Consider the following 227,910-nt stretch of genomic DNA (forward strand, 5'->3'; position numbering starts at 1 on the left):
AACTCATATCCTAGTCCTCCCAGTTTCTGGCGTACTAGCTGATCCAACTCCGCCCCCTTAGCCATCTGCTCGCCCAGTGTCTCAGTCAACTTCTGCATCTTGTCGGCGAATGCCTCGTCGTCGTCCTCAACTGCCTCTGCTCCAACGTAGCGCCCCGGCGTGAGCACATGCCCGTGCTCGGCGATCTCGGCAAGCGTGACGCTGCGGCAGAATCCCGCCACATCCTGATATTCACCGGCATTCGCTTCGCCGCGCCACGCCGCCACAATCGCCGCAATCTTGCCGATGACTTCATCGGTGAACTCGCACTGCACGCGACTGATCATGCTGCCCAGTTTGCGCGCATCGATGAATAGTACCTCTCCCTGCCGGGTACGCTTTTCCTTGACCAGGAACCACAAGCAGGCGGGGATCTGGGTATTGAAAAACAGCTGACCCGGCAGCGCAATCATCACTTCGACTTTGTCGGCATCGACCATGGCGCGACGGATATCGCCTTCGCTGTTCTGGCTCGACGACATCGAGCCATTGGCCAGCACGATACCTGCCCGACCGGTGGACTTGAGGTGATACAGCATGTGCTGCAGCCAGCCGTAGTTGGCGTTGCCCTGCGGCGGGATACCGTAGACCCAGCGCGGGTCGCCTTCCAGGCTGCCGTGCCACCAGTCGGAAATATTGAATGGTGGGTTGGCCAGCACGAAGTCGGCGCGCAGGTCGGAGTGCTGGTCGCGCACAAAGGTGTCGGCCGGCTCCTTGCCCAGGTTGAAATCGATACCGCGAATGGCCAGGTTCATCGCCGCCAGTCGCCATGTTGTCGGATTTGCTTCCTGGCCATAGATCGACACGTCGCCGATCTTGCCGCCGTGCGCCTCGATAAAACGCTCCGACTGCACGAACATACCGCCCGAACCACAACATGGGTCGTACACCTTGCCGTGGTGCGGCGCCAGCACGGCGACCAGAGTCTTGACGATCGACGCCGGCGTGTAGAACTGGCCGCCCCGCTTGCCTTCGGCGCTGGCGAACTGGCCAAGGAAATACTCGTACACTTGACCCAGCAAATCGCGCGCGTGGTTTTTTGCCGTATCGCCGGACTCGCCAAAGCCGATGCTCGAAACCAGATCGACCAGCTCGCCGAGCTTGCCGTCTGGAAGTTGTACCCGTGCGTAGCGTTTGTCGAGGATGCCCTTGAGCTTGGGGTTCTCCAGCTCGATCAGGGCCAAAGCATCGTCGATGCGCTTGCCGATGTCCGCCTGTTTGGCTTGCGCGCGCAGCGTTTCCCAGCGTGCCGCTTCCGGTACCCAGAATACGTTGACCTCCTTGTAGTAGTCGCGGTCTTCCAGCTCTTCAGCCAGCATGTCGGCGTCGACGTCGTGCAGGAAGTAGTCGTCAGCGGCGTCGGCAAAGCGGCACGTCAGTTCGTCGCGGCGGGTCTGGAAGGTGTCGGAGATGTATTTAACGAAGATAAGGCCAAGAACGATATGCTTGTATTCGGCGGCGTCCATATTGGCGCGCAGTTTGTCGGCCGTAGCCCAGAGTGTTTTTTTGATGTCTTCTATCATGTTGAAGCGAGGCTGAAGTATCGTGGTGAGACGGTCATCTTATCCTATGTGCGATAGCAAAAAATTTGCCCGCGATCTTCCCATCGGAAACGCATGGACACTAAGCCAGATTCTCGAAATAATACGATTTTTGAATAGGAATACTACTGAAATCTGGCGAAGAGCCTTGATTTGTCTTGGTGCGGCTGGCGGGGATCGAACCCACGACCCTTGGCTTCGGAGGCCAATACTCTATCCACTGAGCTACAGCCGCGTAGGGGGAATTTCTGAAGTGATGCGAAGGATACCGTTTTTCTTTACCTACGTCTACGGAAACTGTCGTATCGCTGGCAATTGCATGTCACTGCTCAATTTTTGTGCCTATAATTGTGGGTTTCATAAAGGTTTACATACAAGCATGTAAAAATGCTACCTTACACGGCCATCAGTTTCAAATCTGGACTAAGGACATCATGAGCGACGCACATAACGAACAACAATCAGCGATCAAAACGCCTAAACAATTGCTTGCCGCCGTAGCTGGCTTCTTCCTCGTCACCGTCATCGGCATCATCTTGCTGGTGCAATTCGTCACAGCACAAAAACTGACGGGCGCCGGTACGGACAGCCAGTCGCCCGAAGCCATTGCCGAGCGCTTGAGCCCCGTCGCCAATTCGGGCTTTACCTTCAAGGATGCCAGCGGTCCGAAAGTGCTGCAAAGCGGCGAAGCCGTTTATACAGCCACCTGCGTGGCTTGCCATGGCGCCGGCGTGGCCGGTGCACCGAAATTTGGCGATGCGGGCAGCTGGTCGGCCCGTCTGGCCCAGGGTTACGATACGGTCCTGAAACACGCCATCGAAGGCTTGCGCGCAATGCCGGCCAAGGGCGGCAATCCTGACCTCGACGATGTGGAAGTGGCGCGCGCCGTCGTCTACATCGCCAACGCGTCGGGCGGCAAGTTCAAGGAACCGGAAGTGCCGGCGCCAGCCGCTGCCGCTGACGGCGCTAGCGCACCAGCCGCGGAACCTGCCAAGTAAGCAGCGCAGCACCAGTCTCCAGGAACCGCCCTCAAGGGCGGTTTTTTTTCGCCCGCAGTTTGTGCCAGATCACACGACGTAAAAAAGCCGCCCGGCTTGATGCGGGGCGGCTCGGTACTAGCGCGTCAGAACTGCCGTTACCACATGATGACGCGGTCTTTCGGTGGCAAGTACATCTTGTCGCCAGGTTTTACGTCGAAGGCCTGGTAGAAGCCGGGCTGGTTGCGCATGGTGCCGTTGGCGCGGAACTGGCCTGGCGAGTGCGGGTCTGTTTTCAGCAAGACCAGTTGCTGCGCTTCGCGCATCTTCATGCGCCATACCTGGGCAAAGCCCGCGTAGAAGCGCTGCTCTCCAGTGAAACCGTCGATGACGGGGGCTTTCTTGCCGTTCAGCGACAATTTATACGCTTTGTACGCGATCGCCACGCCGGAATTGTCGGCGATGTTTTCGCCCAGGGTCAGTTCGCCGTTGACGAAGTGGCCCTTGACGGGACTGAAGCCGTTGTACTGCGCCACCAGCTGCTTGGTTTTCTTGGCGAAGTTTTTATGGTCGGCCTTGGTCCACCAGTCGCGCAGGTTGCCATCGCCGTCGTACTGGGCGCCCTGGTCGTCGAAGCCGTGGCTGATTTCATGGCCGATCACACCGCCGATGGCGCCATAGTTGACGGCGTCGTCCGCGTTGGCGTCGAAGAACGGCGCTTGCAGGATGGCGGCCGGAAAGACGATTTCGTTCAGTTCCGGGTTGTAATAGGCGTTCACGGTCTGCGGCGTCATGCCCCACTCATCGCGGTCGATAGGCTGGCCCAGCTTGTTCAATTCCCGGTTGTAGTTGAGCAGGTGCGAACGCTGGATGTTGCCGATCAAATCGTCCTGCGCCACCGTCAGGCCCGAGTAATCGCGCCATTTGTTTGGATAGCCGATCTTGGTGGTGAACTTGGCCAGCTTGATCTGCGCCTGTTTCTTGGTGACAGGGCTCATCCAGTCGAGCTTGTCGATGCTTTGCTTGTAAGCCGTCATCAGGTTTTTCACCAGTGCTTCCATACGCACCTTGCGCTCGGCTGGGAAATATTGCTCGACGTACAGCTGGCCCACGGCTTCGCCCAGCGCGCCTTCGACGGCGCCCACGCCGCGTTTCCAGCGTGGACGCATTTCCGTCACGCCCGTCAGAGTGGTGCCATAGAAAGCGAAGTTTTCATCGACATACGCTTTCGGCAGGTAGCCGGCGTTGGCGTGCAGCAAGTGCCACTGGAAGTACGCTTTCCACGTTTCCAGCGGCGTCTTGTTGGCGATCTCGGCAAAGCCCTTCAGGTAGCTGGGCTGGCTGACGATCACGTAATTGACCTTGTCGGCGATGCCCGTATCCTTCAGGTAGCGGGCCCAGTCGTAGCCTGGCGCCACGGTAGCCAGTTTCGCCAGCTCCACCTTGTTGTAGGTTTTGACAGGATCGCGGTTCTGCACATTGCTCCATTGCGCCTTGGCCAATTCCGTTTCCAGCGCCAGGATAGCCTTGGCATTCGCGGCAGCATTCGCGTCGCCGGACAAGCTGAGCATTTTCTCCACGTGGGCCAGGTATTTGGCGCGCGTGTCGGCCTTGCCCTCTTCCAGGTAGTAATCGCGGTCAGGCAAGCCCAGGCCGCTTTGCACGATGTCGGCCACGTATTTGGTGGAATCCTTGGCGTCTTGGTGAATGCCAAAGTCATAAGGCGAAGTCACGCCAAGCTTGCTGAAGTGGGCGATCACGGCTGGCAATTCCGCCTTGTCCTGCAGTGCGGCGATCTTCGCCAGCTCCGCGTTCAAAGGGGTCAGGCCCAGGCTTTCCAGCTTGGCCTCATCCATGAAGCTGTTATAGAAATCACCGATTTTCTGGGCATTCGAACCGGCGGCGCGGGCCTTGTCGGCGCTAGCGCCTTCGACGATGCCGCGCAGCTGCGTTTGCGTATCGTCGGCCAGCTTGGCAAAGCTGCCCCAGCTCGACTTGTCAGCAGGAATGACCGTTTCCGCCAGCCATTTGCCATTCAGGTGCTGGAACAGATCGTCCTGCGCGCGCACGGCAGGGTCGACGTACTCGACGGCGATGCCGGACGTCAGCGCCGCAGCCGCGATGGCCGTGGCGGTGGCAGGCGCAGCAGCGGCCTTCTTGGCAGAATCAGCGGCGCCAGCCATGCCGGACACGCCGGCCAGCAAACTCAGGGTCAATGCACTTAACAAATAACGATTCACGGTTGTCCTCTATATTGTATTGTGTGAAATATAAGGGTCAGAAGGCCCAGGGCTTCTGGCCCGGTTTTTGACTGTAGCATACCGGCCGAAATGACAGAAAGAACTTTGGCCAGTATGCAAAAAAGACCACGCAAGGTGGCCTTTTTTGTTGTTACAGTAGTACGTTCTTTACGACGGCGCGCACGCGCTTACCAGATGATGACGCGGTTTTCCGGGGCAACATACATCTTGTCGCCCGGTTTCACGCCAAACGCTTCGTAGAAGCCAGGCTGGTTGACCATGGTGCCGTTGGCGCGGTACTGGCCCGGCGAATGGGGATCGGTCTTGATCTGCACGATCTGCTGCGCTTCGCGCATCTTGCTGCGCCACACCTGGCCAAAGCCCATGTAGAAACGCTGGTCACCCGTCAAGCCATCGAGCACGGGCGCCGGCTTGCCGCCCAGCGAAATCTTGTACGCCTTGTACGCAATCGCCACGCCCGAGTTGTCGGCGATGTTCTCGCCCAGGGTCAGCGCGCCATTGACGTTATAGCCAGGCAATGGGCTGTAACCATCGTATTGCTTGGTCAGCGCGTCGGCCTTGGCGGCGAAGTTCTTGCGGTCGGCCGGGGTCCACCAGTCGCGCAAGTTGCCGTCGCCATCGGACTGGCTGCCCTTGTCGTCGAAGCCGTGGCTGATTTCATGGCCGATGACGGCGCCGATGGCGCCATAGTTGACGGCGTCATCCGCGTTGGCATCGAAGAACGGCGGCTGCAGGATGGACGCGGGGAAGACGATTTCATTCATCGTCGAGCTGTAATAGGCATTCACCGTTTGCGGCGTCATGCCCCACTCTTCGCGGTCGATCGGTTTGCCCAGCTTGGCCACCTGGCGCGCCGAAGCGAAGTTGGCGGCACGCATCATGTTGCCCACCAGGTCGCCCTGGACGATTTGCAGCTTCGTGTAATCGCGCCATTTGTTCGGATACGCGATCTTCGGCGTGAACTTGGCCAGCTTGGCTTGCGCTTCCTTCTTGGTCTCCGGGCTCATCCAGTCCAGGGTGTCGATACTGTCCTTGTAGGCGGCCAGCACGTTTTTCACCAGTTCCTGCATGTGTGCCTTGCGCTCTGCCGGGAAATATTGCGCGACATACAATTTACCGACGGCTTCGCCCAGCACGCCTTCGACGGCGCCTACGCCACGCTTCCAGCGCGGCTGATTTTCCGTTACGCCGCTCAGTACCGTGCCGTAGAAAGCAAAGCTCTCGTCGACGAAGTTTTTCGACAGGTAGCTGGCATAGCTGCGCAGCAACTGCCATTCGAAGTACGCTTTCAGGGTGTCCAGGTCGGTGCTGGCCAGCACCTTGTTGTAGCCGGCCAGGTAACTTGGCTGGTTGACGATGACGTAATCGACCTTGTTGGCGATGCCCAGGGCAGCCAGGCCGGACTTCAGGTCGTAGCCGGGAGTCAGGTCGTTCAGTTTGGTGAGGTCGGTCTTGTTGTAGCGCTTCACTGGGTCGCGGTTCTCGACCTTGGTCCATTGCACTTCGGCCAGCGATGTTTCCAGGGCCACCACCGCCTTGGCGCGCGCGGCGGCGTTCTTGTCGCCCGCCATGGCCAGCATCTTTTCCACGTGCGCCTGGTATTTCTCTTTGACGCCAGCCTGCTTGGCTTCCAGGTAGTAATCGCGGTCTGGCATGCCCAGGCCGCTTTGGCTCACGTAGGCGGCATATTTCGTTGAGGCACGCGCATCCTGGCCCACATACACGGCGTACGGGGTCGACACGCCCGTCTGGCTCAGGTGGGCGATCAGGGCGGGCACGCCCTTCTTGTCGCGCAGCGAGCGGATGCGGTTCAGTTCGCCTGCCAGCGGCTTCGTGCCCAGTGCATCGAGCTTGGCTTCATCCATGTAACTGGCGTACATGTCGCCGATTTTCTGCGCTTCGGAACCGGCCTTCTTGTGCTTGTCCTGTTGCGTGGACTCGATGATGCCGCGCAACTGTGGCGTGGTGTCATCGCGCAGCTTGGCGAACGAACCCCAGCTCGACTTGTCGGCAGGGATCTCGGCCGTGGCCAGCCACTTGCCGTTCAAATGGGTGAAGAAATCGTCTTGCACGCGCACGGCAGGGTCGATGTATTGCACATCGATGCCGGAAACGACGCCAGCGGCGGCAGGCGCGGAAGGTGCGACACTGGGCGCCACGGTTGGTGCTGCCACGGAGGATGCGGCGGATACGGGTTCGGCGGCATGGGCAAACGCAGCCAACAGGGTCAGGGTCAGACTGCTTAAGAGGTAGCGATTCACGAATTGTCCTTATGGGGCATGTCAAAAAGACCGGGCGGATAGCTTCGGGCGGATAGCCTGCCGCGCCAGGCGCTACGGGAATGTAGCACGCGACCATGCCCTTTGACCATCCTTGCCCCCCGGACTGCCCAGCAGCACCCCCCCTCCGTTGCCCCTTAGTTGCCGGGCAGCGTCATGCCGGCGCCCCCGTTGCCCATGCTCACGCCCGCACCGCCCATTCCCCCCTTGCCACCCTTGCGCCCGCCGTGCTCGCCGCCGGGCGCGCCACGCGATTCGCTGCGGGGCGCGGCGGCGTCCATCACGCGCGCCATCTGCCCGGCGATGAACTGGACCACCATCTGGCGCTGGTTCTCGTCCAGGGCATCGTTGACGCTCAGCCACCACTCGCGCAGCTGCTTTTCTTCGGCCAGGCTCTGCGTGCTTTCCTGGTCCAGGCCGGCGAGCAAGTCGCGCAACTCCAGCCGGGGCGTCTGCAAGCCCTGCGTCACAGCCGCTTGCAGCCGTTCGCGGCGCGCCTTGCGTTCGCGCAATAGTTGGCGCGATTTCCCGTCCACCTGCTGCCACAAGGTGCTTTGATTCGCATTGAGTTTCAATTCCGTCCTGAAATCGGGCGCCATCGGCAGCAAGTCTTCCAGGCGCATCTCGGCGACCGGCACGGCCGAGGCGGTCAAGGCGGTGGTACCCAGCAGCAAGGCCAGGCCGAAACGGCGCACGGCGGGGGGAAAGGTCAGCGAGGTCATGGAGGCTCCGGATAAAAAAAAGCCTGCGTCCGCGGACGCAGGCAAAACCACTTCGGGTCGAGAATGCGAGTCCACTATAGGGCCGCGGCACACGCTTTTTTTCGACTCTTACAAATGCTTACTCCCCTCAAGATGAACTATACATCGCATACAAAACCGCAACATATGGCAAGCTGACAGCCCCGTTTTCGCGCGTAGACTGGGCTCAGGCACGCTTTTTCCACAGCCGGCCCACGCCGGCAGAGATTCAGGTCTATACTTTCAGGAAAGCGCCGCTCCACGGGGACTGGCGCTTGTGCAAGACACGCTAGCTGCAAAGGTGCAATGATGGGCAAACTCAAAAATACCGGCTTGATCGGCCTGGGCGTGGTGGCCGGCGTCGCCGTGTCGCTGCAATTTTCAGCCATGGCGCAAAAGACCGTCGAGCCGCCCCTGCCGCTGGAAGAGCTGCGCCAGCTGGCCGATGTGTTTGGCCTGATCAAGTCCGATTACGTCGAGCCGGTGGAAGACAAGAAACTGCTGGAAGACGCCATTTCCGGCATGGTCGCCTCGCTCGACCCCCATTCCGCCTACCTGGACAAGAAAGCCTACGCCGAGCTGCGCGAAGGTTCCGAAGGCAAGTTTGTCGGCCTGGGCATCGAAATCGGCATGAGCGAGGACGGCTACATCAAGATCGTCTCGCCCATCGAGGATTCGCCCGCCTACCGCGCCGGCATCAAGGCCGGTGATTTGATTACCCGCCTCGATGGCCAGCCTGTGAAGGGCGTCAGCCTGGACGATAGCGTCAAGCGCATGCGCGGCGAACCGGGTACCAAGGTGTCGCTGACCATTGCCCGCAAGGATGAACCGCAGCCGCTGGCCTTCACCATCACGCGCGAGGAAATCCACCAAAAAAGCGTGAAGGCGAAGATGGTCGAGCCGGGCTATGCCTGGCTGCGCGTGTCGCAATTCCAGGAACCAACCGTCGACGACATGGCCGCGCAGATCACGGCCCTGTACCAGCAAGACCCGAACCTCAAGGGCATGGTGCTGGACTTGCGCAACGATCCGGGCGGCGTGCTGCAAGGCGCCATCGGCGTCTCGGCCGCCTTCCTGCCGAAGGACGCGGCCATCGTCTCGACCAACGGCCAGTTGCCGGACTCGAAACAGGTGTTCTACGGCCGCGCCGAATACTATACCTTCCGCTCGGAAGGCGATGCGCTGGCGAAATTACCGGCCGCCATCAAGAAAGTGCCGCTGGTGGTGCTGGTCAACACGGGTTCTGCCTCGGCCTCGGAAATCGTCGCCGGCGCCCTGCAAGACTACAAGCGCGCCACCATCATCGGCACGCAAACCTTCGGCAAGGGTTCCGTGCAAACCATTCGCCAGCTGACCGCCGACACGGCCGTCAAGCTGACGACGGCCCGCTACTACACGCCGAACGGCCGCTCGATCCAGGCCAAGGGCATCGTGCCCGACCTGCTGGTCGACGAGAATGCAGACGGCGACGGCTTGAACGGCTTGCGCATTCGCGAAGCGGACCTGACCAAGCACCTGAGCAACGACCGCGACAAGGAAAGCGCCAAGGCCGCCCCCGTCAACGACGAGATGGAAGAGCAATTGCGCATCATCGCCCTGGAAAAAACCCGCAAGCCGCTGGAATTTGGCAGCAAGGATGATTTCCAGTTGCACCAGGCGCTGAACCACCTGAAGGGTTTACCGGTGCAACTGGCCAAGGCCGAACCGGTGGTGGTGCAAGCCGACGTCAAGAAAGAACAGAAGAAGTAAACAAACACTGCGGGGGGCGCCATGCCCCCCGATCACCCCGCCACGCGACAAAAATCATTCTTCCGCCACACATCCCCCTCCCCTGCAACACGAAACTCTCTACAGTCGAGCACGTTTGTGTAAAATTTGCTTCACTTATCGGCACCGCGCCGATTGCTAAATTTGAAAGTTTAATCATGAAACAAGTCGTCATCAGCGGTACCGGACTGTACACGCCGCCATTTTCGATCTCCAACGAAGAGCTGGTCATTTGCTTCAATGCCTACGCGGAAAAGTTCAATGCCGACAACGCCGACGCGATTGCCGCGGGCGAGGTGACGGCGCTGGACCTGTCGAGCGTGGCCTTCATCGAAAAGGCGTCCGGCATCAAGTCGCGCTTCGTGATGGAAAAGGAAGGCATCCTCGATCCGGCGCGCATGGTCTCGCGCATTGCGGAACGGGGCGATGACGAACTGTCCTTGCAGGCGGAAATGGCCGTCGTCGCCGCGCGCGACGCGCTGGCCCGCGCCGGCCGCACGCCAGCCGATATCGACATGGTACTGGTGGCGTGCAGCAATATGCAGCGCGCCTATCCGGCCATGGCGGTGGAAGTACAGGATGCGCTGGGCATCGATGGGTATGGTTTTGACATGAACGTGGCGTGCTCGTCCGCCACCTTCGGCATCCAGCAAGCCGTGGCCGCCGTACAAAGCGGCCAGGCGCGCGCCGTACTGGTCTTGAATCCCGAAATCACCAGCGGCCACCTGAACTGGCGCGACCGCGACAGCCATTTTATTTTTGGCGACGCCTGCACCGCCATCATCGTCGAAGCGAAAGACACGGCCGTCTCTGCGCACCAGTTCGAGATCATCGGCACGGAACTGAAAACGCGCTTCTCGAACGCCATCCGCAACAATTTCGGCTTCCTCAACCGTTTTGACGAATCCGGCGTGGGCAAGGCCGACAAGCTGTTCCGCCAGCAAGGCCGCAAGGTCTTCAAGGAAGTGTGCCCGATGGCCGCCGAGATGATCAAGGCGACCCTGGCCAAGGCCGGCGTGGAAGTGGCGCAAGTGAGCCGCTACTGGCTGCACCAGGCCAACCTGAACATGAACTTGCTGATCGCGCGCCTGATCCTGGGCCGCGACGCGGAAGCGAACGAAGCGCCCGTGATCCTCGATACCTACGCCAACACCTCGTCGGCCGGTTCCATCATCGCCTTCCATAAATATCAGGATGACATGGCGGCAGGTAGCACCGGCGTCATCTGCTCGTTCGGCGCCGGTTACTCCATCGGCTGCGTGATCGTGCGCAAGGTGTAAGCGCCTGGGGAGGGAGAAGCGCCTGATTGCCTCAATTAGGCGCAGATCGCAGTGGATGGCATGCGTTCGTGCCACCTGGAAGAAGATATAGCGCAAATTTTTTGTAAAAAAAGCGGCAGGAAAATTCCAGCCGCAGCTTTGTTGCGTTTATACTCAAGCGCTGAACACCCTCTTTTTCGATCCGCACGTCCCCATAAGGAACCCACCACGCATGCCCCATGACATCAGTCTGATCACCACCATCGCCGCCGCCCTCGGGTTCGGCCTCATCTTCGGCTTCATCGCCGCGCGCCTGAAACTGCCGGCCCTGGTCGGCTATCTGGCCGCCGGCATCATCATCGGACCGGCCACGCCCGGTTTTGTGGCGGATGCGGAAATAGCCGGCCAATTGGCGGAAATCGGGGTGATGCTGATGATGTTTGGTGTCGGCCTGCACTTTTCCATCGAAGACTTATGGGATGTGCGCAAGATCGCGCTGCCTGGCGCCATCCTGCAGATCGGCGTCGCCACGGCGATGGGCATGGGCCTGGCACACTGGTGGGGCTGGACCCTCGGTGGCGGACTGATCTTTGGCCTGGCCCTGTCCGTGGCCAGTACCGTGGTGCTGCTGCGCGCGCTGGAAGAACGGGGCATCCTCGACTCGCTCAACGGGCGCATCGCCGTCGGCTGGCTGGTGGTGGAAGACCTCGTCACCGTGCTGGTGCTCGTGCTGCTGCCGGCGTTCGCCGGTGTGCTGGGCGGCAAGGTCGCGCCGGATGCCGAGGCCGTCAGCCTGTGGCAAACCCTGGCCATTACCCTGGGCCAAGTGGCCGGCTTCATCGTCTTCATGCTGGTCGTGGGCCGCAAGCTGTTCCCGTGGATCCTGTGGCAAGTGGCGCGCACCGGTTCGCGCGAACTGTTCACCCTGTGCGTGATCGCCGCCGCCGTCGGCATCGCCTACGCTTCGACCAAACTGTTCGGCGTGTCGTTTGCGCTGGGCGCCTTCTTCGCCGGCATGGTGTTGCGCGAATCCGAACTCAGTCACCGCGCCGCGGAAGAGTCCCTGCCCCTGCGCGACGCGTTTGCCGTGCTGTTCTTCGTTTCCGTCGGCATGCTGTTCGAGCCGAATATCCTCATCGACAAGCCCCTGCAAGTGCTGGCCGTGTGCGCCATCATTATCTTCGGCAAGTCGATCGCCGCCTTTTTGCTGGTGATGGCGCTGCGCTATCCGCCGAAAACGGCCATCATCGTCTCGGCCAGCCTGGCGCAGATCGGAGAATTCTCGTTCATCCTGGCCGCCCTGGGCCTGTCGCTGGGCCTGATGCCGCAGGAAGGGCAAAGCCTGATCCTGGCCGGCGCCATCCTGTCGATTGCCCTCAATCCGCTCGTGTTCAGCATGGCCAAGCCGCTGCTGCGTGTGATGAGCAACAGCGATTTTGCGCGCAAGTTCGAGCGCACCACCGACCCGCTGGCCGAGCTGCCGATGACGGTGCCGCAGGAAAAACTGTCGGGGCAGATCGTCCTGGTCGGCTATGGCCGTGTGGGCCGGCGCATCGCCGCCGCCCTGACGGAACGGGGCATCCACTTTGTCGTGGCCGAGGAAAACCGCGAAATCGTCGACCAGCTGCGCAAGCAGGGCATCCCCGCCGTGGCCGGCAATGCGGGCGAACCGGCCGTGCTGATCCAGGCGCACATCACGCACGCCACCATGCTCGTCATCGCCACGCCGGACACCTTCCACGTGCGCGCCATGATCGAAACGGCGCGCGCGCTGAACCCCACCATCCTGACGGTGGTGCGCACGCACAGCGAGGAAGAGGCGGAATTGCTGCGCGCGGAAAACGCGGGGAAAGTGTTCATTGGCGAGCACGAGCTGGCGAATGGCATGGCCGAGCACGTGCTGCAGAGTTTTGATACGGCGAAGAAGGGGCATGGCGCTCACTAAGCCAGCACCCTTTTCCGTTCAGCAAGCCTGCCCGCTTCGCAGCCGGCAGGCTTTCTTTTTACAGGCTGGCGGCCAGTTCCGCCCCTTCGCGTATGGCCCGCTTGGCATCGAGTTCCGCCGCCAGCGCGGCGCCGCCGATTTTATGGAAGCGCGGGCCGCCAGTGGCCAGCGGCTTGCCATCCTTGTCGGCTGGCGGCATGAGTTCCGTCAAACTGTCCTGGCCCGCGCAGATGACCACGTTGTCCACCGCCAGCAGGCGCTGCTCGCCGCCCACGGTGATGTGCAAGCCCTGCTCGTCGATCCTGTCGTACGTCACGCCGGCCAGCATGGCCACGCCATTGCGCGCCAGCGCCGCCCGATGCACCCAGCCCGAGGTCTTGCCCAGTCCCGCGCCCACTTTCGAGGTCTTGCGCTGCAACAGGAAGATTTGCCGCACGGGATGGGGCGCCACGGGCGGCACCAGGCCGCCACCCGTCGCCGCGTCCAGGTCCACACCCCACTCGCCCGCCCAGGTCGCCACGGGCTGGGGCAGCGGGTGCGCCGGGTCGTGCAGCAAGTATTCACCCACGTCGAAACCGATGCCGCCCGCGCCAATGATGGCCACGCGCGCGCCGACGGGCTTCTTGGCTTGCAGCACGTCCAGATACGACAGCACTTTCGGATGGTCGATGCCGGGAATGGCCGGCAGGCGCACCTTGATGCCGGTGGCGACGATGACGTCGTCATAGCCGCCGGCCAGCAATTGCTCGCGCGTCACGCGCTGGCCCAGGCGCAGCTTGACTTCCAGCAGCGCCAGCCGGCGGGCAAAGTAGCGTATGGTTTCCGTAAATTCTTCCTTGCCGGGAATTTGCATCGCCACCTTGAACTGGCCGCCGACGCTGTCGCTACTGTCGAACAGGGTCACCTCGTGCCCGCATTCGGCGGCTACGCAGGCGGCGGACAGGCCGGCCGGCCCGGCGCCGACGACGGCCACCCGGCGCGGCACGGCCTTTTTCGCGTACACGAGTTCCGTTTCATGGCAGGCGCGCGGGTTGACGAGGCAACTGGCGCGCTTGTTGGCGAACGTATGATCGAGACACGCCTGGTTGCAGCCGATGCAGGTGTTGATCTCGTCCGCGCGGCCTGATGCGGCCTTGGCGACAAAGAAGGGGTCGGCCAGGAAGGGGCGCGCCATCGACACCAGGTCGCAATCACCCCGCTCCAGGATGGCGTTGGCTTCGTGCGGCATATTGATGCGGTTCGACGCCACCACGGGTATCGTCACTTCGCGGCGCAGCCGGCCCGCCACGGAAGCGAAGGCGGCGCGCGGCACGGACGTGACGATGGTGGGGACCCTAGCCTCATGCCAGCCGAAGCCCGTATTGAGAATGGTCACGCCCGCGAGCTCCAGGGCCTTGGCCACCGTCACCACGTCTTCCCAGGTATTGCCGCCCTCGACCAGGTCGAGCAGGGAATGGCGGTACATGATGATGAAGTTGGGGCCGACGGCGGCGCGGATGCGGCGCACGATTTCCACGGGCAGGCGCATGCGGTTCTCGATGCTGCCGCCCCAGCGATCCTGGCGCAGGTTGGTGCGCGCGCACAAAAACTGGTTCAACAGGTAGCCTTCGCTGCCCATCACTTCGATGCCGTCGTAGCCCGCCTTTTGCGCCAGGCGCGCGCAGCGCACGTAGTCGCAGATGGTGCGCTCGATGCCCCGTTCGCTCAAGGGACGGGGGCGGAAGGGAGAGATCGGCGATTTCCTGGCCGATGCCGAGACGACGAACGGTTGATAACCATAGCGGCCCGCGTGCAGGATCTGCATGACGATCTTGCCGCCCTCCTCGTGCACGGCACGCGTCACCTTGCGGTGATTCGGCACATCGCCAAGGAAATTCAAGGTCCCGCCGAACGGCAGCAGCCAGCCCTGGCGGTTCGGCGAGATGCCGCCCGTGACGATCAGCCCCACGCCACCGCGCGCCCGCTCGCGGTAAAACGCGGCCAGCTTGCCATAATGATAAAACCGGTCTTCCAGGCCCGTGTGCATGGACCCCATGATGACTCGGTTGCGCAAGGTGGTAAAACCCAGGTCGAGCGGGGCCAGCAGATGGGGATAGGCAGTCATGGTGATCGGTCCGGTAAGGTGGTTGCAGGCCGTACGGTAGCAAGCATTGCCGATCGCCGCAGCGTATTTCTCTAGACCGGGAGTTCTAAATCGCCCGGCGCGCCCGCCGGCGATGGGTACAGCTTGTGCCGGGCGCAAGTTTCCCGTAGCCTAGGTAACATGACCCGACTCTTCCTCTGCCTGTTGATGCTATGTACCGTTGTCACCCCGGCGGCGGCCCAAGCGCAGATGCAGGCGCCACGTCTGGACAGGCTGAAGGTCGACGTCAAGCGCATTGAGGTTGACGGGAAGCACATGTATGAAGTCGATGCCAGCGGCAGCGTGCAGGCGCCGCTGGCGTCCGTCTGGAAGACCTTGACTACCTACGAGCGCATGAATGAATTCGTGCCCGACCTCAGCTCTTGCCGCGTGCTGTCGCGCAACGGCAATGAAGTCATCATCGAGCAACAGGGCATGGCGCGCTTCCTGTTCATGAACCATGCCATCCACCTTGTGGTGCGGGCCACGGAAACGCCGTTCACGGCCATCGACATCGCCCTCATTTCGGGCGACATGCGGCATTACGAATCGCGCTGGAATTTGTATGCCATCCCCGAGACGGGCGGCACGCGCATCGTCTTCAGCAGCCGGCTGATGCCAGGCTTCTATGTGCCCGGCATGCTGGGCACGACCATGATACGCGGCGATATCGAGCGCATGATGGCGGCCGTGCTGGCCCGCATCGACAACCAGCATGCGGATAAATCCTGATAAATCAGGCTAAATAGGTATCGCGGTCGCGGATTTCAGCAAAGTTTTCCAGGCTGCCCAGTTTCACCGTGACGGGGTTCAGGCTGGCTTGCGGCTGCATCGAGCGCCAGGCGAACAGCCATTCCTGCTCGGGCGCTTCGGCGCGCGTCTTGGTGAAGGCCGCCCCCAGGGCGGCGCGCTGGCCATATTCGACGACGCCATCGATGCCGGCCCAGCTGGGCAAGGTGCGCTGCACGGCGCGGTGCAGGCGTTCGCCGAATTCTTCCGTATTGTGGATGATCAAACAGGCATCGGCAGGGGCGAACAGGTCGAACAGTTGCTTGTCCCACACTTGCGAAAAGCTCAGGGTCAAACAATTGCCCGCCGGCGCCAGGCGGAACTGGCCCAGGCTCAGCGCCAGCTCGAGTTCGCTGCGCTGGCCGTAGCGGTGCAGGGTGGGGGGACGTTTGTAATCGTGCATGCTGGACTCGTTCTTCAATAGTAGGGTAAACCGGCGCGCCGCTTAACGTGGTGGGCGGATATGGCGCCGGATGCGCTGGGCCGTGGCGGCCAGGTAAATTTCGCGCAGTAAATAAATAAAACAGCCGATCAGGCAAATCACGGCCAGCACAAAGAAGGCCGCGATGTATTTGTCCAGGGTCAGGTTCAGGATATCGCCCAAAAACAGCATGGCGATGATGACGCAGACGAAGAAACCGCACGCCGTGCTGAGCGAAATCGAATAGTTGATCAGATGGGTACGCTGATACAGGGTATCGAGCTCATCCATATAGAAATCGTTGTAGCCGATGTCGAGCCGGTCTTCCAGCACGCGCGTGCGGTCGATGATGCGACCCAGGCGGTTGGTCAGCACCACCAGCATGGTGCCGATACCGGTCAACAGGAAAACCGGCGCAATCGCCAGCTGGATGATATGGCCGATGTCGCCGATCTGTATGTTCATGGATAAAAAGTCGTGGGTTCACACCGGCGCCCGACCTTGGCGCCAGCACAGGCCATAGTGTAGCAGGTGGCGCACGCCGGCTGGCCGCTTTGCCAAGCGGCGTGCTTGAACGTCATACGAAGCCGCGCCCCGGCACGAAGCGCTCGGTGGCGCGCACCAGCGCCGAAGCGATGCCGTGCTCGAGCGCGCCATGGCCCGCGTCCGGGATCATTTCCAGCTGCGCGCCGGGCCAGGCCTGCTGCAAACGGTAGGCCGACAGCGGCGGGCAGATGGCGTCGTAGCGCCCTTGCACGATGACGGCCGGCAAATGCGCGATGCGTCCCATGTCGCGGATCAGCTGGTCTTCCTCGAAGAAACCGAGATTGGCCATGTAATGCGATTCGAGCCGGCCCACGCCCAGGTCGAGCGCGTCGTTCGGCGCATCTTCCGGCTGCGGCATCAGGTAGACGCGGCGCCCTTCGAAGCGGCTCCAGGCGCGCGCAGCCGGCCAGTACACGGCGGGGTCGCTGCTGAGGATGCGTTGCACGTAGGCCGCCAGCAGGTCGCCACGTTCCTCTGGCGGAATGGGCGCGGCAAATTCTTCGTACAGTTCCGGATAAAACCAGCGCACGCCCTCGATGAACCAGTCGATCTCCGCCTGCGTGCAGAGGAAAATGCCACGCAGCACGAAACCGAGGCAAGCTTCCGGATGCGCCTGGCCATATGCCAGCGCCAGGGTCGAGCCCCAGGAGCCGCCAAACACCAGCCATTGGGCGATGCCGAACTGGGCGCGCAAGCGTTCGATGTCATCGATCAGCAGCTGCGTCGTGTTGTTGCTCCATTCGCCCAGCGGCGTGGACTTGCCCGCGCCGCGCTGGTCGAACAGGATCACGCGGTAGCGCTGCGGATCGAAGAAGCGGCGGTGCTGCGGCGACAGGCCCGCTCCCGGGCCGCCATGCAGGAACAGCACGGGAATGCCGTCGGGGTTGCCGCACTCTTCCCAATAAATGGTGTGGATGTCATCGACCGCCAGCATGCCGTGCCGGTTCGGCGACAAGGCGGGAAACAGGGGTGTCAGGGAATCTGGCATGGCGGTCCTTAGAATGGCTTCAGGGGCCAGGCACGATTCCTGGCAACTGTTCCAATTATAGTGCGCCCCCGGCGCCTCAGGCCAGCAGCAAGGGAAGGCGGTTCGACGACTTGATTTCGCGCATTGACAGGCTGGACTGGATTTCCGCCACGCCGGGCAGGCGGCGCAGCACGGTCGAGACGAATTCGCCATACGCTTCCAGATCGCGCGCCACCACTTGCAGGAAATAATCGGCTTCGCCCGCCACATTGTGGCACGACAAGATCTCGGGAATCGTCGCGATCGCTTGCTCGAACTGCGATGGCTGCTCGCCGCCATGGTTGGCAAACACCACCCGCACAAACGCCACCAGGCCGATGCCCAGCTTCTTGCGGTTGAGCAAAGCCTGGTAGCCGGTGATAAAACCTTCCTCTTCCAGGCGGCGCAAGCGGCGCCAGACGGGGGTTTCGCTCAGTTTCAAGCGCTCGGCCAGGCGCGCATTCGACAGCCTTCCTTCATCCTGCAACAGCCTGAGTATCTGCAAATCGGTGGCGTCGAGGCTAACTTCTGAAATTTTCATCTATTTTTTGTTTTTATAGGAGTGGAATCTACCCGAATACTAGGGCATGCAGGGCAGGAAAAGCAAGCACATTTCATTGCGGCAAGAACATAATGGGGCCCGGCGAGCAGGCTGCACAGTGCGCATGCTCCCGCTTTCTTTTCGACTGGTCCATGTCCGATTCTACCTTCCTGATGTACCTGCTGGCACTGGCCGGCGCCTTTTTATTACCGGGCCCCGACATGGCGCTGGTGCTGGCGACGGGCGCCGCGCGCGGCGTGGCCACGGCGCTGGTGACGGCGCTGGGCATCGCCGGCGCGCGCGCCGTACACGTGGCGTTGTCGGGCGCGGGCCTGGCGGCGCTGATGGTGACGCATCCACAAGCCTTGCAGTGGGTCAAATGGGCGGGCGCCGCCTACCTGCTTTACCTGGCGCTGCGCCTGCTGCAGTCGGCCCTGTCGAAAAAAACGGCACAGGAAGAAGCTGCCCCCGCCACGGCGCATGGCGCCTGCGCCAGCCTGGTGCGCGGCTTCCTGACGAATCTGCTCAATCCGAAGGCACTGCTGTTTTGCAGCATGTTCCTGCCGCAATTCGTCGTCGGCAGCGAGCATGTCGGCATGCAATACCTGCGCCTGGGCACCGTCCTGGTACTGGTGGGCTTGCTGTTCGACGCCCTGTACGCCGTGCTGGCCGCGCGCCTGGCGCGCCGCCTGCGCGGCAAGCCTTCGCCTTACGGCAAGTTCGTGCTGCCCACCGTGTTCGTCTTGCTGGCCGGGCGGCTGGTGCTGGGCTGATCTGTCAGCGGAAGCGCTGCCCCGCCGGCAAAGAAAGCCGGGTAATCATTCAGCAAGCTACGCTCCAAATCGTTGACCTTGCGAAATTGCCGCAGCGAAGGCGCCATGGCCCGGCCCGCATCCCAGCTGCGCCAGGCGTTCGGCGCATCGAATTGTGCCAGCAAGGCGTCGCCCAGGTCCTGGTACACGGCCGCCATATGCGGTTTTACCTGCAGCACTTGCAGATACAGCGCGGTCGCTTCCGGCCATTGCCCCAGCTTGGCGCGCAAATTCCCCTCGAACAAGGCCAATACGGGCTGATCCAGCCCCATTTGCTTCCTTAACTCCTGCACCGTCACCAGCGCGGCCGCGATGCCTGCCTGGTCCTTGGCCAGCAAGCCCCGCGTCAAGTCGTGGATGGGCTCGCACTCCTGCATGGCCAGCTGCTGCTGGGGCGACAGTTTTTCGACCAGCGCGCCCGTGGAAAAATGGTCTTCCAGCATGCTCAAAAAAGCCTCGAAGGGCTTCTCTGCCGCAAACAGGCGCTCCGCTTCGGCCCGCAGTGCCGGATGCGCCTGGGGTCCCAGCGGCGGCAGCCGCGCCGCCTGTGCCAGCACGCGCTCGAGCGGAGACGCATCGGCCGCCAGCGGGCGGGGCCGGTAGGCGGCCAGGGAATACGTGGCAGGCGCGTCCATAACAAGCCGGTTGATGCGGAAATGGCGCATGACCTTGCCGCCCACTTCCTGGTAGTGCAAGGTGAAGTCGGCGGGAATGCGCTTGCCGCCGGCCAGCATCTTCAGCACCAGCGGGTGGCCACCCCAGGTGTAGCGCAAGTACTGGGCAAACGCCGTGGCCTCGGCGCCGCTGACGGGGCTGCCGGCAATCCCCAGGCGCAGCAGCGGCTGCTCATCGAGCGACCACAGCACGGCGCCGTCGAGCACCTGCGGCACCAGTGCGCCGCGCCGCCTTGCCGCTGGCACGGACAGTGATTGCTCTTCGTAGACGGGCGGCGTGACGTGAGCCTGCAAGCCGCCAGCCTTGAGCGCGCCGGCCATGCCCTTGCGGTGTTCCATCTCGAAACGGCGAAAGCCCGCCACGTCGAACAGCGAATAGGTGTCGTAGGTAGACGCCGCCATATCGATCAGGTGGCGGCGACGCGTGGCAAAATCGAGCACGGACAAGCTTTTGCCATCACGCACGCTCAGGGATTGGGCGCCCAGCACGACATCGCTTTCCTGCGTATCGCGCGCGGGCAGGCTGGTTTTCACGCCAGGCTTGTTGACGCGCTCGGTCGTCACCGTGACGTGGAACGCGACGCTGGCCTGGGCCGCGCTGGCGCCCAGGAAAAGGATGGCGGCCACGCTGGCGCGGCGCAAGACAGGAAAGAGGGGCATGGAGATGATGCAGTGGAGAAATGCTGATTCTAAGGCAAATCCGGCGCTCCCCTTGTTTTGCTGGCAAGCATAAAAAAAGACAGCCGCAGCTGTCTTTCTGTTTTACCTCAACAACGATTACGACATGTGCTGGCCGCCGTTGATCGAGATGTTGGCACCCGTGACGAACGCGGCTTCATCGGAAGCCAGGTAGGCCACCAGGCCGGCCACTTCTTCCGGCTTGCCCAGGCGCGCCATCGGAATTTGCGGGATGATTTTGCTATCGAGCACTTCCTGCGGAATTGCCATGACCATCTTGGTGCCGATGTAGCCTGGCGAGATGGTGTTCACGGTGACGTTCTTGCGCGCCACTTCCAGCGCCAGCGACTTGGTGAAACCATGCATGCCGGCTTTTGCGGCCGAATAGTTGGTCTGGCCGAAAGCGCCCTTCTGGCCGTTCACGGACGAGATATTGATGATGCGGCCCCAGCCGCGTTCCACCATGCCGTCGCAGACGGGCTTGGTCATGTTGAAGACGGAATCGAGGTTGGTGCTCATGACGGCATCCCAGTTCGGCTTGTCCATCTTCTTGAATGTCATGTCGCGCGTGATGCCGGCGTTATTCACCAGCACGTCGACAGGACCGATTTCCGCTTCCACGGCCGCCACGCAGGCAGCTGCCGAATCGTAGTCAGCCACGTCGCACGGATACGCCTTGAAGTCATAGCCCATGTCCTTCGTCGTCGCCAGCCATTCCTCGACCTTCGGATTGCCTGGGGAATATGTGGTCACCACGCGATAGCCGAGCGCCGCCAGCTTGAAACAGACTGCTTCGCCCAGACCACCCATGCCACCAGTTACCAATGCAACTCTTGCCATTTTCATCCCCTCAGTGTCGTTCTGTTGCTAAAAAGTTAATTATTTAAATAAGGCAGCCCAAAACCGCTGCATGACGGCGGCGTACCGCATCGCACCCAAGCGTAGCGAGCGGCGATGATTTGTGGCTAAGAAGCGCAACCGTGCTCTGGCACGGTGAGCATCGCAGGCCGCAAAGCGCGCCGCGCAGTAGCTTGGGTGCGGTGCAAGCTACTTAATCGCGCTCGATCGCCAATGCAACGCCCATGCCGCCGCCGATGCACAGTGCTGCCAAGCCTTTCTTGGCGTCGCGGCGTATCATTTCGTGGATCAGGGTGACCAGGATGCGCGCGCCGGACGCGCCGATCGGGTGGCCGATGGCAATCGCGCCGCCGTTCACGTTGATCTTGCTGGTATCCCAGCCCATTTCCTTGTTGACGGCAATCGCTTGCGCGGCAAACGCTTCGTTGATCTCCATCAGGTCCAGTTCTTCATGCGTCCAGCCGGCTTTTTTCAGGCACAGACGCGATGCGGAGACAGGGCCCATGCCCATGACGGCCGGGTCCAGACCCGACGAAGCGTAAGCTTTGATGCGCGCCAGCGGCTTCAAGCCCAGTTCCTTCGCTTGCGAAGCGGACATCATGATCACGGCGGCGGCGCCATCGTTCAGGCCCGAGGCGTTGCCGGCGGTAACCGTACCGTCCTTGGCAAACGCGGGGCGCAGGCCGGACAGCGATTCCAGGGTCGAGCCAGGCTTGATGTATTCGTCGCTGTCGAAGACCACGGTGCCTTTTTTGTTGGCGATTTCCAGCGGCAGGATTTCATCCTTGAACTTGCCCGCTTTTTGCGCCGCTTCCGCCTTCAGTTGCGACTGCAGCGCGAATTCATCCTGCTCGGCGCGCGTCACTTCGTATTTCTTGGCGACGTTTTCCGCCGTGATGCCCATGTGGTACTGGTTATACACGTCCCACAAGCCGTCGACGATCATGGTGTCGATCATCTTGAAGTCGCCCATGCGGAAACCGTCGCGCGAGCCGTTCATTGCGTGCGGCGAGGCGCTCATGTTTTCCTGGCCACCGGCGATGATGATATTGGCGTCGCCGCACTTGATCGCTTGCGCCGCCAGATGCGTGGCCTTCAGGCCGCTGCCGCATACCTTGTTGATGGTAAATGCCGGGATGGAGCTTGGCAGGCCAGCCTTGATGACGGCCTGGCGCGCGGCGTTCTGGCCGACGGCAGCCGTCAGCACCTGGCCCAGGATCGCTTCGCCGATCAGGTTCGGGTCGATGCCGGTTTGTGCCAGCAAGCCCTTGATTACATGCGCGCCCAGTTCGGACGCAGGAATCTTGGCCAGGCTGCCACCGAATTTGCCGACTGCGGTACGGCCGGCGGCCACGATTACGACATCATCCATTTATTTCTCCGATATGCAGGCCACGAGGGCCAGGGTCAAGGTGTTAATACAATCCAATGTGAATCCGGGAAGACACGGCAAGCTGTGTTTCATTCTAGCGCGGCATGTGCCGCAGTTCCAGCACCGCACCGCAGGCGGCGGCGATGACAGCCTGCTTGCGGTGGCGACGGGCGGCCTGGCGCGGCGGATAGCCGCTGCCGGGCCGTAACACGCTTATGCCTGGCGAGCAGGACGCGTGTTTTTATTTTTATCATACCCTTCATCGGCGACGCCGAAAGTGGTTTTTAGAAAATTATTGAAGGGAATAATCAGGGGCACAGGCGTTTGCTTTACCACTTGCACCAGCTCGCCAAATTTTTGACGCGATGCAGCAAACTCACCCTTTGTCACAGTATCGAATTTCTCCTGCGTTTCTTGAGCAACATCCTTTGCCTGGCGGCCATATGCACCGATGCGTTCGATGGCCAGTTGCGACTGCGTGCGCGACAGTTGCAGCAGCGCTTGCGTATCCTTCACGGACAGCAGTTGATTGCCCGCCACCGTAGCGGCGGCCAGCGCCGTGCGGGCCGCATCGATCTGCAAGTCCAGCACGCTGGCACCGCTTTCAACTGCGGCCTGGACATACGCTTGCGCGCTGTTCAATTGCGCTTCCAGCACGGCCTTGCCGGCCAGTGCCCATTGTTCGGAAAATGAAAACATGTCGTTTCTCTCCAAAGAGTAGACGGCGCCATGTTGCGCCGCACAGTGCTCAACTGTAAGCGATAGTTCATTGCTGAACCTTGATATTTATCAATCTTTCCTATTGGTATGTTTTCAATACAACACTCATCAGGACAATAATTTGATACCGTCGAGCGAGGCCGCGCACTGCTCGCGTATCACGCTGACGAAATCGCGCACATACGCCTTGTCCTGCAGATGCTCGGGCACGGACACGTACAAATCGCTCCACAGGCCGTGCTCACCCACCGGGCGCGCCACCACATAATCGTAATCGACGTAATTCTTGATGGCCCAGTTCGGCAAGGCGGCGATGCCGCGCCGGCTCGCCACCAGCTGCAGCACGGCCACGGTCAGTTCGGCCGTGCGGCGCTCGAAGACGATGCCGGCCGGCCGCAGCACTTCGCGGATCAGGTCGATGCGCTCTTCCGGCACGGGATAGGTGATCAGGGTCTCGCCCGTAAAGTCGGCCGCCGCGAGCCGGCGCTGCGCCTGCAGCCGGTGCTTCTGCGCCATCACCACCAGCATTTCAAAGCGGAACAGGGGAAACACGGTGAAGTCAGGACCATATGGCGAACCGATCACGAGATCCGCCTCGCCCGAGCGCAGCAAGTCCGCCGGCTCGCTGTGAAAGCCCGACACCAGGTCGATCTCCACTTCCGGCCAGCGCTGGCGGAAGGCATCCATCACGGGCATCAGCCAGTCGAAGCAGGTATGGCATTCGAGCGCCACCCGCAACTGCCCCTTGTCGCCCTGCGACAGGCGCGCCACGTCGCGCTCGGCCAGCTCGATCTCGGGCAGCAGCTTGTCGGCCAGCTCCAGTAGCCGGCTGCCCGTGGCCGTAAACGCGATCGGCATCGACTTGCGCTCGAACAAGGGCGCCTTGTAGCGCTCTTCCAGCAAACGGATCTGGTGCGACAGGGCCGACTGGGTCAGGTTGAGCAGCTGCGCGGCGCGCACCAGGCTGCCGGAGGAACGCAGGGCACTCAAGGTGCGCAGGTGACGGATTTCTAGCATCGGGAAAGGAAAGGATGTACGTGAATTATTTTCATGTTATTCGGCAAAATGTTTCGTTTTGATTATAGATCAAGTTGCCGCACACTCTAGCGCATTCACATTAAATCTCGATGACATCATGACCGTGCGCACCCACACCCTTGGCTTTCCCCGTATCGGCCTGGACCGCGAGCTTAAGCATGCGCTGGAACGCCACTGGCGCGGCGAGCTGTCCGAGGCGGCCCTGGAAGAGACGGGCCAGCAACTGCGGGCGCGCCACTGGGCGCTGCAATGCGACGCCGGGCTCGACTACGTTACCGTGGGCGACTTCGCCTTTTACGACCAGGTGGCCAACCATATCCAGCTACTGGGGTGCGAACCGGCGCGTTTCAACTTCGCGCCACAGCAGTCGCCCCTGTCGCGCTATTTCACGATGGCGCGCGGCGCAGACACGCACGCAGCACACGCCGCAGACACTGCCGCGCTGGAAATGAGCAAATGGTTTGACACCAATTACCATTACCTGGTGCCCGAATTGTCGCCGCAGACCCGGTTTTCGCTTGCCTGCGAGCGTCTGCTGGCGGAAGTGGCCGAAGCGCAGGCGCTCGGCCACCAGGTCAAGGCGGCCCTGATCGGCCCCCTCACCTTCCTCTGGCTGGGCAAGGAAAAGACACCGGGCTTCGAGCGCCTGGCCCTGCTGGAACAATTGCTGCCCGTCTATGGCGCCCTGCTCGACCGCCTGAAGCAGCAAGGCGTGACGTGGGTGCAGGTCGACGAACCGATCCTGGGCCTGGACTTGCCTAACGCGTGGCGCAGCGCCTTTGAAAGCACGTATTGGCAGCTGAACCAGGTGGGCGTGAATATCCTGCTGGCCACGTATTTCTCGCCGCTGGAAGAAAACCTCAGCCTGAGCTGCCGCCTGCCCGTGGCCGGCCTGCATGTCGACGGCATCCGCGCGCCACATGAGCTGATCAGCGTGACGGACTGGCTGCCCGCGCATAAAGTCTTGTCGATCGGCATCGTCGACGGCCGCAATATCTGGCGCACCGACCTCGACGCGGCCCTGGCCCTGCTGCAGCCGCTGGCGGCCAAACGCAACGGCCACCTGTGGCTGGCGCCGTCTTGCTCGCTGCTGCACGTGCCGTTCAGCCTGGAAGCGGAAACGGACCTCGATGGGGAAATCAAGACCTGGCTGGCGTTTGCCACGGAGAAACTGTCGGAGATCGCCGTCCTCAAGGGCGCGCTCGAGGGCCATCCCGATGACGCCGCACTGGCCGCATTGGCCATGTCCCGCCTGGCTATTGCCAGCCGCCGTACCAGCCTCCGCGTGCACCGTCCGCAAGTGACGCAGCGCCAGGAAGCGCAGGGCCTGGACGTGCTCGTGCATGGCGAAGCGGAACGCAACGACATGGTCGAATACTTCGGCGAGCAATTGGACGGTTTTATCTTCACGCGCCTGGGCTGGGTGCAATCGTACGGCTCGCGCTGCGTCAAGCCGCCCGTCATCTACGGCGACGTGCAGCGCCCGGCCGCCATGACCGTCGAGTCGTCGGTCCATGCGCAAAGCCCGACGAATGAACCGATGAAGGGCATGCTGACGGGCCCGGTAACGATCTTGCAGTGGTCGTTTGTGCGCGACGACCAGCCGCGCGCCACCACGGCGCTGCAACTGGCCCTGGCCATCCGCGACGAGGTGGCAGACCTGGAAACGGCCGGCATCGGCAGCATCCAGATCGACGAACCGGCCATTCGCGAAGGCCTGCCGCTGCGCCGCGGCCAGTGGGATGCCTACCTGGACTGGGCCACGCGCGCCTTCCGCATCGCCGTGATTCCGCCAGCCCATTTACGGGTCAACCTCGACTGCGGCCTGAAGACGCGGGGCTGGGCGGAAACGGAAGCGGCCTTAAAAAATATGCTCGCGGCGGCTCAGCAGATGCGGGCAGCTTGCTGACATAGGCGTACTCAAGCCGCATTCTCGGCTGCTTTCGGGGCGGCGCAGCGGTTTTCCGGGGCGCCGCCCGTTTTTTTTGACATGAAGTAGGTGTTGCCCTGCGGAATAGCACGCGCCGGGCCCCTGATGCTGATTTTTTTGCAGTAGAATGCAAGAAATTTACTGCTCCCATTGTTGCCGTACGGAACATCTGGCCTGCCGCAGTTTCACTTTGATAAATGTTTATGTCCAAAAGCCCGTCGCAGAAGCCTATCGAAATCAAGATTTCCACCGTCGTTGCTGTCTCTGCCATTATGCATAGCGCCGATACGCAGGCACTCGATGCCGCCTTGCGTGACATGACGGGAGGCGTGGCGGACTTTTTCGAGGACGACCTGGCCGTGCTGGACGTGGCGGCCTTGCCGCCCGGCAGCGTGCCCATCGACTGGGCCGCCCTCGTGGCCCTGCTGAAAAAATACCGCTTGAATGCCGTCGCCGTGCGCAATGCGCCGGCCGACATGCATGACGCCATCCTGGCGCAAGGCTTGAGCCTCGACAGCGGCAAGACGCGCGACGATGCGCCGCCCAAGGATGGTCCCAAGGATACGCCCACGGCCGCCGCCCAGGCGGGCGCCGACGCACAGGTGATGGTAATCGACACGCCCGTGCGGGCCGGCCAGCGCATTTATGCGCGCGGCTGCGACCTGATCATCACCGCTGTCGTCAACAATGGCGCCGAAATCATCGCCGACGGCAGCATCCACGTGTATTCCTCGCTGTACGGCCGCGCGCTGGCGGGCGCCTCGGGCAATGCCCAGGCGCGCATCTTCGCACTGGCCATGGAACCGGAACTGGTCTCGATCGCCGGCGTGTACCGCACGTTCGAGGATGGTTTCCCCGCAGAAATGGCGCGCGGACCCGCGCAAATTCGTTTGGCTGGAGACAGAATCGATATACACTCTGTCAATCCGGTCACTCCCGTGAACCGCTCTTAAGCTGCACAATTCAAGAGATATCTGAAAAGGATTATTTGTGGCAAGAATTATTGTTGTGACGTCCGGCAAGGGCGGTGTCGGCAAGACGACCTCTAGCGCCAGTTTTTCCACTGGCCTGGCCATGCGCGGCCACAAGACAGCCGTGCTCGACTTCGACGTGGGCCTGCGTAACCTCGACCTGATCATGGGTTGCGAGCGCCGCGTCGTCTACGACCTGATCAATGTGATCAACAAGGAAGCAACGCTGAACCAGGCCCTGATCAAGGACAAGCACTGCGACAACCTGTTCATCCTGCCTGCCTCTCAGACGCGCGACAAGGATGCCTTGTCGGAAGAAGGCGTGGAACGCGTGTTGAACGACCTGATCAACATGGGTTTCGAGTTCATCATCTGCGATTCGCCAGCCGGCATCGAGCATGGCGCGCTGATGGCGCTGACGTTTGCCGACGAAGCCATCATCGTCACCAACCCGGAAGTGTCGTCGGTGCGCGATTCGGACCGCATCCTGGGCATCCTGCAAGCCAAGTCGCGCCGCGCGCAGACGGGCGGCGAGCCGGTCAAGGAACATTTGCTGATTACCCGCTACTCGCCGAAACGCGTGGAATCGGATGAAATGCTGTCCTACCAGGACGTGCAGGAAATCCTGCGCATCCCGCTGGTGGGCATCATTCCGGAGTCGGAGCAAGTGCTGGCCGCCTCGAACCAGGGCAATCCGGCCATCCATTTCACGGGCACGGACGTGGCGCAAGCCTATGAAGACGTGGTCTCGCGTTTCCTCGGCGAAGATGTCGAGTTGCGCTTTACCAACTATGAAAAGCCTGGATTACTCCAGCGCATTTTTGGGGCGAAGTGATATGGCCTTGCTTTCTTTCCTGTTCCCCCCCAAGCCGAAGACGGCCACCGCGGCCAAGGAACGCCTGCAGATCATCATCGCCCGCGAACGCAGCGGACGCGATGGTCCGGACTTCCTGCCCGCCCTGCACAAGGAATTGATCGCCGTCATTTCCAAGTACACCAAGGTCAATGCCGACGACATCAAGATCTCGCTGGACCGCCAGGGCAACCTGGAAGTCCTCGACGTCAACGTGGTGCTGCCGGACGCGTAAGGTCTACTCCGGCCTCACCGTGAGCAATTCCTGCGCCACCGCGGCGCAGGCGTTCACGTGCTGGTTGCCGATCTGGCGGAACACGGCGTAGCCGATGGCTGCCGCCACCGCCTGGCCGGCAAACGGCACGAAGCGCGCCACCTGCTTGGTGGCAATCTTGACCCCACTGCGCTTGAGCAGGTGGAGGATCAGTTCGCGCGACACCAGCTTCCCTACCAGCATGCCGCCCATGCCCACCGCCGCGCGGTAGGCCATCATCTTGAACTGCGGGTTGAGACGCTCGATCTGCTCGGGCGTGAGGCCGAATTCGTGGTTGATATCGTTGATCAGCATGGAAAACAGGCCCACGTCGGACATCAGGTCGATGCCGGGAATGGGAATGGCCGAGGCGCCTGCCGACATCACGGCACGCCGCTGCACCAGGCGCCGGCAACGCTCGCGCACTTGCTCGATTTCGGCACGACTGGCCGGTATCAGGGTCCAATCGGTAGTGCTCTTGTCTGGCATGGCCGTTTCTCCGCAGTAAGGGGTAGATGAACAAGTGTAACGTAAAGGGCTGAGCTGCCGATTTCACTGGACACAGTTGCAATCTCTGTTATATTTCATTTGAGCATTCCTTAACATTACGATAAGCAGAGCGGACCGTCTGTTTGTTGCTACACACTCCAGCCCATTATGCGAATTGCCGTACTCGATAGCGACCATAGCCAGGCAGAACTGATCTGCCAGGTGCTCACCGCCGCCGGCCACGCTTGCCACGAGTTTCAGAGTGCCAAGGAAATGCTGGGGCAACTGCGCAAGGACAGTTGCGACATGCTCATCCTCGACTGGCATGTGAGCGATCTGGACGGCGCGGAAGTCTTGCGTCGTGCCCGGGAAAAACTGGCGCCGAAGGCGCCCGTGTTGTTTATGACCAACAGTTCCGGCGAAGACGACGTGGTAGCGGGCATGACGGCGGGCGCCGACGACTACATGATCAAGCCCCTGCGGCGCAGCGAACTGGCCTTGCGCACCCAGGCGCTGCTGCGCGTGGCATACCCGGCCCAGAATGGCGCCGAATACTTGCAATTCGGTCATTACACGTTTGAAACCCGCCCCGGACGCCTGTTGCGCGATGGCGAAGTGCTGGACGTGACGCACAAGGAATTCGCCCTCGCGCTGCTGTTTTTCCGCAACCTGGGCCGTCCCCTGTCGCGCGCCTATATCCACGAAGCCGTGTGGCAGCGCGACACGGCCCTGCCTTCGCGCACCATGGACACCCACGTTTCGCGCGTGCGCAACAAGCTGCAGCTGAAACCGGAACACGGCTACCGCCTCGTGCCTGTCTACAGTTATGGTTATCGCCTGGAAAAACTGGGCGGGTGAAGGGCGGCAAACGGCTGACCTGCTCAAAGCGCGGGCACAAAGCGTTATAATGTCGGCATAAGTCATCCCAACAGCCCTGAAATGCAACTGCTCGCCGTCGGCCTCAACCATACCACCGCCCCAGTGTCGCTCCGCGAACAGCTGGCGTTTGCGCCTGAGCACTTGGGCCAGGCGGTGGTGGCGGCGCGCACCTGGTTCCAGCGCATCGACTTGCGCGACAACGATGAAGCGGCCATCCTCTCGACGTGCAACCGCACCGAGCTGTATGCGGCCAGCCACGTACCGAATCCGCTCGACGCGGGCGCGCATTTCCTGGCCGATTATCACAAGCTCAACTACAGCGAGCTGCGCCCCCATCTGTATATGTTGCCGCAGCACGATGCCGTGCGCCACACCTTCCGCGTCGCCTCCGGGCTGGACTCGATGGTGCTGGGCGAAACGCAGATCCTGGGCCAGATCAAGGACGCCATCCGCACGGCCGACGAGGCAGGCGGCCTGGGCACGTATCTGCACCAGTTGTTCCAGCGTAGCTTTTCCGTGGCCAAGGAAGTGCGCAGCAGCACGGAAATCGGCGCCCACAGCGTTTCCATGGCGGCCGCCGCCGTGCGCCTGTCGCAGCGCATCTTCGACAAGATCGCCGAGCAGAACGTGCTGTTCATCGGCGCCGGCGAAATGATTGAATTGTGCGCCACGCACTTTGCGGCGCAAAACCCGAAAAGCATCACCATTGCCAACCGCACCATGGAGCGGGGCGAAGAGCTGGCGCACCGCTTCAACGGCAAGGCCATCCGCTTGGCGGACTTGCCGGAGCAACTGCACCAGTTCGACATCGTCATCTCGTGCACGGCGTCGTCCTTGCCGCTGCTGGGCCTGGGTCTGGTCGAACGCGCCATCAAGGCACGCCGCCACAAGCCCATGTTCATGGTCGACCTGGCCGTGCCGCGCGACATCGAAGCGGAAGTGGGCCGCCTGAACGACGTCTTCCTGTACACGGTCGACGACCTGGGCAAGGTCGTGCAAACGGGCCTGGAAAGCCGGCAAGCTGCCGTGGCGCAAGCCGAAGCTATCATCGAGACGCGCGTGCAATCGTTCATGAGCTGGGTCGACGACCGCGCCATGGTGCCCGTCATCCAGCATTTGCATGAAAACAGCGAAGCGCTGCGCCTGATGGAAGTGGAGCGGGCGCGCAAGATGCTGGCCAAGGGCGCCGACATCGACGCCGTCCTTGAGGCGCTGTCGAAAGGCTTGACGGCCAAGTTCCTGCACGGCCCGCAGCAGGCGCTGCACCACGCGCAAGGCGACGAGCGCAAGCAGCTGGTCACCCTGCTGCCAAAACTGTTCCGCCCCCGCCGTTAGCGCAGCCCCGCTGGCCGCCCGCGCGGCCGCCCCCTGCCCGCCTGCCGGGCTTGCAGGACCCGCACCATCCCTACACACTTTTACCGCGAATCGCTATGAAACCATCCATGCTGGCCAAACTCGATCAACTGGCGAACCGCCTGGTCGAACTCGACGAACTGCTGATGCATCCGGACGCCACGTCGAACATGGACAGCTACCGCAAGATGACGCGCGAGCACGCCGAACTGGGCCCGCTGGTGGCCCTGTACCGTTCCTACCTGGAAGCGGGCAACGACATCACCACGGCGCAAGAGATGCTGTCCGACTCGGACATGAAGGAATTCGCCCAGGAAGAAATTGAAGCGGCGAAAGCCACCATGGTGCAGCTGGAGCGCGAATTGCAGACCATGCTGCTGCCGAAGGATGTCAATGACGAGCGCAATATCTTCCTGGAAATTCGCGCCGGCACGGGCGGCGATGAATCAGCCCTGTTCGCCGGCGACCTGCTGCGCATGTACACGCGCTTTGCCGAGCGCAACCGCTGGCAAGTGGAACTGGTGTCGTCGTCCGATTCCGACCTGGGCGGCTACCGCGAGGTGATCGTGCGCGTCGTTGGCAATGGCGCGTACTCGAAACTGAAATTCGAGTCGGGCGGCCACCGCGTGCAGCGCGTGCCGGCCACGGAAACGCAAGGCCGCATCCACACCTCCGCCTGCACGGTGGCCGTGATGCCGGAAGCGGATGAAGTGGAAGACGTCAACATCAATCCGGCCGACCTGCGCATCGACACCTACCGCGCCTCGGGCGCGGGCGGACAGCACATCAACAAGACGGATTCCGCCGTGCGCATCACCCACTTGCCGACCGGCATCGTGGTGGAATGCCAGGACGACCGCAGCCAGCACAAGAACAAGGCGCAGGCGATGAAAGTGCTGGCCGCGCGCATCAAGGACGTGCAATTGCGCGAACAGCAGTCGAAGGAAGCGGCCACCCGCAAGAGCCTGATCGGCTCGGGCGACCGCAGCGAGCGCATCCGTACTTATAATTTCCCGCAAGGCCGCCTGACGGACCACCGCATCAATTTGACCTTGTATAAGCTCGACTTCATCATGGATGGGGATTTGACGGACTTGACGAATGCGCTGGCGGCTGAGCACCAGGCCGAGCTTTTAGCCGCGCTGGGCGATTAAAAAGCGTCCATGGCGGCGTTGCATCGCCTGGCCGACCATTCGTACTGCCTGCGGCGCTGCGCCTTGCCCTGAACACTTTTTAAAGCGTCCAGCCAGATCAAGGGTTTAAGTAGCGGCTAAGCAATAAAAAACCTGCCTTGTGCGAAAATGACCAGCTCGATTCCATTCACCTCACCGTGTCGCCCATGAAAAATTCACGCACCGTCCTCCTGTCGATCGCCGCCCTGTGTTTCCTGATGCTGGGCGTGGCCATGTATTTGCAGCATGCCATGAACATGGCGCCGTGCCCGCTGTGCGTGATCCAGCGCTACCTGTTCCTCGCCATCGGCATCGCCTGCCTGGCTGGCGCGGCGGCCAACCGTCCGAAAATCGGCGCGAGCGTCGGCTTGCTGGCGGCCCTGGGCGGCCTGGGCGTGGGCGCCAAGCATTTGTACGTGCTGGCCAACCCCGGCTTCTCGTGCGGCATCGACCCGGTGGAAACGACGCTGAACAAGATTTTCACGGCGCAAGTCATGCCCTTCATGTTTGAATCCTATGGCGCCTGCGAAAACGCCGGCGAGCCGTTTTTCGGCCTGTCGATTCCGCAATGGGCGTTCATCTGGTTTGCCATTTTTAGCGTCGGCCTGCTGTGGACTTTGCTGCGCCGTCAGAAATAATTGAAAGCACCATGTCAGAAACACTGATCCCCGCCGGCAGCACTGTCGGCGCCCTGCAAATCCGTCCGCTGCTCGACCCGCTCGACAACCGCATCCTGCTGGGCCACGCGCTGGGCCTGTCGCGCGTCTCGCTGATCACGCAATCGGAGCGTGTGCTCACTTCCGACGAAGCCGACCGCCTGTCAAGCTTGCTGGCGCGCCGCCTGCAAGGCGAGCCGATCGCCTACATCGTCGGCCAGCGCGAATTTTTCGGCCTGCCGTTCGAAGTCAACGACGCCGTGCTGATCCCCCGCCCCGACACGGAAGTGCTGGTCGAACTGGCGCTCGAGCGCCTGCCGCCCGGCGGACGGGTGCTCGACATGGGCACAGGCAGCGGCGCCATCGCCGTCGCGCTGGCGCACACGCGGCCCGACGCCGTCGTCACGGCCCTGGATGTGAGCAGCACGGCGCTGGCCGTGGCGCGCCGCAACGCCAGCGCCAACGGCGTCAACATCACCTTCATGGCCAGCGACTGGTTCGAAGCGCTGGGCACGGAAAAGTTTGACCTGATCGTCTCGAATCCCCCCTACATCGCCAGCGGCGACCGCCACCTGGCCGAGGGCGATTTGCGCTTTGAGCCCACGGGCGCGCTGACCGACCATGCGGATGGCCTGTCGGCCCTGCGCACCATCGTGTCCGGCGCCGCGCGCCACCTGGCGTCAGGCGCCTGGTTGCTGATGGAACACGGCTACGACCAAGCGGCATCCGTGCGCGGCTTGCTGGCCGACGCCGGCTACAGCAAAGTGCAAAGCTGGCGTGACCTGGCCGGCATCGAGCGCGTCAGCGGCGCCCGCCTCGGCTGAGCACGACAAGCTGCGCAAAGCTTGACCCGGCGGCGCGCCAGATCCCCCGCAGTTTGTTAAAATATCAAGCGAATTCCTGACCGAAGCGCCGTCCCCCTTGCGCGGGGCGGACGCTGGCGACGCGGCGTTTTTTGGGCCGGCGCCGACGCATTTGCCAAAATTCGGTTAATCTCAGCACAAATTATTTATATGCTGCACAAGAAAGGAAGCTCAAATTGCCCAACCTGTTGACTCGCCGCCTGGCATTGCTGACCGAAGATGCCAACCGCGCGCTGCTGGGCGGCTTGCGCGGCATCGAGCGTGAAACCCTGCGCGTCGACCATGCCGGCCATCTGGCTTCCACGCCCCACCCCGCCGCCCTGGGCTCGGCGCTGACGCACCCTGAAATCACCACCGATTACGCCGAAGCGCTGCTCGAATTCATCACCCCGGCCGAACAGGACATCGGCGTCACGCTCGACAAGCTCGACACCGTGCACCGCCACGCCTACAGCCGCCTCGGCGACGAGTTGCTGTGGAGCCAGTCGATGCCATGCCAGCTGCCGCCCGAAGCGGAAATCGAGATTGCCAACTACGGCAGCTCGAACATGGGCATGCTCAAGCACGTCTACCGGCGCGGCCTGGCCTTGCGTTACGGCAAAGCCATGCAATGCATCGCCGGCATCCATTACAACTATTCGCTCGACGAGCAGTTGTGGCAAGTGCTGGCCAGCAACCCGGACACCAGCGCCAGCCCGACACACGCGGCGGCCACGCCGAAAGACGTGCAGTCGGAAAGCTACCTGGCGACGATCCGCAATTTCCGCCGCTACAGCTGGCTGCTGATGTACCTGTTCGGCGCTTCGCCGGCCCTGTCCGCCGGTTTCCTGCGCGGCCGCGCGCACAAGCTCGACACCTTGTCCGACGACACCTTGTTCCTGCCGTACGCCACCAGCCTGCGCATGAGCGACCTCGGTTACCAGAACGATGCCCAGTCCGGCCTGCGCCCGCACGAAAACAGCCTGGAAGACTACGTCAACGCGCTCACGCACGCCGTCAACGACCCGTATCCGCCGTACGAAGCGCTGGGCACGAAAAAGGATGGCGAGTGGATCCAGTTGTCCACCAACGTGCTGCAGATCGAAAATGAATACTATTCGACCATCCGCCCGAAACGCGTGATCCGCACGGGCGAGCGCCCAATCCAGGCCCTGTGCCTGCGCGGCGTGCAATACATCGAAGTGCGCTGCATGGATGTCGATCCGTTCGAACCGGTGGGCATCAGCCTGGAAACGGGCCGCTTCCTCGACGCGTTCTTGCTGTTCTGCGCGCTCGACGACAGCGGTCCCATCTCGGCCGAGCAAAGCGCCTGCTACACGAACAATTTCGCGCGTACCGTCAAGGAAGGCCGCAAGCCGGGCTTGACCCTGCGCCGCGACGGCGAAGAAATCACCCTGCAGGCCTGGGGCGAGGAATTGCTGGCGCGCATCGCCCCCGTGGCGGCCTTGCTCGACTCTCGCAACGCGGCGCGCCAAGGCGGCACGCAGCACGCGGACAGCCTGGCGGCGCAGGCTGCCAAGCTGGCTGACCCGGATGCGACGCCATCGGCAAAGGTATTGGCCGAGCTGCGCGCCAATGGCGGCTCGTTTGCCGCCTTCGGCCTGCGCCAGAGCGAACGCCACGCCGCCTATTTCCGCACGCATCCGGCAACCAAGGAACAAAGCGCGTATTTCGACGCGATGGCCGCCAGCTCGCTGGCCGAGCAGCGCGCCATGGAAGCGGCGCCCGCCGGCAGCTTCGACGATTTCGTCGCCGCCTACCGCGCCAGCACCCTGTGTTCGCACACCTGATCCTGCCTGACTTTCTGCCTGGCGCCCCATGCTGACCTTCTACAATGAATTGCACAGCCAGCACCGGGGCCGCTTCGAGATGTTTCGCGGCACCATGGTGCCCTGCTTCGAGACGCCCAAGCGGGCCGACATGGTGGTGGCCGAACTGGGGCGGCGCAACCTGGGCCGCATCGTCACGCCGCACGGCGTGCCGCTGACGTCACTGGAACGCATCCACACGCCGCGCTACCTGCATTTTTTGCGCCACGCCTGGCACGACTGGCTGGCGCTCGACCCCGCCAATGCGGGCAAGGACGCACTGCCATCCGTGTGGCCCGTGCGCACCTTGCGTAGTGACATAGAACCGGACGACTTCACGGCCAAGCTGGGCCTGTACTCGATGGACAATGGCACGCCGCTGACGGCCGGCACGTGGACGGCGGCCAAGACAGGCGCCGACTGCGCCGTCAACGCGGCCCACGCGCTGCGCCTGGGAGAGCGGGCCACGTTTGCCCTGACGCGCCCGCCGGGCCACCACGCGGGCAGCGATTTCTTTGGCGGCTACTGTTTTCTCAACAACGCTGCCCTGGCCGCGCAGCATCTGCTCGACGACGGCGCCCGCAAGGTCGCCATCCTCGATATCGATTACCACCACGGCAACGGCACCCAGAGCATCTTTTATGCGCGCGACGACGTGCTGTTCACCTCCCTGCACGCCGACCCGCGCAGCGAATATCCGTTTTACCTCGGCCACGCCGATGAAACGGGCAGCGGCGCGGGGCTCGGCTACAACGTCAACCTGCCGCTGCCGGCCGGCACGTCCACAGCCAGCTGGTTCGCCGCGCTGGAAACGGCCTGCCTGCGCATCAATATGTACGCGCCCGACGCGCTGGTGGTCTCGCTCGGTGTGGATACTTTCGCCGGCGACCCGCTGTCGCACTTCTCCCTGCAAAGCGGGGACTACCTGCGCGTGGGCGAGCGCCTCGCGCATTTGAATTTGCCCACCGCCTTCATCCTCGAAGGCGGCTATGCGGTGAAGGAAATCGGCATCAATGTGGTGAACGTCCTCGAAGGTTTCGAGACGGCTGAATAGAGGCGACGCTCAAACCGGTAAGCCCTGCTTCAGTAGAAGTCTTACGGCGGCGTACCCGCGCAAGGTACATGAGTGCCAGGCCGGCGGGCAGCATCAACGCGACCGTTGGCTCAGGAACGGGCGCCGGGGAAATCGTGAAGGTCGTCTGGTCGGACCAGTTATAACGATTTTCCCATTGTGTTCCCTTCCAATAATTTCCCCCACCTTTGAGGAAGTAACTGCCGATAACGGCCTGGCTATACCAGGAGTTCGGACCTTCATCATGGCCATCAGTCTTGGTTGCATAGTTCAGTTTACCTTCCAGCGTATAACTGAAATTGTTGACTTCACACCGGAGGTAGGAGGAAGCATTGCATCCATATTGGCCTATCCGGAAAGGCAAAAACAGGTGACCCTGGGTGAGGAAATAGCTCAGCTCATCAACTGTAATCACGCTGTCCGCATTTCTGTCCTCCCCGCTAAAGCTACCATGGAACGTCGCATCGGAATCGAATACGCCAGTAGCCGCGTTGACAAAGCCTTGATAGGTAAAATCCCACGTCGTCGGCTGCGCATGGGCAGCAGATATTCCAGCGACAAGTAGCATGGCGCACAACAGGTTCTTTTTCATGGTTTCCTCATATTTTTGCAAAGCACCATAAAGGCGCTTCAGGGAGATGTGCCAATCACATCTGACGGCATGATGCCACGTTAATATTATCATAAGTAAATATAAATATGATAATAAACAATGGGCGAAGAAAGTATGAAAAAGCGTGCGCTACGGTTTTGAAACGGCGCAATAGCGGCTACATATTGCGGAACAGCGCCATGAACGGCTGGCTCACGGCCAGGGTTTCCGGCCGCGTTTTCAGACGCAAGGCGCCGCGTCCCACCTCGTCGCGCGTGACGGATGCCACCATCTTCATGTTGACGATGGTGGAGCGGTGGATCTGCTTGAAAATGGCCGGGTCGAGCACATCGAGTAGTTCGCGGATCGGCTTGCGCAGCAGCGCCTCGCCATCCGCCGTCATGACAGCCGTGTACTTGGTGTCGGACTGAAAATAGGCGATGTCTTCCACCATGATCAGCCGCGTATCCTTGCCGCTGCTGGCCGTCAGCCACACCAGCGGCGGCGACTTGGCGGCCGCCGGCAAGGCGCTGCTCAATTGCTGCAGCAAGCCGGCCAGCGCGCCGTCATCCACCTGAGTCTTGCCGGCCCGTGCCTGCACGCGCTGCAAGGTCGCTTGCAGGCGCTCGCGGGCTATGGGTTTCAATAAGTAATCGACGGCGCCCTTGTCGAAGGCATCGATCGCGTACTGGTCGTAGGCGGTGACGAACACCACCTGCGTGGCGGGACTGGCGTCGAGCGCGCCGGCCGCCACTTCCAGCCCCGTCAAGCCAGGCATGCGGATATCCAGGAAGGCGACGTCGGGTCGCAGGGTGGCGATGGCGTCGAGCGCCGCGCCGCCGTCGTCGCAGGCGGCGACGATGCGCAGTGCCGGCCACTCTTCGGCCAGCAGGGCCACGAGCGCGTCGCGCAGCAGGGTTTCGTCTTCGGCGATAACGCAGCTCATCTCAGGCTGATGCATAGGAGACTCCTTGCGCCGTGCTGTCGGGCACCGTGATGGTGGCCGTCACGCCATCGGGGAAATTGGCGAGGATGGAAAACGACGCGGCCGCACCATAAGTCAGGCGCAGGCGTTCGCGCACATTGCGCAAGCCGATGCCCGTGCCGGCGCCGTCGTCGCTGAAACCCTTGCCGTCGTCGGCTACCGTGACGATCACCGTGCCGTTGCCGCTGCGCGCCATGATCCAGATGGTGCCGCCGCCGCTTTTCGGCTCCAGGCCATGCTTGATGGCGTTTTCCACCAGGGTTTGCAGCATCATCGGCGGCAACTCCGCCTGGCGCAGGTATTGCGGTACCTCGATCTGCAGGTTAAGGCGTCCGCCCATGCGAATTTTCAGGATATCGAGATAGGCGCGCGCCCGTTCCAGTTCCGTGCCCAGGGTCGACATGGATTGTTCCGTGCGCGGCAGCGAGTGGCGCAGGTACAGGATGAGGTTGCCCAGCATCTCGTCGGCGCGCACGGGATCGCTGCGCGTGAGCAGTTGCGCGCTGGCCAGGGTGTTGTACAGGAAGTGCGGCTCGACCTGCGCATGCAGCAGGCTCAGCTTGGCCACCGTGAGTTCCTTTTCCGTCACCGTCTGGCGCGCCTCGGCCTGTTCGCCGCGACGGCGCTGCGCCACCCGGCGCGTCATTGCCCGCGTCACCGCTTCCGCGTTTTCCAGGTTGCTGCCATGGTCGACGAGGAACCAGTCGGTCCAGGCATTGCGCGCCGGCTCGCAGATCAGGGTCACGCTGCCCGCCTCGCCATTCGGCGTGACGGTGGCGAGGATCTGGTTCGGCCGCGGCTCAAGGAAACTCAGCACGCGCATGCGGGGCAAGCCCGTGTGCGTGTAGGGCGCGGCGCGGCGCACGCGGGCCTGCACCTGCAGGCTGTCACGCGCGCTTTCGACCACTTCGCTGCCCGGCAATTCGCGGATGGCCGCGTCGATCATGTCGAACGCCTCGCCCGCCTCGAACGGGATCTCGATCTGGCGCCGCTGGCGGCTCGACAGGGTGCTGGCATTGACGGCGCCGGCGATCAGGCGCACGCGCCGCACGTGCGAAAACGCATTCGTGATGACGGCGCTGGCCAGCAGTGCGCCGACGATGACAAAGAAGCCTTCCGTATGCCCGAAGATATAGCGCAGGAAATTCTCGACCAGGATCGCCGTGGCGATGATGTACGTGACCATCGTGGCCAGGGTGATGCGCAGGATAAAGAAGAGGCTAGTCATGATTTTTCCTTGGGGTGTGAAGTGGGCCAAGCATAACCATCGGCCCCGGCGACGGTGGCCATTATGCGATGGAAGCCCGGTAGTGGCGACAAAGGCATCAAAATAAAGCACCAATCCGCGCCGTCACGAAATAAAATAGCTTGCAATTAAATAGCGCGCGATATATATTGAGCACATGGACGCTGCAATCGCTTCTTCAGACGGGCATCCTGGGGCACTAGCCCACGAAACAAGTAGTACACTATTTAGTAGCCAACTATTTTATCCATACCAAGGAAACCATCATGTCGATCAAACAAGTCCTGTACCGCGCCCAAGCTACCGCCACCGGAGGCCGCGAAGGCCGTGCCGTCTCGTCCGACAATGTGCTGGACGTCAAGCTGACCACGCCAAAAGAACTGGGCGGCAATGGCGCCGTCGGCACCAATCCGGAGCAGCTGTTTGCCGCTGGCTACTCGGCCTGCTTCATCGGCGCCATGAAATTCGTCGGCGGCCGCGACAAGATCGCCCTGCCAGCGGACCTGTCCATCGAAGGTAACGTCGGCATCGGCGCCATCGACACGGGCTTCGGCATCGAAGTGGAACTGAAAATTTCGCTGCCAGGCATGGAACGCGCCGCCGCCGAAGCGCTGGTCGCCGCCGCCCACATCGTCTGCCCATACTCGAACGCCACGCGCGGCAACATCGACGTCACCCTGACGATCGTGTAATAGCAGAAAAAAGGGCTGCACGCTCTGTATATCCCCGGCCGCGCCCTGGCGCCGCCGGGGATTTTCCGTTAACGCAGCGCCTGCAGCAGCTTGTCTGCCAGAGCCGGCGCCGAGGCGGGGTTCTGTCCCGTGATCAGTTCGCGGTCGACCACGACGTTGCTGGTCCACGGCGCCTGGTTCTGTACATACCGCGCGCCGGCCGCCTGCAAGCCCGACTGCGGATAGAACTTCATCGTCCCGCCCTTCAGCGAGCCCTGCGCCGCCGTCTCTTCCTCATTACTGATCACCGTCATGCGGTAGCCGCTGTAGATCCAGGCGGCTGGCTTGGCGGGCGTCCGGCCCGCTTCCAGCGCGGCCACAAATGCTCCCGTTTGCGGCAAGGCCGACAGCAGTGCGATGGGGCCATGGCACAGCAGCGCCGTCGGCTTGCCGTCCGCATGGAACTGGCGCAGCAAGGCGCCCAGGCTGGCGTCCTTCAACAGATCCTGCATCGGCGCGTGGCCGCCCGGCACCAGCACAGCCGCATAGTGGCCATAGCCGATCTGCTCCACCCGTTTCAGGCTGATCACAGGCGAACGGCCCGGCACTGTCAGCGCCAGCTGGTCCAGCAGCGCCTTGTGCGCCGCGTGCGCGGTGGCGTCGCCGCCAAAATAATCGACCGTATCCGAGCTGGCGTCCAGGGTGGGCGCCTTACCCTGCGGCGTGGCAAAAGTCACCGTATGGCCCGCATCGAGCAGCTTTTTCACGGGCTGCATCAATTCATTCAGATAAAAGCCCGTCGGGAAGACCTTGCCGTCGCGCAGCTCAAGGTGGTCCGCATCCGACAGCACGACGAGGACGTCGGCCGCCTGGGCAGTGGAAAAGGCGGCCAGCAACAGGCTGCTGATCAGTAATTTTTTCATGGTGTAACCTTTCTGTAGAGAAGTCACCAGCATATTCTGAATCAAATACATAAAAATGATGAATAATGTACAGCACTGATGCGTAATACGACTGAATAGAAGCGCCGAATAGGACAAGACATGGACAAATTACAGGCGATGCAGCTATTTCGCCGCGTGGCCGAGCTGGGCAGCTTTCGCCGCGCGGCCGACGAACTGGACCTGTCGGCGTCGTATGTGAGCCGGCGCATCGGCCAGCTGGAGCAGGAACTCGGTGGACGCCTGATGACGCGCACCACACGCCAGCTGGCCCTGACGGAAACGGGCGCCGCCTACCTCGAGCACTGCCGCAAGCTGCTCGACGAACTGGCGCAGGCGGAAGACATGGTGGCCCATTCGACGGCGCATGTGACGGGCCGCTTGCGCATCAATGCGCCGCTGACGCTGGGCGTGGGCGAACTGGCCGAAGGCCTGGCCGATTTCATGGCCGACTGGCCCGCGCTGCGCCTGGACGTCGACCTGAAGGATGAGTACGTCGACTTGGCGGCAGCCAACTACGACCTGGGCTTTCGCGTCACCACCGCGCTTACCGATTCAAGCTATGTGGCGCGCCACATCCACGACTACCGCCTGCACATCTGCTGCGCGCCCGCCTACCTGGAACGCCACGGCCCCCTGCTCGCCCCCACGGACCTGACGCGCCAGCGCTGCTTCATCTACAGCCACGCCCTGTTCGGCAGCCGCTGGCCGCTGCGCCATGCGGGACTGCACAGCGACATCGAAGTGCCGAACTGGGTACGCACGAACAACACGCTGTTCATGCGCAGCCTGATCCTGCGCGGCCTGGGCATCGGCATCCTGCCCACCTTCGTCTGCCGCGCGGAACTGGCCAGCGGCGCCCTGGTCGAGCTGTTTCCAGAAATAGAGCGTCCCAGCCTGGCACTGTTTGCCATCTACCCGTCGCGCCAGCTGGTGGCGCCCCGCGTGACGCGCTGCATCGAGCACCTGAAGCAGTGGTATGCGCAGCGCTATCCCACGCCGGCGGCGTGAAGCCGGTAAAATCACGGCCACTCTCAATCAAGGATGCCCCATGATCACCTGGCAATGGAACACGTTCGACGAACTCGGCCCCCACGATTTGTACCAGGTGCTGGCCCTGCGCCAGCGCGTGTTCGTCATCGAACAGCAGTGTATTTACCCGGATCTCGATGGCCATGACCAGCAAGCCATGCATTTGCTGGGCTGGCAAACGGTCGACGGCCAGCGCCGGCTGGCCGCATATCTGAGGGTGCTGGCGCCCGGCGCCAAGTATGTGGAAATGTCGCTGGGCCGCGTGCTGACGGCGCCCGAGGCGCGCACCACGGGCGCCGGCAAACAGCTATTGCTTGAGGGCATCGCGCGCGCCGAACGCCAGCACCCTGGCCACGCCACCCGCATCGGCGCGCAGCAGTACCTTGAGCGCTTCTATCAATCCTTCGGCTTTGTTACCGTCAGCGCGCCCTACGACGAAGATGGCATACAGCACGTCGACATGCTGCGCGCAGTGCAGCCGGAAGCGGCGGCATGACGACGGCCCTCATTTCCTGGAGCGGCGGCAAGGATTCCTGCCTGGCCCTGTGGCGCGCGCGCAACGCCGGCATGGCCGTGCCGCTGTTGATCACGGCGATGGATGAAGATGGCCGCAAATCGCGCTCGCACGGCGTGCCGCCGGAATTGCTCGCAGCGCAGGCGGCCAGCCTGGGGGCACGCCTGCAGCGCTATCACGCCAGCTGGGCCAGTTACGAGGAGAAATTCATCGCCATGCTGCGCGCGGCGAAAGACGAGGGCATAGTCCACGCGATCTTCGGCGACATCGACTTGCAGCCGCACCGCGACTGGGAAGAAAAAGTCTGCGCCGCTGCCGGCCTGACGGCCCACCTGCCGCTGTGGGGCGAAGCGCGGCGCGCGCTGGTCGACGAATTTCTCGCCGCCGGCTTCAAGGCCATCGTCGTCTGCATCAATGGCCAGCACCTGCCGCGCGAATTTTGCGGGCGCGAGTTCGACGCCGCCTTTTTGGCCGACCTGCCGCCCGGCGTCGACGCCTGCGGCGAAAACGGCGAATTCCATACCTTCGTCTACGACGGCCCCGCCTTCAGCGCACCGGTGGCGCTGCGCCGCACGCAGGTGCTGCAATACGACGCGCCAGCCAATCTGGGCGGCGCCACGTATTACTTCCAGGAACTGGCCCCGCCTGTGGCCTAACGAGGCCGCCAAAGCAAAAAGGGCGATTCCGTGGAATCGCCCTTGTCCCTGCTGCCCTGCGCGTGCTTATTTTTTCGTCACGGCGACCAGCTTGACTTCAAACAGCAAGCCAGCGTAGCCAGGAATCTTCGGCGAACTGCCAGCCTTGCCATAACCCAGATCATACGGAATGGCCAGCGTGCGCGTGCCACCGACCTGCATGCCGACCAGGCCGCGGTCCCAGCCCAGGATGACCTGGCCGATGCCCAGGACGAAAGTAAAACCGGCGCCCGCCGGGCTTGCATCGAACTGCACACCTTTGTTGCCCGGCTTGCTTGCGTCATACAGCCAGCCCGTGTAGGTCACCGTCAGGGTATCCCCCGCCGCGGCGGTCGCGCCGGTGCCTTTCACCAGGTCAGGAAAGGCGAACTCTTTCACTTGCGTATTCGGGTCAAGCACGACCGGCTTCTCGGTGTTGGCAGCGGCACCGCAAGCGGTCAGGGCCACGGCGCAAACGAGGGTGGCGATTATTTGAAATACCGATTTCATGGTTTCCCTTTAAATATTGGTGTATGGCTAAGGCCCGTACGGTGCGGACCGGTACGGGCTGCAGTTTAACAGGAGTCGCCTGCTGCATTTGTAAGCAGACGTAAGCGTGGCGGAAAATTATGCACCCACGCAACGTTGCCACAATAGCCACGCCATCTAGATTTCCACCTGCGTACCCAGTTCGATCACCCGGTTGCTCGGAATCTGATAGTAGTCGGCCGCCGTGCGCGCATTGCGCGACATGGTGACGAACAGGTGCTCGCGCCACGGCATCATGCCGGCACCCGGCGTCGAGATGATGGTCTGGCGCGCGATGAAAAACGACGTTTCCATCATCTCGAAGTCCAGTCCCTGCTCGGCGCACTGCGCCAGCGCAGCCGGAATGTCCGGTTCATCCTTGAAGCCGTAATGCACATTGACCTGGTAGCACTGATGACCCAGGTCCACCACGCGCACGCGCTCCGATGGCGCCACCCACGGCTCTTCATGCATGAAGACGGTCAGGAAGATCACCCGTTCGTGCAACACTTTGTTGTGCAGCAAGTTGTGCAGCAGCGCATGTGGCACGCCGTCCGTTTCGCCGCGCAGGAAGATGGCCGTGCCGGGCACGCGCAGCGGCGGCGCGATGAACAGCGACGAGAGGAAATCGTCGAGCGGAATCGCATGCTTTTCCAGGTTCTGGAACACCAGTTGGCGGCCCCGCTTCCAGGTCAGCATGACGATGAACAAAATCGAGCCCAGCAGCAACGGGAACCAGCCGCCGTGGAACAGTTTCAGCGCCGTGGCTGACACCAGGTTGACGTCGATGATCAGGAAAAAGCCCGTCGCGGCCCAGCACAGGGCCAGGTTCATCTTCCAGCGGTAGCGGATGACGAAGAAGGTCAGGATCGTGGTCGACAGCATGGTGGCCGTGACGGCGATGCCGTAGGCGGCGGCCAGGTTTTCCGAAGAGCCGAAGCCGATGACGGCCAGCAGCACCACGGACAGCTGCAGCCAGTTCACGGCGGGAATGTAAATCTGCCCGATTTCGCTTTCCGACGTGTGGCGCACGCGCATGCGCGGCAAAAAGCCCAGCGCGATGGCTTGCTTGGTCATCGAGAAGGTGCCGGAAATGGTCGCCTGCGAGGCGATCACGGTGGCCATGGTCGACAGGATCACCAGCGGATATACGCTCCACGCGCCCAACTGCTGGTAAAACGGATTCGAGACGGCTTCCGGATGGGCCAGCAGCAAGCCGCCCTGGCCCAGGTAGTTCAGCGCCAGCGCGGGAAAGGCGATCAGGAACCAGGCCAGGCGGATCGGCTTCTTGCCGAAGTGGCCCATGTCGGCGTACAGCGCCTCGGCGCCCGTCAGCGCCAGCACCACGGCGCCCAGGGCGACAAAGGCGACAAAACCGTTATTCATCAGGAAGGTCGCCGCGTGCAGGGGGTTGAGTGCGGCCAGGATGGCCGGCGACTTGATGATGTTGACCACGCCCATGCCGGCCAGCGTAGCAAACCACAGCACCATGATGGGGGCAAAATAGCGGCCGATACCGGCCGTGCCGTGCGACTGCACCGAGTACAGCGCCACCAGCACCACCATCGTCAGCGGCACCACATACGGACTGAAGGCGGGCGTGGCCACTTCCAGGCCTTCGATCGCCGACAGCACGGAAATGGCTGGCGTGATCACGCTGTCGCCATAAAACAGGGTGGCGCCGAAGACGCCGATCACCATCAGCGGGAAATGCCAGCGCGACAGGCGGCTGACGGACGACAGCACCAGCGCCATCAAGGCCATGATGCCGCCCTCGCCGCGATTGTCGGCGCGCAGCACCAGGGTCACGTACTTGAGCGAGACGATCAGGGTCAGGCCCCAGAAAATCAGCGAGACGATACCCAGCAGGTTCTCGTGCGAGAGCAGCAGGCCGTGGGCCGGGTCAAACACCGTCTTCAGGGTGTACAGCGGACTGGTGCCGATATCGCCGTAAACGATGCCCACGGCCGCCAGCGTCATGCCGGCAAGGCCGCTTTTTTTATGTTCCGACGTCAAGGTTGCACCCGTTTTTGTTTTGTTGCATCGCACAATATGATAGGTATTAGCAAATAGCAAGAGTATTTTTGCATGGTTCCGCAGCTGCCCCAAAGTCGTGGTTTTGTGCCGCTCCGCCTTGCTGCGCGGGCTTGCGGCCAGTAATTTGTTGCCATTCTACCCCTCGCCAGCGGCGCCGGGCAGCCCCCGATGTTTTCAGCCATAATGACAGACTGTCTACTCTTCAGCGAACCCCATCATGAATCCAGGCATGTTGTACGCCTCCCTCGCCTTCCTGTGCTGGGGCCTGTTCCCCCTGTACTTCCACGCCATCGGCGAGATCGCACCACAGGAAATCCTGGCGCACCGCATGGTCTGGTCGCTATTGTTCCTGGGCGTCGTGCTGACCGTGCGCCGTCAGTGGAGCTGGCTGGGCAGCCTGAAAGCGCAGCCCAGGGTCGTGGTCAGCTTCGTGGCCAGCGCGTTTTTGCTCTCCGCCAACTGGTTCATCTATATATGGGCCGTCAACAACGGCCACGTCGTCGACGCCAGCCTCGGCTACTTTATTACGCCCCTGATCAACGTGATGCTGGGCTTCTTGCTGCTGCACGAGCGCCTGCGTCGCCTGCAGTGGCTGGCCATCGGCCTGGCCGCCTGCGGCGTGGCCTGGCTCACTTGGCAGGCTGGGCAAGTGCCATGGATCGCCCTGCTGCTGGCAGCCACGTTTGGCGGCTATGGCTTGCTGCGCAAAACGGCCGCGCTGGGCGCGCTGGAAGGCTTGTCATTCGAAACATTGATTCTGTTCCCTTTGGCGCTGGCCTACATGCTGTGGCTGGCCTGGCATGGCCAGAGCGGCTTCGTCAATACTGACTCGTCCGCCACGCGCGCCCTGCTGCTGGCGTCCGGCCCCATCACGGCCATCCCCCTGCTGCTGTTTGCCGCTGGCGCGCGCCGCCTGCCGCTGGCCGTGCTGGGGTTATTGCAATACATCGCTCCCACGGGCCAGCTGCTGATCGGCGTGTGGGTCTTCCACGAATCGTTCACGCCCGAACGCATGCTGGGCTTCCTCGTCATCTGGACGGCGCTGGGCCTGTATGCGGCCGAAGGCCTGTGGAGCAGCCGCCGCGCGCGCAGCGCCGCCTAGTCTTGCCCCTGACGCCCGTTTCCGCAGCGCGCAGCGCTGGCCGGAAGCGGGCGTTTACCGTATCCTGTCCGTCTTTGTATATCACCCGAGATTTCTAATGGCAAATTACGTCTACACCATGAATCGCGTGGGCAAAATCGTCCCGCCCAAACGCCAGATTCTGAAAGATATTTCCCTGTCCTTCTTCCCAGGCGCGAAGATCGGCGTGCTGGGCCTGAACGGCTCCGGCAAATCGACCCTGCTGAAAATTATGGCAGGCATCGACACCGACATCCAGGGCGAAGCCGTGCCGATGCCGGGCCTGAACATCGGCTACCTGCCGCAGGAACCGCAGCTGGACCCGGAAAAAACCGTGCGCCAGGAAGTGGAGTCGGGCCTGGGCGAAGTCTTTGAAGCGCAAGCCAAGCTGGAAGCCGTGTACGCCGCGTATGCCGAGGAAGACGCCGATTTCGACGCCCTGGCCACGGAACAGGCACGCCTGGAAGCGATCATTTCGACGTCCGACGGCGGCAATCTGAATCTGCAGCTGGAAATGGCGGCCGACGCACTGCGCCTGCCGCCATGGGACGCCAAGGTCGGCGTGCTGTCCGGCGGTGAAAAGCGCCGCGTGGCGCTGTGCAAGCTGCTGCTGTCCAAGCCCGACATGCTGCTGCTCGATGAGCCGACCAACCATCTGGATGCGGAATCGGTCGACTGGCTGGAACAATTCCTGCTGCGCTTCCCCGGCACCGTGGTGGCCATCACCCATGACCGTTACTTCCTCGACAACGCAGCCGAGTGGATCCTGGAGCTGGACCGCGGCAGCGGCATTCCATGGAAGGGCAATTACTCGACCTGGCTGGAGCAGAAGCAAGCCCGCCTGAAGCAGGAGGAATCGACGGAATCGGCGCGCCAAAAGGCGCTGCAGAAGGAATTGGAATGGTCGCGCCAGAACCCGAAAGCGCGCCAGGCCAAGTCGAAAGCCCGCCTGGCCCGTTTCAATGAGCTGTCCGAGCACGAATACCAGAAGCGCAACGAAACGCAGGAGATCTTCATTCCCGTGGCCGAACGCCTGGGCAATGACGTCATCGAGTTCAAGAACGTGTCGAAAGCGTTCGGCGACCGTTTGCTGATCGACAACCTGAGCTTTACCGTGCCGCCAGGCGCCATCGTCGGCATCATCGGCCCCAACGGCGCCGGTAAGTCGACCCTGTTCAAGATGATTACCGGCAAGGAACAGCCGGACAGCGGCGAAGTGGCCATCGGCCAGACGGCGCGCGTCTCCATCGTCGACCAGAACCGCGATTCGCTGGCCGACAACAAGTCCGTCTTTGAAGATGTGTCCGGCGGCGCCGACATGCTGACCGTGGGCCGCTTCGAAATGCCGTCGCGCGCCTACCTGGGCCGCTTCAACTTCAAGGGTTCGGACCAGCAGAAAATGGTGGGCAACCTGTCCGGCGGTGAACGTGGCCGTCTGCACCTGGCGAAAACCCTGCTGATGGGCGGTAACGTCCTGCTGCTCGATGAACCGTCGAACGATCTGGACGTGGAAACCTTGCGCGCGCTGGAAGACGCCCTGCTGGAATTTGCCGGCAGCGTCATGGTCATTTCGCATGATCGCTGGTTCCTCGACCGTATCGCCACGCACATCCTGGCCTTCGAAGGCAATTCGCAGGTCACCTTCTTTGACGGCAACTATCAGGAATATGAAGCCGACAAGAAAAAACGCCTGGGCGAAGAAGGCGCGAAGCCGAAACGTATCCGCTACAAACCGCTCACGACCTAAGTTTCACGTCGGATAATGTAAAAAAGGCAGTCACCTCACGGTGACTGCCTTTTTTTTCAGCAAACTTCTGGTAAATTAGAAGTTGTAGCGTGCGCCTAAAGCGAGGCCCGTGGCCTTGCGGCCCTGGTCGGCGCTCTTGCCGAAGTGCTCCACTTCCGCCGTCAGCGAGACTTTCTCGTTGATCGCGTACTGGGCACCGACGGAAGCGTACACGCCCGTCTTGTCGTTGCCGCTGATGCCGGTCGACAGGCCGGTGCCGCTCAAGCTATTCTTGACCTTGGCCACACCGAGCTTACCGAACACGCCGATCTTGTCGGTCACCGGCATGGTAGCCTTGCCGGCCAGATAGTAGCCATGCGAGTCGCTTTTCACGGAACCGTTGCCGGCACCGGTGACATAGCTGTAATCCTTGCTGCCGAAATCGGCATAGCCGCCCTCGACCGCCCAGGTTTTATCGAAATCGTAACCGGCGAAGATCTTGGCGCCGGCCTTGTAGCCGCTGTGATTATCGGCGCTGGTGGCGCCGGGAATATCGAAGTTATAACGGTTGCCCGTGACACCAGCGCCCACATAGGCGCCTTCGGCGTGCGCGGCGCTCATGCCGGTCAGTGCGGTAACGGAAGCGATCATTGCAAACAGGATTTTCTTCTTCATCATGTTCTCTCTCTCAATTAGTGAATGTTCCTAGATTCATGCCTGGATTCGCAGTTCAGCGAAGTGCGATGACTACACATTAACAGCCGAAAAAAACTACGTCTTTCTCGATTCCGTAAGAACTGTGACAAGATGTAAGTCGGCATTGCAAACTGACAATAACCGTAAAATGCGCACCGTTGGACGAACTTAAGATAGACTTAAGGAAATTAGCGATTTTCAGTCAAGAGGAGAAGTGCATGCACAAACGCCAGTTTCTCGCCGCCGGCATGGCCGCCGCGGCCCTGCCCGCCATCGCCCGGGCGGCGCCCGCCGGCCTGCGCGGTCCGGCCCTGCTGACCATCACGGGCAGCATCGACAAACCCAACCGGGGCCCGTTCGACGCCGTGCGCGACCAGATGATGCACAAGCAAAAGATCAGTTTTGAGAGGGCGCGGGCCTTCGACTTCACGGCGCTGGCGAACTTGCCGGCGCGCACCATCCACCCCACCCTGGAATACGATGGCAAGGCGCATGCCCTGCGCGGGCCGCTGCTGGTCGAGGTATTGAAGGCGGCGGGCGCGCCGGAGGAAGGCGATATCCGCCTGCTGCTGCGCGCCGTGGATGGCTATGCGGCGGCGCTGACCATGGCGCAGGCGCGCGCACAGCGTTTTATTATCGCCACCCACCTGGACGGGCAGCCAATGGCGCTGGGCGGCCTGGGGCCGCTATGGGCAATCCACGATGCGGACCGCATCGCGGCCGTGGCGGCCCTGCCCCTGGCCGAACGGTTCGCCAGCTGCCCGTGGGCGCTGTATCACATCGGCGTGGAGGCGGGCTGAAGCAGATTACAACACCAATCAAGCGTAGGCTTCCGCCATCGACATGACACGCGGCGCGATGGTAATGCCATGCTCCTCGAACAGGGCCGTGATGGCTGCCAGGTTGTGCGTGCACTCGTCGGTTTTCCAGCCCTTGAAGATATCCGTGCCATCCTTCTGGAAATGCAGATCCAGCACCTTGCCCGCATCCTTGTGCAGGTAGGGCGAACTATAGGTGTTCTCGAAGCCGAGCGCCTTCAATTGTCCCAGCAAAGCAGCTGGTGGATGGTCGGGATCGGTGGCGAGAAAAATGCCGAAGGTCTTGCCCGGTGGTTTGGCGGCGATGTCGACCTCGTAGATGCCGGGGGCCTTGCTGACGGACGTACTCTTTAAAAATAACATACAACACTCCCTGCGCGTAATGTCCCACGCCTGAAACGGGCGGCAAGACAGGGGCGGTGCGCAATGATTCCCCTCGTCAAATCTTATTGCTAATTTGCATCTTTGTCGACAAATCGGTACTTTTATTTGGTAAGTCGTGGTTATCTTGTCGCGTTCGCCAGCGTAAATTATCAATAAAGCCAGTTATCATTGCGCCAATACCCGGCCTGCTGCATACTTTTGGCTTGCGTCACGATTGCCTTCCCGCCTGCCACTCCCTCGTCTCCATGCGTCTTCTGTCGATCAAGTACCGCCTGCTCATCCTCCTGACCCTGATCCTGGGGGCGGGCTTCATGGCCACCAGCCTGGCCAGCTACCTGGCCTCGCGCCAGGCCATCGAGCATGGCATCGCCGACCAGACCTTGCCGCTGACGGGCGACAATATCTATTCCGAAATCCAGAAGGACATGCTGCGTCCCGTCTTCATTTCCTCGCTGATGGCGCACGACACCTTCGTGCGCGACTGGATCCTCGCCGGCGAAAACAAGCCGGAACAGATCGTGCGCTACCTGGCCGAAGTCAAGAAAAAATACGGCGCCATCACCAGCTTTCTCGTCTCGGACAAGAGCAGCAAATATTATTACGCGGAAGGCACCTTGAAATCCGTCAGCCCGCAAGCAACGCGCGACATCTGGTACTACCGCGTGCGCGCCATGGACAGCAGCGATTATGAAACCAATGTCGACGTGGACATGGCCAACCGCGACAGCATGACCATCTTCATCAACCACCGCGTCTACGATTACAACGGCAGGTTCATCGGCGCCACGGGCATCGGCCTGACCCTGGCCACCATGAACCACATCATCGACCGCTACCAGGCGCGCTTCCACCGCAACATCTATTTTGTCGATGCCGCCGGCACGTTGGTGCTGGCGGGCAAGACCATGCGCAACGGGCACGGCAACATCCGCAGCTTGCCCGGCGTGAACGCCATTGCCGACCAGATCATCAACCACCAGAGCGAACCGACGCATCTGTCGTACCAGTTGGGCCGTGCGCAAATCCTCGTCAACTCGCGCTTCATTCCCGAACTGGGCTGGTACCTGGTGGTCGAGCAGAATGTCAGCGACGAAGTCCAGTCGCTGCAGCGCGTATTCATCTTCAACCTGGCCATCAGCTTTGGCGTCACCCTGCTGGTACTGGTGCTGACCTTGCTGACGGTGAACCGCTACCAGCGCCGCATCGAGCGCATCGCCTCGACGGATGCGCTGACCGGACTATTGAACCGCCAATCGCTGGAGTTGCTGTTCCAACGCGCCATGCTCCTGTCCAAACGCAACGAGCAGCCCATGTCTGCCATCCTGTTCGACATCGATTTCTTCAAGCGCGTCAACGATACCCATGGCCACCTGTGGGGCGACAAGGTCATCCGTGGCGTGGCCGACGTGGCGCGCGCCACCGTGCGCGAAAGCGATGTCATCACGCGCTGGGGCGGCGAGGAATACTTGGTATTGCTGAATAACTGCAGCCTGGCCAAAGCGGCGGAAGTGGCGGAAAACCTGCGCGCCGCCATCGAACGCCACGATTTCGGCCTGCCCGAACCGCAGGTACCCGTGACGATCAGCCTGGGCGTGGCCGAGTACCGGCCAGAGGAAAGCGAATCGGCCTTCTTTTCGCGCGCCGACAGCGCGCTGTATCAGGCCAAGCAGCACGGACGCAACGGCGTGCACGCCGCCGATTGATTTATTGCCCGCGCTTGCGCCTGGCCAGATCCTGCGTGGGCGCCACCAGCGCGCGGTACAACTCGCCCGTGGCGGCATCCCAGCTTTGCACGGCCAGCTGCTGGCGTTGCACGGTGGCCGAATCGCCCCGTGCGATGGGGCCGGACAGCGCGGGCGCGGCGCCCAGGCGGAATACATTTGCCACCGCTTCCGTCACCAGGGGCTGCGCCAGTTCGCGCGCCACCGGCTCGGGAATGCCAGCCGCCTGGTAGGCGCGCAGCGCGGCATCGAGCACCGTCACCAGGTAATTGCTGGCAAACACGGCAGCGGCGTGATACAGGGTCTTGGCGGCCGGGTCGATGGACACGGGGCGCGCGCCGATGGCATTCAAGGCTGGCGTGAGGAAGGCCAGCGCCAGCGGATCGCCTTCGACGCCGCAAAACGTGCCGTCAAAGGTGGCGGCCACCTGCTGCGGGTCGGCAAAGCTGCGGATCGGGTGGGCGCTGGCGACAAAGGCGCCGGCCTGCGTGGCCGCCAGCAGCACGTTCGAGGCCAGCGCGCCGCTGCAGTGGAACACGATGGCGCCAGCCTGGCGTCCTTCGGCCACCAGCGCCGCGCAGGCCGGGCCGATCTGGTCGTCCGCCACGGCCAGCATGGTGACGTCGGCGCGCCGCAAGGCCACATAGCTGGCGACAGGCGTGCCGGCGCCGATGAAATCGACGGCCGCCTGCGCCGATGCCATTGAGCGCGTCAGCACGTCCTGCACGACGATACCTTCCACGCCGGCGAACAGACGGCCCAGCACGCGGCCCACATGGCCGGCGCCGATGATATTCAGGGTCACGTTCATGGTAATAGGCTAGAAACTCGATCCAGGCTGGCGCAGGAATTCCAGCTCTTGCGGCGTGGAGGCGCGTCCGAGGATCCCGTTGCGGTGCGGGAAGCGACCAAAGCGGGCGATCACTTCCTGGTGCCGCTGCGCATAATCGAGCATGCCGTCAAAACCGGGCTGTGCCTGCGACAGCAGCTGGAACAGCTCGACGGCGCGCGCCTGCATGGCCAGGTCTTCCGCGTGTTCGAACGGCAGGTAGGCAAAGGCGCGCAGCATCGGCGGCAACTGCCGGTCCTGCCCTGCGTCCGTCAAGCCGACGGCCAGCGCCAGCGCCCGGGAGTCGCCGGCAAAGGCGCGCGGCGTGCCGCGATACACATTGCGCGTGAATTGATCGAGCACGATGAGGCGCGCCAGCGCGCCGTGCGGTGTCGCGTCCCATTCGCGCAAGCCGCCCTCGATAGCGGCATCGATCAGCGCGCCGAAACGGTCGCGTATCTGCGCGTCGAAGCCGTCATCCTTGCGGAACCATTCCGCGCGCGACTGGCCATAGTCAGGGTTATCCGGCGGCAGGAACCAGAAATCGAGTACATCTTGGGCCTGTGCATCCATGTCCATCCTCTCAGCATCCGTATCAATTGCGGGCATGCGACAGCTGGAAGCCGGCGATGCCCTCGAAAGCGGCCAGTTCGGCCGACATGGCGGACAGGCTGGCGCCCGTGTTCTTGCCATGCGCGATGGCAACAAAACGCCACTCCTGCATGCCGTCGCTGCTGCCGATGGTCAGCGAGCCGCTGGCGATGTCGTAGCCGCGCTTGGCCGCCATGCGCCGCAACGCATCTTCGCGCGGAATAAACCCTTGCCGGAAGCGCATGGTGATGGCCACCGCATGGCGCGACGGCAGCCAGTTCTCCAATTTTGACAGAAATATCATCGCCATCGCGCACAGAAAGGCCAGACCCATGGCCGACAAATAAAAGCCGATGCCGACCATGATGCCGATCACGGACGAGGCCCAGATCGAGGCGGCCGTCGTCAGGCCGCTGATATTGAAGCCCTCGCGCATGATGACGCCGGCGCCGAGGAAACCCACACCCGTGACGATGCCCTGGATGACGCGCGTGGGGTCGCTGCCGACGATGGCGCCATGGCCGCCGTACCAGAACTCGGGATAGCCGCCCAGCACCGTCAGCGCGGCCGACGCCATGCAGACAAGGCTGTAGGTGCGCATGCCCGCCGCGCGCCCGTGATACGAACGCTCGTATCCCACCAGCAAGCCCAGCAGCAGCGCGCCCAGCAGGTTCAGCAGGATCACGCCATTCGTCGCCAGCTCGGCCGGCGACCAGTAGGCGCGCAGGAAGTCGATGGTCGGCATTTAATCCTGGGGCTTTTTGGTCAGCTGTTTTTCAAACGCCACATCGAGCTTGCTGACGCGGCGCGCCTTTTGCGGTCCCAGGCCATTGACGAAGGCGACAAAGGCGTCCAGCTCCAGCGGCGGGCACAGGGGCGGCAAGCCGGGGCCTTCCGTGAGAAAGAACAGTTCGTCGCCCGTGCGCGCCATCGTGTAGAGGCGGTGGCCGGTGCGTTCCTTGAGCCGCTCGATGGCGGACGTGGCGCGGGTCGAGCGCATCAGATGGCTCCCGTGCGCTGTTCCAGCCACGCCAGCGCGTCGCCCGCCAAGTGCGGCGCCAGGCGCGCGCGTACGGTGGCGTGATAATCGTTGAGCCAGGCCGCCTCGTCGTCGCGCAACAGCGAGCGTTCCACGCAGCGCGTATCGATCGGGCACAGGGTCAATGTTTCAAAACGCAGGAATTCACCGAACTGCGTCGCCCCCGCGGGAATCGCTGGTACATTCAGCACCAGATTCTCGATGCGGATGCCCCACTGGCCGGGGCGGTAGATTCCTGGCTCGATGGAAGTGATCATGCCTATCTCCATGGCCGTCTGCGGCTCCGGCATGGCGGATTGGGAAATCGATTGCGGCCCTTCGTGGACGTTGAGGAAAAAACCCACGCCGTGGCCCGTACCATGGCCGAAGTCGATGCCCTCAGCCCACAGCGGTGCGCGCGCAATCGCATCGAGCATGGGCGACTTCACGCCGCGCGGGAACTGCGCGCGCGACAGGGCGATCATGCTGCGCAAGACCAGGGTGAAGTCGCGCTTGTGTTCAGCCGTGATCGTGCCGACGGGGACCACGCGCGTGATATCCGTGGTGCCGCCCCAATACTGGCCGCCCGAGTCGATCAGCAGCAAGCCGTCGCCTTCGATGGTCGCTTCCGTGCCCGCATGCGCGTGGTAATGCATGATGGCGCCATGCGCGTTGAAGCCGGCGATGGTGCCGAAACTGGGGCTCACAAAACCGGCGCGACGGGCGCGGGCGGCCGTCAGGTGTTCATCGACGCCGATTTCCGTCAACGGTGCGCGTTGCTGGTCGGCCAGGGTGCTATCTAACCAGCTGAAAAATTCGCACAGGGCGGCGCCATCCTGCTCCATGGCGGCGCGCACGTGCGCCGCTTCGGCATCCGTCTTGCGCGACTTGGCCAGGGTGGTCGGGTTGATGGCTTCGACCACGCGCACGCCCTCGGCCACGGCCTGGCGCGTGCCGAAGGTGATGCGGCGCGGGTCCAGCAGCAAGGTGGCGCCGGCAGGCAAGGCAGCCAGCGCAGCCGCTGTGCGCTCATACGCAACCACGTCCACGCCCTGGGCTTCCAGGGTGGCGCGCAGCGCGGCGGGCAGCTTGCCATCGGCGACAAACAGGGTGGCGCGCTCGGGACCCACCAGCGCATGCGCGAGGAAGACGGGGTTGTAATTGACGTCGGCGCCGCGCAGGTTGAACAGCCAGGCGATATCGTCGAGGGTGGAAATCACATGGTGGCTGGCGCCGTGCGCCGCCATGCTGGCGCGCAGGGCCGCCAGTTTTTCCATGCGCGACAGCGATGGATACGCGGCCGCATGCTCGACCACAGGGGCGGCGGGCATGGCCGGGCGCTGCGGCCAGACGGCTTGCAGCACATCGGTGTCCGTGCGCAGGGTCACTTGCGCGCCCAGCGCCTGCTGCAGCAGGCGCGCATTGGCCAGGCCCAGCACGGCGCCATCGACGGCCACCGTCTGCCCCGGCTGCATGGTCTCGCCCAGCCAGTCGATGTACAGCACGCTGGCGCCGGACGGGATTTTCTTCAGGACGATGCCGCTGCCGGCCAGTTCGTCTTCCGCCTGTTCCCAGTAGCGGCCATCGGTCCACATGCCGGCAAAATCCTGCGTCACGACCAGGGTGCCGACCGAACCCGTAAAGCCCGACAGCCACTCGCGGCCCTGCCAGCGGGCCGGCAGGTACTCAGACAAATGCGGGTCGGCCGAGGGCACGATGCAAGCGTCGATGTGCTGCGCGCGCATGGCGCTGCGCAGTTGCGACAAACGGGAGGCGGGAGTGGCTTGGTCAGGTGTCTGCATGGGGACGAAAAGAGCGGTGCTGGGAAGCGCCTATGATACCGCGATTAGGCCGGGTAAGGCACTGCGCGCCTGCAGGAACGATTGATAGTGCTGCTCCGTCAGGTACCGCACGTCGTCGAGCGAGACCTCATTCGCCATCATCGGCCTCGTAGCGGCGCAAGCCTTCCAGGTCCAGCACCCGGATGCCGCCGTAATCAAGGCGCAGCAAGCCTTTCTTTTCCAGCACCTGCAAAGCCTGGTTGGCGCGCTGGCGCGAAGAGCCGGATAGCAGGCCGATTTCTTCCTGCGACAACTGCACCAGCGTGTCCACGCTCGGGTACAGGTGCGAGTGGAACATCGAGGCCAGGCAGCGCGCCACGCGCGTGTTCAGGTCGAGCAGGCGCTCGTTTTCCACCATGCCGATGAACTGGCCCAGGCGCTCATTGAGCTGCATCAGCAAAAAGCGCGTGAATGGCAGGCTCGTTTCCAGCAGCCAGTGGAAGGTGGCGGCAGGCAGGCGCGCCACGCGCGTATCGCGCACGGCGATGGTGTCGTATTTGCGCATCTCGCGCTTGAGCAGCGAACCTTCGCCAAACCAGCTGCCCGGCGGCATGCCCGTAAACGTCATGGCCTTGCCGGAGGCCGAAAAATTATTCATCTTGACCATGCCGCTGATGACGCCGATCCAGTTGTCCACGGGCTCGCCCTTGCGGCAGACAAAGCCGCCTTTCGGCACGAAAGTCTCAAACACATCCGCCTCGACCCGGGCCATTTGCGCGGGATCGAGCAGTTGCGCCCAGTTGGCCGCGCGCACGGCATCCTTCAAACTGATATCAGGGTAGGTCATTGTGCGATGCACCATCGAAATGTGGGTAAATGTCCCCGAAAAGACAACTCGGCAAACTAACGCAAGCTACTATCATTGCACAAACGCCTTACACATAAAAAACACAGAGCGCCATCCAACGAGGTGGGGCCTGAGACAAGCAACAGGGAGACACTGGTGCAAACGAATACCACAGCAACCATGCCGACTTTTCCGCGGCGCTTATTGCAACACGGGACAGTACGATCCGACAAGCCTGCCTTTCGCGAAAAACATCTGGGCATCTGGCAAACCTGGACCTGGCTGGAAGTCAACGACGAGGTACGCGCGCTGGCCTGCGGCCTGGCCGCCATCGGCTTCCAGCGCGGCATGAACCTGGCCATCATCGGCGACAACCGTCCCCGCCTGTACTGGGCCATGCTGGCAGCGCAAAGCCTGGGCGGCGTGCCCGTGCCACTGTACCAGGACGCGCCGGCCGCCGACATGGCCTATGTGCTGCAGGATGCGGAAATCCGCTACGCCATCGTCGAAGACCAGGAACAGGTCGACAAGCTGCTCGAACTCAAGGCCCTGTACCCGCACATCGCCCACATCGCCTATGACGACGAACGGGGCATGCGCCATTACCGCCAGCCGGAACTGATGTCCTTTGCCGCCCTGCAGGTGCTGGGCAGGGCTTATGACCGCGAACACCCGGGCTTTTTCGACGCCGCCGTGGCGGCCGGTGCTGGCCACGACTCGGCCGTCATCCTGTACACCTCGGGCACCACGGGCAAACCGAAGGGCGTGTGCCAGAGCCACACGGCGCTGCTGGCCGCAGGCGAAGGCGGTGTCGCCTTCGACAAGCTTACCGACAATGAAGACATCCTGTCCTACCTGCCCATGGCGTGGGTGGGCGACTGCCTGTTCTCGCTGGCGCAAGCCATGGTCGCCGGCTTCACCGTCAACTGCCCGGAATCGGGCGACACGGTGATGATCGACATGCGCGAAATCGGCCCCACGTGCTACTTTGCGCCGCCGCGCGTGTTCGAGAACATGCTCACCAGCGTGATGATACGCATGGAAGACGCCAGCAGCATCAAGCGCCACATGTTCAGCCATTTCATGGACGTGGCCAAGCGCTGCGGCGCGCAGATTTTGGATGGCAAGCCCGTACCGCTGGCGGACCGCCTCAGCTACAAATTGGGCGAGCTGCTCGTCTACGGCCCGCTGAAAAACGTGCTGGGACTGTCGCGCGTGCGCGTCGCCTACACGGCCGGCGCCGCCATCGGCCCCGACCTGTTCCGCTTCTACCGCTCCATCGGCGTCAACCTCAAACAATTGTACGGTTCCACCGAAACCTGCGCCTATGTGTGTCTGCAACCGGACGGCAATATCAAGTTCGACAGCGTGGGCTTGCCGGCGCCGGGCGTGGAAGTCAAGCTGGCGGCCAATGGCGAAGTGCTGGTCAAGTCGCCCGCCACCATGAGCGGCTACTTCAAGCGTCCCGACGCCACCGCCGAAGTGATCGACGCCGACGGCTACTTTCATACGGGCGACGCGGGCGTGTTCGACAGCGAAGGTCATCTGAAAATCATCGACCGCGCGGCCGACGTCGGCAAGCTGACGTGCGGCGCCATCTTCGCGCCCAACTACATCGAGAACAAGCTCAAGTTCTTCCCCTTCATCAAGGAAGTGGTGGCCTTCGGCCATGCGCGCGACCAGGTCTGCGCCTTCATCAACATCGATATCGAAGCGGTGGGCAACTGGTCCGAGCGGCGCGGCATCGCGTATGCCGGCTACACCGACCTGGCCGCACGCGCCGAGACCTATGGCCTGATCCGCGACTGTATCGAGCAAGTCAACGCGGAACTGGCAGCCGACCCACTGATGGACCGCACGCAGGTGCACCGCTTCCTGGTGCTGCACAAGGAACTCGACCCGGACGACGACGAGCTGACCCGCACGCGCAAGGTACGCCGCAAATTCATCGCCGAAAAGTACGCGGTGCTCATTTCCGCCCTGTATGAGGGCAAGGCAACGCAATACATCGAGACCCAGGTGAAATTCGAGGATGGCCGCACCGGTTCGACCAGCGCCGACCTGCAGATATGGGACAGCAAAACGTACCGGCCCCAGAGCCTGGCCGCATGATGGAGCACAGCACGATGCAAATGAACGAACCCGACGCCCATTTCGGCACGGCCCGCAAGACGGGTCCCGTAATCCTCGACTTGAAAAACATCTCGCTGTCGTTCGGCGGCGTCAAGGCGCTGACCGACATCTCGTTTGACGTCAAGCAGCATGAAATCCGCGCCATCATCGGCCCGAACGGCGCGGGCAAAAGCTCGATGCTGAACGTGATCAATGGCGTGTACCGTCCGCAGCAGGGCGAGATCATTTATCGGGGCGAGCACCGGCGCGGCATGGATTGCTACCAGGCTGCCAAGTCCGGCATCGCGCGCACCTTCCAGAACATCGCCCTGTTCAAGGGCATGACGGTGTTAGACAACATCATGACGGGGCGCAACCTGAAGATGAAGTCGAATTTTCTCTTGCAAGCCCTGTACTGGGGCCCGGCGCGGCGCGAGGAAATCGAACACCGCAAGAAAGCCGAAGAAATCATCGACTTCCTGGAAATCCAGGCCATCCGCAAGACGCCTGTGGGGCGCCTGCCCTACGGCCTGCAAAAACGCGTGGAGCTGGGTCGCGCGCTGGTGGCCGAACCGGAAATTTTGCTGCTGGACGAACCGATGGCCGGCATGAACGTCGAAGAAAAACAGGACATGTGCCGCTTCATCCTCGATGTCAACGACCAGCTGGGCACGACCATCGTGCTGATCGAGCACGACATGGGCGTGGTGATGGATATCTCCGACAGGGTGGTGGTGCTCGATTACGGCAAGAAGATCGGCGACGGCACGCCCGACGAGGTGCGCAGCAACCAGGATGTCATCAACGCCTATCTCGGCGTGGCGCACTAGACGAGGAATCGCAATGAATATCAATTTTTTCTTTGAAGTGCTGATCGGCGGCCTGCTGTCGGGCGTCATGTACGCACTGGTGGCGATCGGTTTTGTCCTGATCTACAAGGCCTCGGGCGTGTTCAATTTTGCGCAGGGAGCGATGGTGTTTTTCGCCGCCCTCACCTGCGTCGGCATCATGGACAAGTTCGGCCTGTCACTGTGGCTGGCCATCCCGCTGACGATGCTCACCATGATCGTCCTGGGCATGGCCATCGAACGTGTGGTCTTGCGCCCGCTCGTCAACCAGCCGGAAATCACGCTCTTCATGGCCACCATCGGCCTGACCTTTTTCATCGAAGGCCTGGCGCAGCTGATGTGGGGCTCGCAGGTGCACAAGCTGGACCTGCCCATCGAAGACGTGCCGATGCAATTCCTGATGGACCGCTTCGACATCAACATCTCGCAGTTCGACCTGATGGCGGCCGGCATCTGCGCGCTGCTGGTGGTCTGCCTGGCCTTGCTGTTCTCGAAAACCAAGGTGGGCCGCGCCCTGCGCGCCGTCGCCGACGACCACCAGGCGGCGCTGGCGGTCGGCATTCCGCTGCAGCGCATCTGGGCCGTGGTGTGGGGTGTGGCAGGCCTGGTGGCCATGGTGGCCGGCTTGCTGTGGGGCGCGCGCAACGGGGTGCAGTTCGCCCTCACCTTCATCGCCTTGAAAGCGCTGCCGGTGCTGATCCTCGGCGGCTTTACCTCGGTACCTGGCGCCATCGTCGGTGGCCTGATCATCGGCGCGTCCGAAAAGCTGGCCGAAGTCTACCTCGGTCCCATGGTGGGCGGCGGCATCGAAGGCTGGTTCCCGTATGTGCTGGCCCTGCTGTTCCTGCTGGTGCGCCCGGAAGGCTTGTTCGGCGAGAAAATCATCCGGCGCATCTGACGCCGCACCGCCGCCGCATGATGCACACAATGCACACGACGCACAACGCTACCGCACCATCGCAAAGGACACGCCATGATTTACCGTGAAGCAGGACAATTCAAGACCAGCTACCAGGCTGACAACCAGATTTTCCCGATCCGCCAAGACCGCCTGGCGCTGACGGCCACGCTCCTCGTCGCCGTCTTCCTCCTGCCATATTTCGCCTCGCCCTACATGCTGTCGGCGATCCTGATCCCCTTCCTGATCTTCGCGCTGGCGGCGCTGGGCCTGAACATATTGACCGGCTACGCGGGCCAGCTGTCGCTGGGCACGGCCGCCTTCATGGCCGTGGGCGCGTTTGCCTCGTATAACTTCATGGCGCGACTGCCTGGCCTGCCGCTGCTGGTGTCGTTCATCCTGGGCGGCTTGTGCGCGGCCATGGTGGGCATCGCCTTCGGTCTGCCCTCCTTGCGCATCCGCGGATTTTATCTGGCCGCCTCCACCCTGGCGACGCAATTCTTTGTCGTCTGGTGCCTGACCAAGATCCCGTACCTGACCAACTACAGCTCCTCGGGCGTGATCACGGTACAGAAAATGACCATCCTCGGCTACCAGTTCGATACGCCGCAAAGCAAATACCTGCTGGTGCTGGCCATCGTTGCCGGCATGGCCCTGCTGGCCAAGAACATGATCCGTTCGAACGTGGGCCGCTCGTGGATGGCCGTGCGCGACATGGACATGGCGGCCGAAGTCATCGGTTTCAGACTGATGCGCACCAAGCTGCTGGCCTTCGCCGTCAGCTCGTTCTACTGCGGCGTGGCCGGCGCGCTGTATGCGTATGCCTACCTGGGCACGGTGGAACCGGAAGCGTACAACCTGGACCTGTCCTTCCGCATCCTCTTCATGATCATCATCGGCGGCGTCGGTTCGATCCTGGGTTCCTTCCTGGGCGCGGCCTTCATCGTGCTGCTGCCCGTCTTCCTGAACACCATCGCGCATGGCCTGGCATTGCCGACCAGCGTGGCCTCGAACCTGGAACTGATGGTGTTCGGCGCGCTGATCATCTTCTTCCTGATCGTCGAACCGCACGGCCTGGCCAGGCTGTGGCAGATCGCGAAAGAGAAATTACGCCTCTGGCCTTTCCCGCACTAACGGTTTTACTTCGCAGTCTGATGTCGATTGACTTGAAATCAAATAAAACAAGAGGAGACACACAATGAAACACATCAAATCGCTCATGCTGGCCGCCGCCATCGCCAGTGCCGCACTCACCATGGCCGGCAGCGCGCAAGCGCAGGACAAGGAACAGTACATCGCCCTGCCGTCCTACCGCGTGGGTCCGTACGCGGCCGGAGGCTCCGGTTTCTACGGCGGCATCATCGACTACTTCAACCTGGTCAACCAGGCCGGCGGCGTCAATGGCGTCAAGATCAGCTGGGAAGAATGCGAAACCGAATACAACCCATCGCGCGGCGTGGAATGCTATGAACGCCTGAAAACCAAGCAGGGTGGCGCCACCCTGGTCGAAACCCTGTCCACGGGCGTCGCCTACGGCATCCTGGACCGCGTGGCGCAAGACAAGATCCCCATGACGATGATCGGCTACGGCCGCTCGGACGCCGCCAACGGCAAGGTCTTCCCGTACGTGTATCCGCTGATCTCCAGTTACTGGAGCCAGGCCGCCGCCATGATCAAGTACCTGGGCGACAAGGATGGCGGCATGGACAAACTGAAAGGCAAAAAGATCGTCCACCTGTACCACGATTCGGCCTTCGGCAAGGAGCCGCTGCCCGTGCTGGAAGCGCTGTCGAAACAGTACGGCTTTGAACTGGTGAAAATTCCCGTCGCGCCGCCAGGCAGCGAACAGCAATCACAATGGCTGCAAATCCGCCAGGCCAAGCCGGACCACGTGATCCTGTGGGGCTGGGGCGTGATGAATTCCGTTGCCATCAAGACGGCGCAGCGCAACGGCTTCCCGCGCGACAAGATGCTGGGCGTCTGGTGGGCCGGCTCCGAGGAAGACACGATTCCATCGGGCGACGCGGCCAAGGGCTACACGGCGATGACGTTTAATACGCCGGGCAACTACCCCGTGCTCGACGACATCCGCAAGAAACTCTACGCGTCCGGCAAGGGCAACCTGTCCGACCAGTCGCGCATCGGCTCCGTCTACCACATGCGCGGCGTGACGGCCGGCATCCTGTGGGTGGAAGCGATCCGCGTGGCGCAGGAAAAATTCGGCAAGGGCAAACCGATCACGGGCGAACAGATGCGCTGGGGCCTGGAAAACCTAAACGTCGACGATGCACGCCAAAAAGCAGTCGGCGCGCTGGGCATGTTCCCCACCGTGAAAACCAGCTGCGACGACCATGAAGGCTCGGGCGCCGTGAAAGTGCAGCAGTGGGATGGCAAGAAATGGACGGCCATCACGCCGAAATGGATCGTCGGCGACAAGGCCCTGGTGCGCAAGCTGGTCGAGGAATCGTCTGGCAAGTACGCCGAAGAGAAAAAGATCACGCCGGCGTGCATGAAGTAAGCATTTGGAACCGGACCGGTGCCAGCGCGCCGGTCCCGTGTTTAACATTTTAAAGAAGCAGCCATGACCCACACTGCCACGCAATCCCCGATCAAGGCGGAAACGCCGCCGCCCTACCTGTCGGTGAACAATATCGAAGTCATCTACGACCACGTGATCCTGGTCCTGAAGGGCGTGTCGCTGCAAGTCCCGCAAGGCAAGATCGTGGCGCTCCTGGGCGCCAACGGTGCTGGCAAGTCGACCACCCTGAAAACCATCTCGACCCTGCTGCGTGGCGAACGCGGCGACGTCACCAAGGGCGAAGTCCAGTTCAAGGGCGAACGCGTGGATCAATTGACGCCGAATGAACTGGTCAAACGGGGCCTGTCGCAAGTGATGGAAGGCCGTCACTGTTTCGGCCACCTCACGATCGAGGAAAACCTCCTGACGGGGGCCTACACGCGCAGCCTGTCGCGCGGCGAGCTGAAAGACGCGCTGGAAAAGGTCTACCACTATTTCCCGCGCCTGAAAACGCGGCGCAGCAGCCAGGCCGGCTATACCTCGGGCGGCGAGCAGCAGATGTGCGCCATCGGCCGCGCGCTGATGGCCAAGCCGTCGATGATACTGCTCGACGAACCCTCGATGGGCATCGCGCCGCAGATCGTCGAAGAGATCTTCGGCATCGTCAAGGACCTGAACCACAAGGAAAACGTGTCGTTCCTGCTGGCCGAACAGAACACCAACGTGGCGCTGCGCTACGCCGACTTCGGCTACATCCTGGAAAACGGCCGCGTCGTGATGGAAGGGCAAGCCCAGGAACTGGCCAGCAACGAAGACGTCAAAGAGTTTTATCTGGGCGTGTCCAGCGCCGGGCGCAAGAGCTTCCGCGACATGAAGTTCTACCGCCGCCGCAAGCGCTGGCTGGCCTGACACGGGAGCAGCCGTCATGGACCAGGAACGGGCGAAACAAGTGTGCCGCGGCTTTCCCGGCGCGACAGAAGACGTCAAATGGAGCAACGTGCTGGCGTTTAGTGTCGGTGGCCGGCTGTTCGCCCTGTGCGGCGCGGAAGCGCACAGCACGCGCGGCATGAGCTTCAAGGTCGATGCGGAACGTTTCCTGGAACTGACGGACCGCCCCGGCTTTCGCCCTGCGCCCTACCTGGCGCGGGCCAAATGGGTGCTGGTCGCCAGCCCCGATGCCCTCGACGACGGGGAAATGGCGGCCCTGCTGCAACGCTCATACAGCCTGATTTTTGCGGGGCTGACGAAAAAAATGCAACGTGACATTGGAGAATCAGCAACATGACCGATACGCTCGACAGTCTGGAAGCACGCGCCCCCGAAGCGCGCGAACGCGAATTGATGGCCGGCCTGCCGCAGCTGATCGCGCGCGCGCAAAAGGCGCCTGGCTGGGCCCGCATCCTCGATGGCGTCAACGCGGCCGACATCACCAGCCGCGCCGCGCTGGCGCAGCTGCCCGTGACGCGCAAGTCCGACCTCAAGCAATTGCAGCACGGCGCGCTGCCGTTCGGCGGCTTGAATACGACGCCAAAGAACGCCCTGTCGCGCGTGTTCGTCTCGCCCGGCCCCATCTTCGATCCGGAAGGCCGCGGCCCCGACTGGTGGCGCTTCGCGCGCCCCATGTATGCAGCCGGCGTGCGTGCAGGCGGCTTGCTACAAAACTGCTTTTCGTATCACTTCACGCCGGCCGCCTTCATGGTCGAAGGGGGCGCCGCGCGCATCGGCTGCACCGTCATCCCGGCCGGCATCGGCCAGACGGAAATGCAGGTACAGGCGATGGCCGACCTCAAGCCGGACACATATATCGGCACGCCGTCATTTTTAAAACTGATCATCGAGAAGGCGCGCGAAATGGGCGCCGACATCAGCAGCGTCACCCAGGCCGTGATGGGCGCGGAAGCCTTGCCCGAATCCTTGCGCAGCTGGTTTGCCGAGAACGGCGTGCCGCACGTGTTCCAGACCTATGCCTCGGCCGATATCGGCAGCATCGCCTATGAAACGGCCAGCAATGGCAAGCTCAATCCGGGCATGGTCGTTGACGAAAACGTGCTGCTGGAAATCGTCCATCCGGGCAGCGGCATTCCCGTCGCGCCGGGCGAAGTGGGCGAAGTCGTCGTCACCGTCTTCAATGCCGACTATCCGCTGATCCGCTTTGCCACGGGCGATCTGTCGGCCGTGCTGATGGACGCGCCGGATTCGCCGTGCGGCCGCACGAATACGCGCATCAAAGGCTGGATGGGACGCGCGGATCAAACCACCAAGGTGCGCGCCATGTTCGTGCATCCGTCGCAGGTGCACGAGATCGCGCGTCGCCACCCGCAAATCAAAAAGGCGCGGCTGGTGGTATCGGGACGCATGGCCAACGACGAGATGACATTACATTGCGAAGTCGACGATCCGCTTGACGCCAGCAGCGTGGAAGCCATCATCGGCTCGATCCGCGAACTGACCAAGCTGCGCGGCGACGTGCTGCTGGTGGCCGTAGGCAGCCTGGCACAAGACGGCAAGGTCATCGACGACAAGCGCGATTACAAATAAGGCCGATTTGCGGGATAATACCGGCATTGACCATCAGCCCTACTCATCGCCATGCAAGAGTCCATGCAAGAATTTCATCACAACCGTGCCCGTGACCTGATCAAGAACGCGGAACTGCTGTTCGACCAAGATACCGTGCAGGCGTCGATCACGCGCATGGCCGATGTGCTCAACACGCGCTTCAACGCCGAGGATTCCAAGGAATTTCCGCTGGTGCTGGGCGTGATGGGCGGCGCCGTCGTGTTTACGGGCAGCCTGCTGCCGCAGCTGAGCTTTCCGCTCGAATTCGACTACATCCATGTGAGCCGCTACGGCGACGACGACAAGGGTGGTGAAGTGGTGTGGAAAGTCATCCCCCGCTCGAACGTAGCGGGCCGCACCGTCATCGTGCTCGACGATATTCTGGACGAAGGCGAAACCCTGGCGCACGTCAAGCAGCGCTTGCTGGACATGGGCGCCGCGGAAGTGATCCTGGCCGTGTTTGCCGACAAGGCCATCGGCAAGAAAAAGCCAGTACAAGCCGACATCGTCGGCCTGGTGATCCCGAACCGCTTCGTCGTCGGCTTCGGCATGGATGCGTATGGCTACTGGCGCAACCTGCCGGGCCTGTGGGCCATCAAGCCCGAGGATTTGAAGCAGGAGTAAGGATGGCTCGGCTGACGCGACATGCCGCGTCAGCCGGCAGCACCAGCGTTACAGCTTCAACCGCGCGCGCGCCGCATCGTATTCGGCCTTCAGGCGCGCCACCATCTCGGCCACCGTCGGCACGTCATCCATCAAGCCCACGCCCTGGCCCGCACCCCAGATGTCGCGCCAGGCCTTGGCGCTGCCGGAACCGAAATTCATCGCGCTCTTGTCCGCTTCGGGCAAGGCTTCCGGATCGAGTCCGGCCGCGACAATCGATTTTTTCAGGTAATTGCCGTGCACGCCCGTAAACAGGTTCGTGTAGACGATGTCCGCCGCGCTTGAATCCACGATGGCGTCGCGGTAGCCATCGCTGACGTTCGATTCCTTGGTCGCCAGCCAGCGCGAGCCGATGTAGGCAAAGTCCGCGCCCATGGCTTGCGCGGCCAGCACGGCGTCGCCCGTGGCGATGGAGCCCGACAGCGCCAGCGGGCCGTCGAAGAATTTGCGCACTTCGCCCACCAGCGCGAACGGCGACAGGGTGCCCGCGTGGCCGCCGGCGCCGCTGGCCACCAAAATCAAGCCATCGACACCCGCTTCCAGCGCCTTTTTCGCGTGACGGATCGAGATCACGTCATGTAGCACGATGCCGCCATAGCTGTGGATGGCGTCGAGCATTTCCTTGGGCGGCGCGCGCAGCGAGGAAATGATGATGGGGATCTGGTGTTTCACGCACACTTCCACATCGTGCGCCAGGCGGTCATTCGACTGGTGCACGATCTGGTTGACGGCGATCGGTCCCACTTTTTTATCGGGATTGGCGGCCTGGAAGGCGGCCAGCTCGGCCTGCAGCTCAGTGAGCCACGTATCGAGCAATTCGGCGGGACGCGCGTTCAGGGCCGGGAAGGAACCAACGATGCCGGCCTTGCACTGCGCCGCGACGAGGGCCGGGCCGCTGGCGATGAACATCGGCGAGGCGATAACGGGTAAGGAGAGGTTTTGCAACGCAACAGGCAATGCCATGGCGGACTCGCTGGAAAGTTGATCGGGATGAGGGACACACTGAACGTTGATTATAGTGCAGAAAAAGTACGATCGTGCTGAATTTATCGCCCAGCCGTTTCAGCCCTCGTTAAGCAAGTACTCACTCTCCACCCTTGCCGCTGAAGCTCTCACCAGCTGCGACACGGCCCACTCGGCCAGCGCGGCCGCCTCCTGGCGCAGGAAGCGCCGGTTGGCCTCTTCGAAGACGGGCATGCCGCGCAGCAGGGCCGGTATCTCGGCGAGGGCGATGCGCTGGCGTTCCAGCAGCAGGAATTTCAGCAGCACTTTCACCGCGTTCTGCGCATTGCGCACGGGGTCGGACGACAGGTAATCAAGACGCGAATACGCGCGCTGCAGAGCCCCACCGGCATCCGTGAATGGCCGCCCGTGGCCGGGAATGACGACCTGCACGTCCAGGCTGGCGATCAGGTCCAAGGTGGCGCGCGCTTCAGGAAAGCCGGAGCCGCCATCGAGTTCGGGGAAGATCACGCCAAAGCCGTTTTCCCACAGGGCGTCGGCGGAGATCAGGATGCCTTCTTCGGCGCAGTAAAAAATCAGGGAGTGCGGGTCGTGGCCCGGTGCGCCCAGCGCCTGCCAGGCCATGTCGGCCAAAGTAAACGTGTCGCCGGGCGAGACGGTGGCGTCAAAGCCGAAGCGCGGGCATTGCTGGCCCGTGGCCTGGAAACTCAGGGCATCCACATCCCAGGCGCGCACCTTGTCCGCTTCCGACACGGGAATGGCCGTATGGCAGCCGTATTCGGCTTGCAGCAGCGCGTTGCCGCCGCAATGGTCGGAGTGCAGATGGGTGTTGAACAGCCGCTTCAGCGGCCGGCCCGCCAGGCTATGGCGCAGCAGGGCCAGGGTTTGCGGCGCATGCGTGACATAGCCGCTGTCGATCAGGGCCGTGTCGTCCTTGCCCTTGAACAGGATGTTATTCGACGACAGCCAGCCGCGTTCGAACACCTGAATGGAATCGGGGAACAGCGCTGGCGATCGCGGCATGGGCTTCCTCAGTAGTCGGGCTCGAAGTCGAGCAAAGATTCGCGTCCCGGCAATTCGGCCCATACGGCGCGTTTGAAGTCGTCGTCGGCCTTGCTCCAGACGATGATCTCGTCGAGCGTGCGCAAGCAGCCTTCGCACAAGCCGCTGTTGCGGTTCATCTTGCACAGGCTGACACAGGGCGATGGCACTGGCGACGGCAAGGGGAGCGGAACGGCTGGCGGAGGTGGGGTAGCGACCATCATGGAGCGGCATCGGTAAACGTGTAGGCTTTCATTATGCCGCGAATCCGCGCCGGCGAGGCGATGGCGTCGGCATGCAATGTTTCTGTGAGTATATTTTCAAGCGAAAGCATGCTCAAAAAAGCATCTTCTGGAAATTTATTTTGCAGCCAGTTTTCACTCTGCGGGTGCCCGTCCTACAACAGAATCAGGCCAGATCCTGCTTGACTTGAGATATTTCACAATTATACTACCATCCATACAGATGGCAATTGGATGCCACGTGGAGTTTATGGAGATATATGGCCAAGCAAGACAGCAAGCCCAAAATTGGGGAATCCGAAAAAATCACGATCAACCTCGGCTTGATCGACCTGGGGCAGATCGATTTGCTGGTCCAGGAGGGATTTTATTCCAACCGCACGGATCTGATCCGTACGGCCATACGCAACCAGCTGGGTATCCACGCCGACGTGGTGAAACAAACCGTCGCCCGTAAAAGCCTGGTATTGGGCATGCAGCATTATTCGCGCGCCGACCTGGAAGCGATCCAGGCAGCCGGCCAGCGCCTGCAGATACAGGTGCTGGGACTGGCCAGCATCGCCAGCGACGTCTCCGTGGAACTGGCACTGGCCACCATCGAGTCGATTTTCGTATTAGGTGCCCTGCACGCCAGCACCGTCGTCAAGACGGCGCTTGCAGGGCGAATTCACTAGCGTATTGGTTCGCGGCGATGTCCCGGCCGATGCGCAACACCGTTAAGGATGGTCATGAAACTACCTCTCAACATGTTGGAGCACATGCGCGCCGCAACCCGTAATCTGATGGGCAACGGTCCCACCGCCGCTACCGAAGCGATCCAGCAGGCGCTGTCTGCCGCCGGCCTGGCGCCGAAAACAGCGTCCACGCAAGCACCTTCCATGCGTGATATCAATCCTCCGCCGACACCGGCGCAGGCCCGAGCCGAGCAGCCGCAAGCTGCCGCCGCGCCAGAAACGCCTGCCGCGCCCCCCACGCCCGCGCAGGCGGCGCAGGACTTCGCGCAGGATTTCATGGCGCGCCTGGGCGTGCCCGCCGGCCTGGGCCAGCACAGCTTCGAGATGCCGAATTTCCACCCGCCCGGCTTCAACGCGCCGGCCGCCACGCCGGCGGAGATGCCAGCTGGCGCGCAGTTCATCGACGGCGTGTACCGCAACCATGCGGGCACGCGTTCGTACAAGCTGTATATCCCCAGCAGCTATCACGGCCAGGCCATGCCGCTGATCGTGATGCTGCACGGCTGTACGCAAAATCCCGACGATTTCGCGGCCGGCACGCAAATGAATGCGCTGGCCGAGGAAAAAGAATGTTTTGTCGTCTACCCGGCACAAACGCAGGGTGCCAACAGTTCGCGCTGCTGGAACTGGTTCAACGCCATCGACCAGCAGCGCGACCAGGGCGAACCGTCGCTGATCGCCGGCATCGCGCGGCAAGTGATCGATGAATACCCGGTGAATGAACGCGAAGTGTTCGTCGCCGGCCTGTCGGCGGGCGGCGCCATGGCCGTCATCGTCGGCACCTTGTACCCCGACCTGTTTGCCGCCGTCGGCGTGCATTCGGGCCTGCCGTTCGCCTCGGCAAAGGATTTGCCGTCGGCGCTGGCAGCCATGAAGGGCGGCGCCATGCCCAATGCGCAGCGCCAGGCGCCGGCGGGCGGCGTGCCCATCATCGTCTTCCATGGCGACCGCGACACCACCGTCAATCCGCGCAATGGCGATGAACTGATCGCCCAGGGCGTGCGCAGCCAGGCTGGCGGCAAGGCGGCCAGGGCCGCTTCCATCGACGGCAGCGTGCCGAATGGCCACCGCTACACGCGCACCACGCACAGCCAGGCGGACGGCTCGCCGCTGGGCGAACACTGGGTCATCCACGGCGCCGGCCATGCCTGGTCCGGCGGCAGCGGCAGCGGCAGTTATACGGATGGAAAAGGCCCGGATGCCAGCCGCGAGATGCTGCGCTTCTTCAAGACCGTCAGTTGATGTTTTCGGTGTATGGCGCGATCTGCCGCTGCTTGTCGGCGATCTCGCACACGCCATCGGCATAGCGGTTGGAGATGGCGATGAACTGGTCCTGGATCTGCAGGAAGGCATCGACGATCTCGGCGTCGAAGTGCGATCCGCGCCCCTCGACGATGATCTGCACGGCTTGCGCATGGTCCATGCCCTGCTTGTAGATGCGCCGGCTGATCAGGGCGTCATACACGTCGGCCAACGCCATCAGGCGCGCCGAAATCGGGATGGCTTCGCCAGCCAGGCCTTGCGGGTAACCGCTGCCATCCCATTTTTCATGGTGGCTGTAAGCGATCTCCTTGGCGTACTTGAGGAAATCGACTTCGATGCCCAGCTCGTGCTCGGCCGCCAGGATGGCGTCGCGTCCCAGGGTGGTGTGCGTCTTCATGATGGCCATTTCGTGCGGCTCGAAACGTCCCGGCTTGAGCAGGATATGGTCGGGAATGCCCACCTTGCCGATATCGTGCAGCGGCGCCGTCTTGAACAGCAATTCGATATTCTTGTCCGTCAAAAAATCACGGAAACGCGGCAGGCTGCGCACTTTTTCGGCCAGCGCTTTCAGATAATGCGAGGTGCGGCGGATATGGTTGCCCGTCTCGCTGTCGCGCGTCTCGGCCAGCGAGGCCATGGCGTGAATCGTGACATCCTGCAGCGCCGCCACTTCCTGCACGCGGCGCTCCACTTCCGTTTCCAGGTAATGATTCTGGTCGCGCAAAAAATCCTGCATCTGCTTCATCGCCAGCTGCGTCCTGATGCGCGCCAGCACGATGGGCGCTGAAATCGGCTTGGTGATGTAGTCGACGGCGCCCAGGGCCAGGCCCAGCTGCTCGTCGGCCACTTCGCTCATGGCGGTGACAAAAATCACGGGTATGCCGGCCGTGGCGGGATCGGCCTTCAGCGCGCGGCACACATCGTAGCCACTCATGCCCGGCATCATGATGTCGAGCAGGATCAGGTCGGGCTGGTCGCTGCCGGCGGCGATCTTCAGGGCGCGTTCGCCATTGACGGCGATCTTGGTACGGTAATCGTCTTCCAGCACCGCGCGCAGCAAATCGATATTGTCTGGCGTGTCATCGACCACCAGGATGGTTGGCTTGCTTGCCGGCGCTCTCATGCCCGTCCTTCGTTCTGCATAGTTATCCTTGTCACAGTGTCAGCTCCAGCGCATCGGCTACCTCGCCCAGCTGCGCCAGCGCACCTTCGAAATCGTATTGTCCCAGCATGCGCTTCAACTGACGCGCGTGTTCCGCCTGCCCGGCCGCGACCAGCACGGGGCCGATGCCGTCCAGGTGCTTGACGGCCTGCGCGTCGTCCTGCTGCAGCAGCTGCGACAATTCGCGCAAGCCCGCTTCCAGGTGCGCCCGGTCCACCGGCGCCACTTGCGCCACCACCGCGCCGCCCGCCTCGGCCACATTGCCACGCGAGTGCATGGCCAGCACGATCTTCGGCACCAGCTCGTCGAGCGCCAGCGTGCAGGCGGCCAATGCCTGCGGCAAGCCATCGTGCGAGCCCAGGCTGAGCAAGTGCTCGACCCGCGCGGCGCTGTCGGCCAGGCCGCCGGCGCCGATATTGCCGGCCAGGCCTTTCAGCGTATGCGCTTCGCGGATCGCCGTCTCGAGCTGGTTGTTCTCGATGGCGGCAACGATGCGCTGCATGGCATCGAACTGGGTTTCCACAAAACGGTCCAGCAATTTTCGCATCAACGCCGTATTGCCGCCCACGCGGCGCATGGCTTCCGCCATTTTCAGGCCGCCGATCACGGGCAGCTCCGCTTCCGGCTGCGCCGCCACCGCCGTCATTTCCTGCGGCGTGGCCGGCGCGATCCAGCGCGCCAGGGTACCGAACAGCTGTGCCACGTCGATCGGCTTGGCGATGAAATCGTTCATGCCGGCGTCCAGGCATTTTTCCTTGTCGCCGACCATGGCATTGGCCGTCATGGCGATCACGGGCAAATTCGAATAACGGGGATCTTGGCGCAGCTTGCGGGTGGCCTGGTAACCATCCATCACCGGCATCTGGCAATCCATCAGCACGCCGTCATAGGCGTTTTCCTCGATCTTCGCCAGCGCGATGGCGCCATTGCCCGCGATGTCGACGCGGATGCCGGCGTCGTTGAGAATATGCTGCGCCACTTCCTGGTTCACTTCATTATCCTCCACCAGAAGCAGCCAGGCGCCGCGCAGTGCGCGCTCGTCGTCGCGGTAGCTGCTCTGGCGCTGCGTCTTGCGGCTCTGTCCCGTCACGCCGCCAAACACGAACGATATCTGGTCGAGCAGGGTCGAGGCGCTGACCGGCTTGTTCAATACGCCGTCGAGCGGCAAGTCCCGCTGGTGCGCCGCCTCCAGCAGCGCTTCGCGATGGAAGGCCGTGACCATGATGCAGGCCGGCGTCGCATCGATGCCGGCGGCATCGGCGCGGATGCCGGCCAGGGTATCGAGGCCGTTCATGCCCGGCATTTTCCAGTCCATCAGCACCAGGCCGTACGGGCGCCCCTCGGCACGCGCCTGCGCCACGGCGCCGATGGCCAGCACGCCGCCAAACACGGCACGCGCCTCGAAGCCGAGCGCCGTCAGCATGCTGACGAAGATTTCACGCGCACTGGGGTTGTCGTCGACCACCAGCACGCGCAGGCCCTGGAACTGCTGCTGATGCTGTAACTGCGGCAAGCTGTCGCGCGGCACGGCGGCCAGGCCGAAGCGGGCCGTGAAGAAAAAGGTGCTGCCCACGCCCGCTTCGCTGACCAGATCGATCTCGCCTTCCATCATTTCCACCAGGCGCTTGCTGATGGTCAGCCCCAGGCCCGTGCCGCCATGGTGACGCGTGGTGGAGGTGTCAGCCTGGGTAAAAGCCTGGAACAATTTGCTGCGCTGGGGAGGCGTCAGGCCAATGCCCGTGTCGCGCACGTCCACGCGCAGCACCGCCGCATGCTCTTCCATCTGCTGCAGGCGGATGGAGACGACGATCTCGCCCTTGTCCGTAAACTTGATCGCGTTGTTGGTCAGGTTGATCAGCACCTGGCCCAGGCGCAGCGGATCGCCCTGCAATGCGTTCGGCACGTCGGGCGCGATGTCGAACAGCAGTTCGAGCCCCTTGTCCTGCGCCCGCATCACGGACAGATCGGCGATCTGCGCCAGCACGTCCTCGAGGAAGAAATCGACTTTTTCAAAGGCCATCTTGCCCGCCTCGATTTTCGAGAAATCGAGGATGTCGTCAATGATGGCCAACAGATTCTTCGAAGCCGATTCCACCTTCTCCAGGTAGTTGCGCTGGGTCGACGTGAGTTCCGTCTGCAGCGCCAGGTGGGTCATGCCGATGATGCCATTCATCGGCGTGCGGATTTCGTGCGACATATTGGCCAGGAAGTCCGACTTCATCTTGGTCGCATCCTCGGCCACTTCGACGGCATGGCGCAGATCCTGCTCCACGGCCAGGCTGGTGCTCATATCCTTGAGCGCCTGCAGCAATTCGCCCGTCTCGTCGCGCGACGTCACTTCGATGACGGAACTGAGGTCGCCATTGGCCACGCGCGTGGCGATCGCCACCGCCTCGCCCAACGGACGCGTGATCGAGCGCGCCGACCAGGCAAAGGCGAGGCCCGTCAGCAGGGCCGCCAGGCCGATGCCGCCCATCAGCAGCAGCGAGGTATCGATGTCGTTGCGTATCCTGGCCGCGCTGTCGCTGATCAGCTGCTGCTGCAAGTCATCGAGCTGGCCTACGTACAGCAGCACTTTTTCCAGCACCGGCAAGGTCTGCGTCTGCATGGCCTGCTCGGCGCGGCCATCCTCGCCGCGCTCGACCAGTTCGAACATCATCTTGAGCGAGACATAGTAGTCGGCGCGTGCCAGGTGCATCTGTTCCAGCAGGCGCCGTTCCTCGGGCCGCGCATCGAGACCATCGAGGATGCGCACCTGCTCATCGATGCCTTGCCTGATCGCTTCCAGGCGCGCCTGATTCGCCTGGCGCAGCGCCAGCTCGTGCTGATTCGGCAAGTTGCCGATGCGCGTGGCCGCCTCGCGCGCCAGCCCATGGATCTTGCTGGTGGCCTTGGCGGCGACCCAGTCGCGCTGCAGGATATCGTCGGTCTCGGCGCGGATGGCATAGATGCGGCTACCCGCCAGGACGATGACGACCAGCATCAGCACGATCAAAATGGCATAACCGGCATTGATGCGCACGCCGATGCGGATATCCCTGAAGCGCATAAATTTCCTATAAGAAATTCTTAAAAATCGAAGTCTGAACGTATTCCCCTACAAAATGCAAGGTCTTTTGCAAAGGAAAAAGCGTGCCGGGGCTCTTATTTGGCCGGCGTTGCTGCCGGGGGCGTCAAGGCGGCGATGCGCTCTTGCAGGCAGGCGGGGCACCAGCAGCCCACGGCGCTGCTGCCGGGCACGGGAACGGCCGGTGGCAGGGCCACGCACCAGCAGGGTTCCTTGGCGTCCGGGTCGAGCTGGCCACACTGGAAGGTGGCGCCGCAAAGGCTGCACTGGCTCATGGCTGTGTTTGAATTGGCAAGTGTGTGTCATGCTGCGCCGGCATCCGACGCAGATGTAACTGGCAGTAAAAGGGCTGGCTGGGGGACATATCGGGCCAGACTATAGGATCATCAGGGAAAATACAACAAGATCGCCCTATAATGCCTCCAAGATTTTCTTCTTCCCTGTAAAATCCCACAAATCTATTTTCCGGACTCGCCATGAATCAACTAGCTAACTTGAACCTGGACATGAATGACGACTTGACGGCGGTGTCGCCACAAATCAAGGCGCAGATTCTGGCCGAGGCCCTGCCCTACATCCGCAATTTCCATGGCAAGACCATCGTCATCAAGTACGGTGGCAACGCAATGACGGACGAACGCCTGAAGCACGGCTTCGCGCGCGACGTCATCCTGCTCAAGCTGGTCGGCATGAACCCGGTCGTGGTGCACGGCGGCGGACCGCAGATCGATAACGCGCTGAAAAAAATCGGCAAGCAAGGCACCTTCGTGCAAGGCATGCGCATCACCGATGAAGAAACCATGGAAGTGGTGGAGTGGGTGCTGGGCGGCGAAGTGCAGCAGGATATCGTCATGCTGATCAACCATTACGGCGGCCAGGCCGTGGGCCTGACGGGCAAGGATGGCGGCTTGATCCGCGCGCGCAAGATGCAGATGCCGGACCGCGAACATCCGGGCGAATTCCTCGACATCGGCTTTGTCGGCGAGATCGACGCGATCAACCCGGCCGTCGTCAAGGCGCTGCAGGACGACGCCTTCATTCCCATCATTTCGCCGATCGGTTTCGGCCAGGATGGCCAGGCCTACAACATCAACGCCGACGTGGTAGCCGGCAAGATCGCGGAAATCCTGAAAGCGGAAAAGCTGATCATGATGACCAACATCGCCGGCGTCCAGGACAAGCAGGGCAATCTGGTGACCGACCTGTCCGCGCGTGAAATCGACGAGATGTTCGCCGATGGCACAATCTCGGGCGGCATGCTGCCGAAGATCTCGTCCGCGCTCGACGCGGCCAAGTCCGGCGTGAACACGGTACACATCATCGATGGCCGCATCGAACACTCATTATTGCTGGAAGTGTTGACCGAGCAGGCTTTTGGTACTATGATCCGTTCGCACTAAAAACTAATTCGGCGCAATTCACCCAGCGCCGATTTTTTATGCCCTTGTAGCTCAGTGGTAGAGCACTCCCTTGGTAAGGGAGAGGCCACGTGTTCGATCCACGTCAAGGGCACCATCGATTTATCCCCGTATCTGAAAAATGTCCATGGCTGCGTTGCCTCGCCTCGCCGTACATGCGTACTGTCTTCGGCTCGACGCCTTGCCCTGAACAATTTTCATCTACTCTGCCGCAGCCTGTCGCGCGGCTAAGCCACGGCATCCTTGCTGTCTGCTGTCAAAACTTAATACACCCGCTCGACCTTCAAGCCCCTTTGACGCAACAAGTCCGGCACGCTTTTCGTTCCGACCAGGTGCAGCACGCCAATGGCGGCCAGGCTGTGCTTTTCGCGCGCCAGCAACTTGGCGATGCCCTCGGCCAGGGCCGGGTTGCGGCCATCGAGCAGCACTTTTTGCACGAACTGCGCGGCGAACGACGGGTCTTGCGCGGCTTTTGCCGCCAGCTTGTCGAAGGCGGCCGCGTCGGCCGTGCGCCAGGCGTTGGCGATCTCGCGCGCTTCCTGGCTTTGTTCCTGGTCTTCGATCGACGCCACGCCGTCTTCCAGGAAGCGGCACTGGTCGACCGGCGACATCGCGCCAAACAGCGCCATCTGGCCTTCCATCGACTCGAGTTCCACCACGGGGATCTTGCGCGCCCTGGCCTGCTGCGACAGATAATTGTCCACCGCCAGGTCGGAACGGTAGCCCAGGGTGGAAAATTCGCCGATAGCCAGCATGCTGGCCAGCATCCACGGCTTCATCGGCGCCACCGATTCGGCTGGAATGCCGTATTTTTGCAACAACGGCGCCAGGCGCGGGGCCAGGGTCTGGCGGCAGTCGGCCGGCACTTTGCTGCCCGGCGCCTCCATGCCGTATTTCAGCACGGCGCCCAGGGCGGCGCGCGGGTCGGCGCCCGGATCGATCTCCAGCGCCAGCGCCCCGGCGCCTTCCAATGCCTGCGTCACCGTCGGCTCGAGCGGATAAAAATCGGGCGCGCCGACGTGAATGGTGCCGAACAGATACAGGGTGTGGCTGGCGTCCTGCACCTTGAACAGGGCGCCCCGGTTTTGCGCCACAGGCGGCGCTTCCGCGAAGGCCGCCTGCAACGGCAGCAAGAATAATCCGCAAAACATCACTATAATCTGGCGTCGCATGGTTTTCCTGATTGTTGAATTTCTCATCTTCTCTCGCTAGCAAAGACTCTTGTGCCTGTGTCCCATCTTAACCGCTCGTCGCCGGTCTGGCTGTTTGACCTCGACAACACGCTGCACAATGCCTCGCATGCCATTTTCCCTACTATCACGGCCAATATGAACACGTATATTGCCCGCGTACTGGGCGACGGCGTGACGCCGGCCGACGACGCCATCGTCAACGCGGCACGCGCGGCCTACTGGCGCCGCTATGGCGCCACCTTGCTGGGCATGGTCAAGCACCATCAGGTGCAGGCCGCGCATTTTTTGCACGAGACGCACACCTTCGACGATTTGCGCGCCATGATACGCGCCGAACGGGGGCTGGGGGCTTTACTCAAACGCCTGCCTGGCCGTAAAATTTTACTTACCAACGCGCCGCTGCGCTATTCGAGCGACGTGATGCGCCACCTGGGCTTGCGTCAGCATTTTTCGCAGCATATCGCCATCGAGGCGATGCATGTGCACCGCCAGCTGCGGCCCAAGCCATCGACCCTGATGCTGCGCAAACTGATGCGCAAGCACCATATCCGCCCTGGCCGCTGCATCCTGGTGGAAGACACCCTGGCCAACCTGAAGGGTGCGAAAAAACTGGGCCTGCGCACGGCCTGGATCACGCAATACCTGAAAATGGCCGATCCGATCGGCGTGGCGAAGTTGCCCAAGGCGTTAAATCGCCCCGCTTACGTCGATGTCAAAGTAAAATCTGTCCGGCATTTGGCACGCCGCCTTCACCGTCTGCGTTGAAGGGGACTCCTGGACTTCCGGTTGACGCCGGAAGCCGCACCGCTAGCGGCGGTGACGGACCTTCCCATCAAGGCAGCATTTTTTTTAACGACAAGAGAAAATATGGCAAGCACACCGCCGGGCCAACGCAGGCTACAAATTCTTCAGGCCCTCGCCGCAATGCTGGAGCAGCCGAAAGGCGAAAAGATCACCACTGCCGCACTGGCGGCCAGACTGGCCGTGTCGGAAGCGGCCCTGTACCGCCATTTCGCCAGCAAGGCGCAAATGTTCGAAGGGCTGATCGAATTCATCGAGGCTAGCGTCTTCGGCCTGATCAACCAGATCGCGGAAAAGCACAGCGACGGCATGACGCAGACACGCGACATCGTCGGCATGCTGCTCAATTTCGCCATCAGCAATCCGGGCATGACGCGCGTGCTGATCGGCGACGCGCTGGTCAATGAGGACGAGCGCCTGCAAGTGCGCATGAACCAGTTCTACGACCGTGTGGAACTGGCGCTCAAGCAGGCCTTGCGCGTGGCCGCCGCAGAAGGCCATGGCAAGGAAAGCGAAGTGGCGGCGCGCGCCACCCTGATCGTCAGCTTCGTCATCGGGCGCTGGCACCGCTACGCCAAGAGCGGCTTCAAGATCAATCCCTCCCAGGAAGCGGCGCTGCAAATCGCCATGCTGCTGGGGTAAGTCACCGCCGCGGCTGTCCCCATGCATACCGACTGTTTCGCCCTGCTCGACGACGCCAGCACCCCGGGCGCCGGTTCGCGCCTGTACACGGGCCTGGCGGCAGTCTTGCGGTGCACCGAGGGGCAACAGTGGCCGGCCCTGCTCGAGGGGCTGCAAGGGGCCTTGGAACGCGGCCAGTACGCCGTCAGCGTGTGCAGCTACGAGCTGGGAGCGCATTTGCTGGCCATGCCGCCGCGCGCGGCAGGCGTCAACGCGCCGCCGCTGGCGCAAGTGCTCGTCTTTGACCATTGCACGCAGCTGTCGCAGGACGACGTGGCGCAGTGGCTGGACGAGCGCGTCCGCGCGGACGCCGCGCCGGCCGGCGTGGCCGATATACACGCGAATGTCGACCAGGCGCAATTTACGCAGGCGCTGCACCGCATCCACGACTACATCGTGGCCGGCGACACCTATCAAGTCAACTACACCTATCGTTTGCGCTTCGACGCCTTTGGTTCGCCCCTGGCCCTGTATGCGCGGCTGCGCGCGCGCCAGCCCGTGCCCTATGGCGCGCTGGTGATGCTGCCCGATGGCGGCGCCCTGCTGTCGCTGTCGCCGGAGCTGTTCGTGCGCCATGCGCAAGGCGAGTTGATGGCGCGTCCCATGAAAGGCACGGCGCCGGCCGCCCCGCCCGAGCAAATGGAAGAAAACGTGCGCCGCGCCGCGGCCCTGGCCAATGATCCGAAAAACCGCGCAGAAAACCTGATGATCGTCGACCTGCTGCGCAACGACATCGGCCGCATCGCCACCACGGGCTCCGTCAAGGTACCGGCCCTGTTCGAGGTCACGCGCTACAGCAGCGTGCTGCAAATGACCTCCACTGTGCAGGCGCGCTTGCGCGAAGATGTCAGCCTGGCCGACATCTTCCAGGCCTTGTATCCGTGCGGCTCGATCACGGGCGCGCCGAAACGGCGCACCATGGAAATCATCGCCGAACTGGAAGGAGCGCCGCGCGGTATCTACACGGGCGCCATCGGCTGGTTCGATCCGCCGGCCGCCGGCGCTGTCCACGCGGTAGGCAACTTCTGCATGTCCGTGCCGATCCGCACCCTGGCCCTGCAACCGGCTGGCCCTGGCGGCATCCGGCGCGGCGAAATGGGCGTGGGCGCCGGCATCGTCCTGGACAGTGACCCGCAGGAAGAATTTGCAGAATGCCAGCTCAAGGCCCGCTTCCTGACGGGGCTGAGCAACGACTTCGAACTGTTCGAGACCCTGCACGCCAGCCGCGCCAGCGGCTGCCGCCAGCAAGAGCGTCACCTGGCGCGCCTGGCAGCCTCCTGCGCCTACTTCGGTTTTGCCTGGGATGCCGGCGCTGCCCGCGCCGCGCTGCAGGCGGCCTGCGCGGCACGCCCCGACGATGCCCCCTTCCGCCTGCGCCTGGCGCTGCGCCAGGATGGCCAGTTCACGGTGCAAAGCGGTGCCCTCACTGCCTTGCCGGACACGGTAAAAATCCTGCTGGCGCCCGACGCCACCGTGGCCGACGACCTGTTCCTGCGCCACAAGAGCAGCGTGCGCGCGCGCTACGACGCGGCCTGGCGCGCAGCCGAGGCGCAAGGCGGTTTCGACATGCTGTTCTTTAACGAACGGGGTGAGCTGACGGAGGGCGGGCGCAGCAATGTCTTCGTCCGGCTCGATGGCCGCTGGCATACGCCGCCCCTGTCCTGCGGCCTGCTGCCCGGCGTGCAGCGCGCGGCCATGCTGGCCGATCCCGCCTGGAACGCGCAGGAAACCATCATCACGCGCGCCATGCTGGCGCGGGCCGAAGCGATTGTCGTGTGCAATGCGTTGCGCGGCGCGTTGCCAGCAGAACTTATTTAAAGATCCACACGCATTTCATAACCGCCATAGATCATCCGCTTGCCATCGAACGGCAGCTTGGCCGGATCCATCATCTCGGCCAGGCGCGGGTCTTTCATGACCTTGTCGTTGATTTCATCGCGCTTGGCGCGCGACGCATACACGATCCATGAAAACACCACCACTTCGCCATCCTGCAAGTCCACCGCCTGCGGGAACGAGGTCAGCTTGCCCGGCTTGACATCGTCGCCCACGCATTCGCGAAATTCCAGCGCGCCATATTCGCGCCAGACGGCGCCACAACTGCGCGACATGGCCAGGTAAGCATCGAGCTTGGCTTTCGGTACGGGCACCACAAATCCATCGACATACGCCATGATGTTCTCCTTTGTTGTGACAAACGCGAACAACCAGCTTAGGACAATGATAGCAAGACAACAAGCGCGACATTAAAAAAAAGCAGGCGTTCAAGCCTGCTTGTGTATCGGCAACTTACAGCGCCAGCGCTTTTTCCACCGCGCCAACGAGTTTCTTGTCATCCGGCGTTACCTTGCTGGGGAAGCTTTCCACCACTTTCCCGTGGCGGTCGATCAGATACTTGTGGAAATTCCAGGCCGGCGTCTTGCCCGTCTGCTTGATCAGGTCCACGTACAGCGGATTCGGCGTGGGACCGGAAACGACGGACTTCGAAAACATGGGAAACTTCACGCCATAGGTGTTGTAGCAGAAATCGGCGATTTCCTTGCTGTTGCCCGGTTCCTGCTTGCCGAAATCGTTCGACGGGAAACCCAGCACCACCAGGCCCTTGCTGCCGTACTTCGCGTACAGCGCCTCAAGCCCTTCATATTGATTGGTAAAACCGCAATAACTTGCCGTATTGACTACCAGCACGACCTTGCCCGCGTACTGGCACAAGTTTTGCGGCGCTTCATCCTGCAGGCGGTTGAAGGTCTGCTTGAGGATGGCGGGACAGGCGGCTGGCGCGGCGGCAGCTGTCGCGGTTTCAGCGGCATGGGCCGGCATGGCCAGGCTGGCGCCGGCGGCAAGGGTGATGAGCGCAAACAGCTGGGCAAGGGTCTTGGACATGAGGGGCACCATGGTTGAACGGAAAAAACCATTCTATGTCAAACGCCGCGCACGCGTACAAGACGTACAACAACAGCGATTGCTTGAGCGACATCAATGACAGTGCAGTACTTGCCCAGCGCACAGTTTTTTTACCTATGCTCGGCCTTCCTGCCCCTTTTCTTGCCCTGTGGAGTAACCATGCCCTTCCCGCACCTGACCGCATTACCCACCGCCCTGCTGACCGCCAGCCTGCTCATCCTGGCGCCAGGCGGCGCGCACGCCGCCAAGGCTGCCAAAGCCATCAAGCCCGCCGCGACCAGGAACGCCCCCGCCCTGCCCGGCTACCAGGCTGACCTGAGCCAGACCACGGTGTCCGGCCTGTCCTCGGGCGGCTTCATGGCGGCGCAATTTGCCGTCGCCTACTCGGCCACGGTGGCCGGCGCCGGCATCATCGCGGGCGGCCCATATTTCTGTGCGGGCCAGCCGGGCCGCTTCCCCTACATTCCCTACCTGACGAATGCCATGACCACCTGCATGAATCCGGGCAGCACACAGGTGGCGCCGCCTGTCGCCAGCGAATTGCTGCGCGCGGCGAACGATTTTGCGCGCGCCCGACTCATTGACGACACGGCCAACCTGAAACGCCAGCGCGTATATCTGTTCAGCGGAACGAAAGACCAGACCGTGACGCAGCCGGTGGTGGAACAGGTGGGGAAATTCTATGCGCTGGCCGGTACGCCGGCGGCGCAAATCCGCTTCGTCGATACGGTCGGCGCGGGCCATGCCATCATCACAGACAACAATCAGGACAAGCCCTGCGCCGTGACGGACTCGCCGTTCATCAATGACTGCGACTTCGTGCAGGCGCGCGACATCCTGCAGCACCTGTACCCGGACCTGCAGCCCTCGTCGACCACCCTGACGGGCAAGCTGATCTCCTTCAACCAGCGCAGCTTCATCCAGAACGCGTACTCCAGCATGAATAATACGGGCTACGCCTACATTCCGAAAGCCTGCGACAGCGAGAGCTGCCGCGTGCACGTGGTGTTCCACGGCTGCCTGCAAACGACGCAAGCCATCGGCGACCGTTTCTATACCAGCACCGGCTACAACCAGGTGGCGGACGCCAACAAGATCATCGTCCTGTATCCGCAGGCCGAACCGAGCCCCGTCTACCCGTACAACCCGAAAGGCTGCTGGGATTTCTGGGGCTACACCAGCATCAATCCGATCGACCCGGATTTTTACCGCAAGAGCGGCACGCAGATGGAAGCGGTCAAGGGCATGCTGGACAGGTTGGCTGCGCGCCGCGGCTCACGCTAGGCGGCCTTAGATACCGCCCATGCAGATATATTTAATGACTAAATAGTCTTCGATACCGTAGGTCGACCCTTCGCGGCCCAGGCCCGATTGCTTGACGCCGCCGAAGGGGGCGATCTCGTTCGAAATCAGGCCCGTGTTGACGCCGACCATGCCCGTTTCCAGACCTTCGGCCACGCGCCAGATGCGGCCGATGTCGCGCGAATAGAAGTAGGCGGCCAGGCCGAATTCCGTGTTGTTGGCCAGGGCGATCACTTCATCATCCGTCTTGAAGCGGAACAGGGGTGCCAGCGGGCCGAAGGTTTCCTCGGTGGCCACGCGCATGTCGTTCGTCACGTCGGCGATGATGGTCGGTTCGAAGAAGCCGTTGCCCAACGCGTGGCGCTTGCCACCGGCCAGCAGGCGCCCGCCCTTGCCCAGCGCGTCGGCCACGTGCTCTTCTACCTTGGCGACGGCCTTGGCATCGATCAGCGGGCCTTGCGTGACGCCCGCCTCGATGCCATTGCCCACCTTCAGCTTGGCCACGGCGGCCACCAGTTTGTCGGCAAACGCGTCATACACGCTGTCCTGCACGTACAGGCGGTTGGCGCAGACGCAGGTCTGGCCCGCATTGCGGTATTTCGAGGCGATGGCGCCTTCCACGGCGGCGTCCAGGTCGGCGTCGTCAAAGACGATGAACGGCGCATTGCCGCCCAGTTCCAACGAGAGTTTCTTGATCGTCGGCGCGCACTGCTCGGCCAGCAAGCGGCCCACCTGGGTCGAACCCGTAAACGTCAGCTTGCGCACGATGGGGTTCGACGTCATTTCGCCGCCGATGTCTTTCGGCGCACCCGTGACGATGCTGAACACGCCCGCAGGCACGCCCGCGCGCTCGGCCAGCACGGCCAGCGCCAGCGCGGAAAACGGCGTTGCTTCGGCCGGTTTCAAGACCATCGGGCAGCCGGCGGCCAGGGCCGGGCCGACTTTGCGGGTGATCATGGCGGCGGGGAAATTCCACGGCGTGATGGCGGCGCACACGCCGATCGGCTCCTTGGTGATGACCAGGCGGCGGTCCGGCCACGGCGATTGCAGGGTATCGCCCGCGACGCGCTTGCCTTCTTCTGCAAACCACTCGATGAACGAGGCGCCGAACTGCACTTCGCCTTTCGCTTCCGGCAGGGGCTTGCCCTGCTCCGTGGTCATGATCAGCGCCAGGTCGTCGGCGTTTTCCAGGATCAGGTCATGCCAGCGGCGCAGCACGGCCGCGCGTTCCTTGGCCGTCTTCTTGCGCCAGGCGGGCCAGGCGGCATTGGCCGCCTCGATGGCGCGGCGCGTCTCGGCTGCGCCCATCAGGGGCACCGTGCCGATATGCTCGCCGGTGGCGGGATTGCTCACATTAATCGTCTGGCCACCATCGGCATCAGCCCAGGCTCCATTCACGTAAGCCTGGTGACGCAACAAGGTAGGATCTTTCAACTGCAGCATATGGATCTCCGGTCTGGTTTGAATTATCGACGAGGGATACTATGCCACAGCACGGCCAATTCCGCAGGCGCAGCGCTGAACTGCCCCAAGCTCTACTCGACCTTGAAAGACGACAGTTTCGGGTCCGGCGCCGGGTATTCCAGCTTCATGCCCTGCAGGGTTTCCAGCAGCAGGGAGGCAACCACCAGGTTGCGCTGGGTCTTGGAGTTCGACGGCACCACGTACCACGGCGCGTGATCGGCATCCGTCTCGCGGATCGCCGTTTCATAGGCGCGCTGGTAGCCATCCCACTTCTTGCGCTGGGCGATATCGTTGGGATCGAACTTCCACTGGCGATCGGGATCGTCGAGCCGCTCCTGCAGCCGTCCGCGCTGCTCGTCCTTCGAGATATGCAGGAAGATTTTCAGGATGACGGTGCCCGTTTCGCTCAGCATGCGCTCGAAATCGCGGATCTGCGCGTAGCGGCGCTGGCATTCGGCCTTGTCGATCATGTCCTGCACGCGCGTGATCAGTACATCTTCATAATGGCTGCGGTTGAAGATGGCGATCTCGCCCTTGACGGGCACGTGCTGGTGTACGCGCCACAGGTAGTCGTGCGCCAGTTCGATATCGGTAGGGCCCTTGAACGCGATGGCGCGGATGCCCATCGGGTTGATATTGCTGAAAATGGCCTTCACGGTACCATCCTTGCCCGACGTATCCATGCCCTGCAAGACCAGCAGCACTTTTTTCTTGTGCTGCGCATACAGCATGCTCTGGCACTCGGCAATCTGCGCCGTCAGCGCCACGGTTTCCTCGCGGTCCAGGGCCTTGCACTGGGCTGCCGTCAACTTCTTGTTCGCCGCCTTGGTGGCAGCGCCCAGCAGGCGCTTGCCGGCGAAATCCTCGTTCAGGTCGAAGCCCTGGCCGGCACGAAATTGCGTGCGCGCCTTCATGCCGCCACCGCCAGCTTGCGGTGCTCAATTTTTGTGCAACGGTCCATCACCACGTCCAGACCCGCCGCCCGCGCCTGCTGCGCCGCCTCTTCATTGATGACCTCGAGCTGCAGCCACAGGCAGCCGGCCTTGACGGCGATGGCTTCCTCGGCGATGGGCAGAATATCTGCCGGCTTGCGGAAGCAGTCGACGATATCGATGCGCGCCGGCGCCACCGCCGCCGCGGCCTGCGTCAGAGTGGCGTAAGCGCGCTGCCCCAGCACGTCGCGTCCGGCGAGGGCCGGATTGACGGGCAACACGCGGTAGCCCTGCTGCAGCAGGTAGTCGGCCACTTCATGGCTGGCGCGTTCGGGCTTGTCGGACATGCCGACGATGGCGATGATGCGGCTGTCTTGCAGGATGCGGGCGATGTTGGACATGGTTTCTGTAGTTGGACGTGCGACATTGCCCGCCTAGCGTAGCAGATTCCCGTCCCGCCGGGAGCTAGCCAGAAGACTTAGCCGCACGCACGGCCGCCATCTTCACCACGAAGGCTTGCGCGCGCGCCGTCACGGCCGCATAGTCGCCCGTGGCGCCCGGACCACTCAGGCTGCTGCCAATGCCCACGGCTACGGCGCCGCTGGCAAACCATTCATGCAGGTTTTCCACCGTCACGCCGCCCGTCGGCATCAACGGCGCTTGCGGCAAGGGGGCGCGCAGGGCCTTGATGTAGGCGGGGCCGAACATCTCGGCGGGGAAGACCTTGACGATGTCTGCGCCGGCCTGCAGGGCCGTGACGATCTCCGTCGGCGTCATCGCCCCCGGCATGGCCAGCACCTGGTAGCGCCGGCACAGCGCGATGGTCTCCACGTTCACGCCGGGCGAGATGATGAACTGGGCGCCGGCCAGGATGGCGGCACGCGCCGTCTCCGTATCGAGCACCGTGCCCGCGCCCAGCAGCACGTCATGACCATGGCGTTCGCGCAAGGTGCGCAGCACGCCCACGGTATCGGGCGTGGTGAACGCCACTTCCAGCGCCGTGATGCCGCCGGCGATGCACGCCTCGGCGATCTGCACGGCCGCCTGCGCCGATCCGGCGCGCACGATGCCGACCATGCCCCGTTCGAGGATGCCCTCGAAAACCGTGTGTTTTTGCATATGCTCTCTCCTGTCAGGCCGGCAGGGCGCCAAAGCGCACTTCCGGCAAACCGCGCACGTCCACCTGGCGCGCATGAAACAATCCCCCGGCCAGCGGTTCGCTCGCCAACTGGGCCGGACTCAGGCTCTCCTGGGCCGTGGTGACGAACAATTCGTCGTAATGCGGGCCGCCCAGGCTCACGCAGCTGGGCTGCGAGACGGGCAGGCTGATCTTGCGCTCGATGCTGCCGTCCGGCGCGAAGCGCAAGACCCTGCCAGCGCCCCACTGCGCGCTCCACAAATAGTCATCCGCATCGATGGTGGCGCCGTCGCCGGCGCCCGGCCCCGGATCGAGCACGGCAAACACGCGCACCCGGCTGGCGTCGCCCCCCAGGTAATCGTCCCAGCGGTAGATCGCCTTCTTCATCGAGTCGCAAAAATACATGGCCGTGCCATCGACGCTGAAGCAGATGCTGTTCGAGATGGCGATCTGCGGCAGCGGCAATCGCTCCAGGGTCAAATCCAGGTTGAGGCGGTAAAAGCTGGCGATCGCATCGCGGCAGGGGCGCTCATCGAGCGTGCCGAAGACAAAACGTCCCTGGCGGTCGCAGCGGCCATCGTTCAGGCGCGTCATGGGCAAATCCCTCTCCACCGTGTGCAAGGGCGTGACGGCCCCGCTACGCGCGTCAAACCAGGCCAGGCGCGAAGCCAGGCCCAGCAGCAGCACATCGTCGCTGTCCGTCAGCGCGAAGCAGGCCAGGCGTTCGGGCATGTCCCACGTCTGGCGTTCGCCCGTGGCCAGCACCAGCGCATGCAGCTGGCAACCTTCGATATTCGTCCAGAAAACGCGGCCGCTGCGTTCGCACCAGCGCACGCCCTCGCCCAGGAAGTTCTGCGCATCGACCAGTAATTGGGCCCGTGTCCCCATGTCTGTTCCTTCTTTCAATGTGATTCGCGCGGAACCGCCGAGCCGCGGCAACCGACGAGGAAATCCAGATCCGCGCCTTCGTCGGCCTGCGTCACATGCTTGATGTACATTGACTGATAGCCACCCTTCATGGCCGGCTCGGGGGCGCGCCACTCCGCCTGCCGGCGCGCCAGCTCGGCCTCGTCGACGTCCAGGTGCAAGCGCCGTCCCGCCACGTCCAGTTCAATCATGTCGCCATCGCGCACCAGCGCCAGCGGCCCGCCCACGGCCGCTTCCGGCGCCACGTGCAGCACCACCGTGCCGTAGGCCGTGCCGCTCATGCGCGCATCGGAAATACGCACCATGTCGCGCACGCCCTGCTCCAGCAGTTTTTTCGGCAATCCCATATTGCCCACTTCGGCCATGCCCGGATAGCCCTGCGGGCCGCAATTTTGCAGCACCATCACACAGCTGGCGTCGATATCGAGGGCGGGATCGTCTATGCGCTTCTTGTAATGCTCGATGCTGTTGAAGACGACGGCGCGGCCACGGTGCTGCATCAGTTCCGGCGAGGCGGCGGAAGGCTTGATGACGGCGCCGCGCGGGGCCAGGTTGCCATGCAGGACGGCGATGCCGCCCTCTTCCTTGAATGGCTGCGCCAGCGGCGTGATCACCTCGGGATTGAAATTTTCCGCTTCGGCCACGTTGACGGCCATGCTGGCGCCCGTGACGGTGAGCACGTCACCATGCAATTTACCCAGCAGGTCGCGGATGATCACGGGCAGGCCGCCCGCATAGTAAAAATCTTCCATCAGGTACTGGCCCGACGGCATCAGGTTCAGCAGGCAGGGAATGTCGCGGCCCAGGCGATCCCAGTCGCCGAGGCGCATGTCCACGCCGATGCGCCCGGCAATGGCCAGCAGGTGGATCACGGCATTGGTCGAGCCGCCGATGGCGCCGTTGACCATGATGGCGTTTTCAAACGCTTCGCGCGTGAGGATCTGCGACAGTTTCAGGTCTTCATGCACCATGTCGACGATGCGCCGGCCCGTCAACTGCGCCTGCAGCTTGCGGCGCGCATCGACGGCGGGAATGGCCGCGTTGCCGGGCAGGGTCACGCCCAGCGCCTCGACCATGCTGGCCATGGTGGACGCCGTGCCCATGGTCATGCAGTGGCCGGCGGAGCGCGACATGCACGATTCGGCCTGCTTGAATTCGGCGGACGTCATGCGCCCGGCGCGCACGTCTTCGGAGAACTTCCACACGTCCGTGCCCGAGCCGATCGGCTTGCCGCGGTAGTTGCCGTTCAACATGGGACCGCCCGACAGCACGATGGTGGGCAAGTCCACGCTGGCCGCGCCCATCAGCAAGGCAGGGGTGGTCTTGTCGCAGCCCGTCAGCAGCACCACGCCGTCGATCGGGTTGGCACGGATCGATTCCTCGACATCCATGCTGGCCAGGTTACGGAACAGCATGGCCGTCGGGCGCAGATTCGTCTCGCCCAGCGACATCACGGGAAATTCGACGGGAAAGCCGCCCGCTTCGAGCACGCCGCGCTTGACCATCTCGGCCAGGTCGCGGAAATGGCCATTGCAGGGCGTCAGTTCGGACCAGGTATTGCAGATGCCGATGACGGGACGGCCATCGAAGGCGTCACTGGGATAACCCTGGTTCTTCATCCAGCTGCGGTGAATAAAACTGTCCTTGTCATCGCCGCCGAACCACGCTTGCGAACGCAAGGGACGCTTGTTCTTGTTGTCACTCATACTGTCTCCTGCGGGGAAATCAAGCCGCGCGCGGCGGCGATCAGCAGCGCACCGTGACCAGCCAGATAGTCTTGCTGCTGGTCGTCGACGATGATGCGCTTGCCATAAAAAAATCCGTGTTCTTCGATCAGCAGGCCGAGCGCCTGGCGCAGCATGGGCTTGCCCGTAATGACGAGCGGCGTATCGGGCCGCATCTGGATGGCGGTGCTGTTGCGCAGCGCCAGCAAGTCGCCGCTGAGGACGGCGCCCATCAGGAAATTGGCCCGCTCATTGCATTCGACCGCGCTGAACTGGCCCAGAGTGCGCACGCTGAAGCAGGCGCGCGCCAGCCCCGTTTTTTGCGCCGCGGCCGCGCCGGCCAGCAGCATTTTCGGCACCAGGGTCTGCGCAAAACCGCCATCGACCGATTGCTTGATCAGAGTGTGCTGCGTGATCGCCTGCAGCAGCTCGCCCGCGATGGTGGTGCTGCAGCCGAGGATGCGGCGCTGCTCGTCCACGCTGATCAATTTGGTATGCGAGCCGGGCATGATCAGGGTCGCCGCGCCGCGCAATTGCAGGCGCTCGAGCAGCGCGACGACTTCCGTCTCTTCGCCGCGCATCATGTCCATCGCCTCGACGTTATGCAGGCCGACGGCGCCATGCTGGTTGCGCACGCCGGGAATCAGCCACAGGGGCTGCGCCAGCACGTCGGGCAAGTCCACCGCCTGCATGCCTTGCGCCAGCTGGGCCAGGCCGGCGGGCGCCGGCAAATGCGGCACTTCCTGCACTCCCATGGGCGAGGTGATCATGCCCGAGGCCAGCGCCAGGTCCACCTCGGACGACGCGATCCCCGCGCTGGCCAGCACGCTGGCGATGGTGTCGCGCAGCGCCTGTTTCAGCGCGCCGTTATGGCCATCGATGGCGGTATTGCGCACACCCGTTTCCAGCTGCGCCTGGGCGACGACGGCGCCTGCGCGCCACAGCAAGGTACGCGTATTGGTGGTGCCGGCATCGATGGTGAGTATGTTCATGGGCAGGTTCGCAGCGTCGTTAAGGGCAAAAATAAATGAGGGAAAAACTACCCCATGGTAGAACTGCCCCGCATATCTGACCAATCACTTATTTGACATCATTGATACCGGTTCGGATATGTCAAACGCGTCAATATCCTGCACGCCCAAACGGTAGGCGAGCTTGAAGCGCGTCACCTGTCCCGGCTGTACTTCCACGCCCTGCGCCAGCAGGGAAAAACAGCGCGTATCGGAATACAAATGGCAACTTCCCTGGGTACTGGAAAAGCGCAAGACCCGGCCGGAAGCGGGGTCGGCAACCCGCGCCGCTTCGCGCAGCTGGCCGCTGCCCGTCCAGTAAAAGTCATGCCCGAATCCCGGCAAGTTCACCAGCGCGGGCCAGGCCAGGCGCGAAGCGAGCGGCGCCGGCTGGCGGAAGTCAAACGCGCTGCCCGCCACATCGAGCGGCGCGTCACCCGTGCAACCGCCAGGCCAAGGCCAAGGCCAATAATGGTCGGCGGCCAGGCGCAGCACATGGTCGCCCACGCTGGCCCCCCTGCCCTGCAGATTGAAGCGGGGCGCGGCAAGCGCGAAACGGGAAACCGTATCGGCCGTGGCGACGCAATCGAGGTGCAAACTGCCATCGTCATCGAGCCGGTAGGTCAGGCGCACCGACAGGCCGTCTTGCGCCAGGTGCAGCAGCAAGTGGCCGTCGTCCGGCGGTGCGCACTGCCATCCCGTGGGCGCACGCCCCGCAGGGAGCGTCGCGCCCAGCACATCAGCCAGGCGGCCATAGCGGTCGGGCGCCCACCAGGCCCGCACACTGGCATCGTGCGCGTCGATGGCCACGCGCATGCCGCGCGCATTGCGCAGCAGATGCATCATGGCGCCTGCCCGGGGGCTGGCGGTGGCCGGCTGCGCTGCTGGAATTCGCGCGGCGTGCAACCGAGTTCGCGCTTGAAGACGGCATGCATGTACTGCACCGTGGTAAAGCCGCAACGCACGGCCACCTCTGCCACCTGGCCCGGCCCGCGCGCCAGCAGGGTCTTGGCCGCATCGAGCTTGAAATGCAGGATTTCATCGTGCACGCTGCGCCCCAGCTCGTGTCGGAAGTGCGCTTCGAGCGAGGAACGCGACACGCCCACATAATCGGCCACCTGCTCCGTCTTGATGCCCTGGCAGGCGTATTGGCGGATGAAATGGCGCGCCTGCATCACCTGCGGGTGCTGGAAGGGCTGGTGGCGCGTGGACGCGAGCACGTTCAAGCCGGCCGGCGGCACCAGGATGCGCGTGCCGGACAGGCGCGCGCCGTTCAGCATCTGGTGCAGCAAATGCGCCGCCGTGCGGCCCATTTCCTCCGTGCCCTGGATCACGGAACTGAGCGGAATACGCGTGAGCATGCGCGCCAGCGGATCGTTGTCGATGCCGATCAGCGCGACTTGCTCCGGCACGGCGATGCCCGCGTGCATGCAGGCTTGCAGCAGCTGGCGCGCGCGCGCGTCGCTGACGGCGATGATGCCGACGGGTTTTTCCAGGCTGTTGAGCCAGGCGATCTGCTGCTCCACCGCTTCATCCCACGAGGGCGCACTGGTGGCGACGCCCCGGTACACATCGGCGTGCATGTGGTCGCGCTCCATCAGCGCGCAAAACGCCGTTTCGCGCTCCTGCGCCCAGCGGTTGACATCGGCTTCGGGTAGGCTGAAACAGGCAAAGCGGCTCAATCCCGCTTCCACCAGGTGCTCATAGGCCAGCTTGACGATCTTGAAATTATCGGTCGCCACGTACGGGATGCCGGCCGGGTAATCCTCGGCGCGCGCATACGAGCCGCCCACGGCCACCACCGGCAGGCGGCTGTGCGCCAGCGCCGCGCAGACGGCGGGATCGTCGAAATCGGCGATGATGCCGTCGCCCTGCCAGCGCTCGATGCCGGGCAGGCGGCAGCGAAAATCCTCTTCCAGGAACAGGTCCCACGACACGCGCGTGGTGTTCAGGTAGGCGGCGATGCCCGCGATGATGTCGCGGTCGTAGATTTTATTCCCGTTAAACAGCAGCGCGATCCGGTGCGCGGTCGGCATCTTCATGGTGTCTCCTCGCGTGCCAGATGTTTTCACGGCTATCTGCGCCCTGCTCGCGTGCTGACATCGACCCACACGGCCAAAGTGAGGATACTGCCTTTCACGATCATCTGCCAGTAGGTGTCCACGTCCAGCATGGACATGCCGTTATCCAGGCTGGCCATCACCAGCGCGCCGATCAGAGCGCCGTACACGGTGCCCGAGCCGCCGCGCATCGAGGTGCCGCCGATGAAGCAGGCGGCGATGGCATCGAGTTCGCTGAAGGTGCCGGCCGAAGGCGAACCGGCCGCCAGGCGGCCCGTGTTGATCAGGCCCGCCAGCGCGCACATCAAGCCCATGATGCCGAAGATCCACAGCTTGACGGCTTTCACGTTGATGCCGGACAAACGCGTCGCTTCCATATTGCTGCCGACGGCGTAGATGCGGCGGCCAAACACGGTCTGGCTGGTGATATAGCTGAACAGTCCCAGCAAGGCCAGCAGCAACAGCACGGGCAGCGGGATGCCTTCATAGCCGTTCAGGGTTTGCACGAAGGCATACAGCACGGCGCCGATGACGGCCAGGCGCAAGCCGTCGGCCCAGGGCGCCGTCTGCGGCAAGCCATGCTGCGCGCGGCTGGCGCGCGCGCGCCACGTCAAAAAGGCCGCCAGCAGGAACAGGCCGATGCCCAGCACAATGCCGGGCACTGCGGGCAGGTAACCCTGCCCCAGGTAGACCATCGGCTCGGAGACGGGCGCGATCGTGATGCCGCCCGTGATGCCCAGCAGGATGCCGCGATACGCCAGCATGCCGCCCAGGCCAACGATAAAGGACGGGATGCCCCGGTACGCCGTCAGGTAACCGTTGAGCAGGCCTATCACCAGGCCGCAGCCGAGTACCGCAGCCAGGTTCAGCGCCAGCGGCCAGTGCTGCGTCACGTCCAGCACGGCGGCGATACCGCCCAACAGTCCCAGCAGGGAGCCGATCGACAGGTCGATCTCGCCGGCGATAATCACCAGCACCATGCCGCAGGCGAGGATACCGGTGACGGACATCTGGCGCAGCAGGTTTGACAGGTTGCGCGGCGTGAGGAAACTGCCCTCCGTCTTCCACGAAAAAAAGGCCCAGATCAGCGCCACGGCGATCAGCAGGGCCAGCATCTTGTATTGGGTGAACAGCTGTTTGATACTGTGCGGTTTCATGCTGCGGGTTCCTTGTTTGCGGTATGCTCGCCTGGCGCCGGGCGCTGGTCCAGCGCCGCCGCCAGCACGGTTTCCTGGCTCAGGCCATCGTTGATAAAGTCGCCGCGCAGGCGGCCTTCGCCCATCACCAGCACGCGGTCGGACACGCCCAGCACTTCGGCCAGTTCCGACGAGACCATGATGATGGCCACGCCCCGGTCGGCCAGCGCCAGCATCAATTTATAGATTTCATATTTGGCGCCCACGTCGACGCCGCGCGTGGGCTCGTCGAGGATCAAGACGCGCGGGCGCGTCAGCAGCATCTTGGCCAGCACGGCCTTTTGCTGGTTGCCGCCCGACAGGCTCGTAATGGGCAGCGACGGGCTGGCCGCCTTCAGTTCCAGCTGGGCGATCTCGCCGCGCACGGCCGTCAATTCCGCCTCGCCATCGATGCGCGTGGCGCGCGCGAATTCCTCCAGCACGGCCAGGGTAATATTCTGCCCCACGTCGAGGTCAGGCACGATGCCGTGGTGCTTGCGGTCTTCCGGCACCATGGCCAGGCCCATGGCAATCGCCTTTTGCGGCGAGCTGGTATCGATCTTGCGGCCATCAAGCCACACTTCGGCCTGGCACGGCCCCTGGTAGGCGCCGAACAGGGCCGAGACGAGTTCCGTGCGCCCCGCCCCCACCAGGCCGGCGATGCCGAGGATCTCGCCCTTGCGCAGGGTGAATGACACATCGTCGACGCGCTTGCGCTGCGGGTTGTCGGCATCGATGCAGCTCACGTGGCGCGCCTCGAACAGCACCTCGCCAATCGCCGCCTTTTTCTCCGGCGCACGCTGCGGATACAGCTGGCTCATTTCGCGGCCCACCATCTGCGCGATGATGCGTTCGACGTTCATCTGCGCCATCGGCGTGGTGGCGATATGCTTGCCGTCGCGGATGACGACGATGGTGTCGCAGATGGCCGCTACTTCATCGAGCTTGTGCGAAATGTAGATGCAGGTGACGCCCTTGGCTTTCAGTGCGCGCAGGATATCGAGCAGCACGGCGATTTCCGAGGCCGTCAGCGACGACGACGGCTCGTCGAGGATCAGCAATCGCGCATTCTTATTGAGCGCCTTGGCGATTTCCACCAGCTGCTGGTGGCCGCCGCCGTAATTCATCACGGGCTGCGCCACGTTCAGTTCGGGAATTTTCAGTTCGCGCAGCAACTCGTCGGCGCGCTTGTACATGGCCGCGTAATGCATGCGTCCGCCCGGCAGGGTAAGCTCGCGGCCCATGAAGATATTTTCGGCCACGGACAACTGCGGCACCAGCATCAGCTCCTGGTGGATGATGATGATGCCCGCGTCTTCCGTGTCGCGGATCGATTGCGCGCGCAGGGGCTGGCCATCCCACAGGATTTCGCCATCCCAGGTACCGTGCGGGTACACGCCGGACAACACTTTCATCAGGGTCGACTTGCCGGCGCCATTCTCGCCGCACAAGCCGATGCACTCGCCGGCCCGCACCTGCAGATCGATACCGTCAAGCGCGCGGACACCGCCAAACTGTTTGACGATGCCTTTCATTTCAAGCAGATATTCAGACATCTGAGCTCACATTCATTCACCAGGAAGGAGTAGGTCGGGTTAGCGCGCAGCGCGTAACCCGACATCAAGCGGGTAATTAATTACCCAATTGCGCCTTGGTATAGAAGCCGTCATCGACGAGAATGTTCACATTCGCCTTGGTCAGCGGCGTTGGTTTCAGCAGCACCGTGCTGACCTTTTTCAGGCCGTTGTCATAGCTGGAGTTGTAGGCCGGCTTTTCATTGCGCGCCAGCTGGATGGCCAGCTTGGCCGCTTCGGCTGCGATGGTTTTCAGGGGTTTGTAGACGGTCATCGACTGCGTGCCGGCGATGACGCGTTTCACCGCCGCCAGATCGGCGTCCTGGCCCGAGACCGGCACCTTGCCGGCCAGTTTTTGCGCGGCCAGGGCCTGGATGGCGCCGCCGGCCGTGCCGTCGTTCGAAGCGACGATGGCGTCGATTTTGTTGCCGTTGGCCGTCAGCGCATTTTCCACGATGGACAGCGCTTCGGTGGCGCTCCAGTCCTTCACCCACTGCTGGCCGACGATCTTGATGTCGCCCTTGTCGATGAACGGTTTGAGCACCTTCATCTGGCCTTCGCGCAGCATCTTGGCGTTGTTGTCGGTCGGCGAACCGCCCAGCAGGTAGTAATTGCCCTTCGGCTGCAGCTTGGTCACGCCTTCGGCCTGCATTTCGCCCACTTTCTCGTTGTCGAACGAGATATACGCGTCGATATCGGCGTTCAGGATCAGGCGGTCATACGACAGCACCTTGATGCCGGCCTTTTTCGCCTCCTTGACGGTGTTGTTGAGGACTGTGGCGTTGAACGGCACGATCACCAGCACGTCCACGCCGCGCGAGATCAGGTTCTCGATCTGCGAAATCTGGCGCTGTTCGCTGGCGTCGGCCGATTGCACGAACACCTTGGCGCCCTGCTTCTCGGCAGCAGCGATGAAGAAATCGCGGTCGCGCGTCCAGCGTTCCACGCGCAAATCGTCGATGGAAAAACCGATCTTCGGGTTTTTCGCATCGGCCAGGGCGGCGCTGCTGCTCAATGCCAGCATGGCGGTCATGATGGCTGCACTGATGATCTTGTTCATTACGTGTCTCCTTGTTGGATTTTTTAGCTACATTTTTTAACTGCGGGGTACAACGAACAACAAATAAACTAGTGATTGTGGCGCGGCAGCGTTTGCCCCACGGCGCGATATTTCAGCGCCAGCTCCATGCAGGCGCCCGTTTCCAGCTGGCCCACGCTGGCGCGGTAGAGCTCCTGCCACGGCGTGGCGCTGTCGTTGACGGGCGGCGGCAGTTCTTGCGCGCGGCGCGCCAGCTCAGAGGCGTCGACCAGCATGTCGCAGCGGCCCGCGTTCAAGTCCACGCGGATGATGTCGCCCGTGCGCAGCAGCGCCAGGCCGCCACCGACCGCGCTTTCCGGCGATGCGTTCAGAATCGACGGGCTGTCCGAGGTGCCCGACTGGCGCCCGTCGCCCAGGGTCGGCAGGTTCAAAATGCCGGCCTTGAGGAGCGCATCGGGCGGCTGCATGTTGACCACTTCGGCCGAACCGGGCCAGCCGACGGGACCGGCGCCGCGCATGACCAGCATGCAGCTGTCGTCAATCACCAATGCCGGGTCATTGATGCGCCCGTGATAGTCAGATGAACCGTCAAAGACGATGGCGCGCGCTTCGAATACGCCTTCGCTGCCGGGACGCGATAGGTAGCGCTCGCGGAAAGCGGGCGAGATCACGCTGGTCTTCATGATGGCAAAGTCGAACAGATTGCCCTGCAAGGCCATGAAGCCGGCCTTCTCCTTCAGCGGCGCGGCAAACGGGCGGATCATCTCGCGGTCCGCGCTTTCACGGCCCGCCAGGTTCGCCGCCATGCTCTGGCCCGTCACCGTCAAGCGCTCGGTGTGCAGCAAGCCCGCCTGCTGTAACTCCCACATCACGGCCGGCACGCCGCCGGCGCGGTGGAAGCGCTCGCCCAGATACTTCCCTGCCGGCTGCATGTTCAGGAGCAGCGGCACGTCGTAGCCGTGCGCCATCCAGTCGCTCGAGTGCAGTTCCACGCCCGCATGGCGCGCCATGGCCATCAGGTGCGGCTGGGCGTTGGTGGAACCGCCGATGGCCGCGTTGACGATGATGGCGTCCAGGAACGCTTCGCGCGTGAGGATGCTCGAAGGACGCACGTCCTCGAACGCCATGCCGACGATGCGGCGCCCCGTTTCGTAGGCGATCTGGCCACGTTCGCGATATGGCGCGGGGATGGCTGAGCAGCCCGTCAGGGACATGCCCAGCGCCTCGGCCAGCGCATTCATGGTCGATGCCGTGCCCATGGTGTTGCAGTGGCCGGCCGACGGCGCCGAGGCGGCGGCTATCTGCAGGAATTTGTCGTTGTCGATCAAGCCGGCGGACAGCTGGCGGCGGCCCTTCCAGATGGCAGCGCCGGAACCCACCAGTTCGCCGTCCATCCAGCCGTCGAGCATGGGGCCGCCCGACAGCACGATGGCGGGAATGTCCACCGTAGCGGCGGCCATCAGCTGGGCCGGCGTGGTCTTGTCGCAGCCCGTCGTCAGCACCACGGCATCGATCGGGTAGCCATGCAGGATTTCCACCAGGCCCAGATACGCCAGGTTGCGGTCCAGCGCGGCCGTGGGACGGCGGCAGTTTTCAAAGATCGGGTGCAGCGGGAATTCCATCGGGATGCCGCCGGCGTCGCGGATGCCGTCGCGCACGCGCTGCGCCAGTTCCAGGTGGATGCGGTTGCAGGGACTGATGTCGCTGCCGCTTTGCGCAATGCCGATGATGGGCCGGCCCGAACGCAGCTCCTCGGCCGTGATGCCGTAGTTCATGAAGCGCTCCAGGTACAGCGCCGTCATGTCGATGTGGTCGGGATTGTCGAACCAGTCCTGCGAGCGGAAGCGCCGCGCCTGGCGTTGGGCGGGAATGGTCATGCGCCGTACCAGCCTGCGTCGACGTAGTATTCGCGTCCGGCGCACTTGGCCGCGTTGTCGGACGCGAGGAACAGCGCCAGCGCCGCCACGTCTTCCGGTTCCACGCGCGTCTGCAGGCATTGTCCCTGCAGGATCACGGCTTCCGCTTCCGGCGTATGCCACAGCCGCTCCTGGCGCGGCGTGCGCACTGCGCCGGGAATGATGCAGTTGACGCGGATGCCGTCGACACCCAGGTCGCGCGCCAGGCCACGGGTCAAACCCTCGATGCCGGCTTTGGCCGTCATGTAGATCGACAGCCGGGCTTGCGCCAGGTGCCAGGAAATCGACCCCAGGTTGAGAATCACGCCGCGGCCATTGGCGCGCATGGCCGGCGCCACCGCCTGGGCGCAGAAATACTGGTGGCGCAGGTTGACGGCGATGCGCTCGTCCCAGTAGGCGGGCGTGACGTCCTGCAGCTGGTGGCGGTCGTCATTGGCCGCGTTGTTGACGAGGATATCCGTGGCGCCCGCGCTGTGTTCAATTTCGGCGAAGGTGGCGGCCAGGGCGCCCAGGTCCGTCAGGTCGCAATAGCGGAAAACGGGCGGCTGCGGCAAGTGGGCCAGCTGTTCCTGCAGCGCCAGCGACGCCTCGCGGGAGATGTCGAGAAAGGTGACGTGGGCGCCCTGGCGCGCGAACGCCTCGACGATGGCCACGCCGATGCCGGTGCCGCCGCCCGTGATGACGACGCGCTTGCCGGCCAGGCTGGGATAGATTGCGTGCTGCATGGTGTCTCTCTTTTTAAGAAAATCGGATCAAAGCAAACCGCGACGGGCCAGGTTCTGGTACAGGGCGCGCACGCCGAACGTCCAGGGAGGGATCGCATCGCAGCGCTGCACTTCGTTGACCAGCGCGCCCAGCGCGGCGGTGGCGATGGTGACCCGGTCGCCCAGGTGGTGCGTGAAGCCGCCGCCCTGCGCGCCGCGGTCTTTCACGGGCGAGAACATGGTGCCCAGGAACAGCATGAAGCCATCCGGATACTGGTGGTACTGGCCTGCCGTCTGGCGCACCAGGTCGAGCGGGTCGCGGCTGATCTCGCGCATGAAGCTGGCGCCTTCGAGCACAAAGCCGTCGTCCGCGCCCTCGATCAGCAGCGACACTTCCGCTTGGCGCACGGTATCGAGCGTAAAGCCCTCGTCGAACAGGCGGATGAAGGGGCCGATGGCGCAAGAGCCGTTGTTATCCTTGGCCTTGCCCAGCAAGAGGGCGCTGCGCCCTTCGATGTCGCGCAGGTTGACGTCGTTGCCCAGGGAAGCCCCCAGCACCTCGCCGCGGCTGTTGATGGCCAGGACGATCTCCGGCTCCGGGTTGTTCCAGGCGGACGATGGCAGCAAGCCCACTTGCGCGCCGCAGCCCACCGACGACATCGGCTGCGCCTTGGTGAACACTTCCGCATCGGGGCCGATACCCACTTCCATGTATTGCGACCAGGCGCCGCGCTGCTGCAGTTGCTGTTTCAGCCGCTGCGCCGCCTCCGAGCCGGGTTTTAATGCCGACAGGTCGCCGCCCAGGGTCATTTGCAGGGCGGTGCGCAAGCTCGCCGCGCGTGCCGCGTCGCCGCCCGCCTGTTCCTCGATCACCCGTTCGAGCAGGCTGACGGCGAAGGTCACGCCGCAGGCCTTGACGGCCTGCAGGTCGCACGGCGCCAGCAGCAGCGGCTCGCCTGGCGGCGCGGCCAGCGCCTGCTCCAGCAGCACCTGCACGGGGCCGAGCGCGATACCGGGCGCATGGCGGGCGATATCGAGCGCATCGCTGCGTTCGAACAGCTCGGCCACCGTCGCCACGGTCTGCGTGAGGTCGACCACTTCACCGCCACGCACGGCGACGACGCAAGGGCCATCACGCCAGATGCGGCCGATGAGGAGGGCCTGCGCCAGGTCGGCGGGCAACAGGGAGGCGGGAGAAATCGGCTGCATGGCAAGCTTTCAAAGGGTCGTGATGGGGAGGCAAATGGTCGAGTTCGGAGCGATTCTGCGCGCCGCCCTGTGTCGCCGCAATTACGAAAATCACCAAATTGAATGATGATTATTGGTATTGCAGCGCACCAAAAAAAGCCGTCAATTGGCCCCCGTTCCCGCCCTGTCCGCAGGTGGAAAGGGACAGCATGGCGCATTGCATCAATTGGCCCATTGATACCGTTTTGGATATCGCCGATGCGAAAAAAGTGATTGGTGAGGGATGGATGGACAAACTAGTATCAGCCGTGGCCTGCAATCGGCCATCCGCACGGAGCCCGCCCACTGGGACGACGGCCCTGGCACATTCAACTATCGAAGACGGTGGAGACCTGAAATGAAAACAACAATGAAAATGCTGACCGCGAGCCTGGCGCTGGCCATCTCCGGCATGGCAGTAATGCCCTTGGCAAGCGCCGCCGACAAGGGTGCGATCGGCATCTCGATGCCGACCAAGTCGTCCATGCGCTGGATCGCCGACGGCGACAACATGGTCAAGGTATTCAAGGAGCGCGGCTACAAGACGGACTTGCAGTTTGCCGACGACGATATCCCGAACCAGCTGGCGCAGGTGGAAAACATGATCACCAAGGGCGCCAAAGTGCTGGTGATCGCCGCCATCGACGGCACCACCTTGTCGAACGTGCTGCAAAAGGCGGCCGACAAGGGCATCAAGGTCATTTCGTATGACCGTTTGATCCGCGGCACGAAAAACATCGATTACTACGCAACGTTCGACAACTTCCAGGTCGGCGTGCTGCAAGCGGGCTATATCGAATCGGCGCTGAAACTGAAGGAAGGCAAGGGTCCGTTCAATATCGAACTGTTCGGCGGCTCGGCCGACGACAACAACGCGCACTTTTTCTACAACGGCGCGCTGTCGGTCCTGAAACCGTACATCGACAGCGGCAAGCTGGTAGTCCGCTCGAAGCAGATGGGCATGGAAAAGGTCGCCACCTTGCGCTGGGACGGCGCCGTGGCGCAGGCGCGCATGGACAACCTGCTCAGCGCCTACTACGGCAATGCGCGTGTCGACGCGGTGCTGTCGCCGTATGACGGCTTGAGCATCGGTATCCTGTCTTCGCTCAAGGGCGTCGGCTACGGCACACCGAAACAGCCCTTCCCCGTCGTGACGGGCCAGGATGCGGAAATCCCGTCGGTGAAATCGATCATCCGCGGCGAACAGGCATCGACCGTGTTCAAGGATACGCGCGAACTGGCCAAGGTCACGGCGAACATGGTCGACGCGATGATGAGCGGCAAGACGCCGACCGTCAACGATACCAAGACTTATAACAACGGCGTAAAAGTCGTGCCGTCCTACCTGTTGAAACCAGTCACCGTCGACAAGGCGAACTGGAAGCAGGTGCTCGTCACCGGCAGCGGCTACTACACGGAAGCGCAAGTGAAATAAGCATCCACGGTACTGAAGGCCCGGCGATGCCGGGCCTTTCGCTTCATGCACGATCAAGAACAAGACTGCCGCACGACCCGCCGACCAGCGCGGCCGTGCCAGAGAGGTTATATGACGAACACTATCCTGGAAATGCGCGGGATACGCAAAACATTCCCGGGCGTCGTTGCGCTCGACAATGTCAACCTGCGGGTGCGCAGCGGCGAGATCCACGCCATCGTCGGCGAAAACGGCGCCGGCAAATCGACCCTGATGAAAGTGCTGAGCGGCGTCTACGGCCATGGCAGCTATACGGGCGACATCGATTACCTGGGCCAGACGCGGCACTTCCGCGGCATCAAGGACAGCGAAGAAATCGGCATCATCATCATCCACCAGGAACTGGCGCTGGTGCCCCAGTTGTCGATCGCCGAGAATATCTTCCTCGGCAACGAACCGTCCAGCATGGGCGTCATCGACTGGGAATACGCGCAAACGAAGACGCGCGAACTGCTGCACAAAGTCGGCCTGAAAGAGTCCCCCGACACCCTGATCACGAACCTGGGCGTGGGCAAGCAGCAGCTGATTGAAATCGCCAAGGCGCTGTGCAAGGACGTCAAGCTGCTGATCCTCGACGAGCCGACGGCCAGCCTGAATGAAAGCGACAGCGCGGCCCTGCTCGACCTGCTGCTGGGTCTGAAAGCCCAGGGCATCGCCTCGATCCTGATTTCGCACAAGCTCAATGAAATTTCACGGGTCGCCGATGCCATCACGGTGCTGCGCGACGGGAACACAGTCGACAGTTTCGACTGCCGCATCGAAGCCGTCAGCGAAGACCGCATCATCGAAAAAATGGTCGGGCGCGAGATGGCCGACCGCTATCCGCCGCGCACGCCCACCATCGGCGAGACCATTTTCGAAGTGCGCGACTGGCGCGTCTTCCATCCCGAGCATGCCGACCGCCCCGTCATCAAGGGCATCAACATGCACGCCAAAAAGGGCGAGATCATCGGCATCGCCGGCTTGATGGGCTCAGGGCGCACGGAACTGGCGATGAGCATTTTCGGCCGCGCCTACGGCCAGCGCATCAGCGGCACGGTGCTCAAGAATGGCCAGGAGATCGACGTCAGCACCATCGGCAAGGCGATCGCCCACGGCCTCGCGTATGTCACGGAAGACCGCAAGGGCCTGGGCCTGATCCTCGAGGAAGACATCCAGAAGAACACCAGCCTGGCCAACCTGGACGCGATTTCAAAGCACATGGTGATCGACGAGCAGCGTGAATTCGGCGTGGCCGAGGAGTTCCGCCGCAAGCTCAAGACCCGTTGCTCGAGCGTGGCACAGAAGGTGGTCAACCTGTCCGGCGGCAACCAGCAGAAAGTGGTGCTGGCGAAATGGCTGTTTTCGCGTCCCGACATCCTGATCCTCGATGAACCGAGCCGCGGCATCGACGTGGGCGCCAAGTATGAGATCTACAGCATCATCAGCGAGCTGGCCGCCGAAGGCAAATGCATCATCATGATTTCCTCGGAAATGCCGGAATTGCTGGGCATGTGCGACCGGATCTATGTCATGAACGAAGGCCGTTTCGCGGCAGAACTCAGCGCAGCAGAAGCATCGCAGGAGCGAATCATGCGCGCGATCGTTACACACGGAGAAAACAATGGACAATAAACTGACAGCGGGAACGGCGGCCGGCACGCCAGCGGCCGCGCCGGAAGCGAAAAGCTATGCCGGCTTCTTGAAAAACAATATGCGCGACTACGGCATGCTGCTCTCCCTGATCGTCATCATGGGCTTTTTCCAGTACATGACCGACGGCACCCTGATGCAGCCGCTCAATCTCACCAACCTGGTGCTGCAAAACAGCTATATCGTCATCATGGCGCTGGGCATGCTGATGGTCATCGTGGCCGGCCATATCGATTTGTCCGTCGGCTCGGTGGTCGGCTTCGTCGGCGCGCTGGCGGCCGTCCTGATCGTCAACTACCACATGAATTTTGTCGCCGCCAGCATCATCTGCCTGCTGGCCGGCGCCGTCATCGGCGGCGCGCAAGGGTATTTTGTCGCCTTCTTTAAAATCCCGTCCTTCATCGTCACGCTGGCCGGCATGCTGGTGTTCAAGGGCCTGACCCTGGCGCTGCTGGCAGGCCAGTCGGTCGGCCCCTTCCCGGAAGGCTTCCAGATGCTCAGTTCGGGCTTCCTGCCCGACCCGTTCGGCGGCGAAAACCTGCGCGGCCTGTCACTGCTGCTGGGCGTGATCGCCGCCGCGGCGCTGATCATCACCTCGCTGCGCAGCCGCGCCAAGCAACTGAAGCACGGCATGGAAAACGAACCGCGCGCCTTCTTCCTGCTGAAAAACGCCATCTTCGCCGCCGTGATGGTGTATTTCAGCTACCTGCTGGCGTCGTACCGCGGCTTTCCCAACGTGCTGGCCGTGATGTCGCTGCTCATCGTCGCCTACACCTTCATTACCAACCGCACCGTGCTGGGCCGGCGCGTATATGCCGTCGGCGGCAACGAGAAGGCGGCGCGCCTGTCCGGCATCAAGACGGAACGGGTCAGCTTCTACACCTTCGTCAACATGGGCATGCTGGCCGCGCTGGCCGGCCTGATCTTCGCGGCACGCCTGAACACGGCCACGCCGAAGGCCGGCACGGGATTCGAGCTGGACGTGATCGCCGCCTGCTTCATCGGCGGCGCCTCGGCCTCGGGCGGCGTAGGCAAGGTGATGGGGGCCGTCATCGGCGCCTTCATCATGGGCGTGATGAACAACGGTATGTCCATCATGGGCATCGGCATCGACTACCAGCAGGTGATCAAGGGACTGGTGCTGCTGGCAGCCGTGTTCATCGACGTGATCAACAAGAACAAGTAGACCGGTTCGAGCCTTAGGGGGCTCAGGCCGGCGCTTGCGCCGGCCTTTTTTCATTTCACCGCCAGCCGCGCCGCCCTATCCCCCCACCACGCCGCTTCCTCGAATACGGAAAAGCCCGACAGGTCGGCATGCGCGAACAGGATGGCGCCGTCGTGTTCACGCAACGCTTTCAGCCCCGCGTTACTGCGAAATCCTGGCAAGGGAGCGGCCATGGCGTGGCCGCGCACGGTGATGTCGACGCGCTCGACGCAGCTGGCAAAATCGCGTCCATACGCCGTTTTCAGGTCAACGCTGGCCAGCGCCAGCAATGCTTCGGGGCTGGCCGTGTCCAGCCACTTGCGGGCTTCCTGCGGCGTGCGGTCGGACAGGGCCACGTAGGCGCTGAAGACGGTTTTCTCGGGCGGGCGCACGCGGATATCCTGGTGCGTGGAGACGACGTAGCCGAGGCCCGGTTCCTGGTACACCACGTTATCCCAGCACAGGGGCGCATGCGGCAGTTCATCGGGAAAGCGCTTGAGCAGGAAGTTGGCCACCATCCACGGCGCATACGCGGGCGTATCGCGTTTCGCGTCAAAGCCATAGTCGGCGATATTCTTCACCACGCGCGCCGCTACATACAGCGGCATGGCGCAGATGGCCTTGCGTGCCTTGACCAGGTAAGTGCGCGGCTGGCCGTCGACCAGCTCCAGGCACAGCGCTTCGACGCCCTCGTCCGTCGTCTGCACGGAAACCACCGTGCCCGCCTTGCGCCGCACGCCCGACGCCTGCTCCATGGCCGTGGCCACGGGCTGCATGCCGCCCGGCCACGTCAGCCAGGCGCCGTTGCCGGCATTCGCCGCCTGTCCCCAGCGGCTGCAGTAATAATGCAGGCCGGCCCAGGCCGAAACCTGGTCGTAGCGCGTGCCGTAGTCGTCGCGGCAGCAGTAATTCAAATACCAGTGCAGGGTGGGCGAGGTATAGCCTTCGCGCTCCATCCACTGCTTTAACGTGATGGTGTCCAGCGCCTGCCAGGCCGGGTCTTGCGACGACTCCACGGTAGGGAAAACGAAAACGCGCTTGCCATCATTGCCATGCGCCTGGCGCAAACGCCGCACCTCGGCAAAAAAGCGCTCGTGCTGCGCCAGTTCTTCGGCAGAGACGCCTTCGGTGGGAATGAAGCCTTCCTGCCAGTGGCCGTTGAACAGCAGGCGTTCTTCCGGCGCGTGCAGGATATAGCGCTCGTCGTAATATGGCTTTTCCGCCTGCGGATCGCGCTGGATAATCCCCAGGTCGAACAGGATCTCACGCACATGCGTCGATTCGGGTGAAGGCAGCGGCAGGTAATGACCGCCGGTCGGATAAGCCAGGTCGCCGAAGTGGCCACCCGCTGCGTTGCCGTAGGGCTGGGGACCGTCGACCATTAAAAAATCCGTGTGCCCCAGCTTCTTAAGCCGCCAGGCGGCCGTCAGACCGGCGATGCCGGAGCCGAGGATGGCCACATCCGTGGTGATGGTTGCCGAGGGCGCCGGCAGCGCCGTGCGCTCGCGCAGCAGCTTGCGCAAATAGTGTCCCTCGCTGCGGCCCGGATACAACACCTTCGGCGTGATTTCCTGCCAGCGCAGATACGCGGCGATGCTGCCGATGCCGGCAGCGGCTGCTGCCGTGCCGCCGGCAGCCCACAGCATGAAGGAACGGCGCTGCATCAGCGGATCACCCGGTTCCAGTCCTGCTCGAATTCATGCACGAGCGACTGGGTGTTGAGGCGATTCGGCGCCATCGGCAGCGGCTGCATGTCGGGCGGGAAGATGAACATCTCGCGTGTGGTGTCCGCATTCAGGTAGCGCATGGGCAGGCGGTAGCTGGTGGGCGGTTTGTAGTCGAGCTGGGGCGAGGCCAGAATAAAACCCCATTCGCCGAACGAGGGCACATAGGCGTGGTAGGGCCAGGTGCGCATGCCTACTTCGCGCAGGGTCGAATTGATGGTCCAGTAGGCGTGCGGGGCAAAGAAGGGCGACGTCGATTGCACCACCATCAGGCCCTTGGCGGCCAGGTGTTTTTTTACCAGGTCGTAGAAGGGTACGGAATACAGTTTTCCGAGCGCGAAGCTGGACGGATCGGGGAAGTCGACGATGGCCGCGTCAAACATGTCACCGTTGTTGCGCAGCCAGACGGCGGCATCGGCATTGACGACGGTGACGCGCTTGTCCGAGAACGCGCTGTTATTCAGCTTTGCCAATTCCGGGCGCGTGGTAAACGCGGCCGTCATGGCGGGGTCGAGGTCGACCACGGTGACGTGTTCGATCTGTGGATAACGCAGGATTTCGCGCAGCGCCAGGCCATCGCCGCCGCCCAGCACCAGCACGCGGCGCGCCCACGGCAGCGCTTCCAGCACGGGGTGTACCAGCGCCTCGTGGTAACGGTATTCGTCGCGCGAGGAAAACTGCAGGTTGCCGTTGATGTACAAACGCGTATCGTCCTTCCAGCGCGTGATCACCAGGCGCTGGTAGGGCGTAGTGGTGGAATAGACGATCTGGTCGCCGAACAGGCCGTGTTCGCCCCAGGCCACCATGCGGTCCGACATGGCAAAGCCGGCGATCAGCACCAGCATCACGGCGCAGGCGCGCAGGAAGCGTCCCGTGAGGTTCTTCAGCTCCGCGCGGAACACCCAGATCGTCCACAGGCCCACGCCCACGTTGAGCATGCCGAACAGGAAGCCCGTGCGCACCAGGCCCAGGTACGGCGACAGCACCAGCGGGAACAGCAGGGAAACGGCCAGCGCGCCCAGGTAATCGAAGGTGAGCACGCGGCTGACCAATTCAGAAAATTCCGTCTGGCGCGAATTCAGGGCGCGCATCACCAGCGGCACTTCCATGCCGACCAGTGCGCCGATCAGGAACACCATCACATACAATAAGGTACGAAATGGCGCGGCCATCCACGAAAAGGTCATGAACAGGATGGCAGCCGACAGGCCACCGATCAGGCCCACGGCCAATTCGATGTCGACGAAGCGCGAGAGCACGTCGTCGTCCTGCACATACTTTGAAAAGTGAGCGCCCACACCCATCGCAAACAAGTAGCAGCCAATGATGGTGGAAAACTGCAGGATGGAGTCGCCGAGCAGGTAGCTGGACATGGCGCCGGCGATCAGCTCATACGCGAGGCCGCAGGAGGCGACTACGAAGACGGACAAAATCAGAATCTTTTTGTTCATTGGACTTTTTTTGTTCTAATATGCGTTGACGTTATCAAATACTCATTGCGAGGAATGCCGTGCCCGCCATCCTAAACTATCTGATCCATCTTTTACTGGCCGCCGGGCTGCTAATTGTATTTTTTATCATCTACACGCGCGTCACGCCGTATAACGAAGTGCTGCTGATCCGCCAGGGCAACCAGGCGGCGGCCCTGTCGCTGGGTGGCGCCATGCTGGGCTTTTCCGCCACCATCGCCTCGTCCCTGATGCACACGGCCGACTACCAGCAGTTCTTCGCCTGGGCCTTTGGCGCCATGGTGGTGCAATTGCTCGCCTATGTGGTCACCACGCGCCTGCTGCGCATGTCGAAGGACCAGATCGAATCGAACAACAGCGCCTTCGGCGGCCTGCTGGCCGCCATTTCCCTGTCGATCGGCGCCATCAACGCCGCCTGCATTTCCTGACGTTTTACCTCATTCAAGGACACCATCATGAGCCTCGGCAGCTTTATCAAGAAGCAGTTTATCGACGTACTGCAGTGGAACGAAGAAACGGAAGGCGTGCTGGCCTGGCGTTTTCCCATGCAGGATTTCGAAATCCAGAACGGCGCCATCCTGAATGTGCGCGAATCGCAGGTCGCCGTCTTCGTCAATGAAGGCAAGATCGCCGACGTCTTCGGTCCCGGCACGCACAAGCTGACGACGCAGACCTTACCGTTGCTGACCAACCTGAAAAACTGGGACAAGCTGTTCGACTCGCCCTTCAAGTCCGATGTGTATTACTTCAGCACCCGCGTGCAGACGGGCCGCAAGTGGGGCACGCCGCAGCCGATCACCATCCGCGACAAGGATTTCGACATGATCCGCGTGCGCGCCTTCGGCATGTACTCGTACCGCATCGCCGACGCCCGCACCTTCTTCACCGAGATCAGCGGCACGCGCGAAGTCTATACGCGCGACGAGGTGGAAGATCAATTGCGCGGCATTTTGATGTCGAGCATGGCCAGCTCGCTGGGCGGTGCGAATGTCCCCTTCCTCGACATGGCGGCCAACCAGGCGCTGATGGCGCAAGAGGTCAAGGATGGCCTGGCGCAGGCGTTTTCCCGCTATGGCGTGGGCCTCGATGAATTCAACGTGGCCAGCATCAGCCTGCCCGAGGAATTGCAGGCGGCGCTCGACGAGCGCATCTCGGCCGGCATGAAGGGCGGCCTGGGCGCCGACAAGATGAGCGGCTACACCAAATTCCAGGTAGCCAACGCGATCCCGCTGGCGGCGCAGAACGAAGGCGGCATGGCAGGCATCGGCGCGGGCCTCGGCGCCGGGCTGTCGATCGGCCAGGTGATGGCGCAAAGCATGGGCGGAGCGCTACAGCAGCCCGCCCCGGCACCAGCTCCAGCGGCGCCACCGGCCCCTGCCGAGGAACCGATCGAGGCGCGCCTGGAAAAGCTCAAAGGCTTGCTCGACAAGGGCCTCATTTCGCCAGCCGACTACGACGGCGCCAAGGCTGAACTGCTGAAAAAACTGATCGGCTAAGCGCGACTGCATGCAAACTGTTTCCTGTCCCAGCTGCGGCGCGGAAGTCCACTTCCGCTCGCACGCTTCCGTGCTCGCCGTGTGCGAGTACTGCCACAGCACCATCCTCAAGGACGCCGATTCCGTCAGGGACGTGGGCAAGATGTCGGCCGTCCTGGAAGACTATTCGCCGATCCAGATCGGCACGGCCGGCGTGCACGACGGCTTGCACTTTACCGTCGTCGGCCGCATCCAGCAGCGCTACAGCGCCGGCACGTGGAACGAGTGGTATCTGCTGTTTGACGACGCCAGCACGGCGTGGCTGGGCGATTCGTCCGGCCTGTACACCTTGACGCGCGAGCGCAGCACGCAAGACGCCCTGCCCGTCTTTGGCGAGCTGGCGCCGGGCAAGCGCTATACGATCTGCGGCGAGCCCTACACGGCGGCCGAGATCCGCAACGCCGAATGCATCGCCGGCCAGGGAGAATTGCCCTTCAAGGTGGGCGCCGGCTGGCGCATCCAGGTGGCGGACTTCCGCAACTACGCCAGCTTTGTCACGCTCGACTACACGGATGGCCCGCAACCGGTCGTCTACCAGGGCGTCGCCGTCACCCTGGACGGCTTGCAGTGCCAGTTGCTGCGCGACGACGACGCCATCGCCAAAAGCGCCGGCAAGTACCGCGGCAAGCTCGACGCGCTCGACTGCCCGTCCTGCGGCAGCGGCATCCAGTACGTTCCTGGCGCGGCGGCGCAGCTGGTGTGTCCCGCCTGCCACGCGCAGCTCGACGCCAGCGGCCCGGAAGCGCAGGTACTGGCCATCGGCAAGCAGGTGCACGACAACGCCGACATCACACTGGAGCTGGGTGCGAGCGCGAAGATCAGCAATGTCGATTTCACGGTCATCGGCATGATGCGCCGCGCCGACGATGAAGGCAGCGAGTGGAACGAATACCTGCTGTACAACGCGCGCGCCGGCTTCTTCTGGCTGGTGGAGACGGACGACGGCTGGTCGCGCTCGAACGTGCTGCCGAACTGGCCCAACTGGGCGTCATTGGACGCCGATACCTGCACGCTCGATGGCGCCACGTATCGCAAACTGTATGACTACGGCTCGCAGGTCGTGTACGCGGCGGGTGCCTTCAACTGGAAGGTGGCCGTCGGCGACAGCACGCGTGTGTTTGAATTCGAACAGGGACAGACCAAGCTGGCGGCGGAAATCACCGGTGAAGAAATGACCTGGTCGCGCTCCGTACCCGTCGCCTATGACCAGATGGCGGCCTGGTTCGGCGCCGCCTTCCATGGCGGCGCCAAAGTGCAGAATATCCAGCTGAGCCACCGCGGCATCGCCAAGGTCTTTATCATCATCGTGCTGGTCTTGAATGCGATCCCGATGTTTGTCTCGTTCTCCAGCACCTTGATGTGGAGTTTGCTGGGCTGCCTGGCGCTGTTCCTGCCCGCCGCTTTTCTCGACAAGAATGCAAAGAATCCCCCATGAGTAAATACGTGATCTATGCCCTGATGGTGACGTTTTCCGTCACGGCCGCCAACTGGGTGCGCATGTTCAAAGTGGCCGGCAGCGGCAGTGGCGGCAGCAGCTGGAGTTCGCGCACGGGCAGCGGCGGCGGCAGCTATGGCGGCGGCTCCAGCGGCGGCAGCCACAAGTAAGCATGGCAGCCACACCGCATCTGCCCTTGGGCACCCATTTGCTGGCCGACCTGTCGGGCATCGCGCCGGAACGCCTGCGCGACGCCGCCGCGCTCGAGCGCCTGTTGCGCAACGCTGCCATCACGGCTGGGGCGCAGGTGCTGCACAGCCATTTCCACAGCTTTGGCGCCGGCCAGGGCGTCACCGGCGTGGTGCTGCTGGCTGAATCGCACATTTCCATCCACACCTGGCCGGAATGCAGCTTTGCCGCCGTCGACATCTTCATGTGCGGCGCGGCCCGGCCGCAGCTGGCGTTGGACGCCATCAAGGATGCGCTGCAGGCGGCGCACTGCCAGCTGCAATCCGTGCGCCGCGCGCCGCCGGGGTAAGCTCGCTGGTAGATCGCGTGGGGATCGCTTACACTGTCGGCTCATATCCCAACCGTGACTCCCATGCGCCGTTCCGCCCTCCTTGCCCTGCCCCTGCTGCTGGTTTCCGCCTGCGATGACTACACGGCGCCCAGCCTGTACCAGGCCACCACGCCAGAATGCAAGACGTGGACGGAAGGTTCGCGTTTCGAACTGCCGCGCGGTATCAGCGTGTATGCCACGCCACCTGTCACCCTGAAGGAAGGCGGCACGGAGCTGGCGCTGATTTTCACCTTGCCCGTCGGTACGCAAGCCAGTTTTACGCGCCTTTCCTTCCTGCTGGAAGAACCGCACAAGCAGCCGTTCGCCGAGGCCAAGGTGCTGACCATCTACCAGCGCGGCATGAACCGAAAAGCGGAAATCGTCGACGTCATCGAAAAACTGCCCATCATGTTTGCCGCCGTCGGCAACAGCAAGGAAACCCAGTGGCGCTTGCGCCTGCAACTGCCACGCCAGCTGCCGCAGCGCTTTGATTTGTCGATGCCCGACATGCTCGTCGCCGGCAAGCGCTATCCGGTGCGCACGTTTAGCTACCGCTATTTCCCCGAGCGCAGCGCCTACGGCATGTGCAGCTGAGCCACGCCGTCCATTGACGGCGGCGCACGCCGCTGGCACACTCGCGTTTTCCATCACACAACAGGAGTAGACAACATGCGCCATTCGGATACTGCCGTGCTGTCGGCTGCCTGATCACTGTTTTTCCCTGCTAAGCCCCTTAGCGCGCAATTCCCCATACGCGTGATCGCGTAGCCGACGTCCCCCTTCTTTCGTGCCAGTCATGGCGACTGGCGGTGCCTGCACGCGCAGGCTACACGTCCGCACGCGGACGACAGAATTTGGAATCACGCTACCATGATCGCATTCGATTTTGCGCAACTACGCCTTATCGGGCTGCAGCAGGCCATCGCCGGCGCAGCCACCCAACTCGACGTATCTTCCCCCACCGCGCAGCTGATGCGCGTGAGCGCCGTCCACCGCGACAGCATCCTCGTGCACGACGGCATCCTGGAACACCCGGCACGGATCCTGCCGCGCCTGCTGCACGCCTTGCTGGAGCAGGACAGCATCCTTGCCGTCGGCGACTGGATCGCCGTTGAACACGATCTTCACGGCACGCTGTGGATAACGGCGCACTTACCCCCAGTCACGCAAATCGCCCGGCGCGGCAATGACGGCCGGCGCCAGGTACTTGCCAGCAATGTCGACACGGCCCTGCTGGTGATGGGGCTGGACGAGGACTTCAACCCGCGCCGCCTGGAACGCTACCTGGCCATCGTGCTGGCAGCCCAGGTCAGCCCCGTGGTGGTGCTGAGCAAGGCTGACGTAGCCGACGACGTGGGCGGCAAGCTGGCGCAGCTCAAACACCGTCTGCCGCAGCACGTACCGCTGTTTGCCATCGATACGCGCCATGCGTATGACGTGGCCATCCTGGAGCCCTGGCTGGACGCCGGCCAGACCCTGGTGCTGCTCGGCTCATCGGGTGCCGGCAAGTCCAGCCTGACCAATACCCTGTGCGCGGCGCGGCAGGCCACCAATGGCGTGCGCCATGGCGATGGCCGCGGGCGGCATACGACGACGGCGCGCTCGCTGCACCTGTGCGCCAGCGGCGCTTGCATCATCGATACGCCGGGCTTGCGCAGCTGGCGCGCGGACGCCGATGCGGATACGCTGGCGGCCACGTTCGACGATATTGTGGCGCTCGCCTCGACGTGCCAGTTCCGCGATTGCCGGCATGCCAGTGAACCAGGTTGCGCCGTACGCGGCGCCGTCGATGCGGACCGCTTGCGCAATTATCACAAGCTGCTGCGCGACGCCCGCCGTAGCGAGGAAACGCCGCTCGAGCGCATTGCCGCGCGCGCCACGTGGAAGACGATATTGAAGGCGGGGCTGGAAAGGGGAAAAGACAAGCGCCGCTAACTTTTACTAAAATTAGTTTTGCCGAAAAAAAAGGCAGCCCGAAGGCTGCCTTTTTTACTACTGCGCGCGGGCAAATTAATGCTTGCGCAGCTTCTGGATCGCTGCCAGCTGCGCAATCGCGCTGGCCAGCTCGGCTTGCGCTTGCGCGTAGTCGATGCCCGAATCCTTGTTGTGGATATTTTCTTCCGCCAACTTCTTCGCTTCCAGCGCTTTCGCTTCATCCAGGTCGTGACCGCGGATCGCGGTATCGGCCAGGACTGTCACGGTATCCGGTTGCACTTCCAGCAGGCCGCCGGCAACGAAGACGAACTCTTCTTCAGCCTGGCCGACTACCTTGATGCGGACCGCGCCCGGACGGATGCGGGTAATCAAAGGCGTGTGGCGTGGGTAGATACCCAGCTCGCCCTGTTCACCCGGCAACGCGACGAATTCTGCTTCGCCTGAAAAAATCAGTTCTTCAGCGGAAACCACGTCAACGTGAATTGTGTGTGCCATGTGTGTCCTATCGGGTTGAAGAACCCCGCCTTGTAAGGGGCGGGGTTAGGCCCAGACTTAACTTAGTTAAGTTTCTTGGCTTTTTCGATTGCTTCTTCGATCGTGCCGACCATGTAGAACGCTTGTTCCGGCAGGTGATCGAGTTCGCCCGAAGCGATCATTTTGAAGCCCTTGATCGTGTCTTTGAGCGAAACGTATTTACCAGGCGCGCCGGTAAAGACTTCAGCGACGTGGAAAGGCTGCGACAGGAAACGCTGCATCTTACGTGCACGGGCGACCAGCAGTTTGTCTTCCGGTGCCAGCTCGTCCATACCCAGAATCGCGATAATGTCGCGCAATTCCTTGTAGCGTTGCAGGGTCGTTTGCACGGCACGCGCGGTGTCATAGTGCTCTTGACCAACGATCAACGGATCCAGCTGACGCGAGGTCGAATCCAGTGGGTCCACAGCTGGGTAGATACCCAGGGAAGCGATGTCACGCGACAGCGCAACGGTCGAATCCAAGTGAGCAAACGTGGTAGCAGGCGATGGATCGGTGTAATCATCGGCTGGAACGTAGACGGCCTGGATCGAGGTGATCGAACCGGTCTTGGTCGACGTGATACGCTCTTGCAGACGGCCCATTTCTTCAGCCAGGGTCGGTTGGTAACCCACAGCCGACGGCATACGGCCCAGCAGTGCCGATACTTCGGTACCTGCCAGCGTAAAGCGGTAGATGTTGTCGACGAAGAACAGAACGTCCTTGCCTTCATCACGGAACGATTCAGCGATCGTCAGGCCGGTCAGCGCAACGCGCAGACGGTTACCTGGCGGTTCATTCATCTGACCGTAGACCATCGCAACTTTGGAGTTCTCCGGGTTTTCCAGATCGACCACTTTCGCGTCAGCCATCTCGTGGTAGAAGTCGTTACCTTCACGAGTACGCTCACCCACACCGGCGAACACGGACACGCCGCTGTGCGCTTTAGCGATGTTGTTAATCAGTTCCATCATGTTGACGGTCTTGCCTACGCCAGCGCCGCCGAACAGACCAACTTTACCGCCTTTTGCAAACGGGCAAACCAGGTCGATCACCTTGATGCCGGTTTCCAGCAGTTCTTGCGATGGCGACAGTTCGTCGTATGCAGGAGCGGTGCGGTGGATCGACGCGATCTGCTCGTGCGACACTGGGCCGCATTCGTCGATCGGGTTACCCAGCACGTCCATGATGCGACCCAGGGTTGCTTTACCGACTGGCACCATGATAGGTTTGCCGGTATTTTGAATCATCATGCCGCGACGCAAGCCATCGGACGAACCGAGTGCAATGGTACGGACAATGCCGTCGCCCAACTGCTGTTGTACTTCCAGGGTCAGTTCCGAGCCTGCCATCTTCAAGGCATCAAATACCTTAGGCATCGCGTTGCGGGGAAACTCAACGTCCACCACAGCGCCGATACACTGAACGATTTTGCCATCAGCCATGTTCGTTCCTTCAATATAGTTAAATTCGTTTAAACCGCAGCCGCACCGGCGACGATTTCGGAGAGTTCTTTGGTAATCGCAGCTTGGCGGGTCTTGTTGTAGATCAGCTTCAATTCGCCGATCACACTACCCGCGTTGTCGCTTGCAGCTTTCATCGCGACCATCCGTGCCGATTGCTCGGACGCCAGATTCTCCGCGACTGCCTGGTACACCAGCGCTTCTACATAGCGCTCCAGCAATTCGTCGATCACGCTTTGCGCATCCGGCTCGTAGATGTAATCCCAAGTGTGGGCGCCCTTGTCGGCGACCATCTTGTCGGCCGTCAGGGGCAGCAATTGCTCCACGACTGGTTCCTGTTTCATCGTGTTGATGAATTTGGTGTAGCACAGGTACACTGCATCGATCTTGCCTGCCTGGAACTCTTCGAGCATGACCTTGACGGGTCCGATCAATTTGTCCAGGTGGGGCGTATCACCGGTTTGAATGGCGTGCGCAATGATCTTGACGCCGATGCGATTCAAAAAACCCAAACCCTTGTTACCGATGGCAACTGCTTCAATCCGGTTGCCAGCTGCTTCCAACTCGCGCGACTTCGACGTCACCTGGCGCAGGATGTTGGTGTTCATGCCGCCGCACAGACCCTTGTCGGTCGTGACAACGATGAAACCCACTGCCTTCGCTTGCGTACCCTGGGCAGCTGCCAGGAACGGGTGCGTGTATTCCGGATTGGCGGTCGCCAGATTGGCGGCGATATTCCGAATCTTGTCACTGTAGGGACGGGCGGCCCGCATCCGGTCTTGCGCCTTGCGCATTTTGGACGCGGCGACCATTTCCATCGCCTTGGTGATCTTCTTCGTATTCTCTACGCTCTTGATCTTGCCTCGTATCTCTTTGCTTGATGCCATGAGTCCTTACTCCTTCTGCGCGTAGGGCGGCGCCTCACTCGAGGTGGGCGCCGCCTGGCCGCTTAATATGCGCCGGATTTCTTGAAATCAGCAATGGCCGCCGACAGAGTTGCTTCGCTGTCTTTGTCGAGTTGCTTGGTTTCTTCGATCTTGGCCAGCAGAGCAGCTTGCTTGGTCTTCATGTAAGCGTGGACACCAGCTTCGAACGACAGCACTTGCTTGACTGGCACGTCGTCCATGAAGCCTTTGTTCACCGAGAACAGCGATACGGCCATCAGCGAGATCGACAGTGGCGAGTACTGGGCTTGCTTGAGCAATTCCGTTACGCGGGCACCACGGTCCAGCTGCTTGCGGGTCGATTCATCCAGGTCCGAAGCGAACTGCGCAAATGCAGCCAGTTCACGGTACTGCGCCAAGTCGGTACGGATACCGCCGGACAGGTTTTTGATGACCTTGGTCTGGGCGGCGCCACCGACGCGCGATACGGAAATACCGGCGTTAATGGCAGGACGGATACCGGCGTTGAACAGCGAGGTTTCCAGGAAGATCTGACCGTCGGTAATCGAAATCACGTTGGTTGGAACGAATGCGGACACGTCGCCAGCTTGCGTTTCAATGATCGGCAGTGCCGTCAGGGAACCGGTCTTGCCTTTGACGGCGCCGTCGGTGAACTTCTCGACGTAGTCGGCGTTCACGCGTGCTGCGCGTTCCAGCAGGCGGCTGTGCAGGTAGAACACGTCGCCTGGGTACGCTTCGCGACCTGGTGGACGGCGCAGCAGCAGCGAGATTTGACGGTATGCAACAGCTTGTTTGGACAGATCATCGTAGACGATCAGTGCATCTTCACCGCGGTCACGGAAGTATTCGCCCATGGCGCAACCGGAGTACGGCGAGATGTATTGCATGGCGGCCGATTCCGAAGCGGAAGCGGCGACAACGATGGTGTATTCCATCGCGCCGTGCTGTTCCAGCGAGCGCACGATGTTCTTGATCGACGAGGCTTTTTGGCCAATCGCGACGTAGATACATTTCATGCCCTGGCCTTTTTGATTGATGATCGCATCAATCGCCACAGCCGACTTGCCGGTTTGACGGTCGCCGATGATCAGTTCGCGCTGGCCGCGGCCAACTGGAACCATCGCATCGATCGACTTCAGGCCGGTTTGCATTGGTTGCGAAACGGACTCACGGGCGATCACGCCCGGAGCGATTTTTTCAATCGCGGCCGTCAGTTTCGTGTCGATGGCGCCTTTGCCGTCGATTGGCTGACCCAGCGCGTTGACAACGCGGCCGAGCAGCTCAGGACCGACTGGCACTTCCAGAATGCGGCCGGTGCATTTCACCGTGTCGCCTTCGGAGATGTGCTCGTAGGCACCCAGAATCACGGAACCGACGGAGTCGCGTTCCAGATTCATTGCCAGGCCAAACGTGTTGCCTGGGAATTCCAGCATCTCGCCTTGCATCACGTCCGACAAACCGTGGATGCGGCAGATACCGTCGGCGACGGAAATAACCGTGCCTTGATTACGCACTTCAGCGCCGCCGTCAAGACCTTGGATCCGGCTCTTGATCAACTCGCTGATTTCAGATGGGTTGAGTTGCATACTAACTCCTAAAAGTGTTTCTCTCAGCTTGCGCGAGGGGTAAGGGTCTGTCTTAGCTGGCCTGCCGAAGCGCGTGTCTTACGACACCAATGCAGCGTGCAGTTGCTGCAGCTTGGCGCGCACCGAGGTATCGAGCACTTGGTCGCCAACAACCACGCGCACGCCGCCGAGCAGCGATGGATCCACTGTGACGGCAGGGTTGAGCTTACGACTGAATTTCTTTTCCAGCGTTGCGACCAGCTCGGCCGTTTGGCCTTCGCTCAGATCGAAAGCGCTCGTGATCTCGGCGTCAGCCGCACCTTCCAGACCATTTTTCAAGGTATGGAATTGCGCGCCGATTTCCGGCAGCAGGCTGATGCGGCCATTTTCGATCAACAACGTGACGAAGTTTTTCACTTCCTCATTGAGCGGCGATTTCAACAACGACAGGATGGTGGCGGCGACGTCGCTTTCCGAAACTTTCGGATTGCGCGCGTACGCCTGTACCTCGGGGTGGCTACCGATCTGTGCCAGTTCGGACACCAGCTCGGACCACGCCGCGAGGTTGCTTGACTCCTTACCAGCTTGGGCTACGCGGAACAAAGCTTCCGCGTAGGGACGGGCGACGGTTGCGAGTTCTGCCATGATTACAGCTCGACAGCAAGACGCTGCAACATTTCGGCGTGAGCCGTAGCGTTGACTTCACGCTTCAAGATCTGCTCGGCACCCTTGACAGCCAGGTCAGCCACCTGAGCGCGCAATTGTTCGCGTGCTTTCGACAGTTGCTGTTCGGCGTCCGACTGGGCTTGCGCAATGATACGCGCAGCTTCAGCTTGTGCATTTTGCTTGATCTCTTCAGCAACCAGCTGCGCGCGCTTTTCAGCGTCCGCAACGCGTTGCGACGCTTCTTCACGTGCACTGTTCAATGCCTCTTGCGCACGCTTTTCAGCGACAGCCATCGAAGCTTGACCTTGATCGGCCGCAGCCAATCCATCCGCGATTCGTTTGGCACGCTCATCCAGCGCATTGTTCAGCGCTGGAAATACGAACTTCATCGAGAACCAGACCAACACCGCGAAGGTGATCATCTGGCCGATGAGCGACATATTGATGTCCATACCTTTGCTCCTAACTAAAAGTTTCTCCTAGGGTTGGAGCGAATTACTGAGCAACAGCCGTCAGAGCGGACAGGAACGGGTTAGCGAACGTGTACAGCAGAGCAACACCAACGCCGATCATCGAGATAGCATCCAGCAGACCAGCGATAACGAACAGCTTGGTTTGCAGTTGTGGCATCAGTTCTGGTTGACGTGCCGAAGCTTCCAGGAATTTGCCACCCAAGATAGCGAAGCCCAGAGCGGTGCCGATTGCGGCCAGGCCGATGATGATTGCTGCTGCCAGAACGGTCATGCTTTGTACTTGTGCGATCAGAGCTTGCATAAAATTCTCCTAAATTTAAAAACGAAAGATACTAAAAAAACAAAATATAAAGTTAATGATTAATGTTTCTCAACCGCGAGGCTCAGATACACAACCGTCAACGCCATAAACACAAAAGCTTGCAAAGTTACAATCAAGATATGGAAAATTGCCCATGGACCACCCAACGCCCACTGTGCCCACCAAGGCAACAACGCGATCAAGATGAAAATCAGTTCGCCGGCATACATATTGCCGAACAGTCGCAGCGACAGGGAGATCAGTTTTGCAACCAACTCAACCACTTGCAGCAAGAAATTGACAGGTGCCAGGGCGATCGTGGCGATCAGGCCATTCGCATGGAACGGTGCCGTGAACAGTTCCTTGATCCAGCCGCCCAGGCCCTTGGCCTTGATCGAGAAGGCGATCACGCACAACACGACCGACAGCGACATGGCGAAGGTATGGTTGACGTCGGCGGTCGGCACGGCGCGCAGTTTATGCACGCCAAACCAGCTCAGGATCTTCGGCAACAGGTCAACCGGCAGGAAGTCCATCGCGTTGAGCAGCCAGACCCACACAAAAATAGTGATGGCCAGCGGCGCGATGACCTTGCTTTTCGCGTGGAAGGCCCCATTAATAGTGTCATTGACGATTTCCATGACCATTTCGACGAAGTTTTGCAACTTGCCAGGGACACCAGCCGTCGCGCGGCGCGACGCCATATAGAAAACAGCCAGGAAAACAAAGCCCAGAATGGCCGAAATCCAGAACGTATCCAGATTGATCATGCCGTCGGCACTTCTCAGGTGGGCCAGATGGTGACTGATGTATTCTGTGGCGTTGGCCGGGGCAGCATGGCCCGCTTCAATAGCGTGTTCTGTGGTCATAATGAATTTAGATTTGTCGTTTCAGAGCACAACAGGCCCCAAAACCAATGATTAAACAGCGAGCAATGAAAACCAGTATGCTAAGGTTGCCACCGCGAAACCCAAGATCAGCCATAACCAGGCGGCCGACTGAAACAACACCAGTGCCAATATAAACAGCACCGCTGTGATAAATATTTTCATCACTTCTGCGCGCAAATGCGCCCGGAATGCCTTATTGGCGTCGCTAGAACCGCGAACCACCAACAGGGCATACACCAGGCTACCGATGACTGCGATAGCGCCGCCGTATGCGGCGGACCAGCCTCTGACACTGCCACCGAAAAACAGGGTGACTGTGGCAAAGCTGATAGCGATTGCTAGCTGCAATGCAACTACTTTGTAGACTGGCTTGGCAATACTTTGTTGTGAATCACTCAATTGCCAAGTTCCCAGAAAAATCTACACACGCAAAGACACGGGATTATAGTTGGCTTTGATCTATAGAGTCAAACGTTGCTGCACCGCAGCAGGGCAATTGCTGCGTGAAACTGACGCTTTACCGACTATTCGCCGCCATTTGCACCACTATATGGCAAAGTCGCTTGTCTGGCCGCTTCCAGCCGTGTTATCAAGGAATCACGTGGTGCATCTGGAAAGCATGGCCGGATTATTCACACCCGCATTGCCCGTGTCTTGGCAGCATGCTATTTAACCACGCAAGCGGGTCAACAAACCATCGAGCACGTCAAGATCGGCAAAATCGATCACTAATTGGCCACGGCCTTTGTTGCCCATTTTGAACACCACGGGCGTGGCCAACGCATCGGACAGCTCTTCTTCCAGGCGCGCGATGTCGCCGGACTTTTCCTTCTGCCGCGGCTCGACCGGGTTGGCCGCTTCCTCGACCGTGCGGGTGACGAGCTTTTCCGTTTCGCGTACCGACAGACGCTTGGCCACGACCTGGTTGGCCAGCGTGATCTGGCTGGCCGCATCGACGGCCAGCAGCGCGCGCGCATGCCCCATGTCGATATCGCCGGCCATCAGCATGGTTTGCACGGGAGCGGCCAGGTTCATCAGGCGGAGCAGGTTCGACACGGCGCTGCGCGAGCGTCCCAGCGCAGTGGCCGCTTGCTCATGCGTAAAACTGAAATCGGCGATCAGGCGGTGGATACCCTGCGCTTCTTCCAGCGGATTGAGGTCTTCGCGCTGGATGTTCTCGATCAGCGCCATGGCGGCGGCGGCCAGGTCATTCACGTCGCGCACCAGCACCGGCACTTCCGTCAGGCCGGCCAGTTGCGAAGCGCGGAAACGGCGTTCGCCGGCGATGATTTCATATTTGATCAAGCCGCTCAAGGTGTCCTGCCCGATCGGGCGCACCAGGATCGGCTGCATCAGCCCTTGCGCCTTGATCGAGGCGGCCAGTTCATTCAAGGCCCCTTCGTCCATGCGCGTGCGCGGCTGGTATTTGCCGGCTTGCATTTGCGACACGGGCAAGTTCGACGGTTGATTCGTGTCCGGACTGGCAAAGTCGCTGCCGCCGCCCAACAGGGCGTCGAGTCCGCGACCCAATCCTTTTAATTTTTTCGTAGCCATGCTGTCCTAATCGTGTTTTCAGAGTAAGCGCTCACATCATGCATCATGAACCGCTCGCTCCTTGTTTACATATGTTTGATGCGTTCGACCATCTCTGCGCCGAAGGCGATATACGCCTGGGCGCCTTTTGAGCTGGGGTCAAAGGTCACGCCGGGCAAGCCGTACGATGGCGCTTCGGCCAGGCGGACATTGCGCGGGATGATGGTATTGAAAACCTTGTCGCCGAAGTGCTGCTCCAGCTGGGCCGACACTTGTTGCGATAATGTCATGCGTGGATCGAACATCACACGCAAGAGTCCAATGATCTTCAAGTCCGGGTTCAGGTTCGCGTGCACCTTCTTGATGGTGTTGACCAGGTCGGACAAGCCTTCCAATGCGTAGTACTCGCACTGCATCGGGATGATCACGCCATGCGCGGCGCACAGGCCGTTCAGGGTCAGCATCGATAGTGCCGGCGGGCAATCAACGAGGATGAAGTCGTATTCGCCGTCCACTTCGGCCAGCGCATCCTTCAGGCGGCGTTCGCGGTTGTCCAGTTCGACCATCTCCACTTCGGCGCCGGCCAGCTCGCGGTTCGACGGCAAGACGTCGAAGCGCCCCGCTTCCGAACGCTGGCGTGCCGTCTTGACATCGGACTCGCCCAGCATCACTTCATAGGTGGACGCCTTCAGGCCGGCCTTGTTGATGCCGGCGCCCATGGTTGCATTGCCCTGCGGGTCGAGGTCGACCAGCAGCACGCGCTGGTTCAACTTGGCCAGGCCGGCGGAGAGGTTGACGCTTGTTGTGGTTTTACCAACACCACCCTTTTGATTTGCTACACAAAAAATTTTGGCCATGTATCTTCTAGTTGTAAAGAGATGCAAACTTCATCGTGCGCCCCGGCATCCTGCCGAAACGTTTTATACTGTTTATTTCATTTATACGATATAAATCGTTTATATGGTTTATACCGTATAAACTATTTATATGATTTATACCGTTTAATTCTTCGACTTCAAAATTCTTGCTATAAAGACCAGATGACGCTCTGCATTTAGCCCTGGCACCCGGATTGCTCGTAATTCTGTCACTTTCCAGTCTGCCGGCAGTCGCTCGCGCTCGTCTGGCGGCGCCACCCCTTTCAAGGCGATGAATTGCCCGCCCTCGGCCAGCACGTGGTTCGACCAGTTGACGAAGTCGGACAGGTCGGCAAAGGCGCGCGAGGTGATCACGTCGAATTTCTGCGCCACTTCCAGCTGTTCCACCCGTTTCGTGTACACGGTGACGTTGCTCAGGCCCAGTTCCGCCTTCACTTGCGTCAAAAATGCCGTCTTTTTATGCACGGTGTCGATCATCGACACCTTCACATCAGGCCGCGCGATGGCCAGCACCATGCCCGGCAAGCCGCCGCCGGCGCCCACGTCGAGCACGTTTTTCGCCTCCGCGAACGCCGGTACGGCGGCCAGCGAATCGAGCACGTGCAGGGTCAGCATCTGCAGGGGATCGCGCACCGACGTCAGGTTGTACACGCTGTTCCATTTGGCCAGCAAGGCCAGGTAATCGAGCAGTTTTTCCGTCTGATCCGCGCTCAGGTCCAGCCCCAGCGCGGCGATGCCTTCATTCAAAATCTGGGCCAGTGCGGCCCGGTCAAACTGCTTCATTCAACAACCTCGTCCTTTAAAGTGGTAGTTTGCGCGGCACCGAAACCGCGCTTTTTCAAGTGCACCAGCAACAGCGAAATCGCCGCCGGCGTCACGCCGGAAATGCGCGATGCCTGGCCCAGGGTTTCCGGGCGCTGCTTGTCGAGTTTTTGCCGCACTTCGACGGACAGCGCGCCGATGTCCAGGTAATTAAAACCTTCCGGCAAGGCCAGGTTTTCATAGTGTTCGTGGCGCTCGATTTCCTTGCTCTGGCGCTCGATGTAGCCCGCGTATTTAAGCTGGATTTCCACCTGTTCGCGCACGGCCGCATCCTCCACGCCGGGGCCGGCCAGGGCCTGGCCCTCGATGCCCGTCATGCTCATCAGGGTGTCGTAGGCGACGTTCGGACGGCGCAGCAAGTCCGCCAGCGAATACTCGCGCTCGATGGCCTGACCGACGATGCGTTCCGACTCGGCGGCCGCCAGGATGCGCGGGTTGACCCACGTGGAACGCAGGCGCTGCAGTTCCAACGCGACCGCTTCGCGCTTGGTCTCGAAGGCTTGCCATTGGGCATCGCCCACGCAGCCCAGGGTGCGGCCGATTTCCGTCAGGCGCATGTCGGCATTGTCTTCGCGCAGGCTCAAGCGGTACTCGGCGCGGCTGGTGAACATGCGGTACGGTTCCTGCACGCCCTGGGTGATCAGATCGTCGACCAGCACGCCCAGATACGCCTCGGAGCGGCCCGGTACCCAGGCTTCCTTGTCCTGCGTCAGCAAGGCCGCATTCAGGCCCGCCAGCATGCCTTGCGCAGCCGCTTCCTCGTAGCCAGTGGTGCCGTTGATCTGGCCGGCGAAGAACAGGCCCGCGACGGCCTTCGTTTCCAGCGACGCCTTCAAGCCACGCGGGTCGAAATAATCGTATTCGATGGCGTAGCCGGGGCGCAGGATGTGCGCGTTTTCCATACCCTTCATCGACTGCACCAGGGCGATCTGCACGTCGAACGGCAGGCTGGTGGAGATGCCATTCGGATAGAACTCATGCGTCGTCAAGCCTTCCGGCTCAAGGAAGATCTGGTGCGATTCCTTGCCCGAGAAGCGGTGGATCTTGTCTTCGATGGAAGGGCAATACCGGGGGCCCACACCCTCGATCACGCCCGTGTACATGGGGCTGCGATCGAGGCCGGCGCGGATGATGTCATGCGTCTGGCTATTCGTGTGCGTGACCCAGCACGGCACTTGGCGCGGGTGCATGGCCGTGTTGCCCATGACGGAAAACACGGGCACCGGATCGAGGTCGCCCGGCTGTTCTTGCATCACGGAAAAGTCGATCGTGCGGCCATCGATGCGCGGCGGCGTGCCCGTTTTCAAGCGCCCCTGCGGCAGCTTTAATTCCTTCAAACGGGCAGACAGCGAGATCGCAGGCGGGTCGCCGGCGCGGCCGGCCGAGTAATTATTCAAACCCACGTGGATCTTGCCGTCGAGGAAAGTACCGGCCGTGAGCACGACGGCGCGCGCGAGAAACTTCAGGCCGATCTGCGTCACGGCGCCGACCACGCGGTCGCCCTCGACGATCAAATCATCGACGGCTTGCTGGAACAGCCATAAATTTGGCTGGTTTTCCAGGCGCGTACGGATGGCGGCTTTATAGAGAATGCGGTCGGCCTGGGCGCGCGTGGCGCGGACTGCCGGGCCTTTCGAAGAGTTCAGGATGCGGAACTGGATGCCGGACTCGTCGGTGGCAATCGCCATCGCGCCGCCCATGGCATCGACCTCCTTGACCAAGTGGCCCTTGCCGATGCCACCGATGGAGGGATTGCACGACATCTGGCCCAGTGTCTCAATATTATGCGTGAGCAATAGCGTCTTCTGCCCCATACGGGCGGAAGCGAGGGCCGCCTCGGTACCGGCGTGACCACCACCGACAACGATGACGTCGAATTCTGTAGGAAATAACATGATAAATAGGTAACAGTGCAAGTAAAAATGCGGGAAGAGAGCTCCGATTATAGAGTCTTTTTGCGAGCGCAACCTTCCACGGGCCAATTTTTGCTTAATTTTTACTCAGCAGTGGCAAGGAAGCCGTGATTTCTGTTTCACGTGGAACACTTACTGGGTTGGCAATGGGGCTGCATCAGCGGGCAATGTTTGCTACAATTGCCGCATCGTCCGCATCCGTGGTCACGCCAGTGGCCATCGGGACGATCATCCAGGAGGACGGCCTCCCCCATCATGGGCACACACCGGGACGGCCCGCTCTGTATAAGGAGCCGCCATGGCCTGGATACTGTTACTAATTGCCGGCATGCTTGAAGTCGTGTGGGCGTACTCGATGAAACTCTCCGAGGGTTTCACCAAACTCACCCCCTCCGTGATTACCGTGGTCATGATGATCGCCAGCTTCGGCTTGCTGTCGCTAGCCATGCGCACCCTGCCCCTGGGCACGGCCTATACGATCTGGACCGGTATCGGCGCCGTCGGCGCCTTTATCGTCGGCGTCGTCTTTCTGGGTGAGCATCTTAATGCCATGCGTGTGTGCGCCGCCGTCCTCATCGTGTGCGGCATCGTGCTGATGAAACTGTCGTCCAGCCACTGAGAGGAATCCGCATGCTCCTCGAAAACTATTTTCCCGTCCTCTTGTTCATTCTGATCGGCATCCTGGTCGGCATCGTCCCCATGCTGCTGGGGCGCGCGCTCGGTCCGCACAAACCCGATGCGCAAAAGCTGTCGCCGTATGAATGCGGCTTCGAGGCGTTCGGCGACGCACGCATGAAGTTCGACATCCGCTTCTACCTGGTCGCCATCCTCTTCATCCTGTTCGATATCGAGGTGATCTTCCTGATGCCGTGGGCGGCCAACGTGAACGAACTCGGCTTGCCCGGCTTCTGGGCCGTCATGGGTTTCTTGAGCGTGTTGGCCATCGGCCTGGCGTATGAATGGAAACGCGGCGCGCTGGAGTGGGAGTAGCCCGCGTCTGTTCCACGTGAAACAGACGCGGGGCTGGAAAGCGGAGTAAGCTTGGCTTCTGTCTTCACTGTCAGGAGTCTGCATGTCCGCCTTCCAGTTCCGCACCGTGCCCCATCTGATCGTTGAAGGGGGCGCTGCCGCCCAGTTGGGCACGCATATCGCCCATCACTTCCCCACCGTGCGCCGGGCCTTGCTCGTCACCGACGCGGGCTTCCTGCGCACGGGCCTGGCCGATGTTCCCCTGCACAGCTTGCGGGCGGCAGGCATCGAGGTACACGTCTTTTCCGATGTGCAAGCCGATCCACCCGAAGCCATCGTGCTGGCCGGCGTGGCCCAGGCCCAGATGTTTCACGTGGAACTGATTATCGGCCTCGGTGGCGGCAGCTCGCTGGACGTGGCCAAGCTGATCGCCGTGCTGGCGCCGGGCCACCAGGAACTGGCGCAACTGTATGGCATCGGCAATGTCCACGGCCAGCGCCTGCCCCTAGTGCAATTGCCGACCACGGCCGGCACGGGTTCGGAAGTCACGCACATCGCCATCGTCACCACGGGCGCCACCAGCAAGATGGGCGTGGTCGCGCCGCAACTCTATGCGGACCTGGCCATCCTCGACGCCAGCCTGACCCTGGGCTTGCCGCCCGCCGTGACAGCCGCCACCGGCATCGACGCCATGGTGCACGCCATCGAAGCTTACACCAGCCGCCTGCTCAAAAATCCATTGTCCGACATGCTGGCCACCCAGGCGCTGTCGCTGCTCTCCCGCAACCTGGTCACCGCCTGCCGCGATGGCAGCAATTTGCCGGCGCGGCAAGCCATGCTGCTGGGCGCCATGCTGGCCGGCCAGGCGTTTGCCAATGCGCCCGTGGCCGCCGTGCATGCGCTCGCCTATCCCATCGGTGGACTGTTCCACGTGCCACACGGCCTGTCGAATGCGCTGGTGCTGCCGCACGTTCTGCGCTTTAATCTGTCCCACGCGGCGCCTCTGTATGCGCAGCTGGCGGCTGTTCTGCAGCCCGGCATCACGGGCAGCGAGGAAGCGCGGGCCGAGGCCCTGATCGACGCCATGCAGGAGATTGCCCTGGCTACAGGCATCGCGCGTACCCTGCGCGAAGTAGGCATCGCGGCCAGCGACCTGGACCGGCTGGCCGATGAAGCCATGCTGCAGACGCGCTTGCTGGGCAACAATCCTCGTCCCGTCACGCGTCTTGATGCCCGCGCCATCTACGCGGCCGCGCTATAAGCGCAAAAAAAAGCCACGTACTCGACGTGGCTCTCGCGCGACAGGCAAGCTGACGCTAGTTGGGAATATCCACCACCGTCCCCGTCACGCTGATCGCATTGCTCGCCACTGGCGTTGCCGCAATCGCCGGCACGTTGACATTCGTGATCAAGGTTGACGCATCGGCGCGCGTCACCGTGCGCACCACCTGCGATGGCGGCAAGGCCTGCTTGGCGTTCAAGTGCGCATACATGGCATCGAGCGCCCGGTTCAGGTACACATGTAGCGGCACGATCAAGGTTGGCAAGGCGCTGCTGAAGGAATCGAAGTGGTTGGCATTGGTCACCTCGATATAGCGCAGCCGGCTACTTGCCCCCTCCACCGCGGCGTTCAGCCCCAGGTAGGCGCGCGAAGCGTGATTGACGGGAATCAGGGTATCGCTGCGGCCGTGCACGATGATGGCCGGCTTGCCATTCAATTTACCGCTGGCCGCCACTTCGGCCATGCCGGCACGCACGCGCACGCTTTGCGTGGCCAGGCTGCCCTGCAAGCTGGCGCCGCTGACGGCATCCTTGCCCGTCGCCAGGCTGCGCAGGCACAGGAAGCCATCGAGCGACTGGTCCGCCAGGCTGTTTGACGGCGACACGCCAACCGTGTAGACCCTGGCCCCGCCCACGCTGTTCTCGTACACGACACTGCCGAGGATGCCGTTTTGCGCGGCAAAGCTGGCCGCCTTTTGCGCGGAAGTAAACGGGATAGGATTGCCGCTGCCATCCGTCTGCGCAAATGTGAAACCGCACACCTTGTCCGTCACGGAAAATTTTCCGTAGGCATAGGCATACGTGACGGCTACCAGGATATTCGTCCCCGCGTGTGCGGCCTGCAGCGGATCGGAATCGACCAGCCAGCCATATGCGCGCAAGCGCTGCTTCGCGTCCGCCTGCTGCGCCGCCAGGTCGGCGCCGTTCAACAAGCCCTTGGCTACCAGCGCCGTGCAGCGTCCCGCATTGCCCACCACGGAAGCGATGCACGGCTGATACAGGGCCGCATAGGTGGCGTAGTCAAACAGCGCACGGCCCGGATTGGCGACTACCGCCCCACCCTGGCGCACGCTGTAGGTGCTCGATGCTGCCGGCTGGACCTGCGGCTCGCTGGCCGCCACGCCGCTGATCAAGCCCTTGCTATCCTGCTCTGCCGCCAGCAAGGCTGAGCCAGCGCCGTTGGAAATGCTCGAAGCTATCGTGATGGTGTTCTTCGGCGTGAGCCGCACGATGCGCGAACTGCCATCGCGGGCCAGCACGCCATAGCGTTCGTTCAAGACAAAATATGCCATCTCGATCGCCTGCAAGGTGACCTTGCCCCAATCCTTCTCCGGGTTCTGCTGCGAGTGCGCATGCTTGAAGGCGATACGGTTCGGGTTCGCGGCGGCCCAGGCCAGCCGATCGGCATCGCTCAAGTCCGGCGCAAAGAGCGCGTTCTTGCCCGCGGCCACCCTGCCCGCGCGCACGCCGTTTTGCAGGTTGACGCTGTCGTCCTCGAACACATACAGGCCCGTGCCGGAGCCCTTGTCGGCATACGCCACGGCGCAGCCCTTCTTCAAGCCCCATTCGCCGGAGCTGCCGATGGCGCCATAGATGCCGCGCGAGCCGCTGGACGTGCCCGTGACGATGCAGGCATGGTCGGGATCGAAGCTGGCTGGCACCTGCACCATCAAGGTGACATTCTTCTTGCCCGTGCCATCGTCGGCATAGGCGATGTATTCACTGCCCGCGACCAGACCCTCGCCCGTACCCACGTTCCCGGACGCATCCACGTTCGGTCCATACAGGGTGCCGTAGCCACTGTTGGCGGCAATGTCGAGCACGGCGCGGTAATTGGCGTAGATGGCATTGCGACGCAGTTCGAGCGACGTCGGCTGTTCCACGTTCGCATACGCGGGCGCGGCGCCGGCCAGCCCTGTCTTGCCCAGGCCGGCCGTCAGCAAATCATTGGTTTTGCCATCGTAGTCGGCGCGCGTGATGGTGCCCAGGTAGCCGGGCATCTGGTTCAGTTCTTCCGGCGCATGATTGCTGCCGCAGGCTGCCAACGCCAGCAGGGTGCACAGGCTCCCCGCGCGCGTGATCGTCGTTTGCATGGTGGTTCTCTCCGTTAGAGTAACAGTGGACGCACAATGAAAAACGCCGGACGATTCGTCCGGCGTTGCTTGAAAATCAGACAGCAGCTTTGGCAGCCCTGCCGCCGAAGCGCGCGATGGCTTCGCCGACGATGCCGCGCCGGAACATCAGCACGCAGATGACGAAGATCACACCGGTCACCATGCCCACGGATTCGCCCAGGGTGCCGAACCACTCGATGCCCGTGTGCGTGGCCAGATAGGTACCGACATCGCCCAGCTTGTTTTCCAGCGCGATGATCAATACTGCGCCGAGGATGGGACCGGACAACGTGCCCATGCCGCCTACCAAGGTCATCAGCACGACCAGGCCCGACATGCCCCAGTAGACATCGGTCAAGGTTTCAAAGCCCAGCACCAGCGTCTTGGTGGCGCCGGCCAGGGCGGCCAACGAAGCGGACAGCACGATGGCCATCAGCTTGTACTTGTTGACGTCGTAACCGAGCGAGATGGCGCGCGGTTCGTTTTCCTTGATCGCCTTGAGCACTTGTCCGAACGGCGAGTGGATGGTGCGCACGATCAGGGCGAAGCCGGCCACGAAGATGGCCAGCACGACGTAGTACAAGACGGTGTCGTTGGCCAGGTCTATCGTGCCCAGCAAGGTTCCACGTGGAACACCCTGCAAGCCATCCTCGCCGCCGGTAAAGGGCAGGCGCAAGGCCAGGAAGTACACCATCTGTGCCAGCGCCAGGGTGATCATCGTAAAGTAGATGCCCTGGCGACGGATCGCCAGGCCGCCAATCACCAGGCCCAGCAAGGCGCCCGTGGCGACGCCGGCCAGCAAGCCCAGTTCCGTTGGCCAGCCCCAGGTGCGCAGCGCGTAGCCGGTGACATAACCGGCGCCGCCGAAGAAGGCCGCATGGCCAAACGACAGCAAGCCCGTGTAGCCGATCAGCAAGTTAAACGCGCAGGCAAACAGGGCAAAGCACAGCAACTTCATCAGGAAGACGGGATAGCCGTAAAACGGGGCCGCCAACGCCAGCAGCAAGGCAATGGCGTAGCCTACATTCTTATTCATCGTGGTAGCTCCAATACATGACTGATGAGGATTACTTTTCTTTGCCGAACAGGCCGGCGGGACGCAGCAGCAGCACGATGACCATCACCACGAACACCACGGTGGCCGAGCCTTCCGGGTAGAACACGCGGGTCAGGCCCTCGATCACGCCCAGTCCCAGGCCGGTCAGGATGGACCCCATGATGGACCCCATGCCGCCGATCACCACGACGGCAAACACGACGATGATGAGGTTCGAGCCCATCAGCGGCGAGACCTGGATGATCGGCGCCGCCAGCACGCCGGCGAAACCGGCCAGCGCCACGCCGAAGCCAAACGTCAGGGTGACCATCAGCGGCACGTTGATGCCGAACGCTTCCACCAGTTTCGGGTTTTCCGTGCCGGCCCGCAGGTAGGCGCCCAGCTTGGTTTTTTCGATGACGAACCAGGTGGCCAGGCACACGGAGAGTGAAGCAATCACTACCCAGGCGCGGTAGTTCGGCAAGATCATGAAACCCAGGTCCGTCGCGCCAGCCAGCGCTTCGGGCACCGCATACGGCTGGCCCGAGACGCCATAGAAGGAGCGAAACACGCCTTCCATGATCAGGGTGATGCCAAAGGTCAGCAGCAAGCCATACAGGTGGTCGAGTTTATATAGCCAGCGCAGCATGGTCTTTTCGATCAGGATGCCAACCAGGCCGACGAGGATCGGGGCGATGACCAGCATGGCCCAGTAATTGATGTCAAAATAACTGAGGCCCATCCAGGCCAGGAAGGCGCCCATCATGTACATGGCGCCGTGCGAGAAATTAATAACGTTGAGCAAGCCGAAGATGACGGCCAGACCGAGGGACAACATGGCATAGAACGAGCCGTTGACGAGACCCAGCAGCAGCTGGCTCATCATCGCTTGTAATGGAACGCCGAAAATTTCCATGGCATCACAGTATAAAAAGCACCGCCGGGTAGCGGTGTGGTATCAAGGGAAACACGCCACCGCAGACCAGACTGGTACGGCGGCGCAAGGCGAACCCTGCAAGCGAAGCGCGTGCAGGACGGACCACCCGCGCACAGGCAGGCGATCCGCTGGGGGTATGGCTACAGCGTTACTTCCACAACGAACACTTCGACTCGGCCTTGGTCACGTACGCTTGCGCACCGGGCACGGTGGCAACCACCTTGTAGTAATCCCATGGGTACTTCGACTCGGACGGTTTCTTGACTTCCATCAGGTACATATCGTGCACCATGCGGCCATCGGGACGCACTTCGCCATTCTGCGTGAACATGTCGTTGATCTTGGTCTTTTTCAGGTAAGCCATGACTTTCTCGGTGTCATCCGTCCCCAGCGCCTTGACGGCTTTCAGGTAGTTCGCCGCGGCCGAGTAATCGGCCGCCTGCAGCATCGACGGCTCTTTCTTCATCTTGGCGAAATAGCGTTTCGACCAGGCCCGGGTATCCGCATTCAAGTCCCAGTACCAGCCATCCGTCAGGTACATGCCTTGCGTCAGGTTCAAGCCCAGGGAATGGATGTCATTGATAAAGATCAGCAAGCCGGCCAGCTTCATCGATTTCGTCAGGCCGAACTCGTTGGCCGCCTTGATGCTGTTGATGGCGTCGCCGCCGGCATTGGCCAGACCGAGGATTTGCGGCTTGGACGATTGCGCCTGCAGCAGGAAGGAAGAGAAATCCGAAGCGCCCAGCGGATGCTTGACGCTGCCCAGCACCTTGCCGCCAGCCGCCTTGACGACCTCGGCCGTGTCTTTTTCCAGCGAATGGCCAAACGCGTAGTCCGCCGTCATGAAATACCAGTTCTTGCCGCCCTGCTTGACGATGGTGCCGCCTGTACCGCGCGCCAGCGCCACCGTGTCGTAGGCGTAATGCACGGTGTACGGCGTGCACTCTTCATTCGTCAGGCGCGAGGAACCGGCGCCGATGGCGATGAAGATTTTTTTCTTTTCCGCCGCGACCTTGGCCATGGCCAGGCTGGCGCCGGAATTGGTGCCGCCGATCAGCATGTCAACGCCCTGCTGGTCGAACCATTCGCGCGCCTTCGAAGCGGCGATGTCAGCCTTGTTTTGATGGTCGGCGGAAATGAATTCCACCTTTTTGCCGGCGAGAACGACACCGGCATCGGCGATCGCCATCTTGATGGCTTCCGCGCCGCCGAGGCCGTCGACGTCGGAATACACGCCCGACATGTCGGAAATAAAACCGATCTTGATGGTGTCGCCCGATACCTGGGCGTGCGCGGCAGCGGAAAAGCCCAATGCGCAAAGAGTGGCGGTGGCAATGGCGATAGCGTTACGTTTCATAGTGTCTCCGTTGGGATTATTGTTTGCTATTCAGTCGATTGCTGGACAATGACGCGTACCAGATATACGCGTACTACTTGGGGACTACACGCCAAGCAACTCGGTCAATACCGGCATCTTGGCCTCCAGTTCGGATGCAGCAAAAGTCTCGACGATCTGACCGTGCTCCATCACATAAAACCGGTCCGCCAGCGGCGCGGCAAACCGGAAATTCTGTTCTACCATGACAATGGTGTAGCCCTTCGCTTTCAGGGTGGTGATCATGCGCGCCAGCCCTTGCACGATGACGGGCGCCAGGCCCTCGGATATTTCATCGAGCAGCAGCAGCCGCGCGCCAGTGCGCAAGATGCGCGCCACGGCCAGCATCTGCTGTTCCCCGCCCGACAGGCGCGTGCCCTGGCTGTGGCGGCGTTCCTGCAAATTCGGGAACATGGCGTAGATTTCCTCCACCGACATGCCCTTCTCGCCGCTGGCCAGGGTCGGTGGCAGCAGCAGGTTTTCCTCGGTCGACAGCGATGAAAAAATGCCGCGCTCTTCGGGACAATAACCGATGCCCAGGTGGGCGATTTTGTGCGTGGCCAAACCTATCGCTTCGACGCCGTTGACTTTGATGGACCCGGTGCGCGCGCCCGTCAAGCCCATGATGGCGCGCAAGGTGGTGGTGCGGCCGGCGCCGTTGCGTCCCAGCAAAGTCACCACTTCGCCCTGCTCCACTTTCAGGTTCACGTCGTGCAGGATGTGCGATTCGCCATACCAGGTGTGCAACTGTGCAATTTCCAGCGCGGGTGCGCTGCGATTCACTTGTGTCGCCATCAATGCGCCCCTTCCAGTTCGGCGTGGGTGGTGCCCATGTACGCTTCCATCACTTGCGGATTGCGCGACACTTCCGCGTAACTGCCTTCGGCCAGCATGGCGCCGCGCTGCAGGACGGAAATCTTGTCGCAGATGCCGGAAACCACGCTCATATTGTGTTCCACCATCAAAATCGTGCGACCGGCCGATACCTTCTTGATCAGTTCCGTCACGCGGTGCACGTCTTCGTGGCCCATGCCCTGCGTTGGTTCATCGAGCAGCATCATTTCCGGCTCCATCGCCAGGGTGGTGGCAATTTCCAAAGCCCGCTTGCGCCCGTACGGCATGTCGACCGTGATGGTGTCGGCAAACTCCGTCAGGTCGACTTCGGCCAGCAAGGCCATGGCGCGGTCGTTGAGCTGGTTCAATGCACGTTCGCTTTGCCAGAAGTGGAACGAGGTACCCAATTGGCGCTGCAAACCGATACGCACATTTTGCAGCACGGATAAATGCGGGAAGACGGCGGAAATCTGGAAGGAACGGATCACGCCCATGCGCGCGATCTGGGCCGGTTTGGCGGCCGTGATATCTTTCCCATTGAACAGGATCTGTCCGGAAGTGGGGACCAGGAATTTGGTGAGCAAGTTAAAGCACGTGGTCTTGCCGGCGCCGTTCGGGCCGATCAAGGCGTGGATATGGCCCCGCTCTACCTTCAGGTTCACCTCGCTCACAGCGGTGAAACCCTTGAATTCCTTGGTCAAATTTCTTGTTTCCAAGATTACGTTTGACATCGTGTCTCCTAGTTGTACTTTTTGTACTACTTAGTCATTTTTATAATACACAACTTAAATTTAACGCACAATACAGTATAACTACGGGGATTTTGCGCCAGCCCGAATGGCGCAAACTCGCGCCTTTACTCAGCTATTTCCTGCTATTTCCAGGCCGCGTGTATCATTTGCGCCGCTTTTTCCGCGATCATCACCGTCGGCGAGTTCGTGTTACCAGAAGTAATGTACGGCATGATCGATGCATCGACGACGCGCAAGCCCGCCACGCCGATCACGCGCAAGGTGCTGTCGACCACGCTGGAAGCTTCGCTGGCCAGGCCCATGCGGCAGGTGCCTACCGGGTGGAAGATGGTGGTGCCGATCTGGCTGGCCGCCTGCGCCAGTTCTTCCTCGCTCTGGAATTGCACGCCGGGCTTGTATTCCTGCGGTGCAAACTTTTTCAGGGCCGGCGCGGCGGCGATGGCCCGCGTCAGGCGCAAGGCGTCGGCCGCCACGGCGCGGTCCTGCTGCGTACTGAGATAGTTAGGCATGATGTTCGGCGCCGCATAGCTGTCGGCCGACGCGATATGCACATGGCCGCGCGAGGTGGGACGCAGATTGCAGACGCTGGCCGTAAACGCGGGAAACGCATGCAGCGGTTCGCCGAATTTGTCCAGTGACAGCGGCTGGACGTGGTATTGCAGGTTCGGCGTGGCTTGCTGCGGATCGGACTTGGCGAACGCCCCCAACTGCGACGGCGCCATCGACATGGGCCCACTCTGGAACAACGCATATTGCAAACCGATCTGCATCTTGCCCAGCATATTGCCCGCCATGACATTCAGAGTTTTTACTCCCTGCACTTTAAAGACCATGCGCAGCTGCAGATGGTCTTGCAGATTGCCGCCCACGCCAGGCGAGTCCAGCACGGGAACAATCCCATGCTGCTGCAACAAGGCGGCCGGACCGATGCCGGACAACTGCAGCAATTGCGGCGAACCGATGGCGCCTGCCGTCAGCAAGGTTTCCCGCCGGGCCGTCGCCCGCCACTGCGTGCCGCCGCCTGTAAATACGATGCCCGCGCAGCGCGGCCCCGACTCCGTCGTTTCCAGCAGAAGACGTTCCACGTGGCAGCCCGTCATGATGGTCAGATTCGGGCGGCGCGATGCCGGTTTTAAAAACGCTTTCGAGGTATTCCAGCGGATGCCGCGGCGCTGATTGACGTCGAAATACGCACTGCCGCTATTGTCGCCGCCATTGAAATCGCTGGTTTTCGGGATGCCGACCTGCTGCGCGGCGTCGCGGAACGCGTTCAGGATGTCCCACGACAGCCGCTGTTTTTCCACGCGCCATTCACCGCCCACGCCATGGTTTTCCGAGGCGCCGCCGTAGTAATCCTCGCTTTGTTTAAAGAGCGGCAAGACCTTGTCCCAGCGCCAGGAAACGTCGTCCGTCAGGTCGGCCCAGTGGTCGTAATCGCCAGCCTGGCCCCGCATATAGATCATGCCGTTGATGGAGGAGCTGCCGCCCAGGACTTTGCCACGGGGATAGATCAGGCTGCGCCCGCCCAGTCCCGCGTCCGCCTGCGTGGAATACAGCCAGTCCGTGCGGGGATTGCCGATGCAATGCAGATAGCCGACGGGGATGTGGATCCACACGTAATCGTCCTTGCCACCCGCTTCCACAAGCAAAACGTTGGCGTCCTTGTCGCGTGTGAGCCGGTTGGCCAGCACGCAACCTGCCGTGCCACCGCCCACGATGATGTAGTCGTATTCGCCTGCCGATTCCAATGAAGCTCCTTTCGGTATGCCATCAAGCTGTCGCGCGGCGTGTCTCCCCGCCGCGTTCCGCTACCAGAGTCTGTCTTTCTTCATGCATGCATGGCTGCTGAGCCGTATTGAGATTACCACCAGTGCCGGACCAGGGCGACATTAATCGTGACCGGCGATACGGGCAAAGGTCAAAAAGAACATAAAAATTGGGGCTGCAAGCTGTGGATAACCGTATGGATATCCACAGGGACGATATGTGTGTAAACGAAAATTTTTTTCAGCGACTTTTTTTTGTCCAGAAACCGTCCCAGGCAGATACAACGCTTACTCAGCGCTTATCCGTACGCCAAGCGATTGTTTACAAGGATAAATCGGGACTTATCCACAGAAGATGCGCCCGTTAACTACTATTACTATTCTTGTATACGAACTTGTTAAGGTAAACCCGACAAGCTCGCTTCCCTTGAAGAAGGTTCGCAAGCCTGTCTTCAAAAAAAAACCGCATGCGGCTTCTGTTCTCAAAAAAATCGAGCCAACAACTGAGCAACGAAAACCCGCACGGCGGGCATCACGCGCACTGCACTGCCAAACCGTTTTGCAAAATAGAAACGTCAACAGACCTGACCAGGCACAGTGCCAGCAAGCGGTTTTATGTGGGAAAGAGGGAAAATTTGAGACGATTGTGGATAAGTCACTTGATATCCACAGGATGACTTGTGAGTAAACACGAAGTTATGCGCAGGCTCGCATTTTATACAATTTTGCTCCTCGCGTGATACAGCGATTATGCACGCTTTATTTTGCGCGTAAACGATTGATCCTGTTGAAAAAAAGCGACTTATCCACAGAAAAAAACGCGTTTACTATTACTACTATTTTTATATATAGATCTATTGTAAACCGATAAAAAAAGCGGAAGTGCGGGGATATTTTCAAAAAGTATGCAAAAACCGTCAAAAAAAAAAGCCAACGGCACATCCAGATCCACTGCAAAACCGTCTTCCAGGAATCACCTGGATACCAAGGTCCGTGAAAGAACAACGCTCGTGATTGCTCAACCTGGATTGCCAGGCAAGGATCAAGGCAGACGAAGCACGTCAAACATGCCACTACAGCAAGAAAAAACGTGATTTTTGCTTGATGCTGTGGATAAGTGCCTGCATATCCACAGGATGAGATGTGGGAAAAGTCGATCTTTGTCCACAGCCCGATTTTTATCCCAAACAAGTCCTCCGTAGATACAATGCTTGTGCGCCTACTTTTTTGAGCACTAAGTCGATGATTTTTCGACGGTATACCGACTTATCCACAAAAAAATGGCCGTTTACTATCACTACTATTTTTATGTATACATCTTTATTTAAAACACAGAGACAAACGCAAACGGTGGAAAAGTCACCGAAATGGTTGTTTTCACTGTGTAATCCGTCTGGCAATCCCAAAAACCTGTAAAAACAGTATGAATTCACACAAAAAAATGCGTTTAGGCATCATCAGTGCCTTACATGAAGAACAGCAGGGGCTGGTAGAAGCCATGCAAGGCCCCCAGAGGCATTCGCACGGCATGCGCGACTACACCCAGGGGACCCTGTGGAATATCGACGCTGTGTGCGTCCTGTCGCGTCTGGGCAAGGTTGCCGCTGCCATGACAGCTTCTATCCTTGTGGAAAAGTACGGAGTTACCCACATCGTCTTCACCGGCGTGGCCGGCAGTGGGGATAAACACGTGAAAGTGGGCGACATCGTGGTGGCCGAAGCGCTGCTGCAACACGATATGGATGCACGCCCTCTGTTTCCCCGCTTCGAAGTACCGCTGACGGGATTGCAGCGCTTTGCCACGGACCTGGAACTGAGCACGCAACTGGTTGCCGCCGCGGAAGATTTCCTGCGTGATGATGTTTCCAGCGTACTCAAGGCGGCCGATATCGTGGCATTTGGCTTGCAGCACGCGCAAGTGCACCGCGGCCTGATCGCCAGCGGCGACCAGTTCATCAGCAGCGCCGCGCATGTGAATCAGCTGAAAGAAGATCTCCCCGACCTGCTGGCCGTAGAAATGGAAGGCGCCGCCGTGGCGCAAGTGTGTTTTGAACTGGGCGTACCGTTTACCGTCATGCGCACCATTTCCGACAACGCCAACGAAGAGGCGGCCGTCGACTTCATGCGTTTCGTGCAGACCGTCGCCTCGCCATACGCGTTTGCGGTGATCCAGCAATTGTGCCAGCGCCTGGCTGGCTGATTTTTCATCACGCGTGCATAAAAAAAGGGCAGAACCACTGGTTCTGCCCTTCTTATTGAATGTACGGCCAGGCAATGCAACAACGCCATGGACTTTTTCTCAGGTTCCTTTAGACACTCAGCATCATTAAACTCGCATTTCCACCAGCTGCCGTCGTATTCACGCACAGCGCCCGCTCAGCGACCAGGCGCCACAGGGGGATGACACCCTCCTGCGTGGTGGCGATGGTGGCCACCAGGGCCCCTTCCCGGGCCGCCAGCAGCGGTTTGAGCTGGCCATCGAGGCTAGGCTCGATCATGGCGATCTGGAAATCATGCTGGACCGACTCCAGGCTGGTGACGACCTGGATGCGGTCCTTCAGCGCCGGTGGCAAGTCGCCAGGGATCAGATCCAGCGCTTGCGCCAGCACCAGGGCCAGGTTGCCGGTGGCCAAGACTGCTGCCAGCTGGTTCATCAGCGTGCCGGAGGTGGCGGCAGCGCACAAAATCGTGCCACGCGCGGCAAAGCTCAGGGTATTGCGCTCGCCTGTCGGGCCTGGCAAGACGGTGGTGCTGCCCAGCAAGGTGGTGCGCGCATAGTCTTGCGCCAGTTGCTCGATCTTGTCGTGGCCATGCATCTTCGCCCACACGGTCAGCGCGTCGAGCGCTGGCGGCGCCTGGCGCTGGTGCTGCGCGCCGGCCGGCGCATTGCGCTGCAGGCGTTTCAGGTACAGGGGCCCGCCCGCCTTGGGGCCAGTCCCGGATTTGCCTTCGCCGCCGAATGGCTGCACGCCGACGACGGCGCCGACAATGTTGCGGTTTACATAGATATTGCCCACGTGCGCGCGCTTGGTGATGAAATCGATGGTTTCATCGATGCGCGTATGGATGCCCAGGGTCAAGCCGTAACCGCTGTCGTTGATCGATTGCACCAGTTGCGGCAGTTCGGACCGCTTGTAACGAATCACGTGCAGCACGGGACCGAAAACTTCCTGCGTCAATTGCGCCAGCGACTTGATTTCCAGCACGGTCGGCGCGACAAACGTGCCTTTGACGGTCGGCAAATCGAGCGAATAGTGGTCGATGGCCATGGTTTTCATCTTGTTGATGTGCGCCAGCAGGTTACTTTGCGCTTCTGCGTCGATGACGGGACCGATATCGGTAGCCAGGCGGTCAGGATTGCCAACGCGCAATTCCTGCATGGCGCCTTTGAGCATGTGGATGGTCTTGTCGGCGATTTCCGCTTGCAGGAACAGCACGCGCAAGGCCGAGCAGCGCTGGCCGGCGCTATCGAACGCGGACGACATCACGTCCTGCACCACTTGTTCCGGCAAGGCCGACGAATCGACGATCAGGGCATTTTGCCCACCCGTTTCGGCGATCAGGGGAATGTCGATGCCTTCGGCCACGGCGCGCGTGGCCAGGTTGCGGTTGATCAATTGCGCCACTTCCGTCGAGCCCGTGAAAATCACGCCTTTGACACGCGCGTCATTGCACAGGCCGGCGCCGACGATCTCTCCGCTGCCGGGCAAAAATTGCAGCGCGCCGCGCGGCACGCCCGCCGCATGCAGCAATTGCACGGCGCGGTGGGCGATCAGCGGCGTTTGCTCGGCCGGCTTGGCCAGCACCACGTTGCCTGCCGCCAGGGCGGCGGCCAGTTGGCCCGTGAAGATGGCCAGCGGGAAATTCCACGGGCTGATGCAGGTGACGGGACCGAGCGCCAGGGTGTTCGGTGCGTGTTCCACCTGCGCCGCGTAGTAGCGCAGGAAGTCGACGGCTTCACGGATTTCCGCGATCGCGTTTGGCAGGGACTTGCCCGCTTCGCGCACGGCCAGGGCCATCAGCTCGATGTGATGTTCTTCGAACAGGTCGGCCGCGCGCTGCAGCGCTTGCGCGCGGATCGACGGTTCCGTGGTTTGCCAATCCATGGCATACGCGTTGGCGCTGGCCAGGGCCGTTTCCACGTCGGCTGGACCGGCTTCCATGACCTTGCCCACGACATCGTCGTGCTGGGCAGGATTGTGCAGCATGTGCGTGGGGCCATTTAGGCTGACGGCGCCATCGATCAGCGGCGCTGCCTGCCATGACTGCTGCTGCGCCAGGCCGGTGGCCAGGGTGCGCAAGGTGTCTTCATTCGACAGGTCCAGGCCGGCCGAGTTCCTGCGTTCGCTGCCAAACATGTCCAGCGGCAGCGGAATCGACGGGTGCGGCAAGCCGCCCTGCAGGCGCGCCTGCTCGAGCGGATCGCGGATCAGGCTATCGATGGCCACGCTTTCGTCGACGATCTGGTTGACGAACGACGAGTTGGCGCCGTTTTCCAGCAGGCGGCGCACCAGGTAGGCCAGCAGGGTTTCATGCGAACCGACGGGGGCGTAGATGCGGCACGGCTTGTCCAGGTTGTCGGGGCCGACGACCTGGTCATACAGCGTCTCTCCCATGCCGTGCAAGCACTGGAATTCATAGTCGGTAATGCCGTCGCGCTTCGCCCAGGTATAAATGGTCGACAGGGTTTGCGCGTTGTGCGTGGCAAATTGTGGATAGATCAGGCTGCTGGCGGCCAGCAGTTTTTGCGCGCACACGAGGTAGGAAACGTCCGTGTAGACCTTGCGCGTGTAGACGGGATAGCCTTCCTGGCCATCGACTTGTGCGCGTTTGACTTCCGCATCCCAATACGCACCTTTCACCAGGCGCACCATGAACTTGCGGCCGCTGCGGTGCGCCAGGTCGATCAGGAAATCGATGGCGAAGGGGCAGCGCTTCTGATACGCCTGCACCACGTAGCCGATGCCGTCGAAACCGGCCAGGTCCGCATCGAAGGCCAGTGCTTCCATCAGGTCGAGCGACAGTTCCAGGCGGTCCGTTTCTTCCGCATCGATGTTGAAGCCGATGTTGTACTGTTTTGCCAGCAACAGCAGTGCTTTGACCTTCGGCAGTAATTCTTCCATGACGCGGGTGCGCTGGGCGCGGCTGTAGCGCGCGTGCAGGGCCGACAGTTTCACGGAAATGCCGGGACCGTTGCGGATGCCGCGGCCGTTCGACGCCTTGCCGATCGCATGGATCGCCGTTTCGTACGAAGCGTAGTAGTTGGCCGCATCCTGTTGCGTCAGCGCCGCCTCGCCCAGCATGTCGTACGAGTAACGGTAGCCGCGCGTTTCGTTCTCGCGGCTGTTCTTCAATGCTTCTTCGATGGTCTGGCCCGTCACGAACTGGTTGCCCAGCATGCGCATGGCCAGGTCGACGCCCTTGCGGATCAGCGGTTCGCCGCCTTTGGCGATGAGTTTGGTCATGGCCGAACCGAGGCCCGATTCGCTGCTGGTACTGACCAGCTTGCCCGTAATCAGCAAGCCCCAGGTCGCGGCATTGACGAACAGCGACGGCGATTCGCCCAGGTGCTTGCGCCAGTCGCCCTTGCTGATTTTGTCGGCGATCAAACGGTCGGCCGTTTGACTGTCGGGTATACGCAACAGCGCTTCAGCCAGACACATTAATGCAACACCCTCTTCCGACGATAGCGAGAACTCGTGCATCAGTGCATCGACACCGGAGGCGCGTGTGCGTTTTTGGCGCACGTTCGATACCAGGCGGTGCGCCAGAGCTTGCCCTTCGGCTATCGTTTCGGTGCTGCTGGGGCGGACTTGTTGCAACAGCCACTGCACGGCGGAAACCTCATCACGCCTATAGGCGGCGGTGATGGCGGCGCGTTGTGGTGTCGCTTCGGGCAGGATTTCTGCCTGGAACGCAGCAAAAGGAATCGGGGTAAAAGCCGAGGGGCCTGCAGGGTGCATAAGTGCTCTTTACAAGGAAAAGGGGACGAAAACTGACGTAATTCTTGCTCTTTTTTGGTGCAAAAAAATACAGAAAGTCGGACGTTAAGATGATTCGATTGTAAAGGGGATTCTTATGGATTAATTCTGGTAATACAGGGGGCTAGCAATAGATAGTTTTTGATGCGACAATTTAACCAAATAATATTAATTTGGGGGTGATGGTAATGCTGGACAAGATCAGTAAGAAAATCTTGATGGAATTGCAGAGCGATGGACGCATCAGCAATGTGGAGCTGGCGGCGCGCGTGAACCTGTCGCCGGCTGCCTGCCTGGAGCGCGTGCGCAAGTTGCACGAATCCGGTTACATCATGGGCTATACGGCCCAGTTGAACCCGCAACTGCTCGACGTGTCGCTGCTGGTGTTCATCGAAGTGGTGCTCGATCGCACGACACCGGAAGTGTTCGATGCCTTCAAGCATAGCGTACAAATCATTCCGGAGGTACTGGAATGTCACATGGTGGCTGGCGGTTTCGATTACCTGGTCAAGGCGCGCGTCAAGGACATGGCGGCCTACCGCGAATTCCTGGGCAAGACGCTGTTGCAGAAAGGTGTGCGGGAAACCCACACTTATGCCGTCATGGAAGAGGTCAAAAACACCACCAAACTGCCAATTAAGTGACCTCGGTGTAGCTGTCCCACTTTTATGATTGAGCTATCGGAACAATTGTTGTAGGGTAGAACTACACACTGCTATCCGGTAGCCGCCTGAAACGCCGCGCAGACGTTACGTTCAGGGTGCAAAGTGGGCAATCGTGCCCACCCGCATATGGTTACAGCACGTCCCTTTCGCGGGACGTGCGGGTTCGCGCAGCGGGGGACAAATGAAGCAGTTGCAGCACCAGATGGTGCGTTTCCTTGTATTCACGATCCTGGCCATGGCCGTGGCCTGTTGTCTAGCTTATCTGCTGCTGCTATCGGGTGGCGAACATCCGTATCTGATCGCCTGCGTAGCTGCCGCCATCGGCGCCGCGCTGCTGGCGTTTGCCGGCCGTCCGCGCGGCGAACCGGGCTTGCACCAGTTTGCCGATACGGTCGGCAACGCCATCGACGCCATCATGATAGGCGCGGCGGAAACCTCGTATTTTGTCGATTCCGTCAAACAGAAGGTGGAACTCGATGTGCGTACGGCCAGTGACATCGCCGACAGTTCCGCACAAAATGCCATGATGACGGAAAAGATCGCCGCCAATGCGGAACGGGCCGCCAAGGTGGCCGCCGGCGTGCGCGTGGAAAGCGTGGCGGCGCGCGCCGAAGTGGATCAGGGGCTGCGCCGCATCAATATCGCCCGCGAAGAAGCGCAAGGCGCCTCCAGCACCATGCTGAGCTTGCAAGAAAAATCCAAACGCATCACGGGCTTTACGGAAGCCATTTCCGATATTTCCGCGCGCACCAACTTGCTGGCGCTGAACGCTGCCATCGAGGCGGCGCGCGCCGGCGAACACGGGCGCGGTTTTGCCGTGGTGGCCGGTGAAGTGCGGCAATTGGCGCAGCGCACCAAGGAAGCCTCCGATGAAATCAGCGTGATGGTGCGCGAAATCAATGAACAGTCGGAAAAAGCCGCGCGTGGCATGAGTTCGCTGGCGGCCGGTGTCACGGAAGCGGCGCGCAATGTGGAAAGCGTGCACGCCTCGCTCAGCCATATCGAGGAATCATCGGGCGTGTCGGAAGATGCGATCGGGCAAATCGCCCGCGCCTCGCGTGAACACGTCGATACGACGCAGCTGATCGCCGACGCCATCCTGCAAATCCGCGACAGCATGTTGTCGACGAATGCCGAATTGCCGCGCGCCACGCAGTCGGCCATGGCTCTGGCCGAGCGGGCCGAAGTGATCGCCGGCGCCCTCGGCGAATCGAGCGTGGCCACGCCGCACGACGAGATTCGCGAGGCGGCACAGCGCGCCGCACGGGAGGTCGGCAAACTGTTCGAGCAAGCCATCGCGTCGGGCCGCATCACGCGCGAAGCCCTGTTCGACCGCCATTACCGGCCCATCCCGAATACCAATCCGCCCAAGCACAACACGAAGTTCGACGCATTTACGGACAAGGTGCTGCCCGACCTGCAGGAAGGCGTGCTGGCCGCCCTGCCGCACCTGGCGTATGCGGGCGCCGTCGACAACAATGGATATTTTCCGACGCACAACAAGAAGTTTTCCCAGCCGCTGACGGGCGACTACGCCACCGATATGGTGAATAACCGCACCAAGCGCATCTTCAGCGACCGTACTGGCAAGCGCTGCGGCAGCAACACCAGGGCGTTCCTGTTGCAGACCTATAAACGCGACACGGGCGAAGTCATGCACGATTTATCCGTGCCGATCCACGTCGATGGCAAGCACTGGGGCGGTTTTAGAATCGGTTATCGCTCCAGCAGCCACGCATGAAAAAAACGCCTGATGATTCATCAGGCGTTTTTTTCTGGTGCTGGCAGATCATTTATTCAATATGCGGCTTGGGCGCCACGCCGCCGCCGGCCGCCGTCGCCGTGCGCAAGGTGGGCGTGTTCATGCTTTCCAGGTGGTTGCGCAGCCATTTGTGGGCGGGGCTGCGGGCGTCGCGCTCGTGCCACAGCATATCCAGGTGAACGGCTGGCAGGGTCAATGGCAGATCCTTGTACAGCAGGGACTCCGTCATGCCCGTCGAGGCGATCAGGTGGCGCGGCAAGACCGTGATCAGGTCGGAATTGGCGACCACGCGCCCTGCCGTGAAGAACTGGTTGACCGTCAGCAAGATGCGCCGTTCGCGGTGGATCTGCGACAGGGCCTCGTCGATCAAGCCATGCGCGCGGCCGGAAAAGCTCACCAATAAATGGTTCGCCGCGCAGTAGTTATCCAGCGTCAATTCCTTGTCGGCCAGCGGATGGCCGCGCCGCATCACGCACACATACTTGCCGGAATACAGGCGTTCGTGGCGGATGGGTGAACCCGTTTCGCTCGACAATTGCGCCGCCACGCCCGGAAAGAAACCCACGGCCAGGTCGATATCGCCGCGCAGCAGCATGGGCCGCGGTTCGCGCGTGGTCAGCGGCATCATGCGCACGTTGACGCCCGGCGCTTCCCGTTCGATCGAACGCATCAGGGAAGGCAGCCAGAAGGCGGCCGTCGCATCGGCCATGGCCATGCGGAAAGTGGCATGGGTCTTCGACACATCGAAGGTTTCCGGCGTGACGGCCGCTTCCAGGCTGGCCAGGGCCGAGCGCACGGACGGCCACAACGCTTCGGCGCGGGGAGTGGGTTTCACGCCATACGCCGTGCGGATCAGCAATTCGTCACCGAGGCTCTCGCGCAGGCGTTTGATGGCGTTCGATACCGCCGGCTGCGTCATCGCCAGGTGGCCGGCTGCGCGCGTCAGGTTTTGTTCCGTCATGACGGCGTCGAAAACACGCAGCAAGTTCAGATCCAGCGTCAGAAAACTCATGGAAAGCCCAAGATAAAAGTTGAATTGATTACTTCAGAGTGTAAACCGCGCCGGGCACGAATATTTTCACTCGTCAAAAAATATTACAGTTTTCCATTCACGATTCATATAATTGGTATCAAGAAATGGAATTAGATTTATATGTTGCACTGCACTATAGTACTGGCAAATTCTATAATGCACTGGAACAGTATGTCTACCTTCGCCTCCGCCCTGTACGCAGTATCCGCACCCGTGCTGGAGATTTCCCTGCTGAACGCCCTGCAACTCGTGCTGGTGATCGTCGCCGTGGGCGCCTTCGCCCTGCTGTTCAAGCCTTTGCTGGTGGGTATCGCCCGCGCCATGGTGCTGCTGGTACGTCCCAAGCTGAGCCGCGAAGAGCGCCTGGCGCGCCAGCAGATGCGCGAAGCGCAAGCCTTGAAGCGCACCCTGGGCAAGATGGATGGTGTGTCGCCAAGTAATGCCGCCGAGCTGCGCGCCCTGTCGACGCGTGCCTGAGCGATCAACTGTTGCAGATGACAAGCCGGCGTGAGCCGGCTTTTTTTACGCCCGTGTTTTGCTTCAGCTCATATCGCCCAGCAAATGCGCGCGCAACAAGGTGTCGGCCGGATGGGCGCCGATCCAGATTTTCAGCAGCGCATTGTAAAAGGCCAGGTCAGGCACCGTCTCGCCCACCTGCTTGCCGTTCAGCTTGCACAACGTCCCCTCTTCCGGCAGCCAGTCCACGGTCAGGATGTCGCCCTTTTTCAGGCCGGGCACCATTTCAAACATGGCGCCGAACTGCATCGTCTGGCTCAGCAGGCGCGTGCGGTCGGCCTGGTCGGAACTGCGCTTCAAGCCTTGCATGAAGGCTTGCCCCAGCTCGTCAGAAGTGATGTCGCGCAGCATGACGATTTCCAGACGGCGCGGCCCGGGCAGCGCCAGGATGTCGGCCAGCTGGGTTTTCTTTTCCGGCAGGTACAGCGCAATCGTGTAGACCTTGAAGATGACCTTGTAGCGCACGCCTGCGCCGTTGAGTTTCAATTCGCGGCTGGCCAGCTGCACCGTGTCGTCCAATTTGACGCCGCCCACTTCGACGGCCAGCGCTGGTTGTGCCACGACGGCGCACAGGCAGGCGGCAGCCAGGGAGCGGCCCAAGCGGGATGTGCTTATTTGCATCTTCTACCTCCGTGGAAACCATGGGCTGTGGATAAGTCAGCACACAGTGTAGAACAGTTGGTAAAAGAGGGCCGCGCGTGGCGGCGGTGAGGGGGACGAAGAGCGCTCAGGCCTTGGCTGCGGGCAGTTCAGCCTGCAGGCGTTCGTATTTGGCCATCAATTGCTCCGGGCTTTCGCGCCAGGCGGGATTGAAGGGGATGCAGCTGACGGGGCACACTTGCTGGCATTGCGGCTCGTCAAAGTGGCCCACGCATTCGGTGCACTTGTTGGGATCGATTTCGTAGATTTCCGCGCCCATGTAGATCGCGTCATTCGGGCACTCGGGCTCGCAAATGTCGCAATTGATGCATTCGTCGGTGATCAGTAATGCCATGATTTCACTCTTACTTATTGCGATGATGCAGCGTTGGCGGCAATCTTGTTTTGCAGCCAGCGGTTCACCGAGGGGAAGACAAACTTGGAGACGTCGCCGCCCAGTGCCGCGATTTCGCGCACGATGGTGCCCGAGATGAACTGGTACTGGTCGGAGGGCGTCAGGAACATGGTTTCGACATCGGGCAGCAGGTAGCGGTTCATGCCGGCCATCTGGAATTCATATTCGAAGTCGGAGACGGCGCGCAAGCCGCGCACGATGACCCGCGCTTCGTGCTTGCGCACGAAATCCTTGAGCAGGCCGGAAAAGCTTTCCACTTGCACATTCGGGTAATGGCCGAGTACTTCGTTGGCGATTTCCAGGCGTTCGTCGAGCGAGAAAAACGGTTGCTTGTTCTTGCTGTCGGCCACACCGACGATCAGCTTGTCAAACAGACCCGATGCGCGGCGCACCAAATCTTCATGACCGCGCGTGAGCGGATCGAATGTTCCTGGATAAACGGCTACAACCATTGCGGCTCCCTAACGATGCACCAATATAGACGCGCATTATGCCTGAAATTGGTGCTGCGCCTCGGGCCAGGGAGCCTTTTTGCCTCATTTATAGGCAGATTCAGGCAGTTGCCGGCACTTTGTTGTAAGTTAGCAAATGATAATAAACGGTGCCTGCCTTGTCGGCACGGATGACTTCCCACGGCGCCATCCACTCGGGTTTTTCCAGTTCGCTGCTTGCATCGAAGACCAGCGGCAAGCCCGATTCCGCATACACCATGCCACCTTCCTTGAGCAGGTTGGCGCACAAGGGCAACACTTTGGCGAGGAAATCCTGCTGGTAGGGCGGATCGAGGAAGATCAGGTCGAAACGCTGGCCGCGCGACGCCAGGCCTTGCGCCGTCAGCAGGGCGTCGCCGCGCAGCAGTTGGACATTCTCGGCGCGCAGTTTCGCCTTGTTTTCTTCCAGCTGGCGGATCACGGGTGTGTGCGTATCGACCATGGTAACGGCGGCGGCGCCGCGGCTGGCCGCCTCGAAGCCCAGTGCGCCGCTGCCGGCGAACAGGTCCAGCACCTGGGCGTTGGCCCAGTCGCCGTCGCGCAAGTGATTGATCCAGTTGAATACGGTTTCGCGCACGCGGTCCGGCGTCGGACGCAAGCCAAGTGCTTGCAAAACAGGCAGCACGGAGCGCTTCCACTGGCCGCCGATGATGCGCACCTGGTTCGGTGGCGGCGCGTGGTGGACGGGGACTTTGGCGGGTTTTTTAATTTTCTTTTGCATGGGCATTTAAAACACCTAACAAAACCTACTGCGCGTCGCGATTTGCGGCCTGCGATGCTCACTGTGCATTCGCACAGCTGCGCTTCTTAGCCACAACTCACTGCCGCTCGCTACGGTTTTGTTAGGCGTTTCATTTCTTCAATTCGATGGCGGCCACTATAGCATATGGCCCCCTCCCCCCTGCTGGCGCTGCCTCTCTATTTGGGTTGCGTGGCCAGGGAATTGAAATCGTCGATCCAGCCCTGCATGCGCTTGACGGCGTGGGCCTTTTGCGCCGGCGTGGCGATCTTGATCACCGTCAAGACCATCTGCGCCGTGCTGCTTTCGTAGGCATCGAAGAAGGCCTTGCGCTCCGAATGTTCGAGGCGCTCGAAACTGTCCTTGATCAGGGTCGTGATCAAGGCCGCGGCCGCTTCCTTGCCGAGTTTTTCCTGATGGACTTTCTTGACCAAGTTCAACACATTCTGCTGGCGCCGCATGCGTTCGTCGAGCCAGATCTCATTGTTCAACGGGCGCGCGTCGGACGCCTTGCGGATGAGGGCTTCCTGCTCGCTGCTGAAGCTGCCGAACCACAGTTCGAATTGCTCCATGGCTTTTTTGTAGCGCAGCTTCTGGCGCTTCTCCTGGTCGCCGCTCAGGTATTTTTTGCGGTAATCCTCATTGTTCGACTTGAACTTCTTTTCCATCTGCGCGATCTGCTCGGGCTTGAGCGAGCGCGCCAGGTCGGCCAGTTCGGGCGCCGCCTTCAGCAACAGCGCCTGGGTGCGCTGCTTGATCTCGCTGTAGTCAGCCATCAGGTCCGCCTGCGTGGTATTGCCTTGCAGCTGCTTCTGGCCCGTGCGCAGGATTTCCACGTAATCCTTCAATTGCGTCTTGCGGTGCCAATCGAACATCTTGTCGATGTCGTCGCGTACCCAGCCCTTCTGGTCGCGGTCCAGGTCGACATACGCGTTCAGCCACCAGTACAGCACGGTATCGCCATTGTTGTAGGCCAGGCGCAAGCCGCTGCAGCCGGCCATGACGACGAGCATGATGGCCAGCATGGCATAAGTAAAACGCCCAAAGGGCGTGGAAGACGGGGCCTGCGTGTTAAACTTTTTCATATTCTTAACTTATAAAAATTACGGTCTATGAACGTTGTCATTCTCGCTGCCGGTATGGGCAAACGCATGCAGTCGGCACTGCCCAAGGTATTGCACCCGTTGGCGGGCAAGCCGCTGTTGTCGCACGTCATCGACACGGCGCGTGGCCTGGCGCCGTCCCGATTATGCGTGATTTACGGGCATGGGGGCGCAGCGGTGCTGAAGTTGCTCGACGGCCACAACGCCAGCCATGCCGTGCAGATCGATGCCGCTGAGCAGGCGCAGCAACTGGGCACCGGTCATGCCGTCCAGCAAGCGTTGCCTTTGCTGGATGACAGCGTGCCAACCCTGATCCTGTACGGCGACGTGCCGCTGACCAGCGCCGCTTCTCTGCAGCAGCTGGTGCAGGCGGCCGGCAAGGACAAGCTGGCCATCTTGACTGTGGAACAGGGCGATCCCTTCGGCCTGGGCCGTATCGTGCGCGAGAACGGCACCATCGTGCGCATCGTCGAGGAAAAGGATGCCACGCCAGAAGAGCGCGCCATTCGCGAAATCAACAGCGGCATCATGGTCGCGCCTACTGTTGCACTGAAGCAATGGCTGTCGGCCTTGTCGAATGACAATGCGCAGGGGGAATACTATCTGACCGATATCGTCGCGCAAGCCGTCGCCGATGGCGTGGCCGTCACCTCGGCCCACCCGGCCGCCGTGTGGGAAGTGGCGGGCGTCAACAGCAAGGTGCAGCTGGCCCAGCTGGAACGCATTCACCAGACCAATATCGCGCAAGCCTTGCTTGAGCGGGGCGTGACCTTGCTTGACCCGGCCCGCATCGACGTGCGCGGTGAACTCATTTGCGGCCGCGATGTCACCATCGACGTCGGTTGCGTATTCGAAGGCCGCGTGGAACTGGGCGACGGCGTGCGCGTGGGCGCCAACAACGTCATCATCAATGCCACCGTGGCGGCTGGCGCGCACATCAAGCCGTTCTGCCATATCGAGGACGCCATCGTCGGCGCCGCCTCCATCATCGGCCCGTACGCGCGTCTGCGCCCGGGCACGGTCCTGGCGGAAGACGTGCATGTGGGTAACTTCGTCGAAGTGAAAAACAGCCAGATAGCCGCGCACAGCAAGGCAAATCACCTGGCGTATATCGGCGACGCCACCATCGGCTCAAAGGTCAACATCGGCGCCGGCACGATTACCTGCAACTACGATGGCGTGAATAAATTCCGTACCGTCATCGAAGACGACGCTTTCATTGGCAGCGACAGCCAGCTGATCGCGCCCGTCACCGTCGGCAAGGGCGCCACCCTGGGGGCCGGCACGACCTTGTCGAAAGATGCGCCGGCCGGCAAGTTGACTGTTTCGCGCGCGCGGCAAGTGACCATCGACGGCTGGACGCGTCCCGTCAAGATCAAGAAGTAAACGGGACATCAGTTCTTGTACACAGGCAGGCCACGTGGCCTGCCTTTTTGTGTGTGGATAACTCTGTGGGCAAGCCACTGCACAAGTAGCGGATAAGCCTGTGCGCAAGCCTGCGCATAAGCTGTTGGTAAATCTGTCAATTCGGCCTGCCATGCATACGTTGATCCATTTTCTCCCGATTTCAGCCAGCTGCGATGGTCGTAATGGCGTTTATCCGCGCATTGTGGATAAGTCTGTGTGTAGGCCTGCGGATAAGCGCTGGATAGTCCGGGTATAAGTGGGGATAACTGTCTTTTTACTACCTGCTTCCTGCTGTTGCTGTGGGTAAGTCTGTGGAAAAGCCCAGTACAGGCGGTGGATAGTTGGTGGGTAAGTATTGCGTTTGATCAAATGACAGCCGAAAGCTGGCTTTCGGCTGTCATTGCCGCATCAGAAGCGGCGATTGAGTTCCACCCACAGGCGGGCCGAACTGCGCGAGGCAAGCAGGACAGGCGTGCCGCCGACCGGCTTGGCGACGTACGCACGGGCATTCCACTGCTGCCCGCCGACCCAGTTCACGCCCAGCCCGGCGCCGTGCAAGCGCGCGCTGTTCGAGCCAGGTGTCCATTGCTGCTGGTTCACCGTCACGCGCGCGCTGTCGATGAAGGCCACGGCCTGCCATTGTCCCGCGTCGCTGGCGCTGAGTTCATGCCGCCATTCGGCGCTGCCAAAATAGCCGAGGTCGCCAGCGGCCACGCCCACGTCGTAGGCGCGTACCGTGTACGGCCCTCCCACGCTCATCTTTTCGGATGAATCGAGGTTGCCGTCCGCCCACTGTCCGGCGAACGCCAGATAGACGGCATTTCGCTGGTCCAGGTTTTGCAGGCGTGACAGGTTGACGTTCCATTTCGCGTACGCGCCATGGCTGCGTGCGCTGAAAGTATCGTTCAGGCGCGCCAGCGGGTCGCTGATGTCGAGCTTGCCAGCCGTCGCGGCCACGCTCCAGCTGGTGATGGCGCCAGCCAGGGCAGCATCGCGCACATCGCCGCTGAGAGTGGCGCTCAAGTTATCCAGGCGGCGGTCACTGCGCATGGCGCTGGCATCGATGCGGTCGCGCAGATGGACCTGGTCATATTGCAGCTGGACATACATATTCGCCTCGCGGCTGCGCAGCAGCGGATGGCGCAGCCAGCCACTGGCGACCTGGGCTGTGCCATGCGCGTGCAGCGGGCGCATGGCGCCTTCCAGGCGGTAGCGCAGGGCGGACACGGCCACCCCGGCGCGCGTGCCGGAACCGTTCAGCAGCAGGTCATAGCCGAGACGCGCATAGGACATGCCCTTGCCCGAGCTGAGCACGCTGGCGCTGGCCACGTCGCCCTGGTGCAGCGGGTTGTAGAGGTATAGCGTGGCGCCGGCGCGGGCGCGGCCCGTGTAGCGGTTGCCATTGTTGTCGAGGAAAGCATTGCCGGCCACGCCAGGGCCGGACCAGGCATCGACCAGTAAATCGGAGCTGCCGACCTCGGCTCCGGGCTTGAGCGTGGCCGTGACGGCGACATTCGGTATGTCGGACAGCAGCAGCAGACTGCGGTCGAGTTCCGCCTGGCCAATGGTCTGTCCCGTTTGCAGCGGCGCCAGGGTGGCGTTCAGTAAGCCATCGCTGACGTCGCTGCGGTTGTCCACGGCTACCAGGCCATAGCGCGCTTCGAGCACCTCGATGCGCACGATGCCCTGGCGGATGGTTTGTGCTGGCACGATGGCGCGCGCCAGCGGATAGCCGTTGACCCGGTAGTAACTGGTGATGCGGGCGGCCAGTTCTCCCAGCTGCTCCAGGGGCAGCGCCTTGCCATGGGCGTCGGCGACGAGCGCCAGCAAGGTGGTCGTGTCGAATGCGCTGTTGCCGGCAATATCGACTTGCGTGACGAGAAATGGCGCGCTGGCGGGCAGCGGTGCCCCCTCTTTCTGTTCGATGCGCAGCGCTGGTGCGCTGGCGGGCGCGTTGGCGGGCGAGGCCGGTTGCAACTGGCGCAGGATCGCGCCAGCATCGGGCACGGCCGGGGTGGTTTGGGCTGCGGCGCATGGCGCGAAGGCCAGCAGCAGCAGGGACAGCAACGGTTGTTGCATCAGATGACGCGGAATCGATGAATAAGTCATGGTGTTATTGATTTACGTTGAGCATGTTGGCGGGCAGCTTGACGCCGCCCAGGACGACTTGCAGTGCCGGGCCGCGGCTGCCGATCTGCATGGAGGTATTCGGCAAGGCATTGCTGGCGGCACCAGTGCTGGCCGGGGCGTCGGTCTGCGTGACGGTGATGGTGGGCGCGGCAGCCAGCGTGCCGGGACGGCTGCCGGCAAAACTGCCCAGCACTTGCGCCTGCAGCTGCACCACGGCAGCCTGGGCCGGCGGCGGCAGGCTGGCTGACGTCAAGGTCAGTGCGCTGGCATTACCCTCGGCTTGCACGAAGGCATAGTCGGTCGAGCTCAGGCCGCTACCGGTGATGGCATAGTTGCCGGCAGGACTGCTGGCCGTGGCCGGGCTGGTCCAGGCAACGGCGCCGCTGGTGGCGTTTGCCAGGGTATCGCTGCCCAGCAGGCCGTTGACCTTGCCGCTCAGGCCATCGGGCGCGCGGCCACCTGTCAAGCTGGCGGCGGCGGCCGTATACTGCAAGCTGGCCTTGGCGATATCGGCCGTGATGTTGCCCGGTTGCACGAGCTCATAGTTGGCCGCGTCCGCGCCCTGCAAGGTGTAGCCATCGACGATCACGGTTTTACGGTTGCTGGCATGCTTGTCGGCAAAATGCGCAGTGCCGCCTGCGACGCGCAGTTCGTCGTCGCCCAGCGCCTGTACCTTGGCCATACCTGTCAGGCTGGCGCCGGTGGTGGCGTCATAGACTTTGTTTGCTGCACCCACGCCGGCGACGGTGAGGCTGACCTTGCCGATGTCGGCAGTAACGTTGCCTGGCTGCACCAGCACGTAGTTGGCCGCATCCGTTCCCTGCAAGACAAAGCCATCGACAATGACGGTCTTGGCGTAACCTGCGTTCTTGTCGGCAAAATGCGCAGTGCCGCCCGTCACGCTGAGCTGGTCGTTGCCCAGCGCCTGCACCTTGGCCGTGCCCGTCAGGCTGACGCCGGTGGTGGCGTCATAGACTTTATTGGCTGCAGCCACGCCGGCGACGGTGACGCTGGCCTTGCCGATGTCGGCCGTGACATTGCCTGGCTGCACCAGCACATAGTTGGCCGCATCCGCGCCCTGCAAGGCAAAGCCGCTCAGGGTGACAGTCTTGCCCGTGCCCACGTTTTTGTCGGCAAAACGGGCAGTGCCCCCGGCCACGCTGAGCTGGTCGTTGCCCAGCGCCTGCACCTTGGCCGTGCCCGTCAGTGTGGCTCCCGTGCCAGTGTCATAGACTTTATTGGCAGCCCCCACGCCCTGCACATTCAGCGTGGCGCGGGTGATGGTGGCGCTGTGCCTGCCGCCGTCCAGCGTGTAGTTGCTGGCCTTGCCCGTGCTGCCGTTAGCCAGCACCAGCGTACCGTTAGCCATGGTCTTTTTTCCACCTGCGTTTTTGTTGTCGAGGATACCGCTGCCCGACAGCAGCAGGTTCTCACCTTGCACCAGGCCGTTCAGTGCCAGCAGACCGGCCGCCATGCCGGTGCTGCCGTCATAGGTGCGCGTGCCGTTCAGACTGATGACGGCCTGCTTGATCGTCAGGGCGCCCGCCTGCAGATCGATGTCAAAACCTTGTTGGCCGGAATACAGGTAGGTGCCAACGGCGTTGTAGAGACCGGCATCGCGGATGGCGCCGTACAGGCTAGTGCTTGAGGAAAAGATTTGCCCGGAATCGGCAGCGCCGGCGACCGAATAACGGACATTGGACAGGCCTCCCGTATAAACTTTGCCATCGTAGGTCTTGCTGACAGCATCCGAGGTGACGGTCAAAGCTGTCAGGAAGCTGCGCAGCAGTGGCGCTGTCTGGCCTTCATAGATGCGCCAGACGGCACCGCTGCCGGCGCCCGTGGCCATATCCCAGCCATCGAAACTCGATTTCGAGTGCAGTTGTGCATCGCTCAAGGCGCGCACGTTAGTCTGCGCGCCGCCACCGTTGCCGATGCCCGAGGCGTCGGCAGTACTGCTCCAGAAGCTGTTTTTTACCAGGCTGAAGTTGGTGCCGATCAACGCGCCCTTGCTGGTCTCGCCCTTGACCATACCCGTCGCGTAAGTGTTCTCGACGGTACCGCCCATGCTGAGCCCGACCAGGCCGCCCACGGACGTGACGCCGCTGACGGCGCCGCTGGCGTAGCTATTGTTGATATTGCCTTCGTTCGTACCCAGCAAGCCGCCCACGGACTCGCGGCCATTGACCGTTGCGGTACTGTAGCTGTTGGAAATGAGGCCCCTGCTGTAGCCTGCCAGGGCGCCGACGTGGTTGACGCCTTCAATGCTGCCGCCCAGTAAGCCGATATTGCTGATGACCGAGGCGCTGTCCGCATAGCCGAACAATCCGACGACATCGTAGTCGGACACCATGCTTAGTGCGCTGATGGTATGGCCCTGGCCGTTCAAGCTGCCGGTGAAGGTATTGCCTATGCTGCCGTTCGGGCCGTTGGCCATGCCGACAGGAATGAAGCCGTTCTTTCCCCATACTCCCTTGCCGCTCGCCGTGGCGCCGGCATCGATGTTGGCACCCAGCACATAGCTGTCATTCAGTCCCATGGACATCAATTGCAGCTGGTGTGCGTTGTAGATGGTCTTGGAATACTCGGATGCGAGCATAGGATAGGTACCGCCTTCGCTACCGCCGACATTATTCAAGTTGCCATCTATGTTGACCAGCACCCAATTGTTGCCCTGCGCGCCAGGGGTGGTGGTGAAATTGAATCCTGTAAAACTGCTGGCCGTGCGCATCTGGGCTTCCGTCAGGCCGGTGCCGCCCTGCGAGGTCGCCTGGCCGGTACCGTCCATGGACCAGTAGCTATTGGTCGTGAATCTGGCATTGCCGTTGCTGCCGATCAGGCCGCCGATGTTTTCGCCACCGGGCGTGATGATCAATCGGCCTGCCGCGTAGCTGGTGTCGACCAGCCCGCCGTTGCGGCCTATCAAGCCGCCTATGCTGGTCTTGCCCGTCACGCTACCCGTGGCATAGCTGTTGCTGATCTTGCCGTTATTGATGCCCGCCAGTCCGCCCGTCTCGGTATCGCTGCTGACGGCGCCCGTGGCGTAGCTATTCATGATGGTGCCCGTATTGCGCGCCACCAGTCCGCCACTGATGAGCCTGCTAGTGACGTTAAGCGAGGCATAGCTGTTCTTGATGGTGCCCCGGTTGTCGCCGACCAGGCCGCCGCCGTAATAGTTGGTCTTGATGTGGCCGCCGTTCAAGCCCACGTTCTGGATCAGGGCGTCTTTGGTCGTGATGGAAAACAAGCCGCTGCCGCCAGTATCCCCCGACATCATGTAGAGGTGATTGATCGAATGGCCCAGACCATCGAATACGCCACTAAAGCCCGCTGCCCCGCCCAGCGGCGCGAAACCCCAGTCCCACCAGTTGGGACCCCATGCTGCAGAGGCAGAGATGGAGGCATCGATGTCACCGCCCAGTACAAAATTGCCGTTCGGCTTGCCGTTGATGCCTTGCAAGTCGGTCCCCGTGACACTGCGGTAAGCGCCCAGCTGGGTGATGACAGTATAGTCGGTGCGCACGCCGTCGTAGCCCAGCTTGGTACTGAAATTCTGCCCGGCGGGCAAACTCACCTGCGCGCCGTTGCCTAGTTGATACACCGCCGTGTTGCCGGCGGCGGCGGCGCCTTGGCCGTATTCCAGCGCCAGGCTGGCCGTGCCGGAGGCATGCAGCGTAGCGTTGATATTGACGTTGCGCTGGGCGTTCAAGGTCAGCTTGTTGGCCGACCACTTGACGCTGTCGTTGACGTTGACGTCGCCGCCAGTGCCGCCCATGCCATTCGTGCTTTGGACCAGAATATCGTTGTAATGCAGCATGACCGACAGGGTACCGCCGTTGAGATCACCACCGGTGGCGGCGATGGTGAAGTCGACCGGGTCGATCAGCCAGGTGCCAGTGCGGCCCAGCGGAGCGGCCGTGCTGATGTGGACGTTGTCGTCGATCTTCACGTGGGCGGCGCTCGTTTCAATGAAGCCGCCATTGCCGCCCGCAGGCGCGCTGGCGTCCAGGGTACCGGCCACGCGGGTGGTGCCGGCGCGCATGCCGCCGAGCAGCACGATGCTGCCATCGTGCTGTTCCACGCTGCGCGCTTCGATGACGCCGGTGTTGTTGACGACGCTGGCCAGCAGGGAGTCGCGGGCGCCCGCGCTCATCAGCACCTGGCCACCATCGGCGCGGATCAGGCCACCGTTCTCGGCCAGATTGTTCAGGGTGCTTTGGTCGATCTGCAATTGCAGCAGGCGCGCGCCGTCAAAGCTCAGGGTGGCGGCGCTGCCGGCGCCCAGGGCAACCGTGCCCAGGCGTGCCGAAATGCTGCCCTGATTGCTTACCTGCCGGCCCAGCAGGGCAATATAGCCGCCCTCGTTTGCGCGCAGCGTGCTTTCATTGACGACCCGGCCACTACCATTGCCACCGAACGCGTGCTTTGAGCCGCCCAGGCTGGCGTTGTCGACGTCGAGCGTCGTGGCCACCAGGCCACCCACATTGACTTGCGCGCCGCGGCCGAACAGCACGCCGTTCGGATTGATCAGGTACACCTGGCCGTTTGCGTTGACCCGCCCCAAGATCTGCGTGCCGTTGCTGTCGAAGATGCGGTTGACGGCCAGTGCGCTGGCCGAGGGCTGGACGAAGTTGACGGTTTCATTGGCGCCCACGTTGAAACCGCTCCAGTTCAGCGCCGCCTGCTGGCTCGATTGCCGGATGGTGGTGCTATTGCCCTGCTGGCTGATGCTGGCCGTGCCTGCCACCACCTGCCCGCCCGTGGGAGCGGCCAGCGCCGGGCCCCCCAGCGCCAGCGCCGTCATGGCCGCCGCCGCCGCAGCGAGCTTGCGGCGGCTACCCTTGCCGCGCCCACGCGACGTTTCCGCAACGGCGACCCAGGCGTTCAAGACGTGGCTCCAGACGAGGCGGTATATATGGTTCAACGATCCGTGACGGTGCATGCTATCTGTCCTTGTTGATATGAATAGGAAATACGCCCGCGCGCCAATGCGCCGGAGGCCGGGCTGGCGGGAGCTGGAAATGGGGCAAAACGGATCAGGAAAGCGGCGCCAACAAAGAAGGGCAGGTGATGTGGCTGGCGAGTCGGTGGCGGTGCATGTTTTCCCTGTACTTTGCGTGGTAGCGCGGACGGCGTCCGTCGCGGCTCTTTTTATTGCTTTTTTAAATACAATAGTTGCAAAAAGCTACAAAAATTTCTGAGTGGAAAGATAGCAGAACAGGGAAACTTAAGATTGAGCAAACCTGAGCGATTCCCGACTGATTTAGTCGGGAATGCCGGCGGCAATCAGGCGGGCAGGCGCAAGGCGAAGCTGATGGTGCCGTTGTTGCCGGCGCTGTCGAGGGTGACCTGGCCGCCGTGCAATTCGGCGATGCGCTGCACCAGGTACAGGCCCAGTCCGGCACCAGGCTTGTGCTGGGCGATGCGGCCGCGGAAGTATTTCTGGAACAGGCGCGGGATTTCATCGGCCGGCAGGGGCTCGCCCGCATTACTGACGATGATCTGCACGCGGCCGTCATCGAGCGTGGCGGCCTGCACGCGTATCGCCTGGGCTTGCGGCGCATGCCGGTCAGCATTGCTGAGCAAGTTGCGCAGGGCCACACGCAGCAGGCTGGCATCGACCACGACGCTGTCGGGCAGCGCTTGCACGCTGGCATCGATGCGGCCATCGGGCCATTCGGCCAGCACGGCGTGCAGCAGGGCGCGCAAATCGCATGGCTGGGGACGGAACGTCGCCGCGCTCGTTTCCATGCGGTCGGCGCTCAGGTATTCATCCACCAGTGCCGTCATGCGGCCGCTGGCTTCGCGCAAATTCTGGCAGCGCTGCAAGGTTTTTTCACGCGGCGCGTCCGTGTTGCGGGCAATTTGCTGGGCCGTGGTATTGATGATGGCCAGCGGCGTGTGGAATTCATGCGACACCATGGCAACGAAATCCTGCTGCTCTTCGCGGGTGCGGGTTTCCACTTCCAGCGCGGCGCGCAATTCGCCTTCGAGCGCGGCGCGCCGGCCGATTTCCTGCCGCAACGCCACGGTGCGCAGCGCCACCTGCTCTTCCAGGCGTTCGTTCAGGGCGCGCACGGCGCTCACGGCCTCGGCTTGTGCCCGGTCCTTGGCGCGGCGCAATTCGGCGTAGCGGCGGTTGAGGCGCAGGCTCATCAGCATCATGTGCACGAACGCGCCCAAGGTGGCCGCATGGTTGGTCCAGAAGTTGGGCGGCACGATCGCCATATTGCGCAGGAAACTGATCACCACGCCCGCATAAAAGATGCCGAAGATAAACAGGAAGGCGCGCGCCGGACGATGCCCGCGCAGTGCCATCCAGCTGGCCAGGGCGATGAACAGCACGATCAATGGCAAGGCCGTCATTTGTACGACGAGCACGCCAGCGGCATAGTCGCCGTGCAGCACCAGCAGCGCACCACACAGGGCGGCAGCGGCCGTCAAGCCCACCACGACGCGGCTGAAACGGGGATACAGGGCGGGCAGTTCCAGTTGCAAAGTGGAAAAACGCGCACCGACGGCAATCGACATGGCCATCGACACGCCCAGCATGGGATCGGACAGCCAGTTCGGCATGGCGAAAATTTGCTGGGGAATGGCGATCGTCAGCGCTTCCGTGGTGGCATTCGTCAGCACGTACAGCAGATACCAGCCGCTGTGGGCTTCGCGCGTCATGCGCCAGAAAAAGATATGGAACAGGATCAGCAGCAAATAACTGCCGAACTGCAAGCCGTAATACAGGTATTCGCGGCGCGAGGAAGCGTCGAAGCTGGCGCTGGGCAACAACGTCAGCTCCGTCGACATGGCTTTCTTGCTGTGCAGGCGGACCAGCCAGCGCTGTGGCGTATCGGCTTGCAGGCGCAGCGGAAACACCACCTGGCGCGCATCGATGGGCCAGTTGCCGCGCGCCACGTCGGCGCCCGCCTGCTGCAAGATCCAGTGGCCTGCCGCATCCCAGCGGTACAGCCGCACGTCGTCGAGCACGGCATTGCTGAAACGCACGACCCATTCATCGGGGGAGGCTGCCGCGCGTGTCACCTCCAGGCGTAGCCAGACGGCGTCCTGCGTGTAGCCGGCGCTGACGGCGCCGGGCAAGCTGCGCCAGCCGGGCGCCGCCAATGCCGCATCGGGCCCCAGCCGGCCCGTGGCGTCGCGCAGCATCTGCAGGTGGCCGCTGGCGGAAACGGGCTGTCCGCTGGCTGGTAGCAACAGCGGCGCGGGCACAGGCGCTGCAGTTGCAGCCTGGGGGAACAGGGCGGTGAACAAGAGGAAAATGGAGAGCAGGATTTTCATGGCGAGGCAGCTTACCACGGCCATGGCGGCAGTCAGAAAGACAACTTCCCGGCCCCACGGCGATCGGTTATCCTTGCGCCATGTTGAACCTCATCCTGCTTGAAGACGAAGCCGTGCTGCGCCACGAGCTGACCGAGTTTCTCGGCGATTGCGGCTACCGCGTCAGCGCCGTGGCCGACCTGGCCGCCTTCCACGCCTGCTACGCGCCGGCCCTGCACCGTATTGCCATCATCGACCTGGGCTTGCCCGATGGCGAAGGCATGGTGCTGGTACGCGCCTTGCGCGCGCAGGGGCAGCCCATCGGCATCGTCGTGTTTACGGCGCGCGGGGCCACGCAGGACAAGGTCAAGGGATTGGGCGGTGGTGCCGACTACTACCTGCCCAAGAGCGCCGACCTGGATGAGCTGGCAGCCACCCTGGGGGCGCTGGCTCGGCGCCTGGGTGCGCCGCCGCCCTCCACGGCCTGGGTGCTGGAACTGGGACCGCGCCGTCTCTTGCCGCCCGGCTGCGGCGCCATTGCGCTGTCGCAACAGGACGTCACCGTGTTGCACGCGTTGATGGCCGAGCCGGAACGCATCGTCAGCCGCCAGCAGATCGTGCAATCGCTGGGCGAGGATTTTCTCAGCTATGATCAGCGCCGGCTGGACACCCAGATCAGCCGCTTGCGCCGCAAGGCCGAACAGGCGGCGGGCCTTGCCTTGCCCATCAATACCGCCCGCAACGCCGGCTACCGCTTCTATGCCGAAGCGGAAGTACGCCCCTGAGTTTCCCGTCTGTCGCCGCGGAAAGGCTGTGGATAAGCCTGTCGATAAGTGGACTGCTAACTTGTTGGCAAGCTGTGCGTAGCCGGTGCACAAGTTTACCTGGCAGTAGCTTATGAACTCTTTCCCTGCTGGTGCAGCACCGTCGTGTACCGCCTGAGGGCGCTTCCTGGTGCAGCCCTTGCCATCCTGCCGTGGCCTGCCCGTATCATGCCTGTGCATAAGCCTGTGGGCAAATGCTGCGTAAGCGGTGGAAAAGCGCCGTATAAGTATGTGGACAAGCGGTGTGCAAGCGGTGGATAAATAAAATCGATAAATCAAACAGCGATGCGCGTTTCGAATTTGCTGCGAAACGTGGAAAAATAGCTTTTGACGTTGCGCACATTCGCGTGCGCGGCAAACAGGCGGTGCGCCAGCGCGTGGTAGGCGGGCATGTCGGCCACCTGCACCATCAGCACGAAGTCGGGTCCGGGCGAGACCCGGTAGCATTGCAGCACGGCCGCTTCCTCCGCCACCAATTGTTCGAATTCCGCCATGCGTTCCGCCGCCTGTACGTCGAGCGTGATTTCCACGATGGCCGTCAGGCGCGCGCCCACCAGTTGCGGCGCGACGATGGCCACTTGCCGCTCGATGACGCCGCTTTCCGTCAAATGCTTGACCCGCCGCAAACACGTGGGCGCCGAGACGTGCACTGCTTGCGCCAGCTCACTGTTGGTTTGCGATGCATCAATTTGCAAGGCGTTCAGGATGCGACGATCAATCTCGTCGAGAGTAATGTTGCTATGGTTCATGATTTTGATGAATTAGAAAACATATCGAGTTTAAATGAAATAATATTTCACCGCAAAATAGTCGTGAAATATTCAGTCAAAAATACACGGATTTAGAAAGCATATTTCATTCACTCTGCATTAGCATGCTTGCATTGATTAAATTTTAGACAGAGGTTTCCATGTGCGGCATCGTCGGCGCGGTAGCGCAACGTAATATCACTCCCATCCTGGTCGAAGGCTTGAAGCGCCTGGAATACCGTGGCTACGATTCCTGCGGCATCGCCCTGCATGCGGATGGCCGTTTGCAACGTTCGCGGTCCACCTCGCGCGTGGCCGAGCTGGAAAAGCAGATCGCCGAAGAAGGCTTGAGCGGTTTTACGGGCATCGCCCACACGCGCTGGGCCACGCATGGCGCCCCGGTCTCCTTCAATGCCCACCCGCACTTTTCCCCAACGGAAGAGAACGCCCGCGTGGCGCTGGTGCATAACGGCATCATCGAAAACCATGACGAACTGCGCGCCGAACTGACGGCCCTCGGTTACGTCTTCCAGAGCCAGACGGACACGGAAGTGATCGCCCACCTGGTCGAGCACATGTATAACGGCGACCTGTTCGAGACCGTGCAGCAGGCCGTGAAACGCCTCGACGGCGCGTATGCGATTGCCGTTTTCTGCCGCGACGAACCGCACCGCGTGGTCGCAGCGCGCCAGGGCTCGCCCCTGATCGTCGGTCTGGGCAATGGTGAAAACTTTGTCGCCTCGGATGCCATGGCGCTGGCCGGCACGACCGACCAGATCATCTACCTGGAAGAAGGCGATGTGGTCGACCTGCAATTGTCGCGCTGCTGGATCGTCGACGTCGATGGCAAGCCCGTCGAGCGCGAAGTGAAAACCGTGCATGCGCACACGGGCGCGGCCGAGCTGGGCCCGTACCGCCACTACATGCAGAAGGAAATCTTTGAACAGCCGCGCGCCATCGGCGACACGCTCGAAGGCGTGACGGCCATCATGCCGGAACTGTTCGGCGACAACGCCTATGCCATCTTCAAGCAGATCGACCGCGTGCTGATCCTCGCCTGCGGCACCAGCTCGTATGCGGGCATGACGGCCAAGTACTGGATCGAGTCGATCGCCAAAGTGCCTGTCAGCGTGGAAGTGGCCAGCGAATACCGCTACCGCGACAGCGTGCCGTACCCGAACACCCTGGTCGTCACCATCTCGCAAAGCGGCGAAACGGCCGACACCCTGGCCGCCCTGAAACATGCGCGCAGCCTGGGCATGCAGCACACCTTGACCATCTGCAACGTGGCCACCAGCGCCATGGTGCGCGAATGCGCGCTGGCCTACATCACGCGCGCTGGCGTGGAAGTGGGCGTGGCGTCCACCAAGGCCTTCACCACGCAGCTGGCCGGCCTGTTCCTGCTGACCCTGTGCCTGGCGCAAGTCAATGGCCGCCTGTCCGAAGAACAGGAAGCGGCGCACCTGAAAGCCATGCGTCACCTGCCCGTCGCCATCGCCTCCGTGCTGGCGCTGGAACCGCAAATCATCGCCTGGTCCGAGGAATTCGCGCGCAAGGAAAACGCCCTCTTCCTGGGCCGCGGCATGCATTACCCGATCGCCCTGGAAGGCGCCTTGAAACTGAAGGAAATTTCCTACATCCATGCCGAAGCGTACCCGGCCGGTGAACTGAAACACGGCCCGCTGGCCCTGGTGACGAACGAAATGCCGGTCGTCACCATTGCGCCCAACGACGCCCTGATCGAAAAGCTGAAATCGAACATGCAGGAAGTGCGCGCCCGCGGCGGCCAGCTGTACGTCTTCGCCGACGTCGACTCGCGCATCAGCTCCGGCGAAGGCTTGCACGTCATCCGCCTGCCCGAGCACTACGGCGACCTGTCGCCTATCCTGCACGTGGTCGCGCTGCAATTGCTGGCGTATCACACGGCGCTGGCGCGGGGCACGGATGTGGATAAGCCACGCAATTTGGCCAAATCGGTGACGGTGGAGTAAGCAGGCCGGGTGCCACCCCGGGCCACCAAGAAGAAAACGCCACCTCCGGGTGGCGTTTTCTTTTTTCTGTCACAGCTGAACCCACTGTGCGAGAATGCCACTCCCCCCCCGGATGGTGCGCATGATGACCAAACTCGCCGCAATCATAACTGGAATGACACTCGTGCTGGCAGCTTGCAAGCCCGCAGCCACAGCACCTGCGCATGACATTCCTGCGGCAATGCGCCAGACCGCGACCACCCTGCTGCAGTCAAAATTGCTACACGCGACCTCGATTGCCGTCGTTTATCGCGGCAAGGAATTCATTCTGCATCAAGGCGAGCTGGAGACCGGCAAAGCCAATCCGCCGAACGATGCAACGCTGTATGAAATCGGCTCAGTCAGCAAAACTTTTGCAGGCCTGCTACTGGCGAACGCCGTGCTTGATGGGAAGGCGGCGCTCGACGATCCCATACAAAAGTACCTGGCGGCCACTTACCCGAACCTGCAGTCGCAGGGGCAGCCAATTCGCTTGCGCCATTTGATCACGCACACCAGCAATATGCCGGGCATGCTGCCATTGCAGGTGAACACCGTATTGAAGGATTTCACTGCACACGCCACGCCGGCAAAGCTCAATGCAGCCTACGCCAACTACGGACAACAGCAATTCTGGCAGGACTTGCACACAGTTACCATCAAAGGTCCGCTTGGCAAGGACTACGCATATTCAAGCGCCGGTACCGAACTCATTGCGCACACTCTCGAAAAAATCTACGGAATGCCCTATGAAGTCCTGCTCACGCAATTCATCGCGCGCGAAGCGGGCATGCAAGATACCAGGCTGAGAATCACAGCCAGGGATACCGGCAGGCTAGCGCCCGGCTACCACAGCGACAATCCCGCCATGACAACACCGATGCCACAACTGCCTTGGGGGGCAGCGGGCAACCTGAAGTCGACTATGCCGGATATGACGAAGTACCTGCGCCTGCAATTGGGCGCCAATCCCGCAGTCGTCGAATCGCACAAGCCGCTGGTACGCTTTCAGGACGACTTCAGCATTGGCTATTTCTGGAACATCGGTAGCAATCGCCAGTTGGGCACGCATTATGTCCACCATGGCGGCGTGCCACGTGCGCAAAGCTACGCCTACGTCGTTCCTAAATATCAGCTTGGGGTCTTCATCATCACCAACCAGAGCGGCGACGCTACTGCCGGCGCCATGGAAAGCGCGCTGGCGCATATTTTCGACACAGTGGAATCCATGGAAAGCGCGAAGTAGGCATGAGCTGTCATGCTCAAGGAGCTGGTTCGGTGCGAGAACGGTACTGCTCTATCCACTTCACAGACTGTGCGATGCCTCCAAAGGGAAAGAAATGCAGGCTGACCTTGCCATGTGCTTCTGTCAGCCCGGTGGCCAGGCGCTCAACAAAAAGATCCGGCCCCGCCGTGCCGAACAGTTTGCCGATTGAGATGCCGTACTTGGACCACATCGATGCGCATGCGCCCACGCCGCACAATGCGGCATAGCGCGCGAGCACCGCGATGCTCGCGGGGCCCGGCACGCCCACGCGCACGGGATGTTCAATGCCACGCTCGCGCAGCGCTTTCAACCACGTCAACACGATGTCAGCATCAAATGCAAACTGCGTGACGATCAAGGGCGTCATGCCGCGCTTGTCGATGCTGTCGCACTTGCGTTCGAGCACCTCCCACTGTTCGGCCGTGCTCATGACCGGATGTCCTTCCGGGTGACCACCCACGCCGATCACCTTCATGCCCGAGCGCTCGAAAACGCCTGTTTCGATCAGCGAGGAACTGTCGGAAAACGGCCCCATCGGGGTGGACGGATCTCCGGCGATCACGAAGCAGCGTTCGACGCCGGCCTCAGCGACCGCGCGCTGGACGAACGAATCCAACTCGACGAGCGAGGAGATACGGCGCGCAGAAAAGTGCAGCATGGGCTCAAAGCCGAGTCTGCGCACGGCCCGCGCTGCAGCCAGTCGCGCGTCGTTGTCCTCGCGAGGCAGGTAGGGAATGGCAATGGTTGACGCGGGCAAGATCCGGGGCGCTGCTGCGTTCAAAGCAGCAATGTCCTTCGCACTGACTTCCAAGGAATAGGCGTGCGTGATGTTGCTGGCGGGCCTGGGCTTATCGGGATGCATCCAGGGCTTCAGCATCACTCCCTTGCGCCATGACGATGGCAGGCTGGCGGGCCAGTTCGATGAAGGCCCGCACGTAGTCGATAGCGGTGTCCGCCTCGCGTGCCCCCAGGAAGATCTGCTTGGCGACGCCTCGCGCGCCCAGCCGCACAGGCACCACGTCCATCTTGGTCGCATATTCCTCGACTAGCCAGCGCGGCAGGGCGGCCACACCGCGGCCGCTGGCTACCATCTGCAGCATGATATCGGTGGTTTCGATGGCTTTGTGGCGCTTGGGCGTGACACCGGCCGGCAACAGGAACTGGTTATAGATGTCCAGGCGCTCGATGTCCACGGGATAGCTGATGAGCACTTCCTGGGTCAGTTGCTGGGGTTTCACATAGGCCGCCGACGCCAGGGCATGGCCCTTGGCCACGACGAGCACCTGCTCGTAGTCGAACACGGGTTCGAATGTCAGCCCCGGCTTGTACAGCGGGTCGGGCGTGACCAGCAGGTCGATCTCGTAGCCGAAGAGCGCGCCGATCCCGCCGAATTGGAACTTCTGCTTGACGTCCACATCCACGTCGGGCCATGCGGCCAGATAGGGAGACACCACTTTGAGCAGCCACTGGTAGCAAGGGTGGCATTCCATGCCGATGCGCAGCGCGCCGCGCTCGCCCTGCGCGAACTGGCCCAGGCGCTCTTCGGCCAGGTCCAGTTGCGGCAGCACCCGGTTCGCCACCGCCAGCAGATACTGGCCGGCCTGCGTCAGGCGCAGGTTTCGCCCTTCGCGCAGCCAGACGTCGGTGCCCAGTTGCTGCTCCAGCTTCTTCATGCTGTGGCTCAGGGCCGACTGGGTCAGGTGCAGCACGCTGGCTGCGGCCGTCAACGACCCTTGTTTCTCGACCTGCTGGACGATGCTGAGGTGGATGCGTTCAAGCATTGAGATGAGCCATGTTCATGGATGTATGAAATAAGACCATTATACTTCATCGATTCCCGCCGCTATCATCGATCCCTTTGTTGCCTGCATTGTTCGGCCCTGGCGCATCCATCCCTATGAAAGCAAACATGACACGTCCACTTCGTATAGTCGCGGTTTCCGGTGGGCTGCAACGCCCTTCCAAGGCTGCAGCCCTGGCCGAGCACCTGATGGACCTGATCGCCGACGAAGTGCTGTGCGAACAACGCCTGGTCGAACTGGGTCAGCTCGCACCGCAGCTAGCCGGCGCGGTCTGGCGCTCCCACCTGCCCGATACGGTGGAGCGGGAACTTGCCGCGGTCGAGCAAGCTGACATCCTGGTGGTGGCAACACCGGTCTTCCGCGGCTCCTACACGGGACTGTTCAAGCACTTCTTCGACTTCATTCATCAGGACGCCTTGATCGACAAGCCAGTCTTGTTGGCTGCGACCGGCGGCAGCGAGCGCCATGCCCTGATGATCGACCACCAGTTGCGGCCGCTGTTCAGCTTTTTCCAGGCACGCACATTGCCGCTGGGCGTCTATGCAACCGACAAGGATTTCGTCGACTACCGTCTGCAAGACGAGGCGCTGATCCAGCGCGCCGCGCTGGCGGTGCAACGGGCCTTGCCATTGATCGGCCTGACGCGCCATGCGCCTTCTGCCACCGCTGACGAAGCGGTCGCGGCCTGACATGGATCACGACGGCCAGCAATCCACACATTCATTTTTTCGCAGAAATCAGGACACCAGATCACCATGAGCAAAGATTTTATATTCAGCATCAAGAGTATTGTTTTCGATGAAAACTATCATCCGGCCGACAATACGCGCCTGACGACCAACTTTGCCAATCTGGCCCGGGGAAACAGCCGCCAGGAAAACCTGCGCAATACCCTGAGGATGATAGACAACCGTTTCAACAACCTGGCGCATTGGGACAACCCGAACGGCGATCGCTACTCCGTAGAGCTCGAAATCATTTCCGTGGAGTTGAATATTGATGTCAAAGGCAGCAATATTCCATTGATCGAGATACTGAAACCGACCATCATCGACAAAAAAACCGGGGAACGAATCGCTGGGATTGCCGGCAATAACTTCTCCTCTTACGTGCGCGATTACGACTTCAGCGTCGTGCTGGCAGAGCACAACAATAATAAATCCACCTTCAGCGCCCCGGATGATTTCGGCGATTTCCATGGCAAGCTGTTCAAGCACTTTGTAAGCTCAGACACTTACCAGGAGCATTTCGACAAGCCGCCGGTCATCTGCATCAGTGCATCGAGCAGCAAGGTCTATCACCGGACCGGAAATCAGCATCCCGTATTGGGTGTCGAGTATCAACAAAACGAGTTTTCCTCCACCGATCAATATTTTGAAAAAATGGGGATGCAAGTTCGCTACTTCATGCCGCCGGATAGCGCCGCACCGCTGGCGTTTTATTTCATCGGCGACCTGCTGGGCGACTACACCAATCTTGAACTGATCGCCACCATCAGCACGATGGAAACATTCCAGAAAATTTACCGGCCCGAAATTTACAACGCCAATTCGGCGGCAGGCAAGTCGTATCAGCCCAGCCTGAAAAATCAGGACTATTCATTGACGCAGATTGTCTACGACCGGGAAGAGCGCAGCCAGCTGGCAGTCAAGCAGGGCAAATATACGGAAGAGCACTTCATCAAGCCATACAAAAATATTCTTGAACAATGGGCTGCGAATCACGCTCTCTGATTAATCAACATACACGACATTACTGATCATGAAAAAATTATTGCCTACTTCAACCGCCGGTAGCTTGCCCAAACCTTCCTGGCTTGCCCAACCTGAAAAACTCTGGTCGCCCTGGAAATTGCAGGACGAGGAACTGATCGAGGGCAAACAGGATGCCTTGCGTTTGTCCCTGCAGGAACAACAGCACGCAGGCATCGATATCGTCAGCGATGGCGAGCAGACCCGCCAGCATTTCGTCACCACCTTCATCGAGCATCTGAGCGGCGTTGATTTTGACAAACGCGAGACCGTCAGAATTCGTGATCGCTATGATGCGAGCGTGCCGACCGTCGTTGGCGCCGTGAGCCGCCCGAAGCCGGTTTTTGTGGAAGACGCCAAGTTTTTACGTCAGCAAACCACGCAGCCGATCAAATGGGCCCTGCCAGGTCCGATGACGATGATCGATACGCTGTATGACAGCCACTACAAGAGCCGTGAAAAACTGGCCTGGGAATTCGCTAAAATCCTCAATCAGGAAGCCCGAGAACTGGAGGCGGCTGGCGTCGACATCATCCAGTTTGACGAACCCGCCTTCAATGTCTTCTTTGATGAAGTGAATGACTGGGGGATTGCTACCCTGGAAAGGGCGATCGAAGGGCTCAAATGCGAAACTGCCGTCCACATTTGCTATGGATACGGTATCAAAGCCAATACTGACTGGAAAAATACGTTGGGGTCCGAATGGCGTCAATACGAAGAATCTTTTCCCAAGCTGCAGAAATCGAATATCGATATCATCTCGCTGGAATGCCACAACTCACGTGTTCCCATCGACCTGATTGAACTCATCCGTGGCAAAAAAGTGATGGTCGGGGCCATTGACGTGGCAAGCAATACCATTGAAACGCCGGAGGAAGTCGCCAACACCCTGCGCAAAGCGCTGCGGTTTGTCGATGCCGACAAGCTCTACCCGAGCACCAACTGTGGCATGGCGCCCTTGTCTCGTCGCGTAGCAAGAGGCAAATTGAATGCGCTCAGTGCAGGCGCAGACATCATCCGTGGAGAGCTTTCGGCCTAGCGTTGCTATGTCAAATTTAATTGTTTGACATGAATAAGGTCGTGTAACAGGAAGCAGCCCATGCTGCATGACGCCACAGGCACCGGCAGGTAGCTGTGGCGTTGCTGTCTTAGAACTCTTCCCAGTCCGATAATGCGGCTGCTGCCGGCGCAGCTTTCCTCGCCGCCGGCACGCGTAGTGTGATGGCTTGCTGGCGCGGTGCGGTTGGCGTGGCGACTGCCGCTTTGGTCTGCGGCTTACCGGCGTCAAGCTTGAACGCACTCACCACCTGCGCCAAGGTGGCCGCCTGCTCCTGCATGGCCGCGGCGGCGGCCGCCGATTCTTCCACCAGGGCCGCGTTTTGCTGGGTGACGTTGTCCATCTCGCTGATGGCCTGGTTGATTTGCTCGATGCCGGCCGTCTGTTCCGCGCTGGCGGACGTGATCTCTTCCATGATGTCGGTGACGCGGCGCACGCTGTCGACCAGGTCGCTCATGGTATTGCCGGCCTGGTGCACGAGCTCGCTGCCGGCCGCCACGGTCTGGGTCGAGTCGTCGATCAGGGTCTTGATTTCCTTTGCCGCGGCAGCCGAGCGGTGCGCCAGGCTGCGCACTTCCGTGGCCACGACGGCAAAGCCGCGGCCCTGCTCGCCCGCGCGCGCCGCTTCCACGGCCGCATTCAAGGCCAGAATATTGGTCTGGAAAGCGATGCCATCGATGACGCCGATGATGTCGGCAATCTTGTTCGACGAGGCGTCGATTTGCCGCATGGTCGCCACCACTTGCGCAATGACGGCGCCGCCGCGCTGCGCCACGCCGGAGGCCGTGTCGGCCAGCACATGCGCCTGGCGCGCATTGTCGGCATTCTGCTTGACGGTCGAGGTCAGCTCTTCCATGGAAGAGGCTGTCTCTTCCAGCGAGCTGGCTTGCTGCTCCGTGCGCGCAGACAGGTCCAGGCTGCCCGCCGCCACTTCGGACGAGGCCGAGGCGATGGTTTCCGTACCGGCGCGCACCGTGCCCACCGTTTGCGCCAGGTTGTCGTTCATGCGCTTGAGCGCCTGCAACAGTTGCCCCATTTCATCGCGCGACTGCACGGTGATCTGGCTGCGCAAATCGCCAGCGGCCACCGTATTGGCCACCTGCAATGCCGTGGTGACGGGACCGGTGATGGAGCGCGTGATGCCATATGCCAACGCCGCCGCAATGGCCAGCGCCGCCAGCGACATGCCGATCAGCAAGGTGCGCGTGTTGGCATAGGTAGCATTGGCCTCGTTGCCCGCCGTGTTGGCCAGGGTGTTTTGCAAGCTGATCTGTTCAGCAATCAATTGCTTGTAGACGAGTAAGACGGGGCGCAGCTGGCCGTACAGATAGGCGCTGCTGTCGTCCGGCGTGCCGCTCCTGATCAGTTCAAGCAAGGCCTCTTGCCCTTGCGCGTAGCGCGTGTTGGCGTCGTTCATCTTGGCCAGCAAAGCCCGTTCGCGCTCGGAATCGAGCATGCTCGCGAGCTTGCCGAGATTGCCGGCCGCCGCCTGGCGCGCGGCCAGGATGGCGTCGGTTTGCTTGCGCTGGTCGGCCGGATCGGCGCTGAGCATCATGTTGCGCAGGGCAATGGCGATGTCATTGATGTTGGCCGACACGCTGTTGGCGAGCTCAATCTTGGGCATGCTGTCATGCACGATATGGCCGGTACTCTGGTTGATCTTGCCCAGCATGGCGATGCCCAGACAGGAGATGATGATCAGCATGGCGCCGATGGCGCCAAAGCCTGTGGCGAGGCGTGTGCCGATGGTCAGGTTGGATAAAAACTTCATGGCTGTCTCAATACGGGGAATGGTGAAAAGGTCGGCGGCGTGCAGATGGGTGCCGCGCCGCCAAGCGGAGGACGATCCTAGACCTTTTTTTGTGATATTTCCATAGGGCAATATGCCTAGTTTCTCCCCGGGGCACACGCCAGTTCCGCCTATCCTGCGGCTTGCGCGTGTTTTCAGCTATATTGGCAGGCACCCGCCGGGCAGCACGCCATGACCGGCGCCGCTGCCAATCCGGCCGTTTTTCTCATTTTCAGCCATAGGTCCGCATGACTTCTTTCCGTCTCCGTTTCTTCCCCTTCCTGCTGGCGCTGCTATTGGCGTGCTCGCTATCTGCGCCGCCCGCCTGGTCGCAGCCCGTCGATGACGCCGCCACGGCCGACCAGCGCCTCGATGGCTTGCGCAAGCAGATCACCAGTATCCAGAAGGCGCTCGATGGCGAGGCGGAGCTCGATGACGCGACCCTGTCGCAGATGCGTGCCGATGCGCTGGCGGCCAGCGCCGAGGCGGACAAGGTGGCCGATGCGCTCGCGCCCACCCTGTCCAGCGTGCAGGCGCGGCTCGCCGAGCTGGGCAAGCCGGCGGCGGGCACGAAAGATGCCCCCGACGTGGCGGCGCAGCGCAGCCAGCTGGACCGCACCAGCAGCGCGCTCGATGCGCAGGTAAAGCTGGCGCGCCTGCTGGCCGTGGAAGCGACGCAGGCGTCGGAGCAAGTGTCGACCGCGCGCCGCGCGCAGTTGCAGGCGCGCCTGGGCGAACGCACGGCCTCGATTTTGGCCGGCTCGTTCTGGACGCAGTTGCATGCCGAGTTGCCGCAGAATCTGCAGCGTCTGCGGGCGCTGGAGCTGGAATTGGCGAATGCGGCAGGCGCCACGCCGTGGTCGGCCTGGGGCGGCTTGCTGGCCGCTATCGTGGCGGTGATCGGCGCCAGCGTCTGGGCTTCGCGCTATTTGCTGGTGGTCACGTCCACGCGCGTGCCGCATGGCCGCTTGCGCCGCTCGCTGCATGCGCTGGCCGTGCTGGTGCTGGCGCTGGCCACGCCGGGCCTGGTGGCGGAATTGCTGGCCATGGGGCTGCGCTGGGAGGGCGGCCTGTCCGAAAAAACCTCGACTTTCCTGAGCAGCTTGATCGGCATCATCTGTTTTGCCGGTTTCACGGCGGGACTCGGCCACGCTCTGCTGTCGCCACGGCGCGTGTCGTGGCGTCTGCTGCCCCTGCCCGACGCGCTGGCGCACCGCATGCGCAACTTCCCGTCGATGTTTTCCTTCATCGTCGTGCTCGTATGGGCGACGGAGCGGGTCACCATCGTCATCAACGCGGGCCTGTCCACGGCCGTGGCCGTCAATTGCATCGTCGCCCTGGTGATGAGCACGACCCTCGCCTACGGCTTGATGCGCGCCGAGCGCTGCTGGCGCCAGTTGCGCGAGGCCGATCCCGCCACCCTGGTCACGCCGCTGTGGCTGCGCTGCGTCACGGTGCTGCTGTGGCTGGCGCTGGCGTCCAGCGTCATCAGCTTGCTGATCGGTTATGTGGCCTTTGGCAGCTTTGTCGCCAAGCAAATCGCCTGGGTCATCGTGGTGGTGTGCAGCACCTATCTGCTGACGGTGCTGGTCGACGATGTCTGCATGTTGCTGGCCTCGACGCCGCCGCCGCCGGATGCCGTTAATCCCGTGCTGGCCACGCCCAAGGCGCGCGACCAGGCGGCCGTGCTGCTGTCGGGCATCGGCCGCGCCATCGTCGTGCTGCTGGCCCTGATGCTGCTGCTGGCGCCGTTCGGCGAAGGTCCGGGCGAACTGTTCCAGCGGGTCGGCAAGCTGCAGGATGGCCTGGCCATCGGCGAAGTGGCGATCCGCCCTGCCGCGCTGATCCAGGCCCTGCTGGTGCTGCTCGTTGGTTTTGTCGCGCTTGGCCTGTTCAAGCGCTGGTTGCAAAACAGTTATTTGCCGACCACCAATCTCGATTCCGGCATGCAAGTGTCATTCATCACCCTGTTCGGCTATATCGGCGGCGTGCTGGCCGTGGCACTGGCCCTGTCGGCGGCGGGCATCGGCCTGGAACGCATCGCGTGGGTGGCGTCGGCCTTGTCGGTGGGTATCGGTTTCGGCTTGCAGGCGGTGGTGCAGAACTTCGTGTCCGGCCTGATTTTATTGGCCGAGCGCCCCGTCAAGGTGGGCGACTGGGTGTCTCTCGGCGGCGTGGAGGGCGACATTCGCCGCATCAATGTGCGCGCCACGGAAATTCAACTGGGCGACCGCTCGACGGTGATCGTGCCGAACTCGGAATTCATCACCAAGACGGTGCGCAACGTTACCCTGGCCAATCCCCTGGGGCTGGTGCAGGTCAAGCTGCCGCTGCCGCTGGGCACGGATGCGCAGGCGGCGCGTGCGCTGATCCTGTCCGCCTTTGTCGACAATCCCGACGTGCTCGACACGCCGGCGCCCAGCGTGCAGCTCGACGGTATCGACAATGGCTATCTGCTATTCAACGCTACCGGCTTTGCCTCGTCGCCGCGCCTGACGTCGGGCATCCGCAGCGCGCTGCTGTTCGAACTGCTCAAGCGCCTGGACGAGGCGCATATTGCGATCGCCAAGCCCAGCACCATGGTGCTGAGCAGCGGACCGGCCCAGCCCGAGGCGCCGGCCATATCAGCCGTTGCGCTGGCGCCCGCAGCCGTGCCGCCGCTGACGTCTTAACGCACGGTCGACCACAGCAGCGCCGCCAGGTACAGGCCGATGCCGAACGCCGTGTGCGCCATCAGGCTGCGCAGGCGGGCGGCCGTCGGATGCGGCGTCTTGCTGGCGGCCAGGCCGGCGCCCATGCCCGGCTGCAAGATGCAAAACGGCGCGGCCACGCTCACGAGGCCCGCCAGCAGGGCCGGCGCGAAGGTCGGCTGTTGCACCCACTCCTGCCCCACCAGCGCCAGCAGCACGGCCGCAAACAGCACACCGATGAGGTAGTGGGCGGTCCAGCCCAGGATCGCTTCATCACGCACGGGCGCCGCCTGGGCGATGTTGACGTGGGTGACGGTGCCGCGCGGCAAATGGCCGAGCCAGCGCCCCACCATCGCAAAGTTCAGCGAGGGAATGCACCAGAAGCGCTTCAAGGCCACCGCCCACACATCCATCACCGCCGTCGCGCCCATGCCGATCGCCAAGGCATCAAGCCAGAGTATTTGCATCGCTGTCATCCTATATCATTCAATTGATTGCTTGAATGTTATAAGGGTGCTAGCATCGTGTCAATGAAAAATGCCGATATTGAATTTCTCACCGGTTCCGCCGGCTTTGCCCATATTTTAGGCAGCGCGCCGCGCCTGCGCCTGCTTGAGCAGATCGCGCACGGCGAATATGCGGTGGAGCAGCTGGTGGAGTTGACGGGCCTGTCCGTGGCGAATACGTCCCAGCATTTGCAGCAGTTGCGGCGCGCCGGTTTCGTGCAGGCGCGGCGCGATGGCAAGCGCGTGCTGTACCGTCTCGGTAGCGGCCCCATCGTGCAACTGCTGGCTGCGCTGGACGTGTATGCACAGCATCAGCGCAGCGAGTTGCAGGCGCTGGGCCGGGGTGACCACGTGGAAGCGCTCACGGGCGACGAGTTGCTGGAACGCATGCACGAGGCCAGCATCACCGTGCTCGACGTGCGTCCCGCGCAGGAATTCGCCGCTGGCCACTTGCCCGGTGCGATCAATATTCCTTTTGATGACTTGCAGCGCCGCCTGGCCGAGCTGCCCGCTAACCAGGACATCGCCGCCTATTGCCGCGGCCCGTATTGCGTGCTGTCCGTGCAAGCCGTGGCGGCCTTGCGCCTGCACGGCTTGCATGCGCGCCGCCTGGGCAGCGGCTACGACGACTGGCAGGCGGCCGGCTTGCCGGTGAGCCGGGCGGCGTGATGGCGATCCCCAACAGCAAGCAGGAACTGGTCGAGGCGATTAGCACCACGTATGCGAAACTGGCGCAGGAGCTGGCGCGCGTGCCGCCGGCGCTGGCGCGCGATCCCGTGCTGGAAGGACAAGTGGCGGGTACGCGCATGAGCGTGTGCGATCTGCTTGCGTACCTGGTGGGCTGGAACGAGCTGGTCTTGCACTGGCACGCGCAGCTGCGCGACGGTAAACGCATCGAGGACATCGCCTTTCCCGCCGAAGGTTTCACGTGGAACGCTCTTGGGAAACTGGCGCAGCGCTTCTATGCAGACTATGCTGAGCTGAGCATGGAAGACTTGCAGCAGCGCCTGGAACAGGCGAAAAACCAGCTGCTGGCGCTGATCGAAAGCCATGATGATGCGCAACTGTATGGCCAGCCCTGGTACACGCATTACACGATGGGGCGCATGATCCAGTTCAATACCTCGTCGCCATATGCGAATGCGCGCACGCGCTTGCGGGCCTGGCTCAAGACCTTGTAGCACCCTGAGCGGCAGGCTTGCACGATTGCATCAGTACCATCAGAAACGTTTTCAGGCAGGATAGTGGTTTCAAGCGTAATCAATGAAGGATCACCATGCTGACCATCGCCCTCGCCCAGATGAATCCCACCGTGGGCGACTTCGACGCCAATGTCGCCGCCATCATCGCGCGCATGGGCCGCGCCAGCAGCGATGGCGCCGACCTGCTCTTGTGTCCCGAACTGTCGCTGTGCGCGTATTACCCGGGTGACCTGTTCGAAGATGTCGCCTTCCTGCGCGACATGCAGCAGGCGCTGGATAAGCTGCTGCAGGCATCCACGCGCTGGCCGGCGCTGGTCACCGTCATCGGCACGGCGCGGTCGAATCCTGGCGTCGGCAAGCCCCTGTACAACGCCTTGCTGGCCATCCGCGACGGGCGCATCGTGGCCGAATACTACAAGCAGCTGCTGCCGACGTACGGCATCTTCGATGAGGGCCGCCATTTCGAGCCGGGCCCGCCCGGCGCCTGCACATTGCATATCGCGGGCTGCAAGGTCGGCTTCATGATTTGCGAGGATGGCTGGAACGACGATGGCCGCGCCTACGCCGTCAACCCCTTCGAGGCGCTGCACGCGGCGCGGCCCGACCTGGTCGTCAGCATCAATGCCAGCCCGTCCGACATCGGCAAGCGCGCGCAGCGCCACGCCGTGTTTGGCGCCGCCTGCGCGCGCGTCAATCTGCCCCTGCTCTTCGTCAACCAGGTGGGCGGCCAGGACCAACTCGTCTTCGACGGCGCCTCGTTCGCCATCTCGCCCACCGTGGGCCTGCAATTCGAGGCGGCCCGCTTCGTCGAAGATTTTCAATTGCTGCGTTTTGCTGATGGCCGTTTCGCGCAGTCCGATGGCCAGCCCTTCCCCGTGCCCGACCCGGAAGGCATCCCCGCCGTGGAATTTGCGCGGCGCCAGATCGTGCTGGGTTTGCGCGACTATGCGCGCCGCTGCCGTTTTACAAAAGTCGTCGTCGGCTGCTCGGGCGGCATCGATTCGGCGCTGACCCTGGCCTTGGCCGTCGAAGCGCTGGGCGCCGACAACGTCGTGGCCATCACCATGCCGTCCGTCTTTTCCAGCGCCGGCTCCGTCACCGATTCCGTCGCCCTGTGCGCCAACCTCGGCATCGCCCTGTACACGCATGCCATTCGCGACATCGTGGCGCAATACGAAGCCGGTTACGCCCAAGCTTTCGACGGCAAGTTGCAAGGACTGCCGCTGGAAAACCTGCAGGCCAGGGTACGCGGCACGATCCTGATGGAATACTCGAATGCGTTCGGCGCCCTGCTGCTCACCACCGGCAACAAGAGCGAAATCTCAGTCGGCTATTGCACCCTGTACGGCGACACGAACGGCGGCCTGGGGCTGATCGGCGACTTGTACAAGACCGAGGTCTTTGCCCTGTCGCGTCATATCAATACCAGCGCCGGGCGCGAACTGATCCCCGCCGCCGTGCTCGATAAACCCCCGTCGGCGGAACTGGCGCCGGGCCAGCGCGACACGGACAGCTTGCCGCCGTATCCCGTGCTCGATGAAATCTTGAAGTGGCATATCGAAGGGCGCCGCCTGCCAGCGGCCGAAAGCGCGCAAGCGCTGACCCTGGTCGACCAGCTGCGCGAGACGGACGAGGGCCGGGCGCTGGTGACGCGCATCCTCGGCATGGTCGCCCGCAACGAATACAAACGGCGCCAGGCGGCGCCCATCATCCGCGTGCGTTCGCGCGCCTTTGGCAGTGGGCGCCAATTGCCGATCGCCGCCCACTACCCCACCGGAGACGACGCATGACCCTCACCTATTCCGCCGACGCGGCCATCCTGATCGGCCGCTTCCAGCCTTTTCACAATGGGCATGCCGGCTTGCTGCAGTCGGCGCTGACGACCGCCGCCCAGGTAGTGGTGGTGCTCGGCTCCGCCTTCCATGCGCGCAGCCCGAAGAACCCGTTTACGTGGCAGGAGCGGGCCGCCATGATCGCGGCCACCCTGCCCGAGGCGCAGCGCGCGCGCGTGCATTACGTGGCCGTGCGCGATTACTACGACGATGGCCTGTGGGCCGACGCCGTGCGGCGCGCCGTGGCAGGCGCGGTGCCCGCGGCGCAGCGCGTCACCCTGGTGGCCTGCTTCAAGGACGCCACCAGTTACTACCTGCACCACTTCCCGCACTGGCAGTTATTCAATCTGGAGATAGATCCTGGTGCACCGATTGGCGCGACGGCGATCCGCAACGTGCTGTTCGAAGCCGAAGACGTCGATGTGTCGCTGAGCGCCGTGGCGCAGCTGCTGCCGGCGGCCATCGGCCAGTATTTAAAAGCGTGGACTTTATTGCCGTGGTACGCGCCGCTGGTGCAGGAATACCGCGCCATCGAAGCGTACAAGGCGCGCTGGCGCGCGGCGCCGTATGCGCCCATCTTTTGCACTGTCGATGCGCTGGTGCAGACGGGCGGCCACGTCTTGCTCGTGCGCCGCGGCGGCTATCCGGGCAAGGGTTTATGGGCCTTGCCTGGCGGCTTTCTGGAACCGCGCGAACGCCTGCTGCAGGGCGCCCTGCGCGAGCTGGCGGAAGAAACCCAGCTGGGCGTGCTGGCGCCCACCCTGGTCGAGGCGCTGGTCGGCGTGGCCGTGTTCGACCATCCGGATCGCAGCCAGCGCGGACGCACCATCACGCATGCGCATTATTTTGACTTGAAGACGCGCCAGCTGCCGGCCGTGAAGGCGGCCGACGATGCGGCGCTGGCGCAGTGGGTGCCAGTGGCCTCGCTGCCGGCCATGGAAGAGCAGTTCTTCGAAGACCACTTTCATATCCTGAACCACTTCCTGCAGTTGACGCAAGAGGGGCGCTGAGGGGGAGTTATCCCCCTCTTCGCGCGTCAGGACGTTACGCGTTCCCAGCCATGCTTGACGGCTGCCTTGAAGTCGTCCCATGCCGACTGGGGATACGTGTGTTCCCAGTTGCTGCGCAGTTCAAGCTCGACCTGCTCCCAGCTTTGCCCCCGGTAGCTGTTGCTGCCAGCCATAGAATGGCCATAGCGGTAGGCGGGATCGTAGTCATCGAAGCGCGCGCCGCTGGACGCATACTGGCTACTCCAGTGGTTGCGGTAATACTGCTCGTCGTCGTAGCTGGTGCCTGGCAGGTTGTCGGCGCCGGGATAGCGGCGCGCGTTAGTGCCTGTGCTGGACGGCGGCGGCATGCCACCCGCAAATTGCTGCGACCTTGCCGCCGCTTCGTTCAGGTTGCCGGCGGACGTGCCCTGCTGCGATGGCGCACTTGACTGCATGCTGGCGCCCTGACGCATCGCGCTGTCGCTTTGCGGCGCGCCTTGCCAGCCGCCGGTGCGCCAGTGGTCGGCGTGCGCATCGATGTCGAGCGGCGCATAGCGCTCGACGAGGTCGGTGGCGCGCTGGATATCGGCGTCGCTCGCGCCTTCCAGGGTTAGCACGACATGCCCGCGCCGCACGGCTTCCGCATAGATGTGGCGGTCGGCGTGGCTGCCGAACAGGTCCGTAAAGAAATGCTTGATGTTGTCGAGCAGACTGTCGCTATCGTCGCGACGGATATTTTCCGTGGCGGAAAATTCATCACTGCCCGCATCGTGCAGGCGAATGCTGGCGCCGGGAAAGCCAGCCGTGATCAGGTCGTGCCGGGCGCGCTCAGCCATGTCGCGCAGTGCGAAAACTGCTGCCAATGTATGTGCCATGATGATCTCCAATCGGTGAACAACGTCCTTCCAGTGTAGGCCGTGCCAGGCGAAAGGGGCGCTCGTTTGCCCCTTGGAAATCGTTGTGTTCAACAAATATTGACGACGTGATATGGATGCCGTGGCGCCACGTGAAACCTCAGGCGGGCGTGCCCACGAACGCGTGCAAAAAGTCGATAAAGGCGCGTACCTTTTCCGCAATATGCTGGGTGTTCGGATACACGGCATACACGCCCTGTTCCGGGAAGACGACGTCGGGCAGCAGGCGGCGCAGGCGTCCCGCGCGCACTTCCCCTTCCACCTGCCATTGCGGCAGCAGGGCCACACCGCAGCCGCCCAGGGCAAAGCCCAGCAGGGCCGAGGCGGAATCGGAATGGATGGCGGCCTCGTCCTGCGCGGTGAAGGCGGCGGGGCCGTCCGGCGTCTGCACATCCCAGCGCAGGGGCGAAGCGAGGCGGCTGTGCGCCAGCCAGCGCGCGCGCTGCAAGTCGGGCAAGGTGGCGATGTCCCTGCCGGGCAGGCTGGCCAGGTAGGCGGGCGAGGCGATGGGCCAGATCGCATACGGCTCGATCAGCGCGGCGCGGTAGCTCGAATCGTTGAGGGAACCCATGCGGATGGCCAGGTCGTAGCCGCCCGAGATCAGGTCTTCATGCGACGACGACGAGGAATGCTGGATCTGCAACTGCGGGTGGGCGGCGGCGAAGGCGATCAGCGCGGGGATCACCGTGCGGCTGCCGTATTCGACGGTGGTGGTCAGGCGCAGGGTGCCGCGCAAGCCTTGGTGTCCCTGGCGCGCCGTCTCGATGGCGCCCTGCGCTTCGCTCAGCACGCGCTGGCAATCTTCGTAAAAACGCCGCCCCACGTCGGTCAGCGCCAGGCTGCGCGTGCTGCGCGTGAGCAGCGACACGCCCAGCTCCGCCTCCAGCTGCTTCAAGTTAAAACTGACGACGGCCTTGCTCTGGCCCAGCACGGCGGCGGCCGCCGTCAGCGAACCGGCATCGACGATGGCGATAAAAATACCCAGGCGGTCAAGACTGATCATGATGAAGAGTAAGTAGACATGCGGTTTTCAAGAGTTTGTCAAAATTTGTTTGACAGTGTAATCGGGGCTGGCCCGTTACGCAAATGACGTCGGGCGCTTAAGCTGGCGGTTTGCCATTCGGAGCACCATGGACTATCGCAAAAAGGTCGCGGCCATCTATCTGCTGGGTTTTTTCGTCGACCTGATCAACATGTTCATCACCAGCGTCGCCTACCCCGACATCGGCCATGCCTTGCACGCCTCGGTGGCGCAGCTGGCCTGGACCAGCACCGCCTACATCCTCGGCCTAACCATCGTCATCCCGGCCAGCGCCTGGCTGGCTGCCTATTATGGCAGCAAAACCGTGTTCATGGCATCGTTGCTAACTTTTTTATGCGCCAGCATCGGCGCTGGCCTGGCACCCTCGATCGAGACGCTGATTATCTGGCGCTGCGTGCAGGGCCTGGGCGGCGGCTTGCTCATTCCGCTGGGGCAAAGCATGACCTATCAGTTGTACCAGCCTGCCGAGCGCCCCGGCCTGTCCTCCGTCATCATGCTGGTGGGCTTGCTGGCGCCCGCCCTGTCGCCTGCTCTGGGCGGCGTGATCGTCGACAGCCTGTCGTGGCGCTGGATCTTTTATTTGAACGTGCCGTTTGCCGCGCTGGCGCTGCTGCTGGCCGCCTGCTGGCTGCGTCCCGACCCGCCTCGCGGGGCCGTTCCCCGCCTCGACGTGAGCGGCCTGCTGGCGGGCAGCACGGCGATTTTGCTGCTATTGCTGGGCCTGACCATGCTGGGTACGCCGGGTGAGCTGCTGGCCGGCGGCACCGTGCTGGCGCTGGGCGCCGCCTGCACATGGGGCTACGTGCGCGGCGCGCTGCGCAAATCCACGCCGCTGCTCAACCTGCGCCTGGCGGCCGAACCCCTGCTGCGCATTGCCATGCTGATGTATTTGCTGGTGCCTGGCGTCTTCATGGGCGTGAGCCTGCTGGCCATGCTGTACCTGCAGGGCGTGCTGGGCATTTCGGCGTCGACGGCCGGCGCGCTGATGCTGCCGTGGGCGCTGGCCTCGTTTGCGGCCATTTCGCTGACCGGTAAAAGCTATCGCCGCGTGGGTCCGCAACCCCTGTTCATCGCTGGCGCCCTGCTGCAGGCGGCGGGCATGCTGATGCTGCTGCGGGTGGACTCTGCGGGTCAATTATTCTGGCTGGCCGGCGCGTATGCCGTGATGGGTTTTGGCGGCGGCTTGTGCAGCAGCACGGCGCAAAGCACGGCCTTTTTGCGCACGCCGGACGCGCAATTGAGCCAGGCCAGCGCCGTGTGGAATATCAACCGCCAGCTGGGCTTTTGCCTGGGCGTGGCGCTACTCAGCGTACTACTCAATGGCTTGCTGGCGGCGCAGGGCATAGCCTCGCTGGATGACCCGGCCCGGCACCTGCGTGCGGCGCAGGTTTTCCACTGGTGTTTTGCGCTGGCCGCCGCCTCGTGCGTACTGCCTTTGGCGCTGTGCATGCGCATCGACAACCGCGCCGTTCTCGACCTTTTACATCAGCATGGAGTAGCAAAAAAATGAATGCAATGAATCCGTATTTTGACGACGTGTTGTCCACGCATGTGCTGATCCGCGAGTGGCTTTCGGGCGCAGCCACGGCGCCGGAACATTGCGCTAATTTGCTGGCGCGTTTTTCACCCGATTTCACGATGGTGGCGCCTGGTGGCAAGCAGCTCGATCACGCCGGCTTGACAACGTTTTTCCGCGCTGCCGGCGGCAGCCGTCCGGGCCTGCAGATGCGGCTTTCCGACCTCGTTTTCATCCAGGAAAGCGCGGCCGGCGCCATCGTGTCCTACCGCGAATGCCAGTCGCTGCCGGGTGGAGAAAACACCGAGCGCCTGTCGACCGTGGTGTATGACAAAACACCCACTGGCGCCCTGCTGTGGCGCCATCTGCACGAAACGTGGGTGGTTTAATTTAACTCAAATCATGCAAGTCTTTTTGCTGCGCCGGAGCGATGGAAAACTGCGAAAAAACCACTTCTAGGCCACCACGTTCCGGTGTGCAACACATGGGGCCGACCAGGTAGCGCGATGCCGTGGGAAACGGCGCCAGGCGCAGCAACGGCCAGCACTGGCTATCGGTGGAATACTGCACCCGGATCACGCCTTGCGCCACCGTCACGCGCAGCCAGAAACCGTCCGGCATGGCGGGGGCGATGCTGACGGACCAATCCGATTTGTCCAAGGTTAATACGCTGCTCAGCAGCAGCTGGCCGTCGGAAAATTCGACACCGCATTTGATCCAGTTTTGTTCGTCGATGCGCACCATCATGCCGGCCTGGTCATACAGCGACGCGTACTGTGCCGCCACGTGCAACTGCGCCGTGAAATCGCCATCGATGTCAGTGCCGAAAAAGTGGCCGTTGTCGCGGATAAAACCATACGAGGTCTTGCGCCAGAAATCCGTACTGGCATCCGTCGTCACGCGCAATTGCGCGCCGTCGGCGGACCATGTTTCCGGTGGATTGAGCCAGCTGCCTTGTGTGAACATCGCGTGCCTTTCCGAGCTAAAAAGATCACATAGTTTGCCCCCATCCAAGCGCCTTGTACAGGGCAATCGCATCGACATAAGACGCCGTTTCCGCCAGCAGCGCTTCGCGCCGGATATCGTACAAGGCGCGCTGGTTTTCCAGCACGGCCTGGTAGCTGCCGGCGCCGCCCGCATAGCGCGTGCTGGCGATGCCGAGGGCCGCATTGCCATGGCGCGCCGACTGCAGCAAGGAAGCCAGTCGCGTCTGGTTTTCCGCCAGCTGCGTGACGGCGTTTTCCACGTCTTCCTGCGCCACCAGGATGGCTTGCGCATAGCGCGCCAGGGCGCCCTGCGCCTCCGCCTGCGTGCCGCGCAAGCGTGCCTTGACGCTGCCCAGGCGGAAGGCCGGATAGCTGACGGAGGGCGCCACTTCGAAGGCGCGCGCGCCGCCGTCGAACACGCCGCTGCCGCGCAGCGCAAAGAAGCCTAAAAAGCCGCCCAGGCTCAGGCGCGGATACAGGTCGGCCGTGGCCGCCCCCACGTCTTCGCTGGAAGCGGCCAGCAGGCGCTCGGCGCGCACCACGTCGGGACGCTGCCTGATCAAGCGGTTCACGTCGCCGAGCGGCAGCTGGCCCGCCAGCGGCACTTCCTGGCGCGGCATGGTCGCCAGCGAAATGGCGCCCGGCGCTTGGCCGCTCAGCACATCGAGCCGGTACTGCGCCTGGCGCAGGCCCGCCTGCAAGGACGGCAGCATCGCTTCGCTGCGCGCCAGGTTGGCCAGCGCGTTATGGCGTTCTTCCGGCAAGCCACTGCCGGCGCGGATGCGCGCGTCGATCAGGGCCACCGTATCGCGCCAGCTTTGCACCTGCGCCTGCGTCAGCGCCAGGTTTTGCTGGTAACCCAGGGCCTCGTAGTAATTGCGCGCCACCTCGGCGGCTATCGTCAGCTGCACTTGCCGCAAATCCGCCTGCGCCGCGTCGGCGCGCGCCTGCGCCGAGCGGCTGATATGCGCCAGGCGGCCGAACAGGTCGATCTCCCATTGCGCGTCGAAGCCCACGCGCGTGCTGGTGCTGGCGGCGCGGCTATCGGCGGTGTTTTGCTGCACCTGACGCTGCCATCCCACCTGGCTGGTGACGGCAGGCAGTTCATCGAGCCGACGCTCGTCGAAGACGGCGCGCGCGGTCAGCAGGTTCGCTTGCGCCTGGGCGATATCGAGGTTGTGTTCGAGCGCGCTGGCGATCAGCCGCGACAGGCGCGCATCGTCGAAAAATGTCCACCAGGCGGTCTCGCTGACGGCGCTCGCACCGGGTGCGAATTGCGCTTGCTGCGGACTGGCCAGATGGACGTCGGGCGTCTCTGGCGTGACGTAGGCGGGGCTGACGGCGCAGCCGGCCAGCAAGGGAAAAAGGGAAACAAGATAGCGGTAATTTTTCATAGGGATTCCTTCAGCGCCTGCGACAGGTCGCGCGCGCGCGGCGTGGCATGGTCGGCCGTATGGCGGCGGGCCAGAAAGGTGTACACGGTGGGCAGCACGAACAGGGTGAAGAAGGTGCCGATCAACATGCCCGAGACGATCACCACGCCCAGACCGAAGCGGCTGTTGGCGCCCGCGCCGGACGCGAACAGCAGCGGCACCAGGCCCACCACCATGGCGGCCGTTGTCATCAGGATGGGGCGCAAGCGGATTTGCGCCGCCTTGCGGATGGCCGTGATGCGGTCGAGCTGTTCATGTACCTGCAATTCGTTGGCAAATTCCACCATCAAGATCCCGTGTTTGCTGATCAAGCCGATCAGGGTCACGAGGCCGATCTGCGTATAGATATTGACGGTGGCGTAGCCCAGCGCCAGCGGAATCAGCGCGCCGCAAATCGACAGGGGCACCGTGATCAGGATGATCAGCGGGTCCGTCAGACTTTCATACTGGGCCGCCAGCACCAGGTAAATCACGACGACGGCCGCGAGGAAGGCCAGCAGCAGCGCATTGCCTTCCGTGGCGAACTGGCGCGCGTCCGATTGCCAGTCGTAGCTGAAGCCTGGTGGCAGGGTTTTCGCCACACCGTCGAGGAAGGCCACGGCATCGCCCAGGGTCACGCCCGGCGCCGGCACGCCTTGGAAGGTGGCCGCATTTTGCTGGTTGAACTGGGTCAGCATGTTCGGCTCGATCTGTTCCGTCACCGACACGACGGCCGACAGGGGTAGCAGACTGCCATCGTCGGCGCGCACGTACTGCTGCGTCAGGGCTTGTGCCGTCAAGCGTTGTTCGCGCGGGCTTTGCGCGATGACGTCGTACGCGCGGCCATCCATGCCGAAGCGGTTCAGGTAATTTTCGCCCACCAGCACGGCCAGCGATTCGCCGATGTCCTGCATGCGGATGCCCAGGCTGTTCGCCTTGGAGCGGTCGACGCGCACCTTCACGACGGGGTTGTTGTAATCGAGGTCGCTGTCGACGACGGCAAACAGGCCGCTATCGCGCGCGCGCTGCTTGACGTCTTCCATGGTGCGGAACAGGGTGGCGTAGTCCTGCGCGCTGCGCAAGACCAGTTGCACGGGCAAGCCGCCGCTCGATCCCGGCAGGGGCGCCAGCTGGAAGGCGAAGATGCTGGTGCCTTCCACGTCGCCCACGGCATGCTGCAGTTCGGCCTGGATGACGGCCGCATTGCGCGAGCGTTCGGCCCACGGCGTGAGGTTGATGCCGCCGATGCTCGACGCCGGACCTTCGCCGCCATTGATGATCCAGCGCGACGCCGTCTCCGGCACGTTCTTGTAGATGTCATCGAGCTTGTACGAGAAGCGCTCGACGTAATCGAGGTTGGCATGCTGCGGCGCCTTGATCGCCGTCAGCACGCTGGCCTGGTCTTCCGCCGGCGCCAGTTCGCGTTGCGGCAGCAGGTACAAAAACGGCAGACTCACCATCACCAGGGCGGCGAAACCGGCGCTCAGCCAGCGGTGGTGCAGGGAGCGGTCCAGCAGGCGCGCATAGCGGCTGGTGAGGCCTTCGAAGAAGTGCTCGGCGGCCCGCGCCATGCGCCCTTCCGCCTGTTTCGGCTGCAGCAGCAATGAGCTCATGACGGGCGACAAGGTCAAGGCCACCACGCCCGACACCACCACGGCGCCGGCCAGGGTCAGCGCGAACTCCTTGAACAGCGCGCCCGTCAAGCCCCCCATCATGCCGATGGGCGCATACACGGCCGCCAGCGTGATGGTCATGGCAATCACGGGGCCGGCCACTTCGCGCGCGCCGACCAGGGCGGCCGCCACTGGCGTCTTGCCTTCCTCGATATGGCGGTGCACATTTTCCACCACGACGATGGCGTCATCGACCACCAGGCCCACCGCCAGCACCATCGCCAGCAAGGTGAGCAGATTGATGCTGAAGCCGAAGGCCAGCATCAGCGCCGCCGCGCCCAGCATCGACAGCGGTATCGTCACGACGGGAATGAGCACCGAGCGCAAGGAACCCATGCACAGGTAGATGACGATGACGACGATGAGCAGCGCTTCGAGCAGGGTGTGCGCCACCTCGTCGATGGATGATTGGATGAAGCGCGCCGTCTCGAATGCCAGCTCGACTTTCACGCCGGGCGGCAGGGTTTTCTGGATCTCCGGCAGCAGTTTCTTGATGCCGTCGACAATCACCAGCGGGTTGCCGCCCGGCGTGGGCGACAGGCCCAGGTAGACGGCCGGCACGCCGTCCATGATGCCGCTCGTTTCCGTCGCGGCCGCGCCCAGTTCCACCGTGCCCACGTCTTTCAAGCGCACGAGGGCAGCGCTGTCTTTTGCATCGCCGCCTTTGGTGATGACCATGTCGCGGAACTCCGCCACGCTGGTCAGATCCGTGTTGACGCTGATGTTCGAGACGACGAACTGTCCCTTCACTTTGCCGGGCGCCGCCTGGTAGTTATTGCGCCGCACGGCGTCGGCCACGTCGGCCGCCGTCAGGCCGCGCGCCGCCAGTTTCGCCGGGTCGATCCACAGGCGCATGGCCAACTGCTGGCCGCCATACACGTCGACCTTCGCCACGCCGTCGATGGTGGCGAACATCGGCTGCACCACGCGCGCCAGGTAGTCCGTCAGCGCGGGCGCCGATACGCTCTCGCTGGCAAAGCCGACATAGGCGACGGCCGAGGAATCGCCGGCCGAGCGCTCGATGACGGGATCGAAGGCTCCTTCGGGCAGCTTGTAACGCACCTGGTTGACCTTGGCCATGACTTCCGTCAGTGCCTGCGTGGAATCGCGGTTCAGTTCCATGCGCACGGTGACCGTGCTGCTGCCCTGCACCGACGAGGAGGTCAGGTAGTCGATGCCTTCCACCGACGACACGGCTTGGGCGATCGGCTGCGTGACAAAGCCCTGCATCAGTTCTGCCGAGGCGCCCGGATAGTTGGTGGTGACGGTGATGGTGGACGATTCCAGCATCGGATACTGGCGGATCGGCAGCTGCTTGATGGCGATCACGCCCAGCATCAGAATCAATGTGCTGATCACCAGCGCCAGCACGGGGCGGCGTACGAATAAATCGGTAAATTTCATGGTGGCGTGCTCCTTACGAACCGGTCTTGGGCGCGGCGCGTTTCGCCTCGTCCAGGGTATTGGCCACGGCCTGCACAGCCATGCCGTCGGCCAGTTTCAGCTGGCCTGAAGCGACCACGCGCTGGCCCTCGCGCAAGCCGTCAACGATAGCCACGCGGCCGCCTGCCCGCTCGCCCAGTTTCACGCCCACGCGCTTGACGGTGAGCGGCTGTTTTCCCTCCTGCTGCGCGACAAACACCGTGTCGCCGTACGCGCTGTAGGTCACGGCCGTCTCCGGCACCGTCAGTTGCTGGCCCGCTTCGCGCGCCACGCGCACATTCGCGTACATGCCCGCCTTCAGGGCGCTGCGGGGATGGGCGAGCGTCGCCTGTACCTGCACCATGCGCGAGCGGGCGATCAGCGGATCGATGGCGTTGATCTTTGCCGTGAAGACGTCGCCGGGGTAGGCGTCCACCAGCACTTGCACGGCCTGGCCTGGCGCCAGTTTGGCGCTGCTCTGTTCATCCAGGGCGAAGTTCACCAGCAGCGACTTCGTATCGATCAAACTGGCCACCGTGTCGGCCGCATTCAGGTACTGGCCCGCGTGCACCTTGCGAATGCCCAGCTGGCCGGCGAACGGCGCGCGGATGGTCTTTTGCGCGATCAGCGCTTCCGTCTGGCGCACGTCGCCCAGGGCCGCATCGCGCGCCGCCAGGGCGCTATCGAGCTGCTCTTGCGTGGCCGCCTTCTCCTTGACCATTTGCACCGTGCGGGCATGGCTGCTTTCCGCGTTTTTCAGCTGCGCGCGCTGGCGCAGCAAGGCCGCCTGTTCCTGGGCGTCATTGAGCTGCACGAGGATGGCGCCGGCCGCCACGGTTTGTCCCGACTCGAAGCGGATCTGCGTGATGCGCCCGCCCGTTTCGGCCGCCACCTGCACCTGGCGCGCCGCTTCCAGTTCGCCCACGCCGGCAAAAAAGCGCTCCTGCGTGCCCAGCACGACGGGCACCAGCGCCACCTTGGTGGCGGGAGTGGCGGCGGCATCGGCGGCATGCGAGTCTGCCCGTGGGTACATGACGGCGCCCGCGACGGCCAGGGTGATGGCCAGCGCGGAGGCGCCGACGATTTTCGTATTCATGATGAAGTCCTTTACTGCTGTCAAAGGGAAGAAGAGGCGCAGCGGAGGCTGATCAGGTCCGCTGCGCGTTAGAAGTGAAAATTAAAGAGGAAAAACAGGCCGATGGTCCACAGCAGCAGCACCAGATGCGTCGCCTGCAAGCCTTCCTGCGCGATCCAGTAGCCGAACCACAGGCCGCCCAGGTGCATCAGCAGCAAAAAGGCGGCCATGGCGCACAAGGCCAGGTTCAGCCAGGGCAGCGCCGCCGTCAGGGAGGCGCCAAAGAACAGCGCCACGCCCGTCCAGGCGGCGATGGCAGCCAGCAGTTGCAGCGCCAGCACCACGCCCAGCGATAGCCGGTGCAGGGTCAATGAGGTGAGAGCGCGGCGCAGCAGCGGCGTCTGGATGGTGGGATCCTGGCGCAGCGGGTCCATGCGCATGGTGTTGCCGATGGCCCAGACGGAGCCGTGGAAGGCGTGCAGGTTGTTGATGGCGGCCAGGGTCAGCCAGATGGCCAGGCCGGTGGCGAGGATGGCGTGAAACAGCCAGATGGAGTGCTGCAGCTGCATGGGATTCCAGTCCAAAAGGTGTCTTGCCTGCATGCGGACGTGGAAACTCCTCGACAGCGGGGAGCTACCGGCCTATTATGCAAGCAATTAGTTGGTTAACTGGCCTCATGATAGTTGAGCGAAATGAATTACACAAGTAAACGTTTGGATAATAGCGAGGCACCGCAAACGACGGAGCGCATCCTGTATTTCATCAAGACCAAGGGACCCGTCTCCACGGCGATCCTGGCCAAGACCCTGGACATGACGGGCGAGGCGGCGCGCCAGCAAGTGCAAAAGCTGGTGGCGGCGGGCTTGATCGAGGGGCGCCAGGAAGCGCAGGCGGGCGCGGGCCGGCCGCGCCAGAACTGGGTCTTGACGGAAGCGGGCAATGCGCGCTTTCCCGACACGCATGCGCAGCTGACGATCAAGCTGATCGGCTCGGTGCGCCAGCTGTTCGGCGAAGCGGGGCTGGATAAACTCATCACCCAGCGCGAGGAGGAAAGCCGCAGCGCGTATGCCTTGGCGTGCTCGGCGCCGGACTTGCCCACGCGATTGCAGCAGTTGGCGGCCGTGCGCGATGAAGAGGGCTATATGGCGCGCGTGGAAGCGGACGGCGACGACTGGCTGTTGATCGAAGACCACTGTCCCATCTGCGCCGCCGCGCGCACCTGCCAGGGCTTTTGCCGCTCCGAATTGCAGCTGTTCCAGGAAGTGGTGGGGCCAAGCGCCAGCATCGTGCGCGAGCAGCATTTGCTGACGAACGCCATGCGCTGCGTCTATCGTATTTCGCCGCTGCCTTAAGCTTTGGGAAACAGGGGCCAGGTGCATAGTGCCACCAGTCCCGCCAGCCACCACACGACGGGCCAGCTGCTGGCCGCCAGCAGGTGCGGGATGGCGATCGGCGTGAGGAACAGCCCCACGTAGACAGCCGTGTTGGCCATGCCCAGGGCCGTGCCCGCGTTGGCGCCACCCGCTTCCGTGGCCAGCTCCGTGTAGGCCACGCCATGCCAGGCGGACACGGCGATACCGGCGGCCACCACGGCGGCCATCAACAGCCAGCCCGGCGCGTCCAGCCAGGCGATGCATCCCAGCAAGACGAACGAGGCCAGCGCCACCAGGGCCGAGCCGCGCAGGTAGGCGGGCCGGTTCGCGTGGCGGTCCGTGTGGCGTCCGCTCCAGATGCGCATCACCATGGCGCCCGCCTGCAGGGCTACCATCACGGCCGTGATGGCCGCCAGGCCCAGGTGCCCATGGTCGTGCAGGAAGACGGTGGCGAAGCTGAGCACGGCAAATTGCGGCACGCACAGCAAGCCAATGGCGGCGACCATGCGCCAGACTTTGCGGCTTTTGAGTGGACCTTGCAAGGGCGGCGCAGGCTTGATCCCAATCAGGCCCGTGGACGCGTTTAGCGGGGCCGTGGCGGCCTCGGCAGAGAAATCGGGCTCATGCATCCATCGCCACGTAAAAAACGCCGACAGGCCGCATACGAGCGCCAGGGCGCCGAAGACGGGCATGAAGCCATGGCGCGATGCCAGGCTGGGCAGGATGAGGGCGCCGAGGCCGCCGCCGAGCGGCACGGCTGTCTGGCGGATGCTCATGGCGAAACCCCGTTCGCCCGGGCCGAACCAGCGCATCACGGCGCGGCCGCTGGCGCCATTCACGCTGCCGCCCAGCACGCCGACCAGCGCCAAGCCCGCCGCCAGCGCCCACAAGGGCGGCACGGCGTTGTCCTGAGGCGTGATCCACAGCAGCAGGGATAGCAAGGCCAGCATGGTGCCCAGCAAGCCGGTCAGCAGCACGGGGCGGTCGCCCCAGCGGTCGGTGGCCATGCCCCAAGGCAATTCTGTGAGGGCCACGCCCAGGCCCATGGCACCCAGCGCCACCCCCAGTTCTGTATTGCTCAGGTGATAGCCGCTGCGCAGCCAGATGGCCGTGGTGGGCATGCCGTTGGCGGCGGCGGAAAAGCTGGCATTGGCCGCCACGCCGACGGCCAGTACTTTCCAGCGGTGGGCATCGCCCAGCGCGGGCGCGGTGGCGGGAGCAGGAACAGGAATGACTGGGCAGCTGGTGGTCATGGCATGGAGAGGATAGTGGTTGACCCTGACAGTGTTGCGCAGTACGATCATTCTGAATATCAGATAATTTTCATTGCACCATCCCATAAAACTGGACGATTGAATCTGCGCCATGAGCCTGCTTAATTTCGACATCGCCTTCTTGCGCAGCTATGTGGCTGGCATCGAACTGGGCAGCTTTGCCCGCGCGGCGGACAAGGTGGGGCGTTCCACCTCGGCCGTCAGCGCCCAGCTGAAAAAACTCGAGGAGCAGGCCGGTGCGCCCCTGTTCCGCAAGGATGGCCGGGGGCTGGCGCTGACGCCGGCCGGCGAAGTCTTGCTCGGCTATGCGCGCCGCCTGCTGGAACTCAATGACGAGGCGGCCGTCGCCTTGCGCGGCGCGGAACTGGAAGGCTGGATCAGGCTCGGCTTGCAGGAGGATTTTGGCGAAGCCTTGCTGCCCGATGTGCTGGGGCGCTTTGCCCGCGCGCATCCGAAAGTGCGCATCGAGGCGCACGTGGCGCGCAACACGGCCTTGATGCAAGGGCTGGCCATGGGCCAGCTGGACCTGGCCCTGCTGTGGGGCGGCGCCTGCATCGCCGACGTGGCCGAGTATCCGCCGCAGCAGCGCCAGCATATTGCCGAACCGGCCATGCGCTGGATCGCTTCGTCCAGCCTGGCCTGGCGCCCCGAATCGGGCGAACCATTACCACTCATTACGTTCGACCGCGATTGCCTGTTCCAGCGCTGCGCCACGCAGGCGCTGGATGGGGCCGGCATCGCCTGGCGCACGGCGTTTACCAGTCCCAGCCTGGCAGGGCTGTGGGCAGCGGCGGCCGCCGGGCTGGGCGTGACGGTACGCACCAGCCTGGGCTTGCCCTCTTCCGTGTGCGTTCTCGATCACGTGGCGGCGGGTTTGCCCGCCCTGCCCCCATTGTCGCTGGAACTGCTGCGCGCCTCCAGCGTGTCCAGGCCGCCCGTCGAGCGCCTGGCCGGCCTGATCATCGAGTCGCTGCAGAAAGATGCGGCTTAAAACTCCTGCACCGTGGGACGCAGCACGATTTCATTGATGCCCACGTCGTCCGGCTGCCCGATCGCATACGCCACTGCGCGTGCCACGGCGTCGGCGGGGATGGCTTGCTTGTAAAACTCTTTCAAGCCGGCCGCGCTTTCCGCGTGGCTGCTGCCGCCCGGCAGTTCCGTGTCGATGGCGCCCGGCAGGATGGTGGTGGTGCGGATGGTGCCGCCGCTGGCGGCCAGTTCATGGCGCAAGCCTTCCGAAATGGCGCTGACGGCAAACTTGGTGCCGCTGTAGACGGTGCCACCCGGACTGAAGACTTTTTGTCCTGCCACCGACGAGATGTTGATGAAGTGGCCGCTATTTTGCGCCTGAAAATATGGCAGGACGGCGGCGATGCCATTCAACACGCCTTTGATGTTGATATCGATCATGTTGTTCCACTCGTCGACCTTCAAGGCACTTATCGGCGCGATGGCCATCAGCCCCGCGTTGTTGATCAGCACGTCGACCTTGCCGAATACGGCCAGGGCCGTGTCGATCAGATTCTTGACGTCGGCAGGCACCGTGATGTCGGTCTGGGCAATGGCGGCCTGGCCGCCGGCGGCCGTGATTTCTTCGGCGATGGTATTGAGCAAATCCATGCGCCGCGCACCAAGCACGACACAGGCACCCAGTGCGGCCAGGTGGCGCGCGGTGGCTTCACCCAGGCCGCTGCTGGCACCGGTGATGATGACGACTTTCCCTGCAATATATTGACTCATGATGGATTCCCTGTGGAGGCAGCGGAGTGCTGCGGATGACATCGATCAATGCTGGCGAGCCACGTCAGGCAGCGGCCACGCTGCAAGCACAGCTTAGCGCATTTGCGCTGTCATACGCTATAAAAATGATAATTATTAAATGGCAATTGTTAGATGCGCGCAATCAGCACTTGCACGGGCGCCATGGGAAAATCGCTGGCGCTGTATTGTTCCACTTGCCGCCAGCCCGTGTCGCGCAGCAACCGCGCCAATTCTCCCTGCCGTGTCACCGTGCGGCCCAGCATGCGCATGGGCAAGTAATACGGCAGCACGCTTGCCGCATCAACGGGCGTCGGGACGATTTCCGCCTGCACGCAGACGAACACGCCTCCTGGTTTTACCGCCGCATGGATCTTGCGCAGAGCCGCTGCCATGTCAGGCACGAAATGCAGCACGGATGAGCACCAGATGAGATCGTAGCCGCTGCCGATATCATCGCTGTCCAGGTCGCCGCCCAAGGTCTCGAGGCGGTCAGACAGTTGCGCATGGGCGATGTTCGCGGCGGCCACCGCCACTGTCTCCGGCCAGTCGAAAACGCAGCCGTGCAAGCCCGCATGGGCTTGCGCCAGCGCAATGGCAACCCAGCCCGGTCCGCCGCCCACGTCGAGCAGGCGCAGCGGCGTGTTGCCGTCCGCAAATAGGGCGATGCGCTGCATCACGGACAGAGCCGCGCGCATGGTGACGGCGCGTTGTTCCTGGCCGATCTGCTGCTGCGCGGCAACGGCCCAGTTGACCCCATTTGCCGTGTTATATGGCGCCGCTTTGCCGCCGTCGCGCACGAGGGTAGGTAACTGCGCGGCGAAATGGCGCAGCGCATGCAGCCGGTATAGCCAGGCGTCGCCGCAAAAAGAAACAGAGTTGCGGCAGAAATACTGCAAGGTGGCGGCCGTGCAGCGGTAACGCTGTGTCTCCTTATCGGCTGCATCGCATTCCAGCACCTGCATGCTCCAGAGTAATTCCAGCAGCAGGGCCGTGTGCGGCGCATGTAGCGACAGGGCTTCGGCCAGTTGCGCCGGCGTGTGCGGCGTGACCAGCACCTCGAAAATGCCCAGTTCCAGGGCGGCGGCCAAGCCATCGGCCTGGACGGGGGCGACGGCCAGATCCCAATACGGTTGCAAGGCGTGTTGCGTGGTGAACGGCATGGTGTTTCCTTTCGGCGAGGTGGGCATGGAAGCATATTTTATGCAACAATGAGAATAATTATCATTTGCATTTGTATGCGGCACGGCGCATTTCGTATGCGGGACGGTGCGCAGGGACAGGAGGAGCGATGGCAGGACTTGACAGGGAAGCGGCAGGCTGGACGCGGCGCCAGCTGGACCCGGGGATGGGCGAGTGCCGCGCCGACCAGCGCCAGGTCGACCAGGGCTTGCTGCTTGTGCATTCCGATTACCGTCCGCGGCTTGCGCTCGTCGAGCAGTCGAAGCATGACGATGCGGGCGGCCTGGTCATTACCATCGGCCTGGAAGGCGCGTCCGCTTACAGCACGCGCGATGGCGAACAATTGCGTTTCCGGGGTGGCCATACGACCATGACGGTGTTTCGCCATACGAGCGGCGAACGCCGTTTCGAGGCTGGCCAGCGGGCGGCGCAACTGCGCGTGCTGGTCGACGAAGATGCGCTGGCGCGCTACTGGCCGGAGGGCTTGACTGCATTGCTGCCCAACGGTGGCGCGCGCCAGCTGGCGCATGCCGCCACCACACCCGCTGCCACCCTGCACGCCCGGGCGCTGCTGCGCGCGACGGACCCGCTGGCCGTGCATATTGGCGTGCTCAGCCTGCTGGCGGAACAGTTGCGGGGACTGCGACCCGCGTCCATGCTGGTGCCGCGCTGGTCCGAGGCTGAGATTGTCAAACTGGAGCGTGTCCACGCGCTGATGCAGGAGCAGATGGCGCAGGCACTCACGCTCGATTACCTGTGTGCGCAAGTGGGTTTGAGTTTGTTCAAACTCAAGCAGGGGTGGAAGTACCGCTACGGCGACAGCCCCCAGCGTACCCTGCTGGCGCTGCGCATGCAGCGGGCCAGGTTGCTATTGGAAAATGGTTGCCAGGTGGCGCAGGCGGGCTGGCAAACGAGCTACCGCCACCCGGCCAATTTCAGTGCCGCGTTCAGCCGCTATTTCGGTTACGCACCGAAGACCGTGGCGCGCGCGAAGGGCTGAACAGGCGGTGTAGAATCGGCGGGCAGCATTTTTCATCTCACCTCTAGGAGACATGATGGCCCGCAAAATCTTTGTCAATCTGCCCGTGCAGTCGCTCGAGCGTTCCGTGACGTTTTTCACGGCCCTGGGCTTCAGTTTCAATGCCCATTTCACGGATGAAACGGCGACTTGCATGATCGTCGCCGACGACATCTTCGTCATGCTATTGACGCACGACAAATTCAAACAATTCACGCCTAAGCAGTTGTGCGATACCAAGGTGGCGACGGAAGTGCTGGTGTGCCTGTCGGCCGAGAGCCGCGGCGAAGTCGATGAGCTGGTGGCGAAGGCCGTCCAGGCGGGCGGCAGCATCTACAAGGAGCCGATGGATTTCGGCTTCATGTATGGCCACAGTTTCCAGGATCCCGATGGTCATCAATGGGAGCTGATGTATATGGAAGCGAATTCAATACCGAAGTAGTTGCGGTATTGAATCCGGTACGGCGCTCTTAGCTGGCCAGCGCCAGCAGATCGACCACTTCCAGCCCGGCCAGGTCTTGCGTCGTGTTGCCCGCAAACGCGGCGCGGCTCGGCTGGCCGTTTTTCAGCCAGGTGCGCGTGACAGCCTTGATCTGCGCCAGGGTGCAGTTCAGCACGCCGGTGCGGAACTGCTGGCGCACGGCTTCCGTCGTGCCACGCTGCTGCATGTTCCACGCCGTCAGCGCTTCCGCGTACGGCGAGTGCGGCTTGTCGAGGCCCTTGATCACGCAGATGATGGCTTCTTCCACTTGCTCTTGCGAGAAATCGCCGTCGAGGATTTGATCCAGCGTCGTGCCGAAGTCGGCGAACGTGCCGGCCAGGCGCGGATCGCGGTAGGAACTCAATGTAAACGTGCCGGCGCCGGCCGCATAGCTGGCGCTGCCGCCATACGCGCCGCCTTTTTCGCGCAGGGCCGTATGCAGCACCTGGTTGGTCATCAGTTCAGCGGCGACAGCCAGGGCGGAAGCGTCCGGATTGTGCACGCCAGGCACGGCCCAGGAAACGAAGCAATGGTTGATCTGGCTCGTCGCATGCAGCGCCGTGTTGGCCAACGGCAATGCGGCAGGCGCGATGGCGACGGCCGGTGCCTCCGCCTGCGTGCTGGCTGCCGGCAACTCCAGCAAACGGGCCAGGGTGATGCCATCCTGCTCCAGGCCGGCGCACAGCACGGTCGGCTGCTGGGCGATGATATGCGCGTGCAGGGTATCGAGTTCGCGGGCAATTTCCTGCAAGCCTGACGACGTCTTGCTCAGCTGCTGTAAGCGGCGGTAGAACGGCAGTGCCGCCGGGCCGCCGACGATGTCGTCGAAGCGGCGCGTGGACGACAGCGGTGCCGCCGAAGCCAGCATGGCGTAGCGGTTGCCCGATTCGGCCAGGCTGCTCAATTTGTCCTGCACCAGGCTTTCGATCAGGAAAGCCAGGCGCTCTTCTTCATCGAAGCGGGGCTTGGTGATCCAGGCCGACAGCACGGCGGCAATCGCCGCGTGTTCTTCGCGCAAGCCGCTGGCCGAGAACGAGAGTTCCACACGCATGGCCTGTTCCGGGCGCGGGATGGCTTCCAGGCCGATGTGGAACGACGGCACCATGCTCTGGCGCCAGGCGCTGGCGTCGTCGAACGACATGTCGCCCACGCCCAGTTCCGGCGCCAGGTCCGTGTACAGACGCAGCCAGGGCCACGACGCTTCCGGCAGGCTCGACACGTCGTACAGCACGTTGGCATAGCTGATGCCGTTCGAGGCGATACTGAACGCCACGGCGCCGTCGACGGCGGGTGGAATCGGCAAGGCCGGGCGCGGCAAGGCGCTGACGTCGCCAGGACGGATGCGCGGCAAAACTTCTGAATTCGATGGCAATTGCTGATGCGCTTCCAGCGCGGCGGACTCGGCGATGATGTGCTCGCGCTCGGCATCCGTCAGCTGCGCTTGCAGGGCCGCCAGCTTGGCGTCTTCCTGGGCTGCGCGGTCCGTGAAGTAGGCGCTGTCTGGCACCACGTGCGTCGTCAAACGGGTTGGATTGGCGATCAGCTCGCGCACCAGCTGCTTGAAGAATTCCGGATCTTCGATCTGCTGTTCCAGAGTTTCCAGGATGGCCGCATTGTCGAAGGCGTCCATGACGTCGCCGCCATACATGGCCAGCGGCAAGGCGTGCAGCAAACGGCCCAGGCCGTAAGGCATGCGGCCGCTGCTGATCTCGCGCTGGCTGTACTTGATGTCGCGCAAGGCAGCGTGCAGCACGGCGGCCGGAATGCCCTCTTCCGCCGTTTCTTCCAGGGCCGTCCAGATGCGCTGGTGCGCATCGGCGATCTGCTCCTGGGTCAAACCTTCCATGCCGATGTGGAAGACCATCTGGCGGATGCCCGCGTCGCGGCCATTCATGTCCGATGGGCGGCCATAGCCGGCCGATTCCATGGCGCGCATGACGGGCGCCGATGATTCGCCCAGCAAGCCGTGCGACAGCAAATGCGCGTGGTAATAGGCGATGGGGTCGCTCGACTCGCCCATCAGCCAGGCGAATTGCAGGCCGAATTCATCGGCGCGCGCTTCCTGCGAAGGAATCTTGACGATGTTTTCCTGCGGCGCGGTCCACGCGGGCGCCAGTTGCGGCAAGCGGCGTTCGGAGAAACCACTGAGCTTGGACAACACGCGTTCAGCAACTTGTTCCTGTACGGCTGATGCTTCGATATTGCCGGCAGTCATGATCACGGCTTGCGAAGGGTGATAGTGGCTGGCGTGGAATTCTTTCAGCATGGCATGCGTGAGTTCCGGGATCACCAGCGGATCGCCGCCCGATTCCACTTCATACGTCGTGCCCTTGAGCAAGGCGCTGGCGATGCCGCTGTCGAGCGCGCGCATGGGGCTGTTGAAAGCGCCCTTCATTTCATTGAAGACGATGCCTTGGTACACCAGCTTGTCGCCTTCGAACGCATGGCGCCAGCCTTCCTGGCGGAAGTTCAGGTAATCGAGGTTCGGGAAGAAGGCCGCGTCCAGGTACACGTCGAGCAGGTTGAAGAAATCCTTGCGGTCGGTGCTGGCGAACGGGTACACGGTGCGGTCCGGATAGGTCATCGCATTCATGAAGGTGGCCGTCGAGCGGCGCAGCATCGAGAAGAAGGGGTCGCGCACCGGGTAGCGGGACGAGCCGCACAAGGCCAGATGTTCGAGGATGTGGGCACGCCCGTCGCTCACTTCCGGCACAGTGGGAAAGGCCACCAGGAACACCATCTCAGCCTGCTCGGTATGCATGTGGATATGGCGCATGCCCGTTGCTGGCTCGACATACTGCTCGATGGTTGCCTGCAAGACTGGAATGAAGTTGCTGCTGACTTTTTCAAATGTGCTCATGCGGTATGGGATCTCTGCGGTAGGTGATACGGATAGTCGGTTGGGCTGCATTACATGTGGGGGCAAAGTGGCGTAATGCCAGGGCTGGCCGCCAGGGCGGGGTGTCACTTTGATGCCTGTATGAAGTTTTCCCTATTGTACTAGGAGTATCTGCGCGCCGCCGCCGAGGCGTGCTTGTCGGACGCAAAAGCAACAATGTTGCCAAATCTGTCAATGATGGACAGGTGGCGCCTCAGGATGGAGGCTTAGCGTACCATTCCCCTTTTGTCATCCAGACTGAACCGAAGGCGCCTACCTTGTCCCGACTTTCCTTTCGCCAACTGTTATTTGCCGCCTTCATTTTGACGACGGGCATTTTGACGGCCACTTCCGTGCAAGCCCTGCTGACCCTGGAGCACCTGGCGCGGCTGGGGCGCGAGACGGCGGCGCAGGCGATTGCCCTGACGGAACAGTCGCAGCGCCTGTCCGAGCGCACCTTGGCCATGGAGCGCAGCGCGCGCCAATTTCTCGTGCTCGATGATCCCGTATTTCGCGAGCGCTACGCGGCGGCCCGCGATGAAGCGACGGCGGCGCTGCAAGTGCTGAACCGGGCCACGCCCGAGTTCGCCCCCCAACTGGCCGACGAATGGACGGTGCAGGCGCAATCGGCCTGGGAAGTCTTGCAAGCAGGTAAGCGCCGCAAGCGCGATGGCCACGCCATCGTGTACCGCGCGTTCGCCCGCATGGCGCAGATCAATGACAGCCTGGCGCGTGAAAGCAAGACGGAAATCGGCAGCCGCAACGATGCCTTGCTGGCCGAGTTGGAACGCCAGCGCCGCGTGCTGGGCGTGCTGGTGGGCGGCGCCGTGCTGCTGGCGGCCGTGCTGGCCACCTGCTTCGGCTTTCTATTGTCGCGTCCGCTGCGCCGCATCGAGACGGCCATCGAGCGCCTGGGCGAGAAGCGCTACGACCAGCCCATCGTCGTCGGCGGCCCGGCCGACACGCGCCGCCTGGGCCAGCAGCTCGACTGGCTGCGCCAGCGCCTGGCGGACCTCGATGCCGACAAGGAACGCTTCCTGCGCCACATCTCGCACGAACTGAAGACGCCGCTGGCGGCCCTGCGCGAAGGCGTGGCCTTGCTGGAAGACGAGGTGGCGGGCAAGCTCAGCGACGGCCAGCGCGAAATCGCCGGCATCCTGCAGCAAAATACGGCATCCCTGCAAACCCAGATCGAAGACTTGCTGCGCTACAATACCGCCGCTTTTGACGCCCAGCATCTGGCGCGCAGCAAGGTCGATTTGCTGGTTTTGCTGCAAGATGTGGTGGCCGGGCAGCGCCTGCAATGGCTGGCGCGCCGTTTGACGGTCGAGGTGCAGGGCGAGTCGCTGATCGTTCAGGCCGACCGCGACAAGCTGGCGACGGCCCTGGCGAACCTGCTGTCGAATGCCGTGCGCTTCAGCCCGGAAGGCGGTACCGTGCGCTTCATCTTGTCCAGCGAAGACGGCCGCGTGCGCATCGACTGCATCGACGAAGGTGCCGGCGTGGCGCCCGAGGATGCCGCGCGTATTTTTGAACCGTTTTACCAGGGAGTGCGCCAGGTGGCCGGTGCGCGCAACGGCAATGGCATCGGCCTGTCCATCGTGCGCGAATATATCGCCGCCCACGATGGCAGCGTCACTCTTTTACCGCGCCCGGCCGGCGCACATTTTCGGATAGAACTGCCCTTATGATGACGAGAATTTCCCTGGCCGGTATGGCCGCCTGTGCGCTGCTGTTGGGCGCTTGCGCCGCCAAGCCCCCCACCCAGACGCCCGTGCTGGTGCAAACGCCGCCGCGCGTGGTGGTGGTGGCCGATCCCCAGCTCACCGAACTGCTGGCGTATCAAGGCGCCTTGCGCCTGATGACGCCGTCGGAACTGGTGAAAGCGCAGCTGGACCTGGCGAAAGCCGATCACGCGCCGCACAACACGATACGCCGCGCCATGCTGCAAGCGGCCTTGCGCGGTCCTGGCGACCTGGCCCGCGCGCAAGCCTTGCTGGAACCGCTGGCCACGGCCACGGGCAAGGACGCACAACTGCTGGCGCCGCTGGCGCAATTGCTCGGCAGCCAGTACGCGGAACTGCGCCGCCAGGAAGAGAGCATCGACAAGCTCAACACGCAGCTGCGCGATGCCCTGCGCCGTATCGACCAGCTCAATGAAAAACTCGAGGCGCTGAAAAACATCGAGCGCAGCCTGTCCGTGCGCCCTGCCGCAGGAGCGCCGAAATGAGCGAGCACGCCCACATTTTATTGGTCGACGACGATCCCGACCTGCTGCGTTTGCTGACCATCCGCTTGAAGGCGGGCAACTATCGCGTGACCGCCGTGGGCAGCGCGGAAGCGGCGCTGGCGCGCCTGGCCGTGGAATTGCCGGCCTTGGTCATTACCGACGTGCAATTGCCGGGTCGCGATGGCCTGGCCTTGTTCGATGAAATCCGCCGCCAGCATTCGGCCCTGCCCGTCATCCTGCTGACGGCGCACGGCACCATCCCCGACGCCGTCGACGCGACGGCGCGCGGCGCGTTTGCGTATCTGACGAAACCGTTCGATGGCAAGCTGCTCATGGAAAAAGTGGCGTATGCCATCAACTTGTCCACCGTCATGCCGGCGCCGGCGTCCGGCGACGAGAGCTGGCGTGCCGAGTTGATCAGCCGTAGTTCGCAGATGGCCGAGTTGCTGGCCGAAGCCAAGCTGGTGGCGGGATCCGACGCCAGCATCCTGATACGCGGTCCCAGCGGCACGGGCAAGGAGTTGCTGGCGCGCGCGCTGCACAACGCCAGCCGCCGCGCCAAGGCGCCGTTTATCGCCGTCAACTGCGGCGCCATTCCCGAGCAACTGCTGGAATCGGAGCTGTTTGGCCACGTAAAAGGCTCGTTTACGGGCGCCGTCGGCAACCGCGAAGGCTTGTTTCAGGCGGCCGATGGCGGCACACTGTTCCTGGACGAGATCGGCGACATGCCCTTGCCGCTGCAGGTGAAACTGCTGCGCGTACTGCAGGAGCGGGCCGTGCGCCCTGTCGGTGCCGACCAGACGCGTCCGGTGGATGTGCGGCTGCTGTCGGCCACGCACCGCGACCTGGACGTGGCCATGGCGGAAGGCCAGTTCCGCGAAGACTTGTATTACCGTCTGAACGTGGTGACATTGACGTTACCGCCGCTGGCCGAGCGCCGCGAAGATATCGCCCTGCTGGCAAACCATTTCTTGCAGAAACTGGCTGCCAAGTATGAAAAACCGTTGAATGGCTTCGCGCCCGACGCCTTGACTGCCTTGGTCAGCGCGCCATGGCCCGGCAATGTGCGCCAGCTGGTCAATGTCGTCGAGCAAGTGTGCGCGCTGGCGACGGCGCCGCTGGTGCCTTTGAGCCTCGTGCAACGGGCCTTGCGCGTGCCATCGCTGGAAGCGCTCAGCTACAACGAAGCCAAGCAGCGCTTCGAGCGCGACTACCTGATTCAATTGCTGCGCCTGACGGACGGCAACGTGGCCGACGCGGCCCGCCTGGCCGACCGCAACCGCACGGAGTTCTATCGTTTATTACAGAAATACGAGCTGACGCCGGCCCTGTTTCGCGGTGACGGAGACCCTGTCGCTGAATAGCGACAAAAATAAACTGTGGATAATCAAAGACTTACTGAGAAATATTGAATGTCTTGCCATAAGCTGTCGCTGTCAGGCGACAAAAAGCCCCGTTTTTCGGGCCAGATCCCGCGAAAATGCGCAGAAAAAATTGAGAATGAAGCTAAGTCGTTGATTTTAAATGTAATTTAAAAGCTGGCACGGTGCTTGCTGTATGGGTAGATGTAACGCTTCAACGTGTTGCTTTATCCAAGTAAGAAGCTTTTAACTTCATTGAGAGGAACTACCATGCAAACATCGAAACTGTTCAATACCCTGGTCGCCACTATCGTACTGTCGGGCGCCTCGATCACCGCTTCGCATGCAGCTGACTCCGCACCAAAAGCACAAGCTCCTGCTAAGACCGTCGTGGCCGCCAACGCCGCCGCTGCCGTCCCTGATGAAACCATCACTTCTTCGGCCAAGGCCGCCCTGAGCGCCGATGCGCAAGCCGCTGCCCTGCCAGTCAAGGTCGCAACCCAGCAAGGTGTGGTCGTCCTGTCGGGCGACGTACCGAGCGCCGAAGCGGGTGACCGCGTTGTGCAGATCGTCGCCTCCGTGAGCGGCGTGAAAGAAATCAAGAACGAGCTGAAAGTCAAAGCCGCCGGTTAATTCCCGCGCGGTAACGCCTCGCGCTGTACTTTACTCCGGGTTGCCCTGTCTGCGGACAGGGCATTTTTTTTGTCCGCACGGTTTTTTCCGGGCAACAATACCCATGCCGCCAGGCAAGGAGCTGGGCAATGCGGTTAGAATAGCCAGCACTGGCGCCGCTCCCGGCGCTGTTTGTCATCCCCGGCACAGTGTTGCAAGGCTGCGCCGCTACCAGGCTACCGCATGTCTTCTTTCTCTCCCGCTGCCCTGTTGCGCAATCTGAAACCCGATAATTTCACCCTCGCCCTGCTCGTTACCGTGGCGCTGGCCACATTCCTGCCCTGCACGGGCCAGACGGCCGTGGTCTTCGGCAACATCACCACAGTGGCCATCGGCGCCCTGTTCTTCCTGCATGGCGCCAAGCTGTCGCGCGAAGCCGTGGTGGCGGGCGCCATGCACTGGCGCTTGCACTTGCTGGTGCTGGCCAGCACCTTTGTCCTGTTTCCGCTGCTGGGCCTGGCCCTGCGCCCGCTGGCGCTGACGTTTCTGACGCCCGACCTGTACATGGGCATTTTGTTCCTGTGCGCCCTGCCCTCGACCGTGCAATCCTCAATTGCCATGACCGCCATGGCGCGCGGCAACGTGCCGGCCGCCATCTGCAGCGCCTCGGCCTCGAATTTCATCGGCATTTTCCTCGCCCCCATCCTGGTGGGCTTGCTGGTAGCCAAGGGTGCGGAAAGCAAGTCGTCGGTCGACGCCGTACTCTCCATCGTCATGCAGTTGCTGCTGCCATTCCTGGCCGGCCAGTTCCTGCGCCGCTGGATCGGCCGCTGGGTCGACCGCCATAAAGCCACCTTGAAATACGTCGACCAGGGGTCGATCTTGCTGGTGGTCTACACGGCCTTCAGCGAAGCCGTCAGCGAAGGCCTGTGGCATACGATCTCGGTGGAAACCCTGGTCGCCCTGGGCTTGATCAGCCTGCTGCTGCTGGCGCTGGTGCTGGGCATTTCGACTTTTGTCAGCCGCCGCCTGGGTTTCAACAAGGAAGATGAAATCGCCATCGTCTTTTGCGCCTCGAAGAAAAGCCTGGCCAGCGGCGTGCCCATGGCCAAGGTGCTGTTTTCCACCCGTTCGCTGGGCATGGTGATTTTGCCGCTGATGCTGTTCCACCAGATTCAGCTGATGATCTGCGCCGTGATTGCGCAGCGTTATGCGCGCCGTGATGAGGGCGAGGAAGTGCCAGCGTCGACGCTGTGATCCTGGCCTTGTAGTAGTCGCATCGCCTGGTACAAGCCGTCGACAATCACCGCATACGCCTGCCGCCGGCTCGCCTCGTCCGGCGCGCGCAGCACATACGACGGGTGATATACGGTCACCACCCAGCGCCCGTCGTGCTCGATGGGCGTGCCGATCAGCGGCGTCATGGTGGCTGAGCCATCTTGCAGCACGGACTTTAACGCCGTGCTGCCCAGCGCGACGATCACCTGTGGTTTGACACGATCGATCTCGTCTTCCAGCCAGCCATGGCAGGCGAGGATTTCACGCTGCGCGGGTGTCTTGTGCAGGCGGCGCTTGCCGCGCGGTTCCCACTTGAAATGCTTGACGGCGTTGGTCAGATAGATGCTGTCGCGCGCCATGCCCGCTTCCTGCATCGCCTGGTCCAGCAGCGCGCCGGCCGGGCCGACGAACGGCAAGCCCGCCAGGTCTTCCTGGTCGCCCGGCTGCTCGCCGACGAGCATGATGCGCGCCTGTTCGGGCCCTACGCCGGGCACGGCCTGCGTGGCGCTTTTCCATAGTTCGCAGCGACGGCACTGGTCCAGGGTGGTGGGCCGTTCGCGCGCGGGTTGGGCGCGCTCGGCGGCAATCGGGATCATGCTGGCGCCGCTGCGCTGGCCTACGCTGGCCGTCTGGCCCGTGCGGCGCTCGCCGTTGGCGGCGCCGCTGAGCATGGCGGGCACGATGGCGCCTTCGGGCAGGTTTTTCCAGAAGCGCGAGGGGATATGGCTGTGCAGCAGGCCGGCATTCACGCGCGCGGGATTGAAGATGCTGCGGTAGTAGGTCAGCCATAGCGCTTCGCCGGCATCATCGATGTCGGCCGCGCCGCGCATCAGGGCCGGACCCGCATGCAAGGTCTTGCCATCCCACAGCATGGTGGCGGTGGGCGTGGCGATCATCCAGCTGATGGTGCCCATGCGGCGGGCGAAGTGGCGCGCCACCTGCGGCAGCACCTCGTGCGTGGGCTCGAACCAGGCGACGAAGCGGGGCGCACCCTCGGCTTCGCTGCGTTCGCGGAAGCGCACATAGGCGTGCATGTCGTGCTCTTCTCGGCGTACGGCCTTGGCCATGGCGTGCAGGCGCGCGCCGTCCGTATCGGCAGGCGATATCACGTCGTGCTGGCCCAGTTGCCAGCGCCACAGCACCTGGTACAGGAAGGCCCAGCGATCCGGGGCGCTGAAACAGGCGGCGCTTTCCAGCAACTCTACCAGTTGGCGCGGCAGGCGCAGCGGTGGCGCGCTGGTATCCGTTGCATCTGGCGTGGAGGAAAACAGGTCGCCCTCACCGGGTTGCGACTGCCAGGCAACGTCGGCAGGTGGCACGCCGCGCGCGATCAGTTCGCGTGCGGCCGCGCGCCACTCGTCGAACGACTGCGCCAGCCGGACGACTCGCTCATTTACCTTTTTCATGCCGCCTGCAGCTCCGGCCACAAACTCATCTGCTGCGGCGCTTCCGTCATGGCGCGTCGCAGCTGTTCGGAGGCGGTGGTGTCGCGCACGGGAAAGTAGTCGGCCGTGATGATGAACGGCGCAATTTTCTTCATGCTGCAGCGCAGGCGCGACAAGTCGGCGTAACGCACTTGCCGCAGCTGGCGCAGGTCGACGATGCGCTGCGCGTTACGCAAGCCGATGCCGGGCACGCGGGCGATCATGTGCTGCGCCGCGCGGTTCAAGTCCAGCGGAAAATGTTCGCGGTGCGCCAGTGCCCAGGCCAGTTTCGGATCGATGTCCAGCGCCAGGTTGCCGCCCGTGGCCGGCAGTAATTCGCTGGCCTGGAAACCATAGCTGCGCAGCAGGAAATCGGCCTGATACAGCCGGTGTTCGCGCAGCATCGGTGGCGGTGCCAGCGGCACGCTTTTCGGGCTGTCGGGGATCGGGCTGAAGGCCGAGTAGTACACGCGCTTGAGTTTATAGCTGCCATACAAGGTCTCGGCTGTGGAGAGAATTTGCTGGTCGTCGCTGGCGTCAGCGCCGACGATCATCTGCGTGCTTTGCCCGGCCGGCGCGAAACGCGGCGAGCGCGGTTCTTCCGCTTTCTCATCGAGCTTGCGGCGGATGGCGCCCATCGCCAGTTTGATCGTATGCACGCTTTTTTCCGGCGCCAGCTTTTGCACGCTGTCTTGCGTCGGTAGTTCGATATTGACGCTGAGCCGGTCGGCATAGCGGCCCGCCTGCGCGACCAAAGCGGGATCGGCGTCGGGGATAGTTTTCAAATGGATATAGCCGCGGAACTGGTGCACCTCGCGCAACTCGCGCGCCACTTGCACCAGCTGTTCCATCGTATAGTCGGCCGACTGGATGATGCCGGAACTGAGGAAGAGGCCGTCGATGTAGTTGCGCAGGTAAAAATCGGCCGTCAGCTTGACCACCTCGGCCACCGTAAAGCGCGCGCGCGGCACGTTCGAGCTGCGGCGGTTGACGCAGTACTGGCAGTCGTACAGGCAGTAATTGGTCAGCAGGACTTTCAGCAGCGAGACGCAGCGCCCGTCCGGCGTGTAGCTGTGGCAGATACCCATGCCGGAGGTGGCGCCAAAGCCATCCTTGCCGATGGAATCGCGCTTGGGTGCACCGCTGCTGGCGCAGGAAGCGTCGTACTTGGCCGCATCGGCCAGGATTTCCAGCTTGTCCGTCAATTCCATGGCTCACCTCGATATACTGTGTTTATATACAGTATATCAGGGATTCCACCTTGTGCAGGCTTGACCTGTGCGATGGCAGAACGCTATATATAAGTGTATATTACGGTCCTTGTCACCGTTCACTTACAAGGATACGATCATGCGCCTCACCTCCCTCGCCCGCCTGCTTGGCACCGCTCTGCTGGCTACTGCCGCCACCTCCGCCGTTGCCGGCGAAGTGGTGGTGTCGGCCGCGGCCAGCCTGACGAATGCGTTCAAGGATGCGGCGCAAAGCTACGAGGCGCAGTATCCGGGCAGCAAGGTGTCGCTGAACTTCGCCGCCTCGGGCGTGCTGCTGCAACAGATCGTCAAGGGCGCGCCCGTGGACGTGTTTGCCTCGGCCGACCAGGAAACCATGGATGCGGCGCAAAAGCAGGGCCTCGTCTTGCCGGCCGAGCGCATGGACTTCGTCGGCAACAGCCTGGTGCTGATCGTGCCGCACGATAGCAAGCTGGGCATCAAGAGCTTGAGCGACCTGACGCACAAGGACGTGACCCGCGTGGCCATCGCCAATCCGGCCAGCGTGCCCGTCGGCCGTTATTCCGAAGGCGCGCTGAAGAAGGCGAAGCTGTGGGAAGCCGTGCAGACCAAGGCCATCGGCACGCAGAACGTGCGCCAGTCGCTCGACTATGTGGCGCGCGGCGAAGTCGATGCGGGTTTTGTCTACGCCACCGACGCGGCCATCATGAAAGACAAGGTGAACGTGGTGCTGGATGTGCCGCTGGATGCGCCCGTGCTGTACCCGATCGCCACCATCAAGGGCAGCAGCAATGCGGCCGAAGCGAAGCGCTTCGTCAGCTACCTGCAGACGGCGCCGGCGCAAGCCATCCTCGCCAAGTACGGTTTCAAGAAGCCATAACTTTAGGTACGCGCCCGCATGGATATTGCCTGGACCGCGCTGGCCCTGTCGCTCAAAGTGGCGGCGTGGGCCACGGCGCTCAACTTGTTGCTCGGCATCGGCACGGGCTATCTGCTGGCGCGCACGCGTTTTCCCGGGCGCGAGCTGCTCGACGCCCTCCTGACCCTGCCGATGGTGATGCCGCCCACCGTGCTCGGCTATTACCTGCTGGTGCTGCTGGGCCGGCGCGGTACACTGGGCATCTGGCTGCAGGACAACTTCGGCATCAACCTCATTTTTACCTGGCAGGGCGCCGTGATCGCTTCCACCGTGGTCGCCTTTCCCCTCGTCTTCAAGCCGGCGCGCGCCGCCTTCGAGGCGGTCGATGGCCAGCTGGAGCAGGCGGCCCGCGTGCTGGGCATCTCGGAAATGGCGATCTTTTTCCGCGTGACATTGCCGCTGGCCTGGCGCGGCATCCTGGCCGGCGTGCTGCTGGGTTTTGTGCGCGCGCTAGGTGAATTTGGCGCCACCCTGATGGTGGCCGGCAGCATTCCCGGCAAGACGCAAACCCTGTCGGTGGCCGTGTATGAAGCCGTGCAGGCGGGTCAGGACGACGTGGCCAATACGCTGGTGCTGATTACCTCCTTTGTCTGCATCGTGGTGCTGCTGTCGGCTGGCCGGTTGGCGCCCGGGCGCATCGTTCACAAATGACGCTGATGATGACGCCTATGCAACTCGACCTCGACCTTCGCGCCACCTTGCGCTCCGGCAAACGCCGCTTCGACATGTACGTGCAATGCACCTCAAGCAGTCAGCGCATCGCCATGTATGGCCCGTCCGGTGCAGGCAAGAGCATGACCCTGAAAGCCATTGCCGGACTCTTCACGCCTGACGCGGGCCATATCCGCCTGAACGGGCGCACCTTGTTCGATTCGGCCGCCGGCATCAATTTGCCGCCGCAACAACGCAACGTGGCCTATCTGTTCCAGGATTACGCCCTGTTCCCGCACCTGACGGTGCGCCAGAACGTGGGCTTTGGCTTGAGCCGCGGCTGGTTCAATCCGCGCGCGCGCGAAAAATTGCAGAAGGTCGAGCATTGGCTAGACGCGTTTCACTTGCAGGAACTGGCGCACCAGTTTCCCGACGAGTTGTCCGGTGGCCAGCGCCAAAGGGTGGCGCTGGCGAGGGCGCTCGTGGCCGAGCCGGCCGCGTTGCTGCTCGACGAGCCGTTTGCCGCCCTCGATCCGGCCCTGCGTGTCAAAATGCGTTTGGAACTGAGCCAGTGGCAGCAGCGCCTGGACGTGCCCATGATCCTGATCACACACGATCCGGAAGATGCGCGCATCCTGGGCGAGCATGTGCTGTACTTGCGCGACGGACAGATCGATAACAGGGAAGAACACATGGCATTGGGTGAACGCATTGGATAAATCAGCGGCGGCGGAAATCGGCCTGCAAGGTTCGGTATGGATGACGGTGGGCGGCGAGCATCTGGGCGGCGCCGGCCGGGTGGAATTGCTGGGCGCCATCGCCGAGTGTGGCTCCATCACGCAGGCGGCAAAGCTTGTGAAGATGAGCTACAAGGCGGCCTGGGACGCCATCGACGCCATGAACAACCTGGCCGGCGAACCGCTGGTCGAGCGTCTGACGGGCGGCAAGGGCGGCGGCGGCACGCGGCTGACGCAACGGGGGCGCCAGCTGGTCGACAATTTCCGTATCATCGAGCGTGAGCATGCGCGCTATCTGCGCCAGCTGGGCAGCCAGGCGGAAGGCATCGCCGACGATCTTTTACTCATACGGAGAATGGCCATGAAAACCACGGCACGCAATCAATTCCTGGGCAAGGTGGCCGAACTGAAACAGGGCGCCGTCAACGACGAAGTCACGCTGGAATTGCCCGGTGGCCAGCACATCGTCGCCATCGTCACGCAGGGCAGCAGCGCAAGCCTGGGCCTGGTGCCGGGCGCTGAAGCGTTCGCACTGATCAAGGCCTCGTCCATCATCCTCGTGGCCGACAGCGCAGGCGCGCGCTTTTCCGCGCGCAACCAGCTGGCCGGGCTTGTGACGCGGGTGCAGACGGGCGCCGTCAACACGGAAGTGGTGCTGGATTTGCCACGCGGCGGCACGATCGCCGCCATCATCACGAACCAGAGCAGCACGGACCTGGGCATCGAGCTCGGCAGCAAGGTAACGGCAATATTCAAGGCGTCTAGCGTGATCCTGGGCGTGCCCGCCTAAATTAATCCTTCAACCGCGACAACCAATCCGCCGCGGCCGCCAGCGCCTGCTCCAGTTCCTGCGCCGTCTGCGCCAGCAGCGCCGGCACCTCGTCCAGGCGGCCCGCGTCGATGGCTTCCTCGGTGGCAAACGCGGCGCGGATCAGGCGTTTCGTGCCCAGGGTGCCCACGGAGCCGCGCACGCCGTGCAGGATGCGCGCCACATCGCTGTGGCGGCCTGCCTGCAACGCTGTTTCGGCGTCGCGCACGGGCGTCATGTCCTTGTTCAGCGCGTCTTCCACCATGCGCCGCAGCACTCCGCGCCCCTTCGCATCGCGTCCCATCACGCGCATCAGCGGCGCCATGGAAAACACTTCCTCGTCGGCGACGGGCGGCGGCTCGGCCGTCTGCACTTGCGGGCGCTTGGGCAGGTGGCGCAGGATGACTTCCATCATCTCTTCCACCACCACGGGCTTGGCGATGAAATCGCTGATGCCGGCCGTCATGCAGCGCTCGCGCTCGGACGCCAGCACGCCGGCCGTCATGGCGATCACGGGCAGGGTCAAGCGCAATTCCGTGCGGATGATGTGAGTGGCGCTGAAGCCGTCCATGACGGGCATCTGCATGTCCATCAGCACGATATCGTAGCGCAGCGCTTCCGTGCGCAGACGTTCCACGGCTTGCAAGCCGTCGCCCACCACGTCCAGGGTGGCGCCCATGTGTTCGAGAATGCCGCGCGCCACGGCCTGGTTCAAATGATTGTCTTCCACCAGCAGGAAATGCACGCCGGCCAGTTCCGTGCCCAGCGGCTGGTGCAGCATGCGCTGCTCGCCGCCGTCGTTCTTGGCGATCAGCGCCTGGTGCAGGGCATCGAACAGGCTGGAGCCCGTGATCGGCTTCATCAGCACGACGTCCGCCTCGGCCGCGCTGGAGATTTCCTCCAGGTGGTTGCGGGCGAAGGCGTTGACCATCACCACGATGGGCTGGCGCTGGCCGCTGGCAGCCTGGCGGATGGCCTTGGCCGTCGCCAGGCCGTCCATGACGGGCATGTGCCAGTCGGCCAGCACCACGTCGTACGGTTGCTGCTGTGCCAGGCGTTCGCGGTACAGTTCGATGGCGGCAAAGCCGGAGTCCACTTCGTCGGCCAGCCAGCCCCACGCTTCGATCAGCTTGACGATCAATTCGCGCGTGGTGCGGTTATCGTCGGCCACCAGCAGGCGCAGCTGGCCCAAGGCCGGCATGCGCCGCGTTTCGGCCGGCTGCGCCAGCATGTCGAAGGGCACGCTGAACCAGAAGCGGCTGCCCTTGCCTTCGCTGCTGGCGACGGCGATGTCGCCGCCCATCATGTGGATCAGCTGCTTGCTGATGGCCAGGCCCAGGCCCGTGCCGCCAAAGCGCCGCGTGATGCTCTGGTCGCCCTGCGAAAACGCGGAAAACAGCTGCTGTTGCTGCAGTTCCGTCATGCCGATGCCCGTGTCGCGCACTTCGAAGCGCAGCCAGGCGCGTCCGTTTTCGCTCTCGGCCAGGCTGACGGCCACCACCACTTCGCCGCTCTCGGTGAACTTGATGGCGTTGCCGGCCAGATTGACGAGAATTTGCTGCAGGCGCTGGGCGTCACCCACGAGGCGCCGCGGCACGTCGGGCTCGACGGCGATGGCCAGTTCCAGCTCCTTTTCGCCCGCATTCATCGTCATCGTCGTGGCCAGGGTATTCATGACTTCGTCGAGGTCGAATTCGACGGGCGACAATTCCATGCGGCGCGCCTCGATCTTTGAATAGTCGAGCACGTCGTTGAGGATGCCCAGCAGCGACTGGCCTGCCACTCTGACCATGGTCAGATACTTGCGTTGTTCCGTGTCGAGCCTGGTATTGCCCAGCAAATACACCATGCCCAGCACGGCATTGAGGGGCGTGCGGATTTCATGGCTCATGTTGGCCACGAAATCGCTCTTCGCGCGGTTGGCCGCCTCGGCCCGGTCGCGCTCCTGTTCCAGCTCCGCCGCGCGTACTTCGAGTTCCTGCTGCAGACGGTCGCGTTCGCTCATCAGGCCGTTGAACGCTTCCGTCAGTTCGCCGATCTCGTCGCGCTGCCGCACCGGCACGGGGGTGAAACGGCTGCCGCTGGTACGCAGGGCCAGCAGGGTATCGCGCAAGCGCACCAGCGGCGACAGCAGGCGCACGGTGACCCAGCCCAGTACGGCCGCGGCCAGCAGCGAAGCGAGGATGCTCCACAGCACCAGCCGGGACAGCACGCCATCGAAGGGTTCGAAGGCATCGTCGATGGGCAGCGAGGCGGCCAGCAGCCAGTTCACCGATTTCAGGCGCTTGAAGCTGTTGACGGCCGTGATGCCGCGGCTGTTGGTGCTGACCATGCTGCCTTCGCCATCTTCCTTCAGCAACTGGGTGGTCGTCAGGTTGGCGTTCGGCTTGCGCGGCTGCAGCAAACGGCTGGTATCGGGGTGCAGCACATAGCGCGGCACGGCGCCGCGCGTGAGAATGAAGTAATAGCCGCTCTTGCCGATCTTTTCCGAGCGCAGGCGGCCCAGCAAGTTGTCCTTGTACAGGCGCAGCACGCCGATCACGACCCCGGCCACCTGGCCATCGGCGGCCAGCACGGGCGCGACCATCTGCACGATGGGCATGCCGCTCGACTTGCCCAGCATCGGTTCGGTGATCATGGGCTGGCGCGTGCGCAAGACGGTCTGGAAATACTCGCGCTCGGCGACGTTGATGCCGGCGCGCCCCGCCACTTCCGGCATGTCGGCCACGATGGCGCCATGCGCATCGAGCACCAGCACGTCATCGAACAGCACCAGCATCGAGCGGCGCGCATAGTATGCGCGCAATTGGGTGGGCTGGGCGATCAGTTCCGGCGGCTGCTGCCTGGCCGTCAGGGTGACGATCTGCAGCAGCATGCCCAGCTTGTCGTCGAGCTCGGCAGCGGTGCGGCTGATCAGGGATGACTGCTGGCTCAACAGCACTCGGGTGAAGTCGTCGCGCATGTGCTGCAACTGGATCATGGTGACCAGCGCGATCATGGCGATCGAGGTCAGGCTGGTGGCCAGCGCGACTTTTGCTTTAATGCCGAGAGGCTTCATGATTTCCTTTTCAGTACCGGGCGGCACAGGCGGCAGATAATGCTGACGGGAATTTTCCTATCAATGCCTCAGCTTGGCAAGCGCCACCGCATAAATTGCCCGCCCCGTATGGGCTTTTGACGATGTTGCCATATAATTAAAGGCTGGACGTCGTTTATTCGCCGAAATTACGGTGAAATTGGCACACGGCAACCCTGTATGCAGTAAACTTGTTATTGCATTTTATAAAAGGTAATGACATGACTGAAGCGCTACTCACTCCAACCTTGCCCACAGTGAACGTGGAAGCGTTGCGAGCGCGATGCTCGACCTGCAGCATGCATCAATTGTGCCTGCCGATGGGCCTCGATGTGGGCGACATGGACAGGCTGGACCAGATCATCGGCCGCCGCCGCAAGGTCGCGCGCGGCGCCTCGCTGTTTCGCATCGGCGACTCGTTCCAGAACCTGTATGCGATTCGCCTGGGGCACTTCAAGACGTACCAGATCAATCCTGGCGGCGAAGAGCAGGTGACGGGTTTCCAGATGGCCGGTGAATTGCTGGGCATGGACGCCATCAGCGCAGACCGCCACCACTGTAATGCGGTGGCGCTGGAAGACAGCGAAGTATGTGAAATTCCGTTTTCCAGCCTGGAACAATTGCTGGGCAATATGCCGACCCTGCTGCGCCATTTTCACCGCATGATGAGCCAGGAAATCACGCGCGAGCAAAGCGTCATGCTCTTGCTGGGCAATATGCAGGCGACGCAGCGCTTTGCCGCCTTCATCGTCAACCTGGCCTCGCGCTACGAGGCACGCGGCTATTCGGGCAGCAATTTCCAGCTGCGCATGTCGCGCGAGGAAATCGGCAACTATCTGGGCCTGACCATCGAGAGCGTCAGCCGTCTGCTGTCCAAATTCAAGAAGGAAGGCTGGCTGCGCGTGTCGAACCGCGAGATTGAAATCCTGCAGCCGGCCAAATTGAAGGCCATTACGGCCGGTACTGACGTCTGCAAATAAGCTTTACAGCTCTGCGTCAGCATGCAGCGCGATGCTGCGCTGCAGTGGCCAGGTCCAGATGCCTGACAGGCGCCACTCGCGTTTGTCGTTTTCCACCAGCACTTGCCAGCGGCTGCGTTCGAGCATCGGCAGCGCTACGGAAAAATTGCCGGCCGCATCGGGCTGCACCAGCAGCTTGATATCCTTTTCCGGCAGGGTCGCATGCGCCAGGTGCAGCTGCAGCGGCGCCTGATAGGCCTTGCCGAAGCTGTGCACGGAACCACTGAGGCTCGCCTGTGCCACGTCGTACGACAGGCTCGTATCCATCGCCAGGTCGCTGGCGATCGTGTCGCGCTTCAAATCCTGGTTGATCGCTTTGCCCTGCTTGTAATAATCGCCCACCACCAGCGCATCGGGCTGCGTAAACGCGATATAGCCCATGAAGCTGCCGACGACCACGGACAGGCCGGGGCCGATCATCAGCAGCCATGGCCAGCGATGCTTGTACCACGGTGCAACGGGTGCTTGCAGTTTCAGACTGTCGGACATGATATTTCTCCTGTTTAATCAGCCAGTCCCCATGCGGGGACCGGCCTTCCTACATTAGCGCGGTACGATGAATACCGCGCTTTCACGCACATGCAGCGATGGGTCGTCCAGCGAGTGCAATTCGATCGCAATCTTGTTCGAACCCTTCTCGCCGACGCCGTGCGGTACGCGCAGGCGGATCGGCCAGCCCAGCGTTTCCGTCGGCTGCAAGGTCACTTCTTCACGCGTCAGCAAGGTCAGGCCCGGCAAGCCGGAAGCGCTGATTTTAAAATGCTGGGTTTGCTCCGACGTATTCATGATCTGCAAGCGGTAGACGTTTTCGATCATGCCGTCCTCCACTTCGCGTCCCATCGAACCGCGGTCGCGGATCACGTCCATTTTCAAGGGCGTGCGCAGCGCCAGCGAAGTACACACGGCGATGATGATCAGGGCCAGGATGGAAGTGTAGATCAATACGCGCGGGCGCATGGCGCGCTGGCGGATCTGCTTCGAATTGAAGTTGTTTTCCATCGCATGGTCGGTACTGTAGCGTACCAGGCCACGCGGCCGGTCGACCTTGTCCATCACGCTGTTGCAGGCATCGACGCAAGCGGCGCAGCCGATGCATTCATACTGCAGGCCGTTGCGGATATCGATACCGGTCGGACACACCTGCACGCACAGGGTACAGTCGATGCAATCGCCCAGCTTGTCGTTGTTGCCGGCCTTCTTGCTCAGTGCGCCACGTGGTTCGCCGCGCTTGGTATCGTAGGTGATGATCAGGGTGTCCTGGTCGAACATGGCGCTCTGGAAGCGCGCGTAGGGGCACATGTATTTGCACACCTGCTCGCGCAGCCAGCCCGCGTTGCCGTAGGTTGCCAAGCTGTAGAACAAGACCCAGAACCATTCCCAGGGACCGAAATTGAGGGTGGTCACCGCGTGCGCCAGTTCCTTGATCGGCGTGAAGTAGCCGACAAAGGTAAAGCCCGTCCACAGGGCGATGGCGCCCCATACCAGGTGCTTGGCCGTCTTCTTGAACGCCTTGCGCACGGAGGGGCCCTGCTTGTCGAGGGCCATGCGCGCACTGCGCGTGCCCTCGATGCGGCGTTCGACCCACAGGAAAATTTCCGTGTATACCGTTTGCGGGCAAGAGAACCCGCACCACACCCGCCCGGCAATGGCCGTGACGAGGAACAACAAATACGCACAGATGATCAGCAGGGCCGCCAGATAGATGAAATCCTGGGGCCACAGCACGACGCCGAAAATGTAGAACTTGCGCGTGGTCAAATCGAACAGCAGGGCTTGCCTGCCATTCCAGGTCAACCACGGCAAGCCGTAGAACGCCAGCTGGGTAAGCCATACGCATACCCATCGCCAGGTAGCGTAGCGTCCTTTGGCCTCGCGAGGGTAGATTTGCTCGCGAGCCGCATACATCTTGATGACTTGAGGTTCCATTACATCATTTCACGGGCGTCTGGGGATTCGACAGGCTCCAGACATACGCCGACAGCACGTGTACCTTGGATTCGCCGAGGAAATCGCTGAAGGCCGGCATGGTGTTGCTGCGTCCCTTGCGTACGGTTTCCATGATGGTATCGGCGCTGCCGCCGTACAGCCAGATCTTGTCCGTCAGGTTCGGTGAACCCAGCATCTGGTTGCCCTTCGCATCGGCGCCGTGACAGGCCATGCAGGCGCCAAACTTGGCCTTGCCCAGCACGGATTTGACAGGGTCCGAGGTCGAACCGGACAGGCTCAGCACATAATGGGCCACGTTCTCGACATCCTTTTCGGAGCCCAGGGCGGCGCCCATCGGTGGCATCTGCCCATTGCGGCCGTGCATGATGGTGGTCTTGATGATGTCGGGTTCACCGCCATACAGCCAGTCCTTGTCGGTCAGGTTGGGGAAGCCCTTGTTGCCGCGCGCATCCGAACCGTGGCATTGCGCGCAGTAGGTCAGGAACAAACGCTGGCCGATGGCTTGCGCCTGCGGATCGGCGGCCACCGTCTTCAAGTCCTGGCTCAGGTACTTGTTGAACAGGGGACCGTAGTCGGCTTCCGCCTTCTTCAGCTCTTCCTCGTACTGGCCCGTCGATTTCCAGCCCAGGCTGCCGGCATAGTTGCCCAGACCCGGATACAGGAACAGGTAGGCCAGGGAGAAGACGATGGTGATGTAGAACAGCCACATCCACCAGCGCGGCATCGGCGTGTTGAGTTCCTTCAAGTCCTCGTCCCAGACGTGGCCCGTGGTGCCGTCAGCAGGGGCGCCCTCGACCACTTTGATTTTCGACTGCGAGTACAGCAGCACGCCGCAGCCGATGATGCCCAGCAGGGACAGCACGATGATGTAGATATTCCAGAAGCCATTGGTAAAATCAGCCATGGTTGCGCTCCTTCGCCACGCTCATCTCGGCCTCGGCCGGATAGTCCAATGCGTCATCGGCGAACGGCAGGCGTGCCGCCGCGTCGAAATCGCTATTGCTGCGGCTGAACGTCCACCACAGGATGCCCACGAACGTCGTAAAGGAAACCACCGTCATGACGCTGCTGGCGCTGTCAAACAGGTTTTCGATTGCCATGCTAATTCCTTGTTTTGATTAATGTACCGAGGCCTTGCAGATAGGCGACCAGGGCGTCTTCTTCCGTCTTGTCCTGCAGCTGCGCGGGGCCGGCGGCGATCTCTTCATCGCTGTACGGCTGGCCCAGGCGTTGCAGGGCGCGCATCTTCGGCATGATCTCGTCAGGCACCAGCTTGGTCTTCGCCAACCAGGGGTAGGCCGGCATGTTCGACTCGGGCACTACGTCGCGCGGGTCGTTCAAGTGCGTGCGGTGCCATTCATCGCTGTAGCGGGCGCCCACGCGGGCCAGGTCGGGCCCCGTGCGCTTGGAACCCCACTGGAACGGACGGTCGTAGACGAACTCGCCTGCGACCGAATAGTGGCCATAGCGTTCCGTTTCCGCGCGCAGCGGACGCACCATCTGCGAGTGGCAGTTGTAGCAGCCTTCGCGCACGTAAATGTCGCGGCCCGCCAGGCGCAGCGGCGAATACGGCTTCAGGCCGGCGACCGGCTCCGTCGTGCTCTTCTGGAAGAACAGGGGGACGATCTCGACGGCGCCGCCGATGCTGATCACCACCGTGACCAGGGCGATCAGCAGCCAGGGGTTTCTCTCAATCCATGCGTGTGAAAATTTCATTTGCTTTCGCTCCTATCAGGCGTGCGCCGCGTTCAGTTCCGGAATGCGGGCGACGGGGAGTTTGCTGCCGCGCAGCGTCATCCAGGTGTTGTAGCCCATGATGCACATACCCGACAGGTACAGCAGGCCGCCGGCCACGCGCACCACGTAGTACGGATACGTCGCTTTCACGCTCTCGACAAAGGTGTAGGTCAGGGTGCCGTCCGGATTGACCGCGCGCCACATCAGGCCCTGCATCACGCCGGCGATCCACATGGCGGCGATGTACAGCACGATGCCGATGGTGGCCACCCAGAAGTGCACGTCGACCAGGCGCGTGCTGTGCATCTGCGTGCGTCCCGCCAGGCGCGGCAGCAGGTAGTAGATCGAACCCATGGTGATGAAGCCCACCCAGCCCAGGGCGCCCGCATGCACGTGGGCAACGGTCCAGTCGGTGTAGTGCGACAGCGAGTTGATGGTCTTGATCGACATCATCGGACCTTCGAAGGTGGCGATGCCGTAGAACGACAGCGAGACGATCATGAATTTCAGGATCGGGTCGGTGCGCAGCTTGTGCCAGGCGCCCGACAGGGTCATGATGCCGTTGATCATGCCGCCCCAGCTCGGTGCCAGCAGGACCAGCGAGAAGACCATGCCGATCGATTGCGTCCAGTCAGGCAAGGCCGTGTAGTGCAGGTGATGCGGGCCCGCCCACATATAGGTGAAGATCAGCGCCCAGAAGTGGACGATGGACAAACGGTACGAGTACACGGGGCGCTCGGCCTGTTTCGGGATGAAGTAGTAGACCATGCCCAGGTAGCCGGCGGTCAGGATGAAACCCACCGCGTTATGGCCGTACCACCACTGGATCATGGCGTCCTGCACGCCCGCATAGGCGGAATACGATTTGGTGAACGAGGCTGGCATGACGGCGCCATTGACCACGTGCAAAATCGTCACGGCCAGGATGTAGGCGCCGAAGAACCAGTTGGCCACGTAGATGTGCTTGACCTTGCGCTTGATCAGGGTGCCGAAGAACACGATGGCGTAGGCGATCCAGACGACGGCGATGAGGATGGCGATAGGCCATTCCAGTTCCGCGTATTCTTTGCCGCGGGTCAGGCCCATGGGCAGGCTGACGACTGCGCACAGGATCACCGCTTGCCAGCCCCAGAAGGTGAAAGCAGCCAGCTTGTCGGAAAACAGGCGCACCTGGCAGGTGCGCTGGACAACGTAGTACGAGGTGGCGAACAGGCCGCAGATGCCGAAGGCGAAAATCACCGCATTCGTGTGCAGCGGACGCAAGCGTCCGTATGTCAGCCAAGGTATGTCGAGGTTCAGGGCAGGCCAGGCTAGCTGAGCGGCGATGATAACGCCAACCAGCATGCCGATGATGCCCCATACCACAGTAGCGACCGCGAATTGCTTCACGATCTTGTAGTTATAGTTCAGCGATTGATCCACAAAGACTCTCCCTGGAATTACTATTTATGATGGTGGCCAGAGAGTAAGTGTTTGAAGGCGAAAAAACTTTGATGTGGATCAAAATTCCCCGGATGAAATAAGGGTAGCGAACTGGCATCGAAATAAAGTGATATTTCGATCAAAAAAGCCATGCAAGATCCCTGCAATCAGGGCTTGTTGTGGTGAGGCGCCGGCCATGGCGTGCAGGACGCCAGCCGGGCTGCTGAGGTCAGGGATGCGGTTCGTCGGGCGCCGGCTTGGCCGGCGTATCGTCGTCCTGCAGCACGCGCAGGCCCGGTCCGACGAGGTCGTCGAACTGGCCGCTGTCCGAGGCCGTGAAATACACCCACAGGGCAATGAAGACGACCACGACGCTTAAGGGGATGAGCAGGTACAGTGCTTCCATGGTTCAGACTTTCCGCAGGCGCAGGGCGTTGGCGATGACGACGGCCGAGCTGGCAGCCATGCCGACGCCGGACAGCCAGGGGTTCAAAAAACCCAGCGCGGCGGCCGGGATGGCCGTCAGATTGTACAGGGTTGCCCAGCCCAGGTTTTCGCGGATGATGCGCATGCTGCGCGCGGCCGTCTTGGCCGTGTCGAGCACGGAGCGCAACTGGCTCGAGAGCAGCACCGTGTCCGCATGCGCCTGCGCCAGCGCGGCGCCGGAACCCATGGCGAAGGACACGTCGGCACCGCTCAGTACGGCGGCGTCGTTGATGCCGTCGCCCACCATCGCCACTACGGCGCCCGTCGCCTGCAACTGCTGCACGAAGTCGAGCTTTTCATCGGGCAGGCATTCGCCGCACGCCGTGTTGATGCCCAGTTCCGTCGCCACGCTTTGCGTCAGCGCTTCCTGGTCGCCACTGAGCAGCACGACCTGCTTGCCGCGCCGCTGGAAATACGCGACTACCTCGCGCGCTTCCGGACGCAGCGCGTCGCTGAGCAGGAAGCGCGTCAGCCAGCGCCCCTGCGTGCCCAGGTATAGCGGCGTCATGCCCTGCATGCCGACGGCCGTGTCGCCCAGCGGCGGCCCGGCGATGGCGGCGACAAACGCTGCATTGCCCAGGCGGTAGCGCACGCCGTCGACGATGCCCTCCAGGCCCTGCCCCTGCACTTCCTGCAATTGTTCCGCATGCGTGCGCGGCTGCGGCGGTTCCCCTGCTGCCGCCAGGATCGCCTGCGCCAGTGGATGGGCGCTGCCCGCTTCCAGCGCGGCGGCCACCTGCAGGCAATCGTCTTCCGTCATGCTGCCGAGTCCCTCGATTTGCCGCAGCACGGGCCGGCCCAGGGTCAGGGTCCCCGTCTTGTCGAAGACGATGTGGGTGGCGCGGTGCAAGGTTTCCAGCACATGCGGCTGGACGATCAGCACGCCGCGCCGCAGCAGGCTGTCGGTGGCGGCCGCCAGCGCCGTCGGCGTGGCGAGAGAAAGCGCGCACGGGCACGACACGACCAGCACAGCGATAGCCACGGGCCAAGCCTGCGACGGGTCATGCCAGCTCCAGAAGGCGAACACGGCGACGGCGAACAGCAGCAGGCCCAGCACGAACCAGGCGGCGACCTTATCGGCCCACTGCGCGATCTGCGGCTTGCCGCTGCCGGCCCGTTCGATCAGTTTCAACAGGTCGGACAAGGTGCTTTCGCGCGCCGGCTTGAGCACGCGCAAGATGAGCGCCGCACTCGCATTGATGGCGCCGCCCGGCACCCGTTCGCCGGTTTTCCTGCGCTGCGCCGCGCTCTCGCCCGTCAGCAGCGATAAATCGAGCGCACTCGTGCCCTCGATGATGACGCTGTCGGCGGCGATCGCCTCGCCCGGTTTGACTAAAATGATGTCGCCCACGGCCAGGCTGCCGGCCGGCACCAGGGTGGTGGCGCGGTTGTCCGGGAAGCCCGCCATCAGCGACGCGGACGCGGGCAAGGCATGCTGCAAGCGCTCCAGGGCCGAGGCGGCCTTGCGGCGCGCCTGCAGCTCGAAATAGCGGCTGCACAGCAGTAGAAAAATGAACATCGTGGCCGAGTCGTAATACACCTCGCCGCGGCCCGTAAAGGTCGCCACCACGCTGCCGAAGAAGGCAGCCAGGATGCCCAGCGCCACGGGCACGTCCATGCCCAGGGTGCGCGCGCGCAGGCTGGCCCAGGCGCCCTGGAAAAACGGCATGGCCGAATAGCAGATGGCCGGCAAGGTGAGCAGCAAACTGGCCCAGCGCATCAGGCTGGCCATATTGTCGTCCAGGGTGCCATCCTCGGCCAGGTAGGCGGGCGCCACGTACATCATCACCTGCATCATCGACAGGCCGGCCACGAACAGCTGGCGGCCCAGGGTCTTGCTGGCTTTTTGCAGGCGCTCGCCATGGCGCACGGCGTCATACGGATAGGCCGTGTAGCCGATTTGCCGCACGGCTTGCAGGATGTCGCCCGGTTCGCACTGCGCGCGACTCCAGCGTACGTACAGGCGCTCCGTGGCGACGTTCAGGCTGGCCGCCTGCACGCCTGGCAGGCGCGTCAGCTGGCGCTCGATCAGCCAGACGCAGGCGGCGCAGCGGATGCCTTCGACGGACAGGGTCGCTTCGCAGCTGCTGGCGTCGCGCGCGAATTGCGCGTCGTCATTGCTGTACAGGCGCAGCTCGGGCGGCACCATGGTGGCGTCGGCAGCGTTGACGGCATATTCGTCGCGGTCGCGGTAATACGCGCTCTGGCCGATGTCGACGATGGTTTGCGCCACCGCTTCGCAGCCGGGGCAGCACATGGCGCGCGCCACCTCGTCGATAGTGACGGTCCAGCTGGAGCCAACGGGGACGGGCAAGCCGCAATGGAAGCAGGCGGAGGGTTTTAAAACAGCATTCATAGGTTTGGTTTCATGCGTCTTTTCATGGATGGCCCGTGACGCACAGGGCGTCGAGCCAGCCCAGCGAGACGCCATTCGCGGCGCGCAGCAGGCCCAGCAAGCCAAAGCTCAGCACCAGCAAGCCGCTGGCGATGCGCACGGGACGGCGCTGCATCTGCGCGCGCAGCCGCGTGCCCAGCAAGCCCATGCCCAGCAGGGTGGGCAGGGTGCCCAGGCCGAAGGCGGCCATGGCGGCCGCGCCGTTCAGGGCCGAGCCTTGCATCATGGCCGTCAGCAAGGCGCTGTAGACCATGCCGCACGGCACCCAGCCCCACAGGCCGCCCACGGCCAGCGCCTTGAATGGCGTGTCCATCGGCATCAACGGTTTCAACAGGGGGCGCACGCGGCGCCAGACGATATTGCCGGCCGCTTCCAGGTGGGCCAGGCCGCGCCAGGCATCCATCAGGTACAGGCCCAGCGCGACGAGCATCAGATTGGCCAGCCAGTAGCCGGCCACTTGCAGGGACGCCAGGTGCAGCATGCCGGCGCCCGCCAGGCTGCCGGCCAAGGCGCCAGCCAGCATGTAGCTGACGATGCGCCCGCCGTTATACGCCAGGACGCGCAGCACGTTGGTGTGCGGTGCGGGGCGCGCCACGGCGATGGAAATGACCGGGCGGACAGGCGCCGCCGGTGCGCCGCCGCTGAGCGACAGGGCGCCGACGATGCCGCCGCACATGCCGATGCAGTGCACGCTGCCGGCCAGGCCGACCATGAACAGCGGCAAGAGGCTCAGGGCATTCATCGCGCGGCGCTACACCGTTTTCGAGTAGCGCAGCGGCTGCACCGCATCCGGCGCCGCGTTGGCGCGGGCCTGCGTCAGGTAGCGGTCGAAGACCATGCAGATATTGCGGATCAGCAAGCGCCCTTTCGGCGTCACCGTCAGCCAGTCTTCCTCGATGACGAGCAAGCCGTCACGCGCCAGTTCGCGCAGCTTTTCCAGCTCGGCGGCGAAATAGCTGCGGAATTTGACGGGGTGCGCTTGCTCGATGGTGGCGATCGACAATTCGAAATTGCACATCAGCATCTGGATGATGATACGGCGCAACAAATCATCGGTATCGAGTTTGATGCCGCGCGCGATCGGCAGCACGCCTTCGTCGAGCTTTTCGTAGTAGGCATCGAGCGTCTTTTCATTCTGACTGTAGACGGCGCCCACCGAGCTGATGGCCGACACGCCGCAGGCGATCAGGTCCGCTTCCGCACGCGTCGAATATCCCTGGAAGTTGCGGTGCAAGCGGCCTTGCCGCTGCGCCACGGCCAGGTCGTCCGTCGGCTTGGCGAAATGGTCCATGCCGATGTACACATAACCGGCGGCCGTCAGGCGCGCGATGCACAGGCCCAGCATGGCCAGCTTGGTGGCGCTGTCGGGCATGTCGGCGTCGAGGATGCGGCGCTGCGGCTTGAACAAATGCGGCATGTGCGCGTAGTGGTACAGGGCGATGCGGTCGGGGCTGGCGGAAATCACCTTGCGCAAGGTTTCCGTCATGGTGTCCAGGCTTTGCTTCGGCAAGCCGTAGATCAGGTCGATGCTGATCGAGCGGAAACCGGCGTCGCGCGCCGCTTGCATGATGGCTACCGTTTCCGCTTCCGGCTGGATGCGGTTGACGGCTTTTTGCACGTCGGCGTCGAAATCCTGCACGCCCAGGCTGATGCGGTTGAAACCTTGCGCGCGCAGGGAAAACACGCGCTCGCGCGACACGGTGCGCGGGTCGATCTCGATCGAATATTCGCCGTCTTCATCGGAAGCAAACTCGAAATGCTGGCGCAGGTGCGCCATCAGCTCGTCCATCTGCTTTTCGCTCAGGTAGGTCGGCGTGCCGCCGCCGAAATGCAGCTGCTCGATCTGGTTCATGCCGGCAAACAGCTTGCCCTGCATGGCGATTTCCTGTTTCAGATAGCTGAGATAGGTGGCGGCCTTGCTGCGGTCTTTCGTGATGATCTTGTTGCAGGCGCAGTAGTAGCACAGGGTGTCGCAGAACGGTACGTGCACGTACAGCGACAGCGGACGGCGGCCGCCGCGCATGCGCAGCGCGGCCAGCGCTTCGAGGAAGTTGCCGTAGCCAAAGTCGGCATTGAAACGGTCGGCGGTCGGATAGGACGTATAGCGGGGGCCGGACTGGCTCATCTTGCCGATGATGACCGGGTCGAATTCGACGACGGCGTCCAGGTCGGCGGAAGCACTGCTGAGTAGTGTAGGCATGATGTGTGTAAGGTCTTGAAAGGTGTTAGGCGGCCAGGCGTTTCAGAGCGGCGGGTTTGCCGGTGTTCGCGGCGCCTCCCTTGCCGCCAGGCATGACGACGCGGCGCGGTGGCGGCATCTTGCCGAAATTGAACAGGCTCACGGCTTGCGACAGGCTGGCCGCTTCTTCCGCCAGGCGCGTGGCGGCCGCGGCGGCTTCTTCCACCAGGGCCGCGTTTTGCTGTGTCACCTGGTCCATGTGGGCGATGGCCTGGTTGACCTGGTCGACGCCGATGCTTTGTTCGCGCGAGGCGATGGAAATTTCCTGCATGATGGCCGTCACCTGCTTGACCGAGCTGACCACTTGTTCCATGGTGGCGCCGGCGCGGTTCACCTGCAGCATGCCGGCGCCCACCTTGCCGACGGAAATTTCAATGAGTTGCTTGATATCCTTGGCCGCCACGGACGAGCGCTGCGCCAGGTTGCGCACTTCGCCCGCCACCACGGCGAAGCCCCGGCCCTGCTCGCCAGCCCGCGCCGCTTCCACGGCCGCGTTCAGGGCCAGGATGTTGGTCTGGAAGGCGATGCCTTCGATCAAGCCGATGATGTCGACGATTTTCTTCGACGAAGTGTTGATCTCGTCCATGGTGGTAATCACTTCGGCCACGATTTCGCCGCCCTGCACGGCCACTTTCGAGGCGGCCACGGCCAGCTCGTTCGCCTGCACCGAGTTGTCCGCGTTCTGTTTCACCGTCGACGAGAATTCCTCGATGCTCGAGGCCGTCTCTTCCAGGCTGGCCGCCTGCGATTCCGTGCGGCCCGAGAGGTCCATATTGCCGACGGCGATTTGCTTGGTGGCCACGGCCATGGTTTCCACGTTGATGCGCACGTCGCGGATGGTAGCGATCAGGTTGCTGTTCATCTGTTGCAGCGCGCGCAGCAATTGCCCCATTTCATCCGTGCTTTCCGTCTCGAAACTGCCCGACAGGTCGCCAGCGGCAATCGCCCGCGCACCGTTCAGGGCCTTGCCCAGCGGCTTGAGCACGGACATGCGCAAGGTGTACCAGAGGAAAACGTTGATCAGGAAGCCGAACAGGGTGGCGCCGAAGATGGCGTAATTGGTGATCTTGCCGCCGCTGGCAAACAGGCTGATGACGCACACCAGCAGTTGCAAACAGTTGACGATGGAAGTGGCGGCCCAGATGCGCAGGTTGAGCGACATGTGCGTCAGCTTGTGCAGCAAATGCGCCAGGCCCGGGCGCACGATCTGTCCGTTCTTGATGACGATGTTGCCGCCTTCCTTGTTGCGGATGGCCGCGTACGCTTCTTCGGCCGCCTTGACCTGGTCTTTGTCGGCTTTTACGCGCACCGACATGTAGCCGATGGTCTTGCCCGCTTCGCGGATGGGCGTGACGTTGGCGCGCACCCAGTAAAAGTCGCCGTTCTTGCAGCGGTTTTTCACCAGGCCCGTCCACGGCGTGCCGGCCTGGATCGAAGCCCACAGGTCGGCAAACGCTTCGGCCGGCATGTCCGGGTGGCGCACGATGTTTTGGGGCGAACCGAGCAGCTCTGCCTCGCTGAAGCCGCTGACCTGACTGAAGTACGGGTTCACATACACGATATTGCCGTTCATATCCGTTTTCGACACGATGGCCTGATCGTCCAAGACGAGGACTTCACGGTTAGTCACTGGCAAATTTTGGCGCATGGTCGCGGCTTCCTGATCAGTTAAAGAGCTAATTGGTGAGTAAGACTTGCACGATTGCAAGAATGGAGATCAGTGTAAGGAGTCGCCTGCGCAAATTTATTGATGTAGATCAAAATCCTCCAGATTGGTCGTGCTTGCACGCATTTAGGGATATCAATGCAGCATTGTTTTAAAGTTACTGGTTGCCGGCGGCGGCTAATCGATGCCCACCGTCAGCGGGCGCAGGTTGCCCACGGCGTAGCCTTGCGCGTAATCGATGCCCAGTTCGCGGATGACGGACAGGATTTCCGCGTTTTCCACGTATTCCGCCACCGTTTTCAAGCCCATCACGTGGCCCACTTCATTGATGGCCTTGACCATGGCGCGGTTGATGGCATTGGTGGTGATGTCGCGCACGAAGACGCCGTCGATTTTCAGGTAGTCGACGGGCAGCGCCTTCAGGTAGCCGAACGAGGAAAAGCCGCTGCCGAAGTCGTCGAGCGAGAAGCGGCAGCCCAGGGCCTTGAGCTGGCGCATGAATACTTGCGCCTTGGGCAGGTTGGCGATCAGGGCCGTTTCCGTGATTTCAAAGCAGATTTGCTCGGGCGCAATGGCGAACTGCACGAACTGCTCAGTGATGTAGTCGTGCAGGCCCGTGTCGGCCAGTGACATGCCCGACAGATTGACGGAGTACAGGGCCGGTGCGCGGCGCAGGCTTTCGGCCAGCGCGGCCAAAGGCGACTGGCTGTCGCGCACGCTCTGGATATGCGCGCACACGGCGTGGATGACCCAGCGGTCGATGGACAGCATCATGTCGTAGCGTTCGGCGGCGGGAATGAAGGCGCCGGGCAGTATCAAGTCGCCCTTGCTGTTGCGGATGCGGATCAGCACCTCTTCGTGGTGTTCCGGGCTGCCGTGCAGGTGCACGATGGGCATGGTGTACAGGCGGAAATAATCGTGTTCGAAGGCTTCGTTCAGGCGTGAAATCCACAGCATTTCGCCATGCCGCTGCGCCAGCATGACGTCGGACTCCTGGTACACGTGCAGGCGGTTGCGGCCCTGGTCCTTGGCCATGTAGCAAGCCTGGTCGGCGGCGCTCAGCAACTCGCTCATGGACTTGCTGTCCTGGTTGATTTCCACGATGCCGATGCTTACGCCCAGTTCGAAGCTGCGGTCATCCCAGGCGAAACGGAAATCGCGTACGGACTGTCGCAACTGTTCGCCGATCTGGCGCGCGTGGTCGAGCGGACAGTGAGGCAGCAGCACGCCCAGTTCGTCGCCGCCGAGCCGCGCCAGGATGTCGCTGTCGCGCATTCGCCCCTGCAGCATCTTGGCCAGCAACTGCAGCAGCACGTCACCGGCGCCGTGGCCGCTGGTGTCGTTGATGACCTTGAACTGGTCCAGGTCCAGGTACAGCAGCGCATGCATGTGGCCATCTTGCT

General features: G+C 62.3%; 203 protein-coding genes and 2 tRNA genes (3 of these 205 only partly in view). 87 read left to right on the forward strand and 118 right to left on the reverse strand.

The window, feature by feature from the left end:
• Positions 1-7: the start of a restriction endonuclease subunit S gene (locus ACQ4WY_RS15475; RefSeq protein ID WP_436504818.1), read on the reverse strand. 1,331 nt of this gene lie to the left of the window's left edge; only the first 7 of its 1,338 coding nucleotides appear in the window; the start codon lies at positions 5-7; the stop codon falls past the left edge of the window.
• Positions 1-1,562, reverse strand: the 5' portion of a protein-coding gene (locus ACQ4WY_RS15480) for a class I SAM-dependent DNA methyltransferase (protein ID WP_436504819.1). The gene continues 4 nt to the left of window position 1, outside the view; the window shows 1,562 of its 1,566 coding nt (coding positions 1-1,562); its start codon is at positions 1,560-1,562; its stop codon lies off the left edge, out of view. The genes ACQ4WY_RS15475 and ACQ4WY_RS15480 overlap by 11 nt, the downstream gene beginning before the upstream one ends.
• Positions 1,563-1,739: 177 nt before the next feature.
• Positions 1,740-1,815: transfer RNA gene (locus tag ACQ4WY_RS15485), tRNA-Arg, on the reverse strand.
• Positions 1,816-2,014: 199 nt separating this feature from the next.
• Between ACQ4WY_RS15485 and ACQ4WY_RS15490 the strand changes: the two genes are divergently transcribed.
• The gene (locus ACQ4WY_RS15490) at positions 2,015-2,578 is read left to right on the forward strand and encodes a c-type cytochrome (RefSeq protein ID WP_436504820.1); all 564 of its coding nucleotides are present in this window, start codon (positions 2,015-2,017) and stop codon (positions 2,576-2,578) included.
• Between the two features lie 137 nt (positions 2,579-2,715).
• Here ACQ4WY_RS15490 and ACQ4WY_RS15495 read toward each other — a convergent pair whose 3' ends face one another.
• The 3 genes from ACQ4WY_RS15495 to ACQ4WY_RS15505 all read right to left on the reverse strand — a co-directional run bounded on the left by ACQ4WY_RS15495 (position 2,716) and on the right by ACQ4WY_RS15505 (position 7,819).
• Positions 2,716-4,797, reverse strand: coding sequence for a M13 family metallopeptidase (locus ACQ4WY_RS15495; protein ID WP_436504821.1), 2,082 nt, complete (start codon positions 4,795-4,797; stop codon positions 2,716-2,718).
• 188 nt (positions 4,798-4,985) lie between these two features.
• Positions 4,986-7,079, reverse strand: coding sequence for a M13 family metallopeptidase (locus tag ACQ4WY_RS15500; protein ID WP_436504822.1), 2,094 nt, complete (start codon positions 7,077-7,079; stop codon positions 4,986-4,988).
• Positions 7,080-7,234: 155 nt separating this feature from the next.
• Positions 7,235-7,819: a hypothetical protein gene (locus tag ACQ4WY_RS15505; protein ID WP_436504823.1), complete on the reverse strand. Its 585-nt coding sequence runs from the start codon at positions 7,817-7,819 to the stop codon at positions 7,235-7,237.
• Between the two features lie 324 nt (positions 7,820-8,143).
• Here ACQ4WY_RS15505 and ACQ4WY_RS15510 point away from each other — a divergent pair, with 324 nt between their 5' ends.
• The 3 genes from ACQ4WY_RS15510 to ACQ4WY_RS15520 all read left to right on the forward strand — a co-directional run bounded on the left by ACQ4WY_RS15510 (position 8,144) and on the right by ACQ4WY_RS15520 (position 12,808).
• Positions 8,144-9,586 carry a S41 family peptidase gene (locus tag ACQ4WY_RS15510; protein ID WP_436504824.1) on the forward strand — a complete coding sequence of 481 codons (1,443 nt, stop codon included), beginning with the start codon at positions 8,144-8,146 and terminating at the stop codon, positions 9,584-9,586.
• A 176-nt stretch (positions 9,587-9,762) separates the two neighbouring features.
• On the forward strand, positions 9,763-10,884 hold the full coding sequence (locus tag ACQ4WY_RS15515) for a beta-ketoacyl-ACP synthase III (RefSeq protein WP_436504825.1): 1,122 nt from the start codon (positions 9,763-9,765) through the stop codon (positions 10,882-10,884).
• 211 nt (positions 10,885-11,095) lie between these two features.
• Positions 11,096-12,808 (forward strand): cation:proton antiporter domain-containing protein, encoded by a 1,713-nt coding sequence (locus ACQ4WY_RS15520; RefSeq protein WP_436504826.1) that lies wholly within the window; start codon positions 11,096-11,098, stop codon positions 12,806-12,808.
• 58 nt (positions 12,809-12,866) lie between these two features.
• Here the strand turns inward: ACQ4WY_RS15520 and ACQ4WY_RS15525 are convergent, their stop codons facing one another.
• Positions 12,867-14,912 (reverse strand): 2,4-dienoyl-CoA reductase FMN-binding domain-containing protein, encoded by a 2,046-nt coding sequence (locus tag ACQ4WY_RS15525; RefSeq protein ID WP_436504827.1) that lies wholly within the window; start codon positions 14,910-14,912, stop codon positions 12,867-12,869.
• Between the two features lie 159 nt (positions 14,913-15,071).
• On the opposite strand from ACQ4WY_RS15525, the gene ACQ4WY_RS15530 reads away from it, so the two are divergent.
• Positions 15,072-15,662, forward strand: a complete 591-nt coding sequence (locus ACQ4WY_RS15530; protein ID WP_436504828.1) for an SRPBCC family protein — start codon at positions 15,072-15,074, stop codon at positions 15,660-15,662.
• Between the two features lie 4 nt (positions 15,663-15,666).
• On the opposite strand, the gene ACQ4WY_RS15535 is transcribed toward ACQ4WY_RS15530, so the two are convergent.
• From ACQ4WY_RS15535 to ACQ4WY_RS15550, 4 genes are all read right to left on the reverse strand, one after another.
• Complete coding sequence (locus ACQ4WY_RS15535; RefSeq protein WP_353659311.1) at positions 15,667-16,122, reverse strand: hypothetical protein; 456 nt, start codon at positions 16,120-16,122, stop codon at positions 15,667-15,669.
• A 42-nt stretch (positions 16,123-16,164) separates the two neighbouring features.
• Complete coding sequence (locus tag ACQ4WY_RS15540; RefSeq protein ID WP_035823621.1) at positions 16,165-16,605, reverse strand: DUF2721 domain-containing protein; 441 nt, start codon at positions 16,603-16,605, stop codon at positions 16,165-16,167.
• Positions 16,606-16,717: 112 nt separating this feature from the next.
• On the reverse strand, positions 16,718-17,674 hold the full coding sequence (gene pip, locus ACQ4WY_RS15545) for a prolyl aminopeptidase (protein WP_436504829.1): 957 nt from the start codon (positions 17,672-17,674) through the stop codon (positions 16,718-16,720).
• 76 nt (positions 17,675-17,750) lie between these two features.
• Positions 17,751-18,233 (reverse strand): Lrp/AsnC family transcriptional regulator, encoded by a 483-nt coding sequence (locus ACQ4WY_RS15550; RefSeq protein ID WP_034752896.1) that lies wholly within the window; start codon positions 18,231-18,233, stop codon positions 17,751-17,753.
• Positions 18,234-18,385: 152 nt separating this feature from the next.
• Here ACQ4WY_RS15550 and ACQ4WY_RS15555 point away from each other — a divergent pair, with 152 nt between their 5' ends.
• The gene (locus ACQ4WY_RS15555; RefSeq protein WP_436504830.1) at positions 18,386-19,006 is read left to right on the forward strand and encodes a LysE family translocator; all 621 of its coding nucleotides are present in this window, start codon (positions 18,386-18,388) and stop codon (positions 19,004-19,006) included.
• Here the strand turns inward: ACQ4WY_RS15555 and ACQ4WY_RS15560 are convergent.
• From ACQ4WY_RS15560 to ACQ4WY_RS15580, 5 genes are all read right to left on the reverse strand, one after another.
• Positions 18,943-20,379, reverse strand: a complete 1,437-nt coding sequence (locus ACQ4WY_RS15560) for a tetratricopeptide repeat protein (RefSeq protein ID WP_436504831.1) — start codon at positions 20,377-20,379, stop codon at positions 18,943-18,945. The genes ACQ4WY_RS15555 and ACQ4WY_RS15560 overlap by 64 nt on opposite strands.
• A 117-nt stretch (positions 20,380-20,496) precedes the next feature.
• A complete protein-coding gene (gene phbB / locus ACQ4WY_RS15565; RefSeq protein ID WP_152251604.1) occupies positions 20,497-21,237 on the reverse strand; it encodes an acetoacetyl-CoA reductase in 741 nt (246 codons plus the stop codon).
• A gap of 211 nt (positions 21,238-21,448) precedes the next feature.
• On the reverse strand, positions 21,449-22,627 hold the full coding sequence (locus ACQ4WY_RS15570; protein ID WP_035823614.1) for an acetyl-CoA C-acetyltransferase: 1,179 nt from the start codon (positions 22,625-22,627) through the stop codon (positions 21,449-21,451).
• Positions 22,628-22,840: 213 nt separating this feature from the next.
• On the reverse strand, positions 22,841-23,326 hold the full coding sequence (locus ACQ4WY_RS15575) for a phasin family protein (protein ID WP_436504832.1): 486 nt from the start codon (positions 23,324-23,326) through the stop codon (positions 22,841-22,843).
• Between the two features lie 129 nt (positions 23,327-23,455).
• The gene (locus ACQ4WY_RS15580; RefSeq protein WP_436504833.1) at positions 23,456-24,364 is read right to left on the reverse strand and encodes a LysR family transcriptional regulator; all 909 of its coding nucleotides are present in this window, start codon (positions 24,362-24,364) and stop codon (positions 23,456-23,458) included.
• Between the two features lie 118 nt (positions 24,365-24,482).
• Here ACQ4WY_RS15580 and ACQ4WY_RS15585 point away from each other — a divergent pair, with 118 nt between their 5' ends.
• The 4 genes from ACQ4WY_RS15585 to minE all read left to right on the forward strand — a co-directional run bounded on the left by ACQ4WY_RS15585 (position 24,483) and on the right by minE (position 28,374).
• Entirely contained in the window at positions 24,483-26,294 is a 1,812-nt protein-coding gene (locus ACQ4WY_RS15585) for a 5-methyltetrahydropteroyltriglutamate--homocysteine S-methyltransferase (RefSeq protein WP_436504834.1), read from the forward strand.
• A gap of 224 nt (positions 26,295-26,518) precedes the next feature.
• The gene (gene minC / locus ACQ4WY_RS15590) at positions 26,519-27,268 is read left to right on the forward strand and encodes a septum site-determining protein MinC (RefSeq protein WP_046682062.1); all 750 of its coding nucleotides are present in this window, start codon (positions 26,519-26,521) and stop codon (positions 27,266-27,268) included.
• Positions 27,269-27,305: 37 nt separating this feature from the next.
• The gene (minD, locus tag ACQ4WY_RS15595; RefSeq protein WP_034783730.1) at positions 27,306-28,121 is read left to right on the forward strand and encodes a septum site-determining protein MinD; all 816 of its coding nucleotides are present in this window, start codon (positions 27,306-27,308) and stop codon (positions 28,119-28,121) included.
• Between the two features lies 1 nt (position 28,122).
• Positions 28,123-28,374: a cell division topological specificity factor MinE gene (gene minE / locus ACQ4WY_RS15600; protein WP_034752886.1), complete on the forward strand. Its 252-nt coding sequence runs from the start codon at positions 28,123-28,125 to the stop codon at positions 28,372-28,374.
• A 3-nt stretch (positions 28,375-28,377) separates the two neighbouring features.
• Here the strand turns inward: minE and ACQ4WY_RS15605 are convergent, their stop codons facing one another.
• The gene (locus tag ACQ4WY_RS15605) at positions 28,378-28,881 is read right to left on the reverse strand and encodes a hypothetical protein (protein ID WP_353659319.1); all 504 of its coding nucleotides are present in this window, start codon (positions 28,879-28,881) and stop codon (positions 28,378-28,380) included.
• A gap of 168 nt (positions 28,882-29,049) precedes the next feature.
• Here ACQ4WY_RS15605 and ACQ4WY_RS15610 point away from each other — a divergent pair, with 168 nt between their 5' ends.
• The 7 genes from ACQ4WY_RS15610 to ACQ4WY_RS15640 all read left to right on the forward strand — a co-directional run bounded on the left by ACQ4WY_RS15610 (position 29,050) and on the right by ACQ4WY_RS15640 (position 36,666).
• Positions 29,050-29,739 (forward strand): response regulator transcription factor, encoded by a 690-nt coding sequence (locus ACQ4WY_RS15610; RefSeq protein ID WP_353659320.1) that lies wholly within the window; start codon positions 29,050-29,052, stop codon positions 29,737-29,739.
• Between the two features lie 81 nt (positions 29,740-29,820).
• Entirely contained in the window at positions 29,821-31,095 is a 1,275-nt protein-coding gene (gene hemA, locus ACQ4WY_RS15615; RefSeq protein WP_353659321.1) for a glutamyl-tRNA reductase, read from the forward strand.
• A 95-nt stretch (positions 31,096-31,190) separates the two neighbouring features.
• Positions 31,191-32,267, forward strand: a complete 1,077-nt coding sequence (gene prfA, locus ACQ4WY_RS15620; protein WP_436504835.1) for a peptide chain release factor 1 — start codon at positions 31,191-31,193, stop codon at positions 32,265-32,267.
• A gap of 185 nt (positions 32,268-32,452) precedes the next feature.
• Positions 32,453-32,923, forward strand: coding sequence for a disulfide bond formation protein B (locus ACQ4WY_RS15625; RefSeq protein ID WP_353659323.1), 471 nt, complete (start codon positions 32,453-32,455; stop codon positions 32,921-32,923).
• A gap of 11 nt (positions 32,924-32,934) precedes the next feature.
• Positions 32,935-33,765, forward strand: a complete 831-nt coding sequence (gene prmC, locus ACQ4WY_RS15630; protein ID WP_436504836.1) for a peptide chain release factor N(5)-glutamine methyltransferase — start codon at positions 32,935-32,937, stop codon at positions 33,763-33,765.
• A gap of 215 nt (positions 33,766-33,980) precedes the next feature.
• Entirely contained in the window at positions 33,981-35,594 is a 1,614-nt protein-coding gene (gene gshA, locus ACQ4WY_RS15635; RefSeq protein WP_436504837.1) for a glutamate--cysteine ligase, read from the forward strand.
• A gap of 28 nt (positions 35,595-35,622) precedes the next feature.
• Entirely contained in the window at positions 35,623-36,666 is a 1,044-nt protein-coding gene (locus ACQ4WY_RS15640; protein ID WP_436504838.1) for a histone deacetylase family protein, read from the forward strand.
• On the opposite strand, the gene ACQ4WY_RS15645 is transcribed toward ACQ4WY_RS15640, so the two are convergent.
• The 3 genes from ACQ4WY_RS15645 to ACQ4WY_RS15655 form a co-directional block, all read right to left on the reverse strand.
• On the reverse strand, positions 36,623-37,276 hold the full coding sequence (locus ACQ4WY_RS15645; RefSeq protein ID WP_436504839.1) for a PEP-CTERM sorting domain-containing protein: 654 nt from the start codon (positions 37,274-37,276) through the stop codon (positions 36,623-36,625). The genes ACQ4WY_RS15640 and ACQ4WY_RS15645 overlap by 44 nt on opposite strands.
• 178 nt (positions 37,277-37,454) lie before the next feature.
• Entirely contained in the window at positions 37,455-38,237 is a 783-nt protein-coding gene (locus ACQ4WY_RS15650; RefSeq protein ID WP_436504840.1) for a LytR/AlgR family response regulator transcription factor, read from the reverse strand.
• On the reverse strand, positions 38,224-39,489 hold the full coding sequence (locus ACQ4WY_RS15655) for a histidine kinase (protein WP_436504841.1): 1,266 nt from the start codon (positions 39,487-39,489) through the stop codon (positions 38,224-38,226). Before ACQ4WY_RS15655 ends, ACQ4WY_RS15650 begins: the two co-directional genes overlap by 14 nt.
• A gap of 284 nt (positions 39,490-39,773) precedes the next feature.
• Between ACQ4WY_RS15655 and ACQ4WY_RS15660 the strand changes: the two genes are divergently transcribed.
• Positions 39,774-40,199 (forward strand): organic hydroperoxide resistance protein, encoded by a 426-nt coding sequence (locus ACQ4WY_RS15660; protein WP_035823589.1) that lies wholly within the window; start codon positions 39,774-39,776, stop codon positions 40,197-40,199.
• 68 nt (positions 40,200-40,267) lie between these two features.
• Here the strand turns inward: ACQ4WY_RS15660 and ACQ4WY_RS15665 are convergent, their stop codons facing one another.
• Positions 40,268-41,101, reverse strand: coding sequence for a type 1 glutamine amidotransferase domain-containing protein (locus ACQ4WY_RS15665; protein WP_353659329.1), 834 nt, complete (start codon positions 41,099-41,101; stop codon positions 40,268-40,270).
• 120 nt (positions 41,102-41,221) lie between these two features.
• Here ACQ4WY_RS15665 and ACQ4WY_RS15670 point away from each other — a divergent pair, with 120 nt between their 5' ends.
• Genes ACQ4WY_RS15670 through ACQ4WY_RS15680 form a run of 3 tightly spaced genes read left to right on the forward strand, consistent with a single transcriptional unit; the run spans position 41,222 to position 43,321 of the window.
• Positions 41,222-42,130: a LysR family transcriptional regulator gene (locus ACQ4WY_RS15670; protein ID WP_436504842.1), complete on the forward strand. Its 909-nt coding sequence runs from the start codon at positions 41,222-41,224 to the stop codon at positions 42,128-42,130.
• A 40-nt stretch (positions 42,131-42,170) separates the two neighbouring features.
• Positions 42,171-42,647 carry a GNAT family N-acetyltransferase gene (locus ACQ4WY_RS15675; RefSeq protein ID WP_436504843.1) on the forward strand — a complete coding sequence of 159 codons (477 nt, stop codon included), beginning with the start codon at positions 42,171-42,173 and terminating at the stop codon, positions 42,645-42,647.
• Positions 42,644-43,321 (forward strand): Dph6-related ATP pyrophosphatase, encoded by a 678-nt coding sequence (locus tag ACQ4WY_RS15680; protein WP_353659332.1) that lies wholly within the window; start codon positions 42,644-42,646, stop codon positions 43,319-43,321. The genes ACQ4WY_RS15675 and ACQ4WY_RS15680 overlap by 4 nt, the downstream gene beginning before the upstream one ends.
• A 66-nt stretch (positions 43,322-43,387) precedes the next feature.
• Here ACQ4WY_RS15680 and ACQ4WY_RS15685 read toward each other — a convergent pair whose 3' ends face one another.
• Positions 43,388-43,849, reverse strand: a complete 462-nt coding sequence (locus ACQ4WY_RS15685) for an FKBP-type peptidyl-prolyl cis-trans isomerase (protein WP_436504844.1) — start codon at positions 43,847-43,849, stop codon at positions 43,388-43,390.
• Positions 43,850-44,005: 156 nt separating this feature from the next.
• Positions 44,006-45,883 (reverse strand): potassium transporter Kup, encoded by a 1,878-nt coding sequence (locus ACQ4WY_RS15690; protein WP_436504845.1) that lies wholly within the window; start codon positions 45,881-45,883, stop codon positions 44,006-44,008.
• Between the two features lie 238 nt (positions 45,884-46,121).
• On the opposite strand from ACQ4WY_RS15690, the gene rarD reads away from it, so the two are divergent.
• Positions 46,122-47,006, forward strand: a complete 885-nt coding sequence (gene rarD / locus ACQ4WY_RS15695; protein ID WP_436504846.1) for an EamA family transporter RarD — start codon at positions 46,122-46,124, stop codon at positions 47,004-47,006.
• A 97-nt stretch (positions 47,007-47,103) separates the two neighbouring features.
• Positions 47,104-48,771: an energy-dependent translational throttle protein EttA gene (gene ettA / locus ACQ4WY_RS15700; RefSeq protein ID WP_034783756.1), complete on the forward strand. Its 1,668-nt coding sequence runs from the start codon at positions 47,104-47,106 to the stop codon at positions 48,769-48,771.
• Positions 48,772-48,846: 75 nt separating this feature from the next.
• On the opposite strand, the gene ACQ4WY_RS15705 is transcribed toward ettA, so the two are convergent.
• The gene (locus ACQ4WY_RS15705; RefSeq protein ID WP_436504847.1) at positions 48,847-49,428 is read right to left on the reverse strand and encodes a porin family protein; all 582 of its coding nucleotides are present in this window, start codon (positions 49,426-49,428) and stop codon (positions 48,847-48,849) included.
• A 236-nt stretch (positions 49,429-49,664) separates the two neighbouring features.
• On the opposite strand from ACQ4WY_RS15705, the gene ACQ4WY_RS15710 reads away from it, so the two are divergent.
• Complete coding sequence (locus ACQ4WY_RS15710) at positions 49,665-50,246, forward strand: molybdopterin-dependent oxidoreductase (RefSeq protein ID WP_436504848.1); 582 nt, start codon at positions 49,665-49,667, stop codon at positions 50,244-50,246.
• A gap of 18 nt (positions 50,247-50,264) precedes the next feature.
• Here ACQ4WY_RS15710 and ACQ4WY_RS15715 read toward each other — a convergent pair whose 3' ends face one another.
• On the reverse strand, positions 50,265-50,627 hold the full coding sequence (locus ACQ4WY_RS15715) for a hypothetical protein (RefSeq protein WP_436504849.1): 363 nt from the start codon (positions 50,625-50,627) through the stop codon (positions 50,265-50,267).
• A 224-nt stretch (positions 50,628-50,851) separates the two neighbouring features.
• On the opposite strand from ACQ4WY_RS15715, the gene ACQ4WY_RS15720 reads away from it, so the two are divergent.
• Positions 50,852-52,351: a sensor domain-containing diguanylate cyclase gene (locus ACQ4WY_RS15720; protein ID WP_436504850.1), complete on the forward strand. Its 1,500-nt coding sequence runs from the start codon at positions 50,852-50,854 to the stop codon at positions 52,349-52,351.
• A gap of 1 nt (position 52,352) precedes the next feature.
• On the opposite strand, the gene ACQ4WY_RS15725 is transcribed toward ACQ4WY_RS15720, so the two are convergent.
• The 6 genes from ACQ4WY_RS15725 to ACQ4WY_RS15750 all read right to left on the reverse strand — a co-directional run bounded on the left by ACQ4WY_RS15725 (position 52,353) and on the right by ACQ4WY_RS15750 (position 57,435).
• Positions 52,353-53,180 (reverse strand): Rossmann-like and DUF2520 domain-containing protein, encoded by an 828-nt coding sequence (locus tag ACQ4WY_RS15725; RefSeq protein WP_436504851.1) that lies wholly within the window; start codon positions 53,178-53,180, stop codon positions 52,353-52,355.
• Between the two features lie 9 nt (positions 53,181-53,189).
• Positions 53,190-53,777 carry a DUF924 family protein gene (locus ACQ4WY_RS15730; RefSeq protein WP_436504995.1) on the reverse strand — a complete coding sequence of 196 codons (588 nt, stop codon included), beginning with the start codon at positions 53,775-53,777 and terminating at the stop codon, positions 53,190-53,192.
• A gap of 16 nt (positions 53,778-53,793) precedes the next feature.
• The gene (locus ACQ4WY_RS15735; RefSeq protein WP_436504852.1) at positions 53,794-54,534 is read right to left on the reverse strand and encodes an MgtC/SapB family protein; all 741 of its coding nucleotides are present in this window, start codon (positions 54,532-54,534) and stop codon (positions 53,794-53,796) included.
• A complete protein-coding gene (locus ACQ4WY_RS15740; protein ID WP_077398459.1) occupies positions 54,535-54,789 on the reverse strand; it encodes a hypothetical protein in 255 nt (84 codons plus the stop codon). It abuts the gene before it with no gap.
• Positions 54,789-56,609 carry an aminopeptidase P family protein gene (locus ACQ4WY_RS15745; RefSeq protein WP_436504853.1) on the reverse strand — a complete coding sequence of 607 codons (1,821 nt, stop codon included), beginning with the start codon at positions 56,607-56,609 and terminating at the stop codon, positions 54,789-54,791. Before ACQ4WY_RS15745 ends, ACQ4WY_RS15740 begins: the two co-directional genes overlap by 1 nt.
• Positions 56,610-56,736: 127 nt before the next feature.
• On the reverse strand, positions 56,737-57,435 hold the full coding sequence (locus tag ACQ4WY_RS15750; RefSeq protein WP_215407312.1) for a Crp/Fnr family transcriptional regulator: 699 nt from the start codon (positions 57,433-57,435) through the stop codon (positions 56,737-56,739).
• 180 nt (positions 57,436-57,615) lie between these two features.
• On the opposite strand from ACQ4WY_RS15750, the gene ACQ4WY_RS15755 reads away from it, so the two are divergent.
• The 9 genes from ACQ4WY_RS15755 to ACQ4WY_RS15795 all read left to right on the forward strand — a co-directional run bounded on the left by ACQ4WY_RS15755 (position 57,616) and on the right by ACQ4WY_RS15795 (position 66,994).
• On the forward strand, positions 57,616-59,547 hold the full coding sequence (locus ACQ4WY_RS15755; protein ID WP_436504996.1) for an AMP-binding protein: 1,932 nt from the start codon (positions 57,616-57,618) through the stop codon (positions 59,545-59,547).
• 14 nt (positions 59,548-59,561) lie between these two features.
• Positions 59,562-60,377, forward strand: a complete 816-nt coding sequence (locus ACQ4WY_RS15760; RefSeq protein ID WP_251349535.1) for an ABC transporter ATP-binding protein — start codon at positions 59,562-59,564, stop codon at positions 60,375-60,377.
• Positions 60,378-60,396: 19 nt separating this feature from the next.
• A complete protein-coding gene (locus ACQ4WY_RS15765) occupies positions 60,397-61,293 on the forward strand; it encodes a branched-chain amino acid ABC transporter permease (RefSeq protein ID WP_436504997.1) in 897 nt (298 codons plus the stop codon).
• Between the two features lie 75 nt (positions 61,294-61,368).
• Positions 61,369-62,427: a branched-chain amino acid ABC transporter permease gene (locus tag ACQ4WY_RS15770; RefSeq protein WP_034752817.1), complete on the forward strand. Its 1,059-nt coding sequence runs from the start codon at positions 61,369-61,371 to the stop codon at positions 62,425-62,427.
• A gap of 64 nt (positions 62,428-62,491) precedes the next feature.
• Positions 62,492-63,811, forward strand: coding sequence for an ABC transporter substrate-binding protein (locus tag ACQ4WY_RS15775; RefSeq protein WP_034752814.1), 1,320 nt, complete (start codon positions 62,492-62,494; stop codon positions 63,809-63,811).
• A 63-nt stretch (positions 63,812-63,874) separates the two neighbouring features.
• Positions 63,875-64,720, forward strand: a complete 846-nt coding sequence (locus ACQ4WY_RS15780; RefSeq protein ID WP_436504854.1) for an ABC transporter ATP-binding protein — start codon at positions 63,875-63,877, stop codon at positions 64,718-64,720.
• A gap of 16 nt (positions 64,721-64,736) precedes the next feature.
• Entirely contained in the window at positions 64,737-65,096 is a 360-nt protein-coding gene (locus ACQ4WY_RS15785; protein ID WP_436504855.1) for an MmcQ/YjbR family DNA-binding protein, read from the forward strand.
• Complete coding sequence (locus ACQ4WY_RS15790; RefSeq protein WP_436504856.1) at positions 65,093-66,349, forward strand: phenylacetate--CoA ligase family protein; 1,257 nt, start codon at positions 65,093-65,095, stop codon at positions 66,347-66,349. Before ACQ4WY_RS15785 ends, ACQ4WY_RS15790 begins: the two co-directional genes overlap by 4 nt.
• Positions 66,350-66,412: 63 nt before the next feature.
• Positions 66,413-66,994 carry a hypoxanthine-guanine phosphoribosyltransferase gene (locus tag ACQ4WY_RS15795; protein ID WP_152251574.1) on the forward strand — a complete coding sequence of 194 codons (582 nt, stop codon included), beginning with the start codon at positions 66,413-66,415 and terminating at the stop codon, positions 66,992-66,994.
• Positions 66,995-67,042: 48 nt separating this feature from the next.
• Here the strand turns inward: ACQ4WY_RS15795 and ACQ4WY_RS15800 are convergent, their stop codons facing one another.
• The 3 genes from ACQ4WY_RS15800 to ACQ4WY_RS15810 form a co-directional block, all read right to left on the reverse strand.
• Positions 67,043-67,996: an NAD(P)H-dependent flavin oxidoreductase gene (locus ACQ4WY_RS15800; protein WP_436504857.1), complete on the reverse strand. Its 954-nt coding sequence runs from the start codon at positions 67,994-67,996 to the stop codon at positions 67,043-67,045.
• A gap of 99 nt (positions 67,997-68,095) precedes the next feature.
• Positions 68,096-69,019: an MBL fold metallo-hydrolase gene (locus ACQ4WY_RS15805; protein ID WP_436504858.1), complete on the reverse strand. Its 924-nt coding sequence runs from the start codon at positions 69,017-69,019 to the stop codon at positions 68,096-68,098.
• Positions 69,020-69,027: 8 nt separating this feature from the next.
• A complete protein-coding gene (locus ACQ4WY_RS15810; protein ID WP_436504859.1) occupies positions 69,028-69,261 on the reverse strand; it encodes a DUF1289 domain-containing protein in 234 nt (77 codons plus the stop codon).
• Between the two features lie 278 nt (positions 69,262-69,539).
• On the opposite strand from ACQ4WY_RS15810, the gene ACQ4WY_RS15815 reads away from it, so the two are divergent.
• Positions 69,540-69,953 (forward strand): CopG family transcriptional regulator, encoded by a 414-nt coding sequence (locus ACQ4WY_RS15815; RefSeq protein ID WP_034783786.1) that lies wholly within the window; start codon positions 69,540-69,542, stop codon positions 69,951-69,953.
• 54 nt (positions 69,954-70,007) lie between these two features.
• Positions 70,008-71,255 carry an extracellular catalytic domain type 1 short-chain-length polyhydroxyalkanoate depolymerase gene (locus ACQ4WY_RS15820; protein ID WP_436504860.1) on the forward strand — a complete coding sequence of 416 codons (1,248 nt, stop codon included), beginning with the start codon at positions 70,008-70,010 and terminating at the stop codon, positions 71,253-71,255.
• On the opposite strand, the gene ACQ4WY_RS15825 is transcribed toward ACQ4WY_RS15820, so the two are convergent.
• The 3 genes from ACQ4WY_RS15825 to ACQ4WY_RS15835 all read right to left on the reverse strand — a co-directional run bounded on the left by ACQ4WY_RS15825 (position 71,248) and on the right by ACQ4WY_RS15835 (position 75,780).
• Positions 71,248-72,399: a response regulator gene (locus ACQ4WY_RS15825; protein ID WP_436504861.1), complete on the reverse strand. Its 1,152-nt coding sequence runs from the start codon at positions 72,397-72,399 to the stop codon at positions 71,248-71,250. The two genes, ACQ4WY_RS15820 and ACQ4WY_RS15825, sit on opposite strands and share 8 nt — an antisense overlap.
• 31 nt (positions 72,400-72,430) lie before the next feature.
• Positions 72,431-75,487, reverse strand: coding sequence for a response regulator (locus ACQ4WY_RS15830; RefSeq protein ID WP_436504862.1), 3,057 nt, complete (start codon positions 75,485-75,487; stop codon positions 72,431-72,433).
• A gap of 95 nt (positions 75,488-75,582) precedes the next feature.
• Entirely contained in the window at positions 75,583-75,780 is a 198-nt protein-coding gene (locus tag ACQ4WY_RS15835; RefSeq protein ID WP_436504863.1) for a cysteine-rich CWC family protein, read from the reverse strand.
• 231 nt (positions 75,781-76,011) lie between these two features.
• Here ACQ4WY_RS15835 and argB point away from each other — a divergent pair, with 231 nt between their 5' ends.
• Together argB and ACQ4WY_RS15845 are read left to right on the forward strand one after the other, a co-directional pair.
• Positions 76,012-76,905, forward strand: coding sequence for an acetylglutamate kinase (gene argB / locus ACQ4WY_RS15840; protein ID WP_010393729.1), 894 nt, complete (start codon positions 76,012-76,014; stop codon positions 76,903-76,905).
• 40 nt (positions 76,906-76,945) lie between these two features.
• Positions 76,946-77,020 (forward strand) — tRNA-Thr (locus tag ACQ4WY_RS15845).
• A 166-nt stretch (positions 77,021-77,186) separates the two neighbouring features.
• On the opposite strand, the gene ACQ4WY_RS15850 is transcribed toward ACQ4WY_RS15845, so the two are convergent.
• Positions 77,187-78,056, reverse strand: coding sequence for a TraB/GumN family protein (locus ACQ4WY_RS15850; RefSeq protein ID WP_436504864.1), 870 nt, complete (start codon positions 78,054-78,056; stop codon positions 77,187-77,189).
• Positions 78,057-78,146: 90 nt separating this feature from the next.
• On the opposite strand from ACQ4WY_RS15850, the gene ACQ4WY_RS15855 reads away from it, so the two are divergent.
• From ACQ4WY_RS15855 to pabB, 3 genes are all read left to right on the forward strand, one after another.
• On the forward strand, positions 78,147-78,881 hold the full coding sequence (locus ACQ4WY_RS15855) for a pyrimidine 5'-nucleotidase (RefSeq protein WP_436504865.1): 735 nt from the start codon (positions 78,147-78,149) through the stop codon (positions 78,879-78,881).
• Positions 78,882-78,983: 102 nt separating this feature from the next.
• On the forward strand, positions 78,984-79,559 hold the full coding sequence (gene slmA / locus ACQ4WY_RS15860) for a nucleoid occlusion factor SlmA (RefSeq protein WP_353659357.1): 576 nt from the start codon (positions 78,984-78,986) through the stop codon (positions 79,557-79,559).
• Between the two features lie 21 nt (positions 79,560-79,580).
• On the forward strand, positions 79,581-81,416 hold the full coding sequence (pabB, locus tag ACQ4WY_RS15865; protein ID WP_436504866.1) for an aminodeoxychorismate synthase component I: 1,836 nt from the start codon (positions 79,581-79,583) through the stop codon (positions 81,414-81,416).
• Here pabB and ACQ4WY_RS15870 read toward each other — a convergent pair.
• Positions 81,413-81,772, reverse strand: coding sequence for a DUF1428 domain-containing protein (locus tag ACQ4WY_RS15870; protein ID WP_353659359.1), 360 nt, complete (start codon positions 81,770-81,772; stop codon positions 81,413-81,415). The genes pabB and ACQ4WY_RS15870 overlap by 4 nt on opposite strands.
• Positions 81,773-81,887: 115 nt before the next feature.
• The gene (locus ACQ4WY_RS15875) at positions 81,888-82,481 is read right to left on the reverse strand and encodes a glutathione peroxidase (protein ID WP_436504867.1); all 594 of its coding nucleotides are present in this window, start codon (positions 82,479-82,481) and stop codon (positions 81,888-81,890) included.
• Between the two features lie 180 nt (positions 82,482-82,661).
• Between ACQ4WY_RS15875 and ACQ4WY_RS15880 the strand changes: the two genes are divergently transcribed.
• Positions 82,662-83,786, forward strand: a complete 1,125-nt coding sequence (locus tag ACQ4WY_RS15880; RefSeq protein WP_436504868.1) for an extracellular catalytic domain type 2 short-chain-length polyhydroxyalkanoate depolymerase — start codon at positions 82,662-82,664, stop codon at positions 83,784-83,786.
• 6 nt (positions 83,787-83,792) lie between these two features.
• On the opposite strand, the gene gabD is transcribed toward ACQ4WY_RS15880, so the two are convergent.
• The 15 genes from gabD to ACQ4WY_RS15955 all read right to left on the reverse strand — a co-directional run bounded on the left by gabD (position 83,793) and on the right by ACQ4WY_RS15955 (position 100,676).
• Complete coding sequence (gene gabD, locus ACQ4WY_RS15885) at positions 83,793-85,247, reverse strand: NADP-dependent succinate-semialdehyde dehydrogenase (RefSeq protein WP_070218955.1); 1,455 nt, start codon at positions 85,245-85,247, stop codon at positions 83,793-83,795.
• A gap of 92 nt (positions 85,248-85,339) precedes the next feature.
• Positions 85,340-86,182 (reverse strand): PPK2 family polyphosphate kinase, encoded by an 843-nt coding sequence (locus tag ACQ4WY_RS15890; RefSeq protein WP_436504869.1) that lies wholly within the window; start codon positions 86,180-86,182, stop codon positions 85,340-85,342.
• Positions 86,179-86,601, reverse strand: a complete 423-nt coding sequence (locus ACQ4WY_RS15895) for a CoA-binding protein (protein ID WP_436504870.1) — start codon at positions 86,599-86,601, stop codon at positions 86,179-86,181. The genes ACQ4WY_RS15890 and ACQ4WY_RS15895 overlap by 4 nt, the downstream gene beginning before the upstream one ends.
• 64 nt (positions 86,602-86,665) lie before the next feature.
• Complete coding sequence (locus ACQ4WY_RS15900; protein ID WP_436504871.1) at positions 86,666-87,319, reverse strand: bifunctional 2-keto-4-hydroxyglutarate aldolase/2-keto-3-deoxy-6-phosphogluconate aldolase; 654 nt, start codon at positions 87,317-87,319, stop codon at positions 86,666-86,668.
• Positions 87,320-87,332: 13 nt separating this feature from the next.
• Positions 87,333-88,226: an SMP-30/gluconolactonase/LRE family protein gene (locus ACQ4WY_RS15905; protein WP_436504872.1), complete on the reverse strand. Its 894-nt coding sequence runs from the start codon at positions 88,224-88,226 to the stop codon at positions 87,333-87,335.
• A 14-nt stretch (positions 88,227-88,240) separates the two neighbouring features.
• A complete protein-coding gene (gene araD / locus ACQ4WY_RS15910; RefSeq protein ID WP_436504873.1) occupies positions 88,241-89,971 on the reverse strand; it encodes an L-arabinonate dehydratase in 1,731 nt (576 codons plus the stop codon).
• Entirely contained in the window at positions 89,968-90,981 is a 1,014-nt protein-coding gene (locus ACQ4WY_RS15915; protein ID WP_436504874.1) for a 2-dehydro-3-deoxygalactonokinase, read from the reverse strand. The genes araD and ACQ4WY_RS15915 overlap by 4 nt, the downstream gene beginning before the upstream one ends.
• A gap of 84 nt (positions 90,982-91,065) precedes the next feature.
• A complete protein-coding gene (locus ACQ4WY_RS15920) occupies positions 91,066-91,845 on the reverse strand; it encodes an aldose epimerase family protein (protein ID WP_436504875.1) in 780 nt (259 codons plus the stop codon).
• Positions 91,842-93,041 (reverse strand): XylR family transcriptional regulator, encoded by a 1,200-nt coding sequence (locus ACQ4WY_RS15925; protein WP_436504876.1) that lies wholly within the window; start codon positions 93,039-93,041, stop codon positions 91,842-91,844. Before ACQ4WY_RS15925 ends, ACQ4WY_RS15920 begins: the two co-directional genes overlap by 4 nt.
• A gap of 32 nt (positions 93,042-93,073) precedes the next feature.
• On the reverse strand, positions 93,074-94,216 hold the full coding sequence (locus ACQ4WY_RS15930) for a sugar ABC transporter permease (protein WP_034783811.1): 1,143 nt from the start codon (positions 94,214-94,216) through the stop codon (positions 93,074-93,076).
• Positions 94,213-95,790: a D-xylose ABC transporter ATP-binding protein gene (gene xylG, locus ACQ4WY_RS15935; RefSeq protein WP_436504877.1), complete on the reverse strand. Its 1,578-nt coding sequence runs from the start codon at positions 95,788-95,790 to the stop codon at positions 94,213-94,215. The genes ACQ4WY_RS15930 and xylG overlap by 4 nt, the downstream gene beginning before the upstream one ends.
• 76 nt (positions 95,791-95,866) lie before the next feature.
• Positions 95,867-96,841, reverse strand: coding sequence for a D-xylose ABC transporter substrate-binding protein (xylF, locus tag ACQ4WY_RS15940; protein ID WP_436504998.1), 975 nt, complete (start codon positions 96,839-96,841; stop codon positions 95,867-95,869).
• 95 nt (positions 96,842-96,936) lie between these two features.
• Entirely contained in the window at positions 96,937-98,724 is a 1,788-nt protein-coding gene (locus tag ACQ4WY_RS15945) for an IlvD/Edd family dehydratase (protein WP_436504878.1), read from the reverse strand.
• Complete coding sequence (xylB, locus tag ACQ4WY_RS15950; protein WP_436504879.1) at positions 98,721-99,488, reverse strand: D-xylose 1-dehydrogenase; 768 nt, start codon at positions 99,486-99,488, stop codon at positions 98,721-98,723. The genes ACQ4WY_RS15945 and xylB overlap by 4 nt, the downstream gene beginning before the upstream one ends.
• Positions 99,489-99,515: 27 nt before the next feature.
• A complete protein-coding gene (locus ACQ4WY_RS15955; protein ID WP_436504880.1) occupies positions 99,516-100,676 on the reverse strand; it encodes a fumarylacetoacetate hydrolase family protein in 1,161 nt (386 codons plus the stop codon).
• A 430-nt stretch (positions 100,677-101,106) separates the two neighbouring features.
• On the opposite strand from ACQ4WY_RS15955, the gene chvE reads away from it, so the two are divergent.
• From chvE to mmsB, 3 genes are all read left to right on the forward strand, one after another.
• Positions 101,107-102,129, forward strand: coding sequence for a multiple monosaccharide ABC transporter substrate-binding protein (gene chvE, locus ACQ4WY_RS15960; protein ID WP_436504999.1), 1,023 nt, complete (start codon positions 101,107-101,109; stop codon positions 102,127-102,129).
• A 111-nt stretch (positions 102,130-102,240) separates the two neighbouring features.
• On the forward strand, positions 102,241-103,782 hold the full coding sequence (mmsA, locus tag ACQ4WY_RS15965) for a multiple monosaccharide ABC transporter ATP-binding protein (protein WP_353659377.1): 1,542 nt from the start codon (positions 102,241-102,243) through the stop codon (positions 103,780-103,782).
• Positions 103,772-104,986 carry a multiple monosaccharide ABC transporter permease gene (gene mmsB, locus ACQ4WY_RS15970; protein ID WP_436504881.1) on the forward strand — a complete coding sequence of 405 codons (1,215 nt, stop codon included), beginning with the start codon at positions 103,772-103,774 and terminating at the stop codon, positions 104,984-104,986. Before mmsA ends, mmsB begins: the two co-directional genes overlap by 11 nt.
• A gap of 50 nt (positions 104,987-105,036) precedes the next feature.
• On the opposite strand, the gene ACQ4WY_RS15975 is transcribed toward mmsB, so the two are convergent.
• Positions 105,037-106,668, reverse strand: a complete 1,632-nt coding sequence (locus ACQ4WY_RS15975) for an NAD(P)-binding protein (RefSeq protein ID WP_436504882.1) — start codon at positions 106,666-106,668, stop codon at positions 105,037-105,039.
• Positions 106,668-108,179: a polyamine aminopropyltransferase gene (locus ACQ4WY_RS15980; protein ID WP_436504883.1), complete on the reverse strand. Its 1,512-nt coding sequence runs from the start codon at positions 108,177-108,179 to the stop codon at positions 106,668-106,670. Before ACQ4WY_RS15980 ends, ACQ4WY_RS15975 begins: the two co-directional genes overlap by 1 nt.
• 59 nt (positions 108,180-108,238) lie before the next feature.
• Between ACQ4WY_RS15980 and ACQ4WY_RS15985 the strand changes: the two genes are divergently transcribed.
• The 7 genes from ACQ4WY_RS15985 (at position 108,239) to rsgA (ending at position 113,661) form a co-directional block, all read left to right on the forward strand.
• Positions 108,239-108,625 (forward strand): DUF350 domain-containing protein, encoded by a 387-nt coding sequence (locus tag ACQ4WY_RS15985; RefSeq protein WP_034783828.1) that lies wholly within the window; start codon positions 108,239-108,241, stop codon positions 108,623-108,625.
• Positions 108,626-108,652: 27 nt separating this feature from the next.
• Complete coding sequence (locus ACQ4WY_RS15990; RefSeq protein ID WP_436504884.1) at positions 108,653-109,693, forward strand: SPFH domain-containing protein; 1,041 nt, start codon at positions 108,653-108,655, stop codon at positions 109,691-109,693.
• A 10-nt stretch (positions 109,694-109,703) separates the two neighbouring features.
• On the forward strand, positions 109,704-111,167 hold the full coding sequence (locus ACQ4WY_RS15995; RefSeq protein WP_436504885.1) for a DUF4178 domain-containing protein: 1,464 nt from the start codon (positions 109,704-109,706) through the stop codon (positions 111,165-111,167).
• Positions 111,164-111,337 carry a hypothetical protein gene (locus tag ACQ4WY_RS16000; RefSeq protein WP_170840580.1) on the forward strand — a complete coding sequence of 58 codons (174 nt, stop codon included), beginning with the start codon at positions 111,164-111,166 and terminating at the stop codon, positions 111,335-111,337. The genes ACQ4WY_RS15995 and ACQ4WY_RS16000 overlap by 4 nt, the downstream gene beginning before the upstream one ends.
• A gap of 2 nt (positions 111,338-111,339) precedes the next feature.
• The gene (speD, locus tag ACQ4WY_RS16005; RefSeq protein ID WP_436504886.1) at positions 111,340-111,705 is read left to right on the forward strand and encodes an adenosylmethionine decarboxylase; all 366 of its coding nucleotides are present in this window, start codon (positions 111,340-111,342) and stop codon (positions 111,703-111,705) included.
• Positions 111,706-111,768: 63 nt separating this feature from the next.
• On the forward strand, positions 111,769-112,320 hold the full coding sequence (locus ACQ4WY_RS16010; RefSeq protein WP_436504887.1) for a hypothetical protein: 552 nt from the start codon (positions 111,769-111,771) through the stop codon (positions 112,318-112,320).
• 276 nt (positions 112,321-112,596) lie between these two features.
• Positions 112,597-113,661 carry a ribosome small subunit-dependent GTPase A gene (rsgA, locus tag ACQ4WY_RS16015; protein WP_436504888.1) on the forward strand — a complete coding sequence of 355 codons (1,065 nt, stop codon included), beginning with the start codon at positions 112,597-112,599 and terminating at the stop codon, positions 113,659-113,661.
• Positions 113,662-113,736: 75 nt separating this feature from the next.
• Here the strand turns inward: rsgA and ACQ4WY_RS16020 are convergent, their stop codons facing one another.
• The 13 genes from ACQ4WY_RS16020 to mnmG form a co-directional block, all read right to left on the reverse strand.
• Positions 113,737-114,156 (reverse strand): F0F1 ATP synthase subunit epsilon, encoded by a 420-nt coding sequence (locus tag ACQ4WY_RS16020; RefSeq protein ID WP_065307860.1) that lies wholly within the window; start codon positions 114,154-114,156, stop codon positions 113,737-113,739.
• A 62-nt stretch (positions 114,157-114,218) separates the two neighbouring features.
• Positions 114,219-115,619, reverse strand: coding sequence for a F0F1 ATP synthase subunit beta (gene atpD / locus ACQ4WY_RS16025; RefSeq protein WP_034752705.1), 1,401 nt, complete (start codon positions 115,617-115,619; stop codon positions 114,219-114,221).
• 29 nt (positions 115,620-115,648) lie between these two features.
• A complete protein-coding gene (gene atpG / locus ACQ4WY_RS16030; RefSeq protein ID WP_101483363.1) occupies positions 115,649-116,524 on the reverse strand; it encodes a F0F1 ATP synthase subunit gamma in 876 nt (291 codons plus the stop codon).
• A 62-nt stretch (positions 116,525-116,586) separates the two neighbouring features.
• A complete protein-coding gene (gene atpA, locus ACQ4WY_RS16035; protein ID WP_077398373.1) occupies positions 116,587-118,128 on the reverse strand; it encodes a F0F1 ATP synthase subunit alpha in 1,542 nt (513 codons plus the stop codon).
• A 78-nt stretch (positions 118,129-118,206) separates the two neighbouring features.
• Positions 118,207-118,752, reverse strand: a complete 546-nt coding sequence (locus ACQ4WY_RS16040) for a F0F1 ATP synthase subunit delta (protein ID WP_010393786.1) — start codon at positions 118,750-118,752, stop codon at positions 118,207-118,209.
• Between the two features lie 2 nt (positions 118,753-118,754).
• On the reverse strand, positions 118,755-119,225 hold the full coding sequence (locus tag ACQ4WY_RS16045; protein WP_034752697.1) for a F0F1 ATP synthase subunit B: 471 nt from the start codon (positions 119,223-119,225) through the stop codon (positions 118,755-118,757).
• A gap of 43 nt (positions 119,226-119,268) precedes the next feature.
• The gene (gene atpE / locus ACQ4WY_RS16050; RefSeq protein WP_034752695.1) at positions 119,269-119,547 is read right to left on the reverse strand and encodes a F0F1 ATP synthase subunit C; all 279 of its coding nucleotides are present in this window, start codon (positions 119,545-119,547) and stop codon (positions 119,269-119,271) included.
• A gap of 59 nt (positions 119,548-119,606) precedes the next feature.
• Complete coding sequence (gene atpB, locus ACQ4WY_RS16055) at positions 119,607-120,416, reverse strand: F0F1 ATP synthase subunit A (RefSeq protein WP_436504889.1); 810 nt, start codon at positions 120,414-120,416, stop codon at positions 119,607-119,609.
• A 51-nt stretch (positions 120,417-120,467) separates the two neighbouring features.
• On the reverse strand, positions 120,468-120,836 hold the full coding sequence (locus ACQ4WY_RS16060) for an ATP synthase subunit I (RefSeq protein WP_289950426.1): 369 nt from the start codon (positions 120,834-120,836) through the stop codon (positions 120,468-120,470).
• Positions 120,837-121,106: 270 nt separating this feature from the next.
• Positions 121,107-121,991, reverse strand: a complete 885-nt coding sequence (locus ACQ4WY_RS16065; RefSeq protein WP_436504890.1) for a ParB/RepB/Spo0J family partition protein — start codon at positions 121,989-121,991, stop codon at positions 121,107-121,109.
• 65 nt (positions 121,992-122,056) lie between these two features.
• Positions 122,057-122,827, reverse strand: coding sequence for a ParA family protein (locus ACQ4WY_RS16070; protein ID WP_034752687.1), 771 nt, complete (start codon positions 122,825-122,827; stop codon positions 122,057-122,059).
• Between the two features lie 144 nt (positions 122,828-122,971).
• Positions 122,972-123,631 (reverse strand): 16S rRNA (guanine(527)-N(7))-methyltransferase RsmG, encoded by a 660-nt coding sequence (gene rsmG, locus ACQ4WY_RS16075; RefSeq protein ID WP_436504891.1) that lies wholly within the window; start codon positions 123,629-123,631, stop codon positions 122,972-122,974.
• Complete coding sequence (mnmG, locus tag ACQ4WY_RS16080; protein WP_436504892.1) at positions 123,628-125,565, reverse strand: tRNA uridine-5-carboxymethylaminomethyl(34) synthesis enzyme MnmG; 1,938 nt, start codon at positions 125,563-125,565, stop codon at positions 123,628-123,630. The genes rsmG and mnmG overlap by 4 nt, the downstream gene beginning before the upstream one ends.
• 316 nt (positions 125,566-125,881) lie before the next feature.
• On the opposite strand from mnmG, the gene sugE reads away from it, so the two are divergent.
• The 3 genes from sugE to ACQ4WY_RS16095 all read left to right on the forward strand — a co-directional run bounded on the left by sugE (position 125,882) and on the right by ACQ4WY_RS16095 (position 127,813).
• Positions 125,882-126,202, forward strand: coding sequence for a quaternary ammonium compound efflux SMR transporter SugE (sugE, locus tag ACQ4WY_RS16085; protein ID WP_436504893.1), 321 nt, complete (start codon positions 125,882-125,884; stop codon positions 126,200-126,202).
• Positions 126,203-126,213: 11 nt separating this feature from the next.
• Positions 126,214-126,573: an NADH-quinone oxidoreductase subunit A gene (locus tag ACQ4WY_RS16090; RefSeq protein ID WP_436504894.1), complete on the forward strand. Its 360-nt coding sequence runs from the start codon at positions 126,214-126,216 to the stop codon at positions 126,571-126,573.
• 82 nt (positions 126,574-126,655) lie between these two features.
• A complete protein-coding gene (locus ACQ4WY_RS16095; RefSeq protein ID WP_436504895.1) occupies positions 126,656-127,813 on the forward strand; it encodes an iron-containing alcohol dehydrogenase in 1,158 nt (385 codons plus the stop codon).
• A 55-nt stretch (positions 127,814-127,868) separates the two neighbouring features.
• Here ACQ4WY_RS16095 and ACQ4WY_RS16100 read toward each other — a convergent pair whose 3' ends face one another.
• The 7 genes from ACQ4WY_RS16100 to ACQ4WY_RS16130 all read right to left on the reverse strand — a co-directional run bounded on the left by ACQ4WY_RS16100 (position 127,869) and on the right by ACQ4WY_RS16130 (position 136,629).
• On the reverse strand, positions 127,869-129,926 hold the full coding sequence (locus ACQ4WY_RS16100; RefSeq protein WP_436504896.1) for a 3-hydroxybutyrate oligomer hydrolase family protein: 2,058 nt from the start codon (positions 129,924-129,926) through the stop codon (positions 127,869-127,871).
• Between the two features lie 76 nt (positions 129,927-130,002).
• A complete protein-coding gene (locus ACQ4WY_RS16105; protein WP_353659391.1) occupies positions 130,003-130,983 on the reverse strand; it encodes a branched-chain amino acid ABC transporter permease in 981 nt (326 codons plus the stop codon).
• A gap of 31 nt (positions 130,984-131,014) precedes the next feature.
• Complete coding sequence (locus tag ACQ4WY_RS16110; RefSeq protein WP_070288905.1) at positions 131,015-131,899, reverse strand: branched-chain amino acid ABC transporter permease; 885 nt, start codon at positions 131,897-131,899, stop codon at positions 131,015-131,017.
• Between the two features lie 169 nt (positions 131,900-132,068).
• The gene (locus tag ACQ4WY_RS16115; protein WP_092609614.1) at positions 132,069-133,277 is read right to left on the reverse strand and encodes an ABC transporter substrate-binding protein; all 1,209 of its coding nucleotides are present in this window, start codon (positions 133,275-133,277) and stop codon (positions 132,069-132,071) included.
• 84 nt (positions 133,278-133,361) lie between these two features.
• A complete protein-coding gene (locus tag ACQ4WY_RS16120; protein ID WP_436504897.1) occupies positions 133,362-134,090 on the reverse strand; it encodes an ABC transporter ATP-binding protein in 729 nt (242 codons plus the stop codon).
• Positions 134,090-134,860: an ABC transporter ATP-binding protein gene (locus tag ACQ4WY_RS16125; protein ID WP_035823437.1), complete on the reverse strand. Its 771-nt coding sequence runs from the start codon at positions 134,858-134,860 to the stop codon at positions 134,090-134,092. Before ACQ4WY_RS16125 ends, ACQ4WY_RS16120 begins: the two co-directional genes overlap by 1 nt.
• 143 nt (positions 134,861-135,003) lie before the next feature.
• Positions 135,004-136,629 carry a GMC family oxidoreductase gene (locus ACQ4WY_RS16130; RefSeq protein ID WP_436504898.1) on the reverse strand — a complete coding sequence of 542 codons (1,626 nt, stop codon included), beginning with the start codon at positions 136,627-136,629 and terminating at the stop codon, positions 135,004-135,006.
• A 1,459-nt stretch (positions 136,630-138,088) separates the two neighbouring features.
• Between ACQ4WY_RS16130 and ACQ4WY_RS16135 the strand changes: the two genes are divergently transcribed.
• The gene (locus ACQ4WY_RS16135; protein ID WP_436504899.1) at positions 138,089-138,847 is read left to right on the forward strand and encodes a 5'-methylthioadenosine/adenosylhomocysteine nucleosidase; all 759 of its coding nucleotides are present in this window, start codon (positions 138,089-138,091) and stop codon (positions 138,845-138,847) included.
• A gap of 109 nt (positions 138,848-138,956) precedes the next feature.
• On the opposite strand, the gene putA is transcribed toward ACQ4WY_RS16135, so the two are convergent.
• Entirely contained in the window at positions 138,957-142,610 is a 3,654-nt protein-coding gene (putA, locus tag ACQ4WY_RS16140) for a trifunctional transcriptional regulator/proline dehydrogenase/L-glutamate gamma-semialdehyde dehydrogenase (protein WP_436504900.1), read from the reverse strand.
• A 206-nt stretch (positions 142,611-142,816) separates the two neighbouring features.
• Between putA and ACQ4WY_RS16145 the strand changes: the two genes are divergently transcribed.
• Positions 142,817-143,272 (forward strand): Lrp/AsnC ligand binding domain-containing protein, encoded by a 456-nt coding sequence (locus ACQ4WY_RS16145; protein WP_010393827.1) that lies wholly within the window; start codon positions 142,817-142,819, stop codon positions 143,270-143,272.
• A 202-nt stretch (positions 143,273-143,474) separates the two neighbouring features.
• Positions 143,475-145,034, forward strand: a complete 1,560-nt coding sequence (locus ACQ4WY_RS16150) for a methyl-accepting chemotaxis protein (protein ID WP_436504901.1) — start codon at positions 143,475-143,477, stop codon at positions 145,032-145,034.
• A gap of 52 nt (positions 145,035-145,086) precedes the next feature.
• On the opposite strand, the gene ACQ4WY_RS16155 is transcribed toward ACQ4WY_RS16150, so the two are convergent.
• Positions 145,087-146,067 carry a LysR family transcriptional regulator gene (locus ACQ4WY_RS16155; RefSeq protein WP_034752642.1) on the reverse strand — a complete coding sequence of 327 codons (981 nt, stop codon included), beginning with the start codon at positions 146,065-146,067 and terminating at the stop codon, positions 145,087-145,089.
• A 192-nt stretch (positions 146,068-146,259) separates the two neighbouring features.
• Here ACQ4WY_RS16155 and ACQ4WY_RS16160 point away from each other — a divergent pair, with 192 nt between their 5' ends.
• Positions 146,260-146,565 (forward strand): hypothetical protein, encoded by a 306-nt coding sequence (locus ACQ4WY_RS16160; RefSeq protein WP_034783860.1) that lies wholly within the window; start codon positions 146,260-146,262, stop codon positions 146,563-146,565.
• A 63-nt stretch (positions 146,566-146,628) separates the two neighbouring features.
• Here ACQ4WY_RS16160 and ACQ4WY_RS16165 read toward each other — a convergent pair whose 3' ends face one another.
• The 5 genes from ACQ4WY_RS16165 to ACQ4WY_RS16185 form a co-directional block, all read right to left on the reverse strand.
• The gene (locus ACQ4WY_RS16165) at positions 146,629-147,225 is read right to left on the reverse strand and encodes a chalcone isomerase family protein (RefSeq protein ID WP_436504902.1); all 597 of its coding nucleotides are present in this window, start codon (positions 147,223-147,225) and stop codon (positions 146,629-146,631) included.
• Positions 147,226-147,331: 106 nt separating this feature from the next.
• The gene (locus ACQ4WY_RS16170) at positions 147,332-147,598 is read right to left on the reverse strand and encodes a YfhL family 4Fe-4S dicluster ferredoxin (protein ID WP_077398358.1); all 267 of its coding nucleotides are present in this window, start codon (positions 147,596-147,598) and stop codon (positions 147,332-147,334) included.
• A gap of 14 nt (positions 147,599-147,612) precedes the next feature.
• On the reverse strand, positions 147,613-148,110 hold the full coding sequence (gene coaD, locus ACQ4WY_RS16175) for a pantetheine-phosphate adenylyltransferase (protein ID WP_034752633.1): 498 nt from the start codon (positions 148,108-148,110) through the stop codon (positions 147,613-147,615).
• Between the two features lie 100 nt (positions 148,111-148,210).
• On the reverse strand, positions 148,211-148,870 hold the full coding sequence (gene rsmD, locus ACQ4WY_RS16180; protein ID WP_436504903.1) for a 16S rRNA (guanine(966)-N(2))-methyltransferase RsmD: 660 nt from the start codon (positions 148,868-148,870) through the stop codon (positions 148,211-148,213).
• 197 nt (positions 148,871-149,067) lie between these two features.
• On the reverse strand, positions 149,068-149,973 hold the full coding sequence (locus ACQ4WY_RS16185) for a DUF6279 family lipoprotein (protein WP_436504904.1): 906 nt from the start codon (positions 149,971-149,973) through the stop codon (positions 149,068-149,070).
• Between the two features lie 27 nt (positions 149,974-150,000).
• Between ACQ4WY_RS16185 and glmU the strand changes: the two genes are divergently transcribed.
• Entirely contained in the window at positions 150,001-151,377 is a 1,377-nt protein-coding gene (gene glmU, locus ACQ4WY_RS16190; protein WP_436504905.1) for a bifunctional UDP-N-acetylglucosamine diphosphorylase/glucosamine-1-phosphate N-acetyltransferase GlmU, read from the forward strand.
• Between the two features lie 429 nt (positions 151,378-151,806).
• Here the strand turns inward: glmU and ACQ4WY_RS16195 are convergent, their stop codons facing one another.
• The 3 genes from ACQ4WY_RS16195 to ACQ4WY_RS16205 all read right to left on the reverse strand — a co-directional run bounded on the left by ACQ4WY_RS16195 (position 151,807) and on the right by ACQ4WY_RS16205 (position 160,821).
• Complete coding sequence (locus tag ACQ4WY_RS16195; RefSeq protein WP_436504906.1) at positions 151,807-153,477, reverse strand: ShlB/FhaC/HecB family hemolysin secretion/activation protein; 1,671 nt, start codon at positions 153,475-153,477, stop codon at positions 151,807-151,809.
• Positions 153,478-153,511: 34 nt separating this feature from the next.
• Entirely contained in the window at positions 153,512-158,470 is a 4,959-nt protein-coding gene (locus ACQ4WY_RS16200; protein WP_436504907.1) for a YDG domain-containing protein, read from the reverse strand.
• A gap of 344 nt (positions 158,471-158,814) precedes the next feature.
• The gene (locus ACQ4WY_RS16205; protein WP_436504908.1) at positions 158,815-160,821 is read right to left on the reverse strand and encodes a sensor histidine kinase; all 2,007 of its coding nucleotides are present in this window, start codon (positions 160,819-160,821) and stop codon (positions 158,815-158,817) included.
• An 80-nt stretch (positions 160,822-160,901) separates the two neighbouring features.
• Between ACQ4WY_RS16205 and ACQ4WY_RS16210 the strand changes: the two genes are divergently transcribed.
• The gene (locus ACQ4WY_RS16210) at positions 160,902-161,585 is read left to right on the forward strand and encodes a response regulator transcription factor (RefSeq protein WP_353659402.1); all 684 of its coding nucleotides are present in this window, start codon (positions 160,902-160,904) and stop codon (positions 161,583-161,585) included.
• A gap of 314 nt (positions 161,586-161,899) precedes the next feature.
• Here the strand turns inward: ACQ4WY_RS16210 and ACQ4WY_RS16215 are convergent, their stop codons facing one another.
• A complete protein-coding gene (locus ACQ4WY_RS16215; RefSeq protein WP_353659403.1) occupies positions 161,900-162,373 on the reverse strand; it encodes an Lrp/AsnC family transcriptional regulator in 474 nt (157 codons plus the stop codon).
• A gap of 161 nt (positions 162,374-162,534) precedes the next feature.
• Here ACQ4WY_RS16215 and glmS point away from each other — a divergent pair, with 161 nt between their 5' ends.
• Positions 162,535-164,364: a glutamine--fructose-6-phosphate transaminase (isomerizing) gene (gene glmS, locus ACQ4WY_RS16220; RefSeq protein ID WP_436504909.1), complete on the forward strand. Its 1,830-nt coding sequence runs from the start codon at positions 162,535-162,537 to the stop codon at positions 164,362-164,364.
• A gap of 121 nt (positions 164,365-164,485) precedes the next feature.
• Positions 164,486-165,628, forward strand: coding sequence for a serine hydrolase domain-containing protein (locus tag ACQ4WY_RS16225; protein ID WP_436504910.1), 1,143 nt, complete (start codon positions 164,486-164,488; stop codon positions 165,626-165,628).
• 16 nt (positions 165,629-165,644) lie between these two features.
• Here ACQ4WY_RS16225 and ACQ4WY_RS16230 read toward each other — a convergent pair whose 3' ends face one another.
• The gene (locus ACQ4WY_RS16230; RefSeq protein WP_436504911.1) at positions 165,645-166,526 is read right to left on the reverse strand and encodes a methylenetetrahydrofolate reductase; all 882 of its coding nucleotides are present in this window, start codon (positions 166,524-166,526) and stop codon (positions 165,645-165,647) included.
• Positions 166,498-167,430 carry a LysR family transcriptional regulator gene (locus ACQ4WY_RS16235; protein WP_436504912.1) on the reverse strand — a complete coding sequence of 311 codons (933 nt, stop codon included), beginning with the start codon at positions 167,428-167,430 and terminating at the stop codon, positions 166,498-166,500. The genes ACQ4WY_RS16230 and ACQ4WY_RS16235 overlap by 29 nt, the downstream gene beginning before the upstream one ends.
• Before the next feature lie 128 nt (positions 167,431-167,558).
• Between ACQ4WY_RS16235 and msuE the strand changes: the two genes are divergently transcribed.
• The 3 genes from msuE to ACQ4WY_RS16250 all read left to right on the forward strand — a co-directional run bounded on the left by msuE (position 167,559) and on the right by ACQ4WY_RS16250 (position 170,241).
• On the forward strand, positions 167,559-168,140 hold the full coding sequence (gene msuE, locus ACQ4WY_RS16240; protein ID WP_436504913.1) for an FMN reductase: 582 nt from the start codon (positions 167,559-167,561) through the stop codon (positions 168,138-168,140).
• A 66-nt stretch (positions 168,141-168,206) separates the two neighbouring features.
• A complete protein-coding gene (locus ACQ4WY_RS16245; protein ID WP_353659409.1) occupies positions 168,207-169,184 on the forward strand; it encodes a DUF1852 domain-containing protein in 978 nt (325 codons plus the stop codon).
• 28 nt (positions 169,185-169,212) lie between these two features.
• On the forward strand, positions 169,213-170,241 hold the full coding sequence (locus ACQ4WY_RS16250; protein ID WP_436504914.1) for a methionine synthase: 1,029 nt from the start codon (positions 169,213-169,215) through the stop codon (positions 170,239-170,241).
• Between the two features lie 109 nt (positions 170,242-170,350).
• Here ACQ4WY_RS16250 and ACQ4WY_RS16255 read toward each other — a convergent pair whose 3' ends face one another.
• On the reverse strand, positions 170,351-172,030 hold the full coding sequence (locus ACQ4WY_RS16255) for a methyl-accepting chemotaxis protein (protein WP_436504915.1): 1,680 nt from the start codon (positions 172,028-172,030) through the stop codon (positions 170,351-170,353).
• 266 nt (positions 172,031-172,296) lie between these two features.
• On the opposite strand from ACQ4WY_RS16255, the gene ACQ4WY_RS16260 reads away from it, so the two are divergent.
• Positions 172,297-174,720: a DUF3772 domain-containing protein gene (locus tag ACQ4WY_RS16260; protein ID WP_436504916.1), complete on the forward strand. Its 2,424-nt coding sequence runs from the start codon at positions 172,297-172,299 to the stop codon at positions 174,718-174,720.
• Here the strand turns inward: ACQ4WY_RS16260 and ACQ4WY_RS16265 are convergent.
• Positions 174,717-175,205, reverse strand: a complete 489-nt coding sequence (locus ACQ4WY_RS16265; RefSeq protein WP_436504917.1) for a DUF2938 domain-containing protein — start codon at positions 175,203-175,205, stop codon at positions 174,717-174,719. The two genes, ACQ4WY_RS16260 and ACQ4WY_RS16265, sit on opposite strands and share 4 nt — an antisense overlap.
• 63 nt (positions 175,206-175,268) lie before the next feature.
• Between ACQ4WY_RS16265 and ACQ4WY_RS16270 the strand changes: the two genes are divergently transcribed.
• From ACQ4WY_RS16270 to ACQ4WY_RS16285, 4 genes are all read left to right on the forward strand, one after another.
• Positions 175,269-175,913 (forward strand): ArsR/SmtB family transcription factor, encoded by a 645-nt coding sequence (locus ACQ4WY_RS16270; RefSeq protein ID WP_436504918.1) that lies wholly within the window; start codon positions 175,269-175,271, stop codon positions 175,911-175,913.
• Positions 175,913-176,425, forward strand: a complete 513-nt coding sequence (locus ACQ4WY_RS16275; RefSeq protein WP_436504919.1) for a ClbS/DfsB family four-helix bundle protein — start codon at positions 175,913-175,915, stop codon at positions 176,423-176,425. The genes ACQ4WY_RS16270 and ACQ4WY_RS16275 overlap by 1 nt, the downstream gene beginning before the upstream one ends.
• A 95-nt stretch (positions 176,426-176,520) precedes the next feature.
• The gene (locus tag ACQ4WY_RS16280; protein ID WP_436504920.1) at positions 176,521-178,236 is read left to right on the forward strand and encodes an NAD+ synthase; all 1,716 of its coding nucleotides are present in this window, start codon (positions 176,521-176,523) and stop codon (positions 178,234-178,236) included.
• Positions 178,233-179,288 carry a bifunctional nicotinamide-nucleotide adenylyltransferase/Nudix hydroxylase gene (locus ACQ4WY_RS16285; protein WP_436504921.1) on the forward strand — a complete coding sequence of 352 codons (1,056 nt, stop codon included), beginning with the start codon at positions 178,233-178,235 and terminating at the stop codon, positions 179,286-179,288. Before ACQ4WY_RS16280 ends, ACQ4WY_RS16285 begins: the two co-directional genes overlap by 4 nt.
• A gap of 26 nt (positions 179,289-179,314) precedes the next feature.
• Here ACQ4WY_RS16285 and ACQ4WY_RS16290 read toward each other — a convergent pair whose 3' ends face one another.
• Positions 179,315-180,142 carry a hypothetical protein gene (locus ACQ4WY_RS16290; RefSeq protein WP_436504922.1) on the reverse strand — a complete coding sequence of 276 codons (828 nt, stop codon included), beginning with the start codon at positions 180,140-180,142 and terminating at the stop codon, positions 179,315-179,317.
• A gap of 139 nt (positions 180,143-180,281) precedes the next feature.
• Entirely contained in the window at positions 180,282-181,184 is a 903-nt protein-coding gene (locus ACQ4WY_RS16295; protein WP_436504923.1) for a LysR family transcriptional regulator, read from the reverse strand.
• 127 nt (positions 181,185-181,311) lie between these two features.
• Here ACQ4WY_RS16295 and ACQ4WY_RS16300 point away from each other — a divergent pair, with 127 nt between their 5' ends.
• Together ACQ4WY_RS16300 and ACQ4WY_RS16305 are read left to right on the forward strand one after the other, a co-directional pair.
• Positions 181,312-182,733 (forward strand): MFS transporter, encoded by a 1,422-nt coding sequence (locus ACQ4WY_RS16300; RefSeq protein ID WP_436504924.1) that lies wholly within the window; start codon positions 181,312-181,314, stop codon positions 182,731-182,733.
• Complete coding sequence (locus tag ACQ4WY_RS16305) at positions 182,730-183,128, forward strand: DUF4440 domain-containing protein (protein ID WP_436504925.1); 399 nt, start codon at positions 182,730-182,732, stop codon at positions 183,126-183,128. The genes ACQ4WY_RS16300 and ACQ4WY_RS16305 overlap by 4 nt, the downstream gene beginning before the upstream one ends.
• 1 nt (position 183,129) lies before the next feature.
• Here the strand turns inward: ACQ4WY_RS16305 and ACQ4WY_RS16310 are convergent, their stop codons facing one another.
• From ACQ4WY_RS16310 to ACQ4WY_RS16330, 5 genes are all read right to left on the reverse strand, one after another.
• Complete coding sequence (locus ACQ4WY_RS16310) at positions 183,130-183,705, reverse strand: DUF1349 domain-containing protein (RefSeq protein ID WP_436504926.1); 576 nt, start codon at positions 183,703-183,705, stop codon at positions 183,130-183,132.
• Positions 183,706-183,730: 25 nt separating this feature from the next.
• Positions 183,731-185,119 (reverse strand): efflux transporter outer membrane subunit, encoded by a 1,389-nt coding sequence (locus tag ACQ4WY_RS16315; protein ID WP_436504927.1) that lies wholly within the window; start codon positions 185,117-185,119, stop codon positions 183,731-183,733.
• Positions 185,116-188,214 carry a MexW/MexI family multidrug efflux RND transporter permease subunit gene (locus ACQ4WY_RS16320; protein WP_436504928.1) on the reverse strand — a complete coding sequence of 1,033 codons (3,099 nt, stop codon included), beginning with the start codon at positions 188,212-188,214 and terminating at the stop codon, positions 185,116-185,118. Before ACQ4WY_RS16320 ends, ACQ4WY_RS16315 begins: the two co-directional genes overlap by 4 nt.
• 13 nt (positions 188,215-188,227) lie before the next feature.
• The gene (locus ACQ4WY_RS16325; RefSeq protein ID WP_436504929.1) at positions 188,228-189,328 is read right to left on the reverse strand and encodes an efflux RND transporter periplasmic adaptor subunit; all 1,101 of its coding nucleotides are present in this window, start codon (positions 189,326-189,328) and stop codon (positions 188,228-188,230) included.
• A gap of 68 nt (positions 189,329-189,396) precedes the next feature.
• On the reverse strand, positions 189,397-189,876 hold the full coding sequence (locus ACQ4WY_RS16330; protein ID WP_436504930.1) for a DUF2165 family protein: 480 nt from the start codon (positions 189,874-189,876) through the stop codon (positions 189,397-189,399).
• A gap of 123 nt (positions 189,877-189,999) precedes the next feature.
• Between ACQ4WY_RS16330 and ACQ4WY_RS16335 the strand changes: the two genes are divergently transcribed.
• Entirely contained in the window at positions 190,000-190,659 is a 660-nt protein-coding gene (locus ACQ4WY_RS16335) for a helix-turn-helix transcriptional regulator (RefSeq protein WP_436504931.1), read from the forward strand.
• Here the strand turns inward: ACQ4WY_RS16335 and ACQ4WY_RS16340 are convergent.
• Positions 190,656-191,933 carry an MFS transporter gene (locus tag ACQ4WY_RS16340; protein WP_436505000.1) on the reverse strand — a complete coding sequence of 426 codons (1,278 nt, stop codon included), beginning with the start codon at positions 191,931-191,933 and terminating at the stop codon, positions 190,656-190,658. The two genes, ACQ4WY_RS16335 and ACQ4WY_RS16340, sit on opposite strands and share 4 nt — an antisense overlap.
• 112 nt (positions 191,934-192,045) lie before the next feature.
• Here ACQ4WY_RS16340 and ACQ4WY_RS16345 point away from each other — a divergent pair, with 112 nt between their 5' ends.
• Positions 192,046-192,945: a LysR substrate-binding domain-containing protein gene (locus ACQ4WY_RS16345; protein WP_436504932.1), complete on the forward strand. Its 900-nt coding sequence runs from the start codon at positions 192,046-192,048 to the stop codon at positions 192,943-192,945.
• Here ACQ4WY_RS16345 and ACQ4WY_RS16350 read toward each other — a convergent pair.
• Both ACQ4WY_RS16350 and ACQ4WY_RS16355 read right to left on the reverse strand, forming a co-directional pair.
• Positions 192,942-193,694: an SDR family oxidoreductase gene (locus ACQ4WY_RS16350; protein WP_436504933.1), complete on the reverse strand. Its 753-nt coding sequence runs from the start codon at positions 193,692-193,694 to the stop codon at positions 192,942-192,944. The two genes, ACQ4WY_RS16345 and ACQ4WY_RS16350, sit on opposite strands and share 4 nt — an antisense overlap.
• A 149-nt stretch (positions 193,695-193,843) precedes the next feature.
• Positions 193,844-194,875, reverse strand: a complete 1,032-nt coding sequence (locus ACQ4WY_RS16355; protein WP_436504934.1) for a methyltransferase domain-containing protein — start codon at positions 194,873-194,875, stop codon at positions 193,844-193,846.
• A gap of 128 nt (positions 194,876-195,003) precedes the next feature.
• On the opposite strand from ACQ4WY_RS16355, the gene ACQ4WY_RS16360 reads away from it, so the two are divergent.
• Together ACQ4WY_RS16360 and ACQ4WY_RS16365 are read left to right on the forward strand one after the other, a co-directional pair.
• Positions 195,004-195,894 (forward strand): helix-turn-helix domain-containing protein, encoded by an 891-nt coding sequence (locus ACQ4WY_RS16360; RefSeq protein ID WP_436504935.1) that lies wholly within the window; start codon positions 195,004-195,006, stop codon positions 195,892-195,894.
• A gap of 55 nt (positions 195,895-195,949) precedes the next feature.
• The gene (locus ACQ4WY_RS16365) at positions 195,950-196,354 is read left to right on the forward strand and encodes a VOC family protein (RefSeq protein WP_436504936.1); all 405 of its coding nucleotides are present in this window, start codon (positions 195,950-195,952) and stop codon (positions 196,352-196,354) included.
• A 28-nt stretch (positions 196,355-196,382) separates the two neighbouring features.
• Here the strand turns inward: ACQ4WY_RS16365 and ACQ4WY_RS16370 are convergent, their stop codons facing one another.
• A complete protein-coding gene (locus ACQ4WY_RS16370) occupies positions 196,383-199,253 on the reverse strand; it encodes an insulinase family protein (protein ID WP_436504937.1) in 2,871 nt (956 codons plus the stop codon).
• Between the two features lie 296 nt (positions 199,254-199,549).
• Between ACQ4WY_RS16370 and ACQ4WY_RS16375 the strand changes: the two genes are divergently transcribed.
• The 5 genes from ACQ4WY_RS16375 to ACQ4WY_RS16395 all read left to right on the forward strand — a co-directional run bounded on the left by ACQ4WY_RS16375 (position 199,550) and on the right by ACQ4WY_RS16395 (position 204,731).
• Positions 199,550-200,962: a HAMP domain-containing sensor histidine kinase gene (locus ACQ4WY_RS16375; RefSeq protein ID WP_436504938.1), complete on the forward strand. Its 1,413-nt coding sequence runs from the start codon at positions 199,550-199,552 to the stop codon at positions 200,960-200,962.
• Positions 200,959-201,501 (forward strand): hypothetical protein, encoded by a 543-nt coding sequence (locus ACQ4WY_RS16380; protein WP_436504939.1) that lies wholly within the window; start codon positions 200,959-200,961, stop codon positions 201,499-201,501. The genes ACQ4WY_RS16375 and ACQ4WY_RS16380 overlap by 4 nt, the downstream gene beginning before the upstream one ends.
• Entirely contained in the window at positions 201,498-202,865 is a 1,368-nt protein-coding gene (locus tag ACQ4WY_RS16385; RefSeq protein WP_353659441.1) for a sigma 54-interacting transcriptional regulator, read from the forward strand. The genes ACQ4WY_RS16380 and ACQ4WY_RS16385 overlap by 4 nt, the downstream gene beginning before the upstream one ends.
• Positions 202,866-203,132: 267 nt before the next feature.
• Positions 203,133-203,495 (forward strand): BON domain-containing protein, encoded by a 363-nt coding sequence (locus ACQ4WY_RS16390; protein ID WP_353659442.1) that lies wholly within the window; start codon positions 203,133-203,135, stop codon positions 203,493-203,495.
• Positions 203,496-203,717: 222 nt separating this feature from the next.
• Positions 203,718-204,731: a bile acid:sodium symporter family protein gene (locus tag ACQ4WY_RS16395; protein ID WP_436504940.1), complete on the forward strand. Its 1,014-nt coding sequence runs from the start codon at positions 203,718-203,720 to the stop codon at positions 204,729-204,731.
• Here the strand turns inward: ACQ4WY_RS16395 and ACQ4WY_RS16400 are convergent.
• Positions 204,683-206,158, reverse strand: coding sequence for a UdgX family uracil-DNA binding protein (locus tag ACQ4WY_RS16400; RefSeq protein WP_436504941.1), 1,476 nt, complete (start codon positions 206,156-206,158; stop codon positions 204,683-204,685). The genes ACQ4WY_RS16395 and ACQ4WY_RS16400 overlap by 49 nt on opposite strands.
• On the reverse strand, positions 206,155-207,387 hold the full coding sequence (locus ACQ4WY_RS16405; protein ID WP_436504942.1) for a putative DNA modification/repair radical SAM protein: 1,233 nt from the start codon (positions 207,385-207,387) through the stop codon (positions 206,155-206,157). The genes ACQ4WY_RS16400 and ACQ4WY_RS16405 overlap by 4 nt, the downstream gene beginning before the upstream one ends.
• A 139-nt stretch (positions 207,388-207,526) precedes the next feature.
• Here ACQ4WY_RS16405 and modA point away from each other — a divergent pair, with 139 nt between their 5' ends.
• From modA to ACQ4WY_RS16425, 4 genes are read left to right on the forward strand one after another with little or no spacing between them, the layout of a single operon-like run.
• Entirely contained in the window at positions 207,527-208,285 is a 759-nt protein-coding gene (gene modA / locus ACQ4WY_RS16410) for a molybdate ABC transporter substrate-binding protein (protein ID WP_436504943.1), read from the forward strand.
• Between the two features lie 18 nt (positions 208,286-208,303).
• The gene (modB, locus tag ACQ4WY_RS16415; RefSeq protein WP_436504944.1) at positions 208,304-208,975 is read left to right on the forward strand and encodes a molybdate ABC transporter permease subunit; all 672 of its coding nucleotides are present in this window, start codon (positions 208,304-208,306) and stop codon (positions 208,973-208,975) included.
• A gap of 8 nt (positions 208,976-208,983) precedes the next feature.
• Entirely contained in the window at positions 208,984-209,694 is a 711-nt protein-coding gene (locus ACQ4WY_RS16420; RefSeq protein WP_436505001.1) for a sulfate/molybdate ABC transporter ATP-binding protein, read from the forward strand.
• Between the two features lie 40 nt (positions 209,695-209,734).
• Complete coding sequence (locus ACQ4WY_RS16425; protein ID WP_436505002.1) at positions 209,735-210,502, forward strand: TOBE domain-containing protein; 768 nt, start codon at positions 209,735-209,737, stop codon at positions 210,500-210,502.
• A 1-nt stretch (position 210,503) separates the two neighbouring features.
• On the opposite strand, the gene ACQ4WY_RS16430 is transcribed toward ACQ4WY_RS16425, so the two are convergent.
• On the reverse strand, positions 210,504-213,578 hold the full coding sequence (locus tag ACQ4WY_RS16430) for a response regulator (RefSeq protein ID WP_436504945.1): 3,075 nt from the start codon (positions 213,576-213,578) through the stop codon (positions 210,504-210,506).
• Positions 213,579-213,817: 239 nt separating this feature from the next.
• Between ACQ4WY_RS16430 and fnr the strand changes: the two genes are divergently transcribed.
• Positions 213,818-214,576: a fumarate/nitrate reduction transcriptional regulator Fnr gene (fnr, locus tag ACQ4WY_RS16435; protein WP_353659447.1), complete on the forward strand. Its 759-nt coding sequence runs from the start codon at positions 213,818-213,820 to the stop codon at positions 214,574-214,576.
• Positions 214,577-214,579: 3 nt separating this feature from the next.
• Here fnr and ACQ4WY_RS16440 read toward each other — a convergent pair whose 3' ends face one another.
• The 12 genes from ACQ4WY_RS16440 to ACQ4WY_RS16495 all read right to left on the reverse strand — a co-directional run.
• On the reverse strand, positions 214,580-215,104 hold the full coding sequence (locus tag ACQ4WY_RS16440) for a FixH family protein (protein ID WP_436504946.1): 525 nt from the start codon (positions 215,102-215,104) through the stop codon (positions 214,580-214,582).
• Between the two features lie 54 nt (positions 215,105-215,158).
• On the reverse strand, positions 215,159-216,541 hold the full coding sequence (gene ccoG / locus ACQ4WY_RS16445) for a cytochrome c oxidase accessory protein CcoG (RefSeq protein WP_353659449.1): 1,383 nt from the start codon (positions 216,539-216,541) through the stop codon (positions 215,159-215,161).
• Positions 216,542-216,545: 4 nt separating this feature from the next.
• On the reverse strand, positions 216,546-217,466 hold the full coding sequence (gene ccoP, locus ACQ4WY_RS16450; protein ID WP_436504947.1) for a cytochrome-c oxidase, cbb3-type subunit III: 921 nt from the start codon (positions 217,464-217,466) through the stop codon (positions 216,546-216,548).
• The gene (locus ACQ4WY_RS16455; protein WP_353659451.1) at positions 217,459-217,662 is read right to left on the reverse strand and encodes a cbb3-type cytochrome oxidase subunit 3; all 204 of its coding nucleotides are present in this window, start codon (positions 217,660-217,662) and stop codon (positions 217,459-217,461) included. Before ACQ4WY_RS16455 ends, ccoP begins: the two co-directional genes overlap by 8 nt.
• Before the next feature lies 1 nt (position 217,663).
• Positions 217,664-218,278, reverse strand: coding sequence for a cytochrome-c oxidase, cbb3-type subunit II (gene ccoO, locus ACQ4WY_RS16460; RefSeq protein ID WP_436504948.1), 615 nt, complete (start codon positions 218,276-218,278; stop codon positions 217,664-217,666).
• 15 nt (positions 218,279-218,293) lie between these two features.
• Positions 218,294-219,721: a cytochrome-c oxidase, cbb3-type subunit I gene (gene ccoN / locus ACQ4WY_RS16465; RefSeq protein WP_046681775.1), complete on the reverse strand. Its 1,428-nt coding sequence runs from the start codon at positions 219,719-219,721 to the stop codon at positions 218,294-218,296.
• 229 nt (positions 219,722-219,950) lie between these two features.
• Positions 219,951-220,127, reverse strand: coding sequence for a cbb3-type cytochrome oxidase assembly protein CcoS (gene ccoS, locus ACQ4WY_RS16470; RefSeq protein WP_353659453.1), 177 nt, complete (start codon positions 220,125-220,127; stop codon positions 219,951-219,953).
• A gap of 3 nt (positions 220,128-220,130) precedes the next feature.
• Complete coding sequence (locus tag ACQ4WY_RS16475) at positions 220,131-222,563, reverse strand: heavy metal translocating P-type ATPase (RefSeq protein WP_436504949.1); 2,433 nt, start codon at positions 222,561-222,563, stop codon at positions 220,131-220,133.
• A gap of 22 nt (positions 222,564-222,585) precedes the next feature.
• On the reverse strand, positions 222,586-223,344 hold the full coding sequence (locus ACQ4WY_RS16480) for a sulfite exporter TauE/SafE family protein (RefSeq protein WP_436504950.1): 759 nt from the start codon (positions 223,342-223,344) through the stop codon (positions 222,586-222,588).
• Positions 223,345-223,353: 9 nt separating this feature from the next.
• Complete coding sequence (hemN, locus tag ACQ4WY_RS16485) at positions 223,354-224,802, reverse strand: oxygen-independent coproporphyrinogen III oxidase (RefSeq protein ID WP_436504951.1); 1,449 nt, start codon at positions 224,800-224,802, stop codon at positions 223,354-223,356.
• A gap of 25 nt (positions 224,803-224,827) precedes the next feature.
• The gene (locus ACQ4WY_RS16490; protein WP_353659456.1) at positions 224,828-226,489 is read right to left on the reverse strand and encodes a methyl-accepting chemotaxis protein; all 1,662 of its coding nucleotides are present in this window, start codon (positions 226,487-226,489) and stop codon (positions 224,828-224,830) included.
• 195 nt (positions 226,490-226,684) lie between these two features.
• Positions 226,685-227,910 carry the 3' portion of an EAL domain-containing protein gene (locus tag ACQ4WY_RS16495; RefSeq protein ID WP_436504952.1) on the reverse strand. Its footprint extends 883 nt past the window's final position, so 1,226 of the gene's 2,109 nt are visible here — the last part of the coding sequence; its start codon lies beyond the right edge, outside the window; its stop codon occupies positions 226,685-226,687.

Origin of the sequence: Janthinobacterium salmonicoloratum (genome assembly GCF_051380845.1) — a bacterium.
In the GTDB taxonomy this organism is placed as follows: Bacteria; Pseudomonadota; Gammaproteobacteria; order Burkholderiales; family Burkholderiaceae_D; genus Janthinobacterium; species Janthinobacterium lividum_F.

Bases quoted from the DNA above. Each gene is read 5' to 3' on its own strand.
- modB (WP_436504944.1), top strand. From the start codon at position 208,304: ATGGATATTGCCTGGACCGCGCTGGCCCTGTCGCTCAAAGTGGCGGCG.
- ACQ4WY_RS16340 (WP_436505000.1), bottom strand. From the start codon at position 191,933: ATGACCACCAGCTGCCCAGTCATTCCTGTTCCTGCTCCCGCCACCGCG.
- ACQ4WY_RS15505 (WP_436504823.1), bottom strand. From the start codon at position 7,819: ATGACCTCGCTGACCTTTCCCCCCGCCGTGCGCCGTTTCGGCCTGGCC.
- ACQ4WY_RS15570 (WP_035823614.1), bottom strand. From the start codon at position 22,627: ATGGATGATGTCGTAATCGTGGCCGCCGGCCGTACCGCAGTCGGCAAA.
- ACQ4WY_RS15580 (WP_436504833.1), bottom strand. From the start codon at position 24,364: ATGCTAGAAATCCGTCACCTGCGCACCTTGAGTGCCCTGCGTTCCTCC.
- ACQ4WY_RS15555 (WP_436504830.1), top strand. From the start codon at position 18,386: ATGTCCGATTCTACCTTCCTGATGTACCTGCTGGCACTGGCCGGCGCC.
- ACQ4WY_RS16490 (WP_353659456.1), bottom strand. From the start codon at position 226,489: ATGCGCCAAAATTTGCCAGTGACTAACCGTGAAGTCCTCGTCTTGGAC.
- ACQ4WY_RS15905 (WP_436504872.1), bottom strand. From the start codon at position 88,226: ATGGGGACACGGGCCCAATTACTGGTCGATGCGCAGAACTTCCTGGGC.
- ACQ4WY_RS16210 (WP_353659402.1), top strand. From the start codon at position 160,902: ATGTTGAACCTCATCCTGCTTGAAGACGAAGCCGTGCTGCGCCACGAG.
- mmsB (WP_436504881.1), top strand. From the start codon at position 103,772: ATGGACAATAAACTGACAGCGGGAACGGCGGCCGGCACGCCAGCGGCC.
- modA (WP_436504943.1), top strand. From the start codon at position 207,527: ATGCGCCTCACCTCCCTCGCCCGCCTGCTTGGCACCGCTCTGCTGGCT.
- coaD (WP_034752633.1), bottom strand. From the start codon at position 148,110: ATGGTTGTAGCCGTTTATCCAGGAACATTCGATCCGCTCACGCGCGGT.
- ACQ4WY_RS16115 (WP_092609614.1), bottom strand. From the start codon at position 133,277: ATGAAACGTAACGCTATCGCCATTGCCACCGCCACTCTTTGCGCATTG.
- ACQ4WY_RS16160 (WP_034783860.1), top strand. From the start codon at position 146,260: ATGTCTACCTTCGCCTCCGCCCTGTACGCAGTATCCGCACCCGTGCTG.
- ACQ4WY_RS15725 (WP_436504851.1), bottom strand. From the start codon at position 53,180: ATGAACGTGACCCTGAATATCATCGGCGCCGGCCATGTGGGCCGCGTG.
- ACQ4WY_RS16370 (WP_436504937.1), bottom strand. From the start codon at position 199,253: ATGAGCACATTTGAAAAAGTCAGCAGCAACTTCATTCCAGTCTTGCAG.
- ACQ4WY_RS15975 (WP_436504882.1), bottom strand. From the start codon at position 106,668: ATGCAGCGCCGTTCCTTCATGCTGTGGGCTGCCGGCGGCACGGCAGCA.
- ACQ4WY_RS16165 (WP_436504902.1), bottom strand. From the start codon at position 147,225: ATGCAAATAAGCACATCCCGCTTGGGCCGCTCCCTGGCTGCCGCCTGC.
- ACQ4WY_RS16300 (WP_436504924.1), top strand. From the start codon at position 181,312: ATGGACTATCGCAAAAAGGTCGCGGCCATCTATCTGCTGGGTTTTTTC.
- ACQ4WY_RS16360 (WP_436504935.1), top strand. From the start codon at position 195,004: ATGGCAGGACTTGACAGGGAAGCGGCAGGCTGGACGCGGCGCCAGCTG.
- ACQ4WY_RS16200 (WP_436504907.1), bottom strand. From the start codon at position 158,470: ATGCACCGTCACGGATCGTTGAACCATATATACCGCCTCGTCTGGAGC.
- ACQ4WY_RS16350 (WP_436504933.1), bottom strand. From the start codon at position 193,694: ATGAGTCAATATATTGCAGGGAAAGTCGTCATCATCACCGGTGCCAGC.
- ACQ4WY_RS15815 (WP_034783786.1), top strand. From the start codon at position 69,540: ATGGCCAAGCAAGACAGCAAGCCCAAAATTGGGGAATCCGAAAAAATC.
- ACQ4WY_RS16275 (WP_436504919.1), top strand. From the start codon at position 175,913: ATGGCGATCCCCAACAGCAAGCAGGAACTGGTCGAGGCGATTAGCACC.
- atpA (WP_077398373.1), bottom strand. From the start codon at position 118,128: ATGCAACTCAACCCATCTGAAATCAGCGAGTTGATCAAGAGCCGGATC.
- ACQ4WY_RS16405 (WP_436504942.1), bottom strand. From the start codon at position 207,387: ATGGAATTGACGGACAAGCTGGAAATCCTGGCCGATGCGGCCAAGTAC.
- ACQ4WY_RS15870 (WP_353659359.1), bottom strand. From the start codon at position 81,772: ATGGCGTATGTCGATGGATTTGTGGTGCCCGTACCGAAAGCCAAGCTC.
- atpB (WP_436504889.1), bottom strand. From the start codon at position 120,416: ATGACCACAGAACACGCTATTGAAGCGGGCCATGCTGCCCCGGCCAAC.
- ACQ4WY_RS15520 (WP_436504826.1), top strand. From the start codon at position 11,096: ATGCCCCATGACATCAGTCTGATCACCACCATCGCCGCCGCCCTCGGG.
- ACQ4WY_RS15825 (WP_436504861.1), bottom strand. From the start codon at position 72,399: ATGAGAGCGCCGGCAAGCAAGCCAACCATCCTGGTGGTCGATGACACG.
- ACQ4WY_RS15880 (WP_436504868.1), top strand. From the start codon at position 82,662: ATGCCCTTCCCGCACCTGACCGCATTACCCACCGCCCTGCTGACCGCC.
- ccoG (WP_353659449.1), bottom strand. From the start codon at position 216,541: ATGGAACCTCAAGTCATCAAGATGTATGCGGCTCGCGAGCAAATCTAC.
- ACQ4WY_RS16095 (WP_436504895.1), top strand. From the start codon at position 126,656: ATGTCCGCCTTCCAGTTCCGCACCGTGCCCCATCTGATCGTTGAAGGG.
- putA (WP_436504900.1), bottom strand. From the start codon at position 142,610: ATGCACCCTGCAGGCCCCTCGGCTTTTACCCCGATTCCTTTTGCTGCG.
- msuE (WP_436504913.1), top strand. From the start codon at position 167,559: ATGACACGTCCACTTCGTATAGTCGCGGTTTCCGGTGGGCTGCAACGC.
- ACQ4WY_RS16205 (WP_436504908.1), bottom strand. From the start codon at position 160,821: ATGAAAATCCTGCTCTCCATTTTCCTCTTGTTCACCGCCCTGTTCCCC.
- ACQ4WY_RS16290 (WP_436504922.1), bottom strand. From the start codon at position 180,142: ATGGCACATACATTGGCAGCAGTTTTCGCACTGCGCGACATGGCTGAG.
- ACQ4WY_RS16320 (WP_436504928.1), bottom strand. From the start codon at position 188,214: ATGAAATTTACCGATTTATTCGTACGCCGCCCCGTGCTGGCGCTGGTG.
- ACQ4WY_RS15650 (WP_436504840.1), bottom strand. From the start codon at position 38,237: ATGCATCAGCCTGAGATGAGCTGCGTTATCGCCGAAGACGAAACCCTG.
- xylG (WP_436504877.1), bottom strand. From the start codon at position 95,790: ATGTCTGAATATCTGCTTGAAATGAAAGGCATCGTCAAACAGTTTGGC.
- ACQ4WY_RS16135 (WP_436504899.1), top strand. From the start codon at position 138,089: ATGCGTTTAGGCATCATCAGTGCCTTACATGAAGAACAGCAGGGGCTG.
- ACQ4WY_RS15515 (WP_436504825.1), top strand. From the start codon at position 9,763: ATGAAACAAGTCGTCATCAGCGGTACCGGACTGTACACGCCGCCATTT.
- ACQ4WY_RS15525 (WP_436504827.1), bottom strand. From the start codon at position 14,912: ATGACTGCCTATCCCCATCTGCTGGCCCCGCTCGACCTGGGTTTTACC.
- ACQ4WY_RS15665 (WP_353659329.1), bottom strand. From the start codon at position 41,101: ATGAAAAAATTACTGATCAGCAGCCTGTTGCTGGCCGCCTTTTCCACT.
- ACQ4WY_RS15625 (WP_353659323.1), top strand. From the start codon at position 32,453: ATGAAAAATTCACGCACCGTCCTCCTGTCGATCGCCGCCCTGTGTTTC.
- ACQ4WY_RS16235 (WP_436504912.1), bottom strand. From the start codon at position 167,430: ATGCTTGAACGCATCCACCTCAGCATCGTCCAGCAGGTCGAGAAACAA.
- ACQ4WY_RS15750 (WP_215407312.1), bottom strand. From the start codon at position 57,435: ATGACCTACCCTGATATCAGTTTGAAGGATGCCGTGCGCGCGGCCAAC.
- ACQ4WY_RS15945 (WP_436504878.1), bottom strand. From the start codon at position 98,724: ATGACCATTCCCGCCCAACGCCAGGCGCGGCGCTTCCGCTCGCAGGAC.
- ACQ4WY_RS15805 (WP_436504858.1), bottom strand. From the start codon at position 69,019: ATGCCGCGATCGCCAGCGCTGTTCCCCGATTCCATTCAGGTGTTCGAA.
- ACQ4WY_RS15605 (WP_353659319.1), bottom strand. From the start codon at position 28,881: ATGCCAGACAAGAGCACTACCGATTGGACCCTGATACCGGCCAGTCGT.
- phbB (WP_152251604.1), bottom strand. From the start codon at position 21,237: ATGGCAAGAGTTGCATTGGTAACTGGTGGCATGGGTGGTCTGGGCGAA.
- prfA (WP_436504835.1), top strand. From the start codon at position 31,191: ATGAAACCATCCATGCTGGCCAAACTCGATCAACTGGCGAACCGCCTG.
- ACQ4WY_RS16155 (WP_034752642.1), bottom strand. From the start codon at position 146,067: ATGAGTTTTCTGACGCTGGATCTGAACTTGCTGCGTGTTTTCGACGCC.
- pabB (WP_436504866.1), top strand. From the start codon at position 79,581: ATGCATACCGACTGTTTCGCCCTGCTCGACGACGCCAGCACCCCGGGC.
- ACQ4WY_RS16380 (WP_436504939.1), top strand. From the start codon at position 200,959: ATGATGACGAGAATTTCCCTGGCCGGTATGGCCGCCTGTGCGCTGCTG.
- ACQ4WY_RS16255 (WP_436504915.1), bottom strand. From the start codon at position 172,030: ATGAAGTTTTTATCCAACCTGACCATCGGCACACGCCTCGCCACAGGC.
- atpG (WP_101483363.1), bottom strand. From the start codon at position 116,524: ATGGCATCAAGCAAAGAGATACGAGGCAAGATCAAGAGCGTAGAGAAT.
- ACQ4WY_RS16295 (WP_436504923.1), bottom strand. From the start codon at position 181,184: ATGATCAGTCTTGACCGCCTGGGTATTTTTATCGCCATCGTCGATGCC.
- ACQ4WY_RS16225 (WP_436504910.1), top strand. From the start codon at position 164,486: ATGATGACCAAACTCGCCGCAATCATAACTGGAATGACACTCGTGCTG.
- ACQ4WY_RS16000 (WP_170840580.1), top strand. From the start codon at position 111,164: ATGAGTAAATACGTGATCTATGCCCTGATGGTGACGTTTTCCGTCACG.
- ACQ4WY_RS15930 (WP_034783811.1), bottom strand. From the start codon at position 94,216: ATGAAACCGCACAGTATCAAACAGCTGTTCACCCAATACAAGATGCTG.
- ACQ4WY_RS15560 (WP_436504831.1), bottom strand. From the start codon at position 20,379: ATGCCCCTCTTTCCTGTCTTGCGCCGCGCCAGCGTGGCCGCCATCCTT.
- ACQ4WY_RS15490 (WP_436504820.1), top strand. From the start codon at position 2,015: ATGAGCGACGCACATAACGAACAACAATCAGCGATCAAAACGCCTAAA.
- ACQ4WY_RS16285 (WP_436504921.1), top strand. From the start codon at position 178,233: ATGACCCTCACCTATTCCGCCGACGCGGCCATCCTGATCGGCCGCTTC.
- ACQ4WY_RS16325 (WP_436504929.1), bottom strand. From the start codon at position 189,328: ATGAATACGAAAATCGTCGGCGCCTCCGCGCTGGCCATCACCCTGGCC.
- ACQ4WY_RS16425 (WP_436505002.1), top strand. From the start codon at position 209,735: ATGACGGTGGGCGGCGAGCATCTGGGCGGCGCCGGCCGGGTGGAATTG.
- ACQ4WY_RS16150 (WP_436504901.1), top strand. From the start codon at position 143,475: ATGAAGCAGTTGCAGCACCAGATGGTGCGTTTCCTTGTATTCACGATC.
- ACQ4WY_RS15540 (WP_035823621.1), bottom strand. From the start codon at position 16,605: ATGAACATACAGATCGGCGACATCGGCCATATCATCCAGCTGGCGATT.
- ACQ4WY_RS15900 (WP_436504871.1), bottom strand. From the start codon at position 87,319: ATGCAAAAACACACGGTTTTCGAGGGCATCCTCGAACGGGGCATGGTC.
- sugE (WP_436504893.1), top strand. From the start codon at position 125,882: ATGGCCTGGATACTGTTACTAATTGCCGGCATGCTTGAAGTCGTGTGG.
- ACQ4WY_RS16260 (WP_436504916.1), top strand. From the start codon at position 172,297: ATGACTTCTTTCCGTCTCCGTTTCTTCCCCTTCCTGCTGGCGCTGCTA.
- ACQ4WY_RS15610 (WP_353659320.1), top strand. From the start codon at position 29,050: ATGCGAATTGCCGTACTCGATAGCGACCATAGCCAGGCAGAACTGATC.
- ACQ4WY_RS15680 (WP_353659332.1), top strand. From the start codon at position 42,644: ATGACGACGGCCCTCATTTCCTGGAGCGGCGGCAAGGATTCCTGCCTG.
- ACQ4WY_RS15645 (WP_436504839.1), bottom strand. From the start codon at position 37,276: ATGAAAAAGAACCTGTTGTGCGCCATGCTACTTGTCGCTGGAATATCT.
- rarD (WP_436504846.1), top strand. From the start codon at position 46,122: ATGAATCCAGGCATGTTGTACGCCTCCCTCGCCTTCCTGTGCTGGGGC.
- ACQ4WY_RS15925 (WP_436504876.1), bottom strand. From the start codon at position 93,041: ATGAAGATGCCGACCGCGCACCGGATCGCGCTGCTGTTTAACGGGAAT.
- argB (WP_010393729.1), top strand. From the start codon at position 76,012: ATGAATGACGACTTGACGGCGGTGTCGCCACAAATCAAGGCGCAGATT.
- ACQ4WY_RS15890 (WP_436504869.1), bottom strand. From the start codon at position 86,182: ATGAAGGCGCGCACGCAATTTCGTGCCGGCCAGGGCTTCGACCTGAAC.
- ACQ4WY_RS16100 (WP_436504896.1), bottom strand. From the start codon at position 129,926: ATGCAAACGACGATCACGCGCGCGGGGAGCCTGTGCACCCTGCTGGCG.
- ACQ4WY_RS15785 (WP_436504855.1), top strand. From the start codon at position 64,737: ATGGACCAGGAACGGGCGAAACAAGTGTGCCGCGGCTTTCCCGGCGCG.
- ccoP (WP_436504947.1), bottom strand. From the start codon at position 217,466: ATGGCTGATTTTACCAATGGCTTCTGGAATATCTACATCATCGTGCTG.
- ACQ4WY_RS16245 (WP_353659409.1), top strand. From the start codon at position 168,207: ATGAGCAAAGATTTTATATTCAGCATCAAGAGTATTGTTTTCGATGAA.
- ACQ4WY_RS16010 (WP_436504887.1), top strand. From the start codon at position 111,769: ATGCGCCGTTCCGCCCTCCTTGCCCTGCCCCTGCTGCTGGTTTCCGCC.
- ACQ4WY_RS16170 (WP_077398358.1), bottom strand. From the start codon at position 147,598: ATGGCATTACTGATCACCGACGAATGCATCAATTGCGACATTTGCGAG.
- ACQ4WY_RS15980 (WP_436504883.1), bottom strand. From the start codon at position 108,179: ATGAACAAAAAGATTCTGATTTTGTCCGTCTTCGTAGTCGCCTCCTGC.
- hemN (WP_436504951.1), bottom strand. From the start codon at position 224,802: ATGCCTACACTACTCAGCAGTGCTTCCGCCGACCTGGACGCCGTCGTC.
- ACQ4WY_RS15775 (WP_034752814.1), top strand. From the start codon at position 62,492: ATGAAACACATCAAATCGCTCATGCTGGCCGCCGCCATCGCCAGTGCC.
- atpD (WP_034752705.1), bottom strand. From the start codon at position 115,619: ATGGCTGATGGCAAAATCGTTCAGTGTATCGGCGCTGTGGTGGACGTT.
- ACQ4WY_RS15740 (WP_077398459.1), bottom strand. From the start codon at position 54,789: ATGCGCTCGACCCGCGCCACGTCCGCCATCGAGCGGCTCAAGGAACGC.
- ACQ4WY_RS15530 (WP_436504828.1), top strand. From the start codon at position 15,072: ATGACCCGACTCTTCCTCTGCCTGTTGATGCTATGTACCGTTGTCACC.
- ACQ4WY_RS15575 (WP_436504832.1), bottom strand. From the start codon at position 23,326: ATGTTTTCATTTTCCGAACAATGGGCACTGGCCGGCAAGGCCGTGCTG.
- ACQ4WY_RS15735 (WP_436504852.1), bottom strand. From the start codon at position 54,534: ATGCCGACCATCGACTTCCTGCGCGCCTACTGGTCGCCGGCCGAGCTG.
- ACQ4WY_RS16185 (WP_436504904.1), bottom strand. From the start codon at position 149,973: ATGAAAAAGTTTAACACGCAGGCCCCGTCTTCCACGCCCTTTGGGCGT.
- ACQ4WY_RS15780 (WP_436504854.1), top strand. From the start codon at position 63,875: ATGACCCACACTGCCACGCAATCCCCGATCAAGGCGGAAACGCCGCCG.
- ACQ4WY_RS15730 (WP_436504995.1), bottom strand. From the start codon at position 53,777: ATGGACATGGATGCACAGGCCCAAGATGTACTCGATTTCTGGTTCCTG.
- ACQ4WY_RS15820 (WP_436504860.1), top strand. From the start codon at position 70,008: ATGAAACTACCTCTCAACATGTTGGAGCACATGCGCGCCGCAACCCGT.
- ACQ4WY_RS16270 (WP_436504918.1), top strand. From the start codon at position 175,269: ATGAAAAATGCCGATATTGAATTTCTCACCGGTTCCGCCGGCTTTGCC.
- ACQ4WY_RS16280 (WP_436504920.1), top strand. From the start codon at position 176,521: ATGCTGACCATCGCCCTCGCCCAGATGAATCCCACCGTGGGCGACTTC.
- ACQ4WY_RS16315 (WP_436504927.1), bottom strand. From the start codon at position 185,119: ATGAAAAATTACCGCTATCTTGTTTCCCTTTTTCCCTTGCTGGCCGGC.
- ACQ4WY_RS16310 (WP_436504926.1), bottom strand. From the start codon at position 183,705: ATGTTCACACAAGGCAGCTGGCTCAATCCACCGGAAACATGGTCCGCC.
- ACQ4WY_RS15835 (WP_436504863.1), bottom strand. From the start codon at position 75,780: ATGAGCCAGTGCAGCCTTTGCGGCGCCACCTTCCAGTGTGGCCAGCTC.
- ACQ4WY_RS16265 (WP_436504917.1), bottom strand. From the start codon at position 175,205: ATGCAAATACTCTGGCTTGATGCCTTGGCGATCGGCATGGGCGCGACG.
- ACQ4WY_RS15550 (WP_034752896.1), bottom strand. From the start codon at position 18,233: ATGAAAATTTCAGAAGTTAGCCTCGACGCCACCGATTTGCAGATACTC.
- rsgA (WP_436504888.1), top strand. From the start codon at position 112,597: ATGATCGCATTCGATTTTGCGCAACTACGCCTTATCGGGCTGCAGCAG.
- ccoO (WP_436504948.1), bottom strand. From the start codon at position 218,278: ATGAAATTTTCACACGCATGGATTGAGAGAAACCCCTGGCTGCTGATC.
- ACQ4WY_RS15670 (WP_436504842.1), top strand. From the start codon at position 41,222: ATGGACAAATTACAGGCGATGCAGCTATTTCGCCGCGTGGCCGAGCTG.
- ACQ4WY_RS16120 (WP_436504897.1), bottom strand. From the start codon at position 134,090: ATGGCGACACAAGTGAATCGCAGCGCACCCGCGCTGGAAATTGCACAG.
- hemA (WP_353659321.1), top strand. From the start codon at position 29,821: ATGCAACTGCTCGCCGTCGGCCTCAACCATACCACCGCCCCAGTGTCG.
- ACQ4WY_RS15655 (WP_436504841.1), bottom strand. From the start codon at position 39,489: ATGACTAGCCTCTTCTTTATCCTGCGCATCACCCTGGCCACGATGGTC.
- ACQ4WY_RS15955 (WP_436504880.1), bottom strand. From the start codon at position 100,676: ATGCAGCCGATTTCTCCCGCCTCCCTGTTGCCCGCCGACCTGGCGCAG.
- ccoS (WP_353659453.1), bottom strand. From the start codon at position 220,127: ATGGAAGCACTGTACCTGCTCATCCCCTTAAGCGTCGTGGTCGTCTTC.
- rsmD (WP_436504903.1), bottom strand. From the start codon at position 148,870: ATGCAAAAGAAAATTAAAAAACCCGCCAAAGTCCCCGTCCACCACGCG.
- ACQ4WY_RS16070 (WP_034752687.1), bottom strand. From the start codon at position 122,827: ATGGCCAAAATTTTTTGTGTAGCAAATCAAAAGGGTGGTGTTGGTAAA.
- ACQ4WY_RS15875 (WP_436504867.1), bottom strand. From the start codon at position 82,481: ATGTCCAAGACCCTTGCCCAGCTGTTTGCGCTCATCACCCTTGCCGCC.
- ACQ4WY_RS16420 (WP_436505001.1), top strand. From the start codon at position 208,984: ATGACGCCTATGCAACTCGACCTCGACCTTCGCGCCACCTTGCGCTCC.
- ACQ4WY_RS15920 (WP_436504875.1), bottom strand. From the start codon at position 91,845: ATGATGCATCTGCTGCGCAATGCGCGCGGCATGCGCGTGGCCATCGAC.
- speD (WP_436504886.1), top strand. From the start codon at position 111,340: ATGGCAGCCACACCGCATCTGCCCTTGGGCACCCATTTGCTGGCCGAC.
- ACQ4WY_RS16430 (WP_436504945.1), bottom strand. From the start codon at position 213,578: ATGAAGCCTCTCGGCATTAAAGCAAAAGTCGCGCTGGCCACCAGCCTG.
- ACQ4WY_RS16065 (WP_436504890.1), bottom strand. From the start codon at position 121,991: ATGGCTACGAAAAAATTAAAAGGATTGGGTCGCGGACTCGACGCCCTG.
- ACQ4WY_RS16230 (WP_436504911.1), bottom strand. From the start codon at position 166,526: ATGCTGAAGCCCTGGATGCATCCCGATAAGCCCAGGCCCGCCAGCAAC.
- ACQ4WY_RS16195 (WP_436504906.1), bottom strand. From the start codon at position 153,477: ATGCAACAACCGTTGCTGTCCCTGCTGCTGCTGGCCTTCGCGCCATGC.
- ACQ4WY_RS16020 (WP_065307860.1), bottom strand. From the start codon at position 114,156: ATGGCACACACAATTCACGTTGACGTGGTTTCCGCTGAAGAACTGATT.
- pip (WP_436504829.1), bottom strand. From the start codon at position 17,674: ATGCCAGATTCCCTGACACCCCTGTTTCCCGCCTTGTCGCCGAACCGG.
- ACQ4WY_RS16090 (WP_436504894.1), top strand. From the start codon at position 126,214: ATGCTCCTCGAAAACTATTTTCCCGTCCTCTTGTTCATTCTGATCGGC.
- mnmG (WP_436504892.1), bottom strand. From the start codon at position 125,565: ATGTTATTTCCTACAGAATTCGACGTCATCGTTGTCGGTGGTGGTCAC.
- ACQ4WY_RS16145 (WP_010393827.1), top strand. From the start codon at position 142,817: ATGCTGGACAAGATCAGTAAGAAAATCTTGATGGAATTGCAGAGCGAT.
- ACQ4WY_RS15895 (WP_436504870.1), bottom strand. From the start codon at position 86,601: ATGTCCAACATCGCCCGCATCCTGCAAGACAGCCGCATCATCGCCATC.
- gabD (WP_070218955.1), bottom strand. From the start codon at position 85,247: ATGCTGCAGTTGAAAGATCCTACCTTGTTGCGTCACCAGGCTTACGTG.
- ACQ4WY_RS16440 (WP_436504946.1), bottom strand. From the start codon at position 215,104: ATGTCCGACAGTCTGAAACTGCAAGCACCCGTTGCACCGTGGTACAAG.
- ACQ4WY_RS16475 (WP_436504949.1), bottom strand. From the start codon at position 222,563: ATGAATGCTGTTTTAAAACCCTCCGCCTGCTTCCATTGCGGCTTGCCC.
- ACQ4WY_RS15795 (WP_152251574.1), top strand. From the start codon at position 66,413: ATGCAAGAATTTCATCACAACCGTGCCCGTGACCTGATCAAGAACGCG.
- ACQ4WY_RS15770 (WP_034752817.1), top strand. From the start codon at position 61,369: ATGATTTACCGTGAAGCAGGACAATTCAAGACCAGCTACCAGGCTGAC.
- ACQ4WY_RS15790 (WP_436504856.1), top strand. From the start codon at position 65,093: ATGACCGATACGCTCGACAGTCTGGAAGCACGCGCCCCCGAAGCGCGC.
- ACQ4WY_RS15755 (WP_436504996.1), top strand. From the start codon at position 57,616: ATGCCGACTTTTCCGCGGCGCTTATTGCAACACGGGACAGTACGATCC.
- ACQ4WY_RS16305 (WP_436504925.1), top strand. From the start codon at position 182,730: ATGAATGCAATGAATCCGTATTTTGACGACGTGTTGTCCACGCATGTG.
- ACQ4WY_RS16105 (WP_353659391.1), bottom strand. From the start codon at position 130,983: ATGAATAAGAATGTAGGCTACGCCATTGCCTTGCTGCTGGCGTTGGCG.
- ACQ4WY_RS15660 (WP_035823589.1), top strand. From the start codon at position 39,774: ATGTCGATCAAACAAGTCCTGTACCGCGCCCAAGCTACCGCCACCGGA.
- ACQ4WY_RS15995 (WP_436504885.1), top strand. From the start codon at position 109,704: ATGCAAACTGTTTCCTGTCCCAGCTGCGGCGCGGAAGTCCACTTCCGC.
- ACQ4WY_RS16365 (WP_436504936.1), top strand. From the start codon at position 195,950: ATGGCCCGCAAAATCTTTGTCAATCTGCCCGTGCAGTCGCTCGAGCGT.
- rsmG (WP_436504891.1), bottom strand. From the start codon at position 123,631: ATGAAGCAGTTTGACCGGGCCGCACTGGCCCAGATTTTGAATGAAGGC.
- ACQ4WY_RS16125 (WP_035823437.1), bottom strand. From the start codon at position 134,860: ATGTCAAACGTAATCTTGGAAACAAGAAATTTGACCAAGGAATTCAAG.
- ACQ4WY_RS15510 (WP_436504824.1), top strand. From the start codon at position 8,144: ATGATGGGCAAACTCAAAAATACCGGCTTGATCGGCCTGGGCGTGGTG.
- ACQ4WY_RS15585 (WP_436504834.1), top strand. From the start codon at position 24,483: ATGACCGTGCGCACCCACACCCTTGGCTTTCCCCGTATCGGCCTGGAC.
- ACQ4WY_RS16480 (WP_436504950.1), bottom strand. From the start codon at position 223,344: ATGAATGCCCTGAGCCTCTTGCCGCTGTTCATGGTCGGCCTGGCCGGC.
- minC (WP_046682062.1), top strand. From the start codon at position 26,519: ATGTCCAAAAGCCCGTCGCAGAAGCCTATCGAAATCAAGATTTCCACC.
- xylB (WP_436504879.1), bottom strand. From the start codon at position 99,488: ATGCAGCACGCAATCTATCCCAGCCTGGCCGGCAAGCGCGTCGTCATC.
- ACQ4WY_RS15830 (WP_436504862.1), bottom strand. From the start codon at position 75,487: ATGCGCTTCAGGGATATCCGCATCGGCGTGCGCATCAATGCCGGTTAT.
- xylF (WP_436504998.1), bottom strand. From the start codon at position 96,841: ATGACCGCCATGCTGGCATTGAGCAGCAGCGCCGCCCTGGCCGATGCG.
- prmC (WP_436504836.1), top strand. From the start codon at position 32,935: ATGTCAGAAACACTGATCCCCGCCGGCAGCACTGTCGGCGCCCTGCAA.
- ACQ4WY_RS15685 (WP_436504844.1), bottom strand. From the start codon at position 43,849: ATGAAATCGGTATTTCAAATAATCGCCACCCTCGTTTGCGCCGTGGCC.
- ACQ4WY_RS16455 (WP_353659451.1), bottom strand. From the start codon at position 217,662: ATGGCAATCGAAAACCTGTTTGACAGCGCCAGCAGCGTCATGACGGTG.
- ACQ4WY_RS16355 (WP_436504934.1), bottom strand. From the start codon at position 194,875: ATGCCGTTCACCACGCAACACGCCTTGCAACCGTATTGGGATCTGGCC.
- minE (WP_034752886.1), top strand. From the start codon at position 28,123: ATGGCCTTGCTTTCTTTCCTGTTCCCCCCCAAGCCGAAGACGGCCACC.
- araD (WP_436504873.1), bottom strand. From the start codon at position 89,971: ATGAGTGACAACAAGAACAAGCGTCCCTTGCGTTCGCAAGCGTGGTTC.
- ACQ4WY_RS15710 (WP_436504848.1), top strand. From the start codon at position 49,665: ATGCACAAACGCCAGTTTCTCGCCGCCGGCATGGCCGCCGCGGCCCTG.
- ACQ4WY_RS15715 (WP_436504849.1), bottom strand. From the start codon at position 50,627: ATGTTATTTTTAAAGAGTACGTCCGTCAGCAAGGCCCCCGGCATCTAC.
- fnr (WP_353659447.1), top strand. From the start codon at position 213,818: ATGACTGAAGCGCTACTCACTCCAACCTTGCCCACAGTGAACGTGGAA.
- ACQ4WY_RS16330 (WP_436504930.1), bottom strand. From the start codon at position 189,876: ATGCAGCTGCAGCACTCCATCTGGCTGTTTCACGCCATCCTCGCCACC.
- ACQ4WY_RS16250 (WP_436504914.1), top strand. From the start codon at position 169,213: ATGAAAAAATTATTGCCTACTTCAACCGCCGGTAGCTTGCCCAAACCT.
- ACQ4WY_RS16335 (WP_436504931.1), top strand. From the start codon at position 190,000: ATGAATTACACAAGTAAACGTTTGGATAATAGCGAGGCACCGCAAACG.
- ACQ4WY_RS15535 (WP_353659311.1), bottom strand. From the start codon at position 16,122: ATGCACGATTACAAACGTCCCCCCACCCTGCACCGCTACGGCCAGCGC.
- glmS (WP_436504909.1), top strand. From the start codon at position 162,535: ATGTGCGGCATCGTCGGCGCGGTAGCGCAACGTAATATCACTCCCATC.
- ACQ4WY_RS15640 (WP_436504838.1), top strand. From the start codon at position 35,623: ATGCTGACCTTCTACAATGAATTGCACAGCCAGCACCGGGGCCGCTTC.
- ACQ4WY_RS15675 (WP_436504843.1), top strand. From the start codon at position 42,171: ATGATCACCTGGCAATGGAACACGTTCGACGAACTCGGCCCCCACGAT.
- ACQ4WY_RS15745 (WP_436504853.1), bottom strand. From the start codon at position 56,609: ATGCAGACACCTGACCAAGCCACTCCCGCCTCCCGTTTGTCGCAACTG.
- glmU (WP_436504905.1), top strand. From the start codon at position 150,001: ATGAACGTTGTCATTCTCGCTGCCGGTATGGGCAAACGCATGCAGTCG.
- ACQ4WY_RS16390 (WP_353659442.1), top strand. From the start codon at position 203,133: ATGCAAACATCGAAACTGTTCAATACCCTGGTCGCCACTATCGTACTG.
- ACQ4WY_RS16400 (WP_436504941.1), bottom strand. From the start codon at position 206,158: ATGAAAAAGGTAAATGAGCGAGTCGTCCGGCTGGCGCAGTCGTTCGAC.
- ACQ4WY_RS15705 (WP_436504847.1), bottom strand. From the start codon at position 49,428: ATGATGAAGAAGAAAATCCTGTTTGCAATGATCGCTTCCGTTACCGCA.
- atpE (WP_034752695.1), bottom strand. From the start codon at position 119,547: ATGCAAGCTCTGATCGCACAAGTACAAAGCATGACCGTTCTGGCAGCA.
- ACQ4WY_RS15990 (WP_436504884.1), top strand. From the start codon at position 108,653: ATGAGCCTCGGCAGCTTTATCAAGAAGCAGTTTATCGACGTACTGCAG.
- ACQ4WY_RS15915 (WP_436504874.1), bottom strand. From the start codon at position 90,981: ATGAACATACTCACCATCGATGCCGGCACCACCAATACGCGTACCTTG.
- ettA (WP_034783756.1), top strand. From the start codon at position 47,104: ATGGCAAATTACGTCTACACCATGAATCGCGTGGGCAAAATCGTCCCG.
- ACQ4WY_RS15760 (WP_251349535.1), top strand. From the start codon at position 59,562: ATGCAAATGAACGAACCCGACGCCCATTTCGGCACGGCCCGCAAGACG.
- ACQ4WY_RS16385 (WP_353659441.1), top strand. From the start codon at position 201,498: ATGAGCGAGCACGCCCACATTTTATTGGTCGACGACGATCCCGACCTG.
- ACQ4WY_RS15800 (WP_436504857.1), bottom strand. From the start codon at position 67,996: ATGGCATTGCCTGTTGCGTTGCAAAACCTCTCCTTACCCGTTATCGCC.
- ACQ4WY_RS15810 (WP_436504859.1), bottom strand. From the start codon at position 69,261: ATGATGGTCGCTACCCCACCTCCGCCAGCCGTTCCGCTCCCCTTGCCG.
- ACQ4WY_RS16345 (WP_436504932.1), top strand. From the start codon at position 192,046: ATGAGCCTGCTTAATTTCGACATCGCCTTCTTGCGCAGCTATGTGGCT.
- mmsA (WP_353659377.1), top strand. From the start codon at position 102,241: ATGACGAACACTATCCTGGAAATGCGCGGGATACGCAAAACATTCCCG.
- slmA (WP_353659357.1), top strand. From the start codon at position 78,984: ATGGCAAGCACACCGCCGGGCCAACGCAGGCTACAAATTCTTCAGGCC.
- chvE (WP_436504999.1), top strand. From the start codon at position 101,107: ATGGCAGTAATGCCCTTGGCAAGCGCCGCCGACAAGGGTGCGATCGGC.
- ACQ4WY_RS16110 (WP_070288905.1), bottom strand. From the start codon at position 131,899: ATGGAAATTTTCGGCGTTCCATTACAAGCGATGATGAGCCAGCTGCTG.
- ACQ4WY_RS16215 (WP_353659403.1), bottom strand. From the start codon at position 162,373: ATGAACCATAGCAACATTACTCTCGACGAGATTGATCGTCGCATCCTG.
- ACQ4WY_RS16040 (WP_010393786.1), bottom strand. From the start codon at position 118,752: ATGGCAGAACTCGCAACCGTCGCCCGTCCCTACGCGGAAGCTTTGTTC.
- ACQ4WY_RS16395 (WP_436504940.1), top strand. From the start codon at position 203,718: ATGTCTTCTTTCTCTCCCGCTGCCCTGTTGCGCAATCTGAAACCCGAT.
- ACQ4WY_RS16045 (WP_034752697.1), bottom strand. From the start codon at position 119,225: ATGGACATCAATATGTCGCTCATCGGCCAGATGATCACCTTCGCGGTG.